At 46.2% G+C, this 230,686-nt stretch carries 196 protein-coding genes, 1 tRNA gene, 6 pseudogenes and 1 riboswitch (2 of these 204 cut by a window edge); of the genes and pseudogenes, 85 read left to right on the top strand and 118 right to left on the bottom strand.

Features of this window, described 5'->3' with window-relative positions:
- The 3 genes from FJD32_RS04235 to FJD32_RS04225 all read left to right on the top strand — a co-directional run.
- Positions 1 to 359, top strand: partial view of a DeoR family transcriptional regulator gene (locus FJD32_RS04235; RefSeq protein ID WP_140906595.1) — the 3' portion only. 307 nt of this gene lie to the left of the window's left edge; the window shows 359 of its 666 coding nt (coding positions 308–666); its start codon lies off the left edge, out of view; its stop codon occupies positions 357 to 359.
- 364 nt (positions 360 to 723) lie between these two features.
- On the top strand, positions 724 to 1,698 hold the full coding sequence (locus FJD32_RS04230; RefSeq protein WP_140906596.1) for a hypothetical protein: 975 nt from the start codon (positions 724 to 726) through the stop codon (positions 1,696 to 1,698).
- Positions 1,699 to 1,724: 26 nt separating this feature from the next.
- Positions 1,725 to 3,521: a S8 family serine peptidase gene (locus FJD32_RS04225; protein WP_140906597.1), complete on the top strand. Its 1,797-nt coding sequence runs from the start codon at positions 1,725 to 1,727 to the stop codon at positions 3,519 to 3,521.
- Between the two features lie 287 nt (positions 3,522 to 3,808).
- On the opposite strand, the gene FJD32_RS04220 is transcribed toward FJD32_RS04225, so the two are convergent.
- Genes FJD32_RS04220 through FJD32_RS25230 form a run of 3 tightly spaced genes read right to left on the bottom strand, consistent with a single transcriptional unit; the run spans position 3,809 to position 6,400 of the window.
- Entirely contained in the window at positions 3,809 to 6,022 is a 2,214-nt protein-coding gene (locus tag FJD32_RS04220; protein ID WP_140906598.1) for a hypothetical protein, read from the bottom strand.
- Positions 6,019 to 6,228 (bottom strand): hypothetical protein, encoded by a 210-nt coding sequence (locus FJD32_RS04215; protein ID WP_140906599.1) that lies wholly within the window; start codon positions 6,226 to 6,228, stop codon positions 6,019 to 6,021. The genes FJD32_RS04220 and FJD32_RS04215 overlap by 4 nt, the downstream gene beginning before the upstream one ends.
- Before the next feature lie 43 nt (positions 6,229 to 6,271).
- Positions 6,272 to 6,400, bottom strand: a complete 129-nt coding sequence (locus FJD32_RS25230) for a hypothetical protein (RefSeq protein WP_258195984.1) — start codon at positions 6,398 to 6,400, stop codon at positions 6,272 to 6,274.
- 769 nt (positions 6,401 to 7,169) lie between these two features.
- Here FJD32_RS25230 and FJD32_RS04210 point away from each other — a divergent pair.
- Complete coding sequence (locus FJD32_RS04210; protein WP_140906600.1) at positions 7,170 to 7,505, top strand: hypothetical protein; 336 nt, start codon at positions 7,170 to 7,172, stop codon at positions 7,503 to 7,505.
- 70 nt (positions 7,506 to 7,575) lie between these two features.
- On the opposite strand, the gene FJD32_RS04205 is transcribed toward FJD32_RS04210, so the two are convergent.
- The 9 genes and pseudogenes from FJD32_RS04205 to FJD32_RS04165 all read right to left on the bottom strand — a co-directional run bounded on the left by FJD32_RS04205 (position 7,576) and on the right by FJD32_RS04165 (position 19,401).
- On the bottom strand, positions 7,576 to 9,270 hold the full coding sequence (locus FJD32_RS04205; protein WP_140906601.1) for a hypothetical protein: 1,695 nt from the start codon (positions 9,268 to 9,270) through the stop codon (positions 7,576 to 7,578).
- A gap of 704 nt (positions 9,271 to 9,974) precedes the next feature.
- Positions 9,975 to 11,219, bottom strand: a complete 1,245-nt coding sequence (locus tag FJD32_RS04200; protein WP_205403028.1) for an SEC-C metal-binding domain-containing protein — start codon at positions 11,217 to 11,219, stop codon at positions 9,975 to 9,977.
- 123 nt (positions 11,220 to 11,342) lie between these two features.
- Positions 11,343 to 11,906: a hypothetical protein gene (locus FJD32_RS04195; RefSeq protein WP_140906602.1), complete on the bottom strand. Its 564-nt coding sequence runs from the start codon at positions 11,904 to 11,906 to the stop codon at positions 11,343 to 11,345.
- A 44-nt stretch (positions 11,907 to 11,950) separates the two neighbouring features.
- On the bottom strand, positions 11,951 to 12,493 hold the full coding sequence (locus tag FJD32_RS04190; protein WP_140906603.1) for a hypothetical protein: 543 nt from the start codon (positions 12,491 to 12,493) through the stop codon (positions 11,951 to 11,953).
- A 418-nt stretch (positions 12,494 to 12,911) separates the two neighbouring features.
- Positions 12,912 to 14,166: pseudogene (locus FJD32_RS04185) on the bottom strand (Y-family DNA polymerase).
- Complete coding sequence (gene umuD / locus FJD32_RS04180) at positions 14,167 to 14,574, bottom strand: translesion error-prone DNA polymerase V autoproteolytic subunit (RefSeq protein ID WP_025007871.1); 408 nt, start codon at positions 14,572 to 14,574, stop codon at positions 14,167 to 14,169. It abuts the pseudogene before it with no gap.
- 404 nt (positions 14,575 to 14,978) lie between these two features.
- Positions 14,979 to 15,545 carry a hypothetical protein gene (locus tag FJD32_RS04175; protein WP_140906604.1) on the bottom strand — a complete coding sequence of 189 codons (567 nt, stop codon included), beginning with the start codon at positions 15,543 to 15,545 and terminating at the stop codon, positions 14,979 to 14,981.
- A 471-nt stretch (positions 15,546 to 16,016) separates the two neighbouring features.
- Positions 16,017 to 16,472, bottom strand: a complete 456-nt coding sequence (locus FJD32_RS04170; RefSeq protein WP_140906605.1) for a hypothetical protein — start codon at positions 16,470 to 16,472, stop codon at positions 16,017 to 16,019.
- A 157-nt stretch (positions 16,473 to 16,629) separates the two neighbouring features.
- Complete coding sequence (locus FJD32_RS04165; RefSeq protein ID WP_140906606.1) at positions 16,630 to 19,401, bottom strand: DEAD/DEAH box helicase; 2,772 nt, start codon at positions 19,399 to 19,401, stop codon at positions 16,630 to 16,632.
- 486 nt (positions 19,402 to 19,887) lie between these two features.
- Here FJD32_RS04165 and FJD32_RS04160 point away from each other — a divergent pair, with 486 nt between their 5' ends.
- The 6 genes from FJD32_RS04160 to FJD32_RS04135 all read left to right on the top strand — a co-directional run bounded on the left by FJD32_RS04160 (position 19,888) and on the right by FJD32_RS04135 (position 25,350).
- A complete protein-coding gene (locus tag FJD32_RS04160) occupies positions 19,888 to 20,751 on the top strand; it encodes a hypothetical protein (RefSeq protein WP_140906607.1) in 864 nt (287 codons plus the stop codon).
- A gap of 177 nt (positions 20,752 to 20,928) precedes the next feature.
- On the top strand, positions 20,929 to 21,861 hold the full coding sequence (locus FJD32_RS04155; protein ID WP_140906608.1) for a site-specific integrase: 933 nt from the start codon (positions 20,929 to 20,931) through the stop codon (positions 21,859 to 21,861).
- Positions 21,855 to 23,897, top strand: a complete 2,043-nt coding sequence (locus FJD32_RS04150) for an AAA family ATPase (protein WP_140906609.1) — start codon at positions 21,855 to 21,857, stop codon at positions 23,895 to 23,897. The genes FJD32_RS04155 and FJD32_RS04150 overlap by 7 nt, the downstream gene beginning before the upstream one ends.
- A gap of 22 nt (positions 23,898 to 23,919) precedes the next feature.
- Positions 23,920 to 24,402 carry a hypothetical protein gene (locus FJD32_RS04145; protein WP_099457922.1) on the top strand — a complete coding sequence of 161 codons (483 nt, stop codon included), beginning with the start codon at positions 23,920 to 23,922 and terminating at the stop codon, positions 24,400 to 24,402.
- A gap of 81 nt (positions 24,403 to 24,483) precedes the next feature.
- Entirely contained in the window at positions 24,484 to 24,888 is a 405-nt protein-coding gene (locus FJD32_RS04140) for a DUF2787 family protein (protein WP_140906610.1), read from the top strand.
- A gap of 129 nt (positions 24,889 to 25,017) precedes the next feature.
- On the top strand, positions 25,018 to 25,350 hold the full coding sequence (locus FJD32_RS04135; RefSeq protein WP_011073636.1) for a YegP family protein: 333 nt from the start codon (positions 25,018 to 25,020) through the stop codon (positions 25,348 to 25,350).
- A gap of 132 nt (positions 25,351 to 25,482) precedes the next feature.
- Here FJD32_RS04135 and FJD32_RS04130 read toward each other — a convergent pair.
- Together FJD32_RS04130 and FJD32_RS04125 are read right to left on the bottom strand one after the other, a co-directional pair.
- Positions 25,483 to 25,568: transfer RNA gene (locus tag FJD32_RS04130), tRNA-Leu, on the bottom strand.
- 344 nt (positions 25,569 to 25,912) lie between these two features.
- Entirely contained in the window at positions 25,913 to 27,502 is a 1,590-nt protein-coding gene (locus tag FJD32_RS04125) for a bacteriohemerythrin (RefSeq protein ID WP_140906611.1), read from the bottom strand.
- A gap of 306 nt (positions 27,503 to 27,808) precedes the next feature.
- Here FJD32_RS04125 and FJD32_RS04120 point away from each other — a divergent pair, with 306 nt between their 5' ends.
- Positions 27,809 to 27,940, top strand: coding sequence for a DUF3149 domain-containing protein (locus FJD32_RS04120; RefSeq protein ID WP_011715898.1), 132 nt, complete (start codon positions 27,809 to 27,811; stop codon positions 27,938 to 27,940).
- Positions 27,941 to 28,060: 120 nt separating this feature from the next.
- Here the strand turns inward: FJD32_RS04120 and FJD32_RS04115 are convergent, their stop codons facing one another.
- On the bottom strand, positions 28,061 to 28,672 hold the full coding sequence (locus tag FJD32_RS04115; protein WP_047540754.1) for a superinfection exclusion B family protein: 612 nt from the start codon (positions 28,670 to 28,672) through the stop codon (positions 28,061 to 28,063).
- Positions 28,673 to 28,841: 169 nt separating this feature from the next.
- Here FJD32_RS04115 and FJD32_RS04110 point away from each other — a divergent pair, with 169 nt between their 5' ends.
- Positions 28,842 to 30,473, top strand: a complete 1,632-nt coding sequence (locus FJD32_RS04110) for an ATP-binding protein (RefSeq protein ID WP_037428009.1) — start codon at positions 28,842 to 28,844, stop codon at positions 30,471 to 30,473.
- Between the two features lie 31 nt (positions 30,474 to 30,504).
- On the opposite strand, the gene tcdA is transcribed toward FJD32_RS04110, so the two are convergent.
- Positions 30,505 to 31,308: a tRNA cyclic N6-threonylcarbamoyladenosine(37) synthase TcdA gene (gene tcdA / locus FJD32_RS04105; protein ID WP_140906612.1), complete on the bottom strand. Its 804-nt coding sequence runs from the start codon at positions 31,306 to 31,308 to the stop codon at positions 30,505 to 30,507.
- 884 nt (positions 31,309 to 32,192) lie between these two features.
- On the opposite strand from tcdA, the gene FJD32_RS04100 reads away from it, so the two are divergent.
- Positions 32,193 to 33,308: a porin gene (locus FJD32_RS04100; protein ID WP_055647705.1), complete on the top strand. Its 1,116-nt coding sequence runs from the start codon at positions 32,193 to 32,195 to the stop codon at positions 33,306 to 33,308.
- Between the two features lie 193 nt (positions 33,309 to 33,501).
- On the opposite strand, the gene parC is transcribed toward FJD32_RS04100, so the two are convergent.
- From parC to nudF, 7 genes are read right to left on the bottom strand one after another with little or no spacing between them, the layout of a single operon-like run.
- Entirely contained in the window at positions 33,502 to 35,778 is a 2,277-nt protein-coding gene (gene parC / locus FJD32_RS04095) for a DNA topoisomerase IV subunit A (protein WP_055647704.1), read from the bottom strand.
- Positions 35,771 to 36,946, bottom strand: coding sequence for a PQQ-dependent sugar dehydrogenase (locus FJD32_RS04090; protein ID WP_140906613.1), 1,176 nt, complete (start codon positions 36,944 to 36,946; stop codon positions 35,771 to 35,773). The genes parC and FJD32_RS04090 overlap by 8 nt, the downstream gene beginning before the upstream one ends.
- 52 nt (positions 36,947 to 36,998) lie before the next feature.
- On the bottom strand, positions 36,999 to 38,885 hold the full coding sequence (gene parE / locus FJD32_RS04085; protein ID WP_037428014.1) for a DNA topoisomerase IV subunit B: 1,887 nt from the start codon (positions 38,883 to 38,885) through the stop codon (positions 36,999 to 37,001).
- A gap of 56 nt (positions 38,886 to 38,941) precedes the next feature.
- Entirely contained in the window at positions 38,942 to 39,517 is a 576-nt protein-coding gene (locus tag FJD32_RS04080) for a YqiA/YcfP family alpha/beta fold hydrolase (RefSeq protein ID WP_140906614.1), read from the bottom strand.
- 26 nt (positions 39,518 to 39,543) lie between these two features.
- Entirely contained in the window at positions 39,544 to 40,380 is an 837-nt protein-coding gene (gene cpdA / locus FJD32_RS04075; RefSeq protein WP_140906615.1) for a 3',5'-cyclic-AMP phosphodiesterase, read from the bottom strand.
- A 15-nt stretch (positions 40,381 to 40,395) separates the two neighbouring features.
- Positions 40,396 to 40,836: a DUF1249 domain-containing protein gene (locus FJD32_RS04070; protein ID WP_037422150.1), complete on the bottom strand. Its 441-nt coding sequence runs from the start codon at positions 40,834 to 40,836 to the stop codon at positions 40,396 to 40,398.
- A gap of 12 nt (positions 40,837 to 40,848) precedes the next feature.
- Positions 40,849 to 41,451, bottom strand: a complete 603-nt coding sequence (nudF, locus tag FJD32_RS04065) for an ADP-ribose diphosphatase (RefSeq protein ID WP_037422148.1) — start codon at positions 41,449 to 41,451, stop codon at positions 40,849 to 40,851.
- Positions 41,452 to 41,692: 241 nt separating this feature from the next.
- Here nudF and tolC point away from each other — a divergent pair, with 241 nt between their 5' ends.
- Positions 41,693 to 43,000 (top strand): outer membrane channel protein TolC, encoded by a 1,308-nt coding sequence (tolC, locus tag FJD32_RS04060; RefSeq protein ID WP_037422145.1) that lies wholly within the window; start codon positions 41,693 to 41,695, stop codon positions 42,998 to 43,000.
- 66 nt (positions 43,001 to 43,066) lie between these two features.
- On the opposite strand, the gene FJD32_RS04055 is transcribed toward tolC, so the two are convergent.
- Genes FJD32_RS04055 through FJD32_RS04045 form a run of 3 tightly spaced genes read right to left on the bottom strand, consistent with a single transcriptional unit; the run spans position 43,067 to position 45,269 of the window.
- Entirely contained in the window at positions 43,067 to 43,804 is a 738-nt protein-coding gene (locus tag FJD32_RS04055; RefSeq protein ID WP_037428021.1) for a TIGR04219 family outer membrane beta-barrel protein, read from the bottom strand.
- Positions 43,805 to 43,806: 2 nt separating this feature from the next.
- Positions 43,807 to 44,775 (bottom strand): DUF2333 family protein, encoded by a 969-nt coding sequence (locus tag FJD32_RS04050; protein WP_037422138.1) that lies wholly within the window; start codon positions 44,773 to 44,775, stop codon positions 43,807 to 43,809.
- 11 nt (positions 44,776 to 44,786) lie between these two features.
- Positions 44,787 to 45,269 (bottom strand): copper chaperone PCu(A)C, encoded by a 483-nt coding sequence (locus FJD32_RS04045; RefSeq protein WP_140906616.1) that lies wholly within the window; start codon positions 45,267 to 45,269, stop codon positions 44,787 to 44,789.
- A gap of 34 nt (positions 45,270 to 45,303) precedes the next feature.
- On the opposite strand from FJD32_RS04045, the gene FJD32_RS04040 reads away from it, so the two are divergent.
- Entirely contained in the window at positions 45,304 to 46,041 is a 738-nt protein-coding gene (locus FJD32_RS04040; protein ID WP_037422131.1) for an enoyl-CoA hydratase-related protein, read from the top strand.
- A gap of 139 nt (positions 46,042 to 46,180) precedes the next feature.
- Here FJD32_RS04040 and FJD32_RS04035 read toward each other — a convergent pair whose 3' ends face one another.
- The 5 genes from FJD32_RS04035 to FJD32_RS04015 form a co-directional block, all read right to left on the bottom strand.
- Positions 46,181 to 46,381, bottom strand: coding sequence for a PspC domain-containing protein (locus FJD32_RS04035; protein WP_037422129.1), 201 nt, complete (start codon positions 46,379 to 46,381; stop codon positions 46,181 to 46,183).
- Positions 46,382 to 46,525: 144 nt separating this feature from the next.
- Positions 46,526 to 46,819: a hypothetical protein gene (locus tag FJD32_RS04030; RefSeq protein ID WP_037422125.1), complete on the bottom strand. Its 294-nt coding sequence runs from the start codon at positions 46,817 to 46,819 to the stop codon at positions 46,526 to 46,528.
- Between the two features lie 207 nt (positions 46,820 to 47,026).
- Positions 47,027 to 48,034: a tRNA dihydrouridine(20/20a) synthase DusA gene (gene dusA / locus FJD32_RS04025; protein ID WP_055647699.1), complete on the bottom strand. Its 1,008-nt coding sequence runs from the start codon at positions 48,032 to 48,034 to the stop codon at positions 47,027 to 47,029.
- 229 nt (positions 48,035 to 48,263) lie between these two features.
- Positions 48,264 to 48,938, bottom strand: coding sequence for a Fe2+-dependent dioxygenase (locus FJD32_RS04020; RefSeq protein ID WP_055647698.1), 675 nt, complete (start codon positions 48,936 to 48,938; stop codon positions 48,264 to 48,266).
- Between the two features lie 73 nt (positions 48,939 to 49,011).
- Positions 49,012 to 51,204, bottom strand: a complete 2,193-nt coding sequence (locus FJD32_RS04015) for a TonB-dependent siderophore receptor (protein WP_055647697.1) — start codon at positions 51,202 to 51,204, stop codon at positions 49,012 to 49,014.
- Positions 51,205 to 51,760: 556 nt separating this feature from the next.
- On the opposite strand from FJD32_RS04015, the gene FJD32_RS04010 reads away from it, so the two are divergent.
- Positions 51,761 to 52,225, top strand: a complete 465-nt coding sequence (locus FJD32_RS04010; RefSeq protein WP_037422113.1) for a chemotaxis protein CheX — start codon at positions 51,761 to 51,763, stop codon at positions 52,223 to 52,225.
- A gap of 168 nt (positions 52,226 to 52,393) precedes the next feature.
- Here the strand turns inward: FJD32_RS04010 and alr are convergent, their stop codons facing one another.
- Together alr and dnaB are read right to left on the bottom strand one after the other, a co-directional pair.
- Positions 52,394 to 53,470 carry an alanine racemase gene (gene alr / locus FJD32_RS04005; protein WP_055647696.1) on the bottom strand — a complete coding sequence of 359 codons (1,077 nt, stop codon included), beginning with the start codon at positions 53,468 to 53,470 and terminating at the stop codon, positions 52,394 to 52,396.
- A gap of 76 nt (positions 53,471 to 53,546) precedes the next feature.
- On the bottom strand, positions 53,547 to 54,953 hold the full coding sequence (gene dnaB, locus FJD32_RS04000) for a replicative DNA helicase (RefSeq protein ID WP_037422109.1): 1,407 nt from the start codon (positions 54,951 to 54,953) through the stop codon (positions 53,547 to 53,549).
- Between the two features lie 122 nt (positions 54,954 to 55,075).
- Between dnaB and FJD32_RS03995 the strand changes: the two genes are divergently transcribed.
- Positions 55,076 to 57,274, top strand: a complete 2,199-nt coding sequence (locus tag FJD32_RS03995; protein WP_140906617.1) for a S46 family peptidase — start codon at positions 55,076 to 55,078, stop codon at positions 57,272 to 57,274.
- 634 nt (positions 57,275 to 57,908) lie between these two features.
- Positions 57,909 to 58,130, top strand: a pseudogene (locus tag FJD32_RS03990) (4Fe-4S binding protein); the annotation flags it as partial.
- 10 nt (positions 58,131 to 58,140) lie between these two features.
- Here the strand turns inward: FJD32_RS03990 and FJD32_RS03985 are convergent.
- Entirely contained in the window at positions 58,141 to 59,349 is a 1,209-nt protein-coding gene (locus FJD32_RS03985) for an IS4-like element IS10A family transposase (protein ID WP_001206290.1), read from the bottom strand.
- Between the two features lie 97 nt (positions 59,350 to 59,446).
- Here FJD32_RS03985 and FJD32_RS03980 point away from each other — a divergent pair, with 97 nt between their 5' ends.
- The 9 genes and pseudogenes from FJD32_RS03980 to hydF all read left to right on the top strand — a co-directional run.
- Positions 59,447 to 60,478 (top strand): [FeFe] hydrogenase, group A, encoded by a 1,032-nt coding sequence (locus FJD32_RS03980; protein ID WP_140906881.1) that lies wholly within the window; start codon positions 59,447 to 59,449, stop codon positions 60,476 to 60,478.
- Between the two features lie 12 nt (positions 60,479 to 60,490).
- Positions 60,491 to 60,811, top strand: a complete 321-nt coding sequence (gene hydB / locus FJD32_RS03975; protein ID WP_023268564.1) for an iron hydrogenase small subunit HydB — start codon at positions 60,491 to 60,493, stop codon at positions 60,809 to 60,811.
- Between the two features lie 13 nt (positions 60,812 to 60,824).
- On the top strand, positions 60,825 to 61,508 hold the full coding sequence (locus FJD32_RS03970; protein WP_055647693.1) for a cytochrome b/b6 domain-containing protein: 684 nt from the start codon (positions 60,825 to 60,827) through the stop codon (positions 61,506 to 61,508).
- Positions 61,509 to 61,577: 69 nt separating this feature from the next.
- Entirely contained in the window at positions 61,578 to 63,017 is a 1,440-nt protein-coding gene (gene hydG / locus FJD32_RS03965; protein WP_140906880.1) for a [FeFe] hydrogenase H-cluster radical SAM maturase HydG, read from the top strand.
- Positions 63,018 to 63,656 (top strand): hypothetical protein, encoded by a 639-nt coding sequence (locus tag FJD32_RS03960; RefSeq protein WP_099457469.1) that lies wholly within the window; start codon positions 63,018 to 63,020, stop codon positions 63,654 to 63,656. It abuts the gene before it with no gap.
- Positions 63,656 to 63,841: a hypothetical protein gene (locus tag FJD32_RS03955; protein WP_240199988.1), complete on the top strand. Its 186-nt coding sequence runs from the start codon at positions 63,656 to 63,658 to the stop codon at positions 63,839 to 63,841. Before FJD32_RS03960 ends, FJD32_RS03955 begins: the two co-directional genes overlap by 1 nt.
- 81 nt (positions 63,842 to 63,922) lie before the next feature.
- The gene (locus tag FJD32_RS03950) at positions 63,923 to 64,822 is read left to right on the top strand and encodes an IS982 family transposase (RefSeq protein ID WP_088585327.1); all 900 of its coding nucleotides are present in this window, start codon (positions 63,923 to 63,925) and stop codon (positions 64,820 to 64,822) included.
- 27 nt (positions 64,823 to 64,849) lie between these two features.
- Positions 64,850 to 65,755: a [FeFe] hydrogenase H-cluster radical SAM maturase HydE gene (hydE, locus tag FJD32_RS03945; protein ID WP_240199987.1), complete on the top strand. Its 906-nt coding sequence runs from the start codon at positions 64,850 to 64,852 to the stop codon at positions 65,753 to 65,755.
- Positions 65,739 to 66,950, top strand: a pseudogene (gene hydF, locus FJD32_RS03940) ([FeFe] hydrogenase H-cluster maturation GTPase HydF); the annotation flags it as partial. The gene hydE and the pseudogene hydF, both read left to right, overlap by 17 nt.
- Here the strand turns inward: hydF and FJD32_RS25025 are convergent.
- From FJD32_RS25025 to rpsF, 5 genes are all read right to left on the bottom strand, one after another.
- Positions 66,902 to 67,093, bottom strand: a complete 192-nt coding sequence (locus tag FJD32_RS25025; RefSeq protein WP_140907819.1) for a hypothetical protein — start codon at positions 67,091 to 67,093, stop codon at positions 66,902 to 66,904. The pseudogene hydF and the gene FJD32_RS25025 overlap by 49 nt on opposite strands.
- A gap of 308 nt (positions 67,094 to 67,401) precedes the next feature.
- A complete protein-coding gene (rplI, locus tag FJD32_RS03935) occupies positions 67,402 to 67,854 on the bottom strand; it encodes a 50S ribosomal protein L9 (protein ID WP_037422085.1) in 453 nt (150 codons plus the stop codon).
- Positions 67,855 to 67,890: 36 nt separating this feature from the next.
- Positions 67,891 to 68,118 (bottom strand): 30S ribosomal protein S18, encoded by a 228-nt coding sequence (gene rpsR / locus FJD32_RS03930; protein ID WP_006083042.1) that lies wholly within the window; start codon positions 68,116 to 68,118, stop codon positions 67,891 to 67,893.
- 11 nt (positions 68,119 to 68,129) lie between these two features.
- Positions 68,130 to 68,435 carry a primosomal replication protein N gene (priB, locus tag FJD32_RS03925; RefSeq protein ID WP_011073673.1) on the bottom strand — a complete coding sequence of 102 codons (306 nt, stop codon included), beginning with the start codon at positions 68,433 to 68,435 and terminating at the stop codon, positions 68,130 to 68,132.
- Positions 68,436 to 68,443: 8 nt separating this feature from the next.
- On the bottom strand, positions 68,444 to 68,839 hold the full coding sequence (rpsF, locus tag FJD32_RS03920; RefSeq protein WP_011623998.1) for a 30S ribosomal protein S6: 396 nt from the start codon (positions 68,837 to 68,839) through the stop codon (positions 68,444 to 68,446).
- A 212-nt stretch (positions 68,840 to 69,051) separates the two neighbouring features.
- Between rpsF and FJD32_RS03915 the strand changes: the two genes are divergently transcribed.
- Together FJD32_RS03915 and FJD32_RS03910 are read left to right on the top strand one after the other, a co-directional pair.
- Positions 69,052 to 69,795, top strand: a complete 744-nt coding sequence (locus FJD32_RS03915) for a DUF481 domain-containing protein (RefSeq protein WP_047539304.1) — start codon at positions 69,052 to 69,054, stop codon at positions 69,793 to 69,795.
- A 182-nt stretch (positions 69,796 to 69,977) separates the two neighbouring features.
- Entirely contained in the window at positions 69,978 to 71,405 is a 1,428-nt protein-coding gene (locus FJD32_RS03910; RefSeq protein WP_140907818.1) for an MFS transporter, read from the top strand.
- A 60-nt stretch (positions 71,406 to 71,465) separates the two neighbouring features.
- Here the strand turns inward: FJD32_RS03910 and rlmB are convergent, their stop codons facing one another.
- From rlmB to zapE, 8 genes are all read right to left on the bottom strand, one after another.
- Positions 71,466 to 72,206 carry a 23S rRNA (guanosine(2251)-2'-O)-methyltransferase RlmB gene (rlmB, locus tag FJD32_RS03905; protein WP_037422079.1) on the bottom strand — a complete coding sequence of 247 codons (741 nt, stop codon included), beginning with the start codon at positions 72,204 to 72,206 and terminating at the stop codon, positions 71,466 to 71,468.
- Positions 72,207 to 74,633, bottom strand: coding sequence for a ribonuclease R (gene rnr, locus FJD32_RS03900; protein ID WP_140907817.1), 2,427 nt, complete (start codon positions 74,631 to 74,633; stop codon positions 72,207 to 72,209).
- 39 nt (positions 74,634 to 74,672) lie between these two features.
- Positions 74,673 to 75,329 (bottom strand): flagellar protein MotX, encoded by a 657-nt coding sequence (gene motX / locus FJD32_RS03895; RefSeq protein WP_082389636.1) that lies wholly within the window; start codon positions 75,327 to 75,329, stop codon positions 74,673 to 74,675.
- A gap of 107 nt (positions 75,330 to 75,436) precedes the next feature.
- Positions 75,437 to 76,732: an adenylosuccinate synthase gene (locus FJD32_RS03890; RefSeq protein ID WP_055647687.1), complete on the bottom strand. Its 1,296-nt coding sequence runs from the start codon at positions 76,730 to 76,732 to the stop codon at positions 75,437 to 75,439.
- A 66-nt stretch (positions 76,733 to 76,798) separates the two neighbouring features.
- Positions 76,799 to 76,987 carry a DUF2065 domain-containing protein gene (locus FJD32_RS03885; RefSeq protein ID WP_037422067.1) on the bottom strand — a complete coding sequence of 63 codons (189 nt, stop codon included), beginning with the start codon at positions 76,985 to 76,987 and terminating at the stop codon, positions 76,799 to 76,801.
- A gap of 114 nt (positions 76,988 to 77,101) precedes the next feature.
- Positions 77,102 to 77,494, bottom strand: coding sequence for a 30S ribosomal protein S9 (gene rpsI, locus FJD32_RS03880; protein WP_006083052.1), 393 nt, complete (start codon positions 77,492 to 77,494; stop codon positions 77,102 to 77,104).
- A gap of 14 nt (positions 77,495 to 77,508) precedes the next feature.
- Complete coding sequence (gene rplM, locus FJD32_RS03875) at positions 77,509 to 77,937, bottom strand: 50S ribosomal protein L13 (protein ID WP_011073682.1); 429 nt, start codon at positions 77,935 to 77,937, stop codon at positions 77,509 to 77,511.
- 298 nt (positions 77,938 to 78,235) lie between these two features.
- Positions 78,236 to 79,348 carry a cell division protein ZapE gene (zapE, locus tag FJD32_RS03870; protein WP_088586689.1) on the bottom strand — a complete coding sequence of 371 codons (1,113 nt, stop codon included), beginning with the start codon at positions 79,346 to 79,348 and terminating at the stop codon, positions 78,236 to 78,238.
- A 440-nt stretch (positions 79,349 to 79,788) separates the two neighbouring features.
- On the opposite strand from zapE, the gene degQ reads away from it, so the two are divergent.
- Both degQ and degS read left to right on the top strand, forming a co-directional pair.
- Positions 79,789 to 81,141 (top strand): Do family serine endopeptidase DegQ, encoded by a 1,353-nt coding sequence (degQ, locus tag FJD32_RS03865; protein WP_140907816.1) that lies wholly within the window; start codon positions 79,789 to 79,791, stop codon positions 81,139 to 81,141.
- A 125-nt stretch (positions 81,142 to 81,266) separates the two neighbouring features.
- Positions 81,267 to 82,349, top strand: a complete 1,083-nt coding sequence (degS, locus tag FJD32_RS03860; RefSeq protein ID WP_037427151.1) for an outer membrane-stress sensor serine endopeptidase DegS — start codon at positions 81,267 to 81,269, stop codon at positions 82,347 to 82,349.
- Positions 82,350 to 82,782: 433 nt separating this feature from the next.
- Here the strand turns inward: degS and FJD32_RS03855 are convergent, their stop codons facing one another.
- Complete coding sequence (locus FJD32_RS03855; RefSeq protein ID WP_069455281.1) at positions 82,783 to 83,706, bottom strand: IS5-like element ISSpu11 family transposase; 924 nt, start codon at positions 83,704 to 83,706, stop codon at positions 82,783 to 82,785.
- Positions 83,707 to 84,017: 311 nt separating this feature from the next.
- On the opposite strand from FJD32_RS03855, the gene FJD32_RS03850 reads away from it, so the two are divergent.
- The 3 genes from FJD32_RS03850 to FJD32_RS03840 all read left to right on the top strand — a co-directional run bounded on the left by FJD32_RS03850 (position 84,018) and on the right by FJD32_RS03840 (position 87,394).
- Entirely contained in the window at positions 84,018 to 84,605 is a 588-nt protein-coding gene (locus FJD32_RS03850) for a hypothetical protein (protein WP_140907774.1), read from the top strand.
- A gap of 132 nt (positions 84,606 to 84,737) precedes the next feature.
- Complete coding sequence (locus FJD32_RS03845; RefSeq protein WP_140907775.1) at positions 84,738 to 85,391, top strand: hypothetical protein; 654 nt, start codon at positions 84,738 to 84,740, stop codon at positions 85,389 to 85,391.
- A gap of 389 nt (positions 85,392 to 85,780) precedes the next feature.
- Positions 85,781 to 87,394, top strand: coding sequence for an IS1634-like element ISShes12 family transposase (locus FJD32_RS03840; RefSeq protein WP_011715680.1), 1,614 nt, complete (start codon positions 85,781 to 85,783; stop codon positions 87,392 to 87,394).
- 71 nt (positions 87,395 to 87,465) lie between these two features.
- On the opposite strand, the gene FJD32_RS03835 is transcribed toward FJD32_RS03840, so the two are convergent.
- From FJD32_RS03835 to mlaF, 8 genes are all read right to left on the bottom strand, one after another.
- Complete coding sequence (locus FJD32_RS03835) at positions 87,466 to 89,076, bottom strand: IS1634-like element ISSpu7 family transposase (protein WP_011787758.1); 1,611 nt, start codon at positions 89,074 to 89,076, stop codon at positions 87,466 to 87,468.
- Between the two features lie 228 nt (positions 89,077 to 89,304).
- Positions 89,305 to 90,564: a UDP-N-acetylglucosamine 1-carboxyvinyltransferase gene (murA, locus tag FJD32_RS03830; protein ID WP_037422055.1), complete on the bottom strand. Its 1,260-nt coding sequence runs from the start codon at positions 90,562 to 90,564 to the stop codon at positions 89,305 to 89,307.
- A gap of 12 nt (positions 90,565 to 90,576) precedes the next feature.
- Positions 90,577 to 90,828: a BolA family protein gene (locus FJD32_RS03825; RefSeq protein WP_011621481.1), complete on the bottom strand. Its 252-nt coding sequence runs from the start codon at positions 90,826 to 90,828 to the stop codon at positions 90,577 to 90,579.
- 16 nt (positions 90,829 to 90,844) lie between these two features.
- Positions 90,845 to 91,129: an STAS domain-containing protein gene (locus FJD32_RS03820; RefSeq protein WP_088586686.1), complete on the bottom strand. Its 285-nt coding sequence runs from the start codon at positions 91,127 to 91,129 to the stop codon at positions 90,845 to 90,847.
- A gap of 5 nt (positions 91,130 to 91,134) precedes the next feature.
- Positions 91,135 to 91,788 (bottom strand): ABC transporter substrate-binding protein, encoded by a 654-nt coding sequence (locus FJD32_RS03815; protein WP_037427135.1) that lies wholly within the window; start codon positions 91,786 to 91,788, stop codon positions 91,135 to 91,137.
- Positions 91,789 to 91,799: 11 nt separating this feature from the next.
- A complete protein-coding gene (mlaD, locus tag FJD32_RS03810; RefSeq protein ID WP_037427133.1) occupies positions 91,800 to 92,273 on the bottom strand; it encodes an outer membrane lipid asymmetry maintenance protein MlaD in 474 nt (157 codons plus the stop codon).
- 54 nt (positions 92,274 to 92,327) lie between these two features.
- Positions 92,328 to 93,113, bottom strand: a complete 786-nt coding sequence (mlaE, locus tag FJD32_RS03805) for a lipid asymmetry maintenance ABC transporter permease subunit MlaE (RefSeq protein WP_037422041.1) — start codon at positions 93,111 to 93,113, stop codon at positions 92,328 to 92,330.
- Positions 93,110 to 93,928, bottom strand: coding sequence for a phospholipid ABC transporter ATP-binding protein MlaF (mlaF, locus tag FJD32_RS03800; protein ID WP_037427130.1), 819 nt, complete (start codon positions 93,926 to 93,928; stop codon positions 93,110 to 93,112). The genes mlaE and mlaF overlap by 4 nt, the downstream gene beginning before the upstream one ends.
- A gap of 569 nt (positions 93,929 to 94,497) precedes the next feature.
- Between mlaF and FJD32_RS03795 the strand changes: the two genes are divergently transcribed.
- From FJD32_RS03795 to mgtE, 11 genes are all read left to right on the top strand, one after another.
- Positions 94,498 to 95,475, top strand: a complete 978-nt coding sequence (locus FJD32_RS03795; protein WP_037422034.1) for a KpsF/GutQ family sugar-phosphate isomerase — start codon at positions 94,498 to 94,500, stop codon at positions 95,473 to 95,475.
- Positions 95,475 to 96,026 carry a 3-deoxy-manno-octulosonate-8-phosphatase KdsC gene (gene kdsC / locus FJD32_RS03790; RefSeq protein ID WP_037422031.1) on the top strand — a complete coding sequence of 184 codons (552 nt, stop codon included), beginning with the start codon at positions 95,475 to 95,477 and terminating at the stop codon, positions 96,024 to 96,026. Before FJD32_RS03795 ends, kdsC begins: the two co-directional genes overlap by 1 nt.
- Entirely contained in the window at positions 96,023 to 96,583 is a 561-nt protein-coding gene (gene lptC, locus FJD32_RS03785) for an LPS export ABC transporter periplasmic protein LptC (RefSeq protein WP_055648106.1), read from the top strand. Before kdsC ends, lptC begins: the two co-directional genes overlap by 4 nt.
- Positions 96,570 to 97,121 (top strand): lipopolysaccharide transport periplasmic protein LptA, encoded by a 552-nt coding sequence (gene lptA / locus FJD32_RS03780; protein WP_037422024.1) that lies wholly within the window; start codon positions 96,570 to 96,572, stop codon positions 97,119 to 97,121. Before lptC ends, lptA begins: the two co-directional genes overlap by 14 nt.
- Complete coding sequence (gene lptB / locus FJD32_RS03775; RefSeq protein WP_037422019.1) at positions 97,118 to 97,849, top strand: LPS export ABC transporter ATP-binding protein; 732 nt, start codon at positions 97,118 to 97,120, stop codon at positions 97,847 to 97,849. Before lptA ends, lptB begins: the two co-directional genes overlap by 4 nt.
- A gap of 106 nt (positions 97,850 to 97,955) precedes the next feature.
- Entirely contained in the window at positions 97,956 to 99,431 is a 1,476-nt protein-coding gene (locus FJD32_RS03770; RefSeq protein WP_140907246.1) for an RNA polymerase factor sigma-54, read from the top strand.
- Positions 99,432 to 99,459: 28 nt separating this feature from the next.
- Complete coding sequence (gene hpf / locus FJD32_RS03765; RefSeq protein WP_007650503.1) at positions 99,460 to 99,747, top strand: ribosome hibernation promoting factor; 288 nt, start codon at positions 99,460 to 99,462, stop codon at positions 99,745 to 99,747.
- Between the two features lie 2 nt (positions 99,748 to 99,749).
- Positions 99,750 to 100,193: a PTS IIA-like nitrogen regulatory protein PtsN gene (gene ptsN, locus FJD32_RS03760; protein WP_037422014.1), complete on the top strand. Its 444-nt coding sequence runs from the start codon at positions 99,750 to 99,752 to the stop codon at positions 100,191 to 100,193.
- Positions 100,190 to 101,044 carry an RNase adapter RapZ gene (gene rapZ, locus FJD32_RS03755; RefSeq protein ID WP_037422011.1) on the top strand — a complete coding sequence of 285 codons (855 nt, stop codon included), beginning with the start codon at positions 100,190 to 100,192 and terminating at the stop codon, positions 101,042 to 101,044. The genes ptsN and rapZ overlap by 4 nt, the downstream gene beginning before the upstream one ends.
- Positions 101,031 to 101,306 (top strand): HPr family phosphocarrier protein, encoded by a 276-nt coding sequence (locus FJD32_RS03750; protein WP_011627201.1) that lies wholly within the window; start codon positions 101,031 to 101,033, stop codon positions 101,304 to 101,306. The genes rapZ and FJD32_RS03750 overlap by 14 nt, the downstream gene beginning before the upstream one ends.
- A 189-nt stretch (positions 101,307 to 101,495) precedes the next feature.
- Positions 101,496 to 102,860: a magnesium transporter gene (gene mgtE, locus FJD32_RS03745; protein WP_037431332.1), complete on the top strand. Its 1,365-nt coding sequence runs from the start codon at positions 101,496 to 101,498 to the stop codon at positions 102,858 to 102,860.
- Between the two features lie 81 nt (positions 102,861 to 102,941).
- On the opposite strand, the gene FJD32_RS03740 is transcribed toward mgtE, so the two are convergent.
- Positions 102,942 to 103,769: a molybdate ABC transporter substrate-binding protein gene (locus FJD32_RS03740; RefSeq protein ID WP_140907245.1), complete on the bottom strand. Its 828-nt coding sequence runs from the start codon at positions 103,767 to 103,769 to the stop codon at positions 102,942 to 102,944.
- Positions 103,770 to 103,986: 217 nt separating this feature from the next.
- Positions 103,987 to 104,679 carry an OmpA family protein gene (locus tag FJD32_RS03735; RefSeq protein WP_047538704.1) on the bottom strand — a complete coding sequence of 231 codons (693 nt, stop codon included), beginning with the start codon at positions 104,677 to 104,679 and terminating at the stop codon, positions 103,987 to 103,989.
- 655 nt (positions 104,680 to 105,334) lie between these two features.
- On the opposite strand from FJD32_RS03735, the gene FJD32_RS03730 reads away from it, so the two are divergent.
- Entirely contained in the window at positions 105,335 to 105,565 is a 231-nt protein-coding gene (locus tag FJD32_RS03730; protein ID WP_037421997.1) for a transposase, read from the top strand.
- 723 nt (positions 105,566 to 106,288) lie between these two features.
- On the opposite strand, the gene FJD32_RS03725 is transcribed toward FJD32_RS03730, so the two are convergent.
- The gene (locus FJD32_RS03725) at positions 106,289 to 107,146 is read right to left on the bottom strand and encodes a PA4780 family RIO1-like protein kinase (RefSeq protein ID WP_037421993.1); all 858 of its coding nucleotides are present in this window, start codon (positions 107,144 to 107,146) and stop codon (positions 106,289 to 106,291) included.
- Between the two features lie 626 nt (positions 107,147 to 107,772).
- Between FJD32_RS03725 and FJD32_RS03720 the strand changes: the two genes are divergently transcribed.
- Positions 107,773 to 108,321, top strand: coding sequence for a DUF2799 domain-containing protein (locus FJD32_RS03720; RefSeq protein ID WP_037430136.1), 549 nt, complete (start codon positions 107,773 to 107,775; stop codon positions 108,319 to 108,321).
- Positions 108,322 to 108,342: 21 nt separating this feature from the next.
- Here the strand turns inward: FJD32_RS03720 and FJD32_RS03715 are convergent, their stop codons facing one another.
- Entirely contained in the window at positions 108,343 to 109,122 is a 780-nt protein-coding gene (locus tag FJD32_RS03715; RefSeq protein WP_099457466.1) for a phosphatase PAP2 family protein, read from the bottom strand.
- Positions 109,123 to 109,666: 544 nt separating this feature from the next.
- Entirely contained in the window at positions 109,667 to 111,070 is a 1,404-nt protein-coding gene (nrfA, locus tag FJD32_RS03710) for an ammonia-forming nitrite reductase cytochrome c552 subunit (protein WP_140907244.1), read from the bottom strand.
- A 241-nt stretch (positions 111,071 to 111,311) separates the two neighbouring features.
- On the opposite strand from nrfA, the gene narQ reads away from it, so the two are divergent.
- On the top strand, positions 111,312 to 113,108 hold the full coding sequence (gene narQ / locus FJD32_RS03705) for a nitrate/nitrite two-component system sensor histidine kinase NarQ (RefSeq protein WP_140907243.1): 1,797 nt from the start codon (positions 111,312 to 111,314) through the stop codon (positions 113,106 to 113,108).
- Positions 113,101 to 113,730, top strand: a complete 630-nt coding sequence (locus FJD32_RS03700; RefSeq protein WP_037421976.1) for a response regulator — start codon at positions 113,101 to 113,103, stop codon at positions 113,728 to 113,730. The genes narQ and FJD32_RS03700 overlap by 8 nt, the downstream gene beginning before the upstream one ends.
- Positions 113,731 to 113,818: 88 nt before the next feature.
- Here FJD32_RS03700 and FJD32_RS03695 read toward each other — a convergent pair whose 3' ends face one another.
- Complete coding sequence (locus tag FJD32_RS03695; protein ID WP_037421973.1) at positions 113,819 to 114,193, bottom strand: YacL family protein; 375 nt, start codon at positions 114,191 to 114,193, stop codon at positions 113,819 to 113,821.
- A 180-nt stretch (positions 114,194 to 114,373) separates the two neighbouring features.
- On the opposite strand from FJD32_RS03695, the pseudogene FJD32_RS03690 reads away from it, so the two are divergent.
- A pseudogene (locus FJD32_RS03690) lies at positions 114,374 to 114,769 on the top strand (CorA family divalent cation transporter); the annotation flags it as partial.
- A gap of 13 nt (positions 114,770 to 114,782) precedes the next feature.
- Here FJD32_RS03690 and FJD32_RS03685 read toward each other — a convergent pair.
- On the bottom strand, positions 114,783 to 115,991 hold the full coding sequence (locus tag FJD32_RS03685) for an IS4-like element IS10A family transposase (protein ID WP_001206290.1): 1,209 nt from the start codon (positions 115,989 to 115,991) through the stop codon (positions 114,783 to 114,785).
- A 97-nt stretch (positions 115,992 to 116,088) separates the two neighbouring features.
- Between FJD32_RS03685 and FJD32_RS03680 the strand changes: the two are divergent.
- Positions 116,089 to 116,676: pseudogene (locus FJD32_RS03680) on the top strand (CorA family divalent cation transporter); the annotation flags it as partial.
- A gap of 54 nt (positions 116,677 to 116,730) precedes the next feature.
- Here FJD32_RS03680 and FJD32_RS03675 read toward each other — a convergent pair.
- The 3 genes from FJD32_RS03675 to FJD32_RS03665 form a co-directional block, all read right to left on the bottom strand.
- Entirely contained in the window at positions 116,731 to 117,846 is a 1,116-nt protein-coding gene (locus FJD32_RS03675) for a succinylglutamate desuccinylase/aspartoacylase family protein (protein ID WP_140906439.1), read from the bottom strand.
- Position 117,847: 1 nt separating this feature from the next.
- Entirely contained in the window at positions 117,848 to 119,203 is a 1,356-nt protein-coding gene (gene lysC, locus FJD32_RS03670; protein WP_037421964.1) for a lysine-sensitive aspartokinase 3, read from the bottom strand.
- A 143-nt stretch (positions 119,204 to 119,346) separates the two neighbouring features.
- A riboswitch (Lysine riboswitch) is annotated at positions 119,347 to 119,521 on the bottom strand.
- Positions 119,522 to 119,764: 243 nt separating this feature from the next.
- Positions 119,765 to 120,199: a DUF3293 domain-containing protein gene (locus FJD32_RS03665; RefSeq protein WP_037430123.1), complete on the bottom strand. Its 435-nt coding sequence runs from the start codon at positions 120,197 to 120,199 to the stop codon at positions 119,765 to 119,767.
- Positions 120,200 to 120,781: 582 nt separating this feature from the next.
- Between FJD32_RS03665 and arcA the strand changes: the two genes are divergently transcribed.
- A complete protein-coding gene (arcA, locus tag FJD32_RS03660) occupies positions 120,782 to 121,498 on the top strand; it encodes a two-component system response regulator ArcA (protein WP_205403027.1) in 717 nt (238 codons plus the stop codon).
- A 307-nt stretch (positions 121,499 to 121,805) separates the two neighbouring features.
- Here arcA and FJD32_RS03655 read toward each other — a convergent pair whose 3' ends face one another.
- A complete protein-coding gene (locus tag FJD32_RS03655; RefSeq protein ID WP_140906438.1) occupies positions 121,806 to 124,097 on the bottom strand; it encodes a S9 family peptidase in 2,292 nt (763 codons plus the stop codon).
- Between the two features lie 176 nt (positions 124,098 to 124,273).
- On the opposite strand from FJD32_RS03655, the gene FJD32_RS03650 reads away from it, so the two are divergent.
- Entirely contained in the window at positions 124,274 to 125,173 is a 900-nt protein-coding gene (locus FJD32_RS03650; RefSeq protein ID WP_088585327.1) for an IS982 family transposase, read from the top strand.
- A gap of 237 nt (positions 125,174 to 125,410) precedes the next feature.
- Complete coding sequence (locus FJD32_RS03645) at positions 125,411 to 126,403, top strand: class 1 fructose-bisphosphatase (RefSeq protein WP_140907242.1); 993 nt, start codon at positions 125,411 to 125,413, stop codon at positions 126,401 to 126,403.
- Positions 126,404 to 127,291: 888 nt separating this feature from the next.
- On the opposite strand, the gene FJD32_RS03640 is transcribed toward FJD32_RS03645, so the two are convergent.
- The 4 genes from FJD32_RS03640 to FJD32_RS03625 form a co-directional block, all read right to left on the bottom strand.
- The gene (locus FJD32_RS03640) at positions 127,292 to 127,534 is read right to left on the bottom strand and encodes a hypothetical protein (protein WP_047533641.1); all 243 of its coding nucleotides are present in this window, start codon (positions 127,532 to 127,534) and stop codon (positions 127,292 to 127,294) included.
- Positions 127,535 to 128,152: 618 nt separating this feature from the next.
- Complete coding sequence (locus FJD32_RS03635) at positions 128,153 to 128,482, bottom strand: hypothetical protein (protein ID WP_140907241.1); 330 nt, start codon at positions 128,480 to 128,482, stop codon at positions 128,153 to 128,155.
- Between the two features lie 92 nt (positions 128,483 to 128,574).
- On the bottom strand, positions 128,575 to 128,961 hold the full coding sequence (locus tag FJD32_RS03630) for an Imm41 family immunity protein (protein ID WP_047532948.1): 387 nt from the start codon (positions 128,959 to 128,961) through the stop codon (positions 128,575 to 128,577).
- 863 nt (positions 128,962 to 129,824) lie between these two features.
- Positions 129,825 to 130,394: a hypothetical protein gene (locus tag FJD32_RS03625; RefSeq protein ID WP_099457458.1), complete on the bottom strand. Its 570-nt coding sequence runs from the start codon at positions 130,392 to 130,394 to the stop codon at positions 129,825 to 129,827.
- A gap of 625 nt (positions 130,395 to 131,019) precedes the next feature.
- Here FJD32_RS03625 and FJD32_RS03620 point away from each other — a divergent pair.
- Complete coding sequence (locus tag FJD32_RS03620; RefSeq protein WP_011073724.1) at positions 131,020 to 131,508, top strand: TIGR00645 family protein; 489 nt, start codon at positions 131,020 to 131,022, stop codon at positions 131,506 to 131,508.
- A gap of 111 nt (positions 131,509 to 131,619) precedes the next feature.
- Here FJD32_RS03620 and FJD32_RS03615 read toward each other — a convergent pair whose 3' ends face one another.
- The 8 genes from FJD32_RS03615 to FJD32_RS03580 form a co-directional block, all read right to left on the bottom strand.
- Entirely contained in the window at positions 131,620 to 133,326 is a 1,707-nt protein-coding gene (locus FJD32_RS03615) for a methyl-accepting chemotaxis protein (RefSeq protein WP_037421942.1), read from the bottom strand.
- 294 nt (positions 133,327 to 133,620) lie between these two features.
- A complete protein-coding gene (locus FJD32_RS03610) occupies positions 133,621 to 134,865 on the bottom strand; it encodes a dicarboxylate/amino acid:cation symporter (protein WP_037421938.1) in 1,245 nt (414 codons plus the stop codon).
- Between the two features lie 391 nt (positions 134,866 to 135,256).
- The gene (locus FJD32_RS03605; RefSeq protein ID WP_088586674.1) at positions 135,257 to 136,129 is read right to left on the bottom strand and encodes a Wadjet anti-phage system protein JetD domain-containing protein; all 873 of its coding nucleotides are present in this window, start codon (positions 136,127 to 136,129) and stop codon (positions 135,257 to 135,259) included.
- Complete coding sequence (locus FJD32_RS03600) at positions 136,117 to 137,337, bottom strand: phosphoenolpyruvate carboxylase (protein WP_140907240.1); 1,221 nt, start codon at positions 137,335 to 137,337, stop codon at positions 136,117 to 136,119. Before FJD32_RS03600 ends, FJD32_RS03605 begins: the two co-directional genes overlap by 13 nt.
- A 42-nt stretch (positions 137,338 to 137,379) precedes the next feature.
- Positions 137,380 to 138,033, bottom strand: a complete 654-nt coding sequence (locus FJD32_RS03595; protein WP_037422308.1) for a hypothetical protein — start codon at positions 138,031 to 138,033, stop codon at positions 137,380 to 137,382.
- An 8-nt stretch (positions 138,034 to 138,041) separates the two neighbouring features.
- Positions 138,042 to 141,713, bottom strand: coding sequence for an ATP-binding protein (locus FJD32_RS03590; RefSeq protein WP_140907239.1), 3,672 nt, complete (start codon positions 141,711 to 141,713; stop codon positions 138,042 to 138,044).
- Positions 141,714 to 141,939: 226 nt separating this feature from the next.
- Positions 141,940 to 142,551: a response regulator gene (locus FJD32_RS03585; protein ID WP_037421928.1), complete on the bottom strand. Its 612-nt coding sequence runs from the start codon at positions 142,549 to 142,551 to the stop codon at positions 141,940 to 141,942.
- Positions 142,548 to 144,485 (bottom strand): PhnD/SsuA/transferrin family substrate-binding protein, encoded by a 1,938-nt coding sequence (locus FJD32_RS03580; protein ID WP_140907238.1) that lies wholly within the window; start codon positions 144,483 to 144,485, stop codon positions 142,548 to 142,550. The genes FJD32_RS03585 and FJD32_RS03580 overlap by 4 nt, the downstream gene beginning before the upstream one ends.
- A gap of 205 nt (positions 144,486 to 144,690) precedes the next feature.
- On the opposite strand from FJD32_RS03580, the gene dsrO reads away from it, so the two are divergent.
- The 4 genes from dsrO to FJD32_RS25225 all read left to right on the top strand — a co-directional run bounded on the left by dsrO (position 144,691) and on the right by FJD32_RS25225 (position 151,234).
- Complete coding sequence (gene dsrO, locus FJD32_RS03575) at positions 144,691 to 145,446, top strand: sulfate reduction electron transfer complex DsrMKJOP subunit DsrO (RefSeq protein ID WP_140907237.1); 756 nt, start codon at positions 144,691 to 144,693, stop codon at positions 145,444 to 145,446.
- Positions 145,436 to 146,530: an NrfD/PsrC family molybdoenzyme membrane anchor subunit gene (gene nrfD / locus FJD32_RS03570; protein ID WP_140907236.1), complete on the top strand. Its 1,095-nt coding sequence runs from the start codon at positions 145,436 to 145,438 to the stop codon at positions 146,528 to 146,530. Before dsrO ends, nrfD (FJD32_RS03570) begins: the two co-directional genes overlap by 11 nt.
- 50 nt (positions 146,531 to 146,580) lie before the next feature.
- On the top strand, positions 146,581 to 149,688 hold the full coding sequence (locus FJD32_RS03565) for a tetrathionate reductase subunit A (protein WP_140907235.1): 3,108 nt from the start codon (positions 146,581 to 146,583) through the stop codon (positions 149,686 to 149,688).
- Positions 149,689 to 149,923: 235 nt separating this feature from the next.
- Positions 149,924 to 151,234, top strand: coding sequence for a PAS domain-containing methyl-accepting chemotaxis protein (locus FJD32_RS25225; RefSeq protein ID WP_140907234.1), 1,311 nt, complete (start codon positions 149,924 to 149,926; stop codon positions 151,232 to 151,234).
- 109 nt (positions 151,235 to 151,343) lie between these two features.
- On the opposite strand, the gene FJD32_RS03555 is transcribed toward FJD32_RS25225, so the two are convergent.
- From FJD32_RS03555 to FJD32_RS03535, 5 genes are all read right to left on the bottom strand, one after another.
- Entirely contained in the window at positions 151,344 to 152,045 is a 702-nt protein-coding gene (locus FJD32_RS03555) for a DUF3581 family protein (protein ID WP_037421914.1), read from the bottom strand.
- A gap of 154 nt (positions 152,046 to 152,199) precedes the next feature.
- Positions 152,200 to 152,430: a hypothetical protein gene (locus FJD32_RS03550; protein ID WP_037421910.1), complete on the bottom strand. Its 231-nt coding sequence runs from the start codon at positions 152,428 to 152,430 to the stop codon at positions 152,200 to 152,202.
- Positions 152,431 to 152,522: 92 nt separating this feature from the next.
- A complete protein-coding gene (locus tag FJD32_RS03545) occupies positions 152,523 to 152,933 on the bottom strand; it encodes a DUF2391 family protein (protein WP_037431171.1) in 411 nt (136 codons plus the stop codon).
- Positions 152,934 to 153,000: 67 nt separating this feature from the next.
- Positions 153,001 to 154,779, bottom strand: a complete 1,779-nt coding sequence (locus tag FJD32_RS03540) for an SEL1-like repeat protein (RefSeq protein WP_140907233.1) — start codon at positions 154,777 to 154,779, stop codon at positions 153,001 to 153,003.
- Positions 154,780 to 154,888: 109 nt separating this feature from the next.
- Positions 154,889 to 156,217, bottom strand: a complete 1,329-nt coding sequence (locus tag FJD32_RS03535; protein WP_055647844.1) for a leucine-rich repeat-containing protein kinase family protein — start codon at positions 156,215 to 156,217, stop codon at positions 154,889 to 154,891.
- A gap of 348 nt (positions 156,218 to 156,565) precedes the next feature.
- Here FJD32_RS03535 and FJD32_RS03530 point away from each other — a divergent pair, with 348 nt between their 5' ends.
- Entirely contained in the window at positions 156,566 to 158,002 is a 1,437-nt protein-coding gene (locus tag FJD32_RS03530; protein WP_055647843.1) for a LysM peptidoglycan-binding domain-containing protein, read from the top strand.
- Between the two features lie 77 nt (positions 158,003 to 158,079).
- Here the strand turns inward: FJD32_RS03530 and FJD32_RS03525 are convergent, their stop codons facing one another.
- Positions 158,080 to 159,441: a DUF4397 domain-containing protein gene (locus tag FJD32_RS03525; protein ID WP_055647842.1), complete on the bottom strand. Its 1,362-nt coding sequence runs from the start codon at positions 159,439 to 159,441 to the stop codon at positions 158,080 to 158,082.
- 369 nt (positions 159,442 to 159,810) lie between these two features.
- Here FJD32_RS03525 and FJD32_RS03520 point away from each other — a divergent pair, with 369 nt between their 5' ends.
- Entirely contained in the window at positions 159,811 to 162,528 is a 2,718-nt protein-coding gene (locus FJD32_RS03520; protein ID WP_140907232.1) for a DEAD/DEAH box helicase, read from the top strand.
- Between the two features lie 17 nt (positions 162,529 to 162,545).
- Here FJD32_RS03520 and yidZ read toward each other — a convergent pair whose 3' ends face one another.
- The 6 genes from yidZ to FJD32_RS03490 form a co-directional block, all read right to left on the bottom strand.
- Positions 162,546 to 163,511, bottom strand: a complete 966-nt coding sequence (yidZ, locus tag FJD32_RS03515) for an HTH-type transcriptional regulator YidZ (protein WP_055647840.1) — start codon at positions 163,509 to 163,511, stop codon at positions 162,546 to 162,548.
- Entirely contained in the window at positions 163,486 to 164,676 is a 1,191-nt protein-coding gene (locus FJD32_RS03510; RefSeq protein WP_140907231.1) for an MFS transporter, read from the bottom strand. The genes yidZ and FJD32_RS03510 overlap by 26 nt, the downstream gene beginning before the upstream one ends.
- A 200-nt stretch (positions 164,677 to 164,876) precedes the next feature.
- Complete coding sequence (locus FJD32_RS03505; RefSeq protein WP_140907230.1) at positions 164,877 to 167,708, bottom strand: M16 family metallopeptidase; 2,832 nt, start codon at positions 167,706 to 167,708, stop codon at positions 164,877 to 164,879.
- A gap of 262 nt (positions 167,709 to 167,970) precedes the next feature.
- On the bottom strand, positions 167,971 to 168,564 hold the full coding sequence (locus tag FJD32_RS03500; RefSeq protein WP_047536355.1) for a hypothetical protein: 594 nt from the start codon (positions 168,562 to 168,564) through the stop codon (positions 167,971 to 167,973).
- A 220-nt stretch (positions 168,565 to 168,784) separates the two neighbouring features.
- Positions 168,785 to 169,504 (bottom strand): single-stranded DNA-binding protein, encoded by a 720-nt coding sequence (gene ssb, locus FJD32_RS03495; RefSeq protein WP_069454239.1) that lies wholly within the window; start codon positions 169,502 to 169,504, stop codon positions 168,785 to 168,787.
- 108 nt (positions 169,505 to 169,612) lie between these two features.
- Entirely contained in the window at positions 169,613 to 170,980 is a 1,368-nt protein-coding gene (locus FJD32_RS03490; RefSeq protein WP_037431506.1) for an MFS transporter, read from the bottom strand.
- Positions 170,981 to 171,388: 408 nt separating this feature from the next.
- On the opposite strand from FJD32_RS03490, the gene uvrA reads away from it, so the two are divergent.
- The 5 genes from uvrA (at position 171,389) to FJD32_RS03465 (ending at position 178,380) form a co-directional block, all read left to right on the top strand.
- A complete protein-coding gene (gene uvrA / locus FJD32_RS03485) occupies positions 171,389 to 174,241 on the top strand; it encodes an excinuclease ABC subunit UvrA (RefSeq protein WP_055647927.1) in 2,853 nt (950 codons plus the stop codon).
- A 72-nt stretch (positions 174,242 to 174,313) separates the two neighbouring features.
- Positions 174,314 to 174,652: a hypothetical protein gene (locus FJD32_RS03480; RefSeq protein ID WP_224021592.1), complete on the top strand. Its 339-nt coding sequence runs from the start codon at positions 174,314 to 174,316 to the stop codon at positions 174,650 to 174,652.
- Between the two features lie 84 nt (positions 174,653 to 174,736).
- A complete protein-coding gene (locus FJD32_RS03475; RefSeq protein WP_140907229.1) occupies positions 174,737 to 175,771 on the top strand; it encodes a M28 family peptidase in 1,035 nt (344 codons plus the stop codon).
- Positions 175,772 to 175,962: 191 nt separating this feature from the next.
- Entirely contained in the window at positions 175,963 to 177,834 is a 1,872-nt protein-coding gene (locus tag FJD32_RS03470; protein ID WP_037422567.1) for a DEAD/DEAH box helicase, read from the top strand.
- A gap of 171 nt (positions 177,835 to 178,005) precedes the next feature.
- Positions 178,006 to 178,380 carry a hypothetical protein gene (locus tag FJD32_RS03465; RefSeq protein ID WP_055647924.1) on the top strand — a complete coding sequence of 125 codons (375 nt, stop codon included), beginning with the start codon at positions 178,006 to 178,008 and terminating at the stop codon, positions 178,378 to 178,380.
- 43 nt (positions 178,381 to 178,423) lie between these two features.
- On the opposite strand, the gene FJD32_RS03460 is transcribed toward FJD32_RS03465, so the two are convergent.
- Positions 178,424 to 179,047: an HAD-IA family hydrolase gene (locus FJD32_RS03460; protein ID WP_055647923.1), complete on the bottom strand. Its 624-nt coding sequence runs from the start codon at positions 179,045 to 179,047 to the stop codon at positions 178,424 to 178,426.
- Positions 179,048 to 179,070: 23 nt separating this feature from the next.
- Positions 179,071 to 180,045, bottom strand: coding sequence for a DMT family transporter (locus FJD32_RS03455; protein WP_055647922.1), 975 nt, complete (start codon positions 180,043 to 180,045; stop codon positions 179,071 to 179,073).
- Positions 180,046 to 180,364: 319 nt separating this feature from the next.
- On the opposite strand from FJD32_RS03455, the gene FJD32_RS03450 reads away from it, so the two are divergent.
- The 6 genes from FJD32_RS03450 to FJD32_RS03425 all read left to right on the top strand — a co-directional run bounded on the left by FJD32_RS03450 (position 180,365) and on the right by FJD32_RS03425 (position 184,884).
- Complete coding sequence (locus tag FJD32_RS03450; RefSeq protein WP_140907228.1) at positions 180,365 to 181,180, top strand: hydratase; 816 nt, start codon at positions 180,365 to 180,367, stop codon at positions 181,178 to 181,180.
- Between the two features lie 159 nt (positions 181,181 to 181,339).
- Positions 181,340 to 182,317, top strand: coding sequence for an energy transducer TonB (locus FJD32_RS03445; RefSeq protein WP_240199986.1), 978 nt, complete (start codon positions 181,340 to 181,342; stop codon positions 182,315 to 182,317).
- A 49-nt stretch (positions 182,318 to 182,366) separates the two neighbouring features.
- Complete coding sequence (locus FJD32_RS03440; RefSeq protein ID WP_088585668.1) at positions 182,367 to 182,651, top strand: hypothetical protein; 285 nt, start codon at positions 182,367 to 182,369, stop codon at positions 182,649 to 182,651.
- 2 nt (positions 182,652 to 182,653) lie between these two features.
- Entirely contained in the window at positions 182,654 to 183,010 is a 357-nt protein-coding gene (gene tnpB, locus FJD32_RS03435) for an IS66 family insertion sequence element accessory protein TnpB (protein ID WP_057786146.1), read from the top strand.
- 92 nt (positions 183,011 to 183,102) lie between these two features.
- Positions 183,103 to 184,662 carry an IS66 family transposase gene (locus FJD32_RS03430; protein WP_088585667.1) on the top strand — a complete coding sequence of 520 codons (1,560 nt, stop codon included), beginning with the start codon at positions 183,103 to 183,105 and terminating at the stop codon, positions 184,660 to 184,662.
- Between the two features lie 21 nt (positions 184,663 to 184,683).
- On the top strand, positions 184,684 to 184,884 hold the full coding sequence (locus tag FJD32_RS03425; RefSeq protein ID WP_140907780.1) for an energy transducer TonB: 201 nt from the start codon (positions 184,684 to 184,686) through the stop codon (positions 184,882 to 184,884).
- Between the two features lie 4 nt (positions 184,885 to 184,888).
- On the opposite strand, the gene FJD32_RS03420 is transcribed toward FJD32_RS03425, so the two are convergent.
- The 3 genes from FJD32_RS03420 to FJD32_RS03410 form a co-directional block, all read right to left on the bottom strand.
- Positions 184,889 to 185,248 (bottom strand): cysteine-rich CWC family protein, encoded by a 360-nt coding sequence (locus FJD32_RS03420; RefSeq protein ID WP_140907781.1) that lies wholly within the window; start codon positions 185,246 to 185,248, stop codon positions 184,889 to 184,891.
- 698 nt (positions 185,249 to 185,946) lie between these two features.
- Positions 185,947 to 186,348, bottom strand: coding sequence for a hypothetical protein (locus FJD32_RS03415; RefSeq protein ID WP_055647918.1), 402 nt, complete (start codon positions 186,346 to 186,348; stop codon positions 185,947 to 185,949).
- A gap of 34 nt (positions 186,349 to 186,382) precedes the next feature.
- Positions 186,383 to 187,309: a putative phage abortive infection protein gene (locus FJD32_RS03410; protein WP_055647917.1), complete on the bottom strand. Its 927-nt coding sequence runs from the start codon at positions 187,307 to 187,309 to the stop codon at positions 186,383 to 186,385.
- A 473-nt stretch (positions 187,310 to 187,782) separates the two neighbouring features.
- Between FJD32_RS03410 and FJD32_RS03405 the strand changes: the two genes are divergently transcribed.
- Complete coding sequence (locus tag FJD32_RS03405; RefSeq protein ID WP_205403025.1) at positions 187,783 to 188,799, top strand: IS110 family transposase; 1,017 nt, start codon at positions 187,783 to 187,785, stop codon at positions 188,797 to 188,799.
- 571 nt (positions 188,800 to 189,370) lie between these two features.
- On the opposite strand, the gene FJD32_RS03400 is transcribed toward FJD32_RS03405, so the two are convergent.
- The 5 genes from FJD32_RS03400 to slyA all read right to left on the bottom strand — a co-directional run bounded on the left by FJD32_RS03400 (position 189,371) and on the right by slyA (position 193,854).
- The gene (locus FJD32_RS03400; protein WP_055647063.1) at positions 189,371 to 190,426 is read right to left on the bottom strand and encodes a c-type cytochrome; all 1,056 of its coding nucleotides are present in this window, start codon (positions 190,424 to 190,426) and stop codon (positions 189,371 to 189,373) included.
- Between the two features lie 10 nt (positions 190,427 to 190,436).
- Positions 190,437 to 191,063 carry a c-type cytochrome gene (locus FJD32_RS03395; RefSeq protein WP_037422540.1) on the bottom strand — a complete coding sequence of 209 codons (627 nt, stop codon included), beginning with the start codon at positions 191,061 to 191,063 and terminating at the stop codon, positions 190,437 to 190,439.
- Positions 191,064 to 191,253: 190 nt separating this feature from the next.
- Complete coding sequence (locus FJD32_RS03390) at positions 191,254 to 192,282, bottom strand: DUF2955 domain-containing protein (RefSeq protein ID WP_055647064.1); 1,029 nt, start codon at positions 192,280 to 192,282, stop codon at positions 191,254 to 191,256.
- Positions 192,283 to 192,298: 16 nt separating this feature from the next.
- Positions 192,299 to 193,372: an HlyD family secretion protein gene (locus FJD32_RS03385; protein ID WP_140906443.1), complete on the bottom strand. Its 1,074-nt coding sequence runs from the start codon at positions 193,370 to 193,372 to the stop codon at positions 192,299 to 192,301.
- Between the two features lie 8 nt (positions 193,373 to 193,380).
- Positions 193,381 to 193,854 carry a transcriptional regulator SlyA gene (slyA, locus tag FJD32_RS03380; RefSeq protein ID WP_140906442.1) on the bottom strand — a complete coding sequence of 158 codons (474 nt, stop codon included), beginning with the start codon at positions 193,852 to 193,854 and terminating at the stop codon, positions 193,381 to 193,383.
- A 219-nt stretch (positions 193,855 to 194,073) separates the two neighbouring features.
- Between slyA and FJD32_RS03375 the strand changes: the two genes are divergently transcribed.
- The gene (locus FJD32_RS03375) at positions 194,074 to 195,978 is read left to right on the top strand and encodes a methyl-accepting chemotaxis protein (RefSeq protein WP_099457420.1); all 1,905 of its coding nucleotides are present in this window, start codon (positions 194,074 to 194,076) and stop codon (positions 195,976 to 195,978) included.
- A gap of 69 nt (positions 195,979 to 196,047) precedes the next feature.
- On the opposite strand, the gene metF is transcribed toward FJD32_RS03375, so the two are convergent.
- The 3 genes from metF to metB form a co-directional block, all read right to left on the bottom strand.
- Complete coding sequence (gene metF / locus FJD32_RS03370; RefSeq protein WP_037422525.1) at positions 196,048 to 196,941, bottom strand: methylenetetrahydrofolate reductase; 894 nt, start codon at positions 196,939 to 196,941, stop codon at positions 196,048 to 196,050.
- Positions 196,942 to 197,230: 289 nt separating this feature from the next.
- Positions 197,231 to 199,624, bottom strand: a complete 2,394-nt coding sequence (locus tag FJD32_RS03365; RefSeq protein WP_140906441.1) for a bifunctional aspartate kinase/homoserine dehydrogenase II — start codon at positions 199,622 to 199,624, stop codon at positions 197,231 to 197,233.
- A gap of 11 nt (positions 199,625 to 199,635) precedes the next feature.
- Complete coding sequence (metB, locus tag FJD32_RS03360) at positions 199,636 to 200,799, bottom strand: cystathionine gamma-synthase (RefSeq protein ID WP_140906440.1); 1,164 nt, start codon at positions 200,797 to 200,799, stop codon at positions 199,636 to 199,638.
- Between the two features lie 212 nt (positions 200,800 to 201,011).
- On the opposite strand from metB, the gene metJ reads away from it, so the two are divergent.
- Together metJ and FJD32_RS03350 are read left to right on the top strand one after the other, a co-directional pair.
- A complete protein-coding gene (gene metJ / locus FJD32_RS03355) occupies positions 201,012 to 201,326 on the top strand; it encodes a met regulon transcriptional regulator MetJ (RefSeq protein ID WP_011073770.1) in 315 nt (104 codons plus the stop codon).
- A gap of 107 nt (positions 201,327 to 201,433) precedes the next feature.
- Complete coding sequence (locus FJD32_RS03350) at positions 201,434 to 202,177, top strand: sulfite exporter TauE/SafE family protein (protein WP_047536325.1); 744 nt, start codon at positions 201,434 to 201,436, stop codon at positions 202,175 to 202,177.
- 65 nt (positions 202,178 to 202,242) lie between these two features.
- Here FJD32_RS03350 and FJD32_RS03345 read toward each other — a convergent pair whose 3' ends face one another.
- The 5 genes from FJD32_RS03345 to FJD32_RS03325 all read right to left on the bottom strand — a co-directional run bounded on the left by FJD32_RS03345 (position 202,243) and on the right by FJD32_RS03325 (position 208,687).
- Positions 202,243 to 203,565, bottom strand: a complete 1,323-nt coding sequence (locus tag FJD32_RS03345; RefSeq protein WP_088585763.1) for an IS4-like element ISSba6 family transposase — start codon at positions 203,563 to 203,565, stop codon at positions 202,243 to 202,245.
- Positions 203,566 to 203,749: 184 nt separating this feature from the next.
- The gene (gene nrfD / locus FJD32_RS03340; RefSeq protein ID WP_037430671.1) at positions 203,750 to 204,694 is read right to left on the bottom strand and encodes an NrfD/PsrC family molybdoenzyme membrane anchor subunit; all 945 of its coding nucleotides are present in this window, start codon (positions 204,692 to 204,694) and stop codon (positions 203,750 to 203,752) included.
- 2 nt (positions 204,695 to 204,696) lie between these two features.
- Entirely contained in the window at positions 204,697 to 205,263 is a 567-nt protein-coding gene (locus FJD32_RS03335; protein WP_011073773.1) for a 4Fe-4S dicluster domain-containing protein, read from the bottom strand.
- A 12-nt stretch (positions 205,264 to 205,275) separates the two neighbouring features.
- Positions 205,276 to 207,558 (bottom strand): thiosulfate reductase PhsA, encoded by a 2,283-nt coding sequence (gene phsA / locus FJD32_RS03330; RefSeq protein ID WP_140907416.1) that lies wholly within the window; start codon positions 207,556 to 207,558, stop codon positions 205,276 to 205,278.
- 499 nt (positions 207,559 to 208,057) lie between these two features.
- Positions 208,058 to 208,687 carry a pentapeptide repeat-containing protein gene (locus FJD32_RS03325; RefSeq protein ID WP_140907414.1) on the bottom strand — a complete coding sequence of 210 codons (630 nt, stop codon included), beginning with the start codon at positions 208,685 to 208,687 and terminating at the stop codon, positions 208,058 to 208,060.
- Positions 208,688 to 208,983: 296 nt separating this feature from the next.
- Here FJD32_RS03325 and FJD32_RS03320 point away from each other — a divergent pair, with 296 nt between their 5' ends.
- The 3 genes from FJD32_RS03320 (at position 208,984) to FJD32_RS03310 (ending at position 213,030) form a co-directional block, all read left to right on the top strand.
- Positions 208,984 to 210,192 carry an IS4-like element IS10A family transposase gene (locus FJD32_RS03320; protein ID WP_001206290.1) on the top strand — a complete coding sequence of 403 codons (1,209 nt, stop codon included), beginning with the start codon at positions 208,984 to 208,986 and terminating at the stop codon, positions 210,190 to 210,192.
- A gap of 529 nt (positions 210,193 to 210,721) precedes the next feature.
- Entirely contained in the window at positions 210,722 to 211,825 is a 1,104-nt protein-coding gene (locus FJD32_RS03315; RefSeq protein ID WP_140906985.1) for a phosphoribosylaminoimidazolesuccinocarboxamide synthase, read from the top strand.
- A gap of 581 nt (positions 211,826 to 212,406) precedes the next feature.
- Positions 212,407 to 213,030 carry an AAA family ATPase gene (locus tag FJD32_RS03310; protein WP_258195943.1) on the top strand — a complete coding sequence of 208 codons (624 nt, stop codon included), beginning with the start codon at positions 212,407 to 212,409 and terminating at the stop codon, positions 213,028 to 213,030.
- Position 213,031: 1 nt separating this feature from the next.
- Here the strand turns inward: FJD32_RS03310 and FJD32_RS03305 are convergent, their stop codons facing one another.
- Positions 213,032 to 214,642 carry an IS1634-like element ISSpu7 family transposase gene (locus FJD32_RS03305; protein ID WP_011787758.1) on the bottom strand — a complete coding sequence of 537 codons (1,611 nt, stop codon included), beginning with the start codon at positions 214,640 to 214,642 and terminating at the stop codon, positions 213,032 to 213,034.
- A 371-nt stretch (positions 214,643 to 215,013) separates the two neighbouring features.
- Positions 215,014 to 216,222: an IS4-like element IS10A family transposase gene (locus FJD32_RS03300; protein WP_001206290.1), complete on the bottom strand. Its 1,209-nt coding sequence runs from the start codon at positions 216,220 to 216,222 to the stop codon at positions 215,014 to 215,016.
- A 110-nt stretch (positions 216,223 to 216,332) separates the two neighbouring features.
- Between FJD32_RS03300 and FJD32_RS03295 the strand changes: the two genes are divergently transcribed.
- A complete protein-coding gene (locus tag FJD32_RS03295) occupies positions 216,333 to 216,968 on the top strand; it encodes a hypothetical protein (protein WP_140916686.1) in 636 nt (211 codons plus the stop codon).
- Positions 216,969 to 217,354: 386 nt separating this feature from the next.
- Here FJD32_RS03295 and FJD32_RS03290 read toward each other — a convergent pair whose 3' ends face one another.
- Together FJD32_RS03290 and FJD32_RS03285 are read right to left on the bottom strand one after the other, a co-directional pair.
- Positions 217,355 to 218,146 carry a class I SAM-dependent methyltransferase gene (locus tag FJD32_RS03290; protein ID WP_140906877.1) on the bottom strand — a complete coding sequence of 264 codons (792 nt, stop codon included), beginning with the start codon at positions 218,144 to 218,146 and terminating at the stop codon, positions 217,355 to 217,357.
- Positions 218,147 to 218,277: 131 nt separating this feature from the next.
- Positions 218,278 to 218,541: an EAL domain-containing protein gene (locus tag FJD32_RS03285; RefSeq protein WP_140906876.1), complete on the bottom strand. Its 264-nt coding sequence runs from the start codon at positions 218,539 to 218,541 to the stop codon at positions 218,278 to 218,280.
- Between the two features lie 74 nt (positions 218,542 to 218,615).
- On the opposite strand from FJD32_RS03285, the gene FJD32_RS03280 reads away from it, so the two are divergent.
- Positions 218,616 to 220,229, top strand: a complete 1,614-nt coding sequence (locus FJD32_RS03280; protein ID WP_011715680.1) for an IS1634-like element ISShes12 family transposase — start codon at positions 218,616 to 218,618, stop codon at positions 220,227 to 220,229.
- 24 nt (positions 220,230 to 220,253) lie between these two features.
- Here the strand turns inward: FJD32_RS03280 and FJD32_RS03275 are convergent.
- Positions 220,254 to 220,781: pseudogene (locus FJD32_RS03275) on the bottom strand (EAL domain-containing protein); the annotation flags it as partial.
- Positions 220,782 to 220,967: 186 nt separating this feature from the next.
- Positions 220,968 to 221,678, bottom strand: a complete 711-nt coding sequence (locus tag FJD32_RS03270; RefSeq protein ID WP_069454215.1) for an oxidative stress defense protein — start codon at positions 221,676 to 221,678, stop codon at positions 220,968 to 220,970.
- A 393-nt stretch (positions 221,679 to 222,071) separates the two neighbouring features.
- On the opposite strand from FJD32_RS03270, the gene rimO reads away from it, so the two are divergent.
- Entirely contained in the window at positions 222,072 to 223,517 is a 1,446-nt protein-coding gene (gene rimO / locus FJD32_RS03265; RefSeq protein WP_037430627.1) for a 30S ribosomal protein S12 methylthiotransferase RimO, read from the top strand.
- Between the two features lie 221 nt (positions 223,518 to 223,738).
- On the opposite strand, the gene FJD32_RS03260 is transcribed toward rimO, so the two are convergent.
- The gene (locus tag FJD32_RS03260) at positions 223,739 to 223,972 is read right to left on the bottom strand and encodes a ribosome alternative rescue factor ArfA (RefSeq protein ID WP_037422485.1); all 234 of its coding nucleotides are present in this window, start codon (positions 223,970 to 223,972) and stop codon (positions 223,739 to 223,741) included.
- Positions 223,973 to 224,225: 253 nt separating this feature from the next.
- On the opposite strand from FJD32_RS03260, the gene FJD32_RS03255 reads away from it, so the two are divergent.
- Entirely contained in the window at positions 224,226 to 225,071 is an 846-nt protein-coding gene (locus tag FJD32_RS03255) for a transporter substrate-binding domain-containing protein (protein WP_037422483.1), read from the top strand.
- Positions 225,072 to 225,268: 197 nt separating this feature from the next.
- Positions 225,269 to 227,395: a TonB-dependent receptor gene (locus tag FJD32_RS03250; protein ID WP_140907729.1), complete on the top strand. Its 2,127-nt coding sequence runs from the start codon at positions 225,269 to 225,271 to the stop codon at positions 227,393 to 227,395.
- 121 nt (positions 227,396 to 227,516) lie between these two features.
- Here FJD32_RS03250 and pmbA read toward each other — a convergent pair whose 3' ends face one another.
- Positions 227,517 to 228,860, bottom strand: a complete 1,344-nt coding sequence (gene pmbA, locus FJD32_RS03245) for a metalloprotease PmbA (RefSeq protein ID WP_037430621.1) — start codon at positions 228,858 to 228,860, stop codon at positions 227,517 to 227,519.
- Positions 228,861 to 229,021: 161 nt separating this feature from the next.
- On the opposite strand from pmbA, the gene yjgA reads away from it, so the two are divergent.
- A complete protein-coding gene (gene yjgA / locus FJD32_RS03240; RefSeq protein ID WP_037422477.1) occupies positions 229,022 to 229,555 on the top strand; it encodes a ribosome biogenesis factor YjgA in 534 nt (177 codons plus the stop codon).
- 415 nt (positions 229,556 to 229,970) lie between these two features.
- Here the strand turns inward: yjgA and FJD32_RS03235 are convergent, their stop codons facing one another.
- Positions 229,971 to 230,686, bottom strand: the 3' portion of a protein-coding gene (locus FJD32_RS03235) for an APC family permease (protein ID WP_037422470.1). The gene runs 616 nt beyond the window's last position; the window shows 716 of its 1,332 coding nt (coding positions 617–1,332); its start codon lies off the right edge, out of view; it ends in the stop codon at positions 229,971 to 229,973.

The raw sequence follows: 230,686 nt of genomic DNA, 5'->3' as shown, positions 1-230,686 counted from the left end.
TTTTTGATGCGGCAAATGCCACTTGCCAGAAAAAACGCACAGCGAATCACCAAAGTAAGGTCATTCGATTTGAGCGAGCAGTGGGCAATGTCGATTTGAACATGCATACGGTTCTTAACAATATTAGGCCTGATGTATTTAATACTGTGAAGTCCGCGATATGCTCTGATTGTGAACTCCACTTTAAAACCCCTGACCTTAACATTGTAGTCAGCCGTATATCCCTAATTGAATTGAAAGGTCAGCTGTTTATCAGAGGCATGAGCGAAGGCAAACAGTGCCATCTTGCCGCTTCAGATATTTTAGCTGCAAGAGAGTCAAAGCCACTTTGGCAAGAATCTCCTAGACGTGCAGCATAATGAATTCTAGCTGTTTTAAATAAGGCGCTGGAACGTAAATTTAATTTAAATTCACAGAGGCCTTACAAGAAAAAAGGTTTAATTAAATATATTTCCACCTGATAAGTATCTGTTGAATTATCGCAAGCATATAACAAACATTTTTATTGAAATATACTCAGCAAAAAGCATGTATTTGGGGGGAGGTGATGAATTAACAATATTAAATAAATTTTATTTTTTAAAGTGATCCTATAAATAAATACCAAATTGTAACGATGTTAGCGATAAGTTCACCATTTATCGTATAGGCCTTTATTTACCTTGTATTAAGCCAACATCATATTCAAAGCACCTGACATTTAACAATCAGTAGGAGTAAAGCATGAAAATAAATAATCGGCATTTATCTATAACTGCTATGGCCGCGGTTTTTGCACTATCTGCTTGTGGTGGTGGCGGTGATTCAGGAACAACAACCCCAACCAACCCTGATGACGGTTCGACGGGAGGGGGCACTACGACGCCAGCATTAACTGTTGCCGTCACCTCCGCGCTGCCTGCGGCGATTGCAGAAGGCGGTGAGGGACAGTATGTACTTACTGTGACTGGTGCTCAGAATGGCTTTAGCGTAAAAACCGCGCCAACAGTAAATGGTGGTGTAGCGACGGTGCAGCATGCCATTAAAGATGACAAGGTGACAGTCACGATTATTGTGGGGGATGTGGATTACGCAACTTCCACGTTCACCAATGTTGTGACGATTACTGATGGTAAAAATCGGCAAGTACAGCAAGCCAGCAAGACAGCGTTAAAGGATACAACTGCAGCCCCAGTGATCACTAAAATCACTGGTTCGGCGGCCAAAATCAAGTCATTTGCTGAAAGAGCACAAACCTTATCCTTGGTGAACAAGCTTTCTGAAATCGCCATGGTGATGGGGGAAACGGTTTATAGCGACTACGGTAAAGAATTCCAATCCGCAGTGAATAGCAGCACCGCGAAAGCATCGTTGTTAGCGTGGTCGACTCATGGGCCTAACTTGGTGTCAGCATACAACGCAGGACAAGTAAGTGAGATGGCTTTAAGTGATGCTATGACCGACATTCTTGTCAAGGCGCAGCAGCACTCTCAAGCGGGTTCACAAGTGTTAGCAGAAGTGATTTCAATAGCGAGCTGGGCGACAGGTAATTTTGCGGTAACGGGTGTGTATTTAAACCCGATGGACTATAGCCTATCGATGTTTGAAGGCAACCCAAACCTTGGTTCATATCAGGATGGTGTGTGGAAGTATGCAGCCCCTGTCTCCTTTTTAGCAGCCATTGTCGGCACTGACGTCAATATGTGCTCAGTCAACTAATTCAAATTTTGAACGAGAATGATGATATGAAAAATATAACAAATAAACTGTCTGTAGTGGCGTTAGCAATGGTGGCTCTTTCTGTATCAATATCCGCGGTAGCGAGTGGTACGGTTCGAGTTGTGATCACCAAAGATCCTGTTGTAAATAGCCAAAGTGCTACTAGCAATCTAAATAGTGTAGCCAAACTCCCTGCAATACAATCGACCACATGCGTACCAACGCCGAAAAATGAAGGTGAATGGTGTATCAGCGGTACCACTTTGGGAGTGATGCGTTCAAAGTCGTTAACAGCCACTAATGCAAGTCCGATGCAAGTGGTTAGCTTACCTAGCTACGGCTATACCGCAGAAGAAGTCGCGCAGCATCTGAACACTCATAGTAACGTGGGATATGTTGAGGCTGATCTAGAGGTATCCACTCGTAATGATATAGTTACCAGTGAAGGCGGCGTGATCAGCAGCGCTACTAATGACCCCGCATACAGCACCTATCAACGTTACTACTTTGAAAGTGCAGATGTTACTCCTTCTGGTTCTAACATTGTTGGATTGTGGGATGCGGCGGGTATGCCTAATATCACTCAGCAATCAACTAATGCACCTGACGTATTGGTGTTTGATTCTGAATTTGTCGCGAACAGTGAAGTGCCGTACTTCAGTGGGCGAAATTTTTCTACCACAGCACTGACCTCAGGTGGTGAGCCACAAAAACGCAGTGACGACTATCGTCCACCTGCAGGGCTGACAGGCTGTCAAAGTCATGGTTTGAACGTCAGCAGCATTATTGCAGCCAAAATTAATAATGCCGCAGGTATAGCTGGGGTAACAAACAATGTTAAGGTTCATGCTATCAAAGCATTAACCTGTGGTACTGGCTTCTTATCTGACGTCGCTGACGGATTATGGTGGGCAAGTGGTGTCGCATACGAAGGCGTGACTCCATATGCAGGTAAACCCGGTGTCATAAACATGAGTATTAGTGCACCAATCTCTTCAAGTGAAGCTTGCCCCAATTACTTGCAAACCGCAATTGACGAGGTAACTGCGAAAGGTTTTGTTGTGGTCAATTCCGCAGGCAACTATAGCTCTAACACTGTGGGGTATGTGCCAGCGAAATGCAATAACGTAATTACTGTTGCATCAGTAGATCGCACTGGTGACAAGGCTGGTTTTAGTAACTATGGTGACGAAGTTGATATCGTGGTGCAAGGTGACGAAATGGCAGTAATTTGTAGCGCGACAAACAGCGGTGCATGTTATGGTCAAGGCACGTCTTACTCAGCCCCTTTAGTATCAGCAGCACTAACTGTGACTCAACATGCTTCGAAAGTAACTCCTGCTGAATTAGGCACAGCACTATCAATCACAGCCCGTACTGACACTTGGGGTTCGACCTGTGCGTCTGGTGTTTGTGGTGATGGCATTATGGATGCGTCAAAGCTTTACCAAGTGGCTAAAGCTGTGGCAGCGGGAACCGCCAATCGCCTAGAACACGTTTTGGCAAACAAAGACGTTTGTGAGCAACAATGGTACTTAGATCACTTCGGCCACGCTGCCCGTCTGTGTGAAATGTATAAGCTGACAATGATGAATGGCATCACCAAAGATGGTGTGAGGTACCGCTTATATTCAGTGCCTATGGGAGATGCTATGGGGGAAAGTGCTCAATTTGAAGGTGAGTTCAGTACTGGAACAGTGATACTGCACAACGTGATGCCCTCAGTCCGAGATTACGCCATAAGGGTGTGTCAAAATGGTGATTGTAAAGGTTGGCAAGCCGTAGATTCAAAACATGCTCAAAAGCCTTCAGCTTGTAACTAAAAGTTCAACAACACCTTAAAGGAGGCATGACCTCCTTTCTTATTTTTTATTAAAATAAACTTTCAATGACCTTTCACTGTAAATAATAAATAATTCCCAATGATGTTTAGCTGATACGAATAGACAAGCTGATTACTAGATGATGGGCTTGGATTTTAATATGTATTAAAGAGCATTGCTGATACGGAACTAGGAACCTCTTGTCAATTCAGTCAGAATAAGTTCGATTCACTAACTACAATCAATCCGCTATTGAACTTAAAGTGCATCATCCAGAACAAATTCCTTTAGAGCCTCAAAGCCAAAATTGAGCGGGAGCGCCAGAAAGCCGCAATCTGCCATGCATTGTTAGGAGTCTTGGTGTATGGGTCAATGAATATCTTATCTGGCTTGCCATCGTACTCAAGCATTAGCGAAAATAAATCGCCCTCATCCAACTCTGCGGCTAACATTAGTGGGGTATACCCTTTAGCTGGACTGTTATGCTCGGCATTTACATCTGCGCCTTGCCTTATTAGCAATCTCGCAATGTCTCTGAGTTCATCAATGTTGGTATTTTTGCATACTCGATCAATCATCAGATCTGCCATTTCTTCTGCTATATCTTTGTATAACTGAGTCTTTCTTCGCTCGGATAATTGCTCTTTTAACTCAGAAAAACTGTGACCAAGTACACCTGTTAATAGACGCCTTTCTGCATCAATCAGTTCAGGGGTTACAGGGTGGTGCAGTAACATTTCTCGAAATTTCTTAGGATTCTTTTTAACGCCGATCATCTTAATGATTTCATTCAGTGCAGTTTGATGGTCTGCTAACCCACGTTTGCCGACATCTGCTCCTAACTCAATAATCTTACTTACTATTTCGAGTTTTCCCGTTCTGACAGCTTGTATCAGTGCAAGGTGCTTTTGTTTTGACGTCTTTTGATTCACTGTGTCGGAGGTCATTGGATTCTTGATTATGGCGTCGTAAAAGCCCCTATTAAGAGACTGATAGGGCACTTCAAGTAAATCTAGTTTATAGAGTGACAGCAATAGTGGAGTGTCACCAACCTCTGAGATAACGTTTATATTTGCACCACGGTGAAGAAGTAGGCTAACAGCTGATATGTCGTCAATCATAATGAAGTAATTAAGCTGAGGCATTCTTCGTTTCCATGTACTGCCAACATTGATTTTTTTATCTGGATATCTTAAATCAGGCTTAATCTCGCAGTTGAGATCTAGCATTAATGGCCCATAGTTCGCGGAGAAAGGATAAGAGACTCCAGGAAATAAAGTGCGAGGTAAGAACATCTGCTCGAACCCTTTACGCCACATATCGATTTCCCAATCTTCCACTGTGTCTTTAATGCGTAGTTGTCCTTTCGCTGATTCGATTTCAGCAGAGGGGATGTCATAGCCATAAAGAATTTGCGCTGTTTTAAGCTTTTTTAGAAAAACGTTATCAGGATTAGCTGCCGCACTTGAAACCACTAAACACTCGTTTATTACCAGCTCAATGAATGACCCGCCGCAGCACAATAAAGAATCAAATGCTTTTTCATATACTATTTGGGCAGGCACTAAATGGCCTGACAAAACTAAAAATCTTGCTTCAAACCAGCTTAGTAATCCTTCGCCACCTCTTGGAATTAGAGCTGTGGTGATGTTTTTGCAGAGCAGTAGTTGCTTTGCCGCAAAATCCAAGTCAACCAATGTTTTGTTTCGTTTGGTTAAAATTTTCTCTAAAGCCGATAGCTCATTTCGAAAACTCGGAAATGCTGAAAGATAACGATTTGGGTGTCTATTCATCTTAGCTGTTAAATCGCAGTTGCCCGTAACGACAATGTCGATTACCCCTTTAATCAGTCGTTTACCCCAACTTTTTGTCTTGAGTACATCGATGAATCTTGCTGTTAACAACAGTGGGAAAGTAAAAGATTGGTTTTCGTGAGGGATAAGCGTTCTCAGACTTTGATAATCAGGAATATGCTTTCCTGAACGCCAATTTCTGATTTTATCTTTATCCTCTTTTGATGCCTCGGTAAATGTTTTCCAGCCCAAAAACGTGTCGTGGCACCAACGCCAAACTTGATCAAAGGCCGAATTTGAACTCAATAAATCGAGAGTCGAAGGGGCGTAATAGCGTTTTAACGGATCGAGCACTTTTGTTAGTGCGGCTTCTAGTTGTATAGCGAAGAAGTGACTGTTGATTGTGATAAGTGCTCTTTCACGGCTCGAACCTATAAAAAATCCGCGCCCTGCCATTTTTTGACAGTACGTATTGATACTGGAATTCACTGCATGTGTCGTGAATACCGCAAAATCGTTCAAGTCGCTTTTGGCAAAGCTTTCATAGAATACACTATTGATTAATTCGCTGATCTGAACAGGGTGAAGAACAGCTTCCCTAGCCCTGTCATCAAGATACTTTGTTGTTTTAGTATTTCGAATACCAAAACAACCGGCTATTTCGCGAATGATTTCAACTGGCGTTGGTAGAATGTATCCATACTTCATATAGCCCCCATGGCGTAGCAAAGTCTAACGTCACGTTTAAAGTTATCAAAGGCTCTCTTGTCACTAGGTGAACCTGGAACTACAACCCTTTTACCTGAGGGAGATAAAAGCTTTGCATGTTTCTTTCCTTGGATAAATGTCCAGCCTGCTCTGCAAAGTTGCTTAATATATACATGAAAGTCTTTATTTGAGCTAAATTTTTTCATAGGCTCCCCCTTAAGCGGGGGAACACTCCCCCGCAGTCATTAACTAACGCTTAGCAGGTGCAGGAATCGCATTACCCCGACCAGTACCAGATGGGTTTCCGGTAGTACTTGGCCAATTGCCGCCATTAGCAGGCTGGTTTGATGGCGGGCGAGATGAACTTTGTTTACTCATTGCTTTTTCCTCAGTTAAGCCCCAAATTAGGGCTAACCAAAAATACAATCTTGCTTAGTAGATTACGGCCGTGCAGTTGGCGGGATTTTCTTAAATTTCACAAGATACTGAATTTAAAGCTAAAAGATATTGATGCAAATTGGTAGTCACGTTAGTGAATATACACTACTGAGAGAGTTTAAATCGTTAACCCTGACTAAAGGCGCTTTAATAACTGAACATGCAGAAATCGCGCGTTTATGCGCATATTTGAGCTGTTTCAGCAGTCATCGACATAAAACAGCATCTGAACTGCAGTTATACATATAAAATTCGATGAATGTGTACGATCGCGGCTCATAGTGCAACGCCCCCTGCAGACATCAGTGATGATGCATTACAATGCTTAATCGCTGAGCTATGCTTATGTCTAATTCGAAACGATTTTTCTCCGGATAGTGACGTGCAGCATCTGTAGCGACTTGGATAGCACCATAGAAAAGAATAGAAAGGTCGCCGTCGATAAATTTCAGAATCATAATGTCGTCTGAATAGCCCCTAAAAGCATTTCCATCGCGACATCGTAACAGTGAGAAAAATCGAGTTTAACTGTACCTGTGCTAAAAACTGTTCCCTACCTAAGGAAATTTATAATAATCACAAACATGTTTTATATTTCAATGCGTTACAACAAAAGAAAATTGACGTGTTTTTTTTAGATGACCCATACAAGCTGCGATATATATCATGAAATCGAGCAATATAGCTCATCATAAACGTCGAGGTTCTTATGTTTGATTGGATATGTGAAAGTCTAGAGTCTGCTGTTGAAACTATCGCTGATAACCCTATTAAGTCGATAGCTGTTGTAACGGCAACAATCGCTACGGGAGGAATGGCACTAGCTTATGCACCAGTGATAGGCGCAGTAGTTAGCTCAGCAGGTTTTGGTGTTGCTGGAGGGACTCTTTCAGGCGCTGCGGCTTCATCTGCTGGCTTAGCAGCTATTGGAGGTGGCAGTTTAGCAGCTGGAGGGACAGGTATGGCAGGAGGTACAGCAATCGTTACAGCGGTTGGCGGGATTTCTGGAGCCGCTACATCAGGAGCCATTGCTAAAAAAGTATAAATGACTTTAAGATTTATCCCTTTCAAGAGTCAGCTATTTTTCGACTGGCTCTTGAAAAATATTTGCTTTACTACAAAAAATCCTTAAACCCCGAGTCTGGGAATAAAATATCACCTGTTTTTGAAACCACTAAATAGATGCCTTTTTCACCATTCAGATCTTCATTGAAAATATTTAAAAAAAGTAGGCTAACATAATTAAAGCTTAGCGGCTCCATAAAATAAAATATATCTAAACCTGAGTCCAATGCTAACCTAGCACATCGTTCAATTTCATTCAAAACCTTACCACTAAATTTTGCCAAACCTTTAATTTTAGAAGGGGAGTATTTTTTAAAAAAAACGTAATTATGATTACCCTCTTCGATTTCTCTTTGAATTTGCACTATCCTTATAGATATTGAAAGATCAAAATTTTCTATTTCATTAAAATTTTTATATCCATTTATTATCCAAAATACACCTAGTACTTGTAAAAAAAATTTTGCTCCTTTAGAATATATAGCATTCCTATCATGAAGATAAATTTTTCTATTGGAAATAAATAAATCGCTCAATTTATCAAAATCACTTTCAAATTTTTTATATATATCTTTAGATATTCTTACGCTTAAAAAGCTAGCAACATCTTTAGAAAGCTCAATTTTACTTCGATAGTAGGTGCCTATTAACAACATCTGTAACCTATAAGAAAATAGAACGAAGATATCATCACTTGCCGTTAAAAATGAACCAATATCACAATAGATACCTGCATTTTCAGAATTTTCAGAATTTTCAGAATTTTCAGAATTTTCAGAATTTTCAGAAGAAATAATCTCTGCTGTTTTTTCAAAAATATCCGGCAATATTTTTACTAAATTTCTTTTATTATCATCAGCTATAGCATCTATACAATAAGTTAATATCTCTTTCAAAATTGCTGGAATATAATTTGCATTATTCTTATTCAGACCTGATGGCGAGTAGAAATTTTCAATAAAGGATTTAACTATTGAATCCAAATCATCAACACCAGATGGAATGTGATATCCTATAGGTGAAGACTTAGCAAAAAAACTAAATGAAAGCTCTTTTCTTAGTCGAGAAAAAATTGGTTTCAAGCTGACACCATATATATTCTTTGTATAAACAAGCAATTCAACCAATTGAAATATCTTATCCGAATTTGATTTTAAACAAATGTCAAAAACATCGCTCCCAACTACACTTTCAATAATCTCTAAGTAATTTTTAACTTGTGTATCAAAATTTGATTTACAGCTAGAGTTAGATTTTCTATACCGTGCTTTTGCGTCTTTATAACAACTTAAACCATCTGTGTTTTTTAACCAAAATGGATGATATTCAGGGTATTTAGTCTTAAAAATAATTCCACTTCTATTTTTATTAGAATTGAGCCAAACTTCCAATGGAGACAAATAATACTTAAAGGAAACCATCCGATTACACCCGTCGACAGAAACTTTTATTCTTTCAAAAATCTTAGACTGTTTAAAATTTCTTATTCTAGCAACAACAAGTAATGGAAAAATTCCAAAATTTCTTAAAACAACACTTTTATCATTAAATTCAGGAAGCTCATAAAAATAGTTTTCCCCTGCATTTTCAATTCTGCATAAGAAGTCATTTAACTTAGCCTCATAGGCCTCCTCACTGAAGCTAAAATCGTATAATTCTTTAGTTGCAAAAAAAATTTTCAAGTGTTCCTTTAGTTGTTCACTATGTATGTATGAAAAATTCGTCGTGGTATTAATCAATTTCATATAAAAAGCACCGATACAAAATTTAGCTTTAAAAAATTTATTTTTTACAACTTTAAACCTACAACTGCTACTTAATCGTGAATCACCAATACTTCACTATAAAACTTTTAGCATCCTAAAAAAGCAGATGATAAGCGAACACACAATGTAGCTATCGAACGTTGATACAAGCTATAGCATTTGCACTTTAATAAATCTTAACATGCAGAAATCGTGTGTTTACGCGCATTTTTTTGCTATTTTTGAAGCGAATTGCTCGATTTTGTCGATAGTCTTCACTTATGCACACAAAACTGCATAAACATTCAGATTTTGACTCATATCTGACTTCTAACTAACTTAGGCGTGCAGAAACACGTCAGCACATAACGAACACGAGATAGCTGAGCTTTATGCGTGAATCTGTCTGTGAGAGACAGATTCACAAGCTCACTTTGGGGCATTTCCGAGTTAGATTTTAAGCTCGAATTACTGAGTCTCAGATTAATTTTTCTATGGAGTAACGCCCGCCTAAGTGGATGGCAACGCATTACCACTAAGCTCAAACATAATAAATATCTCGGCTCAATCGGACTCCAATATAATTGTACACAGCATACTTTTTTAGCACTTCTTTAAGCTCATAAACATATATTATTCTACTTTCACTTCATATCTATCGCCTCAGAAGAGACTGTGGTTGTGTGCCAGAGTGAGTGTAATGACTATTTTAAACAACATTTCTTAAATTTTTTTCCTGAACCGCACAAACAAATATCGTTACGTCCTAACTTATTGGAGCTAAAGGGTGTTTCTGTCTTGTTTTTCTTTATTTCAATATGGCCTGATTCAAACATACCTAGAAGAGTTGATTTGGTTTCCTTTGCAACAACAGGGTTGAGGGACGCTAGTTTATCTAGAATGTCGAATGCTTTCTTGAAGTCTTGCTCAACTGTTATTCCTCGATATAAGTCAATTGCATATATTTGAAATACTGAATGGTCCGCATCTTCATGATTAACAGCTTGTAAAAGAGCATCCCTAGCAATTGATATATTTTCAGTAACTAAACTTGAAAATTTTTCATTAATACCATTATAGTAACAATAAATAGCAATTAATGATTTTAATGAGAGGTATGTTCCTGACTCAAAAGCTAATTTGAGTATTTCAGCAGATTCTGGTATTAAATGATCGGTATAAATAGTAACGTCAATTAAAGCATCTAGCGATTGGTAATCACCTTTTTCAGTTTTATACTTGACATATCTATATATTTCTTCGTAATTATTATCGATAAACACAGGCTCGCGTAATATAATTAAATATAATGTAACTGATAGGTCAAATAATGCGTCATTTGTGTTTCTTAATACTTGTCGTACTAGTGTTACTGCTGAATCTAAGAAAAAAGGTGTACCTATAGAGGTAACTTTTGATGTTCCATTTTCCCTTTTTCCTCTGTGCTTTTCGAACCAATACATAGCGACTCTAAGTATTTGTTCACTAGATAGTTCTTCTTCTAAGTATATTTTTTTAAGTGACGCCTGAATATCATTCTCTGTAATTTTAGATTTCTCATAGTCAATTAGTTTTCCACCTAATGATATGTAATATAAACAAATTAATTTTTCAAATGTATCGAAAGCACAATTATCATTTGTTGAGTTTAGTTCGTTAAAGTTAGGAGTAAAGTGTAGCTGCTGATTACATTCACGGCGAACAGTATGGCAAAGAAATATAATATCTGATGAAATTAACTTGCTTCTAGATAATGTTTCAATATTCTCATAAAGGTTAGGGGTAATAGCCTCTTGAAATTCATTTAGTGTATTAATAATTAGAGCTTCAAGGGCTCTGCGGATATACTGGACCTCAGCTCCTTTATATATATTCCTTATTGTATGAGCTTTTTCATAGTTGAATCCAACTGTCGAGTCTATTTTGAAAGCCAATTCTATATCATTCATGATACTAAATTATTCCATATATGTGTTATCAGATTGTAGTGGTCAAGTGAAGCTGGCCACGGCTTTAGAATCTTCCCAAAATCTTCGCTCTGATTCATTTGGGTTCTTTCTTCAAAAGGGTATTTACTCGCAACTGTCACAAAGCACTCTATTTAATTCATCTGTTTCATTCAAAGAAACTGACCACGCCCCCACAACACAAGAAGTTTTCGATTGATACCAATTTTGTTTTGTCTTAAATGATTTTATCAATAACGATGTAACCTTATATCCAGCCATTGACTCAATATAAGATTGCCTTCCATCATCAGGTAATTTCGAATCGAAAACATCAATTAATGCACAAAATATCTTTGATGTATTTGGTTGTTTAATTTTACAGAGTTTAATTATATCCTTTTTGTAAGCAGTTGCAGTACCTCGAAGTTTGAACTCTATCGCTAAGGTATCTCCATTTTCAAGTTTAAAAACTAGATCTGTAGGACCACCATTACCAAGATTTCCCTCTCTAATCCAAGTAACACTTAGACCATCAAAGATTGCATGAGCTTCTTTTAAAATGGCTTTACCGCATTGATAAGCAAATGCCAACTCTGGCATATGAAAAATCCCTTGATTAGCAATAAGCGAAAGTTCTTTATCCTCAGAGATTGCCGTTTCAAAAATAATCTCTGCTATTCTAGTCATGTGCATGCTTCCACCTAGGTTATATAGTAGCCAACAGCGCTTTGTTACGCTTTTAGCCATGTATAGAATTCTTCTGTCATTTCGTTTTCCACTGCCTCAATAGTTCTGATGTCAACAGTGGAATTACACCCCATCAAAGGAACTTCGATAGTTTCTTCTTGGTCTGACCAATCCATTTTGAGATATCGCACTTGATCATTATCATAGGCTATTCCACTCACTCGACCAAACCCGTATAGTTTCATGGTCTTACCAAATTGCTCTCTTTTCTTTAAGATAACTAGGTCGCCTTTACATATGCTGTTGAAACGTTCTACCTGATGCTCGCTCTCATGATAATCGAATCTACAGATTCCCTTCTCTTTCCATTCGGTATCAAGGCGTTCATTGAAGTCAGCTCCAGGACAAAACCCCATGAAAAGTATGTAAGAATCAGTTGGCGTGGAATTGTTTATCGCATCAATAACATACTTAGCATCAGTATCACCTTTACTATATTTTTCGTCTGCGTTCCGTTTCAGCTTGACGAGATCGGCGCGACTTATATTTCCACTTTTAATTCGATCGATTACTTTGTCGTACTTCATAAAATCTCGCTGATTAATTGAGAGCGTAACATCTTAGGATCTGAACATTATCTATAGGGCACGAATTTCTAGATATACTTGGTGGCAGCCAAATCCATGTGTATTGACACAAATTATGCTATAGGAATTTGCTTTTTTCCGGTAGCGGTTTTTTATACAGTTTGATGGGTAATCACTTGATATTTTTTAGCTTTCTTATTCGTTTACGCCCTTTTGACTGATTATTGATCTTGATTGACTACATTCTGGCCTCGTATTCAGACTAACACGCGTACCACATTTTCTTATTAGCTAGGGTAATTGCGGTTGATGACTGATAAGGCCAGAACTCTGTAGCATTACTAAAATTAGGTTAATGTTTTGATGTTGGAATTAGCTAGAGGTCATTTTGCTAACGAGGAAAGGGGGCATAACTTCGTTAGCACTTAACGATCGGCATACTTCGCCATTTAGTAGTGTATTGGGGCGTTAACAAATCCCTCCGCATTGCCCATTTTTGCTCTATGCCTTGAGCCGCGATAAACAGAGTATCACTGCCATAGCGTTGGTTAATGTGATCGAGTGTAAGCATTAGTGCCGGCTTTGCGGTGGGAGGATTGAACAAGTCTAATTGGCTGTGTTTCTCGCTCACTAAATCAATCAAACCTACGCCTATCTTGTAATAGCGTACACCTTCACGAAATAGCTTGGGTGCGGCTTCACATACTGCTTTAGTCAGCTCTATCGTACAGTTCGTCGGACAAGGGAAATGCACCACGGTTTTGTAGCTTACAGGACGCTCATCGTGGGGGGAGTTACTCGCAAATAGCAGCATCGTCTTGCAAACCGAGCCTTGCTTGCGTGATTTAGCTGCTGCAATCCCCACATGCTTACTCAGTGCTTGCAGTAACGATTCAAAATCAGTGATGCGCTCACCCATGCTTCTTGTCGAGAATATCTGCTTCTTATCAGCCCTCGCTTCATCCCACACCTTGCATACTTGGCCGTTAAGCTCTCGTACTGTCCGCTCGACTTCAATGCTGAACTGTTTACGGGCTAACCCCGCTGGCATGTTTGCTAGGTCAAACGCAGTACAGATATTCATCAGTTCAAGCTTTGCACTAATCCTGCGCCCAATCCCCCAAACATCGCCTACTGCTAGCTGCTTTAGAATAGCGGTTCGGTCTTGGTCATTGTCGATAACACAAACCCCTTCATAACCCTCAATCTTCTTAGCAGCATGGTTAGCCAGTTTTGCCAAGGTCAGGGTTTCCGCAATTCCCACACAAACAGGCAAGCGAGCTTCTTTCCAAACTGCCCGTCTTATCAATTGACCTTGAGTATGAAGACATTTTATCGCTGGATAGCAGTTCTTAAACGACAAGAACGTTTCATCGATGCTATAGACATGCTGCTCAGGCGCAAAGCGGCCAATGATATCCATCATCTTGCTCGACAAGTCAGCATACAGTTCATAATTAGATGAACACGCAATCACACCACGCTCCGCACACTGCGCTTTGACTTGAAAGTAAGGCACAAACTTCTGAATACCCGCCTCTTTTGCCTGCCTATTGGCAGCAACAATCATCCCATCATTATTACTGAGCACAACAACAGGCTTACCACGCCAATCAGGCCGGAACACTTGTTCCGCACTACAGTAAATTATTGGCATCGACTAGCGCAAACATCTACTTTTTACTCAATACAGGACTTTTACGGTGGCAACGAATAGAACGAGTGATTACGCCTTCAATACTAAACTCGTCGTATTCATGAATAATGACAGGCTGGTGTTGCTGATTAGAGGAAAGCAGTAAACGGCGGGGAATATCAATGATTTTACAGACAAACTCCCTATTTAAATTGGCTACAATGACATCGCCATTTCGCACAGTCTCGTGGCGGTCAACAATGAGAATATCACCATCAAAGATACCTACATCTTGCATCGAGTCCCCTAGGGCATAAGCCATAAAAGTTGAGCTTGGGTGGTCGACCAATAGCTCATCCAAGCTTAGACCTAGCTGAGTGTATTCAGCCGCAGGTGACTCAAAACCTGTAATGCCAGCACGGGCAGGAATAGGGATAACACGCATAGCAACGAACCACTGTTAATATATACAGTAATTATAGTCGCAGAATAGCAGCTAGCAAGATCTATTGAACGACCTCGACATAACACCATTGGTTCTTTTCTTTATCGAATGTAGCACTAATGTGCATTGGTGAAGTGTCGCCCTGCTTAGCTCTGAGCAACGCAACATCGGAAACCTCCGACAAGTCATCAATACATTGTGGCTGCGTTAGGGAGTATAAAAAACATAGCAGCATAACCGAAAATGGTTAACGCAGCTGTCGCGACAAGAACACGTATAGGTCTGAAAACCATAGGTTAGCCATCCTTAGCGCAGAATCAAAATACCATTTATCAATATGACGATAGTATAGATTTCTACCAGTGCAAGTAGAGCTAGTAATGCGTACAGTACAGTGTCCGCCTTTACTGGATCAGATCACTTAACCCTGAAACAGAATTATCACGTCCAATTGTGAGGATGTGTATCCCTGTGCTTTTCATTAAAGGTCTGACTCTCCACAACTCTGCAAGCGCATCGAATTTTTCTGATTTTGGTACAGCAACAGCTAGAACATCGGTTTGTTCAAGATGTTCAATTGTTACAAGCTGCCCTATGGCCTCCCTAATAAGAGAATATTCTTGGGATGACTTACTGCGGATTAGTGGCCCTTTCTTTGATTCAACCCTCAGCCTTTGGCCTGTTCGAAGCTCTGCAACAAGATCACCCACCCCAGAGCTTGAGCGAACAATGATTGAAGCTGCATATTTTTTATTAGAATATTTCGACTGCCAACGCTTCTGTTGAACAGGGCTTGTCCATCCGCGTTCATTCAAAAATTCAACAAGCTGAAAGTGAATAGTATTTTTTGTCCGAACCTGCGCCCCATCTATGGCCACTATAATGTCGCCCTGTACATGGCCATTCTCTATCAGAGAAATAGCGAGGCGAAGAGTGACTTCTGCTTCGGGCATTTTATCTTCAGGTAACATCTGATCTCCATCAAGAAGAGGATACTAATCCAACTCTCGGCCTAACATTCTAGCCAAAAACGCTACAATACCTCTGTGGCTGCGTTCCGGCATTCCCATACAGAAGTAATTCCTGATACTGAAAAACAACCCTATCGCGCCTGTAGCGATACCTAAATAATGACAGAGTCTAACACCACGAGCATTCAAAGCTTCAGCTCCTACAGACACATGACTTCCAGCTTCTTCAATATGTGTTTGGAAAAACCAATGGGGGACTACGTAATAGAAGATGAAAAAGGATATGAGACCAAACAACAATGCACCATACCAAGGTAATCGACTGCCGATAACGACCGAGTCAGAGATTATCTGGCTGGCATTGCTTCTGCGTCTGTATCGTCGTCCCATGACATTCATTCCCTTAATGTGGTTATTCTCGCCCTTAACCAGTAGACACTGCACTCATGTAGTGTCTACTTTTCAGAGCAACTATTTAGCTCGGGGTATTAAAGGCAAAATTGGCTCTTTAAGCTTTTTGTAAACTGATTCAGGCATAATATTAACATAGGGTCTTGGGTCATTTTGATCATGACATTCGTTATATACATCCAACAAATATGTAATAACATCATTAGTATTTTTGAATTGATGCATTTCCTTCAATGTCTGAAGTGCTTCCTGAGTACCAGCTGCCACGCTGACTCTCTTACGGCTTTTTTCATACATCGCCTTTTTAAAGCTCTTTAGGGTTTCATCACTTAAAACATCGAACCAATCAGAAATGTGTATAAAACTATCATCATCGAATTCGAGCTTGCCCGTCTTGCTAACATAAGACTTTAAGTCTTCCAACCTATGAGGGGGTTCATTTTTTTCAACCAAAACAAATAATTGTTCCAGAGAATCATTGATGGCGCCAAACTTCCATTTTAGCAATTCACTCATTTACTGTCCCTTAGTTACAAACCCACTATAGTATTGATGGTAAATAAAATACCGTCCCCTAAACTGTTATGAAACACATTTTAAATATAAACGTCAATACCTTAGAGCAATATGTCATTGTCCAAATATTGCCTATGTGAGATACCTTTGAGTTTTGCTAGTCGACGATTTCAAGCATATTTTCAGGCAGATCAAGGAATATGCTGCGCCCAGAGCGTTTGCTGCGTTCTTCATCCAATCCGTAGACCGATGAACCACTGCAACATGCCAGTATGGTTAGCGTCTTCTCTGCACGTGTCAGTGCTACATAGGCATTGCATAGCTCTTCTTTGTAGCTAGATAACTTGAATTGACTGAACTGAGGGTCAAGCACATAGCAATGTTCTGCTTCTAAGCCCTTCCCTTTGTGATAAGTAAGCACTTGAATAGCTTCATCTTCACCATACTTAACTTGGGCTTTCTTAAGGGCTTTTTCAACAGTTTCTACTTGCTTGTTGTATCGGCACAGAATAAGTAGGCTATCAGTCAATTGTCTCTCTTTGATGTCATCCACCAACCATTTAATAGCGTCCTGTAGCTTGTCGCAGCTCTTTAAACGAGGATTATCACTATCTTTCGGATCATGTACCGAAACTGAAATGCTGTAGCTAGGATTAATCTTGTAGCGAATGTCGTTAGCCAACCTAACTAGGGGCTTCAATGAGCGATAATTTTTGGCTAACTGGAAGCGTTTGTGGTTTTTGAAAGTATCAGCGAATTTGTCGAGGTATTCGTGTTTAGCGCCCCTGAAGCCATACATGGATTGGGCAGGATCGCCTACGCAGAAAAAATGAATACCGTGATCATATAGCGCTTTGATGATATCCCATTGAATTCTATTCGTATCTTGGATTTCATCGATGATCAGGTGCTTAGTCTCGCTAGTAACCTTCTTACAGAACTTACTCTCTTTCAAGCGTTGTCGTAGCTGTACCAAGAGGTCATTAAAGTCACGACATTTGCCGTCCTTGTATTGGTTGTAAGCTGTTAGTAGGGCATCAATTTCATCTTCAAATTCGGCTAAATCTGGTGCTACTTTCATGATGCTGCGACCAAGAAGAGGCTCATCAAAGTTAGCCATGTGATTAAAGATCGTCTGACAACGGCGGCTAATATCATCAGACGAGTAGCTTTGGGCTATCTTGCTCTTTGGCTTGATCAAGTTTTCAATAACCTTTGACGCAGCTTCGGCGTTAAGTATTGGTTGATCATCGTTGATTTTAAGCAGCTTGTTGCACCAACTACTAAAGGTGCCCACGAACATCTTCTCACTGTGTAGCTCTGCCTCTTTCAAGCGTTCAGCAAATTCCTCGGCAGCTTTATTCGTAAAGGCAAGCACACAGATTTCACTCTCCTTAGTACCTTGCTTAAGCAGATGTTCAACTCGTTTGACTACTAACAATGTTTTACCAGAGCCCGGGCATCCCTCCACATAAACAGCCCTTTCTTTAGCCTTAATAATGTTAGGGAGCTTATGGCTCTTACTAGCGACCTCTTCAATGCGTGGTTCCACTGTTTCACGAACATCAGCAACGGCTTGAGTGTAATTCCCCTTGGTAGCAGCGAGTTCCTTAGCAGGGTTGCAGATTGCTTCAAGTAATCGCTCTGATAATGTGCTTATGGCCTTTTTCAACTTCTTACCGTTGAACCTGAAAGTAAGGTAACGAGCATTCTTTCCAGCCTCTTTACGAGCCTCGTTCAGCTCTCCCAAACGAGCGTGAATTGCTCGGCGATTCTTTAGGCTTTTATCAATAACCAACGTCTTTAGCTCAGAATCATTGAGGTCGAATAACCGTTTAGGTCGTATTAGGCGAACATTTTCTAATAATGACCCTACTACGTTGATATCAGCCAATTTAAAAGGGTCTTTGTCAAACCTGCGCCGAGACTCTAGGCGGAGACTACAAACCTGATTAGGGAACCAATCATTAATACCGTCTAATGACGACGCTACAAGCCACCAACCTAATCCAACTTCCTCAACAAACTTCTTATTCTCTTTGAGCGTTTTGTCATAGCCAATAAGGTGGTCGTTGCCTCGGCTCCCTGTGTAAGTCGTTTCAGTCGCCATATCCTTTTCTTTTGGGAAAACTTCGCCGACTTTAACCCTATTTTGCTTAGTAAGCATAAAGCCAAAAAGCTGTGACACGCCGTACATGATATATCCGGTGTGTAATTCTAATAGCAGGGCATTATCTATAAGTTGCTTGTAACGGCGGGTTTCTAATAATGATTGGAGCTGGTAAAGCATAAAAGAAGCCATTTGGCGGGAGACACGAGTAGGAATGTATTCAATTTCACAGTTATATTTTAATGCTCTACCTTTATTTCTATCATGATAAGGCTCTGCAATATAGATATTAATATATCGGTATTCGTCGTGGTCGGCGACCAACTGGAATCTCTGTGTAAAAAATGGTTTATTATCACTTTTCTTGAAACCAGCATTTTCATTACCAACATTCAGCTTTTTTACTGTTAGGCGGTCTTGCCTATTTTGGGTTCTCACCCTAATTAGGCCATTTTCGCCATCAAGTAGTTTCTCGATATCAGTGATAGAGAGATTTAAACCGATACGAATGAAATCTATATCAACTGTATCTTCGCTGATGTTATGGATTGCTGCTTCCATGAGATTTTGTTGGTACTCAACAATTTCTCTGTTTCGCAGCACACTCATAATCGTTGCGATATTAGTTGTGTAGTTTAATGTCTTGAAATTTGTGAGGTCTGCAATTATACAATTAAGTTCTGGCTGAACTAATGGGTATTTATCTGTTCTTGATATATCAAAAATCTTACTCGGAACGAAGTTTTCAAAAATATTGGTTTCGTCTAAACCACTGTTAGAACTATTGGAATGATTATTAGATGGCTTAGAACTACTCATCCATGAATACCTATATTATTGAATAATGATCTGACATTTAAACAAGTTTCTATAGTTGATATTACTGCTAACAAACAACTTACACCACTACTTTCACATCCACATGAAGCAAACTATGCACGACAAGAGCACAACGGCGTGTGAGTCCCCAGAGTCATAAAAATGCTTCTCTACGGCAAGCAATCGTTGCTTTCCATCAATGTTTGATAAATCATCAAAAGTAGAGCATCGTAATGACTTCAATAATCCAAAAAGTGCTTAAACTCAGTAAAAAGTTAGATTCCATGTGAATTTCAACAATTTTTTTCAGTCAGGACATACTGTTTTTATAGCGTGGACATGCTATCAATATAGCATGAACCAAACACTATTTTTACAGTGGACATACATATGTCCATGCTAAAATTTAAGACGATAGAGAGATGGTCGTTTAGGTAAAACTTTAGCAGGGCAAGCGGTACAAATCATACATAAGGAAATATTAATATGGGGAGAGATAGGCAGGACAGAACCACAGAAGAGTGGGCAACGTTTGGTCATCACCTATTAGACATGATAGGAAAGAAACACAAATTATATAAAGAAATAGCAAGGTTAATCACAAAACTAACTGTTCAAGAAGATGATATTAACAAGGCTGCGGTTACGCATACTCTTAATAACCACAAATACGAACTAAAAGACCACTGGCGTAAATGGACACAGAAAATAAAGCAAACTCCAAAGGACGCAGAAAGAACCAAGTTCTATATTAAAAAATCGACATTCGAGAATATACTTAATTTCATATGCCTTTCACCAGAAATAAAGCTAAAAAAAGGCATCAGTGATGAAGCAATATTTGATACTTTATTTATGCATTTAAACAGCTATGGCATAGAAAACACTAAAGAGATGTATGAAATAATTGAAAACCTAAAAAAATACAAGCCTACCACAATTGAACAGGATTATAACCAAAAGCTCTTTGAACAAAAAAGACCGAAACTCAGTTCCCCAAAAGCAGATGAGTTACAAAAAGCGATAAGTAAAATCCGCAAAGAAACTAAAACTAAAAGTAACGGAACTAAAGACGAAAAAGCAAAAAAAAATATTGAAACATTAATAAATGTCAAGCGGATAATCTACAACGCACCAAATGTTGAGTACTACCAAGGCGAAAATAACAAAATAATTAACACCATACTTGAAGAACTAAAGAAAAACAACATAAACAGCCTTGAAAAATTGCGAAACATAAAAGAAATAATCAACAATGAATTAAAGGATGAAAATGAAATTCTTCACCTTGAAATAAAATCACTTAGAACGAAAGTTACTGAGTTAGAAGATAAGTTCCCCCCCCATTAGATTTAAGCTAATATCGAATGGGGCTAAGTATTTATTTACAGTCACAACAACCGTGTCAAATATAGCGGCTGAAAAATAGCCGCACTTGTGATACCATACTCTTACAGTGTGGTATCACTATTCCCTTCTGTTTCAATCCCCTAGCAACATATCAATCTATTCTTACTGGAGTTATCTATGACTACAGCGACTGCTTATGCGCTCTATTTGAGCCGTCTTGCGCCCAACAGTCAGCGCTCGATTGCTTCGCAGATGCGCAGCATTGCACAACTGATGGACTGGCCTGACGCGACAATAGGCAAGCAACTCAGCAACATTAACTATCAACAAGCGATGCAGATACGGGCATTGCTGATACACGAGCAGTGGTCGGCACGCTCGATTAACCGTGCGATGACCGCGATTAAGAGTATTGTCAAAGTTGCGGCCTTAATGGGTGAAGCTGATATGCAGCAAGTCGCGCATATCAATAGCATCGCTAACATGAAACACGGTGCCCATCAGGGCAATCCCCTGAGTGCTGAGCAAGTCACTAAGCTACTCGCCTTACTTTCCAAACGCCAAGACACGTATGGACTTCGTACATTAGCTATCTTTGCGCTGTTCCTCGGAACGGGGTTGCGCCGTAGTGAGCTTGCGGCACTGATGCTCGCTGATTATGACAGTGCAACGTCAACGATTAAGGTGGTTGCAGGTAAAGGCAACAAGAGCCGTATTCTGTTCTTACCCGATTGGGTTGAACAGCATGTCATCGCTTGGCTCAACGTGCGCAAGATGCACTCAGGACCACTCATTTGCCACTGTCGCACGACTGGCATTATGGTCCATTACCGCCCCGTGAGTCGGGATGCGCTCTATCGGTTAGTCAAAGATAAACTGGAAGCGATTGGTGTTGTGGGTGCATCACCCCATGATTTGCGCCGCACCTTTATTACTCGGCTACTGGAGCAAAACGTTGATATCAACACCGTACGCCAAATGGCAGGCCATGCAGATATCAGCACCACCACCATTTATGACAAACGCGGTGATGCGTTTATGCGTGAAGCCGCTGCCACCCTGAACTATGTGTCAACACCGAACGAACGGGGTGGGAAAACAAGATGCTAAAGCGTGCAAAATCACCCCGTAAATGGCGCGCCAATCATTGCCACTACCTCGCCTCGCAGTTGAGTGAAGCATTGATGTTTGCCGCCATTACCACCGACATGGTGGTGCCATCCTCAATACTGGGCGCAATCACAGGCGAGCAGATTGAGCCGTTTCTACGCCTTAGCCTAGAAGATGCATCACTCAAGCTACCAAGCAAAGACCGCGCACCGCTCAACACGGCAACGGTTAAGCATAATGCGCAGTTTCTTGGTCAGCTGTTTGGCTTAATGCCGCAGATGCAACCTGTAGTTGAGTTCTTGATTGTCATCAATGCCAATGCCGGACTCAGGGAGTTAACCGAACTCCTAATTGATGATGACTTTGATGTACTAGAACGCATGTTACAGGCTAAGACAACCCTCGATTTAGAGGTCATCCTGTCGCAGTTGGCGGTGTTCGAGCGCTATCAACTGATTGCAGAAGCGACTTTGGATGCACCTTACAGATTGCTGTTCCCAAGCGTACTGGTATCCATTTTAGTGTCGCAGAAGTTAACCAGTGCAGTCGACTTCTTAGCCCCCATGCTCAGCAAAAGCCCCGTGGCACAATTTAGTCTGTCGCAATTTGAGCATGTGAACACTGACTTACTGGCTAACTACCTTGCGGCCATAACTCAAAAGCCCTCGGTAGGCGTCAATATCCTGCTCTATGGCAAAGCGGGTACTGGTAAAACTGAGCTGGCTCGGACATTGGCAAAGACGATTAAGCGCAATCTACTGGAAGTCCAAAGCCAGCAGTTAATCGAGAGCCAATACCGAAATGACAACATTGCAAAGGCAACCAGCATACGCCTTGCTCACCTGAACTTGTTACAAGGTCTACTGGCTCACAGCAATGACAGCTTGTTATTGGTCGATGAGTGTGAAGCGTTGTTCGTGCAAGCCGATGAACAGTATTCCAAAGAACAATTGATGCAGGCGTTAGAGCAAAACCCTGTTCCTGCGATTTGGATTACCAACCATGTTGGCTTGCTAGAACCCAGCTTTATTCGCCGTTTTAAGTTGGTGATGGAAGTCCCAGTACCCGATGAACCCTTTGCCTATGCCATCAATGAGCACTTACTGACACCGCTTAAGGTGTCACAGGACTATCACCTGCTACTGGCAGAGAAGCCCAATGTCACCCCCGCCATGGTTGGTAATGCTGCCCATGTGGCGATGACACTCAAGCTCAAAGGTGCCAAGGCAGAAGTCCTTATCGATGAAGTGATTGATGCCACCCTAGAAGCCTGTGGTGAAGAAGCGCCACCGCCAAAGTATCAAGGGGAGCTTGCGTTTGATAGCAACATGGTCAACTTCAAAGGCGGTGATGATGCAGCAAGTATGACTACCGATGATATGTTGGCCTCGATTAATCATGCGGTTAAGCAGGCCATGCCGATTAGGGTGATGCTGAGTGGTCCCCCTGGTACAGGCAAGACAGCATGGGTACATCACTTAGCTGAAACCCACGGCTTTGAGCTGATGCACATCAAATGCTCTGATGTACTCAGTAAGTATGTCGGGGACAGCGAGCAAAACATCGCTAGGCTCTTCAGAGAAGCGCACAGACAGCAAAAGCTGATGCTCATTGATGAAGTCGACAGCTTGCTCAGCAAACGCGATAGCGCTCAAGCGCTGCATGAAGTGCAACTTGTTAACGAACTGCTATCACAGCTTGAGTGCAACACCCTGCCCGTGTTCGCTGCAACCAATGCCCTTGCCAGTATTGATAGTGCGGTCATGCGCCGCTTTGATTTCAAGTTGGTGTGTGACTATTTAACGAGTGACCAACGCCAAGCGCTCTATCGGCAAGTCCTTGGCATTAAGCGCCTGACCCATGAAGAAGTCTCAACCCTAAACACCCTAAACCAATTAACGCCCGGCGACTTTGCCATCTTAGCAAGACGCCAACGTTTTGAACCCAAGCGCGACCACCGCGCAACCGCCCTAGCGCTACTCACCACCGAGAACAACCGCAAACAAGGGCAACCCCGTATCGGATTTATCCGCTAACACCCACTAAAGGAAATACACCATGACCACTGTATTGAGTTCTCTCAAGGTAATCGCTCGCCCTGAAATTGCCCCTAAGCCACCTGTGCTCGGCAAACGGATGAAGCTACTCGATAAGCTAGACCAGCAATTGTCGTTAGCCGAATGCATGATTGAAGGCCGTGAATTTGAAGCCTACAAAGAACGTTCGGTGAAAGACCCAGAGACTGGTGAGCGTAAGAAAATTCGCCGCCGTTACATCGTCCGACCTTGGTTCTATGACAGCAACGAGCACTACTACTTTGAAGTGCGGATTAGTAACAAACCCATCGAACTGGAAAAAGGCTGCCCCGCTATTGATGTGGGTGAAAAGGCCAACTTGCCAGCGGTAATTAAGGTGGTAATTGATGCCGTGGAGAAAGGCGAGTTAGACGAGCAGTTACTCGCCCCCGCACCCAAGATAGGTAAGAAGGCCACCACTGATAAGCCCACCACCGATAAAGCCAGCTCGAAAGCCAGTAAGTGACAACTCACCTCACCCACATTCCATACCAACAACAGGGGGACACGATGCCCCCTTTGTTTTGCCACTTTTGAGGGTTAAATAATGAAAACCATTAATACCGACCTACCATTACCCGTGTCACCTATCTTTGCCAAAGCACTGTCAGAACTCGTGAAAAATATTGATAGCAACGCTGTCACCATTAACTTTCGCGACCCTGATTACAGTCCACAAACAGGAGGGTTTCATCCTGTGGAAATCAGGCTAGAGAAAGGTGCAGACCAATGGCAGTTATGCTACATCACCGACTTTTGCTATGTCGGCTATGCGGGGCAATGGGAATTAGTGAAAGAGTTGGACTTTGACTTTAGCTGCGGCGTGTTTCAGTCCATTAGCGGACTATTAGTGATTGAAGCGGCAGCAGAGCTTTATCCAATTTGGGAGCAAAACTTCTTGTGTTACTGGCAGGAAATGGACGTTTTTAATGTCAGTATTTCGACAGACTAACCCTCAAAACACTCAAAATGTGGCATCGGCACATATCAAACCAGATAAAGTCGACTAGACTGAGGCACGAGCAGGAAATAGTTTCCTCGCTTGCGCTATGCAATGCCTTAAAGAAGAAGGAGCAATTCCATGTCAGGATGGTATGAATTAAGCAAAAGCAGTAACGATCAATTTAAGTTTGTTCTTAAGGCTGGTAACGGAGAAGTCATCCTCACCAGCGAACTCTACACGGGTAAGAGTGGTGCAATGAATGGCATCGAATCCGTTCAAACCAACTCCCCTATCGAAGCCCGATATGCCAAAGAAGTGGCGAAAAACGATAAGCCGTACTTCAACCTGAAAGCTGCGAACCATCAGATCATTGGCACCAGCCAAATGTATTCGAGTACCGCAGCAAGGGACAACGGGATCAAGTCGGTAATGGAGAATGGGAAAACCACGACGATTAAAGATCTAACCTAGCACAGGATGTTCAGTGTGGTGCTTTGCTGGAAGAACTCTAGCAAGGAAGCGTGTTGGTAAGTATCTAACAATGCTGGATTTTAGATACAAAAAAACCGACTTTGATGTCGGTTTTAGTCCCTATTATAGGGATGGTACCAGTGGCCAGACTCGAACTGGCACGCTTATTAGGCGGTTGATTTTGAATCAACTGTGTCTACCGATTTCACCACACTGGCATAATTTTCGTTTCTCAAAAACTTTGCAAATCTTTGCAAGGCTTTTGCGTGTTAATTATTTCAAATTAACGTTTAATAACAACAGCTTAGTGAATTTAATGTCATTGATACAGTGAATTTTGAATCCGCTGTGTCTACCGATTTCACCACTCTGGCATCAAGATTTAGAGCTAACAAAAACAACTAGCTGGCTCTAAGTGCTGGGAATTATACCTTTGCCTTTGACAATGGCAAGCCCTTTTGAAAGGCTGGGTGGCAAATTAGTTTTAACCGCTCAAAAATCAGTCTTATATAGGATTAAAGCCCTACATAGCTCGATAAGAAGACATTTATCACGCCTGATTCTACTCAGCTCCGTGGGAAAGCAAAAATTGCGCGTATTCCCTGTCACTTTTTTGTATATGGTTAACTAACCAGGATTTTAAAAATGCCATAAGTTCATCGGCAACATCTTCACCTCTCGCTACCCGCTTCTGGAAATCCAGCACCTGACCGACAAGTTGAGCATGCTTTTCTTTATGTCCAGCTGTTTGAGGATAACCAAAGCGTGCAAACAGTTCTTCTTCATAGGAAAAATGATTCGCGGTGTAATCCACAAGTCCTTGAACAATCCGTTTAATCGCTTCGAGGCCATAGGCTTCGCTTAAGGTACGGTGCAATTCGTTAACAAGAGAGACTAAGCGTTGATGCTGGCGGTTAATCTCCGGCATACCGATATCAAGTTCTGGCCCCCATTTTACAAATAGTTGGCTTTGGGCTTGATTAGAGGTAAATAGCTGCTTATCCACATGGAAACGATGTAGCAGTGAACCAATCTCCTGAGACATATTATAAACCTTAAGACTAGATAGATTGGTTAGATTAGTATGATGTGCATTTTTCAACGCTAATTCAGTCATCGCGTTGATATTTTTGTTAATTTCCTCTGCAACGGCATGCTGCTCTTCCGATGCAGTGGCAATTTGATGAGACATATCAGTAATGCTTTCAACGTGAGTGACAATTTCCCCCAAAGATTGGTGCGCTTTCTCTACCATCAAGGCGGTTTCATCGGCGATAGTGACGTTTTTTAACATCACTTCAACCCCTTGTTGAGCGCCCTTTTGTAATGCGGTTATCTGCTGTTGAATTTCAGCGGTCGCCTCTGAGGTACGTTTTGCCAAATTACGGACTTCATCGGCAACAACCGCAAATCCACGGCCATGCTCACCCGCTCGAGCACTCTCAATCGCCGCATTAAGAGCCAATAAGTTGGTTTGTTCGGCCACTTGCGAGATAGTCTCAATAATGCTGCTAATGCTATTCGTATCGGCAGCTAGGTGCTCAATCACTGCTTTTGTTTGGTGAATTTGCGACGTCATATCGCTGATTTTATTGACAATAGCGCCCATGACTTCATCACCATGTTTAGCTGAAGTCTGCGCAATATCAGCGGCTTGCGCGGTATTAGCCGCATTGTGTGACACTTCTTGTACGGTTGAAACCATCTGGGTCATGGCCGTTGCCGCAAGCTCGGTTTGACGTTCTTGCTCCAGAACGCCTTGTTTTGCCTGCTCACTAATCGTCTTGATGTCGGTGGCGACCTTCTTCATCCATTCGCTGGTATCAACTAGAGATAGAATAGTACGACTCACATCTTCGCCCATGCGATTGATGCTGTGAACGACAGTGTGAAACACTCCCGCATCTTTCTCATCAAGCTGGTAACTCAAATCACCGTCACCCAAGTGATGAGCCGCACGCTCGAGGTGCCTCAGATTACGGATAAGTTTGTTAATGTTAAAAAATAGAATAAGGGCAAGTGCAATTAAACATAAGGTTGCAACCCAATGCGCGCTACTAAGCAAACAATAAAGGGGATATAAAAGTAAGACCATGGGAGCGAAAATAATACCATATCCCATAGTGCCCCTTTTAACAGTGGTGCTAGCCATTTTTGGCTCCTTCAAAAATGCAGTCTAACTTCAATCAATGCTAAAACGGATTAGCAAATACCTTGTTCTTGGTACCACTTAATAGTTACTACTCTTAAGACTAGTCCCGAATGAAGTAAGAAACAAAGCCCAAAAGATTGAGTTTGATAAAATTTCATCACCCGCTAAATTTGAGGTAGATCACAGGGTTAATCTTTGGTTACAAGATTGTTTTAGGACGTCGATTTTTTATTGATCAGGATCAGTATTTGCTGACAGTAAGAGCGCTAGTGTATGGATGACTTCACAAGAAAGAGGATTTCAATCATGGCATTTTGGTTAGATTTAATGTTCGGTAACCCAATTGGTTTACTTTCAATGATCGTTATCTTTAGCACTATAGGGATAATTTCTTATATCACTTGGATGTTTATCGTGAAGTCAGCGCAACAATCGTAGTTTTTGCTTCCAAATTGTTATTCTGTTCATTGTAGCTTGTAAAAATTGCACGTTGTTATGGGGGTTCCATTAACCCCCATTTTTTATGCCTGTAATTTCGCGTTAGAGCCAACGCTACACTTAAGCTGCGTGTTTACGGTTTTGAACTAAGCCATTGAGAAACTGCGGGCGCGCTTTAATCAGATGTTGCATTTCTTCTTCACTTGGTTCCCCTGCAGGTAAACGTAAAACGCCCCGATTTAAGTAGATACGTGCTTTCATCGAAATTTTATAGTCTGCTGTGGGCCCTTGGATTGCGTAATGACGTTCATTACCTAAACATTCGAGGATACAAGCACTGAGCAAACTTTTGACCGCGGGTTCGTTTTGCGGCAATGTCAAAATAGTGGCTCCTTGCAAAAAGAATTCTCGTAATAATGCTCGCTCTGCACGATCCAGCAAATTAACTTTTGCTTCAATGGTCTCGGTGATGCGCTTATCACTTAAATGACGAATCGACTCATCTAATCCCAAGTTCAATAACTGAGTTAAAAAATACGCGATCGAGATAATAAGTCCAAGCCCGACAAAATGTGCGTGCTCGGGTACAAACTTATCCAGTGCCAGCAAAGTAAGAATATTTGACGGCATCGCCAATAAAACTGCACAACTCACCATTAGCCACAGCATAACCCGAAACATTACCTTCTTAGGGTTAAACAACTTCACTGAATCGAATTTGAGTTTAATCATAGTGTTATCCCAGTGACAAAAAATTGAACTTAGCCAAGCCCAAGCAAGTTTGATGCCATTGCTTTATTCAATATTGAGGGATTTTTCACTGGGATAACATGCGAAATTTTTTAAGCTTGAGTCTATGCTTATAAGCATCCAACTTGCTATCAGATAAAGATTATTTAAGATGCTGACATTCTTCAGTCAATTTATAAAAAGCCCGATTGGTAGGCACCTCACCTTGTCAATTGTGCTATTCAGCTCCTTAATCACGCTAATGACGACAGCCTACCAACTCATTAGCGATTATCGTGGCGATGTTAGTCGGATTGATCGGGTATTTTCTAATATCGAGAAAGCTAACCTGGATGTATTAGCCGCAAGTATTTGGGTAATAGATGAAAGACTGATTAACACCCAACTGAATGGTCTCATCCAACTACCTGATATTAACTACATTTCAATCAAAGATGATAGTGGCCAGTCGTGGAACGGAGGAACCCCAAAACCAACTCATACTTTAAATAAAATCTTTCCTCTGGTGTATAAATCACCGACCGACAATATCAACGTTGGTACTTTAGAAGTACAAGTAGACATGGATGCCATTTATGACCGCCTTTACGATAAAGCCATCCTTATTTTACTCTCCAATGGCATAAAAACCTTCTTAGTCGCTGGATTTATTCTATTTTTAGTCTGGTACAACATCACTAAACATCTCGATAAACTCAGTAAATACTGCAAACGGATTAACTTAGACGCGGACTTCGAACCCCTTCAATTTGAACGTAAGGAGAAAATCGATGAGTTTAAACAAGTTGCTGATGCGATTAACAGCATGCAAGGGCAACTTCGCAACTCATTTGAAGCACTGAAAAGTTCTAAAGCAGAGTTACAAACAGCATTAGAAGATAGAGAGCGTTTACTGAAACTCGAACGTAGTTATAAGGAAGAACTAGCAAGACAAGTTAAAGAGCGAACCCAAGAGTTAGAGCAATCCTTAGCCGCTCTAAAGCGCGCACAACAGGTGTTAGTTGAACAGGAAAAAATGGCCGCCTTAGGAGGGTTAGTGTCTGGTGTGGCGCACGAAATTAATACCCCCATTGGTATTTGCTTAACGGCGGCCAGCGCGCAATTAAACCATATAGAAGAACTCATAGAGCTTATCCATAGTGAGCACGCGACACTCGACGAAATCAATGCGATTTTGGACGAGTATCAACAAAGCTGTGAGCTTATAGTTCGTAATATCACCAAAGCCAGCAGCCTAATTCAAAAATTCAAGACTATTGCTATCGACCGCAGCCACGAAGAGCATCAGTGCATCAATCTGCAAAGGCAGCTTAAAGAGATTTTAGCGTCTAGCTTGATAATGCATCCTAAACTCAACGCAAAAACCGACCTACAAGTCGATCCCAACTTAAATATTCAAACTAATGTGAGTCTATTAAACCAAATCGTCAGTAATATATTGTCCAACGCTTATACCCATGCATTTCAAGACCGAGAAGATAATCAGATACAAATCTCCGCCAGTATTGAGCAGGGCTTTGTGAATATCAGCATCCAAAATAATGGCGTCGCAATCCCCCCCGAAGTCGCTGAACATATGTTCGAGCCTTTCTTTACCACCAATAGAAGTAAAGGCGGCACGGGATTAGGTTTATCCGCTGCCTTTAATGCAGTCACCTTGTTAAAAGGTTCAATGAGCTATCAAGCAGACTCTTCACTTGGCGGCGCGCAATTTAACATTCGCATTCCTCTTAACCAATGCGATGCGCCTAAGATAACCACTCACCACGAGTTCACTATTTGAAAATATTTAGAACAAAAACATACAAATTGGATTATTCGTTAGCTAATTGTGCCAATCGAGAAAGGACACGGCTCGCCGCTACAAATCCAAAAGTACCAGTGACCATAGTCACAGCACCAAACCCCGAAGCACAATCCATCCGCATGCTACCATCGGCGGTGGCTTTGGTACTACAAACCGAGCCATCAGCTTGAGGGTAAACAAGCTGTTCACTAGAAAAAACGGCATCCACAGCAAAACGACGTTGTAAATTTTTGGAGAAGTTATATTCACGGCGAAGAATATTACGCACTTTTGCAAGCAACGGATCTTGATAGGTCTTAGCCAAATCAGTCAGTTGGATCTGTGTTGGATCAACTTGCCCACCAGCACCACCTACGGTCACTATCTTGATTTTTTGACGTTTGCACCAAGCAATAAGCGCTGCTTTTTGTTTAACCGCATCAATACAATCAACAACATAATCAATATTGCCGTCTGACTGAGAACCTAGTAAATAGTTACCCAGATTGTCGACCGTAATAAAATCTTCTACTTCATTGACTTGGCAATCAGGATTAATCTCGCGGATCCGTTTGGCCATAACCGCAACCTTAGAATCGCCAATAGTTGAGGTAAGCGCATGAATTTGACGGTTAGTATTGGTCACGCAGATATCATCTAAATCAATTAAGGTAATTTGACCAATACCACTCCTTGCCAATGCCTCAGCCGCCCAAGTGCCCACACCACCAATACCAATTACCACGACATGAGATGCTGCAAATTTCGCAAGCGCTTTTTGCCCGTACAAGCGGCCTATGCCACCAAAGCGATTTTGATAGGCTTCAGTCATCAATACTTACCTTATTTATATCTAGCGAACCCGGCCGCAACGAGAATGAGGAGAAACACTTACCAACGCAGCATAATGCATGAAAAATGCGCCGAAGATTCTAAACGATTTAAGCCAAAAACCGAAATCAAACTCAACCCATGAGCTAAAAGATGCAGCTAGATATTAAATTAAACCACTCGGCTTTCCTAAGGCACTGAGCAGACATGTTTGCACGAATGCAAATGTAAGCGCTAAACCCACGTTGATTGACGGCTTTACTCGTCAATAATCATTTCTCGTATCGCAAGCACAAGCTTGCCAGAACGAATAAAATTCACACTCAAAACGTCAATACGTCCTAATACTATGGTCTAGGATCATGGCTATCGCATTGAAGTTATGCTTATGCTAGCTGAGTTAATACAATATCTAAACAATAGAACAGCAGCATCAACTAAATAATTGATTTTAAACGCATTTAACAAGAGCCTCGCAGGTATTTTGTTGCTAAAAAGTAACTTTACTTGTTTTTTTTATTGTACTCGGTACCCAATAACACCAACTCACGCGTATATGACAAACTTGCGACAACATTAGTATATGCTACAGTTAGGCCCGCCGGTCTGTATATGCTACGGCACTTCGCATACCTCTTTAGTAGTATGCCAAAAATACAGTTTTATCTCTTACACGCCGATTTTCGGTCAAGTGATAGGGAAATGTCCTAAAAAACCCCGAATACAGGCAAGGAGAGCTAAAAACTTGATCTATGACACAGCCTGCAAGGCATAAAACTGTAAAAATCGGCGGCAACTTTGTTACTTATTTCTGTAACAAACGTGTTAAACCACACAAAAACCATGAAAAATGGATAAGAACTTAGGTTCGAGGGAGCACAAAACATGAAAAAGACATTCATCTCTGCATCAGTTGCATCAGTATTAGCGCTGGCTTCATTCGGTGCGCTAGCCGAAGGCCCAAGCTTCTATGGTCGTTTAGAGCTTGCATTAACTAATACTGAAACAGGTGCAACTCTACAATCAGGCACCAATGGTGTTGACACAGCAAACTATGCTGATGAAAACAATGCTGGTACCTATTTAGAAAATAACTTCTCACTGTTAGGTGTTAAAGGTACTGAGAAGATCGCTGATGGCTATGATGTTGTTTATCAAATGGAATTCCAAGTTGAAAACACTTCTGGCTCAGGTGATGTGTTCAAAGCTCGTAACACTTTCTTAGGTTTAAAAACTAATGCAGGTACTGTATTAGTAGGTCGTAATGACACTGTATTCAAACAAGCAGAAGGTAACGTAGACGTATTTGGTAACACCAACGCCGATATCGACCGTTTAGTCAGCGCACAAACTCGTAGCGCAGACGGTGTTTGGTACTACTCTCCAAAAATCGCTGATTTAGTGACCTTAAACGCCACTTATCTATTTGATGATAACGACACTACTGCAAAAACCACCGAAAGCTTATACGCTCTGAGCGCGACTCTGGGTGATAGCAAGTTCAAAGATCAAAACTACTATGTCGCTGTAGCTTACAACAAAGGTATCGCTGGTGTTGACGCATACCGCGGTGTTGCTCAAGTTAAATTTGGTGACTTCAAAGTGGGCGGTTTATTCCAACAATCTGAAGATGTTGTGAATAGCGATAAAGATGGTAACACCTATTTTGTAAACGTAGTTTACACCTTAAACGGTGTTAACCTGAAAGCCGAATACGGCTTTGATGAAGCAGGTTTTGGTAATTACTACAAAAACGTAAACAAATATACTGTTACTTCGACTGATCCAGTAACAGGTAAAGATGTTATCACCAATAAGTCTTGGTCAGGTACTGATATCAGCGTGCAAAACTTCAACGTGGGTGCTGACTACCGTTTCTCTAAATCAACTATGGTATACGGTCAATACGCAATGTACCGTGGTGACCATGTCGTAGCAGGTAACAAAGTAGACCTACAAGACGACAACGTATTCTCTGTTGGTGTACGTTACGACTTCTAATATCCTTACGGATATTCGCTAATAAAAACCTACCGCAAGCGGTAGGTTTTTTTATGCCTTGTATTTAAGAAAAGTGACTCTGTAGCGCATAACTCTGAGAATAAAAAAGCCACTCCAGTGAAACTTGAGTGGCTTTGATTAACGGTTTTGATAACTTCTGCTGGCTACCTCTTACGCAGCCTCAAATTAACAGTTAAATGCTAGGCAAGACCTCAGCACCTTCGCCTAATTCCACACTATCAACACGCTGTAATCCACGTGGTAATTTTGCCCCACGACGTCCGCGCTCACCGCGATAATGCTCTAAATCACTTGGTTTAAGTGTGAGTTTGCGCTTACCCGCCCACAAGGTAACTGGAGTATCTGCTGGCACAAGTTGTAAATGTGTCATTAACTCTTCACGGTTTTTAGCGCGCTCGCTTGGAATACCGATAATCTTATTACCTTTACCCTTAGATAATTGCGGCAATGCTTCCAATGAAAACAGTAGCATACGACCTTCATTGGTGATGGCAAGGATAGACATCTCTCGATTACGATCAATCGGTTTGGGTGATAAAGACTTGGCATTCGTCGGTAAACTCAATAGCGCTTTACCCGCCTTATTACGAGACACCATGTCATTGAAAGTACAAATAAAGCCATAACCTGCATCGGTTGCTAAGAGGAAGCATTGCTCGTCTTCCCCCAAAATAACATGCTGCATGGTCTCACCAGATGCCATATTAAAGCGCGTAGTAATGGGCTCACCTTGGGTACGAGCCGATGGCAGACTATGACTATCGGTGGCAAAGGCGCGACCGGATGAGTCAATAAACACTGCCACCTGATTACTACGCCCGATGGCACTACAGAGATATTGATCGCCCGCCTTATAGGATAAAGACTCGGCATCAATATCATGGCCCTTAGCACAACGCACCCAACCTTTTTCTGATAACACCACAGTCACAGGTTCACTCGGGGTAAGCTCTTGCTCTGTTAAGGCGCGGGACTCATGGCGTTCTACAATAGGAGAGCGGCGATCATCGCCATAGGTCTCACCATCTTGGATTAATTCTTTCTTAATTAAGGTTTTTAAACGGCGCTCAGAACCTAATAATTGCTCTAACTTTTCACGTTCAGCTTCGAGTTCGTCCTGCTCAGCCTTGATCTTAAATTCTTCTAACTTAGCTAAATGGCGTAATTTTAACTCGAGGATGGCCTCAGCCTGCTTGTCTGTCAGGTTAAAACGCGCCATCAACTCCGCTTTGGGCTCATCATGAAAACGAATGATCTCAATGACTTCATCAATATTGAGAAAAGCGATCATTAACGCTTCAAGGATATGTAAACGCGCCAACACTTTATCTAAACGATATTCTAGGCGACGTCTTACGGTATCGACACGAAACTCAAGCCATTCGGTGAGTAAGTCTTTTAGGCCCTTAACTCTTGGACGACCATCAAGGCCCAGTACGTTAAGGTTTACCCTAAAACTTTTCTCAAGATCGGTAGTCGCAAACAAGTGCGCCATCAGTTGATCGCAATCGACGCGATTTGAGCGCGGTACAATCACTAAGCGAACGGGATTTTCATGGTCAGACTCATCACGCAAGTCAGCAACCATAGGCAATTTTTTCGCCTGCATTTGAGCAGCAATCTGCTCTAAAATCTTACCACTACCCGCCTGATGTGGTAGCGCGGTGATCACTATTTCACCGGCTTCGACAGTATAAACCGCACGGGCTTTTAAGGAGCCCCGCCCAGTTTCATAGATTTTGGCAATATCGGCAGACGGGGTGATGATCTCAGCTTCTGTAGGATAATCAGGCCCTGGCACATAGGCCATCAACTGCGCAAGGTCGAGTTTGGGATCGTCCAAAAGCGCAACGCAGGCATTCACTAACTCTCTAGCATTATGTGGCGGTATATCTGTCGCCATGCCCACCGCAATACCAGTGATGCCGTTCAGCAAAATATGAGGTAAACGTGCAGGCAGCACTTTGGGCTCTTTTAACGTGCCATCGAAGTTCGCCCCCCAGTCAACCGTACCTTGTCCCAGCTCAGATAATAACAACTCAGAAAACTTTGACAGGCGCGCCTCGGTATAACGCATTGCTGCAAATGACTTAGGATCGTCTGGTGCCCCCCAGTTTCCTTGACCATCTACGAGTGGATAACGATATGAAAATGGCTGCGCCATCAGCACCATCGCCTCATAGCAGGCACTATCGCCATGGGGATGGTACTTACCTAATACGTCACCCACTGTACGAGCTGATTTTTTATGCTTTGATTGAGCCGATAAACCAAGCTCGCTCATAGCATAAATAATCCGTCGTTGTACGGGTTTAAGGCCATCACCAATATGGGGTAAGGCTCGGTCCATAATGACGTACATGGAATAATTCAGATAAGCTTCTTCGGTAAAGCGCCGCAATGGCATCTGCTCTACGCCATCCAAGCTTAACTTGATTGCGTCACTCATTTTCTTCTAGTTCCTGTGGTTCTTCAGTATTATCGCCATCCCTATAGAACAGTCGATACAGGTTACCTTTCAAATCATCCGAGATGTACATGGCCCCATCTTCACCGTACAATAATCCATAGGGGCGGGCGACAGGAAACTCACCGTCGAGAAAACTCACTACGGTTTCGCGACTGACCACCTGTTGATTCTCAAGCTTCAACATGACGATTTGATAACCGACTTTGCTTGAACGGTTCCAAGAACCATTTTCAGCAACAAACAATTGGTTATGATAGATTTCTGGGAATTGCTTACCACGGTAAAATGCCAGTCCCGTTGGTGCAACGTGTGCAGGCAGTTCGTATATCGGTACAGAAATTTTTAAATTTTTTGGCTTTTCATAGGCAGGTTCGACCACGGATGATGCGTGTAAATACGGAAAGCCATAATGGCTGCCCGCCACATCGATGCGGTTAATCTCATCGGGGGGTAAGTTATCGCCCATCCAATCGCGTCCTTGATCGGCAAACCACAATTTGCCGTCTTGAGGAGACCAGTCAAAACCTGTCACATCGCGAATACCTGACGCAATTTGCTCACTGGCGCCGGTATCCACATTAATCGCAATAATACTGCTATAGGGTGCGCTCGCTTCACACACGTTACAAGGTGCACCGATAGAGACATAGAGCCTGCCATCAGGACCAAAATTCATCGCTCGTGCACTTTTCTTATCTGACTCTGGTAAATCGCTATAAATCTCTTTAGGACGACTTGGACGGCGTAAGCGCTGCTCGATATCAATAAAGCGGACAATTCGGTTTTCAGTTGCCACAAACAGATCACCATTATGGAACGCGATCGCATCGGGAGACTCTAACCCCTTGGCGATGACATAACGCTTGTCTACACGACCATCTTGATTACTATCAACAAGCGCATGCACTGTGCCACTCTTATTGGAGCCGACAAATAAGGTGCCATTTGCCCCCATCGCAAGCTGTTTGGCATCCCCAAGATCGGAAGCATAGAGCGATAAACCAAATCCCTTTGAGACGGTAATCATGATCGACTGAGACCCTGCAATCGCCGTCTGGATCGGTAACAAAGCCAGACTCACCAGTAGGGTCCAATAGGCAGAGAACACCTTTAAACATTTATAATTATTCGTTTTAATATACAACATGGTAATTTTCTTTATGCCTAAGTGTTATTGTTATCGGCAATAGTGCACAACATTAAAGTACCGCCATGTCACCCTTATCTTCGAGCCAGTTTTTACGATCGGGTGAACGCTTCTTAGCTAACAGCATATCCATAAGAGAATCAGTTTCTTCCGCATCATCAATAGTTAACTGCACTAAACGGCGAGTATTAGGGTCCATTGTCGTTTCACGCAATTGCAGTGGATTCATTTCACCCAGACCTTTAAAGCGTGTTACTTGAACTTTACCTTTTTTATTCTCAGCGCTGATACGATCGAGAATACCTTCTTTTTCAGCCTCATCTAAAGCGTAATAAACATCTTTACCTATATCGATACGGAACAGTGGCGGCATGGCGATATAAACATGCCCCTGCTCAACCAACACTCGGTAATGTTTCAGAAACAGTGCACAGAGTAAAGTCGCAATATGCAATCCATCAGAATCGGCGTCGGCGAGAATGCAGATTTTGCCATACCTTAACTCAGAAATATCATTGCTATCGGGATCACAACCAATTGCCACCGAAATATCATGTACTTCCTGCGACGCTAATACCTGAGATGCATCCACTTCCCACGTATTTAAGATTTTACCACGTAGCGGCATAATAGCTTGAAACTCACGGTCTCTAGCCTGTTTAGCACTGCCTCCCGCAGAATCCCCTTCCACAAGGAAGAGTTCGCCGCGCATTGGATCTTGGCCACTACAATCGGTCAATTTACCCGGTAATGCGGGACCTGATGTGACTTTTTTACGGGCGACTTTTTTGGCTGCTTTTAAGCGTTTTTGCGCGTTATTAATACACATTTCAGCCAATGACTCGGCTAATTCGGTATTCGAATTTAACCAAAGCGAAAATGCATCACGCACGATACCTGAAACAAAGGCTGAGCTTTGACGGCTCGAAAGCTTCTCTTTGGTTTGTCCCGCAAACTGCGGGTCTTGCATTTTCACTGACAGAATGAAGGCTGCGCGATCCCAAATATCCTCAGGAGAGAGCTTAATCCCGCGGGGGATGAGATTACGAAACTCACAAAACTCGCGCATCGACTCTAGCAAACCTTGGCGAAAGCCATTCACATGGGTTCCACCCAATGGCGTTGGGATCAAGTTGACATAACTTTCGTTGATCGACTCCCCGCCCTCTGGCAACCAGGTAATAGCCCAATCTGCCGCCTCAATTTGCCCCTTAAAACTACCGATAAAAGGCTCTTCCGGCAGCATGATATTATCGCCTACTGCCGTCTTAAGATAATCGGTTAAGCCACTCTCGTAGTACCACTCATGCACTTCGTTAGTGTGCTTATTAGTGAATTTAATTCTAAGACCGGGGCACAATACTGCTTTGGCACGCAGTAAATAGATGAGTTTGGAATTGGAGAAATTCGCCGAATCAAAATAACTCGCATCAGGCCAAAAATGTACTCGAGTACCGGTATTGCGCCGACCGCAGGTACCACTGACTCGTAGATCTTCGACTTTAAAGCCATTTTCGAAAGCCATATCATACACTTGGCCATCTCGGCGCACAGTGACTTCAACTCTGCGAGACAGGGCGTTAACGACTGAAATCCCTACACCATGCAAACCACCAGAGAATTGATAATTTTTATTTGAAAATTTACCGCCGGCATGGAGTTTAGTCAGGATCAGCTCGACCCCAGGAATACCTTCTTCGGGATGAATATCCACTGGCATACCACGACCATCGTCAGTGACTTCCAGTGAGTTATCTGTGTGGAGCACAACTTCGATTTTAGTGGCATGGCCAGCTAAGGCTTCATCGACACTGTTATCTATGACCTCTTGGCCTAAATGGTTAGGTCGGCTGGTATCGGTATACATACCTGGACGGCGTTTAACTGGGTCAAGTCCGTTAAGAACTTCAATGGCGTCAGAGGTGTATTGATTAGTCATAGTGTACGCTATAGGTTGTTATATCCGGCCATGTTGCGGCTGTGGATGACGATTTGTCAAGGTAAGTGTAAAAATTGGCTTACAGTTTGCAGATATCGCTCATAACCCACAAAACTGTGATCACCACCGGATTCAATCCGTAATTGGCAATGATGATATTTATGCAGTGCTTCGCGATAATCCAGCACTTCATCGCCCGTTTGCAATAGTACCAAAAAACGATCGGGATTGCGGATAACAGCCGTATTAAATTCAGCCACTTCCTGCTTATGCTCTGGCAATACCTGATAATGCTCTTCGGTATAAGGGTTAAATTGCGACCCCATAAATTCATCAAACAGTTCAAAGGGTTTTACTGCCGGATTCACCAACACGGCTCGGCCACCATAATGCTCAGCCAAGTAACTGGCAAAATAACCCCCTAAGGACGAGCCAATATAGTTAAGCGGCTCACCCGCTTGTAAAGCCTCCTCAACATAGCGCTGTAGTAAGGCCATCGCTGCTTTGGGGGTATTGGGTAACTGTGGCTGATGAAAAGTGACGGACGGGTGATGCTCGGCCATATATTGTGCCGTCATCACCGCTTTATCAGAGAAAGGAGAACTGTTGAATCCGTGAATATAGAGCAGCATAGTTCCTCAAGCTGCGGTCACTCGCGTTAATAACCGCTGGAATCTTTATCGGGGGAAAACAGATTTCCCGGTACGCGATACACATTAGTGCTGATGCTACCATCGGCCTTGAGCTCCAGCAAACGATAACCGGGTTGCAGTCCATCGAGGGCAAAATAAGGCGATTGCGGTTTAAACTGGATACAAGTAGAAGGTGTCGCCATTAATTGCAACGCACCATGGGGACCATCGTAAAGGCTATCCAATTGTTGATGCACATGGCCCCAAAGCAAAGCTTTGACTTGCGGGTATTTAGCGACACGCTTTAAAAATTCCGTCCCATTATCCATGCAGTGTTGGTCTAACCAAGCACAATTAACCAAAATAGGATTATGATGCATCACCAGTAAGGTATGGCGGTCTGGATGTGCGGCTATAGCCTGTTCAATGAGTTCGAATTGACTCGCGGCCATATGACCACCAGGTTTTCCTCTCACGGTGGAATCCAGCATCAAAATTTGCCATTTACCAACTAAGATACGTTGCTGGCCAAAAATCCGCTCGCCCTGCATATGCAAAAACATGATCCGCGGATCATCATGATTACCCGGAAGATAATGGCAAGGTAAATTGAGCGGGGCGACCGCTGACACAAATTGGCGATAGGACTCAGGGGAATAATCTTGACTTAAATCACCTGTGGCAAGCATAAGATGCGCAGGGTAATTGACGGCACGGATGGTATTGAGTACCGCGGCCAAACTTTTGCTGGTATTAACACCAAGTAGCTGAGCTTCAGGATCGGCAAAGAGGTGCGGGTCGGTGACTTGCACTATGCGCACACTTTCATCAGCTACAGAGTAAGAGATAGCCTCTTTCAGCACATTGAATACCCAATTCTAAGACTGGCAAACCAAACGTTGTTGGCCACCAATCTTCAATAATTCTCCCAGGAATGCATTTACCTGGTACTTCTCATCACTATGATACATACGTAAATTGGGATAATCATACACTGGGCGCAGTTGGTAAATCTGTTGACCAGTTAACACTTCTGCTAATTTAGCATCATGATAAATTCTCACTAACACCTTGGGAATATTAACAAACTCCACTATTTGTAGTGGGCGTGAGATTTCAACTAATTGAGTATATTTGGTATTTTCTAAAATACGGATAACTAATACACCAAATTCACCTTCAAGTTGCCAAGATTGACCCACAGCAATATCCAGTGGCAACCACTTTTGCATATAGCCATAGTTACGCCCGCATAGCGCTAAAAAGTCGCTCACGTTGGGTTGATAACGCGGTTTTTGATGTGATGTTGAATGCGCCAAACCTTTTCCAACCTAAACCAGTTGCTGATAGTTTAATTGCAACCACTGCAATCCAATAACGGTCGATGCATTGTCTATTTCGCCATTAACGACACCGTGATAGGCAACCTCACGGTCTACAACATGCAATCGAATATCTTCGTGTTCGTCAGCTAATCCATGCAAACCTTGAGCTTGTGATGAATCCACCTCAGCCCAATAAAAATAGAAACGTTCAGTACTGCCACCAGGGCTTGCAAGATAACTGCTCACAAAATGGATGTGGCGAGCGGTCAAGCCAGTTTCTTCTAACAATTCGCGGTGCGCGACATCCTCTGGCGTTTCGTCGGGCGCAATCATACCCGCGACTAACTCCATAAGCCAAGGAGATTTAGTGGTTGCTAATGCAGGAAATCTAACTTGCTCAATCAACACAACCTTATCGCACTTAGGATCATAGGGCAGCACAACGACTGCATGGCCACGTTCAAAGACCTCACGGGTGACAGGCTGACTCCAGCCTCCAGCAAATAGCTTATGTTTGAAGGTAAATTGCTCTAAGGCAAAAAAACCTTGATATAGCGATTTTTTTTCGAGGATTTCAATATCTGTTTGCGAAAAAACCTGAGGCTTCATATCTTATCCTTAACAGTTAAATTTTCGCCTATTATCAAGGCAATTTGGCTCATTTTTAAATAAAATCTGTTACACTTCGCAGTTGACTTGAACGTGTGGGAGTTTTTAGACTCTACGTCATTAAGTTTTAGCTGTATCGGGAAGCGTCGGGAAGCGCAAACCGCCTTGGTAAAGGCATTACTTAGTCTAAACGAAGTTATATATTTCTCCTTTTGGAGATTTTGTCTAATAAGGACAGCAAATGAAATTTAAGATCCGTTCTCTATGCGTAGCATTAACTCTAGCCGCTTCCGCTCCTGCGGTTCAAGCAGATGATTTACTGCAAATTTATCAACAGGCACTGACAAGTGATCCACTCGTGTTGCAAGCGCAAGCGCAACGTAACGCTTTGTTTGAAAAGATTGAACAAAATCGTGCGCCACTGTTACCGACTATCAGTGCAAACGTGGGTTATGACAAGGCATGGAATGATCCTCGAGATGATAGCAGCGGCCTGACTGGCAACCTAAAGCTCAATCAAGTCATTTATGACCATAGTGCTTGGGTAGGTTTAAGCCTTGCGGAGAAAGCCGCTTCTCAAGCTGACTCAACCTATGCATCGGCACTGCAAAATTTGATCACTCGCGTGACTAAAGCCTACTTTGATGTATTAACGGCCAAAGATAACTACGAGTTCCAAGGTGCAGAAAAACGCGCGATTGAGCGTCAACTTGAGCAAACTAAACAACGTTTTGCCGTTGGTTTAACTGCGATTACTGACGTTCATGAAGCTCAAGCACAATATGACTTAGCCTCAGCCTCTGAAATTTTGGCAGAAAATACCCTTGCCAATAGTTATGAAGCACTGCGCGAAATCACGGGTATCGATCACAAAGCCTTAAACGTACTCGACACTAACCGCTTCTCAGCAGTCACACCAGCACCGAGTTCATCTAGTGATTGGTTAAAAATTGCCGAGACCAATAGCGTCGATCTAATGACTCAACGTATTGGCAAAGATATCGCTCAAGAGACCATTAGCCTCTATAAAGCAGGCCATATGCCATCACTAAGCTTAAATGCTGGTTATAGCAAAGGTTTAGAGCAAAAATTAGGTAATTCGAATGAACCTGATTTTGACAACATGAGCGCAGGCATTAACTTAAGTATTCCGATTTTTGAAGGCTTTAAAGTCTCATCACAAGTCAAAGAAGCGCAGTTCCAATATGTTGAGGCAAGCGAGAAGTTGGAACAAACCTACCGTAGCGTAGTGAAAAACGTTCGTAATAACTACAACAACGTGGGGGCGTCAATCAGCTCTATCCGTGCTTACGAACAGTCTGTAATTTCATCTGAAAGTGCATTAAAGGCTACGCAAGCAGGCTTCGAAGTTGGTACTCGTACTATTGTTGACGTATTGAACCGTACACGCGATCTGTACGACTCAAAACGTAAATTATCAGATGCGCGTTACAGCTACATCAACTCGATTGTTGCACTGAAACAAGCAGCGGGTACATTAAACGAAGATGATGTTATTGCTATTAACAACGGCCTAAAAGCTGAATAAGTTAAGCAATATTGTCCAATAAAAAAACCGCCAAGATTGGCGGTTTTTTATTGTCAGAATTACGACTTAGAAGTCAATTTCAACGCCAGCGAAATAGCCATCAAACTTTGAGTCAGCACTAATGCCAGAGAAATTATTCACATCAAAGGCAAACTCACGATAGCCAACGCGCACACGGGTATCCACCGCAACACCATCAAACTGCCAGCCTAAACCGACCGCATAATCGTGTACATTCGACTCATTCACCCCAAGCATTAAATCTGCAAAGCCAAATAAGCCTAAACCCGGCATGCTCACATGGGTACTGGCGTACCCCATAACAATTCCGCTATCTACGTCTTTCTCTTCTGGATGACCTGCATCTTGGACACGCAGAGAGCCATTCATCAACTTATAAGCTGCGCCCAAATCAAAAGATAAAATATCGTTATCCAGCAGTTCGTAATACAACACAAAATCGGTGTTGCTCAGATCGGTATAACTGGTCACATTACCTTTAAAATCATGACCATTAAAGCTGAAATCAGCGTTCGCCAAGCTACCTTTTTGATCAAGACTGTTTTCACGAATTTTCAGATTTGGCACAAAAGGCAGTGGGTGTTCAACGGCAAACCAATAGCTACCCTGCGCTGATGAGCTGTAGTCAAAACCTTGTTGTGGCTGACCTTTATCGGAAAAAGTACCGCTAGTATCGGCGCGCCAATAATCGCCACCTATTTTAAAACCAACCACAGTGGCCGCGTGAGCTGATGTAGCCATTATGCAGCCTAATACTGCACTGGCCAGGAGTATTTTTTTCATAATTAACCTTGAGATAGCAAGTTCGTTAAATCAATCACCGCGGCATTTGCACGGGATACATAGTTAGCCATAACCAATGAATGATTAGCGACTAGACCGAAACCACTGCCATTAAGCACAACAGGGCTCCAAACCGTTTGCTGAGTTGCCTCTAGTTCACGAATGATCTGTTTTAGGCTCACTTCAGCATTTTTCTTTTTCAGCACGTCAGCAAAATCGACTTCAACTGCACGCATAAAATTCAGTAATGCCCATGAGGCGCCTCGGCTCTCATAAAACACATCATCAATTTTCCACCAGCTGGTTTTCACCTGATGGCTGGCTAAATTAGGGGTTGATTGACGCGCAGCATTATCCCCCGCTAAATCGGTGTTAAGACGTTCTTGACCTACACTTGCAGATAACCGTTGCGACATACTGCCTAAACGTTTTTGCACTTCTTTGAGCCACTCATTAAGGTTATCTGCGCGGGCATAAAACTGTGCATCTTGATTATTCGGATCCATCATTCGCGCCCGGTACAACTTAAGTAGCTTAATACCATCGCGGTATTCGCTTTCAGCACTCGGCACTAACCAACTGGTATGGTCGATGTTTAACTTAGCCTGCGCTTCACTCAAATCTTTATCAGCGGTAGATTGCGACTGTGAACGGCTAAACTCTTTACGCATAATCAGCGCCAAATCACGCGCTTGCTCTAAAGCGCCATACTCAAAGGCGGGCATGTTATCCATAAAGATTGAGGGTGGCATAACATCATTCGATAGCCAACCACCTTGCTTATCCAGCAGCGTTTCAACGGTCATAATCAAAGAGGTTGTGGTCGCATAACCAACAACATTCTTTTCTGTGGCAGTAAGCTGTTGTGGCGTCAGCGGATCAGGCTCGATACTCCACCAGACACTCACAACATAACCAATTAAAACAACGCATAAACTAACTCCAGTGACCTTCTTCCATGTGATTTGCATCAAGCGACTCCTTAATGATGGTGATGATGCTCGGGTTCAGCAGCATTCTCGGCCTGCTTAGCGACAGGCAATGTAATCGTCATTTTTTCGCCATCGTTAAACTCTAATTGCAGCTTAACTTGCTGATCTAACACTAATGGAGCCTTAAGCCCAATTAGCATGACATGCTCCCCCGATGGCATCAGGGTTAATTTTCCATGGGATGGAATATCAAAGCCTTCAACATGGCGCATTTTTACCATACCTTGCTCTTCAATAATGGCATGCAATTGCGCTTCGTTCGCTACGTCGGTTGTCACGCCAATCAAGCGTACGGCTTTATCGTTGTGATTTTCGAGCGTAAAGTAAGCGGCAGTATTTGGAACGGTATCAGGCATTGCACGTACATGACCTTCAGTCATCACTACGTTGGCGAAAACAGAAAATGAAGCACAGGATAAGGCAACACAATTAAACATCTGTTTGAATATCGGTTTCAATGTCTTAAACTCCATGTCTACCCAATGTCGTCGTAAAGGAAAACAACCCATGAGTCATATACAGGTTCGGGATGATCAGGGCGTTCGTGTTATCAGCTTTAATCGCCCAGATAAACGCAATGCACTTGATCTTAATATGTATAAACAACTGACAGAATACCTGATCGAAGGTGAAGCAGACAACGACATTCGTGCCTTTATGCTCCATGGTGAAGATAATTGTTTCACCTCGGGCAATGATGTTGCAGACTTTTTGAAAAATAGTGACTTAGGGCCAAACCATCCTGCGGTACGCTTCTTATTTTGTTTATTAGAGCTCAAAAAACCACTGGTCGCTGCCGTTTCTGGTGCGGCTGTTGGTATTGGTACCACTGTGCTACTTCATTGCGATTTAGTTTACGCAGACAATACAGCTAAGTTTCAACTGCCCTTTGTTAATTTAGCCTTGGTCCCTGAAGCGGGCGCGAGTTTACTCCTACCCGAATTAGTGGGTTATCAAAAAGCAGCTGAATTATTGCTGCTCGGAGAAAGTTTTGATGCTGATACCGCCCACAGACTGAACATCATTAACGATGTGATCGCCCAAGAAGAGTTATTGGTTTATGCCTTTAACCAAGCGAAAAAACTAGCCAATCAACCACCGCAGGCGCTGCAAATTACCCGTCAATTGATGCGACCGCATAAAAACCGTGTGCAACACCAAATGCATCAAGAATTAGAACAATTTAGTGCAAGACTTAAAAGTGATGAAGCAAAAGCCAGATTCCAGGCTTTTCTTAAAAAGTGATACTCACTTAGCAAGTGCTCATTATTGGCATGAGGGTCAATGTGCCCTCTTGTTGATAGCATCTCGCTAACGATTGTGGCCATAAACGTGTATAGGCTGTCCCATTAATGTCCCACAATCTAGAGTACAAAAACTTGGCTTAAATCGGTCTTTTCCATTGTTCTACAAGCAAAGCCAACACAAAATACACCAGTAGACTCACGCCTGGCATAAACAGAATTGCCCCCGCCCATACCACTCGCGTCCAAAAACAGGACCAACCAAATTGCCACGCCATACCTGATGCAACACCACAGACCAAACGTTGTGAATTGTTCATTCGTATTTGCGCTCGTTTCATTTTGAACACCAAAATTTTATGAGTTACTTATCGCTGACACTATGCCACTGAAACCAGCAGATAATGCCTGAAAACAACGCGAGGCTAATCACTGGTAGCAGTAGCAAAGTCATTAGAGGTGCTACAAACCACATAGGCAGATCCTTACTTATTCGCGCTCAATTCACCTGTGGTTGCCGAATCAGTTTGGGTATCCGCGCTCAGTGTTAGTTGACTGTTAAAGTCATAGATACTTTCAGCCAGTTGCGTTTGCAGCGATAACACCAATTCACGCTTTGTATTCACTAACAACTCCTGCGCTTGGGTGCTAAGAGTTTGCTCAATGGCGCTCATAACATCAGATACAGGAGCCGCTTCAGCATGTGCTGTAACACTCGCCATTAATGCACCGAATAACACACTTGCTTGAACTGATTTTTTAACATTTGAAGTAAACATGATGTCGTCCCTTTCGATTGATTAACTTGACATAGGGACTATTACAAAGGGCGTGCCAACTTATCAAATAAAACCTAACGCACTAATTTAATTAGATTTAAAAATTTATTTTAAGCTAGAACGAGATAAGCGAGATATTTAGGAAAGGTAAAGTGGTGAAAAATACTACAACGTTTAGTGAATCTCACCACTTTTTAAATCGAATGATTATTGAGCAATTATTTCTGTTTGAATACTCAAATAAGCCTGCTTTACCACCTCTATGCCCGCACCGTTTTTATGGGCGTTTTCGCTTAAATAACGACGCCACGCACGGGCACCAGGCAAACCTTGGAATAAGCCAATCATATGGCGAGTGATATGATTTAGGCGTCCGCCCGCCTGCAAGTGAGCCTCGATATAGGGCACCATCGCTTCAATCACAGCCTCACGGCTAATCACCGTCTTCTGGCTGCCGCAGAGCAGTTGGTCAACCTGCGCCAACATATAAGGATTCTGGTAAGCCTCACGTCCTACCATCACACCATCTAAGTGCTGCAAGTGGGTTTGGGCCTGTTCAAGGCTAGTGATGCCACCGTTAATGCTGATATTAAGCGTCGGATAATCACGTTTGAGTTGATAAACACGTTCGTAGTCTAAGGGCGGGATCTCGCGATTTTCCTTCGGGCTTAAGCCTTGCAGCCAAGCCTTACGCGCATGGATTATAAACTCACCACAGCCTTTAGCCATGACAGTATCAATAAAGTGAGTCAAAAACTCATAGCTATCCTGCTCATCGATCCCGATGCGCGTTTTTACCGTCACAGGAATATCAACCACTTGCTTCATGGCATCGACACATTCAGCCACCAGCTCAGGTTCAGCCATCAAACAGGCTCCAAAGCGACCATTTTGCACCCGATCCGAAGGACAGCCCACATTGAGATTCACTTCATCATAACCGCGCTCAGCGGCCAGTTTGGCGCAGCGCGCAAGTTCAGCAGGATTAGAGCCGCCTAATTGTAATGCCAGAGGATGTTCCTCTTGGTTATAGGCAAGATAATCGCCACGGCCATGCAAAATCGCGCCGGTGGTCACCATCTCGGTATACAGCAAAGCATTAGCCGACATTAAGCGCGCAAAATAACGGTAATGACGATCCGTCCAATCGAGCATCGGTGCAATGGAAAAGGTGCGGTCGAGCTGTAGACCATCATTAAGATTATTTTTCAACACGTGACTATCGACTCAAGTAATTAAAATTTGCCAGTAAGTTCAAACTTTGAGGGATAAAGCGCCTTAACTTAAGCAGCAGATGAGCAATACAGCGCCAGCGTAAAAATACAAAAACAGTAAACGAGTTAACGTTTACTGTTTTATTGCCCCTCAGAGCAAGCGGGATTATACCCTAAACCGCCTGCTTTGTGGAGATAATGCAGGAACAGGAGCCGACTCTGAACCAAAGCTACAACTCGCTCCAACGCCTGAGCAAGTTATGATAAACACCCGTTAGATTAAACAGCTCTTGTTCAGGCGCGGCCTGCAACGTCAAAGATTGAATCGATTGATCGAGTTGAAATAACAAGCGGCGCTGCCCCTCATCGCGCACCATGCTCTGTAGCCACATAAAGGCGGCGGTTCGCTCACCTGATGTGACAGGCGTAACCTGATGTAAACTCGTTGACGGGTATAACACCAAAGATCCCGCCGCCAGCTTAATGCTTTGCTGGCCATAGGTATCTTGGATGACCAGCTCACCACCTTGATAAGTGTCTGGTTCGCTTAAAAATAAGGTGGCAGACAGATCGGTACGCACCATACCGTCACTCGTCGAGCGAATTGCATTGTCGATATGATAACCAAAGGTTTCTCCACCTTGATAACGATTAAACAAGGGCGGATAAAACTGTAATGGAAGTGCTGCCGAGACAAATAAAGGATGAGCTAACAAGCGCTCCATAATCAATTCACCGATGCCAATCGCAACGGGATCGTCTTTATCCAACTGCTGATTGCGCTTACGGGTACTCGCCATCACGCCTGATGTTTGATTGCCATCAATCCAAGTGCGAGCATCGAGTTGTTCACGTAACTGATTGACTTCTTGTTTAGAAAAAACATGAGGAATTTCAATAAGCATCTTCAAACCTTAAGGAAAGCATAAACATCAAAGGCAGCCCTAGGGCTGCCATTCAAATCGTCATTCACTGATATTAAAAGTGCATATCGGCACTTAACATCACCAAACGTCCAGGCGCCATATTGGCAAAGTGCGCGGTGTACGCTTTATCGTAATAACGCTCGTCCGTTAGATTTTGAACGTTCAGGCGTAAGGTCAAGAATTCGCTCATCTTATAGGATGAGGTCAAATCAAAACGCCAGTAAGACGGAATTGACAGCGTATTAGCCGTATTGCCATACACTTTGTCCATATAATAGGCACCCGTGCCGACCGTTAACTGCTCGGTAATATCGTAAGTGGTGAATAAACTTAGGCTATTTTTGGCTGTATTAGGGAAGCGATTACCATTTTGCGCTGCGTTGTAACCATTGCTTTCGAGGGTAGCGTCCAAATACGTATAACCACCAAAACCATGCCAATCTTTAGTAAAGTCACCGGAAAAGCCGATTTCAAAGCCTTTGACTTTTTGCTCGCCGACGTTTTCCTGCGGTGCATTACGATCGCCAGAGGTCGCAACGCGGGCATTGTTTTTCTCGATTTGGAATACAGAGCCATTCAGAGATAAACGCCCCTCCCAAAGATCCCATTTAGTGCCTAACTCGTAGCTTTCGGTGTCTTCTGGTTCTAAATCGGCATTAGTGCTGCCAAGACGATCTGCCCCATCTCCGTTGGACGTGCCAGGTGGATTAGAGGAAGTGCCCCACGCAGCGTAGATACTGCCATTTTCTGCGGGCTTATATAGCACCGACAATTGGTAGTTGAAGAAATCAGCATCATTGCTGAATCGAGAGGTTGAGTTCTCAGCACTGGTGGTATAGTCATCCCAGCGGATACCTGCGTTAACCATCCATGCTTCAGTTAACTCAATCGTATTAAAGGCATAGATAGAGCGAGTATCGGTTTCAGTCACTGTCGCATCGGTACCAAGTGTAATCGTACCAACCCAAGGATCGTGGGGATTCGGGTTATCCAGCAACGTACAGTTGTAGTTATCCAGCATTGCCTGATTACAACCCGCGTTGCGACCATTGCCCGTATCGACGGTGTAACTCAAATTGCTAGTACGTTCGTTACTGAGTTCAGTCCCGACTGCAAAACGGTTAGTCATTCCTGCAAGTTTTGCTTCACCCGAGAGTTGCAATTGAGTCGCTAGGGTTTTAGTGACCGAATGGCGCGACTTAGTGTTTCGCCAAACATAACCATTAGCCACGTTGCCAGTGGTGTCGTCTGGGTTAGTCACAATATAGTAATTGCTGTTACGGCTATAGATAGACGTCGAAGTGAACTGCATGTCGTTGTTAAAATCATGGCTGATCAACACCGAAGCTGTATCGTCCATCGTATCGCGAAAATCCCGCGATAATAAGCCATAGAAATTGTCTGGATCGACATCGGCAGGTTTGCCTGTCGCCTGATCGTAGGGAATACCATAATCAGGAATATCATGGTTTTCAAAATGATAATATTCAAGGGTCACTTTAGTTGGCGTCGTTAACCCAAAAGTAACTGACGGTGCAACGCCCCAACGATTACCTGTGACCTCATCACGCCCAGGAGTGTCAGCATCGTGAGCCATCATGTTGACACGAACCGCAGCTTCATCGGTAATCACATGGTTAATATCAACATTGGCACGTTTGAGGGCATCAGTCCCCACGGCAACATCGGCGTTAATAAAATCTTCAGCCTGAGCTTTTTTGGTCACAATGTTAATGCTACCGCCAACCGCGCCACGGCCGTTATAGACAGAGCTTGGGCCTTTCAGGACTTCAATTTGTTCAATGTTAAAGGTTTCACGGCTTTGTGAACCCACATTACGCATACCATTGATAAAAGTAGAGGATTGAGCATCGTATCCACGAATAAACGGCCTATCACCGTAGGGGTTCCCCCCTTCGCCAGTACCCAAGGTAATACCAGGCGTCGCTCGTAGCGCATCAGTAAAACTCTGCGCGCCCATATCTTTGATCAGATCTTGATTGATGACTGTTACAGTTTTCGCAGTATTGAGCAGGTCTTCGGTAAATTTACCCGATTGTACTTTGCGGGTGTTATAACCCAAGTACTCACCATTGACCTCAATATGTTCAACTTTTTTATCTGCGACTTGTGCCTGCTCCGCGGCCATAGCAGGGATAGCAGAAACCGCCATCCCTATGGTTAACGAACCTAAAACATGGGCACCAAGCGTGACTCGACCATTGCGACGTTTTGCAAATTTCATTTAAAGCATTCCTGTTGCGGACTAAACCCTGTAACAGATGTCCCCCACCTGTTAATCGCCCGCTAATATATGTAAAATTATTTTTGTGATCAATAATTATTATCATTTACATTATAATTTAATGTAAATCACAGTTTAAGCCGTTTATAGTTGTTAGGCACAGCAAAACGACTGTAGCTACATTGGTAGGGTTAAAGATACGCCTATGATAGAAATGAAAATTTCCTTCAAAAATCTTTCGCATACATTCAAGCTATCGCACTATAGCCTAACGGCATGCTCATTCGAATCATCAACCTTTCGGTGGAAACGTGCCTTTGGACTCATTGAGGGGGCATGCAGAATACGCGACTCTTTTACCGCTTGTAGCGTGGCTTTTGGTAAAAAGACTTTTACGATAAATAACAAGAAAATCGTGAAATTAACCTCACATTTCCATTTGTGTCATCTAAGCTGATAGAGTGTGATTAAGATTGCTGTGGTCAAGCCACTTTTCGACTACCCTTAATTACGTGGTGACCATAAGGCTTAAGTTCATAAGAGGACACACTGAAGCATGAACGTCAATTTTATTAATCCTTTTTTGCAGTCGCTGCTCAATGTTATTTCGACCATGGCCAGCCTAGAGCTCACGCCAGGTAAACCCCAAATCAAAACTGACAACTTAGCCAAAGGCGATGTATCAGGTTTGATTGGTATGGTTGGGCCACAAACCAAAGGCTCACTTTCAATTACGTTTGAGCAAAAACTGGTACTGCAAATCATGCAAAATATGCTGGGCGAAAACCCCGGCAAAATAAATGAAGAAGTAACCGATCTGGTGGGTGAAATCACTAATATGGTTACGGGGGGCGCAAAAAATCTTTTAGGACAAAAGGGTTACGAATTCGAAATGGCAACACCAATGGTCGTTTCAGGTCAAGGGCATACAATTTCCCATAAAGCCAACGGCACCAAAATTATCATGCCATTTACCAGTTCTTACGGAACTGCATTTATCGAAGTTTGCTTCGAAAATTAATTAAATATCATAAGTTTGTAGGAAAACATTGGATGTTTGGTTGGCTGTAACGGGTACGCTTTGCTCCACTAGAGCAAACCTGATAGCCAATCAGTAAATCGATTAACTGTATGCTAGATAAAGAAAAACGGCGCATTAGCGCCGTTTTGTCATTCTAATTTGAGCAAACTATGCTAAGCAAACAGCTACTCTTGGAGTCAGTTTAGTCACTAATTCATAGGCGATGGTACCAATGTGTTCGGCCACCTCCTCTACGGGTAAAGCCTGCCCCCAAAGTAGCACATCATCACCGACTTGATCCGCTGCATCTTGGCCTAAATCTACGGTTAACATATCCATAGATACGCGGCCAACAATCGGCACTCGGCGACCATTTATCCATACAGGCGTGCCTTCAGGCGCATTCCGCGGATAGCCATCACCATAGCCAATAGCGACAACGCCAAGGCGAGTATCTTGTTTGGCTGTCCAGTAACAACCATAACCTACAGGTTGACCCGCTTTATGATCGCGCACCGCGATCAAACGTGAGACTAAGTTCATCGCGGGGATCAAACCATGGTTCGCACCGCAATCTCCTGTGACAGGAGATACGCCATAGAGCGCAATGCCTGGACGGATCCAATCCCCTTGGCTTTTAGGCCAATAAAGCGCACCCGCCGAGTTGGCTAAGGTTCTAAACCCAGGTAAATCCGCAGTTAACTGGTTAAAGGTTTGCATTTGTACTTGAGTGTAATGATTATCTGGCTCATCAGCACAGGCAAAGTGGGTCATCAAATGAATAGGTTTGGCAACATTTTCGCAAGCTGCCAAACGCGCATAAACCGCAGTGAATTGTTCAGGCGTGACCCCTAAACGATGCATCCCCGAATCGACTTTTAGCCACACGGTGACAGGCTTCGTTAAGTTTGCCTGTTCTAACATCTCGATTTGCGATTCGTGGTGCACCACAGTATCGATATCGTGCTCCACCAACAAAGGTAAGTCGGTGCTGCGAAAAAATCCCTCCAGCAATAATAAACGCGCCTTAATACCACCTGCGCGCAGTTCTAATGCCTCTTCCAAACGGGCTAAGCCGAAACCATCGGCAGTATGTAAACAATGAGCGACATTTAATAATCCATGACCATAACCATTGGCTTTCACCACCGCCATCACTTGGCTGCTGCTCGCCTGCTGGCGTAAAACGGCGAGGTTGTTTTGCAGTGCAGTACTGCTAATTTCTGCTCGAGGAAAAGGTTTCAAAATTTGCCTTGTCTATTTGGAAAAGTCTGGAAATAAAAAGAATACATAAGCTTTGCTTATCTTCTAACACCGGGAATTAATCTTCTTCAAACTGAGGACCTGCATAGTTATCAAAACGGGAAAACTGGCCTTGGAAGGTCAAGCGCACACGTCCAATTGGGCCGTTACGCTGTTTACCGATAATGATTTCCGCCGTGCCCTTATCGGGAGAGTCGTTGTTATACACCTCATCACGGTAAATAAACATGATGAGATCCGCATCCTGCTCAATAGAACCTGATTCACGTAAGTCCGAGTTCACAGGGCGTTTATCGGCACGTTGTTCGAGCGAGCGGTTAAGCTGGGAAAGTGCGATAACGGGGATTTCTAATTCTTTAGCTAATGCCTTAAGAGAACGAGAGATTTCAGCAATTTCAAGGGTACGATTGTCCGATAATGCCGGCACTTGCATCAGCTGCAAGTAGTCGACCATGATCATCGATAATCCGCCATGCTCGCGGGCAATACGGCGGGCACGGCTGCGCACTTCGGTCGGCGTTAAGCCTGAACCATCATCGATATACATCTTACCTTGCTCAAGCATAATGCCCATGGTCGAGGATACCCGCGCCCAATCCTCATCATCGAGTTGTCCGGTACGGATTTTGGTTTGATCAACCCGCCCTAAAGAGGCCAACATACGCATCATGATCTGTTCTGAGGGCATCTCGAGGCTGAAAATAAGCACGGGCTTGTCTTCATTCATCGCCGCCTGTTCGCACAGGTTCATCGCAAAGGTCGTTTTCCCCATCGACGGACGCGCCGCCACGATGATCAAGTCGCCGGATTGAAAGCCTGCTGTCATTTTATCGAGATCAGTAAAGCCACTCGATACCCCGGTTACACCATTGTGTGGATTGTTGTAGAGCTGCTCAATCTTATCAACGGTTTTTTCCAGAATGGTTTTGATGCCTTCAGGGCCTTCGTTAGCATTGGTGCGCTGCTCAGCAATTTTAAAGACTTTGCTCTCGGCTAAATCGAGTAGAGCGCTGGAATCGCGGCCTTCAGGGTTATAACCCGCATCGGCAATCTCATGAGCAACGCGGATCATCTCGCGTACGACTGCGCGCTCACGGACAATTTCAGCATAGGAAACAATGTTGCCCGCACTCGGGGTGTTTTTGGCAATCTCGCCCAAGTAGGCAAAGCCGCCCGCTTCTTCAAGTTGGTTTTCAAGCTCAAGCTGTTCAGAAACCGTAATTAAGTCGATAGGTTGGCCTGTTTCGACTAAACGGTGCATGGCGGCGAAAATCATCCGGTGCGAGCGAGAATAAAAATCCTCCTTCACTACGGTTTCAGCCACTTTATCCCAAGCGTCGGCGTCTAACATGAGGCCGCCTAATACCGATTGTTCAGCCTCAATTGAATGCGGCGGTAGCTTGAGGCTATCGACCTGCAAATCCCTTGGCTTACTCTTAGGCTTAAAAGCACCTTGTTGTGACATTAACACTCCCGATTTCCAACAACTTAACAAAATATGATATAAAACCCCGTCAAGCAAACAGGTGGTTTCACAGGCCTGTTATCTCACCCAACGGATACTCAAACTAAAAATAAGGAAAGAACATGCGTATTGCATTGGTTGCAGCCTTAGTACTGACCTCTGGCATTGCAACAGCCGATGAAGGGCAATGGCAACCTTATCAAATGCCTTCTATTGCAGACAAACTCAGCGCGCGTGGAATCGATATTCCCGCAGATAAGCTGGCCGATCTCACCAGTTATCCAATGAACGCCGTTGTCGGGCTGGGCTATTGTACCGCCAGTTTTGTCTCGCCCCAAGGGCTAGTTGTGACAAACCATCATTGTGCCTACAAGGCGATACAATATAACACTAAGAAAGAGCATAACTATCTCGAACAAGGCTTTTTAGCCAGCTCAATGGATAAAGAACCGTCGGCCGGTCCCAATGAGCGTTTATACATCACCGAAGCCGTGACCAATGTCACCGCTGAGGTAACTAAAGACTTAAGCCAAGATCCACTCAAACGCTACGAAGAGATTGAGAATCACAGTAAAGCCTTAATCAAAAGCTGTGAAGCCGATGATAACTACCGCTGTAACGTTCGCAGCTTCCACAATGGCTTGGAATATTACCTCATCAAGCAATTGATGATCCGCGATGTGCGCCTAGTGTATGCACCACCTGAAAGTGTTGGTGGTTACGGTGGTGATATTGATAACTACGAGTATCCACGCCACTCGGGTGATTTTGCCTTCCTACGGGCTTATGTGGGTAAAGACGGAAAACCTGCGGCTTTCAGCGAAGATAACATTCCTTATACGCCCAAAAGCTATTTAAAAGTGAACGCCGATGGCGTCAAAGCCGGCGATGGCGTGTTTGTGGCAGGCTATCCTGGCACGACCAACCGTTACAATCTCACTAGCGAGCTTAAATTTGCTAGTGATTGGTTGTATCCAACTCAGGCAAAACGCTATCAATTACAGATTGATACTATCGAAGCCATGGGTCAGGAAGATGCCGACATCGCGATTAAATATGCGGGCAATATGGCGTCTATGGCGAACCGGATGAAAAAACTCAATGGTCTGCTGGCTGGCTTTAAAGCCACGGATATCGTCGGCATTAAGCAGCAACGTGAAGATGACTTTCTGGCTTGGTTAAAGAAAAACCCTAGCCTTAATCAAAATCTTATCAGCGAACTAGAAGTGTTACTGGCCGAGCAGCAACTGCAAACCCAAACCAATTATTACTTCACCAACGCCCAATCGAGCACACTGCTCACTGCGGCCAACAACCTCTACCGCTTAGCGAAAGAAAAGCAAAAGAGCGATGCCGAGCGTGAAATCGGTTACCAAGAGCGCGACTTAGCCATGTTCAGCTCGCGCTTAAAACGTATCGACTCTAGTTTTGATGTTAAAGTCGATAAAACCCTCTGGTTACAAGATTTAAATGCTTATTTATCGCAGCCAAACCGTGTTGCGGCCTTAGACAATATGCTGAATTTGGACGATAAAAACGTCAGTCTAGAGGCTAAACTCGACGGCCTGTATTCGCTGACCACTCTGACAGACCAAGCGCAACGTTTGGCCTGGATGAACGCCGATGCCAAGGCCTTCGAAACCAGCAGCGATCCGTTTATCCGCCTTGCAGTCGCGCTGTATGACACCAATATGGCGCAGGAAAAAGCAGAAAAAATCCTTGCAGGTAAATTGTCTACCGCTCGCCCAGCCTACATGGCAGCCGTTATCGACTACTACAAAGCCAACAATTGGCCAGTGTATCCCGATGCTAACGGTACGCTACGCATCAGCTACGGTATGGTCGATGGTTATCAATCCCGCGATGCGCTGTACAAACAGCCATTTACACGTCTTGATGGGATAGTAGCTAAGCACACCGGTGTTGAGCCCTATAATGCCCCGAAAAAATTGCTCGATGCGATTCACGAGCAACGTTTTGGCGATCACTTAGTGAAATCTGTCTACCAAGATCCCCGTGGCTGGATTTGCCGTCTGTTCTCTTGTTTGGACAAGCCAGAAGAATTCAACTCAGTACCAGTTAACTTCTTATCGAGCGTAGATACCACAGGTGGCAACTCAGGCTCACCCGTATTTAACGGCAAAGGGGAACTTGTAGGACTTAACTTCGACTCCACCTACGAAGCGATTACTAAGGATTGGTTCTTCAATCCCACCATCACCCGTGCCGTGCACGTGGATATTCGTTATATCCTATGGATGATGGATGAAGTTGACCATGCCGATAATCTGATTAAAGAACTGGATTTAGTAAGAAACTAATTATTATTAATCTGTCATGATTAATGATAATGGAATTAACTAATATGAACCGTTTAATTTAATCAATATAAATTAAGCATCTTTAAAAACCGTCCAAGAAATATTCCTTGGACGGTTTTTATTTTATGTAATTTATCAATTTGTGATCTACCGCATTATCAATTCACCAAAAACTCAATCAAAGCGTCTTAATTAGTATTATTTAAAGCAAGACTACACATGGACAATTTGTCCAACCTAAAAATAAAATCCAGTGATAAAAGCCACATTAACCAACAAATTTCAATCTAAGCCTTTAAAACATCACAAATAGTGGTAGGCAAACACAAAAAGAAAAATAACACACTGTATTTAAATAAAAAAATATAAAAATCACCACTATAAAACTAACCAAGATTGTTATTTTTATTTCTCAAAAAAACTCAAAAAACGCAAATAAAACTATTAAAAACACCTGTTTTATCAAAAACCATAAAACTTGATCACCATCATGTTTTTCATAGGTTCAATTTCCTATCATCCAGCCGCCTAAAATTTCACAAATTAAATGTAACCGTCAACATAAGCACTTAACAAACACATTAAATAACACTGAAAATATAATTCAGGTTGAAAATGAGGAACGCAAAATTCTATGACAGCGACAACTTATCAACCAGGAGAAATCCAAGGGCTGATCAAGATTAATGCATCCAAATGCAAAGGATGTGATGCTTGCAAACAGTTCTGCCCAACCCACGCCATTAATGGTGCCTCGGGTGCAGCGCACTCTATCGATGAAGATAAATGTTTAAGTTGCGGACAGTGTTTAATCAACTGCCCCTTTAGCGCCATTGAAGAAACCCACAGCGCCCTGAAGGATCCCCTCATAAATCAGCCATAGCATAGCCATATTTGAGCAACTGATTGGCGAATAATACCCAGGCCGCCAGCAATTCTTTCTCCGTGATTTGATAATCAGGCCGCCTGAGTACCTCCAATCCCAAGCGAATCGTTGAGAGTACCGTTCGATGCCCAATGGTATTGGCCTGAAAATGCTTATCCCAGCCCTGTTGCTGTGCGTGTAAACCAACTAGCCACAACAGGCATTGAACCATCAACGCTATCAGTAGGATGATGTCGAATCGCTCTGGACTGTTGGTACGACTTTGGCGTAAGCCAAAGCCGTATGCCGGGCTTTTGAGGTCACGAAAGGTTTCCTCTATTTGCATACGTTTGGCGTACAGGTTTACCAGCTGCTTTGGGCTCCGAGATTCTGGTGGTAAATTGCTGGCTAACACCCAAGGCTCTTTCGCCGATGTTGAGTACGTTTTTGCCGATGGATGGTGGCAATTAGTCCTCGTTGAACGCTGATTTGTACGCCCCTTAGGTTTGCTACGATAAAGCGTGAGATGGCAATTGATAGGGTTAGTTTTGGTCAAGGTCTTACAACCCAGGCTCTTCGCTTGACCGTTGGCCAAGTCATGTGTACTGCGAACTGCACGCCAATTTTCAGCGCCAATATCTGCAAATTGAACTGTACCGCGAATACGGCTTAGCCAAAACCAACCATGCGCCTCAACCTCTTTGTACCAAGGCACTTTGAACCCCGCGTCAGTCACGATGAGAGGGGTAACATGCAAAGGTAAAATCTTGGCTAAGTCCGCTAAAAAACCGTTGTGGGAGGCCTTAGAGCATTGTTCTGATAGGGGATAGGACTTCTCATACAGGGTAATAGAGCGGCCATTGAAGGCTATTGAGGCGCGCAGAGCCATGATGCGTTTATGCTCTCGGATGTCTGACCAATCGACGAGCACAATCGGCATAGGGTTACCAGAACAGATGAGGCTGGCATGCCATTGGTAGACAGCTAACCGTTCTTGATGCAGATGCGTGTTGCCGAGCAAACGATCAATGCGCTTGATGTTGTGCTTGGTTCGGGCCGTGGTTGGTAAATTTCGACCTAACTCAGTCAAGGTCAGTGTCTTACATTCAATCAGTGCCTTAGAGGCCAGCATCAAGCTGTTTAATCGTTTTAGGTGAAGTTCTGGGCAGTATTGGTGTAAAGAATGTTGTAGGATATTGGCTTCGCGCATCTTGTTGTCCAAGTGTAGTTTTTGGCGAAACCATTTGATCATGCAACAAGATGCGCTTCCACCCTAATTTGATGATTTATTTGTAAATCATCAGGGGATTCTTCAGCACAGCGCCCTTGAAACCGTGATTAAAAAACTCGCCGATAAGAATACCACCGTCGTTGGCATTATCGCCCCTGCGGTACGGGTGGCGATTGGTGAAGAATTTGGCTTAGGCACGGGCGAACTGGTGACAGGTAAACTCTATGGCGCCATGAATCAGGCGGGCTTTAAGATTTTTGATTGTAACTTTGCCGCCGATCTCACCATTATGGAAGAAGGCAGTGAGTTTATTCATCGCCTCCATGCCAATGTGAAAGGTGAAGAAAATGCAGGTGCATTGCCGCAGTTCACCTCCTGCTGCCCGGGCTGGGTACGCTACCTCGAAACCCGCTACCCTGCACTTTTACCCAACCTGTCAACCGCCAAATCGCCCCAGCAAATGGCCGGAACGGTTGCCAAAACTTACGGCGCCAAGGTGTATCAAATGCAGCCGGAGAATATTTTCACCGTCTCTGTGATGCCTTGTACCTCGAAAAAACTCGAAGCCTCACGCCCCGAATTTAACTCGGCTTGGCAATATCATCAGGAACACGGGGCTAACACGCCTTCGTACCAAGATATTGATGCCGTGCTCACCACAAGGGAAATGGCACAGTTACTCAAACTGCTTGATATCAATCTCGCTAATACCGCGGAATATCAAGGTGATAGTTTGTTCTCTGAATACACAGGCGCGGGCACTATTTTTGGTACAACCGGCGGGGTGATGGAAGCGGCACTGCGTACCGCCCATAAAGTGCTGACTGGCGCTGAAATGGCTAAGTTGGAATTTGAACCCGTACGTGGATTAAAAGGGGTGAAATCAGCCTCTGTCAGCCTGTTTGATACCCAGCTTAAACAAAATGTGACCGTCAATGTCGCCGTAGTGCATGACATGGGCAACAACATCGAACCCGTGCTACGCGATGTGATGGCAGGCACCTCTCCCTACCACTTTATTGAGGTGATGAACTGCGCAGGTGGTTGCGTTAACGGTGGAGGTCAACCTATTGAGGGTAAAGGCTCTTCATGGCTTGGTAACATTTAACGGGAAACAGAAATGAACAAGAAAAAACACCTATTTGCCGAGGACAGTTTCTTTCTGTCACGCCGTAAATTTATGGCTGTCGGTGCCGCGTTTGTGGCTGCGCTCGCGATCCCTATCGGCTGGTTTACCAGCAAGCTTGAGCGCCGGAATGAATACATTAAGGCCAGAAGCCAAGGGTTATATAAGGACGATAGCCTAGCGAAAAAACGTGTCAGCCACGCCAACCCCGCGGTTGAAAAGTACTACAAAGAGTTCGGTGGCGAGCCATTAGGACATATGTCCCACGAGCTGCTACACACCCACTTTGTCGATCGCACTAAATTAAGCTCTTGATTGGAGATGAGAAATGCATCAAGAACATGATATGAGACCCATTTTAAAACATCCGCTAAACGTCAGGATCTTCCACTACATCCTGCTGCTCAGCTTTTTGCCATTAGCCGCGACAGGTTTGTTATTGTTTTTTAAACCGCTTTCCCAAGAAGGTATGCAGCTAACCTATGATGTGCACATTATTGCAGGGATTGTTATGGCCCTCGATGCCGTGGCATTTACCATCATGGCATTCGATCGAGTGGTACTGTTTATCGCCCGTGTGTTTAGTTTCTCAGGGCGCGATGTGAAATGGTTTATGGTGTTAGGCGGCTACCCACAGAAATTCTTACTGGGTAAAAAAGTGCCTATTCCACCGATGAACAAATACAACTCAGGCCAAAAACTCTTTGGTGCCTGCGTACTGATTGGCGGCACAGTGCTTATCCTCTCAGGTCTAGTGCTATGGCTTATCCCCCACGCTGCGCCGCGGGATATAGTGTGGTTTTTAGGTCAGGCTCATTTAGTGTCAGGCTTAGTGTTAACCGCCTTTTTACCCGTGCATCTTTTCCTCGCGGTGTACCGCTTTGATGATTTCAAGGCCATGATGCTCCACGGTAATGTGCCTTACCATGATGCCGCTGAGTACACCCCTCTGTGGGTTAAAAATGAAATTGCCCCCGTCGCCACTAATGGTGAACAGCTGACAAGCAAATAGCTAAGTCTCCAGCGGCAGTTGCTCACAACTGCCGCATTTTCGCATTCATACTCAAGGGCATAGATAACCATGAGCACACACGAGCATCATTCCATTACCGTCACTGACTATAATCCCAACGTCAGCTTTATCGACGATAAAGCGATTTGGCAGACCATTGACGACGCCAGTAATCCAAGTCGCGAGCAAGTCCTCGCCATTCTCGACAAGGCGCGCCAGTGTGAAGGCTTAAGCATTAGCGAGACCGCCATTTTGCTGCAAAACCAAGATAAGGCCTTGGATGAAGCACTCTTTACCGTCGCCCGTGAGATTAAAAACACCATTTACGGCAATCGTATTGTGATGTTTGCACCGCTATATGTGTCGAATCATTGCGCCAATAGTTGTAGTTATTGCGGCTTTAACGCCGATAACCATGAGCTCAAACGTAAAACCTTAAAACAGGATGAGATCCGCCAAGAGGTTACGATCCTTGAAGAAATGGGTCACAAACGGATCCTTGCCGTTTATGGCGAGCATCCACGCAATAATGTGCAAGCCATTGTTGAAAGTATTCAAACCATGTACAGCGTTAAGCAGGGCAAGGGCGGAGAAATTCGTCGTATCAACGTCAACTGCGCGCCAATGAGTGTGGAGGACTTTAAGCAACTTAAAACCGCGGCGATAGGCACTTATCAATGCTTTCAAGAAACCTATCATCAAGACACCTACAGCCAAGTCCATCTTAAAGGTAAAAAAACCGACTTTTTATACCGCCTCTACGCCATGCACAGGGCGATGGAAGCAGGAATCGACGATGTCGGTATCGGCGCGCTCTTTGGCCTGTATGACCATAGATTTGAGCTGCTCGCCATGCTCACCCATGTTCAGCAACTCGAAAAAGACTGTGGCGTTGGCCCACATACCATCTCCTTTCCGCGGATTGAACCTGCCCATGGTTCGGCTATCAGTGAAAAACCGCCCTATGAGGTCGATGATGACTGCTTTAAGCGCATTGTAGCCATCACTCGCCTTGCCGTGCCTTATACCGGGCTGATTATGAGCACGCGGGAAAGTGCGGCGCTGCGCAAAGAACTGTTAGAACTCGGGGTTTCACAAATCAGCGCAGGCTCGCGTACCGCACCGGGTGGTTATCAAGACAGCAAACAAAATCAACATGATGCCGAGCAATTCAGCCTTGGTGATCAACGAGAGATGGACGATATTATTTATGAGCTAGTGACTGATTCAGATGCTATTCCCTCTTTCTGCACGGGTTGTTACCGCAAAGGACGAACTGGCGATCACTTTATGGGATTAGCCAAACAGCAGTTTATTGGCAAATTCTGCCAGCCCAATGCCTTGATCACCTTTAAGGAATATTTGAACGATTACGCCAGTGAAAAGACTCGCGAGGCTGGCAATGCGCTGATAGAGCGAGAACTGGCTAAAATGAGCCCGTCACGGGCGCGCAATGTGCGCGGCTGCTTGCAAAAAACCGATGCGGGTGAACGGGATATCTATCTATAAATGGCATCTTATCTATTCTCAGATCTCGGCGTGCAGTTGCATTTCGGCCTTAACACTAGCGCCTTACTGAATGCGATAGAACGCGCTGATGAAATCGTGCTACACGCGGCCATTTACAGTAATTTTGCCGATAATGCCGTAGGGCAGTTGTTATTGCAGCGGCTACAATACGCCAGCTTAAAGCAACTCACCCTCATTAAACTTGAGCCCACTCGTCTATGGCGGGATGAGTTTGCCACCATCCTAAGGCCCGAGATGCCGCTGCAAGAGGTTGAGCAGCTGTATGAGATTTCCCGCCACTGGTGCGCCGAGCTTAAAACGCAGTTTCCTGAGACAGTCAATTTAGTTTCGACCCAAGCGCTACCACTGCAACCTATATTGCTGATTGGCGATAGACTCTTTGTCGGCCACTACGCCCACAGTAATTGCACCTCGGCTCAAGGACTTTGGTTGGAGTTTGACATCCTTGCTTTAGGTCTTGCGCCAAACAGCTTAATCGATTGGTTTGATACAGGCATCCCCAGTGAGCAAAACTCAGCGGTAGAAGTAGCCCTAGGCCGTTATGTTGATGAATGCCGCCGCGCAGTGGGCGATCTTTGGTATCAGAGCTTGATTGAGCTAGATAAAGGGCGTAACTAATGATCACTCGCCCTCGACCGCCAGCGCCAGTCACTCAGCCAACATCCATTAAACCGACGTTGCTTAAGTCCACAGCGTTTTCCTATGCCGAAATCCTTTCGCTACTTCAGGGGCAAGACGATGAATGGTTATTTAGTCGCGCCCAGCTCGCCACTGAATTGCAATTTAACCTGAGCTTCGGATAAGAATTTAGCTCCCAAAAGGAACTAAATGCTCGTTCCCTGATCCGATCATTCGACCAAGAGTGATTAGAAAAAGGAACGAGCATGAACAAACTAGTTGAAACTTACTGTGATGTCGATGATTTCTGTCAGTTATTTATCCCACATTGGCAACGCTTATTGCTTGATAATGGTGAAATGAAGCGTAATAGACCTTGTCGCCTTTCTCCCGCAGAAGTGATGACCATTATCATTCATTTCCATCAATCACATTACCGAGATTTCAAAAATTATTATCTGCACTATGTTTGTCGCCAGCTAAAACCCTATTTTCCAGAGTTGTTGAGCTACACTCGTTTCCTTGCATTAATGCCTAGCGTCGTTGTCCCTATGTGTAGCTATCTGACTTCAAAGCTTGGAAAGCCAACGGGAATTCAGTTTGTCGACTCCACTAAAATTGAAGTCTGTCATATTATTCGAGCGAAGCGAAATAAGGTTTTTGAAGGCATTGCCGAACATGGAAAGGGAACTATGGGCTGGTCGTTTGGATTTAAACTGCATCTTATTATCAATCACTTGGGTGAAATTGTAGCGTTAAAACTGACGAAAGGTAATGTCGATGACAGGCAACCTGTCAGTGAAATGGCTGAGTCTCTTTTTGGTAAGCTTTATGGTGATAAAGGCTATATTAGCCAAGCCCTAACAGGTGAGCTTTTGGAAAAGGGCGTTGAGTTAATCACCACAGTTCGTAAGAACATGAAGAAAAAGTTTATTTCTCTATGGGATAGAGCAATCTTAAAAAAGCGATTCATCATTGAAACAGTGAATGACCAATTGAAGAACATTTCCTATATTGAACACTCAAGACACCGCAGCGAGCATGGGTTCATGCTCAATCTACTTGGTGGATTGATTGCATATTGTTTAAAAGAAGAAAAGCCATCGTTAAATCTAACAGCTCAGGAGCTTGAACTGTTAGATAGCTCTAATTTAGTGCTGGCTTAACCAGATCTGAGGTAATTTAATCAACAGGTGTATTTACGCGGCATTGTCGAGTTTTCGAATCACTGTCGTAACCACTGCCATTACTGTGGTTTACGCACCGAAAATCGGCAGGTAACACGCTATCGACTCTCGAACGAAGAAATCCTTAACGCAGTGGATAGCATTGCCGAGCTGGGACTAGGTACTGTGGTGCTGCAATCGGGGGATGACTTTAACTACAGCGGCAATCGTATTAGTGCCCTTATTACTGAAATTAAACGTCACCACAATCTAGCAATCACTCTGTCACTGGGTGATCGCAAACATCAAGAGCTGGAAAAATGGCGCGAGGCGGGCGCAGATCGCTATTTGCTCAAGATGGAAACCTTTGACCGCGCCCTCTTTGCTCGGTGTCGCCCTAAAGCCAATTTTGACGAGCGCATTGCAAGGCTCAATTATCTTAAGTCTCTGGGATATCAAACTGGCTCAGGGATTATTGTCGATTTACCGGGAATGACGGATGCGATTTTAGCGTGTGATATTCAGCATTTATCGGAGTTGCAGCTCGATATGCTGGCCTGTGGCCCCTTTATTGCCCATCACCAAACACCGTTTGCGACTTCCCCCAATGGCAGCGCCCTTAAGAGTCATAGGGTTAGCGCTATTTTGCGACTGATGAACCCGGGGGCGAATATTCCTGCCACCAGTTCCCTCGACGCCCTCGAAAAAGGCGCAAGGGAACTGGCACTCAAACGCGGATGTAATGTGCTTATGCCCTCCTTCACCCCAGCACAAGTCAGTGGCGATTACAGCATCTATCCGGGAAAAAACCAGCAACAAAACCCAGCCGCAGAGCGACTTAACCAAGTCTGCCAGCAAATTCAACGCCACGCGCTAATCCCCTCCTTTAGCCGTGGTGATTCAAAAAGGACCCAATATGTGTCAAGGCATTAATCCACAAGAGCATAGCCAAACCCAATCGGCACCAAGAGGAATGCGCTACCATATCGCCTTGGTCGGTCGGCGTAATTCGGGGAAATCCTCCCTACTTAATATGATCGCAGGGCAACAGATCTCGATAGTATCCGATATTAAAGGCACAACCACAGATGCCGTGGCCAAGGCCTATGAGTTACAACCCTTAGGGCCGGTGACCTTTTACGATACCGCTGGCATAGACGATGAAGGGACATTAGGAATGATGCGAGTGAGCGCCACTCGCAGAGTGTTGTTTCGCTCCGATATGGCACTCTTAGTCGTTGATGAGCACGGGCTGTGCCCCTCAGACATGGCATTAATCGATGAAATACAGCAATTAGAAATGCCAATACTCGTAGTATTCAATAAAGCCGATATCTGCCTCCCCAAAGCTGAGGATATTGCCTTTTGCCAGACTCAATCCTTACCCTTTATTGTGGTCTCAGCCGCAACAGGTCTTGCGGGTAAACAACTTAAGCAGTTGATGGTCGAATTAGCACCTGCGGAGTATAAGCAGGAGCCGCTCCTAGCGGGCGATCTCTACCAAGCGGGGGATGTCATTCTCTGTGTCGTCCCTATCGATATGGCCGCACCTAAGGGACGATTGATCCTGCCACAGGTGCAGATACTGCGTGAGGCGCTTGATCGCAGCGCCATCGCAATGATCGTCAAAGAAACAGAACTAACGCAGGCATTATCAGTGGTTACGCCTAAGCTGGTGATTTCTGATGCTCAAGCGATTAAGCAAGTCGCCGCCACAGTGCCAGACGCTGTCCCCCTCACCACCTTCTCAACCTTATTTGCCCGATTTAAAGGCGATTTAGCCGTTCTCGCTGCGGGAGCTGATGCTTTAGATAAATTGCAAGATGGTAATAAAGTGCTCATCGCCGAAGCCTGTAGTCACAATGTGCAGGAGGACGATATTGGCCGAGTTAAACTTCCCCGCTGGATAAATAGCTACACCGGCAAACAACTCCAGTTTATAGTCACATCTGGGCACGACTTTCCCGATGATTTAGAACAATATGCCCTCGTCATCCACTGCGGCGCTTGTATGTTTAACCGCAATGAAATGCTCCGTCGCATCCGTGAATGTCAACGGCGGCAGGTGCCTATCACTAACTATGGGGTGGCGATTTCTAAATTACAGGGCGTGCTACCGCGAGTGCTTATACCAATCGTATTAAATATCTGTTCATTCAGCGGGAATTCAACGCGCTTTAGACAAGGCGAAGGCTTGAAGGCATAGTGGTGCTCTGTCGAAAGCCTTAAACGCAGTATAAAGCGCGTTGAAACCCGCCCTTTGGGAGCCACACAGGCATCCCACTCCGGTGTTGCATTGACTTAAAAGGGAATGACCATTTCTGCGTCAATGCGCCTTGGATTGAAATGCCTGTGAGGCTCTGAACTGATTAGATATTTAATGTGATTGGTATTACGCCTTTTAACCGCAATCCTCAGCAATAGCGCATGTGTTTTAGCGTCTGGCTTGACTGCGCTCAAGTGGCTAAGCCTGATTAGCGTTAATACGTGACAAACAGCCACTCACACAGCAATGCTAAATCGCGCCCATAAAAAAACACCGCCTAAGCGGTGTTTTTTTAGTTTAAAGCAGTATGTAATTAAGCTTCTGCAACGATAGAAACTTTAACAACAGCTTTAACTTCAGTGTGTAACTGAACTTCAACTTCGAAGTCGCCAGTAGTACGCAGAGCGCCTAATGGTAAACGAACTTCTGATTTAGCCAGTTCAACGCCAGCAGCAGTTACTGCATCAGCGATGTCACGGTTGCCAACTGAACCAAACAGTTTGCCTTCATCACCCGCTTTAGAAGCAATAACAACAGCTTCCAGAGCAGCGATTTTCTCAGCACGTTGGTTAGCAGCAGCCAGATCAGCAGCGATTTTAGCTTCTAATTCAGCGCGACGAGCTTCAAATACTTTAACGTTGCTTTCGTTAGCAACAACAGCTTTACCTTGTGGCAGCAGGTAGTTACGAGCGTAACCAGCTTTAACTGCAACTTGGTCACCCAGGTTACCCAGGTTAGCGATTTTATCAAGCAGAATAACGTTCATTATCAAATCCTCTATATTCGATTAGGAATACTGCAATTACTGATGTAAATCAGTGTATGGCAGTAGAGAAAGATAACGAGCACGCTTGATAGCGCGAGCTAGTTGACGCTGATATTTAGCACTAGTACCAGTGATACGGCTTGGAACGATTTTGCCGCTTTCAGTGATGTAGTTCTTTAAAGTAACGATATCTTTGTAATCAATTTCTGCAACACCTTCAGCGGTGAAACGGCAGAACTTGCGACGACGGAAATAACGTGCCATTTGACAGTCTCCTAAGTTTTCAATTCGACATTTTCGGCATGGATGACTAAGCGATTTTGGCCATTTCGCCCCTGTTGAAGCGTCATAAAACCTTGTACTTGTACTTCCACACCTGCTTTCAGATTATCTGCCACGCTTTCAAAACGTGGTCCACTCAATATCACTTGTATTTGAACGTAGACATTGCGGAGCATATCTGCTTCATAACGCTGCGATTTGTGTTCTAGCATGATCACACTATGTGCAATGCCTGCTGGGCTTTTAAAGCGTCTGGAACGGGTTATGGTTCCTGACAACACCAAGTTATTGGTGGTCACAGAAAAACTTACTCAGCGATTTCTTCAGCGTTAGCTTCATCATATGAGCGGTCGCCAGCTGGGCCACGACGTGAATCGCGCTCATCTTTAGCTTTCGCCATTGGAGATGCTTCAGTAACGGCAACTTTAGTACGCATTACCATGTTACGCAGAACTGCGTCGTTGAAACGGAAAGCAGTTTCTAGCTCTTCAATCGTCTCTGCTGGTGCTTCAACGTTCATCAGAACATAGTGAGCTTTATGCAGATCTTGGATTGGGTAAGCCAGTTGACGACGGCCCCAATCTTCTAAACGGTGGATTTTGCCGTTAGCTTCGGTGATAACACCGGTGTAACGCTCAATCATACCTGGTACTTGTTCACTTTGATCTGGGTGAACCATAAATACGATTTCGTAATGACGCATTTATTGCTCCTTACGGTTATGTAGCCTCGTTATTGGCTCAGTCAAACCAAATAGAGGCAAGGAACGAAAATAGTGACTGATTTGAGCGCGAGATAGTACAGAAAGCAGACGCGAAACTCAAGCAATAACTTTGCCTCAACACCCAATACAGGTATGATGACGCCTCACCCCTATTCGGATATCAGACATCAGCCTCTCAAGAACCCATTATAATGCTAAAAGTTATCGCACCAGTTAGTTTGTTTTGCCTATCTTTTCCTGCACTTGCGCTTGTCCCTCCCGATTATCAGGAACCACCAAGTGATTTGACTGCAGAAGTCGAAGCTGGCTTACAATTGAACACAGGCAATACCGAATCGAGCAGTTTTAATGGTCGAACCCAACTGATTTACGATACTAAACAAACTAAGCAGGAAGCGACGCTAAAAGCGTATTTTGCTTCTGAAAAAAATCAAACCACCTCAGAAAAGTACGAACTCCAGCTTCAAAGCAACTATAAACTCAACAAAGGTTATATCTTCGGCCGTGGCGACTTCACTTGGGATCAGTTTGGTAGTTATACCCAAATCTCAACTCTTTCTTCGGGTTATGGTTTTAACGCAATTAGTAGCTACAAGACCAAACTCAGTCTCGAAATCGGCCCAGGTTATCGATACAACTTGCCTGCCGAGTCAGTCGCAGAGCCAGACCCCGCTCCCGAAAAGGATGTGATCCTACGTACTGCGGCAAAGTTTTCTCAAAAATTACAGGAATACACCAGTATCAATGCCGATCTTACCGCCGAGGTGGGCGAAAATAACAACACCCTGACTCTCGATATGAACTACAAAAATTTAGTATTTCAGGATTGGGCCTTTAAAATCGGCATGAACATCAAGTTCACCGAAGTGGTTCCTGAGGGCAGCCAGCAGACGGATACCATCACCACCTTTAACTTGCTGTATACCTTTAGATAAACAAGCAATAAAACGATTTGGCTGGCACAACAATTCCCCACTCAGCCAAATCCCATTTCAGCACAATTTAGTGACCCACACATAAAAACGATAAATTAGTCGATAACTTCCAACATTTTGCAACACGGAATAAACACCGACTGCTGATATACTCTCCCTGGCAATCATACAAGGAGCAGTTAATGACAAACCCGCTACGTACTTTCGCCTCTTTATATAGCACGACGTTATTAACAGTGCTGGCTGGCGGTTTACTCACCACATATTTAGGCCTTAGGCTCTCGGTGATGCATGTTCCGCAGTTGTGGATAGGTAGCATGATGTCGGCCTACTATGTCGGCCTTGTCGCAGGATCTAAGATCGGCCACCGGCTAATCGCCCAAGTCGGACATATCCGTGCCTTTGTCGCTAGTGCAGGGATCGTTGCCGCCTCCGCACTTGGTCACGCACTCGTAGATGAGTTAGCGATTTGGATCCTGCTAAGACTTATCGTCGGTATGGGGATGATGTGCCAATACATGGTGCTCGAAAGTTGGCTCAATGAACAGGCTGAAAGCAGCCAACGCGGCACAGTGTTTGCCAGCTACATGATCGTCTCGTACTTCGGTTTGATCTTGGGCCAAGGTGCCATCAGCCTCTATCCTGAACTCGGTCTAGAGCCGCTGTTACTGATCGCCATCTGCTTTGCCCTGTGTATTGTCCCGATTTCTTTAACGCGGCGTATTCACCCAGCACCACTGGTGCCCGCCCCCTTAAAAATTGCTCACTATTGGCGCAAAGCGCCGCAGGCACTAACGACCATTGCCATTGGCAGCATGATTGTCGGCTCCTTTTACGGTTTGGCGCCTGCTTATGCGAGCAACTTAGGTTTACCGCCCGAGAAGGTGGCCACCTATATGACGGCCACCATTCTCGCGGGCCTACTCGCCCAATGGCCAATGGGAAAATTATCTGACATTATGTCCCGCAGTCGCCTGATCCGCATCAACTGCGTACTGCTTGGGATCTTAGCATTAGCTATCGCCCTCACTCCCTATCATCCGACACTCTCACTGGTGATGACGTTTCTGTTCGGCATTCTTGGCTTTACCTTCTATCCCTTGGCAACCGCACTGGCTAATTCCCGTGTCGAGCAAAGTGAAAGGGTAGGACTATCGGCAACCATTTTGCTCACCTTTGGCATGGGCGCCAGCATCGGCCCATTAATCGCCTCGACTCTTATGCAATGGTTTGGCAACAGCATGCTCTATGGCTTTATGTCGGCCTGTACCTTAATCCTATTTTTACGGCTACGTTATGTTCACTCACAGCAAAAAACCGAAACCAATGTCACCCAAGACTACATCATGGCGACCGGTGACTTAGTCTCATCACCACTGGCTGCGGCGCTTGACCCGAGGGTGGATGTTGAATCGGTGCAGGAACACATGACACCAACACAGCAGGAAGATGAAGAAGATTTAGGTGCCGATGCCCTTGTTGAAGATGCAGAGAATGATAATGAGCAACAGCTAACATTCGAGTTTGAATTTCACCCAGCGCCCAGCTTTATCCACGATGAGACAAACGAGGTAGACGAATCCAACCTCGATGCTATTAAAACCAATTAAGGGTTGATTTAGGCAATAAAAAAGACGGGCTCGCCCGTCTTTTTTATTGATATATATCAATTAGCTACGGCGTTGACGCACGGCTTCGAATAAGCAAATACCCGTGGCGACCGACACGTTTAAGCTAGAGACGCTTCCCGCCATCGGAATAGAGACTAAGGTATCGCAACATTCACGGCTTAGGCGGCGTAAACCTTTGCCTTCGGCGCCCATCGCAATCGCCAGCGGCCCTTTAAGATCGGCTTGATAAAGCTCGCAATCCGCTTCACCCGCCGTGCCGACAATCCACACGCCCTTTTCCTGCAGATGGCGCATAGTGCGGGCGAGGTTAGTCACTTGGAATAACGGCACGGTTTCAGCTGCGCCGCAAGCGACCTTACTAACCACAGCCGTTAAGCCAACGGAGTTATCCTTTGGCACAATAATGCCCTGCACGCCCGCCGCATCGGCGTTACGTAAGCAAGCACCTAGGTTATGCGGATCGGTAACGCCATCTAAAATCAATAAAAACGGTAAGTCGGTCTTAGCTAACAGCTCATCTAAGTCATGCTCACCAAGGATTTTAGCCGCTTTCACACGGGCAATAATACCTTGGTGCTGAGTACTTTCGGCTTTCTCGTCCAACACTTTGCGTGAAGTCACTTGTATGCTCGTGCCAAAGGCTTTCGCTTGACGGATCAGCGGGGTTAAACGCTCATCCTCACGGCCCTGCAGTAGCCAAAGTTCAATAATGCGCTCAGGGCTGTGTTTTAACAGCGCTTCAACCGCGTGGATCCCAAAAATAATATCTTGTTTTTTCATTTACTTCTTTCTCGTGCTCCGCTTCGCGGCCTTTGGCTTTTTCGCCGTATCTTTTACACTTTTCTTAGGCTTAGTGCCCGCTTTAGACTTAGACTTACTCGCCGCTTTATCTGAACCCGCTTTCGCTTTAACGCCAGTCGATTTAGCCGTTTTCGCCATTTTCGCGCCTTCGCGGTTTACCCGCTCACGGGCTGTCATGGGTTTGTCGCGACTAGGTGCCGCCTTGCGGCGACCGCCTTTACCACTGTCGCCAATCATGACTAAGTCAATCTGTCTATCATCCAAGTTTACCGCGGCCACTTTTACCGTAACGGGGTCACCCACTTGATAGATTTGACCTGTGTGCTCACCAATCAAACGCTGACGCATAGGATCGAACTGGTAATAATCGCTGCCCAGACTAGAAATATGCACTAAGCCATCGATAAATAAGTCATTTAAGCGAACGAATAAACCAAAGTTAGTGACAGAGGCAATCACGGCCTCGAAGGTGTCACCCACATGGTCCTGCATAAATTCACATTTAAGCCAGTCGCTTACATCACGTGTTGCCTCATCGGCGCGGCGTTCAGTCGTAGAACATTCTTCGCCTAATTTATCTAATTCATCGAGTTGATAGTGGTAGCCACCATCGGGAGTCCATTTCTCATTGGCTTCACCTTTTTCTTTCGCCAACAAATAGCGGATCACTCGGTGCAGCACTAAGTCAGGATAACGACGAATAGGCGAGGTAAAATGCGCGTATTCTTCAAGAGCCAAACCAAAATGGCCTTCGTTATCAGGCGTGTATATAGCTTGGCGCATAGAGCGCAGCAACATCACTTGAATAAGTTCAGCATCGGGACGGTCGGCAATCTGCAACATCACATTTTGATAATCTGCAGGCGTTGGCTCAAGCCCACCGCCCATGCTCAAACCACGCTCAGCTAAAAACTCTTTAAAGTTTGCCAGTTTCTGCTCAGAGGGCGACTCGTGCACTCGATAGAGGATTTCACCCTTATGCTTTTTCACAAACTTAGCGGCAGACACGTTCGCCAAAATCATACATTCTTCAATGATTTTATGAGCTTGATTACGCGCTCTTGGCACAATCTTATCGATCTTGCGCTGTTCGTTAAAAATAAACTGCGTTTCTATCGTCTCAAATGCTATCGCACCGCGCTCTGCGCGCTGTTCATCAAGCGCTAAATAAAGCGACTGTAAGCATTTAAGATGTGGAAAGAGTGCTTCATGCTCAGGCGCAATCGGCCCACCTTCGAGCATCGCAGCGACTTGGGTGTAGGTAAAGCGCGCGTGTGAATGCATCACCGCCGGATAAAACTTATAACCCGATAACTTACCGCGGGCTGAAACCGTCATCTCTGCAACCATACACAGGCGGTCAACATGAGGATTGAGTGAACACAAGCCGTTAGAGATTTTCTCCGGCAACATTGGGATCACTTGCGATGGGAAGTACACCGAGTTACCACGGGCACGGGCTTCAGTATCTAAGGCCGAATCGGTACGCACATAATAGCTTACATCGGCAATCGCCACCCACAGACGCCAACCACCACTGGGTTTAGCTTCGGCATAAACAGCATCGTCAAAGTCGCGGGCATCTTCACCATCGATGGTCACTAAGGGTAGATCACGCAGATCGACACGACCCACTTTATCAGACTCAGTCACTTCATCGGGAATACGGCGCAGTTTCTTTTCAATGGCGGCCGACCACGTATGGGGAAGATCGTAATTGCGCAGGGCTATTTCGATTTCCATTCCCGGTGCCATTTGCTTGCCAAGCACTTCGGTCACTTTGCCTGCGGCTTTAACAAATCGACCGGGACGGCGGGTTAATTCTACCACCACCACATCGCCTTGACGGGCGCCATTGCGATCTTCACTAGCGATTAAAATTTCTTGGGTAATGCGCTTATCATCGGCAATCACAAATGCCATGCCACTGTCGACATGGAATCGACCAACAATCGCAGCACTACGGGGCTGGATCAAACGGACAATACGGGCTTCACGACGACCTTTACGATCCATACCGGCTTTTTGTGCCAGCACTTTATCGCCATGGAAATACATAAGCATGTCGCGATTTGAGATAAATAAATCGTCGCCACCTTCGTCAGGTTTAAAGAAGCCGTAGCCTTCTCTGTGCCCAAGAACAATGCCGGATATCAGATCCATTTTTTCAGGTAAGCCGTAGCTTTGACCGCGGGTAAATACCAATTCACCGTCGCGCTCCATCGCCCGTAAACGGCGGCGCAGGGCTTCTAATTGCTCTTCATCATGGATCTGTAGTGCAGCAGCGATGCTGTCACGGGTAATAGGTGATTTTTGAGAACGTAAGTACTCGATAATATACTCACGACTTGGGATAGGGTTTTCGTACTTATCCTGTTCACGCTCGAAATGAGGGTCTTTGATCATTCAATATCCAATATTTTTGTCTCAATCAATAGAGACAACTCAACGGGTTCGCAAGTGCTCTTGCTGGGCCCGCGCCACTGCACTAGCGGGCATTTTAGCGGCTAACACCTGCAGTAATGACAAGGCTTTTTTCTTAGTCGCCTCATCGGTAAATACATTGTTGTATAACCAGTTATAGGCCATTTCATAGTCTCTTGGACTACCATAACCTTCACCGTATAAACGGACCAGCATCATCCGCGCGGCTAAACTCCCACTCGCAGCGGCTGGCAATAAATAATTGACCGCACGGTCTTTATTACGAATAACAAACTTACCATTTTGATAATATTCGGCAAGTTTCACCATGGCCTCGGGGCTGCCCTGCTCAGCTGCATCACGCAATAACCCCATCCCTTTGACCGCATTGGCTTTTACACAGGTTCCGTGGTTGAGCATTTCTCCCCACAAAAACTGATACAGGGGCTGCTTTAAGACTTCTGCGCGCGCTTCGATGTCTTGCACTAACTGACAGTCATCTTGTTTGACTCTTGCCAAATACTTTTCACCGCGGATCATTTCAAGCAATTGATCTTGAGAATAAATATCCACCGCCTGTGTTTCAGCAAAGCACATTGAAGATACTAAGGGCAGCAGCGCAACTAATGCAGTACGTAGCATAACGACTCTCAATGACAATAAGGTGAATACTTGCATCGGCAGTATAACCTATTTCTTGAGCTTGAGCCGAATTTCTAACCACGAAAGCAAACAGGAAGGAACAGCAGAGGAAGAAAAGGCCGTGAAACACGGCCTCTACGATTTTAGTTAAACGGGCTAACTAAAATCATCGTCTCATTACGGTCTGGACCAGTAGAAATGATGTCGATCGGCGTTTCTAACAACTCTTCAATACGCTTGATGTAGTTGATAGCTGCTTGCGGTAACTGATCTAAAGAGGTCGCACCGAAAGTTGACTCGCTCCAGCCTGGCATAGTTTCATAAACAGGCGTGACCTGCTCATAACCTTCAGCAGCTAATGGCGTAACTTTGGAAATAGTGCCATCTGGATGTTGATAACCCACACAGATCTTCACTTCTTTCAGGCCATCAAGTACGTCTAACTTAGTTAAGCAGAAGCCGCTTACGCTGTTGATTTGTACTGCGCGGCGCATTGCCACTGCATCTAACCAACCTGGACGACGTTTACGACCAGTAGTCGCACCAAATTCATGACCTTTAGTCCCTAAATGATCACCCACTTCACATAAGAGTTCAGTTGGGAAAGGACCAGCTCCCACGCGAGTGGTGTATGCCTTCATGATACCTAAGACATAGTCTAAATGACGTGGACCAAAGCCGCTGCCTGTCGCCACACCACCTGCGGTCGTATTTGACGAAGTCACAAACGGATAAGTACCGTGGTCAATGTCTAACAGTGTACCTTGTGCGCCTTCGAACAGGATTGGCTCACCCGCTTTACGCGCGTTATCCAAAAGTTCAGTCACGTCAACACACATACTCTTCAGATAGTCAGCTAAGGCTAACGCATCGCTCAGTGTTTGCTCGTAATCTACGGCGTCAACTTTGTAGTACTCTGTCAGCATAAAGTTATGATATGCCATAACTTCTTTCAGCTTTTCAGCAAATAGTTCAGCATTGAACAGATCGCCCACACGCAGACCGCGACGGGAAATCTTATCTTCATACGCAGGACCAATACCACGACCCGTAGTACCAATAGCTTTGTTACCGCGCGCTTTTTCGCGAGCGATGTCTAAGGCACAGTGGAATGGTAGGATCAGCGGACATGCTTCAGAAATCAGCAGACGTTCCTCAACAGGAATGCCACGCTCTTTGAGCATGTTGATTTCTTTCATCAGTGCGTCGGGTGCGAGCACCACACCATTACCGATAATGCATTTAACATTGTCGCGTAGGATGCCTGATGGGATCAGATGAAGTACGGTTTTATCGCCATTGATCACTAAGGTGTGACCTGCGTTATGACCGCCCTGGTAGCGAACTACATATTTTGCCTGTTCTGTTAGAAGGTCGACAATCTTACCTTTTCCTTCGTCACCCCATTGAGTGCCGAGAACAACTACGTTTTTGCCCATTGTTTGCTGCAAGGTTGTGGTTAAAAAAGAATTCTAACAGATTTTAAACCGCAAGTGGTAAGGCATTTATGAAAAAATAATCAAAATGACCACACCAGCAGTGACTAATGAGCCACCGATTCGACGCAAAACTTGCTGATTTTGATTGGAAAGTTCATTTAAATATCGGCGCCATTTATTGGGGAATAACAATGGTCCCACACCTTCCAAAATCAACACCAGTGCCATGGCTAGCATAAATAACTGTAAGCTCATCTTCCTCTCTCTTAGCTTTTTCTACCCTAAAAATCGGTGATTAATACGAGGATAACCAATTTTAGGCAATAAAAAACCCAGCATAAGCTGGGTTTTTTGAGATTCCAAAACGTATTAACGCTTAGAGAATTGTGGCTTACGACGTGCTTTACGTAGACCCACTTTCTTACGCTCAACTTTACGAGCGTCACGGGTAACGAAACCAGCAGAACGTAATGATGGACGCAGAGCTTCATCTAATTGCATCAGGGCACGAGTGATACCATGACGGATTGCACCTGCTTGGCCAGTGATACCACCGCCTTTAACAGTTACATAGATGTCCAGCTTGTCAGTCATTTCAACTAACTCTAATGGTTGACGAACAACCATACGAGCAGTTTCACGACCAAAGTATTGGTCCAAAGGACGTTGATTTACAACGATGTTGCCACTACCAGCTTTAGCGAATACGCGTGCTGTAGAGGTTTTGCGACGGCCAGTGCCGTAGTACTGAGTTGCAGCCATTTGCTTAATCCCGTTTAGATATCAAGAACTTGAGGTTGTTGTGCAGCGTGGTTATGTTCTGCGCCAGCGTAAACTTTCAGTTTACGGAACATGGCACGGCCCAGTGGACCTTTTGGTAACATACCCTTAACTGCTTTCTCGATGATCATTTCTGGCTTATGAGCTTGCAGCTTTTCAAAGCTGATTTGCTTAATGCCACCAGGGAAGCCTGAGTGCGAGTAGTACGTCTTGCCTTGCGCTTTGTTACCAGTAACAGTAACTTTCTCAGCGTTGATAACGATGATGTAATCACCAGTGTCAACGTGAGGAGTGTATTCAGGCTTGTGCTTACCGCGTAAACGCAGAGCGATTTCGGTAGCGATACGACCTAAAGTTTTGCCGTCTGCATCAACGACGAACCAGTCACGAGTTACAGTTTCTGGTGTAGCAGTAAAAGTCTTCATTATTACAAAAACCCAAAGTTAATTTTCTGTCTCACATGTTGCTTGCAATGACAAACAACACAAAATTGCCTTTCAGTACCCCTTCGAGTACTTAACTCGGCGTACAACTTCCACCTAGTTTGGTGGAGTAACGTGGGCAGGTGGCGGATTATAGACAAACGTGAGTTAAAAATCACCTGATATTTTGACAAAAATCATAAAAATTCGATCGATGTGGCTCATTACTACGCTAAGGAATGAGCCACTAAAGATTTGTTGAGAAAAACCCCGCAAAGCACGCTCTGCAATAGTCTAATACTTAGGGTAAATGCTCTGATTTTAAGTAATCGTGGGATTGCATTTCAATCAAACGGGAACGACAACGTCTGAATTCAAAACTCAATAAGCCGTCGGCATAAATGTCTTCTAACGGCACCTGCGCTGACACGATCAATTTAACGTTTCGTTCGTAAAACTCATCCACCATGGCCAAAAAGCGTCTGGCGATATCATCACCCGTTAAAAATGCGCCCATTTGCTCAATGCCACTCACCAGTACGGTATGATAAATCCGCGCCAGTTCCATATAATCCCGCTGACTACGGGGGCCATCACATAAGGCTCTAAAATCCGCCAGTAAGACGCCTTGCGCCTGTTGGCGAATGGATATTTCACGGCCTTCAATTTCAATCGCATCGGTTGAAATTTCAGCCTCGGGGGCTAACTGACGGAAATAACGCAGTAAGTTAGTATCGGCCTGCTCATCGAGTGGATGGTGATAAATCTCTGCCTGCTCCAGTGTACGCAGGCGATAGTCGATGCCCGAATCCACATTGAGCACTTCACAATGTTGATTGATCAAGGCGATCGCGGGAAGGAATCGTGCCCGTTGCAATCCGTTTTTATACAAATCATCGGGAATGATGTTTGAGGTCGCAACTAAGACCACGCCTTCTTTAAAGAGAGCTTGAAATAAGGTGCCAAGTAACATGGCATCAGTGATGTCAGAGACAAAAAATTCATCAAAACAAATGACTCGATATTTAGCTGCCATTTGTTTGGCAATAACTAACAAAGGATCGCGCGTGCCTTTGAGCGCATCCAGATCTAAATGCAGTTGATGCATAAAGCGGTGAAAGTGCGCCCTTAGTTTTTGATTACCTGGCAGCGCATCAAAAAAAGTGTCCATCAAATAGGTTTTGCCGCGACCGACACCGCCCCAAAGATACAAACCCTTAGGCGCGACAGGCGCAGACTTAAGGCCAAAGGAGGTCAATAACTTGCCAAATAGTGAGCTGGGCGCTTCTGCAGCGGTTAAATCTTCGTATACGCGTTGCAGCGCCTTTACGGCCATTTCCTGCGCGGGATCATGGGAAAAACCATCACGAGTAAGATCTTTTTGATAATGCTGCCAAGGGCTTAACTGGGGCACGTTATTATTCTCTTTTATCCTTTGGAAAAACTGCGTCGATATTAACACGGCCAAGATGACGCAGCATATATTTATACCCCATCAACTTGGATCTGTAGTGAGCTTGCGGAAGGGCTCTGCACAACGGCTTAATATGATAAAACTGATTAGGTAGAACTATGCTGTTAGCTGATTAAACTCAATGATTGGAAGTTATTAGGACTTGAAAAATACCTTAAAAGCCCACAAGTTTCACTTCAGTTACAGTCAATAAAATGTTGATAAAATAACCGTTAAGAAATTAACCTTTGTTAATATTGATGAACTTTTTCAATGAGGTGCGTGTCCGAATGGTTACCTAGGCAAATAGCCGGTAACGATACAGATTCGATCTGGTGCGGACACAAACTGACGACGCATTACATCCAGATCCTTGATCCCTTATTTGGAGTTATGAATAGATGAAAACGAAATTATCTGTACTTTCAGCCGCAATGTTAGCCGCAACCCTGACAATGATGCCTGCGGTTTCACAGGCCGCTATTCCGCAATCTGTTGAGGGACAACCCATACCCAGTCTTGCGCCTATGTTAGAACGTACAACGCCCGCCGTGGTTTCTGTCGCGGTGTCCGGCACCCATGTTTCTAAACAACGCGTTCCGGATGTGTTCCGCTATTTCTTCGGCCCGAATGCACCGCAGGAACAAGTACAAGAGCGTCCATTTAGAGGCTTAGGCTCTGGTGTGATTATCGATGCTGACAAAGGCTATATTGTCACCAATAACCATGTGATTGACGGTGCCGATGATATCCAAGTTGGCTTACATGACGGCCGTGAAGTCAAAGCCAAATTGATTGGTACCGACTCAGAATCCGACATTGCCTTACTGCAAATCGAAGCTAAAAATTTGGTCGCAATTAAAACCTCCGACTCAGACGAGCTGCGTGTCGGTGACTTTGCCGTCGCGATTGGTAACCCCTTCGGTCTAGGACAAACCGTAACATCAGGGATTGTCAGTGCCCTAGGCCGTAGCGGTTTAGGTATTGAAATGCTTGAAAACTTTATCCAAACCGACGCAGCCATCAACAGTGGTAACTCAGGCGGCGCATTGGTTAACCTTAAAGGCGAGCTGATCGGTATTAACACAGCTATCGTCGCGCCTAACGGTGGTAACGTGGGTATCGGTTTTGCGATTCCCGCAAATATGGTGAAGAACCTCGTGGCACAAATTGCCGAGCATGGTGAAGTTCGCCGCGGCGTATTAGGGATTTCTGGCCGTGATTTAGATAGCCAACTTGCCCAAGGCTTTGGTTTAGACACTCAACACGGCGGCTTTGTAAATGAAGTCAGCGCGGAAAGTGCAGCCGAAAAAGCAGGTATTAAGGCGGGCGATATTATTGTCAGCGTGGATGGCCGTGCGATTAAGTCGTTCCAAGAGCTGCGAGCTAAAGTGGCAACCATGGGCGCAGGCGCCAAGGTCGAACTGGGCCTTATCCGTGATGGTGATAAGAAGACCGTGAGTGTCACCTTAGGCGAAGCTAGCCAAACCACTGAAAAAGCGGCTGGTGCTGTACATCCTATGTTGCAAGGAGCCTCATTAGAGAATGCCTCTAAAGGGGTTGAAATTACCGATGTCGCGCAAGGCTCGCCTGCGGCAATGAGTGGTCTGCAAAAAGGCGATTTGATTGTCGGTATCAATCGTTCTGCGGTGAAAGATCTCAAATCACTCAAGGAACAGCTCAAAGATCAAGAAGGTGCTGTAGCCCTGAAGATCCTGCGTGGTAAGAGCTTATTGTACCTAGTGCTGCGTTAATCGATACGCCGGTCTGATTTATATCCCATTATCAGATGCGGATCAGCATAGGGAACGCGCGTTCCCTATGCTTTAACTTGTTAAACATGTTAATCTAACTCACCTTTTTCAATATTTAGCCTGCCATGACAATAAAAGAAACCCTGTTATATCTCGGTAAAGCCGTGCTTTTCGGCCTTATCATGGCGGCCATGTTTTTATTGGTGACTCACTACTTCGATAATAAGAGTCTTGGCAATTCACTTCTGCAAAACCGCGGTAATAATACAGTTGAACTGTCCTTTGCTAAGGCAGTGCGCCGCGCAGCACCTGCCGTAGTCAATATTTACAGCTTAAGTATCGATCAGAGCCGTCCATTGAATTCTGGCTCACTCCAAGGTTTAGGATCTGGGGTGATCATGAGTAAAGAAGGCTATATTCTCACGAATTATCATGTCATTAAAAAAGCCGATGAAATTGTAGTCGCCCTACAAGATGGCCGCAAATTCACCTCGGAAGTGGTAGGTTTTGATCCCGAAACCGATCTTTCTGTGCTTAAGATCGAAGGCGATAATCTTCCTACTGTGCCAGTCAATCTCGACAGCCCACCACAGGTTGGCGATGTGGTATTAGCCATTGGCAACCCTTATAACCTTGGGCAAACCATTACCCAAGGCATTATCAGCGCCACGGGTCGTAACGGCTTAAGTTCTGGTTATTTAGACTTCTTACAAACAGATGCTGCAATTAACGCCGGTAACTCCGGTGGTGCATTAATTGATACTAACGGTAGCCTGATTGGTATCAACACCGCCGCCTTCCAAGTGGGCGGCGAAGGTGGCGGCCACGGCATTAACTTCGCGATCCCGATTAAACTGGCCCACAGCATTATGGGTAAGCTAATTAAAAATGGTCGTGTGATCCGTGGTGCCTTAGGGATCTCTGGCGAACCGATTAACCCAGTTGTGGCACAAATCCTCAACCTGCCCGATTTACGTGGGGTATTAGTTACTGGTGTCGATCCTAATGGTCCAGCGGCACGAGCGCAGCTACAACCAAGGGATGTAATCATCAAATACGGCGACGAAGATGTGCCTGGGGTCGAAATGCTGATGGATAGAATTGCCGAGACCACACCCGGCAAGAAAATCATGATGACGGTTATTCGCCAAGGTAAACAGCAGGAACTACCCGTTATTATCGATGAAAAAGTCGTCGTCGATAATTAAGCTCTGTAACTAACTTTGTTAATCTCAGAATGAGGCATGTAAAACCTCATTCTGAGTCATCGTCCAAATCACCTATTACCTCCCCCTTAAATGGCAGAGCTATTTATCTCGCACTGCGATTTTTCACTTACTTTTGCCCCAAATTTAGATGAGTTTGTCGTCGGGTGTGTAGGATGAATTGTCATTGTTTCCCCTGTGACACGCCATAAACTCATCCCTGAGGGCTCGACGGCGGCATCCATGCCGCCAACGGTCACAGTTGCAACAATGACAATCTTTACGACCATTGAACTGTTCATCTGGCTAAAAGCTTTTGCCCCCTTTTCGTGTTTCAGCTCGTTATCTCAATCGAAAATACCTACTCTTGTTGCCATACAAGGCTTTGTTTCCTAAATCGATTCAGCGAGCAAAGCTCCTCATAATCGTTTGAATATTAAACTACACGGTAAGTTTCAGGCATGCCTAGCCCAGTGAGTTTGTTCAACGCCTTTATCATCGCGTAAGTTTCTCCTACCTGACCGTTATAATTTCGCAGGCTCAATCTGCCACCAAGTAGTTGCTTCACTCTGTACATTGCTGTTTCTGAGATTGACCGCCGATGATAACCATACCGTTTTTTCCACTGTTTATTTGAACCATGAAGCTGTTGCCAACTGACCGCTAAGTTACGCGGATGACCTTGTTCCCAGAGCGCGGCACCTTCCCTCGGTGGAATGAGTACTAAAGCCCGTTTTCTACGAACGGCATCGTGACAGGCTCTTGTGTCGTAAGCACCATCACCTGAGATATTGCGGATTTTGCGATGGGTTTGCTTGAGCAAATTCGGCATAACTTCAGCGTCAGTGACACCGGATAAACTCAGTTCCGCTGCAATAATTTCATGGCTATGGGTATCGACAGCGATATGCAGCTTACGCCACACGCGGCGCTTGCCATCTGTGCCATGTTTCTTCACTTTCCACTCACCTTCGCCATAAACCTTCAAGCCTGTCGAGTCGATAGCCAAGTGCTCAATGGTGCCACGCGTCTTGGTTTTAAAAGCAATCTTGACGGTTTTAGCGCGTTTGCTGATGCAAGTGTAATGTGGGCACGAAAGCGGAATATCAGCCAGTTTAAACACCGAGTTGATAAAGCCTTGTAACGCTCGTAGTGGCATCGAGAAAACACGTTTAACCATCAGCGCGGTGGTAATGGCTAAGTCGCTAAATACGCGTGGTCGACCTTTCCTTGGTTGCTCGGCCTTAGCTTTCCACTGGGCGATAGCGTCCTCATCAATCCAGAAGGTAAGTGAGCCACGATTGATCAGGGCTTGATTGTATTGCTTCCAGTTGATTGTTTTATATTGAGGTTTTGACACGATTGATGGGCGAGTTGATGGGCTATGTCGATCAGATCACCAGCTATGGTTTTAGTTCAACTGATTTAGGAAACAAAGCCCACTCATTCCATCTACAATAAATAAAACTCTATAAAATCAGGTGAATATAGTAACTGAATTTTAGTTAATAGGTTTGGAAAACGCGCATGCGCGTTTTTCCAGATGGTGTATTTAGCTGAATGCTGATAAGTTCTTTGCATACAGGTAGTTAACTGTGCGCGTTTTCACTGGTCTAACAAGGTAAACGCGCATGCGCACGAATAAAATGTTAGCAATATTTTGGAGTCTCGATGATAGAAAGTAATTTGTCTGGTCTTGATACTATAATCACTGCGTGTGTTGCCGCTTTTGGTGGTTATCTTGGCGCATACTTTAAAAAAGGTGCCGAAATTCAGTCGATGTCAGATAATATAAAGGAGTTAGCGGAGCAACAGAAGAAGATTGCAGAAGCCACAGAACAAGTAAAACAAGATATTGAGCATCAAGTTTGGCGGAAAAAAGAACTTGAATTAGTACGTCGTCAAAAAATGGAAGAGTTTGCAATTTTATGCATGGATTTACCACAACACATTACTGATGAATTTAGTCAAAGATCCCTCGACATTAATGCTGATTACGATAGGCACCATTACAAAAAATTCATGTTTATACAGCGCCTATACTTACCGAACTTCGAAATTGATGTAGATAAGTTAGTTGATATATTAAAGAAATATGATGATTTGGTTACTGAGTTACAAAAGGAAATTAATCCTAATTTGGAGTTTTTACAGAATTATACCCCTAGGTTCCGTGAAATCAGAAATGAATTAGAGTTCCTATCTGCGGATGTAATCTCCAAAGTTAGGGATGAAATTGAAAAAATGGGGCATGCATAAATGTATCAACATTGCTAGCAAGGCATTTAAACGGAACAAAAAAACAGTGGGTTACGCTTCGCTTCGTTGCACATTTTAACCCACTATTTTTGTCCGCTTAATACGGCGTAATAGTAAAAAAGGACAAGCATCTTGCAAGAATTAGATTCGCTGGCAGTTACTCTCTTTGGAGGTTATTCAGTCTTCATGATTGGCCTATCAAGCTTTCTGGGAAAATTGTGGGCAAACAGAATTCAAAATAGTGAAATAGAAAGAACTCAGCATAAAATAACTGAATTAAAGGCTAAGCTTGATAGCCAAATGGCTGTGCAAGCATCTAGGCTTGAGTCGAATGTTCATGTCGGGAAAATCCAGTATGAACGCGAATTTAATAGCTACGAGGAAATTTGGAAAGAAGCATCTTCTCTTTTAAGAAAGATAAAGTTGTTAAAATTACACCTTTCAAACTTCGAATTTTATAAAAAGGAGTTTTTTAGTTTTTGTGATTCAAAGGTTAAATTAGAGGAGCTTGGAAGCTCAAGGTTCCCATTTATTGATGATGGAGTATATTCCGAGATTTGCGAGTGTTGCCAAATAGTGCAATCAAAGTATGCAGCAATTAATGGGTACTTGGATTTCTTGTGTGATAAAGCCAATATGAAAGTCTCGGAAGAAGTATATGCTGAAGTTGAGGCAAGGTTTAATGGGGAGTTGGATGATCTAATAAATCAGTATTATACCGCTACAGTAAATCTAGGTGCGGCAATAAAAGAACGAAATAATAAAATGATAGTCGTTGAGAATTAACTATAACAAAGCAATGAAAATCGCTAGCTTTGCTCACTGAAACCATCAAAAGCTACGCTTTTCGGCCATTTCACTGCGGCGTTACCCATAGAAATTTTAATCCGAAACTGAAGAGTTAGAGTAAAGGGTCTATGACGCTTTTGTCCCAAAGCATGCTGTGTGTTTCTTTAAAACCTGCAGACTACACCGATGCTAAAAGGGAAAGCCATGGTGATTAGCGAGACGACCGTCCGCCCCATGGATGGGGCGGTCGAGCATCCAAGGAAGGACTCGCTGCGAGTCGTCGAGCAAATGCCATGACCCGTCATTCCGCACCTAATTTTCGATTTAAAAAACTTGACGGCGATCGGTCATTCTGATCTATTACTCTCTTTTGCAGGTAATTCATCATGGCCGCTCCCGCTATCTCTATCCGTAACCTCGACCACCTTGGTTTGGTCGCTGCACTTTGCCAAGAACTCGGCATTGCTCGCATGATTGATGCGGTGCTACCCAAAACGCCGCCCTACAAAGTCTCACATGGTGAAGCGTTGGTGGCGATGATACTGAACGGTCTTGGCTTTCATAGTTCGACCTTGCACATGTTCCCGCAATTCTTTGCCAACAAGCCTGTAGAACGCCTGATTGGCCCGGGGATCTGTGCCGATGACCTCAATGATGATGTGCTCGGCCGCTGCCTTGATGCCCTCTTTGAGGCCGATGTCAGCACGCTTTATCAGGTGATGGCGGAGCAGGTCGTTGAACGATTGGGGCTCAAAAGTACTGCAGTACACCTCGATATCACCAGCTTCCACGTCGATGGCGCCTATGACCAAGCCGATGGCGAGCAGCTCGGTAAGTTGCAATTGGTACGGGGCTATAGCCGCGACCATCGGCCAGAGCTAAACCAGGTTATCCTGGAGCTTATCTGTGAAAATCAGGCCGGCCTGCCCATCTACATGCAAGCCTTGAGTGGTAATATTAATGATACCAAGGCCTTTGCCCAGACGGTACGGCGCCACTTGAGCAGTCTCAAGGCCGCGCAGGAGAGTCGTTATCTGGTCGGCGATGCGGCGCTGTATTGCGCCGACACCTTGCAACTACTGGCACAACAGCAACAGTTGTTCGTGACTCGTGTGCCTGTCACCCTCAATGAAGCCAAGCGAGCCGTGGCAACCATTGGCACCCAGTCGCTGGTTGCGCTGGGCAATGGCTATCATGGCTGTTGGCAAAGCGCCAATTATGCCGACGTCGCGCAGCGTTGGTTGCTGGTGCGCAGCGAACAGGCCAGCCACCGTGAGCAGCAAACATTAGCCAAAAACCTACTGAAAGACAGCACGCGTGAACTGAAAGCCTTCAACAAATTATGTGCCCAGCGTTTTGCCTGCGAGACCGATGCGCAGGCTGAATTAGCCCGTTTTGCTGTCAGCTTAAATCTGCTGCAACTAGAAGCAGAAGTCGTGAGTGAACCTATCTATGCAGGGCGCGGAAGGCCCCAAAAGGGTGAAATGCCGGTGAACTACCAATTTCACATCAAGGGGTTAGCCGCAAGTAGCTTGGCGCGGGTGGCTGAGGCGCGCAACCAGACAGGGGTGTTCATCCTCGCGACCAATGATCACAGTGAAACGCTCACCATGGCTGAGCTGTTGGCTACCTATAAAGCCCAGCAGAATGTCGAGCGTGGTTTTAGGTTTCTGAAAAGTCCCGAATTTTTAACCTCCTCGTTATATCTTAAAAAACCGGAACGTATCGAAGCGTTGCTGATGGTGATGACCTGTAGCCTGATGATTTATGCGGCGCTGGAGCACCGGATCCGGCAGGGCTTAGTAGAGCAGAACCGGAGTGTGGCGGACATGAAAAAGAAACCCACGCAAAAACCGACTGCGCGGTGGATTTTTTTACGCTTTGGCGGGGTGCACGAGTACCAGTTGGGAGAGGCGCCACCTCAAGTCACAGGACTCACAGTGGACCAGCAGATCATTCTCGACGTGTTAGGCGAACGGTATCGGCAAATTTATTCCTAAATCAGGTGCGGAAAGTCGGATGACTCATCCATCAACCAGATCCAGCATTTAGCCGACATTCCGCAGCTAATTTAGGAATAAACTACCTCATAGAATCTACCGAGTAATTTGAGTAGTTGTGTTTGGTGATCTTGAAGTCCAGTGATGAACCTTTGGCCGTTAATCTCTAGCGTATCTATGCCTTCGAATTGCAAGAAGACCCAACGTGCCGTCGGTCTGGAGGTCGTCTTGTTCTTTACCATACTTGGGAAGAACGCTTCGGTTTGTGCGAGTTGTTCTCTGATTTTGTGTTCTAAACTAGCGTAAACAAGCAAGCTCAACGTCATTATCATTAGCAACGCTTCAATGCGCTCAGGCTTTTTCAAGAAGATGGAAGAGGTTAAAAACTCAGGGCTTTTTAGAAAACGGAAGCCGCGCTCGACTTTTTGTTGCGATTTGTAATGTGCTAGAAGAGCCGCCATGGTGAGTGCTTCATTGTCGGTGTCATTCGTCGCGAGGATAAACATGCCTACTTTGAGCTTAGCCAGTTTTACTTTTTCTAGGTCGGTGAAGGGGGCGGCTTCGATAAAGTATTGGTATCCTGTCGGTGCTTCATCTGTCTTTGGGCGGCCCGAATGAGAGTAAGTCGGCTGTTTGATGAGAGTGCCTTGTTCAAACCCAAGTAAGTCACATTGTTTCTTGAAATCGTTAAACGCTAATTCTGCGTCAACTTCACAAGCGAATGGTTTTTTACTTAGCTTTTCCAACGCTTTGATTTCTTTTGCTATGTTTTTCTCTAAGTTCTTGAAGAAAGTGATTTCTTCCCGCTTGGTGGCCTGTTCACTGTGAACGAGCAACCAACGTTGATTGACCTTTCCGTAATCCGAGTCTATCCAACATCCTGAGTAGCCATGACCGATAGTGCTTAATTGCTCTGGCTCTAGCGCAAGTAGTGCTTGTTTTGCGAGCTTGATGGTCATGGGGACACGGGTAATGAATTTTTGATTTTGCTCATCTAGCGAGGAGATGCTTTCTTCGGTGTACAAAGCGGCATCAGCGATAAAGTAACGACTATTTTGCGCGGCTTTTAGGCAATGTATGTGTCTTTTAGTGACTTCAGCGAATGCCTTGGCATCATTGGTGTTACCACTCAGTGCTTGCATGTAAACAGGAATACCTGCTTGGTTTTCACAGATGAGTTCAAGCACGACTTGGTTAAGCTCTGGCCTATGATCCCGACTATAACCTCTTACAAGCTTAATCACGTTGGTGTTTTCATCTTGTGCATACTCACCATCAACGTGGAAGCTAGTGATATCAAGATGAACAGAATCGGTCGTCAAGCCCAGTTTATCAACAACACGCTCAGCAATAACCTGATAGAGCGCTGAGACATCGGCTTCGTATAGAGCATCTAATGTGCGGCCTAGTACATCATCAGTCAGGTGGTGTGCTTCAATGTCTTTGGCGAGTAGCTTAGATACAGGCTTGGTCTTAAAAAAGTCCGAGAACATGTGCAGTGTTCTGCTATGAAAGCCAAGTCCATTTAGGAGCATGGCCAATACCGCGTCACCATGAGAAACATTGTGGTCAGAATATTTTGGGATAACGGCATCTATCATCCGTGGCAGGCCAATTTCGTGACAAAAGGCGGCAATGAGACCAAGGTGATCTAAGCGTTTAATAACAGGATGGGTAGACATATTTTGAGACCGTCAAATAGCAGTAATAGATCAAAACTGTCGATCGCGGTCAAGATGGTGTCGTAGTTTTTATGAAAAGCTGATCGCCAGATCACACTATTTAAATTCTGGAATTAGCTGCGGAATGACGGATTTAGATGTCTCTTTCCTTTTTACCTAAATAAATTGCGCTCAATAAAAAACCAGCACTTGGCTGGTTTTTTATTAGGAGCTAGTCCTACGCAAATGTTATTGCACACGCTCTACATGCGCGCCCAATCCTTGGAACTTCTGCTCGATATGCTCATAGCCGCGGTCTAAGTGATAGATGCGATCGACGATGGTTTTACCATCGGCAACTAAGCCTGCAATCACCAAGCTTGCCGACGCACGTAAATCGGTCGCCATTACCTGCGCCCCACTCAAAGACTCAATGCCTTGGATAATACAGGTATTGCCTTCAAGCTCCATGGTCGCGCCCATACGGATAAGTTCTGGCACGTGCATAAAGCGGTTTTCGAAGATGGTTTCGGTAATGGTCGCCGTGCCCTGGGCTAATACGTTGAGCACGCAGAACTGCGCCTGCATATCGGTTGGGAAACCAGGATATGGTGCCGTCTTGATATTTACCGCTTTTGGACGCTTGCCTTCCATATCGAGCTCAATCCAATCTTCACCTGTAGTGATCTTGGCACCCGCATCTTCGAGTTTCGCGATAACAGACTCTAACGAAGCAGGGTCTGCCTTTAAGCAACGGATACGACCACGGGTCACAGCGGCGGCAACAAGGAATGAACCGGTTTCAATACGATCCGGCATCACACGATATTCACAGCCCTGTAGACGTTCAACGCCTTGAATACGCAGTGTGGCACTGCCGACACCGGTGATCTTCGCGCCCATAGCAATCAAACAGTTAGCTAAGTCGATCACTTCTGGTTCACGGGCCGCGTTTTCAATCACGGTTTCGCCATCGGCAAGTGCCGCGGCCATCAATAGGTTTTCGGTCGCGCCTACGCTCACCATGTCCATAAAAATATGGGCGCCCTTTAAGCGACCATCGACACGGGCCTTTATATAACCTTCTTTCACTTCAATCTTAGCGCCCATCATTTCGAGGCCATGTAAGTGAAGGTTTACTGGACGAGCACCAATGGCGCAGCCACCGGGTAATGACACGTCTGCGGTGCCATAACGGGCTAATAACGGGCCAAGGATCAGAATCGAGGCACGCATGGTCTTAACGAGATCGTAAGGTGCGCAGAACTCATTAAGATTCTTGGTCGAAATACGGATTTGACCATTGCCTAATTCATCCACATCGGCGCCTAGGCAGCGCAGCAATTTACAGCTGGTGCTCACATCGCGCAAATTGGGGACATTCGACACAATAAAATCAGTTTCGGCTAACACGCCTGCCATTAGAATCGGCAGCGCAGCGTTTTTGGCACCGGAAATAATCACATCACCAGCAAGCGGAGGGCTTGCTTGAATCGCTAATTTATCCACTTTTCCTCACTACTAGCTGTTGAAAATTTTCTCGCGTTTCCATTGAGTCGGCGTGAAAGTTTTAATCGTTAATGCATGTAACTCACCGCTGGCGATATAGCTCATCAGGGGTGCATAAATGGCTTGTTGTTGTTTTACGCGGCTCATACCGTCAAAACATTCACCCACGGCAATCACTTTGTAGTGGCTGCCATCGGAGCTGGCGTGCACTTCATCGAGTGCTAACGCGTCACGTAAAATCTGTTCTATTAAGCTGCATTCCATGAAATTCGGTACCTTTTCAATTCGCTTCTTCGCTGAAGAAGGATTGTAAATCATATAAATCGATTAATTTTTTTAACTGCTCCGATGCCGAGCACAGCTTCAGTGGCGTGCCATGCTGGCGCACTAACGCCAGCAAAAATGCCACACCAGCACTGTCGCTGTACTCCAACTCAGTGAGCGACAACATTTGGGTATCTTGGCTTAACAGGCTTTGCCTTTGCGGCCATAGCTCGACCACTTGCTCCTGTGATAAACGCCCTTTTAGGTGGCAAATGTTACCCTGTTGCACAAATTCAACCACGGCGCTTACTTCCCTGCTTTAGGCTTTTTAGTCACTTTGTCTTTGGTGCGCTCTTCCAGCATCTTAATCACTGAATCAATCCCCTGTTGGCGGATAAGGTTCGAGATTTCAGATTGCTTAGAGGACAGCAAACTCACGCCTTCAGCGACTAGGTCAAACGCCTTCCAAGAGTCATCCTTGAGGCGACGAACTTTAAACAACAGCTTAATCGGCGGACGACCCGCTTCGATAATCTGTACGTTTACATCGACAATCTTCTCATTGCTGAAATCACTACCAGGCGAAAACTCCACTTTTTGGTTAGTGTATTCGGTAAAAGCTTGGGCATAGGTTGAAACTAAGTAGCCTTCAAAAGCATCGACGAAACGATTGCGCTGATCTTCAGTCGACTCTTTTAAATACTGACCTAACACTTTGTAAGAGGCGTATTTATAGTCGATGTAAGGCATTAATTCTTCACGCACAATCACCTTGAGATGATCCGCATCGGCGTCAATCAACGCCTTGTCTTTGTGGAACCGATCGAAGGTTTTGTTGGCAACAGATTTCACCATGGCATAAGGATCCATAGTGTTAACCTGAGCGTCATCCGCCAGTGCGGTCGTTGCGGTAAACATCCATACTAACGGCAGTAATAAGCGCGATAAGCGTTTAAACATAGCGGTAACCCCTATTTATCCTTTGAACCCATACTATATAAGAACTGACCAATCAGATCTTCTAACACTAATGCTGAGCGAGTATCGTCAATCTTGTCGCCATCCTTAAGCATACTCACGTCATCATCGACAAAGCCCGGTGTTAATCCGAGGAACTGCTCACCGAGCAAACCTGAAGTTAAAATAGCTAAGCTACTGGTTTCAGGAAATTTATCGAAACGCTTGTCCATCACAATCGTCACCACAGCCACCAGTTTGACTGGATCTAAATCAATCTTACTCACGCGGCCAACCACGACGCCGCCAACCTTGACCGGAGAGCGAACCTTCAAGCCACCGATATTGGTGAAGTTGGCGGTGAGGGTATAGCTACTGTCGCTGGTCTGCACTTCAATATTGGCGACTTTAAACACCAACACTAAAAAGGCCGCTAAGCCCGTTAAAAGAAACACACCCACTAATAATTCAATTTTTCGTGTCAACATGCTCAGTTACCACTCTGTTAATCCGTCGATCTGTATCCTTGGCGCTGCAATCCGTTAGCGGCCAAACATCAGGGCTGTTAGTAAAAAGTCCAATGCCAATACGGCGAGGCTCGATTGCACCACAGTTGAAGTAGTTGCACGGCTGATCCCCTCTGGATTAGGGATCACTTGATAACCACGATATAGCGCAATCCAAGTCACCACCACGGCAAAAACACCGCTCTTAATCAGGCAGTTCACTATGTCTTGGCGCCATTCTACCGAGGCTTGCAGAATCGACCAGAAGGCACCACCATCGATCCCCTTCCATTCCACGCCCACTAAATGGCCGCCATAAATACCTACCGCAGTAAACATCAGCGCCAACAACGGCATGCTTATTACACCCGCCCAAAAGCGTGGCGCAATGATTTGCCGCAGTGGGTCAATCGCCATCATCTCTAAGCTGGATAACTGCTCGGTACTCTTCATCAGACCGATTTCGGCGGTGAGTGCCGAACCTGCGCGGCCAGCAAATAACAAGGCTGTAACCACGGGGCCAAGTTCACGCAGTAAACTTAAGGCCACCATCGGGCCTAAACTCTCCTCCGTACCAAACCCGACTAAGATGTTGTAGCCCTGCAGCGCCAATACCATGCCGATAAACAGGCCGGAGACCACAATAATGACCATAGATTGTACGCCGACCACATAGATTTGGCGCACTAATAATGGAAAACCTTTACGCACCCGAGGCCAACGAACAATCGCGCCCCACAGCATCAGGCCTGCACGGCCAAAACCGAGCACTAACTCGATAGCGCTGCGGCCAAGGTCGGCAATACTATCTAATAACTTCACTTGCCAACTCCTTTTGCCAATAATTCTTGCTGGTAATCCTTTGCCGGATAATGGAACGGCACAGGGCCATCTGGCGCACCTTGAATAAACTGCTTGAGCTGCGGATTATCCGCATGCTTTAACTCCTCAGGCGTGCCATGGGCAATAACTTTTTTATCTGCAACCACATACACATAATCTGCAATCCCGAGCACTTCATCCACATCGTGGGACACCACAACCGAGGTTAAATTAAGAGCATCGGAAAGTTCGCGGATAAGCTTAACCAGCACGCCCATAGAAATAGGGTCTTGTCCGGCAAAGGGTTCATCGTACATGACCATTTCTGGCTCAAGGGCGATCGCCCGAGCAAGCGCGGCGCGGCGCTGCATCCCACCGGATAACTCGCTGGGCATCATTTGCGCGGCGCCCCGTAGACCAACGGCCTCAAGTTTCATCAGCACGATAGTCCGAATAATCTCTTCGGGCAGGCCTGAATGTTCACGTAGCGCAAAGGCAACGTTATCGAATACGTTAATATCGGTGAATAATGCGCCACTTTGAAACAACATACTCATGCGCTTGCGCAGTTCGAATAATTCGCTACGGCTCGCCGCATGCACATCCTGTCCATCGAACAACACTTGGCCGCTATCGGGCGTTAATTGGCCGCCGATAAGCTTGAGCAAGGTGGTCTTACCTATACCACTCGGTCCCATAATGGCGGTGACTTTGCCCCTAGGGATAGACAGGCTAATATCTTCATATATGACACGCTGGCCACGGCGAAAGCCCAAATGACGGATCTCAACCAACGGCGTTTGTTCTTGAGTCATGCTTGATTCCGATATTTGAAAAGAGGTGGCCTACGCTTCCTGCCCAGACCAATCGAAGAGCCGCAAATTGTACGTAATTGCGCTTTAACCTACAACAGAATCGACACTATCGTCCTGCGATACTTTCAATTTGCCTCATTTCCAGCGAGAATGCGCCCTAAGTTTTCGCTCTGTGAAGCTAAAGTGTTACTTAATGTTTTCAGCAGTGTTGATAAATTAGCAAAATGGTTTTGTAAACGGTCAAGACATAAGCTAATTGATACAAAGATAATGTGAGTACAACTTAACTTAAAAACGCTATTGAGTTCTGCAATTAAGCATCAAACTGGCCATCATAGTTACCTTACTCACTGCGGGTGGCAAAAGGGAAATACCAAAGACGATGATATTGCTCAAGGCATTCAATGGCTAAACGATATATTCTGCCCTAATGCCTAGGCGCAGAGCTTAAACAATAGCATGCGACTCAAAGTAACAAGCCGTTAATTTTATCATCTTTATCGCGTACCAAATTGTGCTATTCCAATCCCAGACGGGGCGACAAAGACAATGCAAGAAGAGAGATAGACATGGTAGACCAATCACAATTGCGCCAGTGGGGCTGTAAAGTCATCGATATTGAAAAATCGGCCCTCGACAATCTTTATCAATATGTCGATTCCGTTGAATTCGCCCAAGCCTGCGAGTTAATCCTCAACTGCACCGGCAAAGTCATCGTGATGGGGATGGGGAAATCTGGCCATATTGGTAATAAAATCTCTGCTACCCTCGCCAGCACTGGCACCCCAGCCTTCTTTGTGCATCCTGGCGAAGCCAGCCATGGCGACTTAGGCGTACTCTCTGATAATGATATTATCCTCGCCATTTCGAACTCGGGTGAATCGAGCGAAATCCTCGCACTGATGCCTGTTATCCAACGTAAAGCCATTCCCGTGATTGCTATGACTGGCAAACCGGAGTCCACGATGGCACGTTTGGCCAAAATTCATTTATGTATTGAAGTGCCTGAAGAAGCCTGTCCGCTCGGGCTTGCGCCAACCTCGAGCACCACCGCAACCTTAGTGATGGGTGATGCGATGGCCATTGCGCTGCTGCAAGCCAAAGGCTTTACTCGGGAAGACTTTGCCATGTCTCACCCAGGCGGTGCCCTAGGGCGTAAGCTACTGTTAAAAGTCAGTAATGTCATGCATAGCGGCGATGACTTGCCACTCGTCAAACACGATATCTGTATTACCGATGCCCTGTATGAAATCTCCAAGAAGGGCCTAGGCATGACGGCGGTGATCGATGAACAAAACAAACTCGTGGGTATTTTTACCGACGGCGACCTACGCCGCGTTATCGATGCCCAAGTCAACCTACGCACCACGCCTATCGCCGATGTGATGACGCGAAACTGTGTCACAATTACTGAAAACGTCTTGGCAGCACAGGCGCTGCAAGTGATGGACTCAAAAAATATCAACGGCCTGATAGTGATAGATAAAGACAATCATCCTGTCGGTGCGCTCAATATGCTCGATATGGTTAAAGCGGGAGTCATTTAATGCCACAGCAAGGATTTTACGGCCCGATCAGCGATGATGTGTGGCAAAGAGCGCAAAAAATTAAACTGCTGATCTGCGATGTGGATGGGGTATTTTCTGACGGCCGCATTTATTTAAGCAACTCGGGTGAGGAGCTCAAAGCCTTCCATACCCGCGATGGTTATGGAGTGCGCTCTTTATTGACCAGTGGCTTTAATCTGGCCGTGATAACAGGCCGCCAGTCTAAAATTGTTGAAAACCGCATGACGGCCCTCGGTGTAACCCATATTTATCAAGGTGTGGATAATAAATTTGTCCCCTATGAAGAACTGCTGTCGCTCTACAATGTCACACCAGAAGAAGTTGCCTATATCGGTGATGATATTGTCGACCTGCCAGTGATGAATGTCGTCGGTCTTGCCGTCTGTGTCGCCGATGGACATCCCTATGTGCGCCAACACGCCCATTTTGTGACCCAGTTAAATGGTGGTCATGGTGCGCTCAGAGAGCTGACAGATCTGTTACTTCTGAGTCAAAACAAATTTACCTCAGCCCATGGGATGAGCATATGAGTCGTGTGACCCTCGCCATTATTGCTTTTTTTGGTACTGCACTAGTGCTGTATTGGCAGGTCCAACAAAAACGCGGTGGCGATACCGATAGCAGCCTGAACGATACAAACAGACCCGACTACATTATCGAAGATCTGCGCAGCATCGAGTTTAACGAGCAAGGACAAGTCAATAGTCGCGTCACGGCAAAGCACATGGAACACTATGAGCTTAAAAACCAAACCGACTTTATTCAGCCTGTCTATCTTGTGTATCCCGACCAAGGTAAAGCAAAATGGCAGATCAGAGCCGATCAAGGTCGACTCAACAAAGATACTGGCAAGGTTGTATTAGAAAATAATGTTATTATCGATGCCATCAGCCCTGGTGAACCGATACAAACCTTGTCCACCAGTTTTTTAGAACTCGATCTCAACACAATGATAATGACCTCTGACCGCATCATTTACGTCACAGGGAAAGATTTTAATATTCAAGGGCAAGGCCTTTATGCCGACCTTAACGCGCAGGAAGTGCAATTGACCAGTCAGGTAGTAGGAACCTATGAAGCAAAATAACATATTACTTGCCAGCCTAATGCTAATGATAAGCATGAATGCCTTCGCCAAGATCGGTGACTTACAGCAAGAAGTGAAAATTAAAGCCGTCAGTCAAACTGCGGACATTAAAAACAATCAGATCATTTTCTTCGGTCCCGTTGAAGTTGTTCAAGGCTCAATTAAAATCCATGCGGATCAACTCCGTGCATTTTCTGTCGAAGGCGAAAATAGTAAAGTCTTACTGGCTACAGGAAATCCAGCAACCTACAGCCAAATCCTTGATGATGGCCGCCCTGCATCTGCTAGCGCCAAAGAGATTCGCTATGAAATGGCCACTCGGACGTTGACCCTAACTGGTACAGCGACCCTAGACCAAGCGGGTAGTCAAGTTACAGGCAATTTAATTCGTTACGATATTATTCAGCAAAAACTGATCGCCGAAAGTAGCGGCAATGGTGATGATCGCGTAATTACCATTATTCAACCTGATAATTATCAGGAAGAACTCAAAAATACACCAACAGATAAACCTGTGAAAAAACAGGATTCTAAATGACCCAAATCACCTTAAAAGCACAGAATCTCGCCAAGAGTTATAAAAGCCGCCAGGTTGTCAAAGATGTCAGCCTGACAGTAAAAACGGGTCAAGTCGTCGGTCTACTCGGCCCTAACGGTGCGGGTAAAACCACCACCTTTTACATGGTCGTGGGCTTAGTTAAAAGCGATAAAGGCCATATCTTTATCGACGATGATGATTTAACCGCCGATCCTATGCATCTGCGTGCCCGCAAAGGTATTGGTTACCTACCACAGGAAGCGAGTATCTTTCGTAAATTAACCGTACACGACAACATCATGGCGGTACTGCAAACCCGTAAAGAGCTCAATAGTGACCAGCGCGAAGAAGCACTAGAGCAACTGCTAGAAGAGTTCCATATCACCCATATTCGTGACAGCCAAGGCATGTCCTTATCGGGCGGTGAACGTCGCCGCGTCGAAATTGCCCGCGCCTTAGCGGCCAACCCCAAGTTTATTCTGCTTGATGAGCCCTTTGCGGGCGTTGATCCGATCTCCGTTATCGATATCAAGAAAATTATCGAGCAGCTTAAGAGCCGAGGCCTTGGTGTACTGATCACTGACCACAATGTGCGCGAGACCTTAGACGTCTGTGAACATGCTTACATTGTGAGTCACGGTAATCTTATTGCCGAGGGCACACCCGCAGAGATCTTAGACAATCAGCAAGTTAGGGCTGTGTACTTAGGTGAACAATTCAGGCTATAGTTACTAAAACAAAGCTAATAAGCCTTGAATTTGAGAGCGCTAGGCTCCATCCATATGATATCAAGCGACCTAAACTCACAATAATAACCTAGGGATCAGCGGTAACATGAAAGCGTCACTCCAGCTCAAACTGGGTCAACAGTTAACCATGACGCCACAACTTCAGCAGGCCATTCGCCTGCTGCAACTGTCGTCATTGGAACTGCAACAAGAAATCCAGCAAGCCTTAGACTCTAATCCTCTTCTCGAGCTGGAAGAGGAGCAATTTGACGCGCCTAGCGAACGTAAGCAAGATATCGCCGATACCGACTTTAGCGAAACGACAGCCCAACCACAGGAACAAGATAATTCCACCGTGGACATTGCCGAGTCGCTGACCAAAGAATCTCTGCCCGAAGAGTTACCCATGGATACCACTTGGGATGAAGTCTTTACCGCATCGCCAAACTCAGGTTCTGGCGCTAGCCGTGAAGATGACATGCCCTTCCAAGGGGAAACTAGCGAGGGGTTGTACGAACATTTAGAATGGCAAAAAAACCTCACGCCCTTCTCTGAAACCGATTTAGCCATTGCCACCGCGATTATTGATGCCATCGACGATCAAGGTTATCTCACTCAAAGCACTGAAGATATCCTCGAAGCCATGGGCAATCCCGAGATTGAACTCGACGAAGTTGAAGCCGTGCTCAAGCGTATTCAACACTTCGACCCCGTTGGTGTCGCGGCAAGGGATTTAAGCGAATGTCTGCTTATTCAACTCTCCCACTTCTCGCCGGATACTCCACACCTCGAAAACGCCCGCATGTTGATCAAAGATCATTTAGATCTGATCGCCGCTCGCGACTTTAGGCTGTTAATGCGTAAGACCAAACTGAAAGAGGACGAGTTAAGGGACAGTATTGCGCTGATCCAAACCTTAAATCCTCGCCCCGGTTTACTCATCACCCCTGTCGATGAAGAATATGTGATCCCCGATGTATCGGTGTCGAAGAAAAACGGCCGTTGGGTGGTCGAATTAAACCCTGACTGCATGCCAAAAATCAACGTAAATCAGCAATATGCAGCAATGGCCCGAAGTTCAAAAAATCAAGCTGATAGCCAATTTATTCGTGGCCATCTGCAAGAGGCTAAATGGTTTATCAAAAGCCTTGAAAGCCGCAACGAAACACTGCTCAAGGTGGCAAACTGCATAGTGCAATACCAACAGGGTTTCTTCGAATATGGCGAAGAAGCCATGAAACCTATGGTCCTTAACGATATCGCCGAAGCGGTAGAAATGCATGAGTCCACCATTTCACGGGTGACGACTCAAAAATACATGCATACCCCAAAAGGACTTTTTGAACTAAAATATTTCTTCTCAAGCCACGTCGGGACGGATGATGGCGGTGAGTGCTCATCCACAGCAATCAGAGCTTTCATTAAGAAACTGGTTGCAGCGGAAAACCAGAAAAAACCATTAAGCGACAGCAAGATGGCTCAACTTCTGGCAGAACAGGGAATTAACGTTGCGCGCAGAACCATTGCGAAGTACCGAGAAGCGATGCTTATTCCCCCTTCCAATCAGCGTAAAAGTTTATAGCCTATTGTGAGTATCGGAGGACGTTTCTATGCAAATAAACCTAAGTGGACACCATATCGAGATTACTGAATCGTTACGGGCATATGTTGAGGAAAAGTTTTCAAAACTTGAACGTCATTTCGAACAGATCAATAATGTGCACGTTGTGCTCAATGTTGAGAAAATGCAACAGATTGCCGAAGCGAGAATCAACCTCACCGGTGGTGAAGTCTTCGCGACTTCAGAGCATGCAGATATGTATGCTGCCATAGACGTCCTGATTGATAAACTTGATCGTCAGGTTATTAAACACAAAGAGAAGTTAACAAAACACTAGCAATGGAACTTCGTACCATACTGCGGCCGGAGTGCACAACCTGCGCCACTCCGGGCAGTAAGAAAAAGGTACTGGAACTCATCAGCGACTTAGCCGCTGCCCAGTACCCCACCCTCTCATCTCAAGAGATCTTCGAAAGCCTCGTGGCGCGCGAAAAGATGGGTAGCACAGGTATAGGTAACGGTATCGCCATTCCACATGGTCGATTAACCGATATAACACAACCCATAGCGATATTGATAAAATGTGAGGAGCCGATAGCCTTTGATGCTATCGATAAACAACCCGTCGATATTTTATTTGCACTACTCGTGCCTGCCGACCAATGTCAGCAGCACCTAAGTACCTTGTCATGCATGGCTGAAAAGCTCAGTGACAAGCAAATATTAAAACAATTGCGCAAGACGCATGATGAAACGGAACTCTATCAGGTAATCATTGGATGAAACTGGTCATAGTGTCAGGGCGTTCAGGCTCAGGCAAATCGGTCGCACTTAGAGTGCTTGAAGATCTCGGCTACTATTGTGTCGATAATTTGCCTTTGCCTTTGATTGGCAGTTTGCTTGAACAGCTCAAAGGCAGTAACGATCTCGTTGCTATCAGTGTTGACGTGCGCAATTTACCAGAGCAAGACAAAGTGCTGGTTAAACAGCTTGCCAGCCTGCCTACGGGCACTGAACTCACCAGCTTCTTCTTAAACTCCAGCGATAAAGTGCTGCTAAAACGCTATAGCGAAACGCGGCGCTTACATCCCTTATCTAAGAGCCGAGTGTCACTGCAAGAAGCCATCAAACTTGAAGGCAAATTGCTGGAGCCGCTGTCACAGCAGATGGATCACTATATAGATACCTCGAATCTGAATATCTATGAACTCAGCGACCAAGTGCGGCAAATACTCCTTGGCAGTGTCGATAAGGAACTGGTGATCAACTTCGAGTCTTTCGGTTTTAAGCATGGTATGCCGACCGAAGCTGACTTTATGTTTGATGTGCGCTTTTTGCCAAATCCCCATTGGGAACCGGAGCTTAGACCTCTCACCGGTTTAGATGAACCCGTAGCGGAGTTTTTAAATCGCCAGCCACTGGTGAATAAGTTCATCTGGCAAATCGAGAATTTGCTCGAAACCTGGTTGCCGCATTTAGAGCGCAATAATCGTAGCTATCTGACGATTGCGATTGGTTGCACAGGTGGCCAACACCGCTCAGTCTATGTAGCCGAGCAACTAGCTAAACGTTTTAGTAATGGCAAACATAAAGTCAATGCGCGCCATCGAGAGTTGAGCCATGCCAAAACTTGAGCGCCAAGTCACCATCTGCAATAAACTCGGCTTACATGCCCGTGCCGCCACAAAGCTCGTGGTATTGGCCTCTGAGTTTGATGCCAGCATTACGCTGATCCAAGGTGAAAAACAGGCCTCTGCCGCCAGTGTATTGGGTCTACTCATGCTCGAGACGGGCATGGGTAAAACCATCACCCTCATCGCCGAAGGCCCGGATGCCGAGCCTGCACTTAATGCCATTTGTGCCCTTATCGACGCTAAGTTTGACGAAGCCTGCTGATGGTATCATCTCGATGATCCCTGCCGGTATTCAGTATCCTGTTTGGTTTTGATTTCAGCACCTTATACCAGTAAAACACATTTGTGACTCGACGCCCTCCCGTGCGCTAAATTACAATGTACTGCTGCGCTTTGGCTTAAGTCCTCAATAGCTAAACGCCAACCCATCCACCGCCGCCATGGAGGAAACATGCCTGTAGAAGCCTCAGACAGTTTACAAGCCGAACACCGCCTCGACCAACTGAGTCAAGCCCTCAACAGTGGTATGTTTGTGCATGTCAGGCAAATGCTACAAAATATGGCGCCGTCAGATATCGCATTGATTTTAGAATCGTCACCTCCCAAAGCTCGGCAAGTGTTATGGCAACTCGTCGATCAAGATCAGCTCGGGGATATTCTCGATGAACTCAGCGAAGAGTTAAAAGACCCGCTGATCAGCACCATGAGTCCAGAGCGAGTCGCCAAGGCTACCGCCAGCATGGATACGGACGATCTGGCTTATATTCTGCGAAGCCTGCCAGATACTGTGTATAAACAAGTATTACAGTCGATGAGTCTGCAAAACCGCCAGCGAGTCGAGCAAGCGCTCTCTTATCCCGATGAGACCGCAGGCAGCTTAATGAACACCGACACAGTAACCTTAAGACCCGATGTCAATATCGATGTGGTACTGCGTTATTTGCGCCAACGGGGCAACCTGCCCGACACTACCGATACTTTATACGTGGTGGATAAACACGATCGCGTGCTTGGTGGGGTCAAACTTGCGGATCTGCTCACCTGCGATCCCAATACTCATATCAGCAGCATTATCGATACCGATATCGAGAGCATTCCCGTGGGCATGTCCGACAGTGAAGTGGCACAACTGTTCGAGCGCCATGACTGGGTGTCAGCGCCCGTGGTCGATAGTGAGGGCAAGTTGCTCGGCCGGATCACCATCGATGACGTGGTGGATGTTATCCGTGAAGACGCCGAGCACTCTATGATGGGGATGGCGGGGATGGACGATGATGAAGACACCTTCGCCCCAGTACTCAAAAGTACCTTCCGCCGTTCGCTCTGGCTCACTATCAACCTATTTGCGGCTCTGCTGGCGGCCTCTGTCAGCAATATGTTTGAGGGCACTATTGAACAGTTTGCCACGATTGCGATTTTAATGACGATTGTACCGAGCATGGGCGGCGTCGCAGGTAATCAAACCTTGGCCCTAGTAATCCGCGGGATAGCCCTAGGCCATATTGGCCAAAGTAATGCCCGCTGGCTGATAGGCAAAGAGCTCGCGATTGGCTTTTTGAATGGCTTAATGTGGTCGATGTTAGTGTTTATCGCGGTATTAGTTTGGAAAGATGATATGGCGCTTGCCAGCCTGATTGGCGGTGCAATGCTCATCAATATGACAGTCGCAGGACTAGCAGGCGCCAGTATTCCGCTGATCTTAAAGCGCTTAAAAGTAGATCCGGCGTTGGCGGGCGGTATGGTGCTCACCACAGTCACCGATGTGATAGGTCTGTTTGCCTTTCTCGGATTAGCGACGTTGTATTTAATGCACTAGCACTAGCACTGGCCTAAGCCTTGCTAAAGCGAGCAACAAAAATGGCGCATTTAGCGCCATTTTTAATGAGTCCATTAGACATTATTTTTTAGGCGGCTGAAAACCATAACTGCTCAAAATAGCCTGTCCCTCTGGGGATAAAATAAACTCGGCCAGAGGTGCGGCTGCACTATTGGCATCCTTTAACACCAATAGGCCATAGTCGGCACCAACGGCTAACTCTGGCGGTAAATCGACAATCTTAAGGCTAGGCACTTCTTTTTGTGCCAGCACCGCATTGATGCAATAGGTTAAGAACACATCCGCCTGCTTATTTTCCATCACCCAAGCATAGGGATTACGATCCTTGGGCGGTTTAGCACTCTCAGGCCCACCCGTTAGCTGCATGGCTTTGGTTTCTAATGTAGTTTTTGCATTAGCTTTTAAGGCCTCGGCTTTCGCAAAGACTGCCCAAGCGTAGTCGCCAGCGGGATCGGCTTTTGGCGTCGAAGTCCCGAGTTTAGTTTGCGGCGCGAGCAGGGTATCTAATAAGTTCGCGCTAGTGAGTGGCACTTCCGCTTGAGCAATGGCGCAGAGCTGGTTACGGGCAAACATTTGCACCTGTAGACTCACTCCCGCATCGACTAAGGCCTGTGGGTGTTTCATATTCGCCGAGGCAAAAATATCAACTCGCTCCCCCTCTTGGATCCGCTTAAGCAATAAACCCGAAGGCGCATACTGCGCTGCCACATTAGCTTGGGATTTCGCTTGGTAAGCCGCAATAATATCGTTCATCGCCGCCTTTAAACTGCCCGCGGCTCTTAGTTCAATAGGGGCTGTCGCCTCAGTGTTTATTGGCGCACCTTGTACCATCCCTGCCATCACTGTAGTCCCTAAACTGAATGCCAGTACTAAGCCCTGTTTTGCCATAATTGCTCTCCTTTGGCTCTGCGAAATAGTTATCCTAATTTAACTAACTACATACAAAACGGGAAAATACCGGCAGGATCAAGTCGAATACTCGCCTGATAAGCCCCAATAGAGATGATTGCGGACAAGATCACTGAAGATAGATAACGGAAGGACAATTTGTCCCTTACGATAAAATAAAAAGTCGCCCGCAGGCGACTTTAACCTTGATGAATGATTATTGACCCGTTGGGGTCAACACTATCTCCACACGACGGTTTTGCGCGCGTCCCTCGGCACTCGCATTGGATGCGATTGGGCTCGATTCACCCATTCCCTTAGACTTTACGCGAGCAGCAGCCACGCCTTTACTCATCAAGTAGTTCCCTACTTCGCTGGCTCGTACCTGTGATAAACGTAAATTGTATGAATCTGAGCCACTGCTGTCGGTATAACCCAACACGTTAAGTTGGGTCTTACTATACTCCTTCGCCACTAGCGCAACAGAGTTCAGTACCCGCTTAGCACCCTCACTCAGCTCGGTTTGATCCACACCAAAAGTCACTTCATTTGGCATATTAAGAATAATATTGTCACCACTGCGAGTTACGCTAACTCCCGTGGAAGCGAGTTGTTGGCGTAATTTGGTTTCTTGTACGTCCATATAGTAGCCAATACCACCTCCTAGGGCGGCGCCAGAGGCTGCACCAATTAAAGCTCCTTTACCGCGGTCACTCTTACTTGACGAGGCTACACCAACGGCAGCTCCAGCAACGGCACCAATTAGCGCCCCCGTAGTCGCTTTTGCCGTTTGTTGTTCGTTGGTATAGGGGTTGACAGTCGAACAGCCTGAGGCAATCAAGGCGCTAGCCATAACCACAATAGCAAGCTTAGATGCTGGCAATGATTTAATCAGAGAAGGCTTCATCATTATGACCTCATAACATGATTGATGAGATTTGCCTTTGAAAGGCAAAGGGCGTGGTAAATCGCCAAAAACACCATGAAAAATCGCAGTATATAAGCATTCTCTATCGAGACAATCTTTAATCGTTTCTTTGCTCAGTTTATGAGTAATTTAATCGCAAAAAACACCAAACCAAAACATCTTTGGCTTATTCATGCAACATTTAGAGTAAAAGCACTGAAATAGTGCAAGCTGCACCGTTTCTGACATAACTTCTAAAACCAATCGTTTGAAACATAAATTCAATTAATTGATTTTAAACATTAATTTATATATTAAAAAATTGGCACGGATTTTACATACTAATAAATAGGTAGAAGAGTAGAGACCCCAAGCGTAACTCACTCGATACCTAAGTAAGCTGTTTGACATCAATGGACGTTAATCTAAGTGCCCGTTGTGAGGCATGTTAATCGAAGCACAATCCCTAAGTGGATTGAGGAGGAAGAGATGAAACATCTGATGAAACTTATTAGTCATTATCACCACGAATGGTTGTCCCTGCGCCATATAGGACATAGTCAGTGGGATATAGAGCAGCGCCAATAGTCATGAAGGAATCCCCCCAAAGAACCCGTTAAAGCGTATACAGATAGCATAAAGTGAAAAGGGATAGGCCATGGGAATCGTCAATCATAATCTTAAACCTGACGTTATTTTTGAAGTAAAAGTCAAAGGCAGATTACTCTCTGATGTCGCACGACAGTATGGTCTTTCGGCTAAAGCGGTTTACCAGTGGGTAAGGGAAAGTGAGCAACAGCCGCAGCAACGTGAATGCGCCTTAATAAATGAAATTGCCCAGCTGCAGAAACGTATTAAGCAGCTAAACAGTGAATTACGCACAATATAGGTTGAGGTAACCTCGCCCAGTGCCCTTATAGACAAGGCCGGACCCCATTGCATATTGCCCTGTAGGTCTAACGCGATATGAAAGTTGTGCTAAAAACAATAATAACAGCGCCCTTTTACGTCCGGCCTTGTCATCCAATTAATTGGATTAGCAATAAATAACAGTTTAGACAGAGTCGGATGGGTATCTATTATCGCTCCCCAACGACCTAAGATATAAATCGTACAAAATAACAATAATAACTGTGCTGTTTACTGTCCGACTCTGTCAACTTAACACTCAACGTGTTGCAAGAGAAAAAGAGGCAGGTTTTGACAAGGCTTTAGAGGGAGCTATCTCCCCCAAAGATCAAATATGTGAATTGTGCTCCCCCAAGTCATGAACATATTACCCTCTCGGGTCTTGTCCTTTTATTCACGGATCAATGACGATCCAGCGCTAGACTAGGATAGCGCGCCACGGATGGCTGTGTTATTGGGAAGGTTTCGGCAAGGCTCGAGGGAGTTGTCTCCCCCAAAGATTAATATGTCGATAGTGCTCTGTGGCCCATCAACATATTTCTCCCTTTGGTCTTGTCCTTTTATTGAGTGGTTCAATGGAAAGGAAGGGGCATAACGCCTGTGCCAAGGATGGCAATGTCACAGGCTTTAACACTCGTACCAGGCAATTAATTCCAATAAAAAAGACGCTCATAAGGCGTCTATTTTATTGAAGAATATTCTACTAATAATCTTCATTGGCTTCTTGAAGTCGCTGCTTGCGCTCCTGAGCCTCTTCATAGGCAGCTTGAATTTCATCCAAGACAGAACTGACGTCGGCATCGACTAATACTTCAGTAAAATGACCTGTTAACTGCGTATCAGGCTTTAACTGACCAGCTTCAAATAAGGCCCACATTTCTTTCGCGTATTGAGTCTTGAGCAATTCAGGTGCGTACTGGCCATAATATTGCGTCATGTTATTGACATCCCGCTCCAACATCCATTTAGCGTGATTATTCGCTGCCGCATCTACCGCTTGGGGTAAATCAATAATGACAGGGCCTTGATCATCGACTAGGACATTAAATTCGGACAAGTCACCATGGACTAAGCCTGCGCAAAGCATACGTTTGACATAAGTCATCACTAAAGCGTGGTCATGTATAGCTTTCTCAGCGCTAAGGCTGACATCATTAAGGCGAGGCGCAACATGACCTTCACTATCGGTGACTAATTCCATGAGTAACACACCATCGTAGCAACCGTAAGGCGTTGGTACTCGCACTCCGGCATCAGCCAAGCGAAACAATGCATCTACCTCAGCGTTTTGCCAGACTTCTTCCATTTGCTCACGGCCAAATTTAGAGCCTTTTTCCATTGCGCGAGCGCGACGGCTATTTCGGACTTTACGCCCCTCTTGGTAAACCACCGCCTGCTTAAAACTACGTTTGTCCGCTTCCTTGTAAACTTTAGCGCAGCGAATATCTTCACCACAGCGCACAACGTACACAGTAGCTTCTTTACCGCTCATTAACTGGCTGATGACTTCATCAACCAGTCCTTCATCAACCAGAGGTTGGATTCGTTTAGGAGTTTTCATACCGACCTTATACCTTAGTTAGGCCTAAGATGGAATGTGCCGGGCAAATCTTCATATATAAAGCAGCCTTCTACCAATAATGAATAACAAAATGAGGGTAAGCATACCCGACTTCAGTAAAAACTAAAGCACCTAGCGTAGGAACACAAGAGCAAAAAATGGTGGATTTAAAGCCAATACATTTGCAGAGAACGACACATTATCTCCTTGATTGCCCCAAACAAATACTTGCTCGCTTCATCAGCAACATGTTAAATCCCACAACCATTAAACACACAACGAGATCACTCTGCCGTAAGTGACGGCGGCTTTAAGCCGTTACCCAAGCATTAACTACCTTCAGAATAATCTTAAAATGGTTTTCCACGTTTGTTATGGGGTATCAATGCCTATTTTGAGCAAAAATGAGGGGATATCGCCAAAGTGTTACCCCAAGCTATTGAAAGTATTAAATTATCACAAACTCAACCCGTTAGCACTATCCACCGAGTATGTTGTGATAAAGTAGGGTAACCAAGCCAGCTTGGTGCTGCTAAATAACCGCACAAAGGGCGAAATATAGCGCTAGATCTCCTCAGTACTAAGCTTTATGCTGATGCCACTTTTGCAACTCTTTTGATAATAAAATGCGATACCTAAACTTTGCACTCGCTCTGACAGCCCTCTCCCTCACTCAATGCACGAGTCTTTCACTCGAAGAATGCCGTGATAATGACTGGTACGCCACTGGCTTAGCCGATGGTAACCGCGGTGCTGCTGCGAGTAGGCTCAACCAATATCAACAGGACTGCCGTGAATTTAATCTCAAGGTTGATGCGACGCAATGGCAGCAAGGATATCAACAAGGATTAATGAGTTATTGTTTGCCAGAAAATGGTTACCGTATTGGTTTGGCGGGAGAATATTACTACGGCGTCTGTAATAACAATCAATTTGTTGAACGCTACAATCAAGGACATGAACAATATCTGATTAATAAACGTTTAGCAGAAATCGCCGATCGCTTAAATGCTATCGACAGCGAGATTAGCAGTATCAATAACAAACTAAACAATCTCACCGACAAAGCCGAATTACTAAGGCAAAAAAATATTTTATTGAATGAGAAGAACCATCTTCTGGACGAAAGTTTACGTCTGCGCCATGGAGATATTCGTTTTCAATTTAGGTTCTAATTGAAAAGTTAACCCATATAATCACTTAGAGATGCCTTTTTCGAAAACTTTAGTATCGATAAGGCTGACTTTGTTCGCGACATTACTGTTTTTAACCTTAGGAACACGTAGGAAAAAACTATAATAAAGCAGGCTTGCTGAGGTCCACGCAATCGCCAAACTCCATAAGTCATGACTTAAAAAATGAGCACCGCGCAGTTCTTGGGCAAAACCAAAAATAGCCCCTAATCCAATCCCAAAGAGTAAGCCAAACTTTGCGTAACGTGGATAGTACTCCTTGAGCACATAATAACTCGCGACCCAAGCAAAACCGCTACTAGAATGCCCTCCAGGAAAGCACTGACCAAACTCAGCCCCTTCTGGTAAGCGTGCAAATAGAGAGCTATGCAACATACGCCCACCAAATTCAATGGCATCCCAAGGGCAAGTCATATGAGTGAAACTCTTACCTAAGCGAACCAACAACACGCTAGCAAGAACACTACAGAATAAATAGATAAAACCTTTACGATAAACACGCAACGTCTCAAGTCGAAAGCTTAGGCCAATGCAAGCAACAACCGCTATGGCGAACAAAATCACCAGATTACGTCCTGTCACATGCAAGATACTTTCGGTAAGCCAATGCCCTCGTAAAGGCCATGAACTGACACCTCCCTGCCAATTGAATAATAGGCTGGCAAAGCGCATATCAGCATGAGTCCATTCAAGCCCCAAAATAATTACCGTAAATACGAGCCATGGAACAAACAAATATCCCTTTGCAAACTGAAGAAATGTCGTCCTAACATTGCTTTTCATATTCTGATGCACTTATTTATCCAATCACCAAAATCATAGCTTCGAGGATAAGGAGAAATTCTTATCAAAAGCTTAAGACATTTTACCGAAAAAATAACAAAAACCTTACAACCCCACAGGTTGAACGCTGATTAAAAACAACTAAGGGATGAAATGATTATAGTGAATCAATAACCATGTGCTTAATGGATGAGCCTCCCATGCCCTAAAACTTCGTACTCCAACTGTCTCAAAAAGTCGGTTATTTACAGATACAACAATCGATAGGAGTAAATCAGGGCGTCACCAACATTGCTGGAAAACTGGCAACAAACCTAAGGACAACGAATAGTTAGGTCACGGACTTTACTGCGGGATAGTGATAGACAAACCGTTAGAGCAAGCTTCATTCAACGTCCAACAGGGCCGTTAAAGATAACGAAATGAGGTTACCAATCTGAGCCCCCATAAGACATAATAGCTGAGCAAAATCGCTAATAAAAAGCCCCCGCAACCTAGATTGTGGGGGCTTTACTATGAGGGGTTAGCTCATATTCAACAATAATTACTTGTAAGTCGCTTCGCGTTTTTTCGCTTCGGCATCCCACTTAGGTAACATGTCTTTTTTGAATGCTTCCTTCTCTGCATTCAGTTTTTCCATGTCCATACCCAGTACCGCCTGAGCTTTCGCTTTGGTAGAGATATCTGGGATAGCAACTGGATCTGTTAAACCTTTTTTCGCTAACAATTGTGCCAACTTAACTCGAGCATCGGCCGCTTTATTAACTGACGTACCCAACACTCGTAGCGCTTCTTCAGGAGCGTGAGCCGCAACACCGTGCGAAGCAATGGCGAAGTCCCAGCGCCATTGAGCGTGGCGGATATCCGTTAGGATTGGCTTCATCTCGGCTTCAGTAGCCCCTAATTCCCATGCTTTAGCGGCTTCGAAGTGCGCCTTCACTAATTGTTCTTCCGCTTTAAGTTTCATTTCTTTAACTTTAGCTTTGCGCTCATTAGTGACACCCACTAAGAATTCTTTCGTTTGGCTATGGCAAGTTGCACAGGTTTCTTCGAAACGATCGAATGGGTTACCGACTTTATGGTCAGTGAACTTCTTACCTTCTGGGCTAGTCACTTTAGGCATATGACAGTCAACACAACTGACATTATTTTTACCATGAATACCCATCTTCCAAGTTTCATAACCTGGGTGTTGTGCTTTTAACATTGGCGTTTTAGACAGTGCATGAGTCCAATCAGAGAACTCAATACCATCATAGTAAACTTCCATTTGCTCAACGGTTACGCCCATATCCCAAGGGAATTTTACGAAGTTCTTTCTGTCTTCTTTCTTCTCGAAATAGTATTCAACGTGACACTGAGCGCAAACCATTGATTGCTTGTCTTTCTTGGATGCTTTATCAAATGGAGTGCCAATAGCCTCCATAGCACGATCAACATAAGGACGAGAAATACGTAATTTTGGTGAGCCTTTTTCATGGCAATCGCCACAGCCAATAGTATTGGTCACTTCTGGACCACCTTTGGCCCATTTACCTTTGAAGTACCCGTCTTCACCTTGCTCTTCGATTAAGCGAGGTACGTCTGGGCTCTTACAGCTCCAACAGGCCATTGGCATTGGACCATCTTCCGCATTGGCTGGAGCGCCTGTACGCAGAGTATTACGCACATCAGTCACGGCATACATATGGCCGCGAGGTGCGTTGTAATCTTTAGCAAAACTATAACCCGCCCACAGAATAACCATATTAGGATCCTGTGCTAACGCATCAACTAGCTCTTCACTCTTTGCAGTGTCATGCCAGCTATTATATTGATTTTTAAATTTATCTTTATAAACTTCATTGCGAGGCTCAGTTTTATCACTCGCCATCGCACTCGCCGCCATGAAGCTCGCGGCAACCAATGCACTCAGTGCAAAGGACTTACCTGTCATCTTCTTCATCATCTCATCTCCGTGTTGCATTATTTTAATAAATCACGACATCTCCAGCGCCAAAGTTAGTGGCTTAACCCCTCCAAAGACATACCCCTTAGGAGGTATCTGGAGCGAAGTTTGCGCTAGATCAAAATGTAATAGTGTTGTTGTTCACACTTTTATGTTTTTGTTAATGTAGTACATTATTTTCTAATGTAAAACACGACTAAAGTGCTATTAAATCAACGGCCATATATTAGGTAATGGACATATGAAACGAGGCAGCCTTACCTCAAAAATTTTGGGTTTAATGTTAGTACTGATTTTACTTACCAGCAGCCTAGCCATCTTCGCAATCATCAATTTGTCTTACAGTTTAGGCGATGCAAAGGCCATCAACGCCTCGGGTTCACTGCGGATGCAAAGTTACCGGCTGATGTTTTATGCCAATTCCGGCAGTGACGCCGCCCAAGAGAAAATTACCGAGTTTGAAAATACCTTGCATTCCGAGGCATTGCAACCCTCCACGGGTTGGCTTAGCCCGAAAAAGATCGCCGAACAGTATCAACTCGTTATCGATAAATGGCTGGTGATGAAGTACTACATTGAGCAGGAAAACTCCCGCGATTACGCCGCCTCGCTTAAAGACTTTGTCGATACCATTGATTTGTTGGTGTTAGAAATGGAGCACCACGCTGCCTTTAAGCTGCGCCTACTCGCCGCGAGTCAGATTTTTGGACTCGGACTGATGCTCGCCATCGCCTTTTTAGCGGTACGTTTTACCAAGCGAAAAGTCGTAGTGCCCTTGCAGCAGTTAATGGAATCGGCCAACACCATTTCAAAGGGTAACTTCGAGATAGAAATGCCCGAGACCGAATATATTGAACTCACGGCTCTGACCGATGCACTGCAAAAAACCGCGCGAGAGCTAGCCACACTCTACGGTAACTTAGAGTCACAAGTGGCCGAAAAAACCTTAGCACTGACACGGGCGAATAATGAACTGGCCTTTTTATACGACACTCTGTTAACACTTAATGCCAATAAGCTGGACTATAAGGCCCTCAAAGCAGCATTAAATCAGCTAAAAGATTATGAGTCGATCGAGTATTTGAGGCTGATTATCCAATACCCTGAGCAGGAGCTCGAAGTCGTAGAAGCCGATGGTGGCTGGCCAGAAGGCGCTCACAACAACATCCGCTTTCCGCTACAATTTGAGCAGGCTGATTTAGGTTATTTAGAGCTTATCTCAACCCAAGATATTAATACTCCGTTGTTTAAAAACTTTGCCATTATGCTTACTCGCTCCATCGTTATTCATAACGCTACCGAACAAAGACAGCAGTTAGCCCTAATGGAAGAACGTGGTGTTATCGCAAGGGAATTACATGATTCACTCGGGCAAGTGCTTTCTTTCCTAAAAATCCAAATTAGCTTGCTGCGCAAAAATTTAGATCTTAGCTGCCGCAATCCTACCATTGAGGGACAACTCACAGAGATCAACGAAGGGGTTAGTACAGCCTATGTACAACTCCGAGAGTTACTATCCACCTTCAGATTAACCATTAAGGAGCCCAATCTGAAGAATGCGATGGAAGCAATGCTTGAGCAGCTCAGAGCAAAAACCGATATCAAGATCCACCTCGATTATAAGCTTTCCCCTCAATGGCTAGAGGCGAAACAACATATCCATATTTTGCAGATCACCCGAGAAGCAACGCTCAACGCTATCAAACATGCCCGTGCTAGCCATATCAATATTCGCTGTTATAAAGATGAGCATGGTATGGTTAATATCAGTGTAAGTGATGATGGTGTAGGTATTGGCCATATTAAAGAACGGGATCAGCACTTCGGCATAGGCATCATGCATGAACGTGCCAGCAAATTAGGCGGCACGGTTGTATTTAGCAGCAATGATCCGCAAACTAGTCGCAAAGGAATCACTGGACAGCTAGAGCCAGAAAATCCAGACTCGCCCCTTGAACCCCATAGCACATCCAATTTATCACAGGGCACCAAAGTCACTTTAATCTTCCCTTCTCAACAGGAGCCTACACATGGGTAAACCTTATTCTGTTCTGGTGGTCGATGATCACCCTCTCTTACGTAAAGGTATCTGCCAATTGATCGCCTCAGATCCAGACTTTAACCTCTTCGGTGAAGTGGGTAGTGGTTTAGATGCTTTAAGCGCCGTAGTAACTGATGAACCTGACATCGTCTTGCTCGATCTCAATATGAAGGGAATGACTGGCCTCGATACCCTCAATGCCATGCGCCAAGAAGGCGTGACTTCACGAATCGTGATCTTAACAGTTTCAGATGCAAAACAAGATGTTATTCGCCTATTACGTGCGGGAGCTGACGGTTACTTACTCAAAGATACCGAGCCAGATTTGCTGCTCGATAAACTCAAAAATGCCATGTCAGGCCACAGAGTGATCAGCGAAGAAGTTGAAGAATATCTCTATGAACTCAAAAATGCCGCCGATGAACAAGAATGGATTTCAAGCCTCACCCCAAGGGAGCTACAGATCCTGCAACAACTGGCGGAAGGATTAAGTAATCGTATGATTTCAGAGCATTTACACATCAGTGAAGGCACTGTGAAAGTGCATGTCAAAAACCTGTTGCGTAAAGCTAATGCCAAGTCGAGAACCGAAATGGCGGTAAGATATTTGAACAATTGATATTGGATAAGTGATAGACTTACTCCATTAAATAATAAAGGCAATCAATAGATTGCCTTTATTATTAGTTGATATTCACAGCGAGCGGTTATAGCCCTTTTTGCACAAATTCATACCAACTAAGTAGCGCTTCTTCTAAATCTTCTAGCCCACAGTAAGCCTCAGATTCAGCATCATAGAGGGACATCGCCTCTTCGAGTTCATAATCCTGCTCAAACCCTAAGGCATTAGCGTAAATTCGTGCCTGCTCCTCATCCAGATCTAAGGTAATATCTTTGCCGATAAAACGCCAAGAAACTCGCTTACCTGTTTGAATTTCTTTGATAATATCGAGCACTTGCTGAATTTTGGCTAACTCAGGCCCCAACTCTTCTGAAAACCATTGGCCCAGTACCTCATGGTCCATGCTAAAGCTGGCTAAATACGTGCCAGTCAAACTGTTACGCCGAAATTCATATTCCATTTTATCTTCTCAATACATTACAACTAAGGCTAATTTTAATCTATTTCATCATAAGTTGCTTGGCCAGCAATTTACTCATCTAGCGCTGAGGTTATTGTGAGAGGAAACGACGCTAGGCTTCATTTCCACTGTAAAATCAGTTAGCTTTACCCGATGATTTAGCATGAGATGGAATGTGACATGCACGAAGGATTTATCTATAGCATAGTGCTTAGCGGCGCACGAGCTGGCTCAACCTTAAGCCCAGAACAACTTGAAAATTGGGACCCTAAGGACGGGTTGATTTGGGTACACCTACGTTATCGCCACAAAAAGGCTCGCCATTGGGTGTTAAACAGCGGCCTTAATAAAGTCGAAACCGATGCCCTGCTCGCCCAAGATACTCGCCCTCGAGCCGTATTGGCAGGGGAAGGCGTATTACTGGCACTGCGCGGTATTAACTTAAATCCAAACTCAGCACCTGAAGATATGGTCGCCGTGCGAATTTACGCCGATAGACAGCGCATTATCTCCACCTGTGATCGCGAGTTGCAATCGGTTAAAGATGTGGCTGAACTGATCATGGAAGGCACAGGCCTGAAGGATCCCCTCATAAATCAGCCATAGCATAGCCATATTTGAGCAACTGATTGGCGAATAATACCCAGGCCGCCAGCAATTCTTTCTCCGTGATTTGATAATCAGGCCGCCTGAGTACCTCCAATCCCAAGCGAATCGTTGAGAGTACCGTTCGATGCCCAATGGTATTGGCCTGAAAATGCTTATCCCAGCCCTGTTGCTGTGCGTGTAAACCAACTAGCCACAACAGGCATTGAACCATCAACGCTATCAGTAGGATGATGTCGAATCGCTCTGGACTGTTGGTACGACTTTGGCGTAAGCCAAAGCCGTATGCCGGGCTTTTGAGGTCACGAAAGGTTTCCTCTATTTGCATACGTTTGGCGTACAGGTTTACCAGCTGCTTTGGGCTCCGAGATTCTGGTGGTAAATTGCTGGCTAACACCCAAGGCTCTTTCGCCGATGTTGAGTACGTTTTTGCCGATGGATGGTGGCAATTAGTCCTCGTTGAACGCTGATTTGTACGCCCCTTAGGTTTGCTACGATAAAGCGTGAGATGGCAATTGATAGGGTTAGTTTTGGTCAAGGTCTTACAACCCAGGCTCTTCGCTTGACCGTTGGCCAAGTCATGTGTACTGCGAACTGCACGCCAATTTTCAGCGCCAATATCTGCAAATTGAACTGTACCGCGAATACGGCTTAGCCAAAACCAACCATGCGCCTCAACCTCTTTGTACCAAGGCACTTTGAACCCCGCGTCAGTCACGATGAGAGGGGTAACATGCAAAGGTAAAATCTTGGCTAAGTCCGCTAAAAAACCGTTGTGGGAGGCCTTAGAGCATTGTTCTGATAGGGGATAGGACTTCTCATACAGGGTAATAGAGCGGCCATTGAAGGCTATTGAGGCGCGCAGAGCCATGATGCGTTTATGCTCTCGGATGTCTGACCAATCGACGAGCACAATCGGCATAGGGTTACCAGAACAGATGAGGCTGGCATGCCATTGGTAGACAGCTAACCGTTCTTGATGCAGATGCGTGTTGCCGAGCAAACGATCAATGCGCTTGATGTTGTGCTTGGTTCGGGCCGTGGTTGGTAAATTTCGACCTAACTCAGTCAAGGTCAGTGTCTTACATTCAATCAGTGCCTTAGAGGCCAGCATCAAGCTGTTTAATCGTTTTAGGTGAAGTTCTGGGCAGTATTGGTGTAAAGAATGTTGTAGGATATTGGCTTCGCGCATCTTGTTGTCCAAGTGTAGTTTTTGGAGAAACCATTTGATCATGCAACAAGATGCGCTTCCACCCTAATTTGATGATTTATTTGTAAATCATCAGGGGATTCTTCAGGGCACAGGCCCAACCACCACAGGAGATTTTCTCCTCGCCATTTGTGAAAAACTGACTACACGTAAAGTCGATTTTATCGATACGCTAGAGGAGCAACTTTCAGAATTAGAAGAACAAGTTGTTTCTGGCAATGTTAAAGATTTACGTACTGATATTGCCGAACTACGCCGACAAACCGTAGCCTTGCGCCGCTATTTAGGCCCACAGAAAGAAGCCTTCACTAAGATGCTGTCCGATCAATTTGTGCTGTTTAATGAACCCGAAAAACTTAAGATGCGCGAAACCACGGATAAGCTTATTCGCACAATTGAAGACTTAGATGCACTGCGTGATAGGGCCAATGTGACCCAGGAAGAGTTACTCAGCCAGCAATCGGAGCAGCTAAACAAGCGCTTGTATTTCTTATCCTTAGTCTCGGCAATTTTCTTGCCTCTGGGCTTTTTAACCGGTTTGCTTGGGGTCAATATCGGCGGTATTCCCGGTGCGGATAACGCATGGGCTTTTGCGACCTTCTGCGGCATTTTAATATCGCTGGTTGCCTTGCAAATGGCGCTATTCTATCGCTTTAAGTGGTTGTAGACTGTAATAAAAAACGCCAATCTCGAGATTGGCGTTTTGTTTTGCTGATTGCCGTTAATATGGCAATTCAAACAGATTGGTCATGACTTTATAGAGCTCTGTGCCTTGATGCACCGACGCCGAAGCAAAATGGAGTATAGGCACACAATCCTGGGGCAAACTGAGTGCCGTCAGCTCCTGCGCACTGCCATATAAGTCGAGTCGCAGCAGATTGACTAAGGTCTCACCCGCCGCAAGCGGCTCTCCCACGGGCGCCACATATTCCACCAAGCCCGCCATAGGCGCATGGTACTTTTTGTAATCCTTAAGATAACAGCCAAAACGCGGCATCTTAACGGGTTCCACTTGCTCGGCAATCACCCCGCGATGGCTTAAATAGGCCAAAATGCCTTTAGCATCGACTAAAGCATCCTCAAGGCAAATGCGTTCTTGGCTCGCCAGTTCCAAGGTAAAAGCTGAAACGGCGATATTAAGATCCCGCCCCTGCGCTTTTGCCACTTCACTCAATTGCCACCAAGGACAAAATGCCGCCTCATCCATTGCGCCACCAAAACTATTGGGGATCACCAGTGTGTAAGGAATCGTGAAAAACTGCGCCGCTGCAATATCATATTCAGGGCAATACAAATGTTTACAGGATTTAGGCCCAGTATGCAGATCGAGCACTATATCCGCCGCATGGGCCATAGCCTGTAAGCTAACCGCCAATCTGTGGCCCGTGGTCACGCCCCAATCGTTACGTAACCGCTGCTGGCAAGCTTCAATCAAGGTGCTGCGATATGCTTGAATAAGTTCGCTATCGCTAAGCTCGGCATACTCGCTGTACCAAGCGGGTAAATCTATCGCGTGATTTAAGTACTCACGATTCCAGTTTACGCCAGTGATAGGGTCAAAACGCCCCAATGTAAACTCACCGCTTTTTTGATTAATCCCCAGCGGATTAGCCAAGGGCACTAAGGTAATCTCACCTAAGATGTGGCAATTTTCCAACTGCTTCATCAATTGATAAATCACCGCATTGCCTTGCACCTCAGCGCCATGGACATTAGCCTGAATATACACTTTAGGGCCAGATACGTGACCACTTGGCTTGAAGTGATAAATCGGCAGCGTCAGAGCCTGCCCTGCGGCAAGCTCCCCAATTTGCAGAGACGATGTTGTCGGCAACATACTAAACGCCTTCAAACAAATTTTCGTGCAACGCTTTAACCACTTGTGCCGCTTCGGATTCGGCCACTAACACACACAAGTTATGCGGGCTGGCACCTTGGCAGATCATGCGCACATTATGGGGTTCGAGCACTTCAAACACGCGGCGACAAATACCCGCAGTCGTAGCGATGCGATTACCGATAATCGCCACCAATGCTAAACCATCCTCCACGCGCACGCGGCAATGTTGCGATAATTCTTGCAGTAACGCTTCACTTAATAAACCTTGCCCGCTTGAATCGGAGCCGGTTTTATCTAAGGTCAGGGATACGTTAACTTCGGAGGTGGTGATCAAATCCACACTGATCTTGTGTCTTGCCAATGTGGCAAAGGTTTCAGCCAAGAAGCCCTGTGCATGCAGCATTTGTAGGCTGTGCAGATTGAGTAGCGTCTGGTCGCGGCGCAGCGCCACCGCGCGGAACACGGGTGCATCTTCAACCTGATGGCGGATCCAAGTGCCACCCTTTTCAGGCTCCTTGCTTGAACCGACAAACACTTGAATTTGTTGGCGCACGGCCGGAAGAATCGTCGCAGGATGTAATACTTTAGCACCAAAGGTCGCCATTTCGGCGGCTTCGTTAAAGCTGATTTCGGCAATCGGATGGGCATTTGGCGCGAGGCGCGGATCGGTCGTATAAATCCCGGCCACATCGGTCCAAATCTCAACCGCTGAGGCTTTTAACGCTTCGGCTAACAGTGCCGCAGAATAGTCGCTACCGCCACGGCCGAGAGTTGTGGTTTGCCCCGCTTCATCTGAGCCAATAAAACCTTGAGTCACAATCACTTGCTCAGATAACAGCGGCAGTAAATGCTCACTCGATAGCAAAGCAATTTGCTCAACCTGTGGCTCGGCGCGGCCAAAATGGCTGTCGGTGCGCAACACACGGCGCACATCGAAGGCACTTGAGTTGGCGCCTTTTTCGCGCAATACCGCCGCAAATAATGCCGACGAACACTGCTCGCCAAGGGACAATAACTCATCCATGGTGGCCTTACTGCGCTGGGACGCCAGCGCTTCGCTTAATACCGCCATACGGCTTAACAGCTTATCTAATGCGGCAGCAACATCGTTAGGGCGACCGAGTTTATCTAAGATAGCGTATTGAATCTGCGCAATTTGCTTTAATCGTTGTAAGCGACCATCGTCGTTTATTGACTCTTGGGTCAGTTCAACCAACAGGTTCGTCACGCCACTGGAGGCGCTAACCACCACTAAACGGCAATCGGGATTGCCCAGTACGATATCGGCGCAGCGATTCATTGCACCGTAATCGGCGACTGAAGTACCACCAAATTTTGCGACAACAAGAGACATTAGCGCACCTCCGCAGAAGCAGAAGACACGGCACAAACTAGGATAAGATATTGATTAACTAACATGATTACGCTCCGAACTAACTTCGTTCGAAGAGCCTGGTGCTCAATGATACGCACCCCAATAGAAGGGAAACAGCAATCGTCACCAGAAGCTCTCCACCAATTACAGGTGACAATCGTTAGGATTCAGCCTAAGCGACCGACATAAACATGCAGCAACCATATCTATGCCTCGGCGTTAATCTCCCTCATCAATCATCGCTGGAGTTTGTGCTCCTCTGACTGACTACCTAGTTAACGCTCCTCTTCTGTTCCTTTCCGCCGGAAAGGGACGAAAAAAGTAGCAATAAACCCCTAATGAAGTCAATGCTAATTTCACACACTATATACAAATTCAATAAACGCATTTAAAAACAATGGGAATTTAAAACGTTTGCGACTCATGCCAAATGAGAATAGGGAAAAATCAATCAGATCTAGCAAAGAAGAAAAACAAACTAGCCTTGCCGTGAGATCAGCAAAGCTTAGCCAGAGGAGCGATTAAAAGCGTCAATCGCGGTTAGGTGACCAAGTCCGGTAGCTCATAAACCAAACGCACATAGTCGTTAAATCGACCTAAACACACCTCTGTTTGCCCGGCTAATGTACAAGGCACTAAACTCACCTCGCCCTGTTCCACCATGTAGATAGCGTATTGATTAAACTTTTTCCCCAACTGCAAGGCCATACTGCGATCAATAAACACGGCCCAGCTCTTCTCCATATGGGATAAATCTGGCGATGCCCCAATCAGTGCACGATAGGGACTGCCTAATAATTCAATTTCACGTAGAAGTTGGCGGTCGAGTAATCGGTTTTGGCTGGGAGTGAGGAGGGTTGAAGCGGGATTATGGGCGGTAATTACAGCAAAGGAAAAATCACAGGATAATGCTTGAGTAAGCAAAAACAACGGCGTTTGATAATGCTGCCACAAATCTTGAGTCATGTTGTCCATTGGTAGTCTAGTCGAAAAATGAACCCGCGCTAGTTTAACAGAGAGCCTAAAAAATCCAAAGAGGCGTGAACTGGCTCACAAGAATTAAAAATACATTAGTTATACTAATCAATGACTAAAGTAAATATCATGGTAAATCAGCGTCTCAGCCTGAAATTTGTTAACATTTCATTTGTTAACAAATGCCTAAAACGAGTACAATGTCGTCATTGGCCAGTTAAGCAGATAACATTAAGTTTGCTTAATCTTGACAAGGGTTTGTTAGATTCCTCTGCGAAATCACCTTATGCTGGCCAGACATCTTTTAAAATGTGTTCTACATTTGATTTATCATTTAAACATTTTAAAAAAAACAATAGTTAAGGAACTATTTTTAACTATTGCTTATCGAAGTTGATACTGGTTACGTTTTATCGTATTACACTTTAAACGTTCACTTATATACATCCTGACGTGTAGCCGTGAAGATCTTCCCTTTGAAGCACAGAGCAGTAAGTGGAAGTATCAACATTTTATGAATATAAGAATCCGATGTAAGTGATTCTTATGGTTAGAATATTGGTTAAAATTTAGGTACTTAATATGCAAAATCCGCACATTCTGATCGTTGAAGATGAAGCCGTTACCCGTAACACGCTAAGAAGTATTTTCGAGGCAGAAGGGTATGTGGTAACTGAGGCCAATGATGGCGCAGAAATGCATAAGGCTATGCAGGAAAATAAAATTAACCTCGTGGTTATGGACATTAACATACCAGGTAAAAACGGTCTGTTGTTGGCACGTGAATTACGTGAAATCAACAACATCGGTCTGATCTTCTTAACAGGCCGTGACAACGAAGTCGACAAAATCCTTGGACTTGAAATTGGCGCGGACGATTATATTACCAAGCCGTTCAATCCTCGTGAATTGACGATTCGTGCTCGCAACCTTCTGACTCGTGTTAATAGCGCAGGCAATGAAGTCGAAGAAAAGAGCTCTGTAGAATACTATCGTTTTAACGATTGGAGCCTAGAGATCAACAGCCGTTCTCTCGTCAGCCCACAGGGTGAATCTTACAAACTGCCACGTAGCGAATTCCGCGCTATGCTGCACTTTGTTGAAAACCCAGGTAAAATCTTAACTCGTGCCGATCTACTGATGAAGATGACTGGCCGTGAGTTAAAGCCACACGACCGTACTGTTGACGTGACAATCCGTCGTATTCGTAAGCACTTCGAAAGCTTGCCAGATACGCCAGAAATCATCGCTACCATTCACGGTGAAGGCTACCGTTTCTGCGGTAACTTAGAAGACTAATCTTCAACTTACCGTTTGAACGCCATAAAAACCAGATCCTAGGATCTGGTTTTTTTATCTCTGCAAAAAAGGTTTTAGCTGTACGAAATAAAGCAAACTGGAAATCCAAAATACAACTCAGTGAACTGGAATATTAAGCGCCAGATAAGTATTGAGTGTGTTGTGATTAAACTAAGCAGCGTACTGTTAAATAGGCTTAACTCAGAATCATACAAAATAAAAAAGAGTGAGGACGTTACCCCACTCTTTTAAAAACGCCACTCTGGCATAAATACCAGTCTGATATAAATGCCAACCTAACGCTGAGTTATTTGCCGCTTTTAAGCTGTCTATCGAGGAAATCCGCCAGCGAGCGGTATAAGTGATTACGCACTTTCTCACCGCGCATCGAATGCTTAGACCCCGGATAATCAATCATCTGGAACAGTTTGCCTTCGTCCTGCAACGCCTTATACACGCGAGTACTGTTTTCAAACAACACGTTATCGTCGGCCATGCCGTGGTACATCAATAGCCCCGACTGATAGTTTTTCACATAGGGGAACACGCTACTGGCTTCGTAACCCTGCTCATTATTCGCGGGATGAGCAAGATAACGCTCAGTGTAGTGAGTGTCGTACAAGCGCCAATCGGTGACGGGCGCGCCCGAAATTGCTGCTTTAAAGTAATCTGGCGCCTTAAATAGACTCATCAAGGCCATATAACCGCCGTAGCTGTGGCCATAAATCGCCACATTATCGCTATCAACAAAGGGCAAGCTGCGCAGGTAATCGACACCAACCTTTTGGTCGTTCACTTCCGCCTCGCCCAAGTGACGATAAATAACTTGCTCGAACTTAGTGCCTCTGTGGGCACTGCCACGGTTATCCAGTTGAAATACCACATAACCTTGCTGCACTAAGTATTGGGTAAAGTAATCCTGCTCACTCCAGCTATTCGTCACTAATTGCGCATGTGGGCCGCCATATACGCGCACGACTACGGGGTACTTTTTGTTCGCATCGAAGGGCACGGGTTTAAAGAGACGCGTTTGCAAGATTTGCCCATCTTCTGCCTTAAGTTCTTTAAACTCAGGCAGTTGCCACAGTCCGGCATAGTCATACAGAGGATGACCCACTTTGACTTGGTTTTGCTCCACCCACGCCAAATGTTGGCCCTTATCGCCGTGTAAACTGATCTGCGGCGGCTGAGATAAGCTATTGAAATAATCCAGATACACGCTTTGATTATCGGCAAATACCGGATCGTGCATCCCCGCCTCGCGGCTCACACGCTCAATCTTGCCGCCCGCTAACGGCACTCGGTAAAGGTGTTTTTCGATGGGGGTATCTTTGCGGCCGGTGAAATACACCCAACCTGCGGTTTCATCGATATATTCCAGCTCATCGACTGCCCAATTGCCCTTGGTCAGTTGTGTCTTCAGCTTACCTTTTAGGTCAAATAAATAGAGATGATTAAAGCCGTCACTCTCCGAGGCCCAGATAAACGCCGACTGTTGCGTTAAGAAGTGCAGGTCATTGTTTAGATTCACCCAAGCATCGCTGCGCTCTTTGACTAAGGTTTTCGGCTTGGTCAGCGCATCGAGCGCCACCAGTTGCAGGTCTAATTTTTGTTGATCGCGGCTCTGCCACTGGAAGGATAAATGCTTGCTATCCGGCAACCAATCGACGCGAGGCAAGTAAATATCTTTATTTTTATCATCGCTTAAGGTGACCCAATTGATGGCTTTATTATTAAGGGTCACAACACCCAGTTGGATCTCGACATTGTTTTTACCCGCCGCCGGATAACGCTGCTCGGTAAGCTTAATGCCATCGGCGTAGATTTCATTGCGGGTGACTAACTCAACGCCAGACTCATCGATACGGGTAAAAGCGATGGCCGACTCATCGGGCGCCCACCAGTAACCCGTCATACGATCCATTTCTTCCTGGGCGACAAATTCCGCCATGGCATTTTTAATCGCGCCGCCACCGTCGGTGGTCATGGCCTCAAGCTTTTTAGTCGCAAGATTAAGCACATACAGATTTTGGTCCCGCACGAAGGACACAAAGTTGCCCTTGGGCGATAGGCGCGCATCGGTGGCAAAGCCCTCGCCTATCGGCAGTTGGCTAACGCTGTTATCCGCTAAGGAGAAGTAATACAGATTACCCGAGGCAGGGATCAACAGCGCCTTGCTATCGTCCGCCCAGAAATATTCCATAATGCCGTCGCCATAAATACGTTGGCGCTCGCGGCGGGCCTTTTCTTCATCGGACAGTTCATTGCTCGCCAACTTATCGGCATTCAGCAACAGGCTAGATTCGCCCGTCTTCACATCCATTTGCCAGAGATCGTAAAAGTTCTGGTTGTCTTTACGTCCCGCAAGATAGGTCACCCTTTGGCCATCGGGGGATAACTTTAATCCACGGGGGCTCGTGCCCGCCAAGGCAGGAGACGCATTCATGCGCTCGATAGTCAGCGGCGTTGTGCCGCCCTCAAGTGCATAGGCGGGGGTAAATATCGCGCTAGAAACCATGGCCAGTTGACTCGCTATCAGTAGGGATGAGGCGCCCAATGTCACCGAGCGCAGGGAAGAAGCTAACCCATTTTTAGTCATTATTATTCCTTGGAAGCATATTCGCCCTTGATGGACGATGAAAAACTGCCGCCATTGTGCCAAGGCACAGCCTAAATAACCTGAGCTTCGGATAAGAATTTAGCTCCCAAAAGGAACTAAATGCTCGTTCCCTGATCCGATCATTCGACCAAGAGTGATTAGAAAAAGGAACGAGCATGAACAAACTAGTTGAAACTTACTGTGATGTCGATGATTTCTGTCAGTTATTTATCCCACATTGGCAACGCTTATTGCTTGATAATGGTGAAATGAAGCGTAATAGACCTTGTCGCCTTTCTCCCGCAGAAGTGATGACCATTATCATTCATTTCCATCAATCACATTACCGAGATTTCAAAAATTATTATCTGCACTATGTTTGTCGCCAGCTAAAACCCTATTTTCCAGAGTTGTTGAGCTACACTCGTTTCCTTGCATTAATGCCTAGCGTCGTTGTCCCTATGTGTAGCTATCTGACTTCAAAGCTTGGAAAGCCAACGGGAATTCAGTTTGTCGACTCCACTAAAATTGAAGTCTGTCATATTATTCGAGCGAAGCGAAATAAGGTTTTTGAAGGCATTGCCGAACATGGAAAGGGAACTATGGGCTGGTCGTTTGGATTTAAACTGCATCTTATTATCAATCACTTGGGTGAAATTGTAGCGTTAAAACTGACGAAAGGTAATGTCGATGACAGGCAACCTGTCAGTGAAATGGCTGAGTCTCTTTTTGGTAAGCTTTATGGTGATAAAGGCTATATTAGCCAAGCCCTAACAGGTGAGCTTTTGGAAAAGGGCGTTGAGTTAATCACCACAGTTCGTAAGAACATGAAGAAAAAGTTTATTTCTCTATGGGATAGAGCAATCTTAAAAAAGCGATTCATCATTGAAACAGTGAATGACCAATTGAAGAACATTTCCTATATTGAACACTCAAGACACCGCAGCGAGCATGGGTTCATGCTCAATCTACTTGGTGGATTGATTGCATATTGTTTAAAAGAAGAAAAGCCATCGTTAAATCTAACAGCTCAGGAGCTTGAACTGTTAGATAGCTCTAATTTAGTGCTGGCTTAACCAGATCTGAGGTTAAATAAAAAGCGCAGGCAATATACAGATACAAATTAGCAGGCAAACTCCTTAAGTTAGCTTAATTTTCAAGATAACTCACTCAGCCTGATACAAAGGGATAACCCTCTTGGCTTAAATTGATTAAAACCCGCAGCAACATCGCTGAAATTGTCGACTAACTGAGTTATTATTCGCGGCAAATAATGAAATTGACCTCAATGTTGAACCCCTAAAGGACCTAACATGCAGACTCTTGCCCAGCACTTAACCTCAAAGGCAGTGAACGAATCCCTCGCGCAACTGATTTTGACCTTAGCCGACACCTCCAAAGCCATCAGCCATGCCGTGCGTCACGGTGCCTTAGCCGGTGTGTTAGGCGCGACCGAACAGGAAAACGTGCAAGGTGAAACCCAGAAAAAACTGGATATCATCACCAACGATATGCTCAAAGATGCATTAAAAGCCGACGGTACAGTGCGCGGCTTAGCCTCTGAGGAAGAAGATCATGTGGTTGAAGTCAGCGCCAGTGGTCAATATCTGGTATGTTTCGACCCTCTAGATGGTTCATCGAATATCGATATCAACTCACTTGTTGGCACAATTTTCTCAGTCCTGCCCGCCCCTGCTGGCGAGCTGACTGAAACAAGCTTTTTGCAATCGGGTCGCAATCAGTTAGCCGCAGGTTATGTGCTCTACGGCCCATCAACCATGCTCGCGCTCACCACAGGCCAAGGCGTGCAACTCTTTACCCTGCACCCAGAAACCAACGAATTTTTACTGACCAACGCGGCCATGAGCATCAGCCCAGACACCCAAGAATTCGCCATTAACATGTCGAACCAACGTTTTTGGGAAGCGCCAATGCAGACCTATATCGCCGATTTACTGCTAGGCAAAATTGGCCCGCGCGAAAAATCCTTCAACATGCGCTGGATTGCCGCCATGGTCGGTGACGTACACCGCGTACTTTCTCGCGGCGGTATTTTTACTTACCCAACCGACAATAAAGATCCGAAAAAGCCATACAAGCTGCGTTTAATGTACGAAGCCAACCCAATGGCCTTGTTAGTCGAGCAAGCTGGCGGTAAAGCCTCTACCGGTTATGAAACCATTTTGGATATTCAACCAACGCAAATTCACCAACGCGTAGCGGTTATCCTCGGTAGCGCCAATGAAGTGGACGCTTGCCTAAGCTACCATGGTATCGATTACAGTGAAGAACCTGATTTAGACTAAGGCAAATCGCTTAGATTCTGATTTTTATGATAAAAGCCACTGACCGCAGTGGCTTTTTTATTGTCGCGGAATGCGACATTCATTTTAAAATGCGGCCTAATGGCCGAGAAAGTCGTGGGTCTTCAACCCACACCCGACCAAGAGGGGATCAACAGCAATTCCCTCTTGGATCTCCCTTGCCGCCCCTAGCGAAGTTACATGCATTGGTTAGTGGCTTCGTGCTTATTCAAAAATCGCTAACGCTTCCGATGGCTCCGCTTTACATCCATGTAAAGCCCTCCAGTTCGGCAGTCCCTGCCTCTCGCTCATAATCGTGAAAATCACCGATTTTCATTCGCCCCTTCCCCGAAAGCTACGCAGACGTCCTGTCTGCGTCACGCTATTTTCTTCAACGCCCTTCAGCAACTTCGCAGGGGAAGGTGAACTTCTGTAGCTACAGTGTGGACTGTAAATTCAGAAAGAATTGTACCAGTCCGATCTTTCATACTTGTTATGGGCACTTTTCGCCATGTCTATCATAGGGATAGGACTGGAGTTCAGTGCAAGTACTACCATAACACTTAACAATAAAGTTTATGCATCGGCCACCGCCTTTATACATAAAAGAGAAGTCAGCAATATCTCTATTTTGAGAAATTGAAACTTCTAGATTTTCATTCGGAAGGTTGTGACCATTTAGATATTTAACCACGGTAGCCGTAGCTAGCTCTCGCATTTCAGGCGTCAATTCTTGAGGCTCATTTGAGCACCCAAATATGAGAAATATACTAGAGAGTAAAAGGCCGACTCGATTCATAATGTGCCTATAACGCCGCCAACAGCGGCCGAGCGTAGCGAGGTCCAGCCCCATAGGAGCGATGCTGCTTGGGCCTTGTTATGTGTTGGGGACTACTTAAAAAAGTCACCTTCATCTATATCAGCCAAGCCGATTTCTTTTAGTGGTATATCAAATGATTCTGCTTGCTGCTGCATTAACGTAATGAAACGATGGAACCCCATCATATAGCCGGTTTTATAATCTTCTTCACTAGTTCCTTTTGCAGCCTTATGTTCGCTTATCGATTCACGCGCATACTCTTTTGCAATCGTTCCGAGATCACCTAGATAATTCTTATATTTTTCGTTATCCATAAGACTCATAACAGTGTATTCCCCCCACTTCTAATAAAACCCAACTGTATAGAGTTGGATATTGGAATGATACGAATAAATAATTCAATCATGCCAATAAGTTAGCATCAGCCTCAGTGTGCTATCAACATTTTTCATCCAGAAAAATCGAGACCTTATTAACCTAGAAGCATTTTGGGAAAGATAGGACAGGCACAAATTTTTAGAAAGTCCCTTGTGCTCATTGCCAAATTTGCTATCGCTTCCGAAGATTCCGCTTTACATACATGTAAAGCACTCCAGTTCGGCAATCCCTACCTCTCGCTCATAAGCTCGAAAATCACCAATTTTCATTTACCCCTTCCCCGAAAGCTACGCAGACGTCCTGTCTGCGTCACTCGATTTTCATCAACGCCCCGCGGCAACTTCGCAGGGGAAGATGAACTTCTGTAGCCACAGTACAAACTATTAATCCCTAAAAATCTGTGCCTGTCACAACTTTTAAAGACAGCTTCATCTTTAAATGCCTAGGGATAACTCTTATGTGATTTCTTCAGACTCATATAGACCTCTTAATTTATTGACCATACTGTCTCAAAATTAAGTGTCCGATGGGATTAGACCAGAACATTATGTGGCTTACCTTGTAACCATATAAGTGTCGACAGAAAGGAACCAGCCCTTTTTAGACATACATTCCACAATGAACGCCAGTTGGACTTCACGACTTGGTATTTTGTTATCAATTAAGCGTTCCTTCGTATCATTTTTACAAAGTGAAAAATCCTTCTCTGCTCCGTCTGTATTTTCGGGAGTCGGAGGTATATCCAGGTTTTTAACCCAATTTGTAATGTATCCAAAATAATCGTAGTTATCCTGATACGAGAAGTTTAATTCAAGTTCTGTTGGCTTAGTAGCTGCGCAACCGCACATTAAAGCTCCTAGTGCAGCGCTGATAATTTTAGCCATTTCTGAATACCACATAACGCTCGCAGCACAGGCCGAAACCCGCGCAGCGGTTGAGGTCCAGGCCACGCAGTGGCCGATTGTGACTGCGTTTGTTAGGCATTTTTCACCAATGGATTAACTAGATCAAATGATGTTTCTGATAAAACTTCGCCTGAAATTGCTCCCAATATAGCCATTTCGAAACGTTCCTTAAATTCATAAAGCTGCTCTGGGTTAATATTACTTATCTCAAATACATCGTTCTTATTGAAGTGGGCTGATATCAAATTGAGAACTCTTTGCTGAAGATACAAAAGCATATATGCCAGCTCTCTTTCAACAGGTAAATCGGTATTCTGATGTTTAGCAATTTCCAACAAATCAAAATGAAGTGCCCAAAAAGATTTTGAGTCCCACTCACCGTACTCGGTAAGTCGCTCATAAAAAGAGCCTTCCCATCTCGTGTTGCCCGGAATATTTCTCGTAAGTTCGGAATGCATCAATTCTTCCTGAAATGCCTAACAGTGTATTACCCGCACTTCTAATAAAACCCACTCCGTATAGAGTTAGACATGGGAATAAACGAGTAAATAAATTAATCATGACAATAAGTTAGCATCAGTATCAGTGGACTTTCAACATTTTTCATCCAGGAAAATCGAGACTTTATTTACCGAGAAACATTTTGGCGCGGTAAGTAGTATTAGACAAAGTGAAAGAGTAATAATTTCAGTTAATTGCATAAAAACCCAAGCAAAAACCGATACCTTTTTAGGCTCGCTTTAAAATTAGTTTATAAATTTCCCAGAAAGATGGGACGACAGGCACAAATCTTTAGGACTAACAGCTAACACCAAGGCAACAGAAGTTCACCATCCCCTGCGAAGTTGCGCGGGGCGTTGGAATAAATTGCGTGAGTCCGGTCAGAGATGACCGGCTAGCTTTCGTAAGTACAGGGGCGAATGAAAATCGGTGATTTTCGCGCTTATGAGCGAGAGGCAGGGACTGCCGAACTGGAGGGCTTTACATGGATGTAAAGCGGAACCATCGGAAGCGTTAGCTATTTTCGAATAAGCACGAAGCCCTGCTTTATAAATAGAGAGTCAATGCATGTAACTTCGCTAGGGTGAGAGCTGCATAGCAGCGTTACGAACGAGGGCCACGGATGGCGAACTGGCAGTTAGACATGGACGTTGTTCGGCAAGGACTCTTGTTAACAAAGATCCAAGAGGGAATTGCTGTTGATCCCCTCTTGGTCGACTCTTTATTAAAAAATCAGGGGGGTGAAGCCCCACGACTTTAACCGACCTCGGCCGAAGGCCGTATTGCTCTTCTACACGTCACTGGAAACTGAAACGCCCAACTAACTTGCAACACAAAGATTTTGCTGAATCTTCCAACGACGTTCCATGAGTGGAATCGAAAACCCATAACATACCACCACAATCAAAGGTTGAAGCTGAAAACTCAACTCAGGCCACAACATAAAGGCAGCCACGCAAGCCACAGTGCGCACAATCGCATGTACAATCGCCACCTTTTGCGCCGCTAACACGCCGAAAACTAACCACATTAACCCTGTTTGTACTGCAAGGGCGAAGGGCAAGGCTAAATAGTTTTCCATAAAAAAGGGAATACTGATGCTAAAGGTTAAAAAACTCATCCCCATGGCAGCCAAAAACACTGTTTCAAACCAATTACGATCAGTGCTTTTCTTGAAGGAGATATTTTCACCGGTGAGACGCGAGACTCCCATAGCAAGATAGACAATAGAACCCGTGCCGATAAATGTTGTCATCACCATTTGCGATGCTGGCAGAATAAAACTCAAGATAAACAATAGCGTCCATACAATCATGCCTGATAAGGGCATAGCTAAAGCACGTTTTTGGCGGTATTCGATAAGTTGTTGATCCAGTGATTGATGTTGCATGATTAAGCCTCCTTGTTGGTATGGCTTAAGTATCCTTGCATCCGCTAAATCACGGCAGTGTGAGTTGTCAGCAATTACGGATGACAAATGTCATTCAAAAAACAGGAGAGGGGAAAGATAGGCAGGCACAAATCTTTAGGACTAACAGCTAACACCAAGGCAAAAGAAGTTCACCATCCCCTGCGAAGTTGCCGCAGGGCATTGACGTTCGTTGCGTGAGCGAGGCATCAAAAAACAGCACAAGTATAACTTTTCACTCAATGGTTACACCAAAACTGGCATTGTTGCACCAGTGACCTTCTAAAACAGGATGTTTTAGTAGAGCTTACAGGGACGTATTTACAGCGAGTCACTGGTGTAACAGTGCGAAAGCCTGCGGCAGGCAATGAGTTAATGCTTTAGCCAGAAGCCGCAAGGGATAAGATGGGATAGTTAACCCCACTAACCTAACTCACCTTGGCTGTAAGACTGCAAAAACCAAATCAGCTAAGCCCGCAACTTGGGCTTAGCCGCATATACCTCACGCCTTTGCGATTGGCCGATAGCGCGGCGTTAACCCAGTATGTTATTGTTTTAGCATCATAGATTCTATTTTTGTGCTTTAACCACTAAGGGTTTACTCCAAATGGAAAAAATATTTGAAAGACTCATGTATGCATCACGCTGGATTATGGCGCCGATCTATTTAGGGCTGAGTCTAGTGCTATTGGGCTTAGGCATTAAATTCTTCCAAGAGATCTTCCATATTCTGCCGATCATTTTTGAGATGACTGAAGTGGATTTAGTGCTGGTGACCCTGTCCTTGATTGATATCACCCTTGTCGGCGGCTTGATTGTGATGGTGATGTTTTCTGGCTATGAGAATTTTGTCTCGCAACTGGATGTGGGCGAAGACAGTGAGAAGCTCAGTTGGCTGGGTAAATTAGATTCAGGCTCACTGAAAAACAAAGTGGCGGCGTCGATTGTGGCAATTTCGTCGATCCACCTGCTGAAAATTTTTATGGATGTGAAGAACATCGATAACGACAAAATCATGTGGTACCTGTTAATCCACATCACCTTTGTATTATCCGCTTTTGCCATGGGCTATTTGGATAAAATGACCCGCAAATAAGCATGCAACACGGGCGGGAGGTTAGCATCAGTTCCCGCCCCTTTTACTCCAGCCTAGGCTCGGCCTGGTATTGGCTTAGCAGCACCATCAACATTTATAGTTATCAGCCCTTTATAACCTAAAACGACTCAGAGATGTTTTCATCTCATTAGCCATTTTCCGCAGTTGATGGCTAGCAGTCGATAATTCTGAAGATTTGATATTGGTGTTTTCTACCGCCTGCGCAATATTTTCCATATTCTGATTAATCGTCCCCGACACAACGGCCAGTTGTTCTGTTGCGCTAGCAAGTTGGTCATTCACATCGGTAATGCTCGACACCGCGGCGTTAATACGCGTTAGTGCCTCATTGGCCCGTTGAGAACAGGCAATTGTTTGTTCTGTTTCGGTTCGGCTTTGCGCCATTGATTGCACAGCGTTGACTGAGTCTTGCTGAATCCCTTGAATACGCCTATTAATGTCCTGAGTTGACGCTTGAGAGCGGCTAGCAAGGGTGCGAACTTCATCTGCCACAACCGCAAAACCCCGCCCCATTTCGCCAGCACGTGCCGCTTCTATCGCAGCATTTAAAGCCAATAGATTCGTCTGCTCCGCAATAGCACCAATCACATCGGTGACCGCGCCGATTTCATCACCACGTTTAGATAACTGCCCGATCACATCAGAGACTTGCTCCAGTTTCAGTTTAAGCGCATCAATCGCTGTTATCGTTTGCCCGACGGACATTACCCCATTTTGAGCTTCATTGTCGGCGTCCCTTGTCGCTTTAGCGGCCATAGTCGCGCTGCGAGCCATGTCCTCACAGGTCGAGGTCATTTCATTTACCGCGGTGGCGACTTGGGCAGTTTGATCCATCACATTTTGTAAAATGTGCTGTGTCTGTTGGCTGGTATGATCTAGCGCTTCAGATTGCTCGACCAATTGCTCTGCCATCGACGACTGTTGACCGATAATATTGCGTAATTGCTTGATAAGACCACTTAATGCCGCTAACAGGCTATCGTGATCTCCCGCTTTCAAGCCAAAGTTCACCGAAAAATCCCCTGCTGCGACCTGCTGTACCAGTGCTTTTGTTGTCGCCAGTTCTCCGCCGAGTGCCTGTAATAACCAGCGACGGATAAATAACGACACACCTATGGTCAGCGCCATAATAACCACGACAACTAATCCAACTCGGATAGCCACCGCCCAAAAGGCCTCCTTAACATCATCAATATAAAGACCAGAACCCAGCACCCAACCCCATTTATCATCCTTAGCCACGTAAGACAACTTAGCGTAGCGCTCCTCGGTTACTCCCCCGCCTTTTATGGGTTTAGGCCATTGGTATTCAACAAAGCCATTGCCATAACGGGTGATCACGTCAACAAAACTGACGAACAAGTTAGCATTATTGAGGGGCTGTTGTTGGCTGCCATCACGGTTACGCATTAAGGTGGCGTGATAAAAGTTTGGCCGATCCAATACGGTACCGTCCAGAGCCGATACCGTTGGATGCATAACCATTTTGGGTATAGGCCGACCGGTATCGTTAATCCAAATATATTCCGCGCCATCATAACGAATGGCCTTAATGGTCGCCATGGCCTGCTGCTGCGCCTGTTCAGTGCTTAACGAACCGCTTTGCTCCAGAGCTTGATAATGTTTAACGACGCTCAGGCCACTATCAATAATCGCCACAACACGATCTTCCCTCCCCTTAATCAAACTCTGGTTAAGGGTATTTAGCTCCATTAGACCCAATACCACAAAGCCCAACAATGCGAGTAACGGAATGCTGAGTAATCGGCCTCCGACTGTCTGCCAAAATCCAGCCATGGTGCCTCCTAATATTCCAAGTGATTCAAGCGTATAAATCAGTATGGTTGAAGTTTCATTTATTTAGCCACTTTTAATTTGATAAAAGTACTCTATGGATTTGTAACAACTCACCTTGGGACTAGCTACTTTTTAGCTCAAATAAAGGCCGTATTTAGGCTGAACAAGCTCAGAGGATTGATTGTTGTCGCAACAACAAAAGGCAAGTAAATAGACCAATATCAATCCTGATTTATTTAACAAAAAAGCCACTTTAATCAGTGGCTTTAGTATTTAAAAAGATGCTTGAGGACGTTAATTCTTGGCTAACTCAAGCTCATGCACTTTTTCGGTTTGATCGACTATGGTCAATACCGCGGTATCGCCCACTACGTTGCAAGAGGTCAGCACCATATCGATGATGCGATCCAGCGCCGCCACAATCGCAAAGGCTTCAATCGGCAAGCCCATTTGATGGATTAACACGCCAATCATCACCATACCGCCACCGGGTACCCCACCCGCGCCAACCGATAATAAAAAGATACTAAATAGCAGCGATGGCAATTGCTCGCTGGTGATTGGCATACCGAAGGCATTGGCAACAAAGAAAATCGCAATCGTGATATAAATCGCCACGCCGCCCATATTCATGGTCGCCCCGAGCGGTACGCCAAAGCCAGCCACTGCGCGGTTAACCCCGAGTTTTTCAGTCAAGGTACGCATAGTCACAGGAATCGTGGCATTGGAGCTGGCGGTAGACAGTGAAAACAGCACTTGTTCCTGCGTCTTCGCCCGAAAGGTCTTGGCCGAAATCGGTGTAAACATACCGACCGCCAACGGATAGACCACAAAAATCCACAACAACAGCAGGGCCAGAATGATCACTAGGTATTCGAGCACACTCATAAATACCGCGGCATCTAAGGTAGCACCTAACTTAAACATCAGCGCAAACACCCCGAAAGGCGCAAGACTCATCACCACAGAAATCAGCTTCATCATGATTTTATTGGCGGTTTGAAAGCCTTGTACCGCACCAGCCACATGTTCGCCGAGGGACTTCATCACCCCACCTAACATCAGCGCCATAAAGATCACTTGTAGCATATTGCCCGACATAAAAGCCGCTACCGGATTACGCGGCACAATATCAATCAACAGCGCCATTAAGCTGGGGAGTTCAGTCGCGGTAATGGCGACACCATCGGTGCTGCTCATATCGACGCCTTTACCAGGGTCGAGCAGTAGCACCACTAACAGAGCGGTCGAGATGGCGACCACAGTATTAATAATGTAAAAGCCGAAGGTTTTGCCCCCAAGGCGCCCAAAGCTTTTTAAGTCCTGCAACTCGCACACACCGCAAACGATACTGACAAATACCAGAGGTACGACCAACATCATGATCATGTTGACGAACATAGTGCCGACGCCGCTAGCCAATTCGACTAAATTGCCTGAAAAAAAGCCAATATCGTTTAAAAAATACTGCACTAAAGTGCCAAGAATAAGTCCCGCAAATAGACCGATAAAGATCCGTGTCGAAAGTGATTTCATCATGCTGATCGTTTTCCCAGATAGCTCATCTTTTGATATTCATCTTCCCTAATGAGCAACATCGCCATTCCCTTTTAAGTTCAGGCGGGGATAGTGAAACATGCTGGCAGCAAATTCAATGAATAAATTTACTTATTTCATTTTAAATTAAGCCAAATTCATCACAAAAATTTTGTATTACTATGATTTATAACAAAAATAAAATCATCAATTAATAATCACGCTATTAATACATAAGTTAAAAAAATCAAAAATTAAACACTATTTAAACCAAATAAACACAATTAATCGATTGATACCGAATAAGACTAGATTTAAAAACTGAATAAATGCTTTAAATAGTATTAAAAACTACAGATATCAAACTTAACAGAGAGATGGGGAAGGATAACGACTAACAATATGCCAGTAGCACTAGCTCAAGCCGATGTGACAGCAGGTGCTGCTGTTTAATGCTAATTCGTTGCTGAGTTAACCAACGGCTTAATTGCTGCCAATTTTTTAAGTCGGCTGACTGTAAATATTTAGCCTGAGGCGCTTGCTTAGCAAAGTCATCAGCGGAATTAATCTGTGGGATAGCGAGTAACTCGCTGGGCGCAAAAAGCGCTAACTGCGGCACGATACAATGGGTCATGCCCGTTAAGGTATGGGCAATTTGCAGCCCTGCGGGGTCGAGATCGGTAAAGGCAATAATCGGCATTTTACCCGCCATCGCCTGTAAAAACTGCCGCACACCAATGGGGGAATGGTGGCCGCTGCCACGGTAAATCACCATAATGCGGCTAAGTTCGGCAGGTAAGCGCGCTTGGGTTATTGCATCGAATATATCCAGGTTTTCAACCACTAAGATGGTGTTAACATCAAGCTCATGGCAAAGCTGTTGTGCTTCATCTAAGGGAGTACGTAACGAGGCTCGTGCAGACATCACCAAGGGCGGCGATTCAAAACCGAGATACTTCAACAAAACATACTCGGCTTCGGGGCGGATGTTCGCCAGCTTCTCATTCTGGCTTTGGGCGGACATGGCGATGCGGTCTAGATTAAAGTCCAGTGCCTGTAAATCCACGCCCTCTTTTGCCAATACACCTTGGCGCAGCAACTCAAAATCCCTTGGCGCAAAACACAAATATTTTTCCGCACCATCCAGCTCGCCTACCTCTAACTCGCGGTAAATCGTTCGCCAATTCGGGCTAAGTTTTACCCTTGGAGCGCGATTAAGATAAACGCTCTCCAAGAGTTGCAACTGCTGTTTACCTAGGCGAGCCATAATTCCACGTCGCGGATAATAAAGTTACCGCTGTAGATGGGGTGTGGTTCGCCTAAGGGCTCTAACTCAAAGTAAGCCTTATGCTCATCGGGTAAGCCTTCGTAGCCGCCAATTACTTGATAAATCCAGCTTTCGGCATCCCATGGCAGGGCTTTTTCGGCTAAGTAATCGAGCGCCGACTGACGTAAGCCCGACTCAATCACGTCGACAAAGTAAGTGTCGACCGCTTGCTTGAGTGGATTATCAGGAATATCAAAGTCTTCGCTTTGGGTAAGCGATACACTGACATCATGCTCGCGCACAGTCTCAACTATGCCCTGACGACTAATCGACTTGATATGGGCGACGATATTCATCAGCTCAAGCTCTTGGCTGGCGTTATGCACATCCACAGACGCTGGTGCCAATAACACTTCGGCGCGATTGAAAAGACTCGGGATTTCCTTGTGGGACACATGGTCCGCAGGACGATAATCCGGATGCAAATCGGTGTACAGTAACCAGCCCTTAAGCAAGCGAGTACGGCCGCGAATTTGCCTAAAGCGGCCGAGTAGTTCCAACAACCTGCCCTGCACCACACTGAGCTCCTGAGCGCAGTCGCTCATGGTTTCCTGCAAGGTGGTCACCAGCAGCTTACGCAGCTCACGAATATCACCGGCGATTTCGCCTAATTCGCTAAACTGGAACATCTCCAGACCATTTAGCAATTCAGACACTTGGCTCTGGGCGAGTTCGTTTTCGCGGATCTTAGCGTTAATGGTACCGACATAACCGAACTCGTTATTGATCCGCCCCCACAACACGCGGATCGAATAGCGCAAACTGTCGGCAAAGCTATACACATGCTCACTTAAATCAGACAGATACGCCTCGGCAGCACTGTAATCTGAGCTGTGGCGCGCTTCTTTATAATGGTCGGCCAAGGTTTTAATGGTAGCGAGCGCCGAGCCGACGTTGGAGTCGATTTGGCGATTACGCTCATCACTTAAGCCTTCTTCGAGCAAGGCTCGCACCGAGCGTTTAAGGCGCAGCTCTTGATCTGGCTCTGGGCGCCATAAAATCCCTGCCTGTTTGAGTTTTTCAACCACGGCGGGATCATGGGCATCTTCATTGAGCGAGCCCGCTAAATAAGCGTCCATAATGATGTCAGCATGGCGGCCTAACTGCTTGAGTAGCTTAACCCCAGCCTGATGTAAGTTACTGCTCATCATGGCCTCCTTGGTTTACACCGCGGATGATTGTCCAAAGCATCATAGTAAATCCCGCTGGGTCGCCGTTTCCGCCTGCGCCTCTAGGCTTAGGCCTTCAGTTTCGTCAATAAAACGGATCACTTCGTACAGATAATCCAGCTTGCCGGTGGCGATATAAATTTGTTTTTCAACGTTAGGGCGCACCAGATAGCCAAGCTCCACTAAGCGTTTGAACACTAACTTAATTTGCGCATCACTATTGGTACTGGTTGAGCCGAATAAGCGGTATTGGCTGAGTTTGGCCAACTGCTCACGAAACGCGGGCGTATCTTCAATTCGGCTTTGCAGCTCGGTTAACCGTACTGGCGCACCTTCGCTTAAGGGGGCATCTTGGCCGCTGGCTTCCTGCACTAATACCAGCCACTCCACCATAGGAATAAGTGCCTGACAAATATCCTTAAACTGCGATGAAATCACCTTGCGCTCGCTCTCGCCTAACTGCAAATAACCACAGAAAAACACATCACCCTCGGCGGCCGAGGCCACGGTGCGGTTGATTTGATTTAGATAAGCCTCGACCCGCTCGCGGGTGCTGTTATTTTTCAATGCGCGCCAACCATCTTCATTGGTGGTGCGGCAAATAAATTCGCCCTTGAGCAAGAGTTCGATAATGGCGCCCGTGCCGACTAAGACGGTTTGATTAGATTCATTCATGGCACTCATTAGATGGCCTCCTTGCTCAGGCGTTTACTCAACAAATCGGCAATCGGATTGGCTTTGGGCTTCACCACCTGCAACTTCTTAGTTTGTTTATTAATAATGTAACGGTGCTCAAACAGGTTCAGCACTTCTGACTCTGGGTTCGGGAAAGCGCCTAACACGCTGATATTGTTGTTACCACAGGCATCGAAAATCTTCTTCACGTTGGTGTGGTGCAGCGTGCCAAGCTCGTCGATCGGCCAGTGAATGGTCACATCGGCACGGCCACGTAACAAGCGCGTAAATGCCAACAGGAACTTACACAGGATCAAATAAGCCATACCGTGGCTGGAGGATTCGTTCAGCTGTCTGTCGGTGCGGATAATCAGGTCGCTGTTACCCTCTTTAAGGCGCAGCTCGATTTCCAGTAGCTTAGAAATGCCACCCGTCAGTGCCGCGCGGCCAATAATATCCAAGGCGCGGCGCATGCTGTTGGTGTATTCCTCATCGGGCAGACCATTAAAGCCATCGGCTTTCCAATTTTTGAAGGCTTTAACAAACTGCTCAAGCTCGGGCCAAAACTCTAATTCGCTGATCTTAGAACGAATACGAACCGCAGATTCCGATACGCCATCGAGGAATAACTCCTCGCCCACTTCGCGGGTAATGCGCGCACTTTGCGAAGCGATACGACGGTCGATATCGGCCAGCACATCGTAAAAGGCGGTTAAATCAACACCGAAGATCCGCCCCTGTTCACGCAGCGCCATAATGGATTGCGGCACAATCACATTGAGTAGCTGTTCAAGCTGCGGCACAAGCTTGCGGTAATCCAGCAGGCGAATACCTTTGTCGTTGATAAAGCTCGACTCTTCGCGGGCACGCTCCCAGGTTTCGGCTAAGCCTGAACCTGACTTGCTGGCAATCACAGAGTCGAAATGCTCCACATATTGCTTAACCGAGCCCATCAAATAATCGCGTTTTAGCAGTAAATCTTCGCCCTGACGCAAACGCTCGCCGAGGCTACCTTGGGCTTCTTCATTGTTGGCGGGCAGTTTCAGCTCGGCCAACTTACGCATCACGGCGCGCAGTTTAGTTAAGTTTTCAGAGGCTTCAATCTGCGCCGCATCCGAGGCCTTACGCTCGGTCTCGAGTTGTTGGCGACGGGTTTTCACCTCTTGGGTCTTGGCTTTAAGCTGCTGGTCGATTTCCGAGGCGGCGCGTTTAACGTCGCTTAACTGGGTTTGCAGCTTGGGCTTACGGATAAGCCAAGTGTGTTGATACCAATCGTCAAAGCGCAGTACTTCGCTGCGGCGCTGCTCGGCGCGGCTGATTTTGGTCTCCAGCTCACGGATTTGTTGCTTGAGCTTAAGGATATTGTCCTCATCCACACCGCGGGATTTAAGCTCGTTTTTGTACCAGGTTTCGCAGGCTTTCTGCTCGGCCTTAGCGCTTTCACGGCGGGCGTCGATAGTGGCCTTAATTTGCCCGAGTTGATTGTCGAGCGCGCCGATGACTTCCTGCCAGTAGGCTTGTTTTTCCATCCGCGCTTCGAGCGCCTGCTCTTTTTGCTCTTCGAGCCAGAGCTGATGTTGGTGCTTAAGCTGCTTTAGCTCGCCATCGAGCTGAGTTAAGCGCTGCTGGGCAAAGGCTTTACGCTCGGCCAGCGCCTTGTTGATCTTATCCTGCTCACTGCGTTTTTCATCGAACAGACGACGTAAATCATCGCGGCTATTTTTGTAAGCCGTGCGAGCAAAGGTGAGTTCGCGGCTGAGTTTATCCAGCTCACCGTTAATCGCCACCAGCTGTGATTCGGCCTCAGCCTGTAATTCCTGCGCGCTTTGCAGCGCTTCTTCGGCCTTGCTTAAACGAATACGCAGCTCCTGCTCGGAGGCAGCATATTCAGGCACATCAATGGCTTTAAGATCTAAATGCACCCCAAACACAGTGTCGCTCTCGCCCGTGACCGTTGGGTGTAAATCGGTGCGGTGCAGTAACTCTGGCGCAATCACTTTACCCAGACTTTGCTCCCAACCTTGGGCTTCCTTACGCAGGAACTCAAGTAAAGTATGGGATTGCGGGAACAGCATATGGTGCAGTTCATCGAGCGCGGTTTGCCGCTCGTTAACCCGCAGGCTGGCGATACGCAGTGCTTCGTTGGCTTGGTCGCGTTTGGCGCGTAATTTACGCTCCTCGCCCGTTAAGCGCTCAACCTTGGTATTGCAGCTTTCTTGCTCTTCGTCGGCGCGGTGAATCCGCTCGTCGAAAATCGCAAGGCTTAACTTTTCTTCCTCGGTGTAGGTTACGCCATCGACACGTAACTTAAGCTCGGCGGCATTGAGTTTGAATTGGTATTCCTGCTCGCTAAAGCTCGCCTTGCCCGCATCCATTTGGCTGCGCCATTGGGCTTCGAGGGCATCGAGATCGGCTCTTGCCACTTCACGCTGCTTATCGCGCGCTTCGCGCTGTTTGTCCTGTTCGGCGTGCAAACCTTCGAGCTCGCGGTTTAACTGCTCGCCAATTTTGCTGCGACGGGCATTGTAAGCCGCTTCAATATCTTGGTGTTTTTCGGTTTGTAACTTATGGCGCTCGCTTAAGTTTTCCATGTCAGCGCGCCAGTTTGGCAGCATATCCAGGTCGGCCTTAGCTTGCTCGATATTGGCATCTAAAAAGGCGCCGTGCTGATCTTCAATGGCATCTAACTCGTACTCGCACTTGGCTACGTCACCCTTGGCGGCGGATAGGTCGAGGTTAAGCTCATCGCGCACTTCTTTCCATTCGTCATCCAACATTCGAAGCTTTAAATTCAGCTCCTTAGACAGAGTTTGTTGGATCTCTAACCGATCGGCCTCTAGGGTTTCATCATTGCGATAGCCACGGGACAGACTCGAGAGACGCATCTCGGCGCTGAGCAGTTGGTTAAATTCCTGCTCGAGCTTTTCAAACTCGGGGCGGATCACTTCAAAGCCTTGGATTAATTGACTCTCGCGGATCCACGCCTCAACGCGTTGCGGATTGAGGCGTGAGCTAGGTGGATTTACCCCGTCTTCTTCTAAAATGGCGGCGATCATGGATTTGACCGTTTCCATTTTGCCTTCTTTGGAGTGCACCGCTTTAGCGAGTTTTTCGATATGGCGCAGTGAATGCTCACCTTCACACAGGGCAAATTGGCGCGCATAGGCTCGCAGTTCGCTACGGTTGCTGCCCGTGCTTAACAAAGTGCGATCGTTTTGAATAATCGCGCGATATTCGCGGGTGTTGAGCAAGTTGGTGGTGGCTACGCCCTGGCGTTTTAAATCACGGCCAAGTTCCGCCATGTTGTGACATAAAATAGTGTCACCATTTTGCGATTTAATATAATCACTTAACTCAAAACCCTTGGCGATAAAGCGGTAGTTCACGCCTTTGCCATCACCCGCCGAGGCGAGCACGGCTTGATAGAGCAAGCCATCGGCCTTTTGGTATTCGTAAATGATGTAGCTTGAATCGTGTGGCAAGTACCAACGCTCGAAACTGTCACGGGTTGAAGGCACCACGCGGCTAGGATATTCGCCATAAAATACCGGTACTAAACGTTGTAGCGTGGTTTTACCCGAGGCGTTAGTACCACAAATATTGGTATGGCCATTGAGGGCGAGTTCCACAACGCCCGGAAGGTGCGTATCAATCAGCACAATACGAATCAAGCTTGGCATTTCATTCCTTATCCAAACGGGAGCACCTTATGTAAAAGCGAACGATAAGGTCATCCAAAAGCGGCATCGAACTTCAAACATGGTGATGTTAAAAATCGTGGCCTTAAAATTAAGCCCCTAAAATAAGGCAATCGTCGAGCCTTGGCAATTAAGCACCTAGGGCTGAATGCGTTAGCTCACATCAAACGGCCAAGGATACGCCAATTCGCCCCAACAAAGGGGAGTTTTATGCGGGGGGAAGGCGATCGGCAATCCGGCCGTAGATTAACATCATCTCGGCGAGCGAGCTGACCTGCATGCCTTTCATCAAGTTCGCACGGTGAATTTCGACTGTGCGCATGGCGATGCACAGCGTATCGGCGATCTCCTGATTCTTATAGCCTTTGGCGATCAGAGTAAGGATTTCCCGCTCCCGCGGTGTGAGCGCCTGATAAGTCTGAAGATATTGATTATTTTGATAATGCTCCTTAGCATTCGCCAAGGCTTTTACCACAGCATCCGCGAGCTTAGCGCCATCGGCGGGTTTTTGGAAAAAATCCACCGCCCCGCGTTTTAGCGCCTCCACCGCCATGGGCACATCGCCATGGCCAGTCAAATAAATTACCGCCAGCGGACTATTGTGCTGCACTAATTGCGCATGTAACTGCGGCCCACTTAAGCCCGGCATACGAACATCGACTAAGGCGCAGCCCGGCTGACTTAAATCGATGGCGGCAAAAAATGCCTCGGCGCTATCAAAGTCACGGATATTCAAGCCATAGCTTTCGAGCATAAACCGCAGCGAGCGGCGCACCGACTCATCATCATCGATTAAATACACGGGCAATTCGTGGCTCATGCTGGTGCTCCATCAAACTTACGGGGTAAGGATACCTGCGCTTGGCAGCCGCCACTTAAAGCGGTTTCGAGACTAAAACGGCCACCATGACTCTCGGCGATATCACGGCAAATCACCAGCCCTAGCCCTAAGCCCTCGGACTTAGTCGAATAAAAGGCTTGCATCAGCAGATTGGCATCCTCAGTTAAACCTGTGCCATTGTCTGTGACCGTGAGCAGTAGCTTGTGTTCTTGGTAACGCAGGTCGATATCAATCGTGGGCTGATAGGGTTTCGACGCATCGGCCTCGCTCTGTTGGCGTTGCACACAGGCATCGGCGGCATTTTTCAAAAGGTTGAGCAATAGTTGCTGCATGCCCACTTCATCTAAAGGCAATTGATAGGCTTCGCCACTCACATTGGTTGAAAGCTGGATATGATGCTGCTCCAGCTCATAGGCGAGCAGCGGCGCAGTATCATTCACTAACTGATGTAAATACAGAGGCTGCTTAGACACAGGCCGCTTTTTCAATAAATTACGTAAACGGCTGATTATACTGTCGGCGCGGCTGACTTCTTGCTGGATTAAAGTCAGCACGGATTGTAATTCTTCAGGGCTGGTCCCACGCTGTAAACGTACCTCGGCGCCATGGCAATAATGGCCAATCGCCGCCAAAGGTTGGTTGAGTTCGTGGGAGAGGCTAGCCCCAAGCTCCCCCGCAATCGCAATGCGCTGAGCGTGCTCCAGCAGGGCACGGTTTTCACTGAGCTGCCTCTGGGTATTGATTAACTCTCGGCCGCGGCGGCTAAAGCGGTATTCGAGCCAGAAGTGGTAGACATTGAGCAATACCAATATGGTCAACGCAAACCAAGCCCAATGTTGATGTAGTTTTACCCATTGCCATGCCCGCTGCCACCAAGGGGCTTGCAGTGGATGCATATCCAGATCTTTAAGCAGTTGATCTATCGCCAGTTGACTCACGGCCGTGGTCCAACCCGCAGATTCGGCGGCTTTAGCGGCGGGACTGTCTTCGGGTAATGCTAGTAGGGCTTGAGTCACCTGTTTTGCGAGGGATTGGGTCGCACGGTTGGTTTTAGCCATAGACCAGTTGGGATATAACCGACTCGAGACTTGGCAATGAAACCCCGCAGGCGCCTGATTATCGAGCACCCGATAATTTTGCAGCTTGATCAAACCTTCGGCCTGCATTTGCTCAAGCTGACATACGGGCACAATTGCCGCATCTAAACTTGGGGATTTATCGCTTGGCTTATCTGTCGCACCGAGCTGATAAATAAGGTTATCGAGTGGAAAACCTAAGGGAATAATTTCTCCTACAAAATGGGGTAAATCTACCCCCTTAAGCTGCGCCTCATAAACTAAAGTGAGATAACCGCCGAAGGCATTTTTAGAAACAATCCCGAGTCGCTTGTCCTTAAGATCTTTTAAGGTCTGATAGGGCGAATCGGCTCTGACCACCAGCGCAGACCCCACCTGCATCGCAGCGCCATTATTGATTGGGCTTCGAAGGGTAGCGAGCCAAGACAGGGAAAATTGCCGCGCCAACATCACCGACTGCCCAGGGTTAGTGATAACAAAGTCAAGAGCTTCGGTTTCAACGCCTTTGGCTAATTCTTCAAGGCTTAAGGGATGCAATCTAAAGTAACTGTTAGGTATTTGCGACTCTAGCCAGCCCATCAAAGGTTGCCAACGATTGACTGTGCTCTTATAGCCCCGTATTGCCAATACGCCGACATCGACCACTTGATAGTTTGCGCCAGCTTCATCCATCAACTCTCCCGCAGGAGCAACAGTTAATGCGCCTACAGTTTTATCTTGAGTGGCCAAAACTTCTGCCATGGCTGAGATACTCAGTAGGCTAAACAATACGATGACGAGTTTCACCGCCATTCTCCAGCCATTGGTTGATACGACAAAACCCAACACTGTATCCATTCTCCTAAGCTTTAAGATTCAATCCTAAACAATAACCCCTAAACTCTTAAAGGTCATTCTAACTGATATTTATTGCGCTAGATCAAGTCCCTATCCGATATGTGGAAAACCACTATAGAGATGCCGCCTCCCCTTTTACAGAATGCGCTTAACGCTAAACCCGCGGTCTTCGACCCGTTTTATCTGTAAGAGTGAAGGAAATCCTATGGACAAGAGTAAACGTCAGTTTCTCGGAAAAATGGCCAGTGTGAGTGTCGGCGCCGCGCTCATTCCCGTCGTGCAAGTGCAGGCACAACAGACTGAACCTGCACCTACAGGCAAACGCTACGGTATGGTCATCGATTTGCGCCGCTGCGTCGGCTGCCAAGCCTGCACCGTGGCATGCACCTTCGAAAACCTGCCACCTTTGGGGCAATTTCGTACCACGGTACAGCAATACGAAGTGTCACAACAGGATGCTACCACGCCACCCGCATTTTTAATGCTGCCAAGACTGTGTAATCACTGTGAGAACCCGCCTTGCATTCCTATTTGTCCCACGGGAGCCACCTTCCAACGCCCAGATGGCATTGTGGTCGTCAACAACGAATGGTGCGTCGGTTGCGGATACTGTGTGCAGGCTTGCCCCTACGATGCCCGCTTTATCAACCATGAGACCAACAGTGCCGATAAATGCACCTTCTGCGCCCATAGGCTCGAAGCTGGACTACTGCCCGCCTGTGTCGAAACCTGCGTTGGTGAAGCGAGGGTGATTGGCGATCTGAACGATCCTAATAGTCAAATCAGTCAGTTACTCACAGCCAATAAGACAGATATCAAGGTACTCAAGCCCGATGCCAATACGGCCCCCAGAGTATTTTATATCGGCATGAACAGCGCCTTTGAAGATCGTATCAACGGCCAAGCCCCTGTTCGCACCCTACTGACTGACTCTGGCGAGGAGATCCACCATGGTCATTAAAGAAATCTTTACCCCCGATATTGCCATCACTTGGCTGCCTTGGGCGGTGCAATACTTTTTTCTGATGGGTTTGGCCTACGCCAGTGTATGGGTGGCGACCATCCATTTATTCAGTGCGAAACAAACAGATGCCAGACTGCTCAAACTCTGCGCCTGTTTGATGCTTACCGCCGGCATAGTCGCGCCGATTGCGCTACTTGCGGACCTGCACCAACCGCTGCGGGCATGGCATTTCTATGCCCAAATCAGACCGCATTCGTGGATGTGGTACGGCGCCTTTTTACTGCCGGTATTTTCCGGTGCGAGTGCCCTTTTTGCTTGGCTGTTACTGCGCCAATACTTGCCAACCAAAGCCTCGACACACGGGGAATCGTCCCAAGATTGGGTGAGGCGTATTGCCCAACTTATCCGCTTAGGAGACTGGGATAGCGATAAATGGATCAAGCCAATCGCACTGATTGCTAGCCTAAGCGCCTGCAGTATTGCGCTTTATACCGGAATGGAAACCATGGCGATCAAAGCGCGGCCGCTCTGGCATACCTATTGGTTGCCGCCATTGATGGCGACCAGTGCCCTACTCGCCGCCTGCGGCACTCTCGCCCTGCTCAATCGTGTTTTGCACGGTTATCAAGCCAGCACCCAAGACAGGTTGCTGCAATGGGTCAGGGCAAGCTTTGGTCTCTTCGCCCTGTGTCTTATCGGTTGGGCCTTATTCGATAACGGCTCGGCGCACGAAGCCGCGTTGCTATTAGACAGCAGCCCAAGCTGGCAACTCGCCGCTATCTGGGTATTGGTTACCCTCGCTTTGCTGGCATTGGTATTGGCAGTGCGCCGCCTCCCCTCGGTATTGATGTTAGTCGTCAGTTTAACGGCGGTGCATCTGGCATGGGGATTTCGCTGGATTGTACTTATCCAAGCGCAAACTGACCCTAAATACGGCGCGGGCACTTATTTCTATCAATTGCCATGGGGGCCAGAGGGCCTATTAGGTATCGCTGGCACCTTTGGCCTCTGGCTCGCACTGATGGTGTTAGTGTCTGAATTTATTCGCCATCAACCACGCTCAACTCAGTTGGCCTCTTGAGCCACAGCACCGTCCATATTAAGAAAAGTTACCGCATTAAGGAGTCCGTAATGGATAAGAGTAAACGTCGTTTTATCAAAGGCGCAGCTGTGACGGGTGGCGTGGGATTATTTGCCGCAGGTTACAGCCATACCTTAGCGCAAATGGGCAAAGGGGTCGTGAATGGCAGTTCGGGAAAAACCACCCAAGATCCCATCCATGGCAATTCGCTAGCCCCTGAATATAAAGTGGATTTAACCTCAGGCCAGCTGATTGGCAACGATGAACAACGCATCGCCAATACGATGTGTCTCGGTTGCTGGACCAAGTGTGGCGTGCGCGCCCGTATCGACAATAAGACAGATAAAATTCTCCGCATCAGCGGCAATCCCTATCATCCGCTCTCTGCGCGGGAACATATCGACTTCGATACGCCGATCAAAACCGCCTTTGTGGGCTTGAGTGCCTATCAAGAGCAAGGCTTACAAGGGCGCTCTACCGCCTGCGCTCGTGGTAATGCCATGTTAGAACAACTAGATAGCCCGTATCGCGTTACCCAATGCCTTAAACGGGTCGGGCCGCGCGGCAGTGGTCAATGGCAAAGCATCAGTTTCGAGCAACTGCTGACCGAGGTCGTCGATGGCGGCGACTTATTTGGCGAAGGCCGTGTCGAAGGCTTAAGAGCGATTCGCGATATCAGCACACCACTCGATGCCAATAATCCTGAATATGGCCCCAAGGCCAACCAGCTATTGGTGTCGAACGCTTCGGATGAGGGCCGCGATGTCATCATTAAACGCTTTACCTTCAATAGTTTCGGTACACGAAATTTTGCCAACCACGGCGCCTATTGCGGCTTTACCTATCGCGCAGGTGCGGGTGCCCTGCTCGACGATTTAAAGAAATACGCTCATCTTAAGCCCGATTGGGACAATAGCGAGTTTCTGCTGTTTATCGGCACCTCGCCGCAGCAATCCGGCAATCCTTTTAAACGCCAAGCACGGCAGTTGGCCAACGCTCGGGTCGACGGGCGAGAATTCAGTTATGTGGTGGTGTCGCCCATGTTGCCCAACACCTCGAACCAGCCCTGCGCGGGCAACAATACTTGGCTGCCGATCCGCCCCGCAACCGACTCTGCCCTCGCCATGGGCATGCTGCGCTGGATTATCGATAACCAGCGCTACGCCAGTGCCTTTTTGACCGCGCCCAATGCAGAGGCGGCGAAAGCTGCGGGTTATCGCGGCTTTAGTAATGCCAGCTTCTTAATCATCAGCACACCAAATCACCCCAGATACGGCCAATATTTGTATGCCAGTGATCTCGGCCTGCCCTTCGAAGGTAAAGCCTACGGCGAGCAAGACTCACCACTGGTTGTCGATGCCGCTACTGGGCAGATCCTACCCGCCGGACAATGCGCCAAAGCGCAACTTGAGGTTGAGCAAATCGTGAATACGCCAAAGGGCGAGCTGAGGGTGAAATCGAGTTTTCAGCTGCTCAGTGAAGCCGCGCGCAGCGTCGAGATGGACGACTACGCCAAGGAGTGCGATATTAGCGAGGCGCAAATTGCCGCCCTAGCCCACAAATTCACAGATCACGGCACTAAGGCGGCGGTGATTTCCCACGGCGGCACCATGAGTGCTAACGGTTTTTACAGTGCATGGGCGATCATGATGCTTAATGCCATGATTGGTAACCTAAATCTTAAGGGCGGCGCTATGGCTAAGGGCGGCACCTTCCCCGCCTTTGGAGCTGGCCCAAGGTACAATTTGCAGGAGTTTGACGGCATGGTCGAACCTAAGGGCGTATTCCTTTCCCGCTCTAAGTTTCCCTACGAGAAAACCTCTGAATACCGCCGTAAAGTCGAGACGGGAGAGTCGCCCTATCCGTCGAAGGAGCCTTGGTTCCCTATCTCATCGCCCCTACTCGGTGAGCATTTAACTGCGGCGGTGCACGGTTATCCCTATCGACTCAAGGCGTGGATCAACCATATGGGTAACCCGATTTATGGTCAGGCGGGTCTCGGCGAAGCCATTGGTGCACAATTAAAAGATCCTAAAGTATTACCGCTATTTATCAGCATCGACAGCTTTATCAATGAGACCTCGGCGCTGTCGGACTACATAGTGCCCGACACCTTAACCTATGAATCTTGGGGCTGGAGCGCCGCGTGGCATGGCACACTCACCAAAGAAGCCACCGGGCGCTGGCCGATTGTCGAGCCGAGGGTCGCCAAAACCGCCGATGGCGATGTGATTTGTATGGAATCCTTCCTTAGCCAAGTGGCGATAAAGCTCAATCTGCCCGGCTTTGGCGCCAATGCGGTCAAGGCCGCCGATGGCAGTTTGCATCCCCTGAGCCGCGCGGCCGATTTTTCGCTCTACGGCGCGGCAAACGTGGCCTACCTTGGTAAACCCGTTGCCGATATCAATGCCGAAGATATGTACTTCAGTGGTGTTGGGCGCATTCAAGCGGAACTCAATGCCAGACTCAAACCCGAAGAAGTCAAAAAAGTCAGTTACTTATTTGCCCGTGGCGGCCGCTTTGAGAATATCAGCGCCGGGCGTGACGAGGCGGGCAACCCCAGCAAGGTTTGGCCAAAACCTTTAATGCTGTGGAACCCTGAGGTCGGCAGTCGGCGCAACAGCTTGAGCGGTGAATATATGAGTGGCTGTCCACGGCGTTATCACCCTGCGCTCGCCAACGGTACCCCCTTGGAGCAAGCATTCGATAAGTCACAGTGGCCGCTGCTGATCAGCAGTTATAAGTCGCATACCATGAGTTCGATGAGCATAGGTTCGGACCGTTTGCGCCAGGTGCACCCCAATAATCCGGTGCGCATCAATGAGCAAACTGCCGCACGTTTTGGCATCAAGAGCGGAGATACGGTCAAGATCAGCACGCCAAATGGCAGTGTGGTGGCCTTGGTGGAATGTGTGGCGGGCGTGCATCCCGACTGCATTGCCATCGAACACGGTTATGGCCATAAGGAGTTAGGCGCACGGGATATAGTCATCGATAATAAAAAGATTGCCGCCAATCCGCTGATCCGCGTCGGGGTCAATATGAACGACTTGAATCTGTTCGACCCAAGCCGCCATGGGCGCTATCCGCTGGTGGACTGGGCCAGCGGTGCATCGGCGCGGCAAGGACTTCCCGCCAAGATAGAGAAAATCGCTTAACCCCTAAGCCAAGGTAACAAGGAGGTTACCTTGGCTATCAATTTATCCTGCCCCGTTTTATAAAAAATGATCTACCCCAACTCTTTGGGAGTATTCTACTTGTTAATAAATGACTCAGAAATCAAGCAACGACTAAAATCCTAGCTATATTTAACACTATCCATGTGGTTCAGATTTTTGGGCATTATGTCGCATAGCCGTTTTTGAGTTTGCCAAACTCATTAGGAGTACTTCAGTGTTTAATTCTTCATTACGTAAAAGCCTTGAAATCAGTGAAACTAAACGCAAGGAAGCTGAAGCCACTATTGACTCAATAAAGGATTGTATTGCCACTATCGAATTCTCGCCAGAAGGCGTTGTCATTGATGCTAACCATATATTTTTGAATGAAATAGGTTATAGCCTGCATGAGATCGTCGGCAAACACCATAGATTATTCTGCTCCTCAGAATTAGCCAATTCACCTAGCTACCAGCAGTTTTGGACAAGCCTAAAATCTGGCCAACCTAAAGAAGGCAATTTTCAACGGTTCCGTAAAGATGGCGAAGAGGTCTGGTTAAGGGCAACTTATTTTCCGATCAAGATGGACGGCAAAGTCATCAAAATTATGAAAATTGCCTCTGACATCACCCAAGATAAACACAAACTCGATGATCAAATGGCCATTTTTACAGCGCTTAATCGTGCCCAAGCCATTATTGAATTTAAACCCGATGGCACCATTTTGCAGGCTAATGAAAAATTCTTAAAAACCATGGGATATCAAGCTGCGCAAATCGTAGGAAAACACCATCGAATATTATGTTTCGATGCCTTTTATCAACAGAATCCGCGCTTTTGGGATGAACTCAAACACGGTAGATATCAACAAGGACTCTTCGAGCGTAAAAATGCCTATGGGAATTCTATATGGCTAGAGGCCGTGTATAACCCTGTGGTGGATGAAAATGGCAAAGTGGTTAAAGTCATTAAATTTGCGAGTGATATCACTAAAAGAATTGAGCAAAGTCATGCTGTACGACAAGCGGCGGATATTGCACTTGAGACATCCCAACTCACAGTAGAGCAAGCTATTGAAGGTGTTAAATTACTGGATGCGACAGTTAATACTTCAAATGCTATCGCGGAACAAACGGTAAAAACCACTAAATCTATTACCCAACTCAATGAGCAATCCCAAAGTATTCAAGCGATTGTCGCTACCATAAGCTCCATTGCTGACCAGACGAACCTACTGGCACTTAATGCAGCAATAGAAGCGGCCCGTGCTGGCGAACAGGGACGAGGCTTTGCTGTGGTGGCCGATGAGGTACGTCAGCTTGCCGCAAGGACCAGTAAATCCACCAATGAAATTGCCGCCGTTGTTGAGAAAAATAGCCAGCTCACCGCCAGTGCCACCAGCATGATGAACGAGGTGGAGCGAATCGCTGAACAAGGTAAACAGCAGTTAGTAGAAGTGACAACTGTGATGAGCCATATTCGTACTGGCGCGGAAAATGTCGCCAATACCGTATCCCAACTGTCGATTGATGAGCAACATCGTTAGCATTAAAACGCCTTGGTTTGGGATACAGTCAATCATTATCCCAAACCACTGTTTATCCCCAATTATCTCGCCCTAGAGACCTGACCGATAAAGCGGGCCTTAGATCAAATTAAAACTCGGTTTTTCGCCCTTCGTAAGCGGCACACATCTGCTGCATTTGCGCCTCTTCGTAGGGGCGAAGGCCACTCATCACTAAGGTCTTAATTCCGGTACCGACTAAGATATCACCGCTGTGCAGTTCAAAGTGCAGCGTCACATCGCCACGCTTGCCATCAATCTTAAGCTCTTGTTCTACAAGCGATAGGTTTACTTCAACAAAGTCGAGTGTCGTCAAGTCGAATGACATGCTTTCGTAGATCACTAAGGGACGCTCAGGATTGATCATCACTTGATGTTGTTTCATTAAGGGCATCAGAATGTCGATAAAATTGTGTCCCGAGAAGGCCACATAATTACGAATAAAAGATTCGGTTTGTGCATCACAACGGCTAGCATCACCTTGGCGAGTGACATGTAAATAGGTTTTATCGCGGTTATCGCAAATCGAAAAGCTATCGTTCACTTGTTCAGGAAATTGCAGCTCAACCCCATCACCGACCATGCCAGCAAAGGTAAACTTCATGCTTTGGCTTAGCCCATACTGGGTTAAGACTAAGGCAAATAACAAATCGCCAGGCACACAAAAACGTTTTGCGCCCACATCGTGGATAGGGTTAAAGTCTTGAGCGATTTTTTTAGCGAAGTCACTGGCTTGTTGTGCAGAAACAGAAATTGATTGATTTTGCTTTGAAAAATAAGGCGATAGAAACATATTCACTCGTTCTTTAATGGCTCAACATTGGGCTAACAACATAATGGTCACGAGTCTACCTCAGTTTTGGCATTTCACTCACCCGATGACTTGAGCAACCAGATACAAGCTAGAGTCATGGCACTCGGCTGCACCATGACCATATTTGTTAGGACTAGACTCGCTTAAATTCTCGCTTTAATTGAAAACTCTCATCGGTCACTAGCTGCTCTAATACTTCAACCCGTTCGCGAAGTTTATCAAGTTCAATATGTAACAACTGGTTATCTGCCTGAAGCTTATTATTGGCAGAACTACCGCGCTCGCGGATTTTCATAATCGCGACCGCATATCCTCCCACAATGGCAAAAATCGGGATAAGTAATGCAAGGGTTGCTGGGTTCATAATGCGTCCTTTTACAATCGATCTATTGGGTTCCAGTATGAGCAACATAACCTAAATGCACCAGTGACAAAAGTCATGACATCAGCCCAAACTTATTCCTTATCAAAGCTATCTACTACAATCGCTCCCATAGAAGCGGGCATGCTAATCACGATAATCCGTTTAAAGGAAGTCATGGTGTCGTCAATTAAGGGCAATTTATCGAGACACAAGAGCACTAAACTGACGACACAAGCACTTATCAAATAGGCAATAATAATCCGGAAAATAAATACCGGCAGGCGGTGACGAATATTCTGTTGGAACACACTCTGGTAAGTAAACGCTCCGAGAAACAGCAACGACAAACCAAATAACATCAGCAAATTCAGTAGTGGTAAGGTTTCTCCGAGTTGCCATGCCTCTTCAGAAAAACCGATGGGCACAGCGAGCGCAAAGGCACCTACACACACTTGAATCGCATCTTCGGTATTAAAACGATAGGTATCAAATTGAAAAGCCATAGCTTAATCTCCCTGTCTTGCCTATGGCTTGAATAAGCCTGTTATCGAGTTATCCCTGTTAACTTAGCTACAGGCGCTCTTCAAGGGATTTGAGTCTTTCTTTCGCTTGAGCGGCATAATCATTTGAAAAACGCTCAGCCAATACGAGACTTTGCTGGTACAGGATTTGTGCACGCTTGGGATCGGCATCGCCGCCCTCTCCTGCATCGAGTAAACTGGCCAATTGAAAATAAGCCTTACCAAGCACATCTTGTTGAATACCTTGCTTTTCACCTTGAGAGGCAACCTTATCAAGCCAATAACGAGCTCTTTGTGGGTTGCGCTGCGCTGGTTTCAATAAGATATCGGCATATTCTGCGGCAGCATACAAATCCCGCTCGGCGGCAATCTCCCAAAACTCTTGGCTTTGTTCAAAATCCTCTAGCCAATAATAGTAATCACTGGCAGCGCTAAGGGCCAAAGCGGGGTCAGCCTGTGCACTCAAATGATAATTGGCTAATGCCGCCGTTGCATCATGGTAGGGCGACCAAGGCAATACTTGGTAGAGAGCCATCATACTCATAGCCTCTGGCACACCTTGACTAACCAACTGTTTTAACTGCTCCCAAGCCTTAACTTCTGCGCTTTTTGCCTCGGCGGTATTTGACTTGCCTTGCAGTATGGTCTCAAAGGGCTTACGAATAAGTGCCATTTTGGCATCCATATCCCCAAGCCTAGCAGCACGTTGTAACCAATATTGGCTCTGATCAACCTCCCCCGCATAGGCGGCCTGTGATCGCATCCACTGAATAGCAATTAAGTCATCACCCTCGGCCGCCTCTCGGTAGAATTTACGCGCTTTTTCTTCATCCTTCGCCAGTGCATGACCTGCCCAATAGATGTGCGCTAGCAATCGCTTATCTTCGGCCTTGGTGCTTGCGCTTAAGGTATTGAGCATAGATTCAGGCTTACCATAGGCATAGAGATGCACATCTCCACGCGGATAACGATATTCGGTACCATCGGGGTAATGCACCGAAATATCGTCAGCTTGGCGCCACACATTCACTTGATAATCAGGCAAAACCTCTGGATTAAACTGCACCCGCAGCACAGCCTCTTTATCGAAACGCACCATTTGCGTTGCACTGCTCGACCATAAACTGCTGGTCGACTGCAAATTACTCTTAAGCTTTACCTCAAAGGGGCTATCTGTTTTGGGGCTATAGATAACCACTGGGTAATACACAGGATTAAGGGTAAGCGGTAACGCGGCAACCAGATTAGTATCTTCTTCACTGCCAGCATGTATCGGTTCGATAGTTAGCTCTTGGCTTAAATAAAATCCATCATGGGGCGAGGCTTTGGCCGGTGGCTCGCTCGATGTTAATAATGGTGACGTATGTAAATAGTTATCTTTTAATGACTTAACCCTTTGCCATATGGGATGACTTGGCATCAAGTTAAGGTCAAGGACTAAGTCCTCCAACTGCCAATCGCAATCTCCGCCCCCTTGCAAGGCTAACGTAAGGGTGAATGGTTTAGCGACAGCGCCACTTTCAAGCGATTGACGCAATACCGAGCTTTTATTCAGTGTGGCGCGATAGGGATTAGCAATATCACCATTCGGGAAACGGATTTCTTTACGGGTACAAACAGAGGAAGTGTAATAGCCCACAAGTTCTAGTTGGGTATGAGCAGGTAAACTCCCCATAAACTCAAAACGCTGTGCATTCTTGGGTGGTGTAGTTTGGTCAACAGGCAACTCTCGCTGCCACAGGCTATCCCAAAATCCCGCCCAAACGGGCGCTGAGAGAAACGAGCTTAAGCATAAGCTTAGCCAAACCAGTTTTGAAATAGAACTCATAATGCCAGCTCTCCATTGCTGATGAGATTTAGTCGCTCTTGAATAAATGTCTCTGCGTTGGTTTTCACCCCATGATCCCTTGCATTTGCTGCATGCCACATACGTAAACTTAGCGCAGTGCAGCTAATGTCTTCACGATATCACTAAAGCGTGGGCGACAAGATAACGCCGGCTGCATACAGTGTGCTTTTAACTGCCGCAGTTGAACTCGCAGCGCGTCGTCTTCATCGTTATCGGCAAAGGGTAATAAGTCATCAAGTAAACACCCTAGGGCGCGCACCTCAATAGCCTCCATGGCATCACGTTCCGATGTAGGCAATTTTGCTAAGTTTGAGGCGGCGCCAAAGTCACCGAACAACAGCGCCATTTGCTGATTAACCATCATATTATGGGCATAGACATCACCATGGCTCACTTGCTTCCCGTGCATATGCGCTAGGGTGTCAGCTAATTGCAAAGCGATTTCAGTTATGCCCTTCAGGCTAAATTCGGTCCCCGCTTTAAAGGTGTCTCGGGTACAAGTCGCTAGAGATGGCGGTAAACCTAAGTTACTAAATCCTTGAGGAATCAGTTCCATCACTAAACCAAGTTGATCCTGTTGACTGATATGCGCTAAGACTTTGATGAGATTTGGATGTGCGCCCGTAGTTAAACAACAATCCAGCTCATCGGCAGGATAGCCATCACTGGTCACCTCTCCCTTAAATAACTTAACCGCAATATGTTCGCACCCAGTAGCAGCCACCATAGCAGGATTTAACCAACGACCTTGGTAAATAATGCCAGAAGCCCCTTCACCGAGTTTTTCACCGAGCTCAATGTCCGCTAATGTCACATTTGGCATACTCGCCACATCGGCATGGGGATCAACCAAGGTATGGCTAAAGGGATTACCCGCAAACGCCAGCCAAGTGAGTTTGGGTAGCTTAAGCACCCAGCTTGGAAGCGCTTGCAGTTGATTAGCCGACAAACGAACTAATTCTAAGTTATGGCATTGGGCCATAGATGCGGGCAGCGAAGTTAAGCGATTACCTGCCAAGGCTAATTTTTGCAGACGATGCAACTGCCCCATGCGCTCGGGCAAGGCGGTGATTTGGTTATCCGTTAAAATCAACCAGCGGGTTTGTGGGGGCAACGATGCCTCTGGCACAACACGAATTTGGTTAGCCTTAAAGCCAATCATCTCCAATTTGGGGCACTGACCTAACACTTCTGGCAGCACTTCAAAGCGGTTATTGGAGGCAAACAAAATCTTTAGATGGGTTAAACGATATAAATCATCGGGCAGTGAACTTAACTGGTTATTGGATAAATCGAGGATCTCCAGCGTATCGGCTAAATCAAAGATTTCCTGCGGAAACTCAGTGAGGTTTTCAACCAACTGTAATCGAGTAACCCCTTGTAATTGTCCTGCTTTTAACTGCGTTAACGTCTGCACTCTCTAACCCACATCAATGAAAAATCGCTGCTATGTTAGCTTATTTAGTGGTAAATCTAAATGTGACCTAGGTGGTCAAATTATCAGCAAAGCTATCCAGAAACCGCAAAACAGATTAGCATGTGCAACATTATCTATACCCAAGCAACCTAAAGATATCAGTTTCAGAGCGCCTAGGGTGCTCTCATTCAAGGTGCATCAAGGACAAATGTCGACCACATTTTGAATTGCTGCAATACAGAAATGGCGTACACAAACACTCCGTTTCGGCAGTCTTAAACACAGAAGCCTGCATCGAGTTAGGCTGTTTGGGTATAACGCCAAGTTAGCAAAAATGACAGGATAATCATGCGGAAAACCTTTCGCCAACCGAGTGCATTAGCAGTGCTAATGATCGCCATGTTGACAGCCCAACTCAGTGGCTGTGCGACAACGTCGGCGCAAACCTCGCCCATGGAATTTGCCACCACAGCCCCAGAAGCTGAAGGTGATAGCGGAGATACCACACAATCTCATCATGATAAAAAAGAGGTTGTCGACGAGCGCTATGCCGATGTATGGGAGAAAATTCAACACGCCCGTACTATTGATGTGCATGACGATGCAGAAGTGCGCAAACAGCGTAACTTTTTCGATGACAAGCAAAAGTTTATGACTCAGGTGACCCAGCGTGCCGAGCCATTTTTATACTATATTGTGAGTCAACTCGAAGCCCGCAATATGCCACTAGAACTGGCACTATTACCAATTGTCGAAAGTGGTTATAACCCGCTGGCGCAAGCAAATGGCCCCGCCGGACTTTGGCAAATGATCCCCGCTACGGGCCGAAACTTTGGCCTAACGATCAACTCAGCCTACGATGGTCGCAAAGATGCATTGGCCTCGACCGATGCCGTACTCGACTATTTGCAGCACTTACACGACACCTTAGGTAACGACTGGATTAACGCCGTTGCGGGCTACAACAGTGGCGAATTAGTGATTAAAGCCGCTATCGATAGAAACAAAGCTAAAGGCAAACCTACGGATTTCTGGTCGCTGAATATTCCTGCTCGCCAAGTACAAACCGTGCCTAAGTGGCTGGCATTTATCCAAATTATCCGCGCCCCAAGCCATTACAATCTCAAAGTAATGCCGATTGCCAATCGCCCATTTTTGGAACGCTTACCCGCGCCCAATGGCGTTGAAATAAGCCAAATCGCCAATGCTGCGGGGCTCACTAAAGCGGAGTTCAAAACCTATAACCCTGGATACCGTCAAAACGTGATCCCCAGTAAAGGCAAATACCAAATTGCCCTGCCGATTGAAAACATTGGCCACTATCAAGAAAATCAGCACAAGCTCTATGCTCAAAAACGTTACGACAGCCAAACTTATATCGTGAAATCCGGTGATAGCTTAGGTTCGATCGCAGCTAGATTTGATTTATCAGTCAAAGAGTTAAAACAGGCAAATAATCTGACCTCTGATCGCCTAAAAGTCGGCCAAGAGCTCACGCTATTAACGCCAATGGCGGCTAATGATAATGAGCCAGAGCCCGCAAAAGCTAAGGCTAAAACAGACAAATCATCGACCAAAGCGAATGCGAGTAGCACTAAAGCCGCCACCTCAAAATCGACCGATAAACCAGCGGCTAAAGCCAAAACCTACAAAGTAAAATCAGGGGATTCACTGGATAAAATCGCGCGTAAAAACAAGGTGAAACTCGCCGATTTAATGAAGTGGAACCAGCTCAATGCCAAGAGCATTATTAAACCCGGCCAAGAGCTAAAACTGTCAGAATAGAGACTGTTAATACGAAAAAGCACTACCTAGGTAGTGCTTTTTTATTGTCCAATTTATTTACAGCTCAACCGCTGCGATTAAAGCTTAACTAGGTTATAGCCAAAGCTAGTTGAGGCATCCTTATTCAGCACCATAGTGACGTTGTCTTGATTATTAAAATCGATCATATCAGAGGCGTAAACCACCGTTTTTGAGCCATTTTCGACCGAGATGACCTTGATAGAATACTCACCTTTAGGCACCACTAATGATTGCGGTGCTGTCGGATTAACCGCACTGATCTTATAGGTTGCCGTATCAATAGTGTCGTTCGCCTTTAAAAAGTACAAAGTAAGGTTACTCTTATCGGCAAAACTCACGATATCGAACTTGAAGCTGTAGGGACTTGGCGTTTGAGTTTGTTTCATCTCCATCGCCTTCACTTGGCTGCCCTGCTCGTAAATAAAGATGGTTTTAATATCATCTTGATTAAGGGTGATCAGCACATTATCGAGCAATTTCGCTTGGCTAGTATGGTCAAATACGCTCACGCCAAAGTCATTAAACTCGGCGCCTTTATAGGCCGTTACGCCAAAGGGAGCCACATTGCTAAATAGCGCTTCTTGTTTACTACTCACCACTTTCACATCAACATTATGTGTGGCCAAGCCATTGAACACTCTAAAATCAACACTGCTTTCGAGGGCGACATGGTTACGCACATTGGTGGTAGAATCGACGCTGTCTAAACTGATTTTAGCCGCTGATGCGCCAAAGCTTTCCCTTAAAATCAACTTATAGGGCACCTTGGTTTTAAAGTTAATGCTCGCCGTGGTATAGCTGATATTGGTCGTACCCGCCGCGGTCAGATAAATTTTGTAGTCGCCCGTATCCAAAATTTGTGGCGTTGAAACCTCACCATAGGAAACGCTGCCAAGCATCACCGCATCAGCAAAGCCTTTATCCGCTTTGGCAATATACGCATCGTAAGCAGGTGCATTGGTTGCGGTATGGGCAATCAACAACTGCATTTTGCTCTTGTCTGCCTCGGCATTTTGTTTATCAAGCTCGGTGCGCGAGTAATTGATATTCAAAAGGGCTGGCGAGGCAAAATCCCCATGTAATACAAAGAAATGGTCGGTTGCCGTTTTTAAATCGATATTCTCTTTATAGAGTGAAATATCTTTATTTGCCGCATCCTTACCCATCACCTCGACAGCACTCACGCCGGGAGTTGATGTAAAGCGTGGCATCGCATCGGCGTAACTCACACTTTCATAGGTTTTATCGCCAATCTTCAGCGCGGTATCAGTGCTGCCAACTGTCGCGTTGTAAAATTGCACATAGGTATCGGTTTTGGAGGTATCCTCATCCTTGTTATTATCGGAGCCACCGCAAGCAGTAACCCCTAAACAGGCGAAGGTCATTACTGCGAATCCTTTGAGTTTATTGTTAAGCATTGTATCCCTCATTTGCAGACAAAATTTCAGTTCAGTCTACGCAGTTATACAATGACAACAATGGCAATTTCCACTCAAAACAAAAACAAATATTTTACAAACTCAAACACTTAACAAACATTTCAGCAACCAAGCCAATATTGATACAAATCACATTTTTCGAGCGCTGAATTGATACAAATACCTTTTGCGATACGTTTACTTACAACTCAAATAACTTCTTTTACGCTAAAAATTATTTGGCTTTAAGCACAGACGTTCGGACTTTAACCTACTTTGGCTCCATCCCAAGATACGCGACAACCTTGTTCGTCTTATACGATTGGGTTACTCTCGCATCGCCAATTAAGCCTTAGGGATGGATAGGGTTTGCAAGGGATTCTTAACTACTACAAACAGTGTTTTCAACACGATAGTGCTGAAATTAACCTTTGGTCTAGCCACAAACTTGCTGAGCAAGAAAAGCTATTGCTCCAAGGTGAAGACGAGTTAAGCAGTGGCTTTCTGCCTCGCTTGCCGGTGCTATTTGCTCCCGCCTCGGCATTAATGGCGCGTAGTGCCTTGTATCTACGAGAAAAAGTATTATTGCACTGTTGTCTGTTTTTCTGTGGCACTGTCGAGCTTAATGGCGAAAAACGTAAAGTCGTCACGCCATTGCTGTACCGCGAATGCCAATTGCAGGCCGATGGCGATAGCATTTACCTCGAATCTAATCACAGCTTCTCTGGCGGCGGGCTATTCACCATCAACGAAGCCCTGTTAGAAAAATTAGTCGTTGAGGGACACAGCTTAAGTCAAGAGCTACGCGATAATCCAACGGATGTCAGTGGCTGGATAGCTTGGCTGCGGGCAGGCCAAGCCGATGTTGATACCAGTCATTTATTGCATTTTCCCAAGCTGATCGATGAGGCTGAATTCACTGGCTTATGCCGTAAACGTGGGCAGTTTATGGTTAGTCGCAGCCAAATTATTCTTGCAGAGCGTTCGCAGGCCAGTCGCGGCATATTGCACGAACTCGACAATCTCATTACAGCACCCTCACTCTCTGCGCCGCTTCAAGCGCTATTTGAGCAAGCGCCAACTCGAGATTCAGTTAATCACAATGTCGACACCCAAGAAGCTTATCTTCCAGGGCTATTAAGCCGCGCGCAAATTCAAGCCTTAAAGGTGGCGGCCAATCAAACTTTGGGGCAGATATCGGGCCCACCGGGAACGGGTAAAAGTTACACCATAGCCACAGTGGCGGCCGAGCAGGTATTAAGGGGTAAATCGGTACTTATCGTCGCCCACACCGACGTTGCCGTTGATGTGATTGCCGACAAGTTGCAGCAGCAATTCCAGCTTGGGAGCAGTCTTATTCGAGCTGGCTCGCCGCAGTTTATTAAAGTCCTTAAAAACCAGATAGATGAAATGCTCCATGGCCAGCATCCAGCGACTGATGAAACCATCTCGGATAGATTGCTATTAAGTGCAAAACAGCAACTTAATACTGTGACTCGCGAGCAAACTAAAATGGAAGCCGGTTTTATACACCATTGCCGCCACGCCATACGTCGCGGCCAAAAACTGGCGACCTTACAACAAGGACAATCGCGCTGGCGCTTAGGATTTTACAACTGGGCTTACCGTGCAGGTATCAAAAGGTTTGCCCAGCAATGGGATGTGCTCGATAAATTAACGGCCCTCATCGCCCAAAAAGAAGACTTAAGCCTCAAATACTTACAATTAGCCACTCACTATCGATTACACCAATTGCTCAAACATAAGCGCAGTACGCTGGTGAGTTTTGCCAGTGCACTTCGCGCTCGGCAGTCCGCTAAGCAACTCGACGGTTTCGACAAAACGGATTTTGATGCCTTAAAGCAAACCTTTCCCATTTGGTTATCGAGCCTTGCCAGCTTGCATAAAGTGCTGCCCATGGAGCAGCAAATGTTTGATCTAGTCATTATTGATGAAGCCACTCAAGCCAATATTGCCGCCTGTTTACCGGCCTTACAGCGGGCAAAAGCGGCACTGGTGGTGGGCGACAGCAAACAACTGCGCCATTTCTCGTTTTTATCCCGCGCAAAACAAACCCAAATCCAGACCCAACTTGGACTTGCTGCGGATTGCCGCGGCCTAATGAGCTACCGTGATGCCAGTATGCTCGACTTAGTATCGCAATCCCTTGCGAGCCAATCCCAAGTGGTATTTTTAAATGAGCATTTTCGGAGTAAACCTGAGCTGATCCAATTTAGTAATCAGCAGTTTTATCAAGGTATGCTGAAGATTATGCAGCACAGACCCTGCACAAGTTCAGGGCACTTACACCGAGTCCAGGTGACTGGCAGCCGTGATAGTAAAGGAATTAACGCCATAGAAGCGGAGGCATTAATTGAAAAGTTAGCTCAACTGATTGATGAACAAGAGAATGCATTAGTGCCCGCCAGCATTGGTGTACTCTCTTGTTTTCGCAATCAGACGGAGTATTTATCCCAGCAGATCCTCGCACGCTTTAGCACGCAGCAAATAGAACGTCATCAATTACGGATTGCCACGCCCTTTGGTTTTCAAGGGGAAGAGCGCGATATTATGCTGCTGTCGTTTAGCATTACGGCCAACGACAGCCGCGCCGCCGTGTATTTAAATCGCGAAGATATGTTCAATGTCGCCATCACCCGCGCTAAACAAATGCAGTGGCTATTTTTATCGGTACAAGCGCATGAGCTCCCCAACAATAATTTACTGGCAACTTACTTAGCATCGGCGGGCCAATTTCAAGCGGCACATAATTATGTCGATGCCCTCGATAGCTTCGGCCAGTCGGTGGCACTCGCGATTGAAGAAAAAGGCATAACAGTCTGGCGCGCCTACCATATGGCAGGGCTAGAACTGGATATTCTGTGCCGCTATGGTAACCAATATTTAGCAATAGATTTAATCGGTTACCCAGGGCCATGGGCGGACTTTTTCGATATTGAACTGTATAAACTGTTACAGCGCGCAGGGATTAAACTTATCCCCGTCAGCTACGGATTATGGTGTCAGCAGCAAGAATTGTGCATCCAATATATTTGCCAGCAATTGGGTATAAACCAACCGAGTTAATGCTGCAAATAACAGCCTTAATCACACCCACGCGGCTGATAAATCGCTTTTATCTTGCTTCGCAGCCAAGTGATTTTGGGGTTGTGGCTGTTTCTCTTATGCCAAATCAAGGTAAAAGGAATGGCGAGTTTATTAAGATATTCGCCACTTATCGGGATTGGGCGAGTGACTAAGTCAGGGTGTAATTGGCGGGCATATTGCTCACAATATTGCGGCGCTATTGCCAGCATGCTGTGGTGAGGCTCTGCCGCGACAAACAGTGACTGCTCAAAACTGGCCAAGGTCAGCACAATATTGCGACTTAACCCAAGCTCAATAAGCACATCATCTAAGGCCCAGGTTTCGCTCTTTTCCCACAAGATATTGATATGCGGGTATTTTAAGAAAGTGTCTACATTCCACTCTTCCTGCAAGGCGGGATGATCGCGGCGTAAATACACCTGAGGAAGATCGGTAAATAAAACCTCAAAATCGATAAAATAAGGCAATAAATCAAGGGACTCCTTGGAGCGAGGATGACTTTCTCGGCCAGTAAAACCTATGTCAGCCTCACCGCGAATAATGGCCTCTAGTGAATCATAATCCCAATTTCGCACCTTCACTTTTGCATCAGGGTAGTGTTGGTAAATCGCCTGCGTTAATTGATTAAGCATAATGAGCGATAAAGGTGACTCAAGCATTAGCTCAAAACTGAGCCCTTTCGCCATATCATCCCCGCGCTTGCCCATAAGCTGTTTGCCCCTTTGCAACCAATCGGCTAAGTCTTGCTCCATGCTTTGGGCTAATGGCGTTAACTGCAATCCCTGGGGCGTTTTAATGAATAGTGGGTCGTCAAACCAATCGCGCAATTTCGCCAAGGATTTACTCACGGTCGATGGCGTCACATTGAGCTTTTTAGCGGCCTTAGACACGCTCCGCTCCTGCGATAGCAGCTGAAAAGTAAACAACAGATTGAGGTCAAGCCGACTCAGGGATTTGCTCATTAACTACCATTTCCGACATTTTAGGTACCGCTAACATTAGCGTGATACTTACCAGCGCACCAACGCTGAGGATAGCTAATAATATATTAATCGCGCTCACTTCGAGCAGACCCATCACCCAAATATACAAAGCAGAAGTACACACTTGGGCAATCCCCAGTAATGAGCTAGCTACCCCAGCCCGAGCCACAAATGGACTAAGCGCCTGACTCATGGTCACCCCAAATCCAATTGAAAAACCAGAACAAACAAAAGCAAACCCTAAGAGGTTAAATGAATGACTAACTCCGCCCAATTGAGTCAAGATAAACACTAAGGCGGCCGCAACGAATAACCCTTGGGAGAACAAAATTAATGATTTTTCTTTAAACTGGTTAAGCAAAAAGGGCGTCGAAAATGAGGCTAACATACTCACCAATGCCATCATTGCCATGGTATTGGAATATTGGCCACGGTCAAACCCCATCTGCCCCATAATCAGCATGGGAGACACATTCACATAGCTTAAAATCGTGGTCACACCTAAGGTCGTTATGACCACGCGACTGATAAAAAAGCCTTGTTTAAAGGATTCCTTTTGCACACCTGGCACTGCTTGCGTGTGAAATGCTGCTTTAGAATAAGTTTCACGTAATACCAATAGGCACAGGGCGAACACCAGTAATCCCATCGCCGCCATAGTGTAAAACAGGCTAGGCCATGGAAACTTAAGCATGATTAAGTGGCCAATCACAGGCGCGATCACAGGGATAATACAGGTCACGCCATTCACCATTGAGAGCACTTTGGCTCGGCGCTTATCGTCTAAGACATCACGCAAAATCGCGAACGCGACAACATAGCAACAACCCGCACCAATGCCTTGCGCAAAGCGCGCGATTAAAAACAGATCACTGGTCTGTGAGCCCGCCGCAAAGTAGGAGGCTAGCGCGAACAGTAAGGCGCCAAAAAGTGTAATGGGTTTACGCCCAATCCTATCGGCTAAACTGCCCGCAAACAGCATAGTCGTCGCCATGCCAGCAAGATACACAGAAAAAGCAATGTGCAGCTGCGCCTCACTCGCCCCGAGTTCATTAGCAATTTGCGGCAACCCGACTAAGTACATATCGATCCCCGTCGGGTACATTAGGACCAAGCCAAAACTACATAACAGATATCGAAACATCACATCACCACTCACATCACCACTCTACAAGAATATGGCGCTTAGCCTAATGCGGGTTTCGCTTAAGCGTGAGTGGCATTTTCGACAACTGTTTTTTCCAATTGCGACCGACAAATATTTCAATCACCAATAAAAACCAAACCTCTTGTGACACGAGTATCACAGGAGGTAGGTCTTCAGATAAATTGCGGTTTAATGGCTCACGGAGCCGTGACGGGTGCAGGTAAGGTTTCGATAGTTAACCGCCTATCATCCTTGAGGTATTTCTGCGCCAATTGGCTTAACTCGGCGGGCGAGATCTGCTGTACCAACGCCAAGCGTTGGTTAAAGGTCGCAAAACGCTCCGGTTGGCTTTGGGCGGTTGAGGCCAGATCTAACCAGAAATTATTACTTTGCGGCGCCATCTGCATCCACTCCAGTACTGGCTGGCGGGCGCGATTGAGCAAATCCTCACTGATCCCCGAAGGCATTTTAACCTGCTTAACTGCGGCGGCGTAATGCTTAGCCACCTCAGGCAACATGGTAGTGGTGGTCACACTAAATAGGCCGAGATAACCATATCCCGTTGGATTTAAATCATTATATGAGAATGCTGAAGGCGAATAACTTGCCCCCGCTTTCTCACGCACATTCTCGGTAAGTAAGATACTTAGTACCTGCTCAAGCAAACCTAACCCCACCAACTCACGGGGATTACTCATATCCGCAGTCGGCCACACCTGCGCCAGCGCCGCCATATCGACCTGACCATAATGCGTCAGGCTAATTTGTGCTGGCACGTTGGGAAACACAGGCACGATAGTCTGCCCCTTAGGGATCGGCTGACGGGAAATCGCCCCTAAAGTTTGTGCAACCTCAGCAATGGCTTGGTTTTCCTCAAAATCACCAACGATGGCCAGCTCAATCGCCCCTTGCTGCACCGCAGAATGGAAGCTGGGTGCGAGTTCCGCAAACTGACGCTTGAGGATTTCATCAGGGTTGCCGTAGCCATAACGTTTGTCGCCATTATGGGCAATTCGCGCAAATTGATTCGAAAACTCCAGTTGTGGATTGCTATGAATGCTCTGCTGCTCGGCAATCACTTGCTCACGGAATAACTGCTCGGCTTGCTTATCCATCCCCGGGTCGACTAAATAGGCCGTCAGTACCCCTAATTGAGTGCGAAGCTCTGCTGCATTGGTGCTGATCTCGCCACCAAAACTCTGCTCACGTAAACTCAAACTGACCGAGATATCTTGGCCTGCAAAAATCTCCTGCAAGCTGTCTAAATCGTGAAGTCCCAAACCGCCCTGCACAAAGGCGCTATTAAACAGGTAAGACAAACCATCTAGCTCGGGGAATGGCACCTCACCAAAGCCAATATTGAGACTCACCAACGTCAGCCCCTGATTAAAGGATGTAGGTTTTAAATTGAGACGCACACCGTTAGCAAACTCTAGCTTTCGTATGCCAGTTGTGGCATCGCGCTGATCGGCAACAATCTGTCCAGCCTCACCAAATTGACTATAGCCAAACTCGGCAATGCTCTTGGTTTCGGGCACTTTCACGACTTGCTTTTGGCTCGCGCTATAGGCGGCTAAGAGTTGCTTTTCAATATTTTCAATGGGTTTGTTATTGGTTAGATACAGATAAGGCGTCCCTTCCCAAGTCTGTTTAAACAACTGATGCAGTTTTTGCGGCGTAATACTCGGCATTAGTTTTTCAAACATCGCCAATTGCCACTCTGGCTCCACAGGCACGCGCCTGCCCGCTACCGCACTCACTAAGCTGTCGGCAATGTTCACACTGTGGATAGTGTTACTGCCTGCGGCACTGAGCTGATAGCCCTTGTGAATTCGTTTAAGTTGCTGATCGATTTCCTGTTGGCTAAAGCCAAATTCCAGCGCCTGACGTAGTCTTTGTTCCAACAACGTAAGCCCTTGCTGCCAGTTGTTTTCCTGCGTTCCCAGCGTCATTTGCGTGCCGTAGGCAATATTGTATTGCGGCCCAATTTGTAGACTCACGCCATACAAACCTTGGCTATGTAGCAACTGTGACTCTAAACGACGATACAAAATGCCGTGGGCAATATCTAATAACATCTCCTGCTCACGCAGTGCAATCGTATCTGGCTTAGGGATTTGCGGTTTTAACAGCCCGAGGGAAACCGAGGTTTGCAGGCTTGGATCAAAAAATGCCGCCGCCTCAATAGCGGTTTTAGCCTGTACCACGCCTATGGATTGTGCCTTCACCCCAGCAGCCTGTGGCGCAGCTTTCCAGTCGGTAAATTGCTGCTTGATCTTTTGCTCGATACGACCGACATCGATATCACCCACCACGATTAAGGTGGTGCGAGATGGCGTATAAAAACGCTGATAAAGGGACAATAACGTTTCACGATTTGCATTTTGAATGCTCGTCGCCTCACCTACGGGAAAGCGCTGCGACAGCAAGGTTTGCGGCATTAAAAAGGCTAACTGGTGGCGATAGTTTTCTAAATCGGCACTACTGCGTTCACGCAGTTCAGACAAGACCACCGCTTTTTCGCGCTCGATTAGCGCGGGGTCAAGCAACAGATTACTGGCGATTTCGCGCATTAAAAACAAAGCGGTATCGACTTTATCTTGGCTATTGCTCGGTAAATTAAACTGATAAACCGTTTGCTGAAATTCAGTCACCGCATTGGTATCAGCCCCAAAACTTAAACCTATGCGTTGTAAGGTAGGGATCATCTCCCCCGCCGCGAGTCCCGTAGATCCATTAAACGCCATATGCTCTAAAAAATGCACCAGACCCTGCTCGGCATCCGTTTCCATCACAGATCCCACATCCACCCGCATACGGACAATCACGGCTTGCTCAGGGGTTTTGTTGTTCACTAACAGGTAGTGCATCCCATTAGCAAGCGTGCTACTGTGCACTCGTTCGCTTAAAGGCAGGTTGGCCGACTCAGACCACAGAGGCGCTTCAACCGCACTTAATGGTAAAGCCATGCTGATAAGGAACAGCCATAGCCATAGGCGTTTAAACTGGATTTTCTTGAAATTGCTCATAAAAATTCATTTTCTCCCTGAAATTTGCTTGATACACCAGAGAAAATGCTTACCTCAATACTGATAAATTGACTTTTCACTATAACCACAAAAACGCTTTAAGTCACAAAATCAATACCTTACAGCGTACTTAAAATATCAAAAAACATGCATTAATAGAGAAAACGACATTAGAAATTGAAAGTATATGAGGGAAAACTCGTTGTTAACTTTATAAAAAGATATTCAGAACAGGCTTAATTAAAGCCTGTTCTATTCTAAATTAAGCTAGTCTGATTAACACAGTTAATGCATAGATAACCATAGCCCAATAAAAACCAAAAAGAACAATCCAAACCCAATTCAACCAAGTTAAACTTGAATTATCCTCGTAGTCTAAAGGTTCAAGCGCAAAGTTAATTGCTTTTTGAGCTTCATACAATGGATACAAAACGGCTAAAGGTATAACAATAGAAATTAAAATCAAAGATGTCGGTAAAGTCTCAATTTGATTGAGAACACTAGAGACTACGACAAGTAAAACGTAAACTGTCGCCAAAGCAGAATGATTCCAACGATAACTTCTATTATCTTCTTTAATATATTCATTAACATAAACAAACAAAGAGTGTGTAAAAAATACCGTAAAAATGCATCGAGCAATTGGCCATGCATCTAAATCATAATACTCTTTTAATGCCTGCCATTGCTTATAAAACCAGTATATTTGATATAGACCAAAGGTAGCAAAAAACATAATAACAAATTTAGCAAGTGAAACATGAAACAGTGGTACTCTATGAATATTGCTATCTACTGTTATTTGTTTTTCATCGCTCTTTAATGGATTATTTTCCTGACTTATTACATCTTCCATGGAAGAATTCCTTTCTTTTAGTAGTCGTCATAACGTTAATTTATTTTCAAAAGTTCAAGCCCTTTAGCGGACTCAAACAATCTACCCTAAACAGCAACAACTGTTAACAATTAAGCAAATAAAATTATTCAAAGAAAGATAAGCCACATATAAACAAAAAGCCCTGCAAAATATTGCAGGGCTTTTAAAAAACTATGTTTCCACTGTAAAAGTTGGAAAATTAAAACGGGATATCGTCGTCCCAACCGTCATCCAAATCTGGAGTAAAGTTTTGCTGTGGCTGTGGTGCAGGGCGCTGTGCAGGAGCCGCTGGCGCTTGATACGCAGGAGCTGCAGGCTTAGGCGCATAACCGCCCTGCTGTGGCTGAGCGTGAGGCTGAACATGGGGCTGCGCCTGTTGCTGACCATAGCTTTGCTGAGCTGGCTGCTGATTGTAGCCAGATTGAGGTTGTGGCGCTGGTGCTTGGTAAGCCGGAGCCGCTTGCGGTGCTGGCGCGTATTGATTTTGCGCAGGAGCTGCTTGTTGTGAGGCTGATTGGTAACCGCCGTTTTGTGGCATACCGCCCATTGGGGCACCTTGGCCTTGACCTTGGTTACGGCCGCCTAACATTTGCATGCTACCGCTTTGGTCGATAACCACTTCAGTGCTGTAACGATCTTGACCGCTTTGGTCTTTCCACTTACGCGTTTGCAATTTACCTTCGAGGTAAACCTGTGAACCTTTACGCAGGTACTCACCCGTAATTTCAGCCAACTTGCCAAACAGAACCACACGGTGCCATTCAGTACGTTCTTGCTGTTGACCTTGTTGGTCTTTCCACGATTCGCTGGTCGCAACGGTGATGTTTGCGACTGCGTTACCGTTTGGCATATAACGCACTTCTGGATCTTGTCCCAAATTGCCAACCAAAATTACTTTGTTAACACCACGACTGGCCATTGAAATCTCCTGCGATTCTTTAAATAATCTGTTAATTCAGTATGTTGTTTATAATTGTTGCCGCAAGGGAAAATCCGCATCCCTAAGTATTCGCGGCAATAACACATATTATTGAGCAGAGCCTAACACAGCTCGGGCTTCTCTTAAATCGAAATGCTCGTCAACTTTGAGATAAGCGACTTTCTCGTCTAGCACCACAATCGCTTCAACCACACCCATCAATTGTGACAGTTGCGCCGCCATATCACGGGCTTGGGTTTTGTCTTTAACGGCAGCCTCTAAGGTGTAACTCTTAAGCAGTACAGGATTTTCCATCCCTAAGGTGAGCAATAACCAAATGCCCATTAACACCAACGCGACAATAAACACGCCCACGGCACCGACTAATTGGTACGCACCGCCACCGAGCATACCGCCACAAAAGGCCCCGAAGAATTGGCTGGTCGAATAAACACCCATCGCCGAGCCTTTTTCACCCACTGGGCAGAATTTCGCAATCAAACTCGGCAGCGACGCCTCAAGGTAGTTAAAGCCAGTAAAAAACAGCAGCACGGCCACGCTCAATACCCAGAGGTTGCTGGCAAAAATCGCCATGGCCGCAAGGGCAAACATCATGATCACTAAAGCAATTTGGAACATCGCCTTAGTATTCTTGCGCTTCACCCCGATGATGATTAACGGCACCATCAAGAAGAATGCGCCCACAAACGCAGGGAAATACAGCATCCAATGTTTTTCTTTCACCAGACCCGCATCGACTAAGTCGAGTGGCAAGGCGACAAACACGGCGGTTAACACTAAGTGCAGAATAAAGATCCCCGCATCGAGCCTAAACAGCTGCGGATCAGTCAACATGCGCTTAAGCTTCGCGGGCGCCGCTAAGGTATCGCCCTTAGGTGCGTGGGAAATGGGATTGGGCACCAATAACTGCACAATCAACATGCCTAACACCGCAAGCCCAGCAGTTAAAAAGAATAACCCTGATAAGCCTAAATGCTGCGCCACAATCGGGCCAACCAGTAACGACAGTGCAAACGAGCCACCGATACACATACCAATAATCGCCATGACCTTGGTACGTTGCTCATCCCGTGTTAAGTCAGCCGCAAGCGCCAGCACAGCGGCGGCAATCGCGCCCATCCCTTGTACAGCACGGCCAAACACCACGCCATAGATAGTCTCAGCATTGGCGGCAATTAAACTGCCGATGGCAAACACCACTAAGCCTGCAAGAATGACAGGTTTACGGCCATATTTGTCTGATAAAATCCCCATAGGGATCTGTAAAATGGCCTGAGTTAAGCCATAAGCACCGATGGCAATGCCCACCCAGAGGGGTGAAAAACCTTCTAAATGCCGACCATAAAGTGCAAAGACGGGCATGATCATAAACAAGCCCATCATGCGTAAACCAAATACACTGGCTAAAGAAAACGCGACTCTTGTCTCGGTTCCTGAAAGTCCGTTGTTACCCATGATTTTGCCTTGGATTGAAGTCTTTTAGGGGGCGCATGTTAGCACACCACAAAGCATTTGCTCAAAAGGAAAAACCGTCCTAAGCACTCGTAGTTAACGGGTTGTCTAGCCCCATCGCGACGCCGTTTAAAAGGCACGGTTACGGCCTTAGGTCTTTATTTTAAAGGCTTATCTAAAAGTCGATTCGCTACAAATAGTTAACTTGATACTTACAGAGATAAGCTTAGGCTTGCCCTCATACTTGGATTAATCTTAGTTAATTCGCTAGGTTCATCACGATTATATCGACCACGGCCAAGCATTGGCTTATCGCCAACCCAGAATAGAGATCACAGAATCGACTAAACTCAGCCGCCGAACTGTGCGATACTTAGGCTCATTTTTTTAAGCATAAGACTTGAGCGATAGATGGATAAGATTGAAATACGCGGCGCACGGACCCACAATCTCAAAAATATCAACCTGACTATCCCAAGGGATAAGTTAATCGTTATCACAGGGTTATCGGGATCAGGCAAATCTTCCCTAGCATTTGATACTTTATATGCCGAAGGCCAACGACGTTACGTTGAGTCTCTTTCTGCCTATGCCCGCCAATTCTTAAGCTTGATGGAAAAGCCCGATGTCGACCATATCGAAGGCTTAAGCCCGGCGATTTCCATCGAACAAAAATCAACCTCCCATAACCCACGTTCGACTGTGGGTACAATCACCGAAATTTACGACTATCTACGTCTGCTGTTTGCCCGCGTGGGCGAACCGCGCTGCCCGACTCATGGCCAACCGCTGGCGGCGCAAACCGTGAGCCAGATGGTGGATAAAGTGCTCGAAATGCCCGAGGATAGCCGCTTAATGCTGCTGGCGCCCGTGGTCAACGGCCGTAAGGGTGAGCACGTTAAATTACTCGAGGGTTTATCCGCTCAAGGTTATATCCGCGCCCGTATCGACGGTGAAGTCTGCGATTTAACCGATCCGCCAACCCTCGACTTACACGTTAAGCACACCATCGAAGTGGTGGTCGATCGTTTTAAAGTCCGCAGCGATATCCAGCAGCGCCTCGCCGAATCCTTTGAAACTGCGCTCGAACTCTCGGGTGGGATTGCCGTGGTCGCCAGCATGGATGAAGGCGCCACTGAAGAATTAATCTTCTCGGCCAACTTTGCTTGCCCGCACTGTGGTTACTCGATGGCCGAGCTTGAGCCACGGATTTTCTCCTTTAATAACCCGGCGGGCGCTTGCCCAACCTGCGATGGTTTAGGGGTACAACAGTTTTTCGATCCTGACAGAGTGATCACCAACCCTGAGTTATCCCTGGCTGGCGGGGCGATTCGCGGCTGGGATAGACGTAACTTCTATTACTTCCAGATGCTAAGTTCGCTGGCCGACCACTATAAGTTCGATGTCGAAGTTCCCTTCGAACAGTTGTCGGATAAGGTGAGAAAAATCGTTCTCTACGGTTCAGGTAAAGACAGCATCGCCTTCAAATACATCAACGACCGTGGTGATGTGGTGGTGCGCAATCATCCCTTCGAAGGCATCTTAAATAATATGGACAGGCGTTACCGTGAGACCGAAAGTAACGCGGTGCGCGATGAGTTGGCCAAGTTTATCAACACCCAAGCTTGCCAAAGCTGTGGCGGCTCGCGTTTGCGTGAAGAGGCTCGCCACGTATTTATTGGCGATCTTAACTTGCCGAAACTGACCGTTTGGTCAATTGGTGAAGCCCTAGATTATTTTGACAAACTCGAGTTCAACGGCCAAAAAGCACAAATTGCTGAAAAAATCCTCAAGGAAGTGCGCGACCGTTTAGGTTTCCTCGTCAATGTTGGCCTTAACTATTTAAGCCTATCACGCTCGGCCGAGACCCTCTCGGGCGGTGAAGCGCAGCGTATTCGCTTAGCCAGTCAAATCGGTGCTGGGCTTGTCGGCGTAATGTATGTGCTCGATGAGCCTTCTATCGGCTTGCACCAGCGGGATAACGAGCGTCTGCTGCAAACCCTGATCCACCTGCGGGATTTAGGCAACACAGTGATTGTGGTAGAGCACGATGAAGACGCGATTCGTATGGCGGATCATATTATCGATATCGGCCCAGGCGCTGGCGTCCATGGTGGTGAAGTGATTTGCGACGGTCCGATTGAGAAAATTATCGCCTGCGACGAATCCGTCACTGGGCAGTACATTTCGGGTAAACGCAATATTCATATCAGTACCCCACGTACGCCGTTCGACCCGAAACAAGTGATTGAGCTCTACGGCGCCCGCGGCAATAACCTGCGTAATGTAGATTTAACCATCCCTGTGGGATTATTCACCTGTGTGACTGGAGTATCGGGCTCAGGTAAATCGACGCTGATTAACGATACCTTCTTTAGAATTGCCCACAAACAACTCAACGGCGCCACCGTCGATGAGCCCGCGCCTTACGATCGGATTGTCGGCATGGAGCAATGCGATAAAGTGGTCGATATCGACCAAAGCCCGATTGGCCGCACTCCGCGCTCAAACCCCGCCACTTATACTGGCATCTTTACCCCAATTAGGGAGATTTTTGCCGGAACGCAGGAATCCCGTACCCGTGGTTATCAGGTCGGGCGCTTCTCCTTTAACGTCAAAGGTGGTCGCTGCGAGGCCTGCCAAGGCGATGGCTTAATTAAAGTCGAAATGCACTTCCTCCCCGATGTGTATGTACCTTGCGATGCCTGTAAAGGTAAACGCTATAACCGCGAAACCTTAGAGGTGCGCTACAAGGGTAAGAACATCCACGAAGTGCTGCAAATGACGGTGGAGGATGCCCGCGAATTTTTCGATGCCGTGCCTGCGATTGCCCGCAAACTGCAAACCCTAATGGATGTGGGTTTGTCTTACGTGCGGTTAGGTCAGAGCGCGACGACGCTATCTGGCGGTGAGGCCCAAAGGGTAAAACTGGCCAAGGAACTCTCTAAACGCGATACCGGTAAGACCTTGTATATATTAGATGAACCAACCACAGGCCTGCACTTTGCCGATATCCAATTGCTGCTGGATGTACTGCATCGACTCAAATCCCACGGCAACACGATTGTGGTGATTGAGCATAATCTGGATGTGATTAAAACCGCAGACTGGATTATCGACTTAGGCCCTGAAGGCGGCGGTGGCGGCGGTACAATCCTCGCCACAGGCACACCAGAAGAAGTAGCCTTGCATCCTACCTCACACACGGCACGCTTCTTAAAGCCGCTGCTGGAGCGGGATGCACAACTAGCAACGCAGTCATAATCAAGTAAGGCTTCAACCTCAACGACGCCTTGGGAGAACACTCCCAAGGCGCACTCCATCGAGGAGGATATTTTGTTAGAACATCGCCCCAACTTAACCAGCTTAAGTCGCGTTAATGTCATGCTCATTACCTGTTTAGGACTAATGCTATTCGCACTTGCTATCGCGGCTATCGATCCGATTATCGGTCAACCCACACGCTTACAAGTTACTGTCTTAGATAGCACCGCAGAAAATAGCCTACTGGCATTACCCGATGGCCGAGTCACCACGCTTGCCCAAGGTGGACTCACCAAAAATACTCAGGTCACCCTGTGCTCGCGCACACATTTGGTCTCAGGCTTAGAGCACTTTAATTTAAGCCCGCACCAAGAGGCGGCGCTCTCCCCCGAGATCCAGGTATTAGATTAAATCCACATTAGGGCCCATGCACTCTAGCTAAATCCCTGTTAGGCTTAGGATTGATCGTTCCTATTGCCAACCTTAAGGATAATCATGGGCAATTTGGCACACGCACTCACTGCAATCATCCGCTCATGGTCTCCATGCACGGGCTTATTGCGCTTTTTTACCCTTAGCCTATGTATGGGACTCATGGCCTGCACTAGCCAACCTGCCGAATATACTTGCTCGCCAGAGGCGATTCGATTGAATTGGGCTGCCCCCGCAGATCTTAAGCAAACAGTAGCAACACTCAGCTCAGCAGAATTAATGGGGCGTAAAACCCAAACGGAAGGTGCTGCCAAGGCACGCGACTATTTAAACCGCCAGTTTCAACAACTAGGCCTTAAGCCTTGGGGAACAACCTTCGAGGTTCCCTTCGAATATTCCACCCTATTTAGCCAAGAGGTGGGAAGCAATCTGGTCGCCTTAGCGCCAGCGCGACAACCTACGGATAAATGGCGTATTGTAGTCGCCCACTATGATCATCTCGGCATAAAAGGCGGCAAGGTTTACCACGGTGCCGATGACAATGCCTCCGGCGTTGCCGCATTACTCGCCATCGCCAACCACTGGCAAGCGCAGCAACGCGCTGCACCCGACTCACTCCCCAACATTAACTTAATGTTTGTCGCGACCGATGCCGAAGAACCTGGACTGTTTGGCAGCACTGCCTTAGTGGAGCAACTCAAACAGCGAATGCCTGAAGCGCAATTTGAACTGATGCTCAATCTGGATATGATTGGCCACCCAAGTCGCCCTTACGCGATTTACCTTGAGGGCAGCCGCAACTTTTATCAATTTCCTCAATTTAGGCCAATGTTGAATGAATCTAACGGCCTGTGTATCAAACTCAGTCACCCTAAGCCTGTGGGGAGAAGTATCCAGAGCACTAATTGGCTAAGAGCATCGGATCATTATCCCTTTCATCAGGCTAAAATCCCTTGGCTATATTTTGGTGTGCCCACCCATCCGCAATATCATACGCCGGAGGATACCTACGAGACCTTGGACTATGTTTTTCTCGCCGCGGTAACAGAATCGGCTTTTGAATTAATTAAACTCGATGGCAACTTTTTGAAAAATTAGCCGAAGTGGCGCGTTTCTTGCTCAGTTTTTGTAAAAAAACCTTCCCAAACGGTGGATTTATCCTTATCCGGATTGGTAAAGCGGCTTATATGCTGCTATAATCCGTCGTTCGCGGGAAATCGACACGGGGTTGATTTTCTGTCTGTGAAACTTAAGCGCCAATCCGCGCGCATCCACAAGGCTACAACTCAATGTCATCCGATGAAAGAACTTTCCGTGAACTCGGCCTATCCGAGAATTTGTTGCGTGCTCTTGACGAGCTAGGTTATGAAAAACCAACGCCAATCCAATCAGCCAGTATTGATCCACTTATGGCTGGCAAAGATATTTTAGGTCAAGCGCAAACTGGTACAGGTAAAACTGGCGCCTTCGCGCTGCCGCTGCTGAATAAAGTCACCAGCCAAACCACACCACAAATTTTAGTATTAGCACCAACGCGTGAACTTGCAGTTCAAGTTGCTGAAGCGTTCAGTAGCTATGCCAAATTTATTAAGAATTTCCATGTACTGCCGATCTACGGTGGTCAAAGCATGCAACAACAGTTGAATGCCCTCAAACGTGGTCCACAAGTTATCGTGGGTACGCCTGGTCGTGTAATGGACCATATGCGTCGTGGCACATTAAAACTCGATTCATTAAAAGCACTCGTGCTCGATGAAGCCGACGAAATGCTAAAAATGGGCTTCATCGATGATATCGAATGGATCCTTGAGCACACGCCAAGCGAGCGCCAATTGGCACTATTCTCGGCCACAATGCCAGAGCAAATTAAACGTGTTGCTAACCAGCATTTACGTAGCCCTGTACATGTGCGTATCGAGTCTAGCCAAACGACAGTTGAATCAATCGAACAACGTTTCGTACAGGTATCACAGCACAATAAATTAGAAGCGTTAGTACGCGTATTAGAAGTTGAAAATACTGAAGGTATCATCATCTTCGTTCGTACTCGTAACTCATGCGTTGAATTAGCTGAAAAACTTGAAGCCCGTGGCTATGCATCATCACCTTTACATGGTGATATGAACCAACAAGCCCGTGAGCGGGCAGTTGAACAACTCAAAAACGGCAAGCTAGACATTCTGATCGCGACTGACGTTGCGGCCCGTGGTCTAGACGTTGAGCGTATTGGCCACGTAGTAAACTACGATATTCCATACGATACAGAAGCTTACGTTCACCGTATCGGTCGTACTGGCCGCGCTGGTCGTAATGGTATGGCAATTCTGTTCGTCACTAGCCGTGAAATGCGTATGCTGCGCACTATCGAGCGTGCGACTAACAGCCGTATTTCGCCAATGAAAGTACCAAGCCCAGAAACCGTTGCAGAACGTCGCCTGTCACGCTTGGGTGAGCAGCTCGCTCAAACCATGAACAACGATCTCGAATTTATGCGTGAAGCCGTTGCTCAGTTATGCCAGCAGCTTGAAGTGGATACCGATCTGCTCGCAGCAGCTCTACTACACCAAGTTCAGCAGGAACGTCCACTGCAATTGCCTGCGATTCAAGAACGTGTTCGTGATGAACGCAGTGAGCGTAGCGAACGTAGTTCAGACCGTGGTGCTGACCGTGGCGAACGTCGTAGCCGTGAATCTCGTCCAATGCCAGCAAGCTTAGGCAGTGCTGAAGCGTTAAAAGACAATCCAGACCTGAAAATGTGCCGTTATGTGATCGACGTAGGTCGTGAAAATGGCGTAGGTGTAGGCAATATCGTTGGCGCTATCGCAAACGAAGCCAATATCGACAGCCGTTATATCGGTGCAATCCAACTTTATGATTCAGTGACAACTGTTGACCTGCCAGACGGCATGCCAAAAGATGTACTACAACACCTGAAGAAAGTGCGTGTGTGTGGTAAGCCATTGAATATCCGTGAAGCTGGCGACCAAGTCTTTGTTGACTCTGGCCGTGGTGCCCGTAGCGACCGTCGTCCACGTAGCGACCGCCCAGCCGGTGATCGTAAGCCACGTGCAGCGTCGGGTGACAAGCCGTTTGCAGACCGCAAACCACGTTCAGACAAGCCAGCAGGCGAACGTAGACCACGTAAACCACGCGAAGAGTAATCCGCAAACCTAAACCCTTAGGTCAAGCGCATAAAAAAAGGAGCCTCGGCTCCTTTTTTGTTATCCAATATTTTCCAAATTAACTCATACTTGGCCCAAATTAACTTGCACTTAAGCCTGCATGTCTATTAGTGTCGGCGTAGACTTTAACAACGCATCTAGTGTATTTCGATGAAAAAAGCCTTTAACGCCGGACTGTTATCCGCCTTTGTCGCCCCCGGCAGCGGCCATTTTTACCTAAAACATAAACGCACTGCACTGGTATTTTTTAGCTTAGCGGTCGTGAGCCTTGTACTGCTACTCATGCAAATCTATCAAGTGGCGCAAGTGATCGCCTTAGATATTCAAAACGGCACCTTACCGCTTGATATCGGCATTATTTCTGCCGAAATCACCCAACAAACCCAGACCACAATTGCTAATGCCAATGAACTGCTCTATGGCTTTTTACTCTGCTGGTTAGTGGCATTACTCGACAGTATTCGGCTTGGGCTTAAACAAGATAAGCAAGATTCCCTAACCGCAAACACATCGAGTGAGAATTGACATAAAGTGATATAAAACCTTATCAATCTGGCATCGTGTGCACTTAGTCTTTTGGGATTGCCACTGCCCAAGCTTCAATAAAACTCTGATAATTGCCAATGAGTAAATCCGCCGCGAGTGCATAGTCGGGCACATCTTCAGGGCAGTAGAGGGCGCAGCGGCTACCGGCGTTTTGCGCAGTTTGCAGATCGAATAGGTAATCCCCCACATACAAGATATCCGCCGGACTCAACTGCCATTGCTCGCAAATCAAGTGGATCCCCTGTGGGTGAGGCTTTGGCTCGGCATCGTAACGGGTCAGTACTAAGGGGATATCAATACCGAGTTTTTCAATGGTGATTTTGGCTGCCTCGGGCATATTGCGGGTCAAAATCGCCAGCGGCAGTTGTCTTGCCTTTAAAAACGTAATCAACGCCTGCGCGCCTTCAATCCAGCTCGCTTGGCGCGAGCTGGCAAGCTCATAGTCATGGACAATTTCCAGCGCCTGCATCTTGGCCATAGTGGTCTCAAGGTTATGTATATGCTCGAGAATATCGGTACCCGATCCAATACCTAATGCCGCTCTTAAGCCTTTAAAGTCAGGGTTTGAATGGGCAAGCGTACCGTCGAGATCGAAGATAACCCCGCGGATCTGTTCTAATTCAATATCGGTCAGGCGTGTGATCACTAGGATACCTATTCAGCTGCCAGTTAAATGGGTTGTAAACGTCTCGCGCGGCGCTGGCGATACAGGGGCAGCAACTGCACCACCATCACTGACACAATAATCACACCTATGCCAAAGAGCGATAAAGCATCTAACTCATCGGCCTTAAACACGTCAGGCCACCAACCGATACTCACCACTAACGCCGTGGCACTAAAGCTAAATACTGGCGTTAACGCCAACATGGCGCTCACCTGTGCCGTCGGCCAATACTTCATTGATTGCCCAAAACAGCCGTAGGCAATCAAGGTATTGGCGGCGCAAAACAGCGCCACTTGCCAGTCAAAGCTATCCATTTGCGCAAATTGGCTAAAGTCGCTAAAGGGCGCCATCGCAAAAATACCTAAGGCATAGATAACTAAGAGTACGTTGGCGGGGGACAAACGGTTCAACAGTGACTTTTGCAGCAGCGCATAAGTGGTCCATGACAATGCAGAAAACTGCACTATCATCACCCCAAGCCAGATCTCATGGTTATCGGTGGCGGAAAAATCTAAAAAGGGATGGAAAAACATTAACATCCCTAAGGCTAAAGCGGCAAAACAACTGAGCTGCACCGCATTCAAGCGTTCTTTAAAAAATAACACGCCGCCAAAGGCGAGGAAAAATGGCGAGGTTTGAAAATTAAGTTGCGCCGCGCCCGGGGCTAAATAGTCGAGGGAATAGACGAATGACACATAGTTAAGCATTAAAAACAGTCCGGCGAGGATAAGCCTGAGCCAAACCTTGGCATCGAGCGCCGCAAACTGTTTCAAACTCCCAGCACTCCACTGCACCAAAATACTGACGATGAGCGCCACCAAAAACCGAAACCAAGTCAAGGTCACCGGATCGATAAAACTCCCCGATAGCTTAAGTGCTATAGGTAAAATCCCCCAAAACAACACGGCGACAGAAATAAACAATAACCCCAATTGAGCATGGTTATTTGCCAAGGATCCAGAGTGGCTTTGATTCACGGAAAAGTCCCAGTAGTACAGCAGAAAGGAACGCCATTCTGGCACCGCACCGCGCTAAGATCTAGCCTAAAAAGCGATTAACTTATCCGCCTGTTTGGATAATTAAGCTGACACTCAATCAATCTTGCTCGGCGATAAATGCTCAGCATTTGAAGATAAGTTTTATCAAGCCTTTGCCAACACAAAAAGGTATATTGAGCGCAATTTCTCTTTTGGCCCAGATTGGATTTATAGAGTCAATTGATATCTTATGTACACATTTATTGCGGCATAAGCCACTCTATATAAGTCTTTAAAAATAAGTCAGTTAGGATAAAAAATGTCACCAATAGACACGAAAGCACAGCTTGAGTCCATTAACGCAGCAGCACAAGAACTCGCGCAGCGCCGCGCTAAAGGTGAAGCGGGCGACCTGTTGCAAGAAGCGTTAAGGCCCAAGAATTTCCCCCACGCCTTTGCCATCCAACAAGCGATTGCGCAGCAATTTAGCGCCCAAGGCAACCCGATTGCGGGTTGGAAGTGCCTGCTCCCAACGGCAGAAAAAACCGTAGTGGCGCCCATCTATCAACACGATGTGTATATCGAAACCGCCGAGTGCCAGCTTTATCCTTCAAGCAAAGGGCTAGCCCGTATCGAACCTGAGCTCGCCTTTGAAATCGGCAACGATTTACCGCCACGTGCCACGCCCTATTCTGAGGCAGAAATCGACGCCGCCCTAGGTAAAACCCGCCTCGCCTTAGAACTTATCAAAAGTCGCTACCAAAACCCAAGCGAAGCCAATCACTTCGACGCCCTCGCCGATGGCTTAGTCAATCAAGGTCTATGGTTAGGGCCAGAACTACTTGCACCAGCCAAGATAGAAACAGGCCATTTCGCCCTGAGTGTTGAAATTGCTCATAACGAGCAGCAACAGAGCGAAACACTGCAAAAAGCCGCTGTTCATCCAAATGGTTTCCCTAAGGCTGGGCTTTATTGGTTAGTTAACTTTTTATCCGCCCAAGGGATTGGCTTAACCCGAGGACAATATGTGATTACTGGCTCCTATGCGGGGGTATTAGATTTGCCACTCAATCAAACCTGCCAATTCCACTACGGCGAGCTAGGCCAATTTGATTTGCAGTTTGTGACTAAATAAGTCACTGCCTAAAGGGTGCCAAACCCATAGGCAAAGTAAGAAGGTAGGCAAAGGCTTACCTTCTTAGCGTTCCCCTAGCGACCAACTGCCGAAAACAAACTTGTATCAAGAGTGAAACATTTGTACTATCCGAAGAAACTAAACATAAGGATATACAAGATGTTAGACGGAAAAATATTACCCTTAGCCAGTCTATTTGCTTTAGCCTTAAGTACTTCGTTACCTTTAAATGCCTCGGAAAACACATTTTCCCAAGCCTACAGTGACTACCAAGCCGCACTCAAACAAGGTGATAACGCCCAAATAGAAGCCAGTGCCAAAAGGGCCTTCGAACTAGGTGAAGCTCAATATGCCAAAGACAGTGTCGACTTAGCTAACCTCGCCATCAACTGGGCAGGAGCGATAGAGAAGCAAGTCGCCCCTTACCCGTTTGAAGAAAAGAATTTGCCAAAAACAGCTAAGGCGAATGAGTTATATCAACTCGCATTAAGCAATTATAAAAAGCATTACGGCGAGCATGCTGCCGAGCTTATCGACCCACTACTCGGCGCAGCGGAAACCTCACCTAAGCTGGCTGTGGCGAAAGGGCTTTTTGAAGATGCTATTGAAATTGCTGAAAAAAATGCAAATAAAAAGCTGTTGGCGGATGTAAAAATGGCAACCTTTGCTCGCCTCAGCAACACAGAATTGTACACTGCTAAGGTAAGAGACTATGCCTTCGAGGCCTATGAAACTTACAAAGAAATCCTGCCCGAAAATGCCCTCGACAGAGTCAAAGCCACCTATGTCGTCGGTGCCGTTGAATATGCCGAAAAGCATGATGACAAGGCGATTCCGTTGCTTTTAGAAGTGGTTAAGCAGTTTGACGCCCTTAACTTTAGCCATCCCTATGCCTTAAGTGCCCACGCTTATTTAGTCGAACTGTATGAGCGCCAAGGAAAGCGTAACGAGTCCACCGCCCACTGTATCGCCATCGGTAAAATGCGACCTTGGGCCGACACACAGGAACAGCAACCGCTATTTCGCACGGTGCCCAAATACCCTAAGTCCTACCTCATGCAACGTAAAAGTGGCTATGTGACCCTTAACTTCACAGTTGATGGTAAGCGTAACGCCAACCACACATTCCAATCCTAACTGATCAACTTTACCCTGTCTGCCATTATCAACTGCCAGGGTAATCATCATGCACCGTACCAAAGAACAATGGCTGGCCTTGTTTGCCGAGCAAGCCCAAAGTGGTCTCACCCAAACTGAATTTGCAAAACGTCAGGGCATCATTCCTACATATTTTAGTTATCGCAAGCGTCAGTTGTTGGCGTTTCAGGATGATGACGGTGGCTTTGTTGAGCTGACGCCACAGGGTTTGCAGCTGAATCAATCCATTTTGCTACGCAAGCGCGATATCGAATTGCAGTTTCCAGCCGGCACCGATGCACAGTGGTTAGCAGCCTTGCTAAGAGCGCTCTGACCATGAAAATGTTCCTCGATGTGCCTAAGGTCTATTTGCATAAACAGCCGGTCGACTTTCGTAAATCCATTAATGGCTTATCGTTGCTGGTCGAGCAAGAGATGCAGCTCTCGCCATTTAGCGGCGCACTGTTTGTGTTTTGTAATCAGCAGCGTACCCGGTTAAAAGTACTGTACTGGGATAGCACCGGGTTTTGCCTGTGGTACAAACGGCTTGAAAAAGACAAGTTCCGCTGGCCACGGCAGATGCCTGGCAAAATACTGTCTATTAGCGAGCAGCAATGGCATTGGCTGTTGCAAGGTGTCGATATCCAAAAAATCACCGCCCATCAGCCACTGCATTACCAGAGTGTGGGCTGATATGACGATCGGCTATAAATCCTTATGATCGCATCCAAAACAATCTAAATTTTACCAAGCACTTAGCTAAATTGGCCGTTACAATAGCGGCCATGAAAAAGACACCTCAATCCTTACCTGATGACGTTGCACTGCTCAAGAAAATGCTGCTTGAGCAGACGCAAAAGCTTGAGCGCAAACTGGCGCAAAAAGATAAACGCATCGCCAAATTAGAGCGGGTTAACCAGCAACTGTCGGACAAGTTGCAGCAGTTGCTGGAGCGTTACAACCTGAAGAAGTACCAGAAATTTAGCCCCAGCAGTGAAACCTATGAAGGTGAAGGCGAGGTGTTAAATGAGGCCGAACAGCTTATTGAAGACGAGTCAGTAGCGACAGAGCCAGATACTCAGACGACCGAGAGCGCTAAGAAAGCTGCTAAGCCACGCCGCCCACGGATTGCCCCTGAGCTGCCGCGCGTTGATGTTATCCATGACATTGACGATAAAACCTGTGCTTGCTGTGGCCATGCGCTACATCAAATGGGTGAAGAAGTCAGTGAGCAAATCGAGTTCGTACCGGCACAAATCCGGGTGCTCAGAAACGTGCGGCTGAAATACAGCTGCCGGCAGTGTGAAACCACGGACACCAAGGTCGACATTAAAATTGCCGATGTGCCACCGGCGGTTATCCCTAAGAGCATGACCACACCGAGTCTGCTTGCCCAAATCATCAGCAGCAAAATGCACTATGGCTTACCGCTTTATCGTCAGGAGCAGTTGTTTAATCAGGCCGGTATTGAGCTTAGCCGTCAAACGATGAGCCGCTGGCTGATAAGCTGTGCAGAGAAACTGAAACCGTTACTGGCGTTAATGAAAGCTGAGCTTCTGAAACAGCCCGTGCTGTGGGCAGATGAAACCACGGTTAATGTGCTGGATGTTGAGAAAAGCACCTGTTATATGTGGGTATATGGCTGTGGCTTAGAAAAAAGTACCGGCCCCAAGCTCGTGCTGTTTGATTATCAGGATAGTCGCAGCAGTAAACATCCCACCGACTTCCTGGCGGGGTTTAACGGTTATCTGCAGGTCGACGGTTATGCCGGATATGAGAAAACCCACGCAACCTTAGTCGGCTGCTGGGCGCATGCCAGACGCAAGTTCGTCGAAGCCCAAAAAGCGCAGGGCAAAGGCAAAACGGGTAAGGCCGATGTGGCCCTTAACCATATCCAGAAACTCTATGCGCTGGAGAGTAAATTAAAAACTGCGCCGCCTGATAAGAAATATGAAGCCAGGCAAACGCTAGCCAAGCCGTTGCTCGCGCAATTCAAAAGCTGGTTGGATAAATCAAGCGAGAGTGTCACGAAAGAAAGTTTACTGGGAGCGGCTATTACGTATAGCCTGAATCAGTGGCCCAAGCTTGTCCGCTATCTGGATGATGGCTGTCTGAATATCGACAACAATCGTGCGGAGCGCGCCATCAAACCGTTCGTGATTGGTCGCAAGGCGTGGTTGTTCGCTAATACCAAGACGGGAGCACAAGCCAGTGCGGCACTGTACAGCCTGGTCGAGACCTCAAAAATCAACGGACTGGAGCCGTATGATTACCTATGCCGCTTATTAACCGAGCTACCCAAAGCCAACACCCAAGAGAAACTACAGCAACTCCTGCCTTACTGATCACCAGCCACACCGCAAGGTGTGGTTGGCGTTACGCTTACAGTTGATGAGATGGGATTTGTGAAAAATCCTGAAGTGCTCGAATCCAAAGGCGGTGTACTATTTGAAAAATCCACACTGAAAATGATCGAAGAATGGCGCTATGCGCCTAAGTTTGAACATGGCAAGCCCGTGCCAGCACAAACGACTGTGCGTATAGACTATTTCACCGATAAGTCTTAATCGGTTACTTCACCTCATATCCCAGCCCATCGTCTAATCCCGATGGGCTGTTTTTATTTTCTGAAGTAACTGAAACAGCTAGCTCTCGCTTTATTCGGCTTAAACAAGTCTCACAAATACAAGCCGTTGCAGGCTGCGATAATAGTTGCGCTAACTTATCAGCACTCAGCCCTACTGTAGCGTCTGTTGATAAGCCTGCCGCCAAATCGCCAGATAGCAATTGAGTCAGATAAGGAAACCTCTGCTTAGCACACCAACAGTCACTGATCTCGACGCCAAGAGTCATTGCACACTGATTCGCCCCTTGGCATAAAGGGCACAGCTGCGCGTTATCGAACTGAACGTCTTGTAAGTGCTTAGGCACGGTAATCCTTATGGCATCGGAGTGATAAGGCAGAAATAATAATGGTTTTTTGCAACTCAAGCTGAGTTGATTTACACCAAGGTTAGACTTTAAAGCTTTTCAAACTACGTTTGAATGCTTTAGTTTACAAGTCGTGGGGCTTCCAGATTGGCTCTGTTTAGCACAATGCAATATTGATTGCGGCCTTACGGCCGAGGTGAATCAAAGTCGTGGGGTTTCACCCCACTAATGCTGGTTTGTTTAGCGTTTGAATTGGCAAGGTTATCGCTGTAAGTATGTGAGTCATTGCGGCCTTCGGCCGAGATAAGTCAAAGTCGTGGGTCTTCAACCCACCCCCGACCAAGAGGGGATCAACAGCAATTCCCTCTTGGATCTCCCTTGCCGCCCCAAGCGAAGTTACATGCATTAGTTAGTGGCTTCGTGCTTATTCGAAAATGGCTAACGCTTCCGATGGTACATCCTGTACCCCGAAAGCTAGCGAGGCATCCATGCCTCGCTCACGCGATTTTCTTCAACGCCCTTCAGCAACTTCGCAGGGGAAGGTGAACTTCTGTAGCTACTGTACGAACTATTAATCCCCCCAAAATCTGTGCCTGTCCCAACTTTTACTTGGCAGCAATTTAACGCCCCGCGCATGCGCGCGAACTTGTGAGCGTAGCAGGGGCCGCAGGCCCCGAATGACGCGGATTGTTAGGTGCTTAAGTTGCAACCTTAACATCTACTAAACCGATTGACTCAACCAAAACCACGTAATCGGCGCCAAAAATTAAATAAGATTCTAATGATGCATCTGCACGATATGAATCAAGATGAGCATAAAGACTGCGCCGGTAATTGGCTGAAGCCTTCCAAATTGGAGATGTTTTTGCCCCTTTTTCCAGCGACACAAAGTCAACGTCACTAGGCATACCCGGTAGCGGAGACAACTCGTAATTACTTTCTTCAACACAATAGAATGCAATCACTTGGTAGAAGAACATTTCTATTACCTGCGAGTGGAATGCTAGCTTTATAACAACACCACCGCTTGCATCTGTTTGTACATCCACTTCTGGGTACAAACCCAAATTTTCATCAGTTATAAAATACGGAGAAAACATCTGCGATCACCTAACGCCGCCAGCAGAGGCGCTGCTATGCAGCGTCCTGCAGACTGGCTTTGTTATGTGTTTCTTTTCGAAGACGGTTCTTCTTTTTGATGTTTCTAATTTTTTTCCTATCGAATGGTACATGAAACTTAGATTTGGCCTTTGGTATTTCTATTTTGTGGATGAATGTATAGATGTCTCTGTGGGTGTTTGATACCCCAATATGCGGACCCCGATCAGAAAACAAGTTTGCATTGTGCACATACTCGCGTAATGAATCATTTGGATCACTAACTAAACATTGATAGAAAATATACTTTATCTCATACACAGTAAGCTGCGATGCAAATAGATCTAGGTATATTTCTTTTTCTCTTTGTGACTCTAGTTGGGACTCTATTAGAGTAAATATGCTAGTTATTGTTTCTAAATACCTAGACTGGCGTGCCAGGGTGGTTTGAATCTCTACAAAGAGCGCGTAAGCCATTTCCGTTTTTTCATCTTCTGTAGTGTTTTTAAAACCTTGGAACCCGTAACTTGAATAGCTTTTTTTCAACCTTCCGAGAAGAAACCTTAGTGCGTCAATGCCTTTTAGTCTTTCGGCATCATCAGATAAGACAGAGAGCTCTGACAGATTTCTCTTATGGAACTCCAGAAGTCTGTAAAATGACTCATTGAAATTTTGGATTTTAAATATTTTCTTTTGTTCTGAGATTTCTAGCCTTGTTTCCTTAAGCTCCTCGCGTTGAAGTCTTAATTCCTCTCTCTGCAAAAGAATTGTGATAATCATCCCGGCAAATGCTAATCCGGAAAACATTGAGGTGACTATACCAAAGCTATCTCCAAACACCCCTGCCTGACCAATTGTCAGACTTGATATCGGCCATGTGATCCAGAGTAGGAATATCGCATAGCTTGCAACTACAAAAACCACACCACCCAAAATAAATTTTGATAGTTTTCCTACGCTCAATTTTGACTCCTTAGAACACATAACAGTGTATTACCTGCTCTTCTAATAAAACCCAACCCGAATATGGTTAGACATGGGAATAAACGAGTAAATAAGTTAATTATGACAATAAGTTAGCATCAGTTTCAGTGGGCTATCAACATTTTTCATCCAGAAAAATCGCGACCTTATTTACCGAGAAGCATTTTGGCGCGGTAAATAGTATTAGGCAAAGTGAAAGAGTAATAATTTCAGTTAATTGCATGAACATCCAAGCAAATATGAAAGATGGGACAGGCACAAATCTTTAGAACTAACAGCTAACACTAAGGCAACAGAAGTTCACCTTCCCCTGCGAAGTTGCCGCGGGGCATTGGAATAAATTGCGTGAGTCCGGACATGGATAATGGAATGGACCCATCCACTTTAAATCGGCCTCACAATGGGCCACGATGTAGTCGCTAAAACTCATCAGAAAGAGGACGGGTCCACCTATGAAGATTACTACAATCGGTTTAGATATCGCAAAGTCTGTTTTTCATGCTGTTGGCGTCGATAAAGCAGGCAAGTTAATTAAAAAGAAAATGCTTAGACGCAAAGACTTGCTTCCCTTTATCGCGAAAATTGAGCCTTGTCTGATTGTGATGGAAGCCTGTAGTGGCGCAAATTACTGGACCAGAGAATTTGAGCTGTTGGGCCACAGCGTCAAGTTAATTGCTCCTCAATTTGTCGTGCCTTTTCGGCAAGGTAACAAAAATGACTACAATGATGCTTTAGCCATCGCGGAGGCTGCGCAGCGACCCAACATGCGGTTTGTAAAACCCAAAAGCGTCGAGCAGCAAGATGTGCAACTGCTCCACCGAATGCGCGAACGATTAACTAAGCAATCAACAGCCTTAATCAACCAAGTGCGAGGTATGTTAGCTGAATACGGCATCGTGATAGCCAAAAGTAAATCGGCTTTTAAAGTACAGTTTCCTGAGATTTTGACTAACGAAACCAATGCGCTGACTACCAAAGGTCGAACAATTTTTTATCAGTTATATGAAGAGGTTACAGATATAGAAAGACGGCTTAAGGATTGTGATACCCAAGTACTCACTGAAACGAAAAACAATGTGATTTGCCAGCGTTTAGAGACTATCCCAGGTATTGGTCCCGTCACCGCTACGGCCTTTTATGCGGCTGCTGGAGAGGGTAAAGACTTCAGTAATGGTAGACACTTTTCAGCTTGGTGTGGCTTGGTTCCCAAGCAACACAGCAGCGGAGGTAAAGATAACCTCCTTGGGATAAGCAAGCGGGGAAATGCGTATTTACGTACCCTGTTTATTCACGGCGCCAGAGCGGTGTTGCAGCACAGTTGTCATAAACAGGATAAATTTAGCTGCTGGGCAATACAGTTAGCAGAGCGCCGAGGTTTTAATCGAGCCTGTGTGGCCGTCGCCAATAAACTCGCGAGAATGGCATGGGTTATCGCGGCGCGTGAGGAAGAGTATCGGCTTCCAGTATAGTACTGAATAGATTCAATAAACGTGAATAATTAACCAACCAGCAAGTTGCTAAGACACTTGATTTGATGATGAGACAGTCAGACTGATCTACTAAAAACCTTAGTCGGGCATAGGCTCATTACGAAGCCGCAGGGATGATAAGGACTGTAGAAGCAGATATCCATCAGGGCCAGAGGGATCCCTCAATAACAGGCCGGATATATGGGTGCAATGAACTCTTCTCAAAATCGTTATCGAATGTCTTGCAAACCGGATGGGTCCATATATGTCCGGCTAGCTTTCGTAGGTACAGGGACGTTGCCTTCGGAAGCGATAGCAATTTATCCATAAGACCAAGGCTAGTAACCAATGCATGTAACTTCGCTAGGGGCGTCTTGGAGAATCCAAGGAGGATAGGACGAGCAGTCCTCCTTGGTCGGGTGTGGGGTGAAGACCCACGACTTTGATTCACCTCGGCCGTTAGGCCGCTATGACTCACATATTCACTGAACACCAAAAGGCGATTTTATAAACCTCCCATCCAGTGACTCGCTTTATTTCATTACACGAGCACTGAATGAGAGCGACTCAACTACGACTTTTTCGGAAACACCGGATAAGAGCTGGTGCCAAGCACTTTGCCATCGACGTCGACACCGTAGTAGTCATTGTCATTATGGTATTTTTCCTGCGCTTGTTTCACATCGCCCTTATTGCGTGGGTCCTGTGGCCGTTCATGGGAGTTGATATAAGCGGCAACGTCCCAAGCTTGTTGGTTAGTCAACTGCATACTCTTACCGAAAGGCATGTTTTCATAAATGAAGAATGCGGCTGTATTGACCCTGTGCATCCCCGCGCCCCAGTTGTAACTCATTGGGCCCCATAATGGTGGCAGAGAGTAAACACCAGCAATTGCTTGGCCTTGACCATCGGCGCCATGGCACGCTTGGCAGTGGGCCGTATACACGGCTTTGCCACGCTCGGGTGAGAACGCAAGTTCAGGTTTTGGGATCTCAGGATAACCACGGCCCGGCAGATTTGCGCGTTGCTCAACTGTCATGGCTTTGGCTAGGGCGTCTGGCAGCGAGAAATCCTCACGTTTGGCGCCTTTAACCAATTCGGCATCGCTGATTTCTGGTACAGGGCCATCAAGGTTCGCCGCATCCATTAAACCACTCATCCCTAACCAGTAGGCATAGGCCGATAGCGCAACCAGTTCGGGGCTGCCCGCAGCGGGGGCTTTACCATTCATCGAATAGTTAAAGCAGCCTTGTATCCGCTCTTGAAAGGTATTTACTTTATCGTCTTTTTTACGATACGCGGGATAGGCAAAATAGGCGCCCCACACCGGTGACGCATTCGCCTTACGGCCCGCATCCATATGGCAGTTGGCGCAGTTAAGCTCGTTACCCACATACTTATCTCTTAACTGCTGGGTATTCACAAATAACTGATAACCCAAGCGTACTTTATCGCCGAAGGCACCTTCGGGAATCGCGCTTAAGGGTCTAGGCGTAAGATAGGTTTGATCTGGGTTTTTAGGGACTGAGGGCAATGGCGCCTGTTTATCAGGTAATTCTTGCGCCGCTTGCACTTGAGTTGTCAGCACGCCCATTGCGACCAATAGTAAGATGGCAGAAGATTTCATGGTCGGCTCCTTATTTCAAATTCGCAAAGTAGTTCGCTAAGGCATCCACCTCGGCGGCGGTCAGCTTGTTAGCCACATTGGCCATCATGCCGTCCACATCTCCCTTACGTGTGCCAGCTTGCCACGCCAACAGTTGCGTCTTGATATAGCTGGCCTGCTGACCCGCTAAACGCGGGAACAAACCGCCACCTAATCCAGAGGGGCCATGGCATGTGACACAGGCTGGTAAGCCGCGAGACCAATCACCTTGATAGGCTAAGCGCGCGGTATCATCGCTAAAGGTGATTTGTTCGCCCCTAAGCACAGGCTTAATCTCAGTCTTAGGAGATTTGGCGGAGAAATAACTCGCCACTTGCTCAATACCATCACCTTGCAGTGTCATCGCCATCGGCATCATGGTCGCGTTTTGGCGTACACCCGCCTGAAAATGTTGTAATTGGGTGGTGATATATTCTTTTGAGAGTCCGGCCAAGCGAGGGCCAAGTGGCTCAATGCCCTCACCTTCGACGCCGTGGCAAGTCACGCAGATTTGTCCCGCTGGCGGGATAGTTGCCGTGTTAGCGATGGCGACAGAGGTCAAGGCACAGCCGCTAATGAGCGCGATGCCTTTGGCTAATGTTTTAATTTTATTATTCATTTTCTATCCTTGAACAAACCTTGAATCACACGAAAACGCTTGAAAAACCGCGTTAACGGCTAAACCAAGGTCGCTAAAAAAGAGATAATTGAGTGGTGCGTTCTACGTTTAGCCCACACTAAACGCATCAAAACACCATACTCCTTGCACGGAAGCGGAACAAGCATTAAAAAAATCTAATATTAACCTTTTAGTAACCAAATCGGGTCGCTTCAAAGCTATTCAATAACTTATGCAGCAGATAACAGAGGAATAACGTCGCCACTATCGCCACAAAAATGCTGCTCACCCTATACAGGGCACTAAAAATTAAGTCGTTACCTGGAGTTAAATATTGGCCAAACAAAATCCCTAACGTCGTCATGGCGCCAAAACCGACACCCGATCCGCTCGCCTCCTTCACATGGGCCTGCGCAAACAACATTAAGCCAAGCCACAGCAGCGGTACAATCAGGATCAACAATCCTGACCAATCGTAGAGAAAGAGTTGCACCATCACCCCAAAAGACACCCCAAGCAAGGTGCCAATGGCACGTTTACGGGCATAATCCAACGCCCCGTTCCAATGCATGGGGAATAAAAGTAGCAAGGTGGTTGCCTGCGCCGACATCGAATCACGCAGATCGAAAATCTGAAACACTAAGAAAGAGAGCGTGGCAATGCTGGCACCGAGCAACGCCTCATGGCGCATACGGTGCGGCGCCTTAGGGCCGGGTTGATAGGCGGCGCGGGGTTCAACATCCGGCCAAAGTGCAGTCATTAAATAGGCGATAATGACTGATAGCCCTGTCGCCCAGAAGTTACTAAAAATCAGATCATTCAGATCTGTGCCCGGATAGCTGGCAAAGTGCAGCATAATGCTTAAACTCAGCACGCCATTGGCACCAAAGAGGAACAGGCTACCGCGGGACATCGCCGCAAAACGATACAAAAACAGCAGAAAGACAATAGGTGTCATTATGCCTGGGTGGCTACCGAAGAAGCCTCCGAGCAGGCCGACTTCAAGCCCCGCAATGGCAGATGATGCCAATAATTGCCTTACCGCATGGCCACTTATCACAGGGACTAAACCCAGTAATAACATTGGGGTTACAGTAAAAAACACCCCATTACTCCAACCAAATAGCTTACACAGGGTAAAACCAATGGTACCGCCAGTGGCAATGCGCAAGCACTGGCGTAAGTCATTGGCGGTTAATGGGCTGTGGCGTAACAACATGCAAATTGCCTTGATATTAATAGATATAATGAAGCAGACTGATAACCTTAATCTGCACCTTGGCTAGCAGGCTAAATAGCGTATTGTCGGGCAGCAATTGCACTGTGGCGCGCGCCCCTGCGGGTAGGTTATTCATTGCACTGTTGTCTGACACACTGTCATCTAAGACTAAATGCAGTCTTAAGCGCTGCGCATCACGCACCCAACGGTCTGACTCCTGCGGCGCGGCTAAACGACCATTGGCATCAAACTGCCCCGCACTCACCCCTGCATCGACACTGCTCACTTGGGCGTGATACAAACGACCAGGCTCACCGTCAAAGGCAATTAATGCGGGATAAGCAGCATTCACACCTCGTAAGGTTTTTTCGCGAAAATCGGCAATAATATCCAATTTATCAGAGACTAAGGCGAGTAGTGGTTGGCCCACAGCGGCAAAACTGCCCACTTCAAGTTGCAGGTTGGTCACCACCCCATCTTGGTCGGCACGGATTTGGGTGTAAGACAGATTCAGCTCAGCTTGCTCTAACGCATTCATCGCTTGGCGAACTCTAAGGTTATCTTCGCCATAGAGACCACGGCTCACTTTGAGTTTATCGAGGCGAGCATTAGCGGCTAACACATTCGCCTCGGCGGCCGCCGCATCACTATCGGCTTGATCACGCAACTGCTGCGAAACGCCATGGGTCGCATAAAGTGCATCTAAACGTTTGGCCTCGCGGCGTTTTTGTTGTGCAGTCGTCGCACTCGCATTCACTTCTGCTTTAGCGGCTAAGAGTGCAGCATCAAGTTCGGCATTATCCTGACGCACTTGTTCTAGGGCCAATTTGGCATGTGACACAGCCAACTCAAAGGGCGCTGGGTCGACTTGAAACAGTAAATCGCCTTTGGCGACCACTTGGTTATTTTTCACATTAATCGTTTGAATCTTGCCGCTGATCTGTGGAGTCACCTTAGTCACTACACGGGTTGCCATAGCCTGTGGGGTTAATGGCATTATAGTGTCGGCAAACATAAAATAGCCAAACACGGCCACAAAACCGAGCATGGCGATTTTGACAAGACGGGCAAATTGTTGATCCGGTGTCATCTTATTTCTCACTCAAGAATATCTGTGCTCTTAGCCAACTTGGCTAAGGCGTTTTCACTAATTAGGCTAATGATGCGTTCAAACTCGCCAAGCTCAGTGGCGCTAATGCCCGCTAATAATTCACCGCGCACATGGATAATCCGCGCTTCGACTTGCTTTAATACGTCTTTACCGGCAGGTGTTAGCGACACGATTCGGGCGCGCTTATCTTTAGTGCAGCAATGACGCTCGACTAAACCTTGATCCTCAAGTTGCCCTAAGGTACGCATCAAAGAAGCCAATTCAATTTCCAGCGCATCCGCTAACACCTTTTGGCTCACGTTGTCACCTAGACGCAATAACTTCCACAACGCGGTCCAACGAGGATGGGTTAACCCAAGTGGTGCTAATTCCACATCCGCCACGGTACGCCATAAGCGGTGCAGGCGACCTAAGTGTTCAGCAAGGGATAACTCCTTTAAGCGCTCGAGTTCTTTATACATGATGCTTACTCATTTACTTAGCCTGCTAAGCATTATACTTAGTTAGCAGGCTAAGTAAATATTTTCTGCTCAGAAAAGATCTGTGCACGCTGCCACGAAATCCGCAAAAAACCGAAAAACAACTGAAAAAGGTTCACCAGCTCGCAAATATAACAAGCAGTATCTCTATAATATTCAAAAAGATATTCAGACAGACATACGGATACTGGGAGGTTTACTGTGAAGAATTTAAACATTAGCACTCGGATAGTGTTAGGCATCAGCCTACTGCTATTTGCGGTGATGAGCTTTATCATGCCGCTAGTGCTATCGGAATTCAGTCGCCAAATAAGGGAGTCTGAGCAACGGGAATTACATAAGTTATACGAAACCGCGGTGGCAAATATCGTCTCATCGGGACAAAGAGCACAGGCGATGGCAACCTTAATCTCATTAACTCCTGAGATCCAAAGTAACTTTGCCGAGCGCGACCGTGAAGCACTACTTCAACGCACCCAACCGCTATTTACGCGCCTTAAACAAGATTTTGCCGTGCAGCAATTTCAGTTTCACACCCCTCCAGCGACCTCGTTTTTACGCCTGCATCGCCCTGAAAAATTTGGTGATGACCTCACCGCAATTCGTAAAACCATTGTCGAAACTAACACCCAAAAACATCCCCTCAGCGGCTTAGAATACGGGGTTGAAGGCTTAGGCATCCGCGGTCTCGTGCCGATGAATTACCAAGGGCAGCATACGGGCTCAGTGGAGTTTGGCATGTCATTTGGACAGCCCTTCTTCGACAATTTTAAAAATGCCTACCAAGCAGAGATAACTCTTTTGCTGCCTAAGGATGGCAACTTTGTCCCCTTTGGTGGCACCTTTACCACCGACACCAGCGCCTCCAGCGAACTCAACAAGGTAATGCAAGGTACTGAAGTGATTCGTACCATCGATTTAGACGGCAAGAGCTACGCCCTGTATCGTCATGGGATGAAAGACTACTCGGGCAAAACCTTTGGTGTGCTCGATATTGCACTGGACAGAAGCCATTCTGAGCAAGCGATGTCCGATATTCGCTTTAAACTCATCATGATAGGCTTTATCGCCTTCCTAATTGGCACCGCCATTGCCTGGTTTATCGCTAAGAGTATTACCCGCCCAATTGCCGAAACAACCAATGCGCTCAATGACATTGCCGAGGGTGAAGGCGATTTAACCCGCCGGATTGAAGTGAAGAGCAAAGATGAAATCGCCCAACTTGCACTCGCCTTTAACCGCTTTGCTGAGAAAATCCACGCGACTGTTGCTCAAGTCTCTGACTCTACTAGCTTACTGGCGACATCGGCCGAAGAAATGTCCGCCATTACCCATGAAACTCAGCAAATGGCAAAACGGCAACACCTCGAGACCGAACAAGTCGCCACCGCCATGAATGAAATGGCGGCAACAGTACAAGAAGTTGCCCACAATGCGACTGATGCCGCTGACGCAGCAACCCACGCCAGCGAGTCAACTGAACATGGTAAGTTGCTGGTTGAAAAGGTCATTTCGACTATAAGTCTGCTGGCGGATGAAATAGCCCATGCTGCCACGGCCATCAACGAACTCGAGCGTAATACCGCGCAGATTGACTCGGTATTAGTCGTTATCCGTAATATTGCCGATCAAACCAATTTGCTCGCCCTCAATGCCGCCATTGAGGCTGCCCGTGCGGGTGAACAAGGCCGTGGTTTTGCGGTGGTGGCGGATGAAGTGCGTACGCTCGCCAGCCGTACTCAAGCTTCAACCAGCGAAATTCAGCAGATGATTGAAGCCTTGCAACAGAGTGCCAAATCCACCGTCAGTACCATGAATACCAGTACCGCCACCACGCAAAACTGTGTTTCGTTGGTGCACGAGGCGGGGGAAGCGCTCGAAGCCATTACCCAAGCCGTATCCACCATTAGTCAAATGAACATTCAAATCGCTAGCGCTGCCAACGAGCAATGTGCTGTGTCGGCGGAAATCAATAAAAACGTCAATAATATTAATGATATTACGACCAATGCCACCGAGAGTGCCGAGCAAACGGCGCGGGCAGGAGACGAGTTAGCACAGTTGTCGATGCGCTTAACCACACTTCTCGCTCAGTTTAGGATTTAGGATTTAGGATTTAGGATTCAAGCAAAACAAAACGCCGCTAAATAGCGGCGTTTTTTTATGCTGTTAACGTTATACCGCCTTTGGGCGCACCCCTAAGGTATGGCAAATCGCATAGGTCAATTCCGCACGGTTTAAGGTGTAGAAGTGGAAATCCTTCACCCCTTCGCGGGACAACACTTTCACCATATCGATCGCCACGTTTGCGCCCACCAGCTGACGGGTTCCGGCATCATTTTCAAGGCCATCGAACTGCTTATGTAACCAGCTTGGTAAGCTCACATTGGTCATGCCCGCAAAACGCTTTAACTGGGTAAAATTAGTCACGGGCAGAATGCCGGGAACGATTTCGACATCAATCCCCGCCGCAACACAGCGGTCACGGAAACGCAGGTAAGATTCCACATCGAAGAAAAACTGAGTAATAGCGCGGCTCGCACCGGCATCGATTTTACGCTTAAGGTTAATCAAATCCGCCTGAGCGTTAGCCGCATCTGGGTGCACCTCTGGGTAAGCGGCGACCGAAATATCAAAGTCAGCTACTGAGCGCAGCAGACGCACTAGATCCACCGCAAAGCGAGTCGGTTTTGGGCTGCCCGCAGGCAAGTCACCACGCAGCGCCACAATATCGCGAATACCCGATTTCCAGTAATGCTTTGCCAGATCTAACAGCTCTTCATCACTCGCATCCACTAAGGTTAAGTGCGGCGCAGCAACTAGGTTGGTTTCTTGTTGAATACGTTCAATCACACCGTGGGTACGGTCACGCACGCCCGAGTTTGCCCCATAGGTCACAGACACAAATTTAGGATTCAGCGGCTCTAAACGACGAATAGAGTTCCACAGGATCTGTTCCATTTCGGGGGTTGATGGCGGGAAAAACTCAAAAGAAACATTAATATCGCCATTAAGTTCAGACAAACTTTGGTTTAGCGAATGTGAATGTTGTGCGTGATGAAAAGCCATGTGTATTTCCTCAACCGCCCGAGTGCGACACTTATCGCGACTGGTACGACTATTAATGCAGTAGTTTAATCCATATGGACGTTTGGACGTCTATATGTCCATATACTAGAGAAACTGGCTGTTAAGTCAAGCCCAAAAATCCCCATTTGTGGTAATTTCTGCCCCATAGATGAGTCTATTTATTCTAGACAATAAAAAAGGACTCGAATGAGTCCTTTAAGTTTATGAATATAGGCAAAATCAACTTGAAGATACGGGGTTTAGTCTCTTCAAGTGTCTTGGTTTATGACTACTCTTGCAGCAGATCGCGGCAGATCTGTGTTAGATCCGATTGTACCGCTGCCGCGGTCACTTCGCGGCCCGCACCAGGTCCACGGATAATCAAAGGATTACCTTGATAGAAAGCTGAGCGGATCACAAACACATTGTCACCGGGCGTGAGGTTGGCGTAGGGGTGGCTCGCATCAATCCACTGTAATCCCACCTCGGCTTTAAGGACTGCCCCGCTATTATCCAAGGAGGCGACATATCTCAGCACTTTGTTTTGTTCCGCCGCCGCGCCGTATTGTTGCAGCAATTCATCATCCAGCTCACCGATACGGGCAAGGAATTGCTCCAGTGGAATATCCGCTAAATGGGCAGGCACTAAGGAGCGCAGCTCAATATCCTCAAGCTCGATTTCCAGACCGATTTCACGGGCTAAAATCAGCAACTTGCGCTGCATATCGCGACCAGAAAGATCGTCGCGGGGATCGGGTTCGGTAATCCCTAAACCACGTGCTTCAATCACTAATTCCGAGAAGGGTTTGCTGGTATCGTATTTCTCAAACAACCAACACAGAGTGCCAGAGAAAATCCCACCCACGGCCTCAACGCTATCGCCGCTGTTACGCAGATCGTTTAAGGCGTGCTGAATAGGTAAACCCGCGCCGCAGCTGGCGTTATAGCGCCAGAATAGACGGCGATAACCGAGTTGTTCCTTCAATTCCCGATAAAAAGGCAGTGGGCCAGAGCCCGCGAGTTTGTTTGCGCTGACCATATGGATGCCGCGCTCGAAAAACTCTGGGTATTGCAGGGTTAAACTGGCGCTGGCGCTGATATCTAATGCAATCAGTTCGTCGCAGTTAAGTTGTTCTAATTGTTCAAATAGATGCTCGTACTGCCAAGGAGTCGCCTCAGCATCGAATTCCTGCTGCCAGCTTTCCAAATCCACACCAGTGGACTTAATCAAAGCTTTACTGGAAGTAACCAGACCGACTAACTCGACTTGCGCTTCAAGCTCTTGATTTAACGATGGAGAAACTGATTTAAACAGCTTCACCCACGCCTCACCAATATTGCCCACACCCAGCAGCAATACGCCAATGCGTTTACGCGGGCCAGCACAGCGGCGATGCACTTTTTGCGTCAGCAGATTAACCTGCGACTGTGGCACTAAGGTCACCAAACTTAAGTCACCACTGAACAAGGGCTTAGCATCGCGGCTCAGTAAACGGGCAAAGCTGCGGCGATAATGCTCGGCATCAGCACTCACCAACGCAACTAAACCGAGTTCGGTATTAATTTGCAGCTCTTTAATGCCGAGGGCTTCGGCCTGCGCATCCAATAATTTTTGTACTTGTTTTTGGTTTTCAGCGGTATAGGCAAGCTCAAGCCGTTGATGCGCCGATACCCAATGTGCCAGTGGCGTTAATCCCGCCTCCACCAATTGCTCGAGCAGACTGGCGACATCACCCGCAATCTTAAAGCCAAATAACACCACGGCATTGAGGTTGGTCACCACGGGCGCACTCGCTGAGGAACTGTGCGGCGCAATCAGGGTAAAGTCGGTATGGGAGGCATAGCTTGAACGCACAGCTAGGCTCACCTCAGTGTTAAACAGCGGCTGCAAAGTACGTGAATGCAACACGGGTGAGCCTAAACGCGCCAAGCGATCGGCTTCAGCGAGGGACATGCTCTTGAGTAATTTTGCATCGTTGATTTTGTTTGGATCGGCGTTAAAGACCCCTTCAACGTCGGTCCAAATGGTCACGCGCTCAATGTCGGCAAGGCTGGCAATTAAGCTGGCGCTAAAGTCAGAGCCATTGCGACCCAATAGCAAGGTATCACCGCGCTCGTTAGCACAAATAAAACCGGTGATCACTAAACGCTCGTTAGGGTGTGCGGCCAGTAAGGCTTGTACTTTAGCGCGGGATTCTTGCACACGGATTTGCGGCACGGCGGCCTCATCTGCCACTAAAATCGAGCAGGCATCCACATGAGTTGCGGCCACGCCCGATTCGCGCAGCAGCGCTGCCATCAGGCGCGCCGACCAACGCTCACCAAAACTCACCACATGGTTAATTTGGTAATCATTGCGTACATCTAAAGATAATAGACTGATTAACTGAGCTTTATCCGTGGTCAAACGTTCGCGTAAATCCCGCGCTTGCTCGTTAGATAATAATTGCTCAATCAAGCCTTGCTGATAGCTGATAAGGACTTGTAATTCTTCTTGCCATAATTGGTTGCTATCGCGCAGGGACAGTAATTTATATAAAAAGTTAGTGGTTTTACCCGCGGCAGACACCACCACCAGATCATCACTGTGGCCATGGGTTAACAGAATATGGGCGACTCGGCGGTAACAATCGGCATCGGCTAAGCTGGAACCACCAAATTTATGTAAGTGACAACGTGCCATCTATTATTCCTCTACTGACAAGCCGCTACGGCGGCCAATCCTGCTTGAATATCTGCAACTAAGTCGTCGGCATCTTCAATACCAACCGACAAACGTAATAGGGTGTCTTTAATGCCAGCTTGAAAACGCGCCTGCGGCTCCATCGCTCTGTGGGTCATGGTCGCGGGCACGGCTACGAGACTCTCGACGCCGCCTAAACTCTCAGCCACGCTGAATAAACTTAATACATCTAAAAAGGCGACCACTTCAGCCTCGCCGCCCTTAAGCTCAAAACTCAGCATAGCGCCAAAGCCTTTTTGTTGCTTGGCGGCAATGGCATGACCGGGATGATCTGCAAGACCTGGGTAATACACTTTACTCACGACTGGGCTGTTACTCAGTAACTCCACAATCCGCTCGGCATTGCGTTGGTGCTCACGAATGCGCACGGCTAAAGTACGCAGGCCGCGCAGGGTTTGATAACTGTCAAAGGCAGAACCGGTTAAGCCTAAGGTGTTCGACCACCAATGTAAGGTCTCACCGAGTTGAGGGTCTTTGGCGATCACCGCGCCGCCCACCACATCGCTATGGCCATTAATGTACTTAGTGGTGGAGTGGATAACGATATCGGCGCCGAGCAATAGCGGTTGCTGCAAAATCGGCGAGAGGAAAGTGTTGTCCACTATCACTAACGCGCCCACACCATGGCTTGCCTTGGCAATAGCTTCAATATCAACCACCCGCAGTAATGGGTTGGACGGGGTTTCAATCCACACCATTTTAGGTTGCTGGGCAATCGCTTGCGCAAGTGCTTGGCTGTCGGTTTGATCGACCACCAGCAGTTTAAATTGGCCTTTTTTCGCCAAATTAGTAAATAAACGGTAAGAGCCACCGTAGCAATCGTGGGGCACCACCAGTAAATCATCTGGGCCCAGTAAAGTGGTCACTAAGGTAATGGCTGCCATGCCAGTACAAGTCACGACACCGGTTGCGCCTTTTTCCAGCTTAGCTAAGGCATCGCCTAAGATGCTGCGGGTAGGATTGCCGGAACGGCTGTAATCAAATTCGCGAGGATTTTTATGACCATCGAAGGCGTAATTAGTCGACAAATAAATCGGTGGCACAACTGCGCCATATTGAGTATCGCTTTCGATACCCTGACGCACTGCCAGTGTGGCTAATTGACGCTCTGCCATGGGTGGACTCCTAAATTCGGTAGACTGATAGAGATGTCTGGACGTCTAAATGTACCTAAGCCCAGTGGTATCGTCAATAGGCGTTAAGACGTTTAGACGTCTAAACATAAAGAAATCTGTTTGCAATCGCTAAGAAATAGTAGCAATAATTTGACTGTAATCTGTAAGGGTTTAAAATCTGCCCCGAATTTAGCGTTATAACAGGTGAGTCAATGACTGAATGGAATGGGGAATACATCAGCCCCTATGCTGAACATGGCAAGAAGAATGAACAAGTAAAGAAAATTACTGTGTCTATTCCGCTCAAAGTGCTAAAAGTCCTCACGGATGAACGTACGCGTCGTCAGGTCAACAACCTGCGCCACGCAACGAATAGCGAACTGTTGTGCGAAGCATTTTTGCATGCCTACACCGGCCAGCCTCTGCCTGATGATGCCGATCTGTCGAAAGAGTGCCCAGACAGCATCCCCGCTGAAGCGAAGCGGTTGATGGACGAAATGGGGATCGAGTGGGAAGACATGGAATAACGCTTAAGCGTCCATAATCCTGCCGTAACTAATTATTAGGGATCGTTAATACTCATCCGGCGTGGTGGGTTAAAGTAACGATCCCTATTTTGTTTTGATGGAATCCTATGTTCTCCTTGATCGATCCACAAACGCTTGCTATTGCGTCTGTGATTGTGTTTTTAGGTGCCCTCACCCAGAGTCTGATTGGGTTTGGCTTAGCCGTGGTCGCCAGTCCGTTGCTGTATATCGTCGATCCCCAATTAGTGCCCGCCCCCGTGATTGTGATGGGATTTTCCATCGCGCTACTCACCCTATTGCGTGAACGCGGCCATTTAGAATTCAATGGCTTGCAATACGCGCTCATCGGTCGGGTGCCCGGTGGCTTTATCGGTGCCAGCCTATTACTGTTTGCGCCGCAGCCGATTCTTGGTTTAGCAATTGCCGCGATTGTGACGGTTGCCGTGGTGCTCAGTTTGTATAAATTCAGCCTGCCGGTGAACAAAGCGACTCTGTTTGGCGCGGGAGTCGTCTCGGGGATCTTTGGCAATATCGCCGCCATTGGTGGTCCGCCGATGGCGATTTTATTGGCGGGTAAGGATGCTTCGCAGTTTCGCGCGGCGTTATCGGCCTTCTTTATCTTTAGTTCGACCATTGCCTTGGCGATTCTTGGTGTGACGGGCCTACTCGAAATCAAGCACTTTTGGCTGTCGCTAATGCTATTGCCCTCGGTCTTTTTAGGCTATCTCGTGGCGGGCAAACTGGTGGGAAATGTGGATAAACATAAGACCAAGATGGCGACCTTAGCGCTCTGTGCTATCAGCGCCTTAGTGCTCACGGTCAAATCAGTGATTGAGTTATTACCGCAATAACCTCATGCCAATTGCAGCCAATCGCAGCCATAAAAAAAGCACCGTTTAACGGTAATGCCGTTCACTTAAGAGTGAACGGCATTTTTCTTTGGTCTAACCGGAAACTTGTTTTTGCTCATTTTAAGGACTCGTGGATATGCCCTTTCCCGTTTACCATCCAGCTTAAATTGCCGTGCATTTCGTTCTATATCCAATACGTCTCTCGGGACATTCCCCGGTGTTTGTGATGACAGTTGTGTCAACTTGAAGATGATATAACTCGCCGCATCCCGAAAACTCAGTTGATTGGGATGGACCGATGGCAAGCTTTTAGCCATCAGCAACATCTTATATCTAATGAGATTGTAGGCCAGTAGCACGCCCCATAACTCTTGAGTCACCAGCTCCGGTAGTTGACTGCGGAGCGTAAAACGGCTCTCCAGTAGATGTTGTTTCATCTCTCTATAGCCCAGTTCGATTTCCCATCGATGGGCATATAAGTCGACGATGTCTTCGCTGGGGTAACGCATCGGGTCTGTCAACGAGGTCAAAATGGCGACTGACTTACCTTTCACTGTCTTAGTGAGTAAACGCGCTTCAAGGGTATCTGGGAGCTGCGGCCATTTCTTTCTGGCTTGAGGTGTCGTGGTGAGTTTCACCCACTGGTCATGTTTCCCCAGCGTTCGCACTACTTCATATTGAGTGCCTTTCTTCAGTGGCAACAACCAGTGGCTATCAGGTTGCGCTTGCTGCCAAGCGTGCAGCAGGCCGAGCGAGTAAAATCCTCGGTCAAATAGGGTTAGGCTGTGATTGGGAATGCTAGGAATGAGCTGGGACGCTAAGTTCATTTCATTTTCGGCAACCGAATCAAAGGCGCTGTTGACCAATAAATGGCTGCTTAACTCCATCAAGCAAACCATGCGAATTTGCGGATAAGCCGCTTCGCCTAAAGCGTTGGCGGTTCGTCCAAAGGCGGCTTGATTTTGAACACTATCGGGTGTCCGCCACACGACACCGTCAACACCATACAAGTTAAGACCGCACCAATGAGGATGTTCAGCTCTCGCGTGCCAGGTATTGGCGCTGCGGCTAAATACTTCTCTAATAACCTCACTGCCCAATCGTTTACGCGCCTGAGTCACGGCGCTGCGTGCAACATAATCAATCTCTTGCGGCAAAACAATGTCGAGTTTGTTGATGAGTGACCGAACAGACTCCCCTCGGAACAAAGCCATTCCGATAACGGCCCAAATCATCGCGTCCATCGGCAATTTACGCCGTCTTAACGTCGCAACGCCCTGGGAGTCTAGGCAAGATTGAATTAACTCAGGTTCTAACACATCAGCTAAGCAGGTGAATTCGGTTAGGCGGGTAATATGGGTACGGGCGAGTGCTTCTGAGAGTTGCATAAAAAATCCGATGACATGAGGTCATCGGATTTTGATCTTTTCAGCGAGATCGTCAAGCGATCTGTCTTAACTGATCGGCATTACCGTTTAACGGTGCTTTTTGTTGCTGTGGATACGAGCTGTCATCCATTCGAGCATCACTTAATCGCATTTAAGTGATACTTATTGCGCTAGCATCAATACGTTAGCTTAAGTAACTTTGGCCTGCATACACAATAAAGTGTCTCAGGGCGAGCACGCCGGTTAAGCTGGCACAGGCCACCATAATCATTGCGCCCTTAGTGTGGCGAGTCGCTGCGGGAAGCAGCATAAATAGCAATGGCACACCAAAGCCAATCCCCACGACACCAATCCAGAATACGCTTGCCCACACGCCAGAGGTGAGTGATGCCAGCGCCGCAGCCGCCGCTCCGCCCTTAAAGTACAAGGCGCAGAACAACATAAACAGGAACATGATTTCGATTGCCATCACAGGCAATTCTAAGCCATGCATTTTAGCTAAGGTCTTGTCGTGGCTATCGGTTTTGAACATCACCAGCGCCAGCACCGCATTGGCCGCCGCACCCGCTGATAAACCAGATACCAAGAACAGTGCAGGCAATACAGCAGTGTTTAGCATCGGATAGGCATTCATCGCCGAGATTAAGAAGCCTGTGTAAGCGCCCACACCAATGGCGAGGACAAACAATAGCACTTCAATCAGCTTTCTAAAGGGCATCAGCAGCTTAGCGATAGGCGCGAGGAAACCTAAGCCCCACTTTGGCAAATCGTCACGCAGTACTAAAATCGCGTAGGCAAATGCCAAGGGTGAGTAAGCCAGCAGCGCTAATACCCCAATCGCCATAACGGACTGGAAGTTGTAGTTAATTAAGATCAACCAGAAGTGGAAAGGCTTAGTTAAATCAAACACTAAACAAGCCAAGCCTAAGCTGATTGCCACAGGGCCAATAATCGCCGCGGCCTTGAGGATATTGCTCTCAACTTGTGTTTGTTCTTGATTAAACCAACGCAAACCGATACCAATCAGCAAACTTCCGGCGGATAAACCCGCCATAAACAGATACACGGCGATGACCCAGTGCCAAGTGACGGGATCATATTGCGCCATATCGCCCCAAGTATTGTTCATAATCAAATCCCCCCTCTTTTGGTAGGAACGCGATATACCCTAGGTTTAGTGCCTAAATGGGTCTTATCTTGGTAAGTGATCTTAGTGTTGAGCAATGTGGCCACTTCACTTTGTGGATCGTTAGCATCGCCAAACACCAAGGCATCAGTCGGGCACACAGTCACACAGGCAGGCTCTTCACCCCGGGCCAAACGCGTGTCCTTACAGAAGTTACACTTGTCAGCCACTTTGGTTTCGGGATTCATAAAACGCACTTTGTAGGGACACGCCGCCACGCAGTACATACAACCCACACACTTGTCGCCGTGGATGGAGACAATGCCATCTTCGCCCACATAGGCCGCGCCCGTTGGACACACCTTCACACAGGGCGCATCTTCACACTGCTGGCAAGACACTCTGTGGTACTTAAAATGCAGATTGGGCATTTCGCCATAGGGCCCTTCGACTCTCACCTGCAAACGGGTCACCCCTTCTGGAACGCCGTTTTCACTGCGGCAAGCCACGTTACAGGCTTGGCAGCCGATGCACTTGTTCTCATCGTGCACCATCACATATCTTTTCGTCATTTGAGCCTCCAATTAGCGTTTTGCCAGCGTGACGCCAGTGGTATGTACCGTCATGCCACACACAGGTGCGGTAACGTGGGGCAGTAAGTTTCCGCAGTGGATACCTTTGCCTGTCGCTCTAACCAACTCTTTGTTTTTAGAGCCAAAGCCCATATAAGCAAACACGGTATCGGGGCGAATGCCCGGGGTGACTAACGCATGGCCTTCTTCTGTACCTACACTGCTGGTTAAGCGGATAGGGTCACCATTGCTGATGCCTAATTTACTCGCAGTATCTGGATGAACCCATACAGCGTTATCCGACATCAAATTCGCCAGCATGGGCACATTGTGGGTCGCGCCATTGGTATGCACCGCCACCTTACCTTGGATAAAGTAGAGTTCATTTGGCTTTTTAAGCTGCACTTCGCGGAACTTAATGACGCCGCGTCCTGGCGCCATGGCTTCAACCTTGGCGGAGGTCAATTCAATCTTGCCGCTTGGGGTTTTAAAGCTGAGTAAACTGCCGTAGGTGCCGTCTTCATCCGCAGGTTTGGCATTGGCATAGGCCTTGGTAAATTCGGCCACCATTTTAGGTTCACGCAACATAATCGGCTTACCGAAGCTGACAAAACCTTCGTCTTTGATCCGGCGCAGCAGCTCTGTGTCGCGGTTTACCTGCAACAGTTGCAGGGTCTCCATGTTTTCCCATGGATAGAATTCACTTAGCCCCAGTTTGTGGCCAATATCCTTAAATATTTGCCATGACGGACGAGTGTCGCCTAGGGTTTCAACCACCCGTTGGCGCACATAGTAGGCAGGGTTTTTACCGGACTTGTCAGCGATTTCCTCATCACGCTCAAGGTAGGTAGACTCAGGTAAAATCACATCGGCATAGGCCGCGGTTTCACTGATATACACATCGCACACGGCAACAAAGTCGAGCTTTTTCAAGGCTTCGACCACACGCGCTCTGTCGGTCATGGTTTGCATTGGGTTAGTACGGGACATCACCCAGCCATGTAACTGATAAGGCACCGCGCTTAAGGTCGCATCGAGGACGGTTTGATAAATCCCGCCCGCAGACCACATCATGGCGTACTGTTCTTCCACTTGGTCGATACGTTTTGCCGCAGGCTTTGGCATATCTTTTACGCCGGGCTTACCCAGCACGGGGGCCACATTTTCACCGGCGAGCTTGTTATAATCGCTAGGCTTTTGACCAAGATAAATACCGCCCTTACGCTCGATGTTACCAATCAAGATGTTGGCAGCGTAAAGCGCGCGGCGCATTTCAAACTCTTCGGTGGTAAAGGTGGCTCTGTGACCAAAATCCACCACCGCATGGGGCGCTTTAGCCGCATATTCACGGGCAATACGGCGAATATCTTTGGCGGGCACATCGGAGATCGTTTCGGCCCACTCAGGGGTATAGGCTTTTACTTCAGCGGCGAAGGCGTCAAAGCCTTCGACATAACGCTCAACAAAGGCCTTGTCGTAGAGGTTTTCTTCAATCAATACATGGCATAAGGCTAAAGCGACGGCCACATCGGTGCCAGGACGAATCGCGTACCATTCATCGGCTTTATCGGCAACCACTGAGAATCTTGGCTCGAACACCACCAGCTTGGCGCCTTTATCCATTTGCGCCGCCATCATGCCGCGGGTTTCGGACATGTTGATACCTTCGTACAGGTTATGGCCGAAGTTAATGATGTATTTTGAGTTACTTAAATCGCGTTTCACCTTAGTGCCAAACATGGCCATAGCAGCAATTTCATAACCGCCGGGGCAAGTAGAGGCATGGGTAAAGGTATTTGGGCTACCAAACGCCGTGGCGAGGTGGAATAAGTGTTTTTCTTGCGAGCCAGATTTAGAGGAAAACGCTACCGCCTCTGGGCCGTGAGCTTGCTTGATTTTAGTGAGATTATCGGCAATCAGTTGATAGGCTTCATCCCAACTGATTTCAGCCCATTTACCCTCGCCACGCTCGCCCACCCGTTTTAGCGGTTTAACAATCCGCTGTGGATCGTACAGCAAACTATGACCAGCACCGCCGCGGGCACAGACTTTACCGCCAAAGGATTTAGCCGCCTTATTACCGCTGATAAAGACGTTTTTACCTTCAATCACCCGCGCTGAAATCGGGCAGCGGGTCGAGCACATCTCACAGATACTGGCAATTTCTTTGCCCATGCCCTTAAGCTGCTTGCTCTCTAATGCCGCTAAGCTGCCCGGCAATAAGCTAGCTAATGCACATGTTGCACCGCTGGCCCCTGCGCCCTTTAAAAAGGTTCGCCTATTAAGCTCAATCATGGTTACCTCCATCACACTCATCCACCCTTATGCGCCAATTGGCACACGCAAACTTAGGCTTTGGGTCACCACTGCGGTGAAACACTAAATTTGCTCACAGGTTTTTAGTTATTAATGCCAATGCCTTAAGAAACGCTGGCATTTTGCTGTTCCGGAGTGATTGTTATCCCTTAAGGAGTAGGCGGATATTGTGGTAAACCACATAGGCAAGTTGAGTGTGATCTGTGGCAACTAAAAGTTAAAATTGTTCTAAAAATTCGTGAATAAGATCAATAGTGTTGATTGGCCATATCGATGCGTACGCTTGAGGTATTTTTACAATACGCACCACAATAAAAAGTTATCAAAAAACCTAAAAGCAATTTTAAAAACAATAAGTTTAAAAGTGATACCGCGATATCGCTGTCACAATAAACCCGTTAATTTAAAAGGATAAAATACCAGCACCTATTAGCGCGAACAGGTGCTGATATGAGGTCAGTATGAGGTTGGTATAAGGTCAATCCACCAAGGTAATATCTAAGCCATTTAACAGCCGAATTGCTTCATCGCGACTAAACTTGGCACCTTTAATTTTGTTGTTAAAAATATCAATGTCGTAATCGGTTGCCTCAGAGAAATCCGCCTCCATTAACTCAGTGCGGCCAAATAAGCTATGGCGAAAATCGCTGTAACTAAAGTTAGCGCGATTAAACTTGCCCTCACGAAAATCTACATCCTGCGCCTTACAGCCCTCAAGTACCATTTCATCGAGCTTAAGGCCCATAAAAGAGCAGTCGTTTAAGATGCAGGTTCTAAAACTAAAAGGCGCCGCAAAGGATAATCTAGGCCAAGCGGCACGGGTCCAATCTATGCCGACCAGCTTACATTCTTCAAAACTCACACCGTTAAATTGGCTTAAGGGCACCTTGAGCAGGCTTAAATTACAGCCGACAAAACGGCAATCGATAAACTTGCAGTTACGGAATGTGCTGTCGCTAAATTGGCAATCGTGGAACTCGCATTCTTCAAACTCAAGGTCTTGCCACTGGCTTTGGCTCTCGGCTAAGGCGATAAATTGCTGCGAGAAAAAATACCGCCCCTGTGAGGCTACGCGCGCCATCATTGGCGTTTTTGCATCTGTCGTCATACTCGCTCCATACTCCCCATCACGGCTTAGGCACGTCCTGATAGGCAAATTGTCTTTTTGAATCTACAACAAATAGCTGTTAAAGCGAGAAGCGGCGCCTCAAGCTGATGCACTATAGCCGCAGATAATACCCCGATTAACGCCACTCACTACATGGCTAAATTGGCATAAATCGAATATAGGCTTAGCACTGAAGAATCCCCTGATGATTTACAAATAAATCATCAAATTAGGGTGGAAGCGCATCTTGTTGCATGATCAAATGGTTTCTCCAAAAACTACACTTGGACAACAAGATGCGCGAAGCCAATATCCTACAACATTCTTTACACCAATACTGCCCAGAACTTCACCTAAAACGATTAAACAGCTTGATGCTGGCCTCTAAGGCACTGATTGAATGTAAGACACTGACCTTGACTGAGTTAGGTCGAAATTTACCAACCACGGCCCGAACCAAGCACAACATCAAGCGCATTGATCGTTTGCTCGGCAACACGCATCTGCATCAAGAACGGTTAGCTGTCTACCAATGGCATGCCAGCCTCATCTGTTCTGGTAACCCTATGCCGATTGTGCTCGTCGATTGGTCAGACATCCGAGAGCATAAACGCATCATGGCTCTGCGCGCCTCAATAGCCTTCAATGGCCGCTCTATTACCCTGTATGAGAAGTCCTATCCCCTATCAGAACAATGCTCTAAGGCCTCCCACAACGGTTTTTTAGCGGACTTAGCCAAGATTTTACCTTTGCATGTTACCCCTCTCATCGTGACTGACGCGGGGTTCAAAGTGCCTTGGTACAAAGAGGTTGAGGCGCATGGTTGGTTTTGGCTAAGCCGTATTCGCGGTACAGTTCAATTTGCAGATATTGGCGCTGAAAATTGGCGTGCAGTTCGCAGTACACATGACTTGGCCAACGGTCAAGCGAAGAGCCTGGGTTGTAAGACCTTGACCAAAACTAACCCTATCAATTGCCATCTCACGCTTTATCGTAGCAAACCTAAGGGGCGTACAAATCAGCGTTCAACGAGGACTAATTGCCACCATCCATCGGCAAAAACGTACTCAACATCGGCGAAAGAGCCTTGGGTGTTAGCCAGCAATTTACCACCAGAATCTCGGAGCCCAAAGCAGCTGGTAAACCTGTACGCCAAACGTATGCAAATAGAGGAAACCTTTCGTGACCTCAAAAGCCCGGCATACGGCTTTGGCTTACGCCAAAGTCGTACCAACAGTCCAGAGCGATTCGACATCATCCTACTGATAGCGTTGATGGTTCAATGCCTGTTGTGGCTAGTTGGTTTACACGCACAGCAACAGGGCTGGGATAAGCATTTTCAGGCCAATACCATTGGGCATCGAACGGTACTCTCAACGATTCGCTTGGGATTGGAGGTACTCAGGCGGCCTGATTATCAAATCACGGAGAAAGAATTGCTGGCGGCCTGGGTATTATTCGCCAATCAGTTGCTCAAATATGGCTATGCTATGGCTGATTTATGAGGGGATCCTTCAGGGCTTAGCACTTATGCTCAACAACCTAGCTCCACAATCTAGCTTCAAACGCTTGCGAGCGACGCTCCCGCTTTAGGCATTTTCAGCTTTTACCTTTACTAGCCTTCACTTTGTGCCGACACGCCGCACAGATGCGCATAAATAGCCGTGGAAAATTTTGCGAATAAAGGTAAAATGGCGCCACTTTTCGCGGCTGTCTAACAAGGTTCTCTGGGATTAATGGTTAGCCTTTTCGAGCAAAATGGCACGGGGTTTCCCCGCTTGAGCAGACCAGTATTACTCTGGCGCCAACCTTGCTCTGCGTTTCATTTTCACCCCATATCTAGACAAACGTTATTCTCCCCATCGCCCGAAAATCCACTATTCGCTTTACGCTTAACCTTCACCAAGGCTTTACGCAAACTGAGCAATAAGCTATTGGTCAATAATAAAAAGGTGGCTAAGCATCCCATGCTTAAGCACACCGCAACGAATAAAAAACTCGTCCCTACACTCTCTATCCAAAGGAATACTCGTCATGAGTCTTGCTGATTCCGTATTAGCCGTAAACAACGATTTGCCCATCCGCACCGATAGCCCAGTTCATAGCGGCAAGGTACGTAGCGTTTACTGGCTAACCGACGCCGACAGCCGCCGTTTAATCAAAACCAAGGGCTACAATGTGCCCGAAGATACGCCGCTTGCCATTATGGTAATTAGCGATCGCATCTCCGCCTTCGACTGCATCTTCCACGGTGAAGGCGGATTAAAAGGCATCCCAGGTAAAGGCGCGGCATTAAATGCCATTTCTAATCATTGGTTTAAGCTATTTGCCGAAAATGGTTTAGCCGACAGCCATATTTTAGATATTCCGCATCCCTTCGTTTGGATAGTCCAAAAAGCCCGCCCAATTAAAGTTGAAGCCATTTGCCGCCAATACATTACCGGCTCCATGTGGCGCGCCTACTCCAAGGGCGAGCGCGTATTCTGCGGTATCACCCTGCCAGAAGGCTTAGAGAAAGATCAAAAACTGCCAGATTTGCTGATCACCCCTTCGACCAAAGGCATTTTAACTGGGATCCCCGGTGTACCCGCGCAGGATGACGTTAACATCAGCCGCAGCGATATCGAAGCCAACTACCAAGCCTTTGGTTTTGAAAAGGTAGAAGATATCGACCTGTACGAGAAGCTGTTAAAAGATGGCTTTAAGGTGATCGCTAAAGCACTGGCCGACCTTGACCAAGTATTTGTGGATACCAAGTTCGAGTTTGGTTATGTGACCGATAAAAACGGCAACTCCAAACTGATCTATATGGATGAAGTGGGCACCCCAGACTCATCCCGCATTTGGGACGGCGCCGCCTACCGCGATGGTAAAATCCTTGAAAACTCTAAGGAAGGCTTCCGTCAGTTCCTGCTGAACCACTTCCCCGATCCGGACATTCTGCTCAACAAGGACAGAATGCCAGAGCGCGAAGCCCTTGCCCGCGATAACGCCCTGCCATTAGAGGCGATGACGCAAGTGTCACGCACTTACACCGGCATCGCCGAGAAAGTGACCGGCGCAGCAATTCCGCTGCCAGCGAATCCTAAGGCAGATATTATTAAGATCCTACGGGAAGAGTATGATCTGATTGTTTAATCAGATTTCGATGAGGTAGGGAGTTTTTCCTTAACCCCAGAATGTAGAAAAGGCGCTTAGGCGCCTTTTTGTTTGAGTCATTTAAACACTTAACCAATACAACGCTGATAATTAAGCACTGTCATTCCAGTGACACGCCGTGAACTCGTCCATGAGGGCTCGACGACGGCATCCATGCCGTCAACGGTCACTTACATGCCAATGCTTAATTCAACCAACGCTTCAGTAATCTGTATGTCTTTTTACAAGCAAACCCTTTGCAAAATTAACAATGAGTGGCTCGTTAAAACCACTTAATATCAATAATTTACAAAAATTTGGTGTTAATTGATAGGTTTAGAAGACGCACAGGCACGATTTTCAGGATGGTGTATTAGGTGAAAAGCTGATAAGTTCTTTACATACAAATAGTTAACTTTACGCGTGTTCCACAGGTCTAAAGAAGTTAACGCACAGGCACACACTAATAAAGTGTTAGTTTTTAATAATATTGAGATTAACATGGCAGACAAAAAGCCTAAAAAACCGGCAAAAGCAGTAAAGAAATTTGATTTTAAATTATCTGAATTTGAAATTGAAAACTGAAGGGTGTTTCTGACTGTAAAGTTGTATTTTCCCCCCATGCAGTAACGGCAATAATGGGCATCAATGGGTCAGGTAAAAGTACTATTCTTCATGCACTTGCTTGCTGTTTCAAACCCATAGGAGTGACATCAAAACCTTATAATCGGTTTTCAGATTTCTTTACTCCACATACCCATTCAACATGGACTGATAGTAAATTTAGTCTAACTCATGAATTTAGTATTTTTGATAATGATACTGGTGCATCCAAAATAGAAAAAACAACCACTGATTATGCGAAAAATAAACGATGGACCCCTATTTATGAACGTCGCCCAGAACGAGAAAGTACCTATGTTGGCTTACAAGAGCTTGCAACATTATCTGATAATAGAGGTGCGGGGCGTTATGCCAATTACACATCACAAAAACACCCTCACGAAAATCTTGAAACAATAATTAAAAAACTATCTTACATAATCGGGCGAGATTATACAGACATAAAATTATGCAAGACAAAGTCTAAAGAGTTCCTTGGTCTGGAATACAATGGGGTTGTTTATAGTGAACATACAATGGGTGCTGGTGAAAAACGAGTATTAGAAATACTTTTAGAATTATATCCGACATTCCGCAGCTAATTTAGGAATAAACTACCTCATAGAATCTACCGAGTAATTTGAGTAGTTGTGTTTGGTGATCTTGAAGTCCAGTGATGAACCTTTGGCCGTTAATCTCTAGCGTATCTATGCCTTCGAATTGCAAGAAGACCCAACGTGCCGTCGGTCTGGAGGTCGTCTTGTTCTTTACCATACTTGGGAAGAACGCTTCGGTTTGTGCGAGTTGTTCTCTGATTTTGTGTTCTAAACTAGCGTAAACAAGCAAGCTCAACGTCATTATCATTAGCAACGCTTCAATGCGCTCAGGCTTTTTCAAGAAGATGGAAGAGGTTAAAAACTCAGGGCTTTTTAGAAAACGGAAGCCGCGCTCGACTTTTTGTTGCGATTTGTAATGTGCTAGAAGAGCCGCCATGGTGAGTGCTTCATTGTCGGTGTCATTCGTCGCGAGGATAAACATGCCTACTTTGAGCTTAGCCAGTTTTACTTTTTCTAGGTCGGTGAAGGGGGCGGCTTCGATAAAGTATTGGTATCCTGTCGGTGCTTCATCTGTCTTTGGGCGGCCCGAATGAGAGTAAGTCGGCTGTTTGATGAGAGTGCCTTGTTCAAACCCAAGTAAGTCACATTGTTTCTTGAAATCGTTAAACGCTAATTCTGCGTCAACTTCACAAGCGAATGGTTTTTTACTTAGCTTTTCCAACGCTTTGATTTCTTTTGCTATGTTTTTCTCTAAGTTCTTGAAGAAAGTGATTTCTTCCCGCTTGGTGGCCTGTTCACTGTGAACGAGCAACCAACGTTGATTGACCTTTCCGTAATCCGAGTCTATCCAACATCCTGAGTAGCCATGACCGATAGTGCTTAATTGCTCTGGCTCTAGCGCAAGTAGTGCTTGTTTTGCGAGCTTGATGGTCATGGGGACACGGGTAATGAATTTTTGATTTTGCTCATCTAGCGAGGAGATGCTTTCTTCGGTGTACAAAGCGGCATCAGCGATAAAGTAACGACTATTTTGCGCGGCTTTTAGGCAATGTATGTGTCTTTTAGTGACTTCAGCGAATGCCTTGGCATCATTGGTGTTACCACTCAGTGCTTGCATGTAAACAGGAATACCTGCTTGGTTTTCACAGATGAGTTCAAGCACGACTTGGTTAAGCTCTGGCCTATGATCCCGACTATAACCTCTTACAAGCTTAATCACGTTGGTGTTTTCATCTTGTGCATACTCACCATCAACGTGGAAGCTAGTGATATCAAGATGAACAGAATCGGTCGTCAAGCCCAGTTTATCAACAACACGCTCAGCAATAACCTGATAGAGCGCTGAGACATCGGCTTCGTATAGAGCATCTAATGTGCGGCCTAGTACATCATCAGTCAGGTGGTGTGCTTCAATGTCTTTGGCGAGTAGCTTAGATACAGGCTTGGTCTTAAAAAAGTCCGAGAACATGTGCAGTGTTCTGCTATGAAAGCCAAGTCCATTTAGGAGCATGGCCAATACCGCGTCACCATGAGAAACATTGTGGTCAGAATATTTTGGGATAACGGCATCTATCATCCGTGGCAGGCCAATTTCGTGACAAAAGGCGGCAATGAGACCAAGGTGATCTAAGCGTTTAATAACAGGATGGGTAGACATATTTTGAGACCGTCAAATAGCAGTAATAGATCAAAACTGTCGATCGCGGTCAAGATGGTGTCGTAGTTTTTATGAAAAGCTGATCGCCAGATCACACTATTTAAATTCTGGAATTAGCTGCGGAATGACGGTTATATGCAAAAAAATTAGCTAATGGTGGCTTATTGCTGATTGACGAACTTGATGTACTTTTACATGAATCCGCATTTTGTCGATTGGTTGACACATTAATAGAAGCCTCAAAACAAAATAAAAATGAAGTAGTCTTCACTACTCACCGAGAAACCATAGAGAAATTTCGAGACAAAATTAATATTACAGGGGTATGGAATACCGGTTCCAAAGTCATTACTTTGCCCTGAAGGATCCCCTCATAAATCAGCCATAGCATAGCCATATTTGAGCAACTGATTGGCGAATAATACCCAGGCCGCCAGCAATTCTTTCTCCGTGATTTGATAATCAGGCCGCCTGAGCACCTCCAATCCCAAGCGAATCGTTGAGAGTACCGTTCGATGCCCAATGGTATTGGCCTGAAAATGCTTATCCCAGCCCTGTTGCTGTGCGTGTAAACCAACTAGCCACAACAGGCATTGAACCATCAACGCTATCAGTAGGATGATGTCGAATCGCTCTGGACTGTTGGTACGACTTTGGCGTAAGCCAAAGCCGTATGCCGGGCTTTTGAGGTCACGAAAGGTTTCCTCTATTTGCATACGTTTGGCGTACAGGTTTACCAGCTGCTTTGGGCTCCGAGATTCTGGTGGTAAATTGCTGGCTAACACCCAAGGCTCTTTCGCCGATGTTGAGTACGTTTTTGCCGATGGATGGTGGCAATTAGTCCTCGTTGAACGCTGATTTGTACGCCCCTTAGGTTTGCTACGATAAAGCGTGAGATGGCAATTGATAGGGTTAGTTTTGGTCAAGGTCTTACAACCCAGGCTCTTCGCTTGACCGTTGGCCAAGTCATGTGTACTGCGAACTGCACGCCAATTTTCAGCGCCAATATCTGCAAATTGAACTGTACCGCGAATACGGCTTAGCCAAAACCAACCATGCGCCTCAACCTCTTTGTACCAAGGCACTTTGAACCCCGCGTCAGTCACGATGAGAGGGGTAACATGCAAAGGTAAAATCTTGGCTAAGTCCGCTAAAAAACCGTTGTGGGAGGCCTTAGAGCATTGTTCTGATAGGGGATAGGACTTCTCATACAGGGTAATAGAGCGGCCATTGAAGGCTATTGAGGCGCGCAGAGCCATGATGCGTTTATGCTCTCGGATGTCTGACCAATCGACGAGCACAATCGGCATAGGGTTACCAGAACAGATGAGGCTGGCATGCCATTGGTAGACAGCTAACCGTTCTTGATGCAGATGCGTGTTGCCGAGCAAACGATCAATGCGCTTGATGTTGTGCTTGGTTCGGGCCGTGGTTGGTAAATTTCGACCTAACTCAGTCAAGGTCAGTGTCTTACATTCAATCAGTGCCTTAGAGGCCAGCATCAAGCTGTTTAATCGTTTTAGGTGAAGTTCTGGGCAGTATTGGTGTAAAGAATGTTGTAGGATATTGGCTTCGCGCATCTTGTTGTCCAAGTGTAGTTTTTAGCGAAACCATTTGATCATGCAACAAGATGCGCTTCCACTCTAATTTGATGATTTATTTGTAAATCATCAGGGGATTCTTCAGTACTTTGCCTCATGTCGACCCAAGAATAATTACACAATTAACAAATAAAAATAAACCATTAATGACCATTATGGTTGAGGATAACCTAGCTGCTACCGTTGTAGAAAAGATCATAGAAAACTTATCTGCTCATCGTTATTGTGAGGTTCTAAAATTCGGTGCTGCTGACAACGCATTCACGGTAATAACAGGCCTGATACTCGCAAAAATCGATATCAATAATCATCTCTGCATTTTAGATGGAGATGTTTATACCACTGATCATCAGAAAGAAATACAAATAAAATCTTTTCTTACCGGTCATGATAAAAAAGCGGAAAGAGACATAGCCTTAGAACATATAAAACAATTTCACTTACCTTTTGACTTTATAAATAGGAATGATAAAGGACTTCCTGAATATAATCATAAGAAAATGCTAGAAGCTATTCCTAACATGGATGAAAATGAAATTGTAGTTGCTTCAAAAAGTGTTGTCGGATTAAACGATTGGCATTTATTTTATTCAAAAATCAAAGAAGAAACTAACATAAAAAACATCACCGAAAAGGTAATAGATTTGTTGTCAGAAAAAAGTGAATATTGGGATCAATATACCGCAGATATATCTAAGTGGATAAGAGACCGACTACCACAATAACTAGAAAAAAGATTGGGCATAACTCTTTTGGATTAACAGCAAACGCCGAGTTCACAGGAGTTCACCTCCCCTCGGAGTTGCCGCAGGGCGAATAGACAAATTGCGTGAGTCTTGCCATGGATGGCAAGCTAGCTTTCGCAGGTGCAGGGACGCATCCTTCGGAAGCGATAGCAAATTTGGCAATGAGCACAAGGGGCTTTCAACTCCGTTGGGGGCGGCAAGGGAGATCCAAGAGGGAATTGCTGTTGCTCCCCTCTTGGTCGGGTGTGGGGTGAAGCCCCACGACTTTGACTTTGCTTTTGATTTTATAAAGAAACCATCAACAGTCTAAATAAGCTAAAGAAGACTGATGAAAGTAAGAAAGTTGTAACACCTTCAACCCAAGGTTAAATCTTCACACAGACAAACAGCGCATTACCTGAGCTTAAATCCCACGGGACGATTTTTTCATAATCGTGTTCAAAGATATGCACTTCAAAATATGGCGCGAGTAAGGCTTGCAGCTCCGTAAAACTGGTGGCGACCATAGTGTGTTGGTCTTGCCATAATTCAGTTTGATGCGCAGATGTATCAACATCAGCTTCTAAATCAGTGAGTTGAGTAAAAGGCTGCTGGCGCTTTGCAATACTGAGGTTTAGTGACTGGTTTTCGCCTTGACCACTGTAATGCCAGCCAGATTCAAAGGCAAAATGGTGCCCCTCAAACTCGGCAAAATGCTTAATCGATAAGCGGTTATCGATGCGGTGCTTATCAACCGAGTTAAAACAAAATATCCCACCGTCATTCAGGGCACTGTGCACACTGGCGATACAACTTTTAAGGCGCTCTATGTCCGCACTGTAATGGATGGAATATAAAAAACAGGTAATTAAATCCACTGGCTGCTCAAGATAAAAGGCGGTCATATCCTGTAGATTAAACTGCGCTTCTGGACAACGACGCATGGCCATATCGAGCATCGGCTGATTAATATCCAGACCACTACACTGATAACCAAGGTCGATAAAATGCCGTACATGTGGGCCTGTGCCACAGGCTAAATCAAGGTGTTGTTTACCATTATTCCCTAAGAACTGATGCAATCGATGGATGCTCGCACTCTGTTGTTGATAGTTAATATCGGAGCACATTAAATCGTAATAACCGGATAGATCGGTATAAAGCGCGTTAGAAGACATAGCAGCAAAGAGAAGGCATGGGCAATTAAGGGTGGCGCATGATATATCAGTTAGCCCAGAACCGATACACACAATTCCACAACCAATGTGAGTGCAAGGCACTTGGAGCACATTAATTCAATAAAACAATACTACAGCGCAGCATAACAATCTAAGGCGTCAAAGGTAGTTAAATACTCGAGTTGGGGTTTGGCGAAGTAGTAACCTTGAAAATAATTAATACCACGGCCAACAAGATAGTCTAACTCCGCTTTACTCTCGACCCCTTCGGCCAACACCTGAGTGTTAAGTGTGCTACAAATCCCGATCACCTCATCGATAACAAACTGTTTTTGTTTGTCTAAATGGATATCTCTGATCAACTCCATATCGAGTTTTAATCCGTCATTCCGCACCTAATTTTCGATTTAAAAAACTTGACGGCGATCGGTCATTCTGATCTATTACTCTCTTTTGCAGGTAATTCATCATGGCCGCTCCCGCTATCTCTATCCGTAACCTCGACCACCTTGGTTTGGTCGCTGCACTTTGCCAAGAACTCGGCATTGCTCGCATGATTGATGCGGTGCTACCCAAAACGCCGCCCTACAAAGTCTCACATGGTGAAGCGTTGGTGGCGATGATACTGAACGGTCTTGGCTTTCATAGTTCGACCTTGCACATGTTCCCGCAATTCTTTGCCAACAAGCCTGTAGAACGCCTGATTGGCCCGGGGATCTGTGCCGATGACCTCAATGATGATGTGCTCGGCCGCTGCCTTGATGCCCTCTTTGAGGCCGATGTCAGCACGCTTTATCAGGTGATGGCGGAGCAGGTCGTTGAACGATTGGGGCTCAAAAGTACTGCAGTACACCTCGATATCACCAGCTTCCACGTCGATGGCGCCTATGACCAAGCCGATGGCGAGCAGCTCGGTAAGTTGCAATTGGTACGGGGCTATAGCCGCGACCATCGGCCAGAGCTAAACCAGGTTATCCTGGAGCTTATCTGTGAAAATCAGGCCGGCCTGCCCATCTACATGCAAGCCTTGAGTGGTAATATTAATGATACCAAGGCCTTTGCCCAGACGGTACGGCGCCACTTGAGCAGTCTCAAGGCCGCGCAGGAGAGTCGTTATCTGGTCGGCGATGCGGCGCTGTATTGCGCCGACACCTTGCAACTACTGGCACAACAGCAACAGTTGTTCGTGACTCGTGTGCCTGTCACCCTCAATGAAGCCAAGCGAGCCGTGGCAACCATTGGCACCCAGTCGCTGGTTGCGCTGGGCAATGGCTATCATGGCTGTTGGCAAAGCGCCAATTATGCCGACGTCGCGCAGCGTTGGTTGCTGGTGCGCAGCGAACAGGCCAGCCACCGTGAGCAGCAAACATTAGCCAAAAACCTACTGAAAGACAGCACGCGTGAACTGAAAGCCTTCAACAAATTATGTGCCCAGCGTTTTGCCTGCGAGACCGATGCGCAGGCTGAATTAGCCCGTTTTGCTGTCAGCTTAAATCTGCTGCAACTAGAAGCAGAAGTCGTGAGTGAACCTATCTATGCAGGGCGCGGAAGGCCCCAAAAGGGTGAAATGCCGGTGAACTACCAATTTCACATCAAGGGGTTAGCCGCAAGTAGCTTGGCGCGGGTGGCTGAGGCGCGCAACCAGACAGGGGTGTTCATCCTCGCGACCAATGATCACAGTGAAACGCTCACCATGGCTGAGCTGTTGGCTACCTATAAAGCCCAGCAGAATGTCGAGCGTGGTTTTAGGTTTCTGAAAAGTCCCGAATTTTTAACCTCCTCGTTATATCTTAAAAAACCGGAACGTATCGAAGCGTTGCTGATGGTGATGACCTGTAGCCTGATGATTTATGCGGCGCTGGAGCACCGGATCCGGCAGGGCTTAGTAGAGCAGAACCGGAGTGTGGCGGACATGAAAAAGAAACCCACGCAAAAACCGACTGCGCGGTGGATTTTTTTACGCTTTGGCGGGGTGCACGAGTACCAGTTGGGAGAGGCGCCACCTCAAGTCACAGGACTCACAGTGGACCAGCAGATCATTCTCGACGTGTTAGGCGAACGGTATCGGCAAATTTATTCCTAAATCAGGTGCGGAAAGTCGGTTTAATACCTGAGGGCGCAAAAATTCTAACCAACTCAAATCAGCGAAACCACTGCCAAAGTCGTCGATGGCGGTGATAAATCCCCGTTTAGCGTAACTGTCAAAGATACGGCTCAATTTGGCTCTATCGACAATTTGCTCACCCTCAGTGACTTCAAACATGATGTTATGAATATTAAAACCAAAGAGGTCGGCCGCTTCAATCGAGGCGCGGATACAGGTTTCAGGGTTATAAACCGCATTAGGTAAAAAGTTGATACTTAATATTTTATCAAGGCCAAGCTTAGCGGCGGTTTCAATGGCTTTGACCCGACAAGCCTGATCAAAGTAGTACTTATTGCTTTCGTTTATACGCTCAAACACCCAAGCCGCACCTTCGCCATTTGGGCCGCGCACTAGGGCTTCATAACCATAAATCTGTTGATTTGGCCAATCGATAATGGGCTGAAATGCCATACGAATTTCAAATCCGAGTGACTTACCACTTAAACAGTCCATACAGGTTTGTTGCTTGATTCGAGAGGGAAAATCCATCATAGGTCTCCATAACCTTATCCTCTCTCAGTGTGGGGATAAATCGCTAATTTTGCCAGCGTTTAGTGCCTTTGCTCTGATAAAACATGCAATATTGTAAATATGTTGACTCAGAATTAACCGATTGCGCCCCATAACAGCAATGGATGAGCCAAAGAATCCTCATCCATTGCATCTCGTTATGACTTATTTGAGTTTATAAACCACTTCGACTCTATCTTCGATAGTCACTTGGCCATATTGATAGCTTTCGGCGGCGCCCATGGCATCGGCCTTAGCATTCATACGTAACATCACCGGTTGCACTGGGCGTTGATCGTAATAACGAATTTGCCAAATCTTACCTAGGTTTTCCCCAAATCCCTTGGCTAAGGATTCTGCTTTTTGTTTGGCATCGACAATCGCCGCTTGGCGCGCCTTGGCCACATACTCGGCCTCTTTACTCGATTTAAGGGCGATATTATTAACCCTGTTGATCCCCTCCTCTAAGGCGGAGTCCAAAATCGTATTTAAACGTGCCAAATCGTTAATAGTCACAGTGACTTGGCGACTCGCGGTGTAACCAGTTAGCTCAGGTGCTTTATCCTGCGCATACACATATTGGGGTTGCAGATTTAAGTTGGCGCTTTGGATCTGCTCTTTAGTAATCCCCGCGGCCGTCAAACGGGCGATAAATTTCGCCACCGCCGCATCCGAATTATCCTTAGCCGCCTTAGCGTCTTTCTCGGTGACAGCCACTTCGACATTAAGCTCAGCCATATCCGGCTCGACTTGAATTTGGCTTACGCCCATGGTTTCGATATGGGGAAAGTCCACATCGGCAGCAAGTGCGGTGGCAGTAAATGCGCCAGAGAAAAGACCACCAGCAACTAATACAGCTAAAAGAGAATGCTTCATTATTAACTCCAACTAAATCATTTAAGGCGAGACTGCCTTGATTCTAATGCGATGGCTATCAGCTAAAAGTGTGACTCGCCATCTACTAGCCATACAAACGAATCATACAAACTATCCCTATAAACGCGGGTAAACATAAAAAGGGTTAATTTTTTTAAAACGTTTTAAATTGGCAAAACTTATGAGCCTATCGCTAAAATCCTCTTCCACAAGCACTCAAGCTGCTGTAGTGACTTCCTATACGAGCAGGCATACGAGCCAGTCAGTCCCTAACTGGTAGAAACGCACTCTTAGCTGTACACTTTTCACCCAAAGACACTGTACCTTTTAATCACTTCAGGTATAATCCGCGCTCTTTTTACGGCGCTCTTTTATCAGCATCAGCGAGACACCATGACAGTTGAAACTTTTCATCCTAAGCAAACTACCACGCTTGAGACCCCTGCCAAAACATTGGAAGCCGCCAGTGCTGACTCTGTTAATACGGGCAATGCTGCCACAGGCAATCGCATCGGTTTTGTGTCTTTAGGTTGTCCAAAAAACCTCGTGGACTCAGAGCGCATTCTGACCCAATTACGCATCGACGGCTATGAAGTCACCAACAGCTACGACAATGCCGATCTGGTAATCGTTAATACCTGTGGTTTTATCGACGCTGCGGTTGAAGAATCCTTAGATGCGGTGCGCGAAGCCCTAGAGGAAAACGGCAAAGTAATCGTAACGGGCTGTTTAGGCGCTAAAGAAAACCAAATCCGTGAAGTGCACCCAGACGTGCTCGAAATCACTGGCCCACACAGCTACGAAGCCGTGTTAAAGCACGTTCACAAGTACGTGCCAAAACCTGAGCACAACCCATTTACCTCGTTAATCCCACAAACTGGGGTTAAGTTAACGCCTAAGCATTACGCTTACTTAAAAATTTCAGAAGGTTGCGACAACCGTTGTACCTTCTGCATCATCCCTGCACTGCGTGGCGATTTAGATAGCCGTCCAGCAGGTAGCGTATTAGATGAGGCCAAACGTTTAGTTGAAGCTGGCGTACAAGAAATTTTAGTCGTGAGCCAAGACACCTCTGCCTATGGTAAAGACAAGGGCGGCCGCACCGATTTTTGGAACGGTATGCCAGTTAAGCAAGACATCACCAGCCTTGCTCGCCAACTGGGCAAGATGGGCGCATGGGTACGCTTACACTACATCTACCCATACCCATGGGTTGACGATCTGATCCCATTGATGGCCGAAGGTTTAATTCTGCCTTACTTAGACATTCCAATGCAGCACGCCAGCCCACGCATCCTGAAGATGATGAAGCGCCCAGGCCGTGTTGACCGTCAGTTAGAAGCCATCCAACGTTGGCGCGAAATCTGCCCAGATTTGGTGATCCGCTCAACCTTTATCGTGGGCTTCCCAGGTGAAACCGAAGAAGACTTCGAAATGCTGCTCGACTTCCTGCGTGAAGCGCGCCTCGACCGCGTTGGCTGCTTCAAGTACTCAGAAGTGGAAGGCGCTGTCGCCAACACCATCGCTGAACTTATCAGTGAAGAAGTGAAGGAAGACAGATACCACAGATTTATGGAAGTCCAAGCCGAGATCAGCGCTGAGCGTTTAGCGCGTTTCGTTGGCCGTACTATGGATATTCTGATCGATGATGTTGACGAAGAAGGCGCCATTGGCCGCAGCTTCGCCGATGCCCCAGAAATCGACGGCATGGTATTTATCAACGGTGAAACTGAACTCGAACCCGGCATGTTAGTCCGCGCGGTGATCACTCACTCGGACGAGCACGATCTGTGGGCCGAGTTAGTGGATGCCGATGCAGAGGATGAAGTCGAGGCTTAAGCCTTCAAATCATTCAAGTTTTAATAAAACGAGCCACAATCTCAATTGTGGCTCGTTTTTTTATGGGCAAAATCTGGCTAATTCTCTCAATAGGTGAAGGCTAACTCTCAATAGTTGAAGGCTAGATAGTGCGACAAAAGGGATTGAAAAGGAAATCGCAAGGCAATGTGAGGGAGGAGTCTAGCAGGGATAAAATGAGCAGGACTAACGCGGCAAAAACGTTAAAACATCATCCCCATAAAGTCGAAAGGGGTATCGCCCCTGTGCTGATACCCCTTTCGGTTTGCTGCTTTACGGTTATAAGACCCTTTGCCCTTTTTCGGCTTTTCGGTACGCATCCGAAATAACGGACTGGTCACCAGCGCCTTAAGTGCATTGTCTGTAATGGTGCCGCGACCATTTTCATGCTCTTGCACACTCTGGGCTGTTACTTTTGCCACATTTACCTTCGTCATAATGACTCCTCAATTCATCCTATATTGGTCAAGGGCCAAGTTAATCATTCTCAGCCAGCGGCGACACTATAAACCAATCTAAAAAGATGTACAGAGTTTGTGCAAAACCGCAAAGAATCGCTCTTTTTATTATCAAAAAGTATGATAGATTAATCCAACAAAAATAATACATTAGGCTAACAAGCCTTCATTTTAAGTCGCTATTTAGCGATACGATTACCCTTTGTAATCACAGGATAGGGAGTGATTAATTTTGCCGTTTGCAGTGATTTATCGGCCATTACTGAGCCTACTTTGCCTATTACTCATCCTATCCCCCAGCCTAGCGCAGGCTTTTTCAAGCTCTGAGTGTGTTATTAGCATGGGCTATCGCACCAGTGAACGCCGCCCCTTTATCGAACAGGAACCTAATAACCAAGGGTTTTACTACGATATTTACCAAGTCGCGGCCGAAAGAGTGGGATGTAAATTACGGGTAATTCGAGCACCTAAACTGCGTATTTTGCGGGATCTCAAACTCGGAAATATCGATTTTTATCCTGGGCTGCATTTTAGTGAAGAACGAGCCCAATTTACCTATTTTATTCCTAATGGTCTGTCGGAGCGCATTATTGGAATTAGCCGAGCGGGTGCGGCAAATGTTGGTTCATTAGAGCAGTTATCACAGAGCGGTATGACGCTATTAATTGCCCCGGGCAGCTACGACTTTAATGGTATATCCGAAACTATGTCGGTCCGTAAACCGCCTGAACTCAATGTGCCTAAGGCCTTAGATTACCTTATTAGTGGCCAAGGGGACTTTTTTATCTACGATCAAGCAACCATCAGTTATTACCTTAAAAATCGAGATACAAGCCAATTTAAGCTACACCCTAATTGCTGCCAGCAACCTCAAGCTATGTATCTGGGATTTTCGAAAAAAAGCCGCCATTTTCGTGGGCAACATAACCCTAACTATCGCGCCGATCTTCCCTTAAGTCCGAATAACAGCCCAAGCGTACTCGCTGAAGATTCAAAGGCATACGAATTTGCCAAAGCACTCGCCGCGATGGATGCAGAAGGGGAAACCCAGCGTATCTACTTTAATCACTTCGGTTAATCCAAGGGCGTGTTAAACCGCGCCGCTTGATATCCTCACCTTGGCGCTAGCTTATCCTCATCTTGGTGCTAGCGAGAACTTCAGGCCGCTATTTCAGCTTTATCTTTATAAGCTCTGCGACAATATGCCGCACTTGTCACACTTAGATGATCTTTATAATGCAGCGCAATTTATCTAAGTGAATGGAAGACAATAAGATGGCTGCAAACGCTTCAACTATTCCCCACGGCTTTAAATGCTCCGCAATCGCCAGCGCGCTGACCTTAGCATTAGGCGCTTCAGTTGCCTCACAGGCCATGGCCGACGAGACAAATCAAACTCAAATTGAACGTATTCAAGTCCATGGCGAACAGAGTATTGGCCGTAATGCCTTAGGCTCGGCCGATGCTTTGCTGAAAGATCAAGGCGTCGATTTCTCCGAAGCGGGCGGCGTTTCCGCCTTGCCTGTGCTCAATGGCATGATGGGCGATCGCATTAAAGTGTTAGTCGATGGTGCGGATATCACCGCCTCCTGCGCTAACCAAATGAACCCACCACTTTCCTATGTTTCTGCTAATCAAATCAGCTCGGTAGAAGTGGTCGCGGGCGTGTCCCCCGTCAGTGCGGGCGGTGACAATATCGCCGGAGTGATTAAGGTTAATAGCCTGAATCCTAAATTTAACGACAGCGAAAACCTCAGCTTTGAAAGCGGTGAAATCTCATCGGGATACCGCAGCACCAGCGATGCATTCCTACTCGGCGCTAAGGCAGGGATTGCCAGTAAGGACTTAAGTTTCAGCTATCAAGGCGCCTATGAAGACGCCAATAGCTACCACGATGGTCACGGCGATAAAGTACTCGATACCCTCTATCGCGCCCAAAACCATGCGTTAACAGCGGCATGGCGCGATGACACACAACAACTGGCGATTAAGCTAACGCACCAGGCAATTCCATTCCAAGGTTTTCCTAACCAATACATGGATATGACGGATAACAAGAGCTACGGTGCCCTAGTCCGCTATCTGCGGGATTTAGACAACGACGGCGAGTTTAGTGCCCAGTTAAACTGGCACAGTGTGAAGCATGAAATGGGCTTCTTCACCCCAGAAAAAACCGGCAAGATGCCAATGAATACAGAGGGTAGCGATTACAGCTACCAACTGCATTGGCGCCTACCCATGGGCGATAACAGCACGCTACTCGTCGGTCAGGAATTTTATAACTATCAACTCGATGATACTTGGCCAGCTGTGCCCGGCACTATGATGGCACCCAATGACTATATCAATATCAATGACGGTGAACGCCGCCGCGCCGCAGTTTATGGCGAGTGGCAGCAAAACCTCACGCCACTCTGGTGGTTGTCTGCTGGGGTGCGTTATGAATATGTCACCACAGATACGGGCGAAGTGCAGGCTTACAGCAATATGCCCATGATGGGCATGCCCAATGTGGATGCCGAGGCGGCAAAAGCCTTTAATGCCATGGATAGAAGCCGTGACGATAACCTTATCGATGCTACGCTGCTGGCGCGTTATCAGCTATCGGCCAAACAACAATTGGAATTTGGCTTAGCCCGTAAAAACCGCGCACCAAACCTGTACGAGCGTTACAGCTGGGGCCGCGGCGTGATGGCAACCACTATGATTGGCTGGTATGGCGACGGTAACGGCTATGTCGGCAACCCCGATCTTAAGCCCGAAACGGCGCATACTCTGAGCGCGGCCTACAAGTTTAATGGCGATGAATGGCAATTCTCTACCACGGCTTGGTATAGCGCGGTGACAGACTATATTGATGCCGAGGTGATTGGCAGCTTTAACCGTACTGGCCTTGCCAGTGGTAAACGCAATATCCTTAAATTCACCAACGAAGATGCCAATTTATATGGCGCTAAGTTTAGTGCGGTCTACCTATTAGCCAATACCGACAGCGGTAAATGGCAGATGCAGGGTAAGCTCGATATCACCCGCGGCGAGCGTGATGAGGGTAATGAGCCACTTTATCAAATCAAACCGCTACAAACCGAGTTAGCCCTTAGCCATCAACTGGGTGATTGGGAAAACCGCCTATCATGGCAATGGGTAGCGACTAAGGATAAAGTCGATGAGCGCCGTTTAGAAAATGAGACCGACAGCTATTCGCTGTTAAATTTAAGCAGTAGTGTTAAATGGCAAGAGCTGAGTTTAACCTTTGCAATCAACAACCTGTTTGATACTTACTACGAACTACCGCTGGGTGGTGTCAACCTTGCCGAGTTTAAGGCTGATAGCACGGGTGGCTTTAGCCAAGTCGCAGGTTCGGGTCGCTCATTTGAATTAAGTGCCAGCTACAAATTCTAATGAGCACCGCCGCTAACAAGTGGTGATGCAATTTAGGGCGGATCAGTTAAATCAAAAAGGGCAAATGCAGCTGCATTTGCCCTTTTGTGTTTCAATTGACTGAACCGTTATATGCCGCTGGCTAGTTACCTGCGACCTTCATCTCGGATAATAAGATCCCACCGGTGCGAATAGACGAACGTAAATCGAAGTCTTTACTGACCGCCTGAATCCCACGGAACATATCCTTAAGATTGCCAGCAATGGTAATTTCTTCAACGGGGAACTGGATTTCACCATTTTCGACATAAAAACCGGCAGCGCCGCGGGAATAATCCCCCGTTACCATATTCACGCCTTGGCCCATCACTTCTGTGACAATCAAGCCCGTGCCCATGCCTTTGACTAACTCATCGAAACTTTGGCCAGTGTGCGCCAGCGTCCAGTTGTAAATGCCGCCCGCATGACCTGTGTTAGGTAGGCTCAATTTGCGCGCCGAATAACTGGTTAGTAAATAGGTTTCTAATATGCCACTGTCGATGATGCGTCTATCTTGGGTCGCCACACCTTCGCTATCGTAGTTGGCACTGGCGAGTGCGCCTAATAGATGCGGCTGCTCTTCAATGCTGAACCAGTCAGGGAAGATTTGGGTGTGAATGGCATCGAGTAAGAAACTTGATTTACGATACAAACTACCGCCACTGATGGCACCAATCAAATGGCCGATTAAGCCAGTCGCAATCTCTGGCGCCAGTAATATTGGCAAACGGGTGGTGGCAATCTTACGTGCCCCTAAACGGCTCACGGTTTTCTCGGCGGTTTTTAGCCCCACCAATTCAGGTGAAAGCATCTCATTGAATTTACGGGCGATAGTGTAATCGTAATCCCGCTGCATATTGCCGTCACTGTCTTCACCGATCACGCTGCAACTTAAGCTATAGCGCGAGCTGCAATAGCCATTTAAGAAGCCGTGGCTATTACCGTAAACCTTAACCGACGTATGGGCGTTTGCACTGGCGCCGTCAGAATTATTGATGCGCGGATCGGCATCGAGCGCCGCGGTTTCGGCGCGAATGGCCAATTGGGCTAATTCGTCGGGGGAAATATCTTCAGGATAATAGAGTTTAAGATCGCGGATCTCAGTCGCCATTAAGGCTTTATCGGCTAAACCGCTAAACGGGTCGGCCGAGGTGTAACGGGCGATATCATCTGCCGCTTTAACCGCAAGAGCAATGGCTTCAGGACTGAGATCTGAGGTAGATGAACTGCCCTTGCAACCATCGCGATAAACCGTAATACCGAGGGCGCCATCTTTATTAAACTCTACCGTTTCAACTTCCTTTAAACGGGTTGAAACCGATAATCCCTGTTGTTTACTGATCGCCACTTCAGCGGCATTTGTCCCTAATTTATTCGCATATTCGAGGGCCACAGCAACCGCATCTTTCAGCGCGGTCAATTCACTATCGATTCTGTTCAAAGACACAAAGCAACTCTTTCGTTATAGGCAATGCCGCTAGCATAACAAACACCTATCCCATTCTCATTATTTATTGCGCGCTTTACTGATTGAATCGCGCTTTAACTAGGCGAATTTTGGCGGGAGATGTTATTATTAGCGCGTTATTTAACTGAGGTTTTATCTATATGAAGATTGTTGGTGATTCAGAACATTTTAAACAGCCCTATGACAGTAACGACGATTATGTCAGTAAAACTGAGGATAAGCGTGACTGCGAAGCGGCTCAAAAAGTCGGTATGGAACTGGTCTCACTCAGCAAAACCCAGCTAGATAAAATCGAGCTGGACGAGCACTTGTACGACAGCATTCAGCAAGCTCATAAGATTAAACCAAAGACCGAAGCCTATCGCCGCCATATGCAGTATATCGGCAAGCTGATGCGTAACGTCGATATTGAACCTATCAAGGCGTCGCTCGCGGTCGTGCTTAACAAAAACAGCAACGAAACCGCCAAGTTGCAAATGTTCGAGAAAATGCGTGAGCGTTTACTCACCCAAGGCGACGGTGAAATCCAAACCTTAGTGGAACATTACCCACAGTTGGATAGACAAAAACTGCGTACCTTAGTGCGCCAAGCAACCAAAGAGCTGGCGAAAGGTCCTGAGTCTAAATCCTCAAAAGAGCTGTTTAAATATTTACGCAGCGAAATCCAAGACTAGCGTGTTGAGTTTTTGAGATTACATTTTACTGTTCAAGCAAGCTCTAGCTCGCGAAGCGAGGGATAACACACTGTTATTCAACTCAAATGACGGGCGGCTCTTATGATTAAAAGTAAGAGTAAGAGCTTGCCAGAACACCCTCTTGGCCAGCATATGGCTACAAAATAACCCTGAAAGTCAACACGCCCCAATCCCCGCACTTCGGAATATTACCTTAGGCGCTAGGCGCGATTTAGCAAAAGGTAATGTCTCTAACCTTGCTTTCTATGGGTCAACAAAACTGGGAAAATTTTATCCACGAGTTTTGCAAACGAACAACATGGCCTAGCCAGTCAGCGTAAAAAAATGTCGTTCACTCTTAAGCGAACGACATTAGCATACCTCAGTGCTGTTACTTTATGAGTCAATACCTTAGTTAACTCTGTAACTCTACCGCTTTGCGCAAACGTAGGCTGCGCAGCGCTAAGTACAACATCCCTACAGCTCCCCAAATTAAGCCAAGTTCTAAGGACTGAGGCTCGAGGTTTATCCACAGCACGCCAATGGTCGCCGCACCACACAGGGGCAAGATGAAATACTGCAAATGTTCCTTAAGGGATTGATTACGTTTTTCTTTAATATAAAACTGCACTATCACCGACAGGTTAACAAAGGTAAAGGCAACTAAGGCGCCGAAATTGACCAAAGCCAAGGCCATTTCTAAATCAAATGACACCGCCGAAAGCGCCAGTAACCCCACCAGAATCACGTTAAATGCCGGAGTACGCCATTTAGGGTGAACATAACCAAAACCTTTATTGGGCAGCATATTGTCGCGCCCCATCACATAGAGGATGCGCGCCACCCCCGCATGAGCCGCCATGCCCGATGCTAGCACCGCAATCGTTGTCGCCACCAGCACGATAGACTGGAATAAATTGCCGCCCACATACAGGGCTATCTCAGGCAGCACAGCGTCTAACTGCTGGAAGCGAGAAATATCAGGGAAATAGAGTTGTAAGAAATAGGACACGCTCACAAAAATCACCCCGCCAATCAGCGCTGTCAGTACAATGGCGCGGGGGATCACTCGCTTAGCGTCCTTGGTTTCTTCACTCAATGAACTTAAGCCATCAAAGCCTAAGAAGGAGA

Source organism: Shewanella sp. LC6 (genome assembly GCF_006385735.2).
In the GTDB taxonomy this organism is placed as follows: Bacteria; Pseudomonadota; Gammaproteobacteria; order Enterobacterales; family Shewanellaceae; genus Shewanella; species Shewanella xiamenensis.
The sequence above is the reverse complement of the archived record's forward strand: the minus strand, read 5'-3'. Positions and strand labels throughout refer to the sequence as shown.

Bases quoted from the DNA above. Each gene is read 5' to 3' on its own strand.
- FJD32_RS04230 (WP_140906596.1), top strand. From the start codon at position 724: ATGAAAATAAATAATCGGCATTTATCTATAACTGCTATGGCCGCGGTT.
- FJD32_RS04225 (WP_140906597.1), top strand. From the start codon at position 1,725: ATGAAAAATATAACAAATAAACTGTCTGTAGTGGCGTTAGCAATGGTG.
- FJD32_RS04220 (WP_140906598.1), bottom strand. From the start codon at position 6,022: ATGAAGTATGGATACATTCTACCAACGCCAGTTGAAATCATTCGCGAA.
- FJD32_RS04215 (WP_140906599.1), bottom strand. From the start codon at position 6,228: ATGAAAAAATTTAGCTCAAATAAAGACTTTCATGTATATATTAAGCAA.
- FJD32_RS25230 (WP_258195984.1), bottom strand. From the start codon at position 6,400: ATGAGTAAACAAAGTTCATCTCGCCCGCCATCAAACCAGCCTGCTAAT.
- FJD32_RS04210 (WP_140906600.1), top strand. From the start codon at position 7,170: ATGTTTGATTGGATATGTGAAAGTCTAGAGTCTGCTGTTGAAACTATC.
- FJD32_RS04205 (WP_140906601.1), bottom strand. From the start codon at position 9,270: ATGAAATTGATTAATACCACGACGAATTTTTCATACATACATAGTGAA.
- FJD32_RS04200 (WP_205403028.1), bottom strand. From the start codon at position 11,219: ATGAATGATATAGAATTGGCTTTCAAAATAGACTCGACAGTTGGATTC.
- FJD32_RS04195 (WP_140906602.1), bottom strand. From the start codon at position 11,906: ATGACTAGAATAGCAGAGATTATTTTTGAAACGGCAATCTCTGAGGAT.
- FJD32_RS04190 (WP_140906603.1), bottom strand. From the start codon at position 12,493: ATGAAGTACGACAAAGTAATCGATCGAATTAAAAGTGGAAATATAAGT.
- umuD (WP_025007871.1), bottom strand. From the start codon at position 14,574: ATGCGTGTTATCCCTATTCCTGCCCGTGCTGGCATTACAGGTTTTGAG.
- FJD32_RS04175 (WP_140906604.1), bottom strand. From the start codon at position 15,545: ATGTTACCTGAAGATAAAATGCCCGAAGCAGAAGTCACTCTTCGCCTC.
- FJD32_RS04170 (WP_140906605.1), bottom strand. From the start codon at position 16,472: ATGAGTGAATTGCTAAAATGGAAGTTTGGCGCCATCAATGATTCTCTG.
- FJD32_RS04165 (WP_140906606.1), bottom strand. From the start codon at position 19,401: ATGAGTAGTTCTAAGCCATCTAATAATCATTCCAATAGTTCTAACAGT.
- FJD32_RS04160 (WP_140906607.1), top strand. From the start codon at position 19,888: ATGGGGAGAGATAGGCAGGACAGAACCACAGAAGAGTGGGCAACGTTT.
- FJD32_RS04155 (WP_140906608.1), top strand. From the start codon at position 20,929: ATGACTACAGCGACTGCTTATGCGCTCTATTTGAGCCGTCTTGCGCCC.
- FJD32_RS04150 (WP_140906609.1), top strand. From the start codon at position 21,855: ATGCTAAAGCGTGCAAAATCACCCCGTAAATGGCGCGCCAATCATTGC.
- FJD32_RS04145 (WP_099457922.1), top strand. From the start codon at position 23,920: ATGACCACTGTATTGAGTTCTCTCAAGGTAATCGCTCGCCCTGAAATT.
- FJD32_RS04140 (WP_140906610.1), top strand. From the start codon at position 24,484: ATGAAAACCATTAATACCGACCTACCATTACCCGTGTCACCTATCTTT.
- FJD32_RS04135 (WP_011073636.1), top strand. From the start codon at position 25,018: ATGTCAGGATGGTATGAATTAAGCAAAAGCAGTAACGATCAATTTAAG.
- FJD32_RS04125 (WP_140906611.1), bottom strand. From the start codon at position 27,502: ATGGCTAGCACCACTGTTAAAAGGGGCACTATGGGATATGGTATTATT.
- FJD32_RS04120 (WP_011715898.1), top strand. From the start codon at position 27,809: ATGGCATTTTGGTTAGATTTAATGTTCGGTAACCCAATTGGTTTACTT.
- FJD32_RS04115 (WP_047540754.1), bottom strand. From the start codon at position 28,672: ATGATTAAACTCAAATTCGATTCAGTGAAGTTGTTTAACCCTAAGAAG.
- FJD32_RS04110 (WP_037428009.1), top strand. From the start codon at position 28,842: ATGCTGACATTCTTCAGTCAATTTATAAAAAGCCCGATTGGTAGGCAC.
- tcdA (WP_140906612.1), bottom strand. From the start codon at position 31,308: ATGACTGAAGCCTATCAAAATCGCTTTGGTGGCATAGGCCGCTTGTAC.
- FJD32_RS04100 (WP_055647705.1), top strand. From the start codon at position 32,193: ATGAAAAAGACATTCATCTCTGCATCAGTTGCATCAGTATTAGCGCTG.
- parC (WP_055647704.1), bottom strand. From the start codon at position 35,778: ATGAGTGACGCAATCAAGTTAAGCTTGGATGGCGTAGAGCAGATGCCA.
- FJD32_RS04090 (WP_140906613.1), bottom strand. From the start codon at position 36,946: ATGTTGTATATTAAAACGAATAATTATAAATGTTTAAAGGTGTTCTCT.
- parE (WP_037428014.1), bottom strand. From the start codon at position 38,885: ATGACTAATCAATACACCTCTGACGCCATTGAAGTTCTTAACGGACTT.
- FJD32_RS04080 (WP_140906614.1), bottom strand. From the start codon at position 39,517: ATGCTGCTCTATATTCACGGATTCAACAGTTCTCCTTTCTCTGATAAA.
- nudF (WP_037422148.1), bottom strand. From the start codon at position 41,451: ATGAAGCCTCAGGTTTTTTCGCAAACAGATATTGAAATCCTCGAAAAA.
- tolC (WP_037422145.1), top strand. From the start codon at position 41,693: ATGAAATTTAAGATCCGTTCTCTATGCGTAGCATTAACTCTAGCCGCT.
- FJD32_RS04055 (WP_037428021.1), bottom strand. From the start codon at position 43,804: ATGAAAAAAATACTCCTGGCCAGTGCAGTATTAGGCTGCATAATGGCT.
- FJD32_RS04050 (WP_037422138.1), bottom strand. From the start codon at position 44,775: ATGCAAATCACATGGAAGAAGGTCACTGGAGTTAGTTTATGCGTTGTT.
- FJD32_RS04045 (WP_140906616.1), bottom strand. From the start codon at position 45,269: ATGGAGTTTAAGACATTGAAACCGATATTCAAACAGATGTTTAATTGT.
- FJD32_RS04040 (WP_037422131.1), top strand. From the start codon at position 45,304: ATGAGTCATATACAGGTTCGGGATGATCAGGGCGTTCGTGTTATCAGC.
- FJD32_RS04035 (WP_037422129.1), bottom strand. From the start codon at position 46,381: ATGAAACGAGCGCAAATACGAATGAACAATTCACAACGTTTGGTCTGT.
- FJD32_RS04030 (WP_037422125.1), bottom strand. From the start codon at position 46,819: ATGTTTACTTCAAATGTTAAAAAATCAGTTCAAGCAAGTGTGTTATTC.
- FJD32_RS04020 (WP_055647698.1), bottom strand. From the start codon at position 48,938: ATGCTTATTGAAATTCCTCATGTTTTTTCTAAACAAGAAGTCAATCAG.
- FJD32_RS04015 (WP_055647697.1), bottom strand. From the start codon at position 51,204: ATGAAATTTGCAAAACGTCGCAATGGTCGAGTCACGCTTGGTGCCCAT.
- FJD32_RS04010 (WP_037422113.1), top strand. From the start codon at position 51,761: ATGAACGTCAATTTTATTAATCCTTTTTTGCAGTCGCTGCTCAATGTT.
- dnaB (WP_037422109.1), bottom strand. From the start codon at position 54,953: ATGTCACAACAAGGTGCTTTTAAGCCTAAGAGTAAGCCAAGGGATTTG.
- FJD32_RS03995 (WP_140906617.1), top strand. From the start codon at position 55,076: ATGCGTATTGCATTGGTTGCAGCCTTAGTACTGACCTCTGGCATTGCA.
- FJD32_RS03985 (WP_001206290.1), bottom strand. From the start codon at position 59,349: ATGCGCGAAGCCAATATCCTACAACATTCTTTACACCAATACTGCCCA.
- hydB (WP_023268564.1), top strand. From the start codon at position 60,491: ATGAACAAGAAAAAACACCTATTTGCCGAGGACAGTTTCTTTCTGTCA.
- FJD32_RS03970 (WP_055647693.1), top strand. From the start codon at position 60,825: ATGCATCAAGAACATGATATGAGACCCATTTTAAAACATCCGCTAAAC.
- hydG (WP_140906880.1), top strand. From the start codon at position 61,578: ATGAGCACACACGAGCATCATTCCATTACCGTCACTGACTATAATCCC.
- FJD32_RS03960 (WP_099457469.1), top strand. From the start codon at position 63,018: ATGGCATCTTATCTATTCTCAGATCTCGGCGTGCAGTTGCATTTCGGC.
- FJD32_RS03955 (WP_240199988.1), top strand. From the start codon at position 63,656: ATGATCACTCGCCCTCGACCGCCAGCGCCAGTCACTCAGCCAACATCC.
- FJD32_RS03950 (WP_088585327.1), top strand. From the start codon at position 63,923: ATGAACAAACTAGTTGAAACTTACTGTGATGTCGATGATTTCTGTCAG.
- rplI (WP_037422085.1), bottom strand. From the start codon at position 67,854: ATGAACGTTATTCTGCTTGATAAAATCGCTAACCTGGGTAACCTGGGT.
- rpsR (WP_006083042.1), bottom strand. From the start codon at position 68,118: ATGGCACGTTATTTCCGTCGTCGCAAGTTCTGCCGTTTCACCGCTGAA.
- rpsF (WP_011623998.1), bottom strand. From the start codon at position 68,839: ATGCGTCATTACGAAATCGTATTTATGGTTCACCCAGATCAAAGTGAA.
- FJD32_RS03915 (WP_047539304.1), top strand. From the start codon at position 69,052: ATGCTAAAAGTTATCGCACCAGTTAGTTTGTTTTGCCTATCTTTTCCT.
- FJD32_RS03910 (WP_140907818.1), top strand. From the start codon at position 69,978: ATGACAAACCCGCTACGTACTTTCGCCTCTTTATATAGCACGACGTTA.
- rlmB (WP_037422079.1), bottom strand. From the start codon at position 72,206: ATGAAAAAACAAGATATTATTTTTGGGATCCACGCGGTTGAAGCGCTG.
- rnr (WP_140907817.1), bottom strand. From the start codon at position 74,633: ATGATCAAAGACCCTCATTTCGAGCGTGAACAGGATAAGTACGAAAAC.
- motX (WP_082389636.1), bottom strand. From the start codon at position 75,329: ATGCAAGTATTCACCTTATTGTCATTGAGAGTCGTTATGCTACGTACT.
- FJD32_RS03890 (WP_055647687.1), bottom strand. From the start codon at position 76,732: ATGGGCAAAAACGTAGTTGTTCTCGGCACTCAATGGGGTGACGAAGGA.
- FJD32_RS03885 (WP_037422067.1), bottom strand. From the start codon at position 76,987: ATGAGCTTACAGTTATTTATGCTAGCCATGGCACTGGTGTTGATTTTG.
- rpsI (WP_006083052.1), bottom strand. From the start codon at position 77,494: ATGGCTGCAACTCAGTACTACGGCACTGGCCGTCGCAAAACCTCTACA.
- rplM (WP_011073682.1), bottom strand. From the start codon at position 77,937: ATGAAGACTTTTACTGCTACACCAGAAACTGTAACTCGTGACTGGTTC.
- degQ (WP_140907816.1), top strand. From the start codon at position 79,789: ATGAAAACGAAATTATCTGTACTTTCAGCCGCAATGTTAGCCGCAACC.
- degS (WP_037427151.1), top strand. From the start codon at position 81,267: ATGACAATAAAAGAAACCCTGTTATATCTCGGTAAAGCCGTGCTTTTC.
- FJD32_RS03850 (WP_140907774.1), top strand. From the start codon at position 84,018: ATGATAGAAAGTAATTTGTCTGGTCTTGATACTATAATCACTGCGTGT.
- FJD32_RS03840 (WP_011715680.1), top strand. From the start codon at position 85,781: ATGGCCGCTCCCGCTATCTCTATCCGTAACCTCGACCACCTTGGTTTG.
- FJD32_RS03835 (WP_011787758.1), bottom strand. From the start codon at position 89,076: ATGTCTACCCATCCTGTTATTAAACGCTTAGATCACCTTGGTCTCATT.
- FJD32_RS03825 (WP_011621481.1), bottom strand. From the start codon at position 90,828: ATGGAATGCAGCTTAATAGAACAGATTTTACGTGACGCGTTAGCACTC.
- FJD32_RS03815 (WP_037427135.1), bottom strand. From the start codon at position 91,788: ATGTTTAAACGCTTATCGCGCTTATTACTGCCGTTAGTATGGATGTTT.
- mlaD (WP_037427133.1), bottom strand. From the start codon at position 92,273: ATGTTGACACGAAAAATTGAATTATTAGTGGGTGTGTTTCTTTTAACG.
- mlaF (WP_037427130.1), bottom strand. From the start codon at position 93,928: ATGACTCAAGAACAAACGCCGTTGGTTGAGATCCGTCATTTGGGCTTT.
- FJD32_RS03795 (WP_037422034.1), top strand. From the start codon at position 94,498: ATGGTAGACCAATCACAATTGCGCCAGTGGGGCTGTAAAGTCATCGAT.
- kdsC (WP_037422031.1), top strand. From the start codon at position 95,475: ATGCCACAGCAAGGATTTTACGGCCCGATCAGCGATGATGTGTGGCAA.
- lptC (WP_055648106.1), top strand. From the start codon at position 96,023: ATGAGTCGTGTGACCCTCGCCATTATTGCTTTTTTTGGTACTGCACTA.
- lptA (WP_037422024.1), top strand. From the start codon at position 96,570: ATGAAGCAAAATAACATATTACTTGCCAGCCTAATGCTAATGATAAGC.
- lptB (WP_037422019.1), top strand. From the start codon at position 97,118: ATGACCCAAATCACCTTAAAAGCACAGAATCTCGCCAAGAGTTATAAA.
- FJD32_RS03770 (WP_140907246.1), top strand. From the start codon at position 97,956: ATGAAAGCGTCACTCCAGCTCAAACTGGGTCAACAGTTAACCATGACG.
- hpf (WP_007650503.1), top strand. From the start codon at position 99,460: ATGCAAATAAACCTAAGTGGACACCATATCGAGATTACTGAATCGTTA.
- ptsN (WP_037422014.1), top strand. From the start codon at position 99,750: ATGGAACTTCGTACCATACTGCGGCCGGAGTGCACAACCTGCGCCACT.
- rapZ (WP_037422011.1), top strand. From the start codon at position 100,190: ATGAAACTGGTCATAGTGTCAGGGCGTTCAGGCTCAGGCAAATCGGTC.
- FJD32_RS03750 (WP_011627201.1), top strand. From the start codon at position 101,031: ATGCCAAAACTTGAGCGCCAAGTCACCATCTGCAATAAACTCGGCTTA.
- mgtE (WP_037431332.1), top strand. From the start codon at position 101,496: ATGCCTGTAGAAGCCTCAGACAGTTTACAAGCCGAACACCGCCTCGAC.
- FJD32_RS03740 (WP_140907245.1), bottom strand. From the start codon at position 103,769: ATGGCAAAACAGGGCTTAGTACTGGCATTCAGTTTAGGGACTACAGTG.
- FJD32_RS03735 (WP_047538704.1), bottom strand. From the start codon at position 104,679: ATGATGAAGCCTTCTCTGATTAAATCATTGCCAGCATCTAAGCTTGCT.
- FJD32_RS03730 (WP_037421997.1), top strand. From the start codon at position 105,335: ATGGGAATCGTCAATCATAATCTTAAACCTGACGTTATTTTTGAAGTA.
- FJD32_RS03725 (WP_037421993.1), bottom strand. From the start codon at position 107,146: ATGAAAACTCCTAAACGAATCCAACCTCTGGTTGATGAAGGACTGGTT.
- FJD32_RS03720 (WP_037430136.1), top strand. From the start codon at position 107,773: ATGCGATACCTAAACTTTGCACTCGCTCTGACAGCCCTCTCCCTCACT.
- FJD32_RS03715 (WP_099457466.1), bottom strand. From the start codon at position 109,122: ATGAAAAGCAATGTTAGGACGACATTTCTTCAGTTTGCAAAGGGATAT.
- nrfA (WP_140907244.1), bottom strand. From the start codon at position 111,070: ATGATGAAGAAGATGACAGGTAAGTCCTTTGCACTGAGTGCATTGGTT.
- narQ (WP_140907243.1), top strand. From the start codon at position 111,312: ATGAAACGAGGCAGCCTTACCTCAAAAATTTTGGGTTTAATGTTAGTA.
- FJD32_RS03700 (WP_037421976.1), top strand. From the start codon at position 113,101: ATGGGTAAACCTTATTCTGTTCTGGTGGTCGATGATCACCCTCTCTTA.
- FJD32_RS03695 (WP_037421973.1), bottom strand. From the start codon at position 114,193: ATGGAATATGAATTTCGGCGTAACAGTTTGACTGGCACGTATTTAGCC.
- FJD32_RS03685 (WP_001206290.1), bottom strand. From the start codon at position 115,991: ATGCGCGAAGCCAATATCCTACAACATTCTTTACACCAATACTGCCCA.
- FJD32_RS03675 (WP_140906439.1), bottom strand. From the start codon at position 117,846: ATGTTGCCGACAACATCGTCTCTGCAAATTGGGGAGCTTGCCGCAGGG.
- lysC (WP_037421964.1), bottom strand. From the start codon at position 119,203: ATGTCTCTTGTTGTCGCAAAATTTGGTGGTACTTCAGTCGCCGATTAC.
- FJD32_RS03665 (WP_037430123.1), bottom strand. From the start codon at position 120,199: ATGGACAACATGACTCAAGATTTGTGGCAGCATTATCAAACGCCGTTG.
- arcA (WP_205403027.1), top strand. From the start codon at position 120,782: ATGCAAAATCCGCACATTCTGATCGTTGAAGATGAAGCCGTTACCCGT.
- FJD32_RS03655 (WP_140906438.1), bottom strand. From the start codon at position 124,097: ATGACTAAAAATGGGTTAGCTTCTTCCCTGCGCTCGGTGACATTGGGC.
- FJD32_RS03650 (WP_088585327.1), top strand. From the start codon at position 124,274: ATGAACAAACTAGTTGAAACTTACTGTGATGTCGATGATTTCTGTCAG.
- FJD32_RS03645 (WP_140907242.1), top strand. From the start codon at position 125,411: ATGCAGACTCTTGCCCAGCACTTAACCTCAAAGGCAGTGAACGAATCC.
- FJD32_RS03640 (WP_047533641.1), bottom strand. From the start codon at position 127,534: ATGGATAACGAAAAATATAAGAATTATCTAGGTGATCTCGGAACGATT.
- FJD32_RS03635 (WP_140907241.1), bottom strand. From the start codon at position 128,482: ATGGCTAAAATTATCAGCGCTGCACTAGGAGCTTTAATGTGCGGTTGC.
- FJD32_RS03630 (WP_047532948.1), bottom strand. From the start codon at position 128,961: ATGCATTCCGAACTTACGAGAAATATTCCGGGCAACACGAGATGGGAA.
- FJD32_RS03625 (WP_099457458.1), bottom strand. From the start codon at position 130,394: ATGCAACATCAATCACTGGATCAACAACTTATCGAATACCGCCAAAAA.
- FJD32_RS03620 (WP_011073724.1), top strand. From the start codon at position 131,020: ATGGAAAAAATATTTGAAAGACTCATGTATGCATCACGCTGGATTATG.
- FJD32_RS03615 (WP_037421942.1), bottom strand. From the start codon at position 133,326: ATGGCTGGATTTTGGCAGACAGTCGGAGGCCGATTACTCAGCATTCCG.
- FJD32_RS03610 (WP_037421938.1), bottom strand. From the start codon at position 134,865: ATGATGAAATCACTTTCGACACGGATCTTTATCGGTCTATTTGCGGGA.
- FJD32_RS03605 (WP_088586674.1), bottom strand. From the start codon at position 136,129: ATGGCTCGCCTAGGTAAACAGCAGTTGCAACTCTTGGAGAGCGTTTAT.
- FJD32_RS03600 (WP_140907240.1), bottom strand. From the start codon at position 137,337: ATGAGCAGTAACTTACATCAGGCTGGGGTTAAGCTACTCAAGCAGTTA.
- FJD32_RS03595 (WP_037422308.1), bottom strand. From the start codon at position 138,033: ATGAATGAATCTAATCAAACCGTCTTAGTCGGCACGGGCGCCATTATC.
- FJD32_RS03590 (WP_140907239.1), bottom strand. From the start codon at position 141,713: ATGCCAAGCTTGATTCGTATTGTGCTGATTGATACGCACCTTCCGGGC.
- FJD32_RS03585 (WP_037421928.1), bottom strand. From the start codon at position 142,551: ATGAGCCACGAATTGCCCGTGTATTTAATCGATGATGATGAGTCGGTG.
- FJD32_RS03580 (WP_140907238.1), bottom strand. From the start codon at position 144,485: ATGGATACAGTGTTGGGTTTTGTCGTATCAACCAATGGCTGGAGAATG.
- dsrO (WP_140907237.1), top strand. From the start codon at position 144,691: ATGGACAAGAGTAAACGTCAGTTTCTCGGAAAAATGGCCAGTGTGAGT.
- nrfD (WP_140907236.1), top strand. From the start codon at position 145,436: ATGGTCATTAAAGAAATCTTTACCCCCGATATTGCCATCACTTGGCTG.
- FJD32_RS03565 (WP_140907235.1), top strand. From the start codon at position 146,581: ATGGATAAGAGTAAACGTCGTTTTATCAAAGGCGCAGCTGTGACGGGT.
- FJD32_RS03555 (WP_037421914.1), bottom strand. From the start codon at position 152,045: ATGTTTCTATCGCCTTATTTTTCAAAGCAAAATCAATCAATTTCTGTT.
- FJD32_RS03550 (WP_037421910.1), bottom strand. From the start codon at position 152,430: ATGAACCCAGCAACCCTTGCATTACTTATCCCGATTTTTGCCATTGTG.
- FJD32_RS03545 (WP_037431171.1), bottom strand. From the start codon at position 152,933: ATGGCTTTTCAATTTGATACCTATCGTTTTAATACCGAAGATGCGATT.
- FJD32_RS03540 (WP_140907233.1), bottom strand. From the start codon at position 154,779: ATGAGTTCTATTTCAAAACTGGTTTGGCTAAGCTTATGCTTAAGCTCG.
- FJD32_RS03530 (WP_055647843.1), top strand. From the start codon at position 156,566: ATGCGGAAAACCTTTCGCCAACCGAGTGCATTAGCAGTGCTAATGATC.
- FJD32_RS03525 (WP_055647842.1), bottom strand. From the start codon at position 159,441: ATGCTTAACAATAAACTCAAAGGATTCGCAGTAATGACCTTCGCCTGT.
- yidZ (WP_055647840.1), bottom strand. From the start codon at position 163,511: ATGAGCAAATCCCTGAGTCGGCTTGACCTCAATCTGTTGTTTACTTTT.
- FJD32_RS03510 (WP_140907231.1), bottom strand. From the start codon at position 164,676: ATGTTTCGATATCTGTTATGTAGTTTTGGCTTGGTCCTAATGTACCCG.
- FJD32_RS03505 (WP_140907230.1), bottom strand. From the start codon at position 167,708: ATGAGCAATTTCAAGAAAATCCAGTTTAAACGCCTATGGCTATGGCTG.
- FJD32_RS03500 (WP_047536355.1), bottom strand. From the start codon at position 168,564: ATGGAAGATGTAATAAGTCAGGAAAATAATCCATTAAAGAGCGATGAA.
- ssb (WP_069454239.1), bottom strand. From the start codon at position 169,504: ATGGCCAGTCGTGGTGTTAACAAAGTAATTTTGGTTGGCAATTTGGGA.
- FJD32_RS03490 (WP_037431506.1), bottom strand. From the start codon at position 170,980: ATGGGTAACAACGGACTTTCAGGAACCGAGACAAGAGTCGCGTTTTCT.
- uvrA (WP_055647927.1), top strand. From the start codon at position 171,389: ATGGATAAGATTGAAATACGCGGCGCACGGACCCACAATCTCAAAAAT.
- FJD32_RS03475 (WP_140907229.1), top strand. From the start codon at position 174,737: ATGGGCAATTTGGCACACGCACTCACTGCAATCATCCGCTCATGGTCT.
- FJD32_RS03470 (WP_037422567.1), top strand. From the start codon at position 175,963: ATGTCATCCGATGAAAGAACTTTCCGTGAACTCGGCCTATCCGAGAAT.
- FJD32_RS03465 (WP_055647924.1), top strand. From the start codon at position 178,006: ATGAAAAAAGCCTTTAACGCCGGACTGTTATCCGCCTTTGTCGCCCCC.
- FJD32_RS03450 (WP_140907228.1), top strand. From the start codon at position 180,365: ATGTCACCAATAGACACGAAAGCACAGCTTGAGTCCATTAACGCAGCA.
- FJD32_RS03445 (WP_240199986.1), top strand. From the start codon at position 181,340: ATGTTAGACGGAAAAATATTACCCTTAGCCAGTCTATTTGCTTTAGCC.
- FJD32_RS03440 (WP_088585668.1), top strand. From the start codon at position 182,367: ATGCACCGTACCAAAGAACAATGGCTGGCCTTGTTTGCCGAGCAAGCC.
- tnpB (WP_057786146.1), top strand. From the start codon at position 182,654: ATGAAAATGTTCCTCGATGTGCCTAAGGTCTATTTGCATAAACAGCCG.
- FJD32_RS03430 (WP_088585667.1), top strand. From the start codon at position 183,103: ATGAAAAAGACACCTCAATCCTTACCTGATGACGTTGCACTGCTCAAG.
- FJD32_RS03415 (WP_055647918.1), bottom strand. From the start codon at position 186,348: ATGTTTTCTCCGTATTTTATAACTGATGAAAATTTGGGTTTGTACCCA.
- FJD32_RS03405 (WP_205403025.1), top strand. From the start codon at position 187,783: ATGAAGATTACTACAATCGGTTTAGATATCGCAAAGTCTGTTTTTCAT.
- FJD32_RS03400 (WP_055647063.1), bottom strand. From the start codon at position 190,426: ATGAAATCTTCTGCCATCTTACTATTGGTCGCAATGGGCGTGCTGACA.
- FJD32_RS03395 (WP_037422540.1), bottom strand. From the start codon at position 191,063: ATGAATAATAAAATTAAAACATTAGCCAAAGGCATCGCGCTCATTAGC.
- FJD32_RS03390 (WP_055647064.1), bottom strand. From the start codon at position 192,282: ATGTTGTTACGCCACAGCCCATTAACCGCCAATGACTTACGCCAGTGC.
- FJD32_RS03385 (WP_140906443.1), bottom strand. From the start codon at position 193,372: ATGACACCGGATCAACAATTTGCCCGTCTTGTCAAAATCGCCATGCTC.
- slyA (WP_140906442.1), bottom strand. From the start codon at position 193,854: ATGTATAAAGAACTCGAGCGCTTAAAGGAGTTATCCCTTGCTGAACAC.
- metF (WP_037422525.1), bottom strand. From the start codon at position 196,941: ATGGCTTTTCATCACGCACAACATTCACATTCGCTAAACCAAAGTTTG.
- FJD32_RS03365 (WP_140906441.1), bottom strand. From the start codon at position 199,624: ATGGCACGTTGTCACTTACATAAATTTGGTGGTTCCAGCTTAGCCGAT.
- metB (WP_140906440.1), bottom strand. From the start codon at position 200,799: ATGGCAGAGCGTCAATTAGCCACACTGGCAGTGCGTCAGGGTATCGAA.
- metJ (WP_011073770.1), top strand. From the start codon at position 201,012: ATGACTGAATGGAATGGGGAATACATCAGCCCCTATGCTGAACATGGC.
- FJD32_RS03350 (WP_047536325.1), top strand. From the start codon at position 201,434: ATGTTCTCCTTGATCGATCCACAAACGCTTGCTATTGCGTCTGTGATT.
- FJD32_RS03345 (WP_088585763.1), bottom strand. From the start codon at position 203,565: ATGCAACTCTCAGAAGCACTCGCCCGTACCCATATTACCCGCCTAACC.
- nrfD (WP_037430671.1), bottom strand. From the start codon at position 204,694: ATGAACAATACTTGGGGCGATATGGCGCAATATGATCCCGTCACTTGG.
- FJD32_RS03335 (WP_011073773.1), bottom strand. From the start codon at position 205,263: ATGACGAAAAGATATGTGATGGTGCACGATGAGAACAAGTGCATCGGC.
- phsA (WP_140907416.1), bottom strand. From the start codon at position 207,558: ATGATTGAGCTTAATAGGCGAACCTTTTTAAAGGGCGCAGGGGCCAGC.
- FJD32_RS03325 (WP_140907414.1), bottom strand. From the start codon at position 208,687: ATGACGACAGATGCAAAAACGCCAATGATGGCGCGCGTAGCCTCACAG.
- FJD32_RS03320 (WP_001206290.1), top strand. From the start codon at position 208,984: ATGCGCGAAGCCAATATCCTACAACATTCTTTACACCAATACTGCCCA.
- FJD32_RS03315 (WP_140906985.1), top strand. From the start codon at position 210,722: ATGAGTCTTGCTGATTCCGTATTAGCCGTAAACAACGATTTGCCCATC.
- FJD32_RS03305 (WP_011787758.1), bottom strand. From the start codon at position 214,642: ATGTCTACCCATCCTGTTATTAAACGCTTAGATCACCTTGGTCTCATT.
- FJD32_RS03300 (WP_001206290.1), bottom strand. From the start codon at position 216,222: ATGCGCGAAGCCAATATCCTACAACATTCTTTACACCAATACTGCCCA.
- FJD32_RS03290 (WP_140906877.1), bottom strand. From the start codon at position 218,146: ATGTCTTCTAACGCGCTTTATACCGATCTATCCGGTTATTACGATTTA.
- FJD32_RS03280 (WP_011715680.1), top strand. From the start codon at position 218,616: ATGGCCGCTCCCGCTATCTCTATCCGTAACCTCGACCACCTTGGTTTG.
- FJD32_RS03270 (WP_069454215.1), bottom strand. From the start codon at position 221,678: ATGAAGCATTCTCTTTTAGCTGTATTAGTTGCTGGTGGTCTTTTCTCT.
- rimO (WP_037430627.1), top strand. From the start codon at position 222,072: ATGACAGTTGAAACTTTTCATCCTAAGCAAACTACCACGCTTGAGACC.
- FJD32_RS03260 (WP_037422485.1), bottom strand. From the start codon at position 223,972: ATGACGAAGGTAAATGTGGCAAAAGTAACAGCCCAGAGTGTGCAAGAG.
- FJD32_RS03250 (WP_140907729.1), top strand. From the start codon at position 225,269: ATGGCTGCAAACGCTTCAACTATTCCCCACGGCTTTAAATGCTCCGCA.
- yjgA (WP_037422477.1), top strand. From the start codon at position 229,022: ATGAAGATTGTTGGTGATTCAGAACATTTTAAACAGCCCTATGACAGT.